Source organism: Bremerella sp. P1 (assembly GCF_028748185.1).
Classification (GTDB): Bacteria; Planctomycetota; Planctomycetia; order Pirellulales; family Pirellulaceae; genus Bremerella.
Genome location: NZ_CP118164.1, coordinates 1,555,739 through 1,786,424, shown reverse-complemented (window position 1 = coordinate 1,786,424; position 230,686 = coordinate 1,555,739). Strand labels below are relative to the sequence as shown.

The following is a 230,686-nucleotide window of genomic DNA, read 5'->3' as shown; positions in this document are numbered from 1 at the left end:
CTATCCGCATCACTTGGCTGGCCTTTTTCAGATGACGTGGGATCATCCCAACATTGAGCCCCCCAACTATCTGCGACAGCTAGACCCGGAGCTGTACGAACAGGAATGCCTCCGCGTGCAGGCACGGTTTGAAGAAGCAGTTCAGCTAGCTGAAGCCGGCTTCATGCAAGAACTCTCAGATCTAGTGGCCCATCTGTCGGAACGTCTGCGCGGTGAGTCTGATGGGCGGCCAAAAATCTTCCGTGATAGTGCGGTAACCAACCTTAACGAGTTCTTCGAGCGATTTCGGCGTCTCAATATCCAATCTAATGGAGAACTGGATGAGCTTGTGGACCGAGCCAAACAAGTCGTCCAAGGCGTTGAGCCCCAGGCGCTCCGCGATCATGCGGATGTCCGGCGTCAAATCTCAGATCAGTTGGCCGAAGTAAATTCATCGCTTGATCAGCTTCTTATCGATCGACCGCGGCGGAATATCTTGCGGCGACCAAAGTAAGGATTTCTACCATGGAATTGTTGATCGAAGTGTCGGGTGGTATCCGCTGCGTCTACGGAGAACGGATTTCGCTCGCTTCCTTAGGAGACGTCACGATTGAACGAGGTTCTCATGTAGAACCCACAACGGAGGGAAATTGGATGGCGGATCTCACGCCAGTAGACGGTCCCATTCTAGGCCCGTTTTTCGAAAGATCGCAAGCAATTGACGCGGAGGCCTGTTGGCTTAAACGGAATTGGCTGACTGCGAATCGAAGAGAATAGTCGGCTTCTACTTCGCTAGGAACGCGAGGTGATTGTGTCTAAATTCACGATCGCCTCGTAGTGGGGCGATCGATTTAACCTTGTGCTGAAAGGGCAATAATCGATGTACCCGAATGAATTTGATCAAGCTGTGGCTGAGGCAACGGGCGAAAGTCTGTCTGAGATTCGCCATCGGGGATTTACCTTGGCGGATCCTGCGGATGCTAATTTTGATCCAGAACCTGATGTCCGCGAACCACTTTTCATTGATTGGGATGAGATGGACGCAGTAGGACTGTAATAGCGGTTCTGGTTTTCCTCGAAGCCTAGCCCCACAAGGGGCTGGGCGACTTTTTCTTAGCTATCAGCCATTGGTGCGGAAGAGTACATAGAGTATTTGACATTAAGACTAGTTTTACCCGCGCATTCAGGTCATTGGTTAAGCGCGAAGTAACTGTTAGCTGTCGTATCGTGAATCAAAATGATCAACGCAATGGAACAAGTCGTAATGAGCCAAGCTCGGCTCGTTTTGTGCACCTAGCGCTGACCTGCCCCCTTCAACCGCGTCCACTCGGTAAAATAGCGATAGATGAGTGTTTACGACGGGAAGTCCCGGGCAACATCCGTATCTGGCATTCGCTCTTAGTGAGGTATGAGAGTGCATTGGGCACTTGGCGAGTCGAAGTCGAACGTGCCACCCAGCTAGTTTGGCGGCGGGTAGCAATCGTAGCACAAAAAAACGACGATACTTCCTGAAAGTGAAATATCGTCGCCCGAAGAATCATTGGCAAAGAGGCATCGCCAGATGACTCTTCTATGGTCTAAGCTATTTCGTGAATTTAACGGTCCATTTCAATTCGCTAGTTGATGGAGACGAAATTGTAACTCGAACTAGCCGATCATCCTGGGAGGCATTGACCACCGTTGCTTCACCGTTGCCTGCTTCAGCCGCGTATAGGTCGAGACCCTCAGGGCAGACAATACGTAGCTCGTACGGGTCCCCTCCCACAACAATACTCTCCCCTGTCAACTCAAAAGTGTCGGCATTCCAGGACTGCCTTTGTAGATCCATTAATCCCTGAGTAATGTGGCGAGAAGTCGAGATGACTTGCGGATATTCCTTCGACTTGCGTAACGCCAATACTTGGCAGTGAGTCGGTAGAAGTTCTGACTTAACCTTGCGTCTCACGGTTCCCAAATACTTGTTGGCCCAATAGTCGTAGACTTCGTAGTTGCCCGAAGAATCAAGGCCTATGTTCTCGAGCGTTTCCTCGAGAACGACTTTGTCTCTTTGGTTCCAATTGAAGGCTCCAACGATAGTGAGTTCATCGTTTCGGACAACCCACCAGGCAGGTGTATCGCGTTCAAGTACGTCGACCGGACGGACAAACAGCTCGTGTGAAGGGAGGGTTCGCTTTATCACGTCCAAACGCTCTGCAGGCAGTTCGGCATACTGCATGCTCGTCGTATTCATCATGCCACTTACAGCGAGAAACGATGCCATGCATTGAACGTGAGACAATGGTGCAGACTCGCGCACGTAGAATGGGTCCGGGTCATTGTACCAAACGCGACGATGAAGAAACCAATAGTTGCCAGCAAATTTGGGAGCTTTAAGAACGGAACCCCAGCTTCCGTTTGCCGCTCCGCCGTTGTCTGGGCCGACTCTCATCGCATCAAGTTTCCCAAATGCTGGAGCGAAGCACACCATGTTCTGTACGGCACAACATCCTAGCAAAAATGTATCGGGTGCCTCTTCTCTTACGATACTTAGCCCACGGCGATATGCCTCGATAAAGGTCAGTTCTGGGTTGTGCAGTTGGGCGTCTGGTACAAATGTCTCTCCTTTGAATTCGCGGGTTTGGTAAATATTGCGACTTGGTGTGCCGCTATGTAAACCATCTAGTTTAAAGTAGCGATATCCCCAGTTGTGAAGTCGGCGAAACCTTTGTCGGAGAAACTCCTCACCCGAAGGATGGGTGATGTCGATACATGAGCCCGACCACGTGTCACCGGCGATAGGCTTGCCGGTTTCCTTGCTACGGACGAAGAGTTCTTCAGTAAAGTTTGGATTTCCGTAGGTCCCGGAGAAGGGCGTAAACCAAATCCCTGGCGTAAATCCTTGTTCTGACAATTCGCTCGCAATGGCTTCCATCCCTTTTGGAAAGTGGTCAGAACGTGCCAACTTGAAGAGCTTAAATGGGCCGTGGCGAACTCCTTTGGGTGCTCCGTGTGGAATCTCAACTGAGTGATCGGTCTGCCATTGGTCATCGATCTGCATTACCCCAAGTCCGAATGGCTTAAGCTGATCTTTGGCATAACGAGCATTTTGAGCAAGCATCTCGTGTGTGGAGCTACCACTGCCATGGATGGTCTTGTGGTACCAGGTGCAATAAACATTGGGCTGCGGCGGAAGCTGAATATCATAGTTGCGTGCTATTGCCGAGGCGTAATCTTCCAAGCCTTTACGGGCGTCTTCAAAATATCCCAAGACAAGTGTGTCAGCTTTGCGAGTCTTGCCAGGGCCAACGGAGATATGCCCAAAATCCAGAGTTGCATTTAGCTCAACTCCTGTCGATACATCTTGGGCATGAAGAAGTCCTACACCGTGGTCTTGAGTAAGCCATCCAGTGATAAAGCCATTGCGACTTTCGGGTTCAACGACGGCGCAGTAGGCATAGCTGTGCGCTTCTTTAGCAGCACTTCTCAGTCCGTGTGTTCCCAGCGTATTGAGTACCTCGACATTCTCATTCAAATCAAGGTGAATTCGGAGAGTGTGTAACTGGTCAATGGTGGTGACAGTCTCGTCTGCATTGGAAATATTGGTTTCCACAAAGACGAAAGGGCACTCATCGAACAGAGTCACAACTGATAGTTGGTTTCCATGACGTATCTTCCAGTGCTTGCCGCTTCCCCAGGCCTCGTTAGTTGTAATATTGACTTCTGCGTCATGCAGGCGACCAGGTAGCTTGATAGCAGCAGAACACAAACGGTCATCGTTCTTGGGTTTGAATATGAGAGTGTCTTCGCTTCTCTTCAAGGTGGCAAACTCATTCTCAATGGTGTCTTCGGAGTAAGCAACTCGTTCAATGCCCAGCGTAAAGTATTGCACGCAGCAGATGAATATACCTAATCGTACAAGTAACAGCATCATGGAAGCCTTCAAAGAGAAATTCAAAGTAACGGCAAAGAGTTAAGTGTCACAATATGAATAGAATGATGAGAAGTCTATCAACGAGAGAGTGAACTATTGATTCCGATCAGTATGGCTAAATCCAGTGTTAGCATGTAATCAGATTAACGCTATGGGTAGTGCTTAACTCGCACAGAGCAATGAACCTGTTAGCACAATCGCACCAAAGAGTTGGTCAAGATGAAGCGGGGCGATCGTCTTCGAGGCTTTGCCGGCCGTGAAAGCCAAGTTGTAAACGTAGATTTGTTCTCAATGCCGTCCATGATGTTCACGAAATTCCGTCGGTGTCATACCAAACACTTGACGGAACTGGCGAGTGAAGTAGTTTTGGTCGTTGAACCCACAGCACAGAGCTATCTCCCCAACCGAACGAGTTCGAGAGTTCAGCATTGTACATGCATGGTGCAGGCGAAGGCGTGTCAGGAATTTGACAGGTGTTATTCGGAAGAGCAATTTGAATTCGCGGCGAAACGTCGTCAATGCCATTCCACAGCATTTGGCAAGAGAACTGACCTGAATTGGCTCTGTCTGATGCTTCTCGATATATTCAATAGCAGGCAGCAGAAGATCGAAGTCTTCTAATCTCTTATCGGCTTTGTCGAGTTTTCGACAGACACCGATGATCCCAATCACATTGCCGTTGTGATCTTTCGCCGCAATTTTGGACGTGCAAAACCAAGCAAGTACTCCAGTTTTGGTGATATTGAGCTCGACACGTTCCCAGATTGCTCTGCCTGTGTTGAGCACATCCCGATCATCTGCAGAGAATGTCGACGCGAGTGTTGGAGGAAAGAAATCATAGTTTCCTCTCCCATAAATCTCTGACGGATCACCATAGCGAAATAGTCCATGGCGATGCTCGGAATTGCAGTAAATTAGCCGACCATTTTGATCTTTAATAAAGAAGCTGACCCCAGGCAAGACATCAAATAGTTTACGAGCGTTAGCATTGAAAGAGATCATATCGAGACACTCTCGGAGACAAGAGTCAGAGATCATTTCGTTCCCGCCTTTGAAGCAAATGTGCTAACGCAGCTCGCTTTCGATGCGAGCCGTGTTACTGGAGATTAAGCTTTGTTGCAGTTTCGACAATATTTATGCTGTGTCAGAAAACGGTAATTTGACTTTCATTTCGTGAATCCCAATCGTTGAAAGGCACTTCTTCTTTTCAGCGCACGGAGGTCTCTCATGGCACTCCATCGTCTTTCCGATGATCAATGGGAATTAATTGCTGGCATCTTTCCGCCCCTGCTCGCACTGGCCGATCTCGCGAGTTAATCAACGGATGATCGTCGATGGCATTCTGTGGATCATCATGACCGTGGCTCCCTAGCGCGACTTGCCGGAGGAGTTTTGCAAGTGGGGCACGCTCTACGACTTGTTCACGGCCTGGAATCAAGACAGTACGCTCGACGAAAACCTTGATCTACTGCGGGCCGCCCACGTGGATACTGGTGCGATTGACGACCAATTGTGGTACGGCGATGGAATGAAGGTACGAGCCCCCATGTGTGCCGCCGGAGCCATGAAAGGGGGCAGATGACATGACTAGTTTTAAAGGCTTAGACCGTAGTCGTGGCGGTTTTAGCACCAAAGTACACTTGCTAGGCGACTCTCTCGGGCGTCCGCTACATGCGGTTCTTTCGCCATGCCAAGCCCGCGAGTACAGTTGCTTGCACGAGCTTCTGGAAACATACGAAGTGCGGGCGATGAATCGGATTGAATCATCAAGCCTATTTTTCTGGCTGGCGACAAAAGGTACCGAGCCGAGCGGATCGAAGAGTACCTGGTCGAGACCGGCATCTTGCCGATCATTCCGAGCAAATGAATCGAAGACGGAGACGCCCGGTTCATTGCGTTCGATGAAGAAATGTACCAACGACGCGACATGTTCGAACTCTTGATCGGCCTACTCCGACTCCAAATCAAAGTCGTACGTATTGCTACCAGGCCCGATTTGGATGGTCTCGATCTGGCGATAGTATTCGTTCGGTAGGTCTTCCAGCGGCGACTTCGGCGGTGGACCGATCGGGCGACCATTTAGGCCGAGTTTCGGCATTGGCAGATCAATCGAACTGGGGATTAGCTTGACGAGATGCTCGCCTGGCATGATTCCTTTTCGATTTGCGGTAAAGGCCGCTTCGTACTTGCCGCTGGCATCGGTCGAAGCAAACGAAGGCGATGCGCCTTCGCCAGTAGGCGAGAATTGAAGCGATACGCCTTGGGGAGCCGGCTTGCCATCGATGGTTACCGTTCCGGTTAATGTGGAAAGACCACCGTTGCTGCACCCAACGCCACTGAAAACGACGATCGCGGTTATGGTGAATCCCTCGAACAAATGGAAAAATCGTAAGATGTTCATGATGTGATATCTCTTACAATCAGAAAAGTGTGTGTGGAAATGGCAACGCTATTGCTGCCCCAGGGTTTGGCCGTCGTCACGCATGCCCAGTTTTTGATAGATACCGACGCTCGACTTGTCGAGCTGATCGTAAGACGTTCCCCAATAGGCCGCACTTCCATTCAGCTCGTAGCCTTCACGAGAATCGATTGTTTCTGGAATGAAGTGGACGCTTCCGTCGGCATACAGGAAGTTGGCACCACCAGGATGCTGACTTGCGAATGCCAAGTAATATCGCCCAGAATTAATCGGGTGATTCAACTTCAATCCGACCGTTCGGCCCACAACTTTCGGAGCTGACCAGGCTTCTTCACTATTGGTTGATCCAACACCCACCCAGTAGCCAGCTTGGTGAGGATAGTCGCGTTCGCCAACCGCAAATGTATTACTGGTACCGTCGATGATGTCGGCCATGCGAATGCCTCGCTGTGGATTTCCAAAACCATGGACATCTGGCACACTGTTTCCACCGTACCAGTTTGCGTAGTAGTACCCCATGACACTGACGTAATTGCTGATAGCTGGCTTTTTATCGTCAGGGCCGTTTGAGTGTAGGAAGTCGGCCGTAGTATTGATGACGTCGGGCGCGGGATCGCTAGGGCAAATAAAGCCTTCGATCGGAGTTCGCATTGCTGCTACCTGGTCCACTGGCCAACTGGAAGAATCTCCACCAGACATGGCTTGTTCAAACTCTCGGGTCGAGATACCCAAGGTATCGTGCAAATTCTGTTGTTCCAAGAAAGCAAGAAGCCGAGCACCCCAGCCCCACGCCTTCTTCCAGCTACCGGAGTTGGCATGATCGTTGAACCCGTAGCAAGCAGGAAACTCGCCGAAGGTGTCGTGGAAGTTATGTAATGCTAGGCCAAGCTGTTTTTCATTATTGGTGCACTGCATTCGGCGAGCCGCTTCGCGTGCTTGCTGTACGGCAGGCAGTAGCAATGCGATCAGCACACCAATGATCGCGATCACAACTAACAGTTCGACGAGGGTAAAACCTGAATCCTTCAGTCGTCTCATGGCTAACTCCAGTTTGTAAATGAGGAGAAAAATATGAACAAATTAAACTTGGATGTTCTGTGGCAGTCTATCTTCCATCTTGGAATCTAGACTGGTTCGAGCCCTTGCATGGTGCCGGTGCTTGAACCAAAAGAATCAATCTCGAGGCCCGTTCGTTGAGCAATCGACAAGAACAGATTGGCTAGCGGATAGTTGTTTTGTTTGATGTGCTGCCCGTGCTTGAAACCACCGCCGGCTAATAGTACAGGTAGGTCGCGGACGCTGTGCGACGCGGCGTTGCCGAGGTTGCTAAGTAGAAGCGTGGACGTCGAATCGAGTAAGGGACCATGACTGCCCTGCGTCTTTTTCAATGAAGATACAAACTGAGTGAAGGTACGAATAATTTCTGTTTCGATAAGAGCCAATTGCTTCAGGTTCTCTGCATTTTTTCCATGATGCGTCAAATTGTGGTACCTCTCACTTATCCCTGGGAAATCTGGGACTCCTTTTCCAAATCCAATACTCAAGACCGCAAAACGCGTTGAGTCGGTTTCTAGGGCTAGACGCATCAGGTCGCACATAGTGCGGAACTGTTCAAGTTCTCCAGGAGTTTTACTTGGTGCGGCCATGGTGACTTTGGGTTTCGATGCATCTACCCACGTTTCCATGTTATGGATACGTTTTTCCAATTCTCGGACGCTGTAGAAATAGGCTTCCAGTTGATTACGATCGCCAGCTCCTAGTTTGCGAGCCAAGGATTTGGCATCTTCAGAGACGCGATCCAGCACACTTTTCTGATGCTGGAGTTGTTGCAACTTGCGACTACGTTCGGCTGGTGTATCGTCTACGAATAGTTCGTGGAAAATCTTGGAGGCTGAGGATTCAGCAGGAACCATGGCGCCGTTTGACGTAACCGAGGAACTCTGCGTCCCATTGCATGACAAGACTAGCGATTGAAGCCTGGTCGCACTTCCAAGTTGCGACGCTAGTAGCTGGTCGATAGAAATCGTTTTGCGCGTCACACCATTGACTTGGAAAGGCGCTGCAGAAAGCAAACTGGCTTCCGAGAAATGGCCGCCGAATACGCCGGGATGATAACAGCCTGATATAACCGTGAATTCATCGCGGATTTCTCTCATCTCCTGCAGGTACCGCGAGGGGGTATAGTTGACCCCTTCGCCCTCTGGGAAAAAGTTGCCAGGGAGAAAACTATAAGGCTGAGAGAAGGCAACAAAACGCCTTGGCACATTTGTCGACTGACTTGCACCAAACGTGTTCTCCATCGCACTAAGCCACGGCAGGGCCATGGCCACTCCAGCCCCACGCAAGAGCGTGCGGCGATCGAGTTTTCGACGAAAGTTGAAGTAGACTTTGCGAGGTGGCATGGTTTCGCCTTTTTCAAATGGAGCAATGGCAGGAATAGGCAAGGGAAAGATTGGGCTATTTATGGAGAAATAGAGGGCTTGCAATGACAAGCTCGAGTATGGAATAGATTCCGTAATCGACTGATTTCGAACGCTCGACGAGGTCGTCGATCACAGGGCGATCAGCAAACTCAATCGGGTTTCCTGTTCCGTATACAAGCAGTTTTTCGATGAGATTACGTGCCAGCATTTCTGGCTCTTCTGCAAGTATCCGTTTGAAGTCGTTTATGTCCTTAAATCTCTTTCCGCCTGGGAGGTAATAAGCGGTTTGAACGAGCTGTCCTTGTTTTTTCCGAGATCCACGACCGATCTTGTAGTGGGTACGAAACCCGCCAGCCGCATCGAAGCTTTCCAATACGAATCCTGGTGGATCAATCTTACTATGACACGCCGCGCAGGCGCTGTCTGAGCGATGCTTAATTAGTTGCTCACGAATGGTTGTTGCACCACGGGTATCGGGTTCAATCGCGGGAACAGCCGCCGATGGGGGTGGTATATGAACGCCCATTAGTCGTTCAGAAATCCAGACTCCACGTATAACAGGTGAGGTTGTTTTACCGTCACTCGTTACCTTCAAGATGGCTCCCTGAGTCAATAGGCCACCTCGAGGAGAGTTAGGAGGCAGCTCTACGGGTCTAATTTCATCGCCGCTTACATTTTCGATGTTGTAGTATTTTGCCAAGCGGCTATTCACCATGGCGAATTCGGAATCTACCAAGTTCGTAACGCTCAGGTTATCGCGAAACAACTTCACAAGAAAGGATTCTGTCTCTGAGAGCAAAGACTGTTCGACAATCGGATCATAGGTAGGAAAGTCTGCGAGGTCAGGCGTGGTAAAATTGAACTGATCCAGATCAAGCCATTCGGCAGCAAAATTATTGACGAAACCGTTCAGACCGTCTTCCTCGAGAAGACGCTGGATCTGCATCCTCAGTACGTTGATATCTCGCAGTTGGCCGGATTCCGCCAAGCGAAGCAGGGTTTCGTCAGGAGTACTATTGGTCAGGAAGTAGCTTAGTCGTGTTGCTAATTCATAGTCATCGAGCTGACCGGGAGTTTCCACGAAGTACAAGAATCGTGGTGAACTCAATATGGCCAAGTAGCCGCGACGCAGTGCTGTCACTAAGTCTTCACCTTTTTCAAAGGATGCATCGACCTCAGCTACGAATGGTGCTATTTCTTCATCGGTAAGTGGCCTCCGATGAGCATGGCGGGCGAATTCTGAAATCAACCGATGCGCGTCCCTTTCGGGCGAAGTACTGATGACCCGAAAAGGTCTATCACTGCCTCTGGTAATACGAATTGGCAGATCGCCGAATAGATTCTTGCGAACTTGCTTGTCATCACGGATGTAAACTTTACGCATAGTTATCGATTCAATCGAGACACCTGCGAGGCCAAGCTTACCAACTTGATCCGGATAGATTAGCTTTTTAGCGCCAGTTATGCGCTCTTGTCGAATGCTTCGATCACATGGGCGAATTACCAGCTTGTGCCCTTCAGGGATCCAAGCTGTAAATCGGACCGTCTTGCTCTTTGGCTCGGCTTCTACAAGTGCATAATTGCGATAGGTTTGATCGATGCCTCCCGCACTACTTCGAATCGCCGTCCATACTCCACCGGACTCCGGCGGATTGATTGTTGAAACGCGTACCGTACATTCGTACCAGCCGGCGGATGAAACACGGGTCGCAGGGATCACTCCATAAAGGCGCATATTTAGCGGGGCCGACCAAGCAACGGCTTTTCCTTCCCACATGGTTGGTTCATTAAACGTTCCACCTCTAGCACCGATCTCCTCAGGCCCAAGAAGAATTCCGATCTTCTCTTCCGAGGTTAATGCCCGTCGAAAGGCTTCGTCTAAGGCAATATTCAATGTTTTCAAATGAGCACTCAAATGAAAATCTGACATCTCCTGTCCATCGACGACCGTTGAAAACCCTTTCGACTCCCCGTCCACTAGCAAGTAGGGAACTAGCGGAATATCTATGCCCAACAAGTCATGCAGGGAGCTTTCGACTTGCTTGCGGTTCAAGCGACGTCCACGAACACGCCCATATTTGTAATAAATGTTTGCTTGGAAAGAGGAGATTCCCGAATTCACCATTTCTAAGAACGACTCCCTAGCGGCGGCATTGGGTTGGTCGAAATCTCTTGGTGGCATATCACCAGACTCCACCCGGTCGTGGATCTTCGTCCATAGTTCGAACACTTCAGGACGTCCCAGATCGAGAGATAGGACTTCCAGGTCAAGGCCTCCTTCGGTAGATGAGCCGGAGTGGCAGTCGAAGCAGTTCGCTTCAAAAAACCGTTTAATAGGGGAGGTTTCGCTGTTTTGACCAAACGCAGGCGTCTGACCGTATGTCAGGAGTAAAGCCACGCATATTGCGAGCGAGGCGCCGTATGGAATCGCGTGATATTGATGTCGGTCAATCGTGTTTTCGGAAATTGCCATGTCTGAGGAATCGGAAACTGCCATGTCTGAGGAAAGAGTCATGCGGGTTAAAAAATGCCGATCAGAATGGTGAAAAAGTCATGCGCGATGATAGAGAAGAGCGGTCTTACAATTAGCCTGAACGCACTTCCTTTCGCAGGCGTACCCAAAGTAACGTCATGTGAGTCGAATCTCACCACAAGTCGTTGGAAGGCCGGGCGTGGTCCTTGCCAAAGGCCAATAAAAAACTACCTATTGAGTAATCTCCCAAACGCGAGCAGAAGTGTCGCAGTTCGATTCAATAAGTTCTAAATCGGTGAAATTGTGACACATTTCCTTCAGGTGTGGAGATTCGTTAAATGAGCTTTGCTCAACCCATGTCACTATTGATATGAACTGGCAGCTAACTCTACCACGATGATTTTTCGTAACGAGTCGTGCATATAGGACAATACATTGAAAGCCCCGCAATTCTTCAGATTCGTAGTATGGATGGCTGTGTTAGGCGCGCCTTGGCAATTCCCAATAGTCGTAAATGCGGGTGACTTGGCGAGCGATAGCGATCAATTCACACCGCTCTTCAATGGCAAGGATTTAGCTGGCTGGTCGGGCGCCGTCGACGAGTACGTAGTTCTTGATGGTACGTTGCGCTGCAAGCCAGGTAAGTCGGGAACACTTTACAGCCGTGAAGTGTTTGGGAACTTCGTCGTTCGGATGGAATTCAAGCTTCCTCCAGGCGGTAACAACGGAGTTGCAATTCGCTATCCCGGTTCGGGCCTTCCTTCGTCCGCGGGAATGTGTGAGATCCAGATTCTTGACAATCAACATCCCAAGTACGCCGAGATTGACGCACGGCAAGTTCATGGCTCGGCCTATGGCATGATCGCTGCCAAGACAGGCTTCCTACGTCCGGTGGGGCAGTGGAACTTTCAGGAAATTACTGTCACGGGATCACGCATTAAAGTAGAGCTCAACGGCACGGTGATCCTTGATGGCGATCTCTCACAGGTAAAGGAGTTTATGAACGACAAGGAGCACCCAGGTAAGGACCGCCGAGAAGGGCATTTGGGGCTTGCCGGTCATAGGGATCCTGTCGCATTCCGGAATATCGTCATCAAGCGTTTGCCATGAAAAGTGGTGGAAAGTTCAATCGAGTCACTTGAGTGGCCGTATCTATCTCGAACATCTGTAGACGATAACGGAATGCCAATCAGACCACGGCCTCTTTGTGTCCACTTATCATACGATGGTCTTTTCGTAATTGACTATGCCTCCAAGCCAGCTTGGTAGGCCAGGGACTTGGGCTCGTAGTCATGTGAAATCTACACGCTGGCTTCGATTGCTCTCTTGCAAGAACCTTCGACGAGCAGTCGTCATCACAGGCGCCCTGCACTATTCGGGTGCCATGTCAAAGTACTTATACAGCTAGACAATCGAAACCGGCTTAAACAGCCGGTTTACTTGGGTCTGTTCTCACGTCCATTGATCGTAAGGGGATCCAGTGTACTTAGAGAAGTGATCACGATTCTATGTCCCTCCTTGCGGCCTGTTCCCCTTAGTCGCACAGGACTACCGCAATAGAAGGGCATCTGTAAATTCTGCATGTTCTTAAAAGTGACTTTGATCTCTACTGATGGCTGTCCTGAGATATCGAGAAAGTAAAGGTTCGCTTCCGCAAGGTTCTCTGAAAGCCTCAATCGACCTTGTGCCTCAATTTGGTCGTTCTTAATTCTCGACCAGCTATCAAAATGAGGTTCTGAGTACGAATCAAAGGAATTTCCATCAAGGCCACGAAGGCTAGGGTCCTGAATGACAGTCGTATCGCAATCGAAAAGTTGCAAAAGTGAGCGATGCAAACTTCTAGGGTTCTGATTTCGGTCGTGACGCAGATACCGGCCGGTCTTCAGTTTCCCACCACATTGCCCGGCTAGAACGGTAGGAATGCGCTGAGCTGTGTGCGAATCGCTGTGGCCCATTCCAGAACCGAATAAGACAACCGAGTGATCCAGCAAGGTGCCGTTGTGATCAGAAAAGGACTTCATGCGAGTTAGCAGATAGTCGAACTTTTCCATGTGCCACAAGCAAACTTTATACAAGTCCTCTAGATTCTCACGGCTGAAATTTCGGTAGAAATGGGAAAGATAATGATGCTGCTTTTTGACCCCTAGGAAGTCAAACACCATTCGACTGTTTGTGTTCCCCAGCATGTAGGACACACACCGGGTAGAATCTGTCCAGAGCGATAGGACAATGAGATCTAACATTGATTCGACCTGCTCGTTGATATCAGCTGGGATGGCAGGGCGTTCGAACTTTGCGAAATCAAATCGCGGAATCGGTTCTTTCGAAAGTTTTGTGATCCGTTTTTCCGTCTCTCTCAGGACTGTTAGGTAAGCCTCAAGTGTCTGTCGATCTTCTCGACCAACACGACGTTCCAGAGAGCGTGTTTGCTCTCCCACACGATCGAGCAAACTGACCATTTGCTGACGCTTCTTGGGATTGACCAAGGGATCGCGAAATAATCGATCAAAGATTAATTGCGGATCGCTATCACGAGGCAAAGGGCTACCGGATTTGTCGTAAGAAATATAGCTACATTCGATGCGTTCATTAAAAAGGCCTTCAGTTGTCAATTCCAAAGACTTCTGGCGTGTCTGCGTACCTATTCTATCGGCTATTATTTGATCAATTGACCGATTGTCTGCCGACGTACTTCCCCCGCTGCGGTACCTCCCCGACAAGAAACGTTGAGCGGAAGCTTGATGGGATGAAAACCCGCTGTCTCCGATGCTATCAAGCAGAATTAAATCATCACGATGTTTCGAAAATGGCATCATCATAGGCGCCATCTTGAAATCAAACTCCGCTCCTCCTGCGATGTTCCAGGAAGGAGGGTGAACTCCATTGGGCTTGAATAGGGCAACAAATCGCTGAGGTGGCTTACCCTGAGGTCCCGGATCTGCCGACGCCTCCATCGCGTTGAGAAATGGAAGTGGAATAAGAGCACCGGCAGCACTCTTAAGAAATGTTCGACGCTTAATCGGAGTGAACATTGGTCGTATCTCCTGGTTCTAACGGGAAGCAAGCTTGTTTGAAAGGAAGGCTTGTGGCTACGCCGTGGATTAAATCACGCCATGTCGCGTTGGGGTCTGAGAGATTACTTGTCAGACGATCGATCGTCGGTTGATCGTGCAATTCGACTGGACGGCATAAAGCGTAGCTTGTCATTTGGCATACGATGTTTCGGACAATCCGCTCTCGGTATGACCCAGTCAAGATGTTTTTAAGTTCATCAAAACTGCGAAACTGCTCACCGGATGGTAATCGTCCCGAAGAGTCGAGTTCCTCAGGTGAGGGCAAAAGCGATGAGGCGTTTGCTGGTCTTCTTCGTCTTTGCTGTGTTTCGTAATCGTCTGCCAGAAAATAGGCACCTTCTTCGTCATATGCCTGGAGTGCGAAACCAAGAGCATCGATCCGGTTATGACACACCGCACAAGTCGAATTAGATCGATGCTCGGCAAACTTCTCGCGGAATGACCGCTTATCCCCTAGCTTCTGCTTCACCGGCTCGACATTTGGAGGCGGTTCGCCCAGGTGATCACCGACAATGCGTTCTAGCATCCATACTCCGCGCATGATTGGCCCTCGATTCATAGCGAGAACGCCTGGCATGGTCAGTAGGCCCCCACGCCCCGGCGTATTCTCGAGACGTATCTTCTGAAGGGGAAGAGTTTCTTTCTCGATACCCTCAGCTGATCGATACTTTTCCAGTTGATCCATGTCCTTGGCATAGTAATTTCGCAAATGGAAATTGACGAAAGTTGTCTCTGAATCGATCAATTCCATTAGTGGTCGATCATCTGATATGAGCGAGTTGATGAAGTCGTAAGGTTGGTCTTGCAACGCGTTAGCGATATAAGGCCGCTTGTCGGACTTATAAATTTCACCAATTTTGAGCCACTGCTTTGCGAAATCTTCAGTTAAACTCCTCGCCTTTGGGGAATCGAGCATCCGATCGATTTGTTTTTGGTATACATCTTCTTTTAAGAGTTCTTGGGAGCGAGCTACTTCAAGCAACTCCTCGTCGGGCATATCAGCCCAAAGGAAGTAGCTCAGTCGCTCGGCAAGCTCAAAAGGATCAACTGGTACGATTTTCCCAGGGACAGGTTCAACCAAGACTCCGCGATATAGAAACTGAGGCGAGTTAAGAATCGTTTGCATTTCGGTGGCAACTGCATCTATCAGGTCGTCGCCTGTCTTGCCTTGGGTAGAAGAGAGAAAGTCTGTAACGACATCTTCTGGAATATCCCTCCGCCAAGCGCGAACTAGGAACTCACGCAGTAACTGTTGGGCTTGATGGGGCGTCATTCCATCGTCACCAATTGGGCCTGTGAAAGTCTCAAGTTGTTCCCTGCGTTTGGGCGACTTTAACAGTTGGTAGACGGCGAGGTCTGCAATGTACACGTAACGATCCCAGGCAACGCTAGTCATTCTGTGCCCCCGCGTATCGTTAGTAAAACCACTGGCGCCTGGTGGGTCTGGCGGCATAAGCTTAAGAATGAGTGATTTCTCAGAGAGTGACTCATGCGTCTTAATAAATGCTTCTTCAAGTTCAAATCCGAAGAGCGAACGCATGGTATTGCGATATTCTTGCGCGGAGAGCTTTCGGATTCGGAAGTGACCTGGTCGCTCAGTTACTTGTGATAGCTGGGCCTTTAAAAGGGAGAGAAAGGTGTCCCTGTCTTTATCATTCAGTTGCGCTTCGTCTTCGGGAGGCATCCTCCTTTCTTCCACCGCCTCCATAGCTGCCTGCAATGTCTCCAGGTTATCTGTCGACGTGCTCATGAAGTGGTCTAAATTGATTTCGCCATTTGCTTCTTCGGATCCATGACATCGCACACAGTACTGATTGAAATATGGCTGCAAGTGAATTTCGTTGGCCTTGAGACGGCAAGAAAGCCCATCGATGAGAAGGTTTGCGATCAAGAACACCAAAATCCAATAGGAGGTCTCATTGGCTCGTGATATTTGTCGTTGCATCTTGTTCGCTTTCAGTCCAGTGGTTGGATTTATATGTCCGCAATCTACAAACGGACAGGTTGTTAGGCACTTCCGGGGTCAAAGTCGAATGAACACCTTTTTCTGATAGAGCGATCTTGCGAACAGTACCGGAATAGTCACCGCGACAACCGCTACGAGTAGATTTCCGATTCCTAGAAAAAACGAGTCGATCGTGTCCTTTACGTTCCTGGCATAGATCTTCAGATGACAATTGTCACTAGTCAGTGACTTGGCGATAGCGGTGCGATGCTCCTGGAGTTCCGGGTGGACCCGTCCCAGCGAGGAGTGGGGCTTAATGGGGTGGCTATCGTTCTGTGGATTCAGTGGCGGTGGATGGAATTGGTTGAAGGCTGAGTAAGTTTGCGCGTTTGCTTCCAACAGAAATATCAGTGAAGTAGACTGTGTGACCAACTGCTTGAGTGGAGTCGGTGACTGGCTGAGCGTGTTTCCAGGATGGGTGATAGATTCCGAATTTCATGTAGGGTGTATAGTCGACGCCGATCGTGCCGTAGACATTAGGCCCCGTCAGTTCCAATATTTTCAGTTCATCTTTCCATGCCTCGATTACTCCGTCCTTCTCGGGCGACCAATCAATATGGAATATCCACCGCGTCCACTTTCCTTTATTGACATCGCCAAGACATTCGGACTCGCGAGTTGGCTTTGTCTGGGGCGACCCGAAACTACGTCGGAGATACCACTGATCTCCTTTAACGCTTAACGCCACATTGGGGTAGGTGGCTTTCCAGTTTCCGGGGATTGCATGCCACTGCATTACAATGTCATCTCCGCCCCCGAGGTCTTGTTCCCAGTCTGAGGGAATAAAAATACTTGCGGCGTACCACCGCTCCTGAAACCCTTTCTCGTGAGGAAGGGACAACTCGCTACGAAACGCTCCGTTTGCAAAGGGGACCGTGAACTTGGCTGCCTTAATGTAGCGGTCTATTAAAGGGGCATCAACAATCTCCAAGCGTTCAGGCAAGGCCTCGGCGATGGAATAGTGGTCGTCTTCCGAGATGGATAGATCTTTGAAGTCTAGAGATGAGAAGTCCGTGTGAAACAGGAGCGGCGAACAGTGATCATAGACCAGATCCGCGTAGAATCGACGTACTCGGCTCTTGAGTCGCTGGAATTCGTGTTGTTCAGCTTTGGGTAAGGCTTCGACTGGAATCTCACGTTCAAGCTGTTTGATCACCTTTTCATATTTGATGTCGCCTGCCAGATTGGTTAACTCGTGGGGGTCTTTCTCCAGGTCGTACAATTCATGATGACCATCTGCATAGCGAATAAGTCGCCATCGCCTATCCCGAATCGAAATGTTTCCTAAATTGAAAGAGGTATAAGCAACTCGATCAGAGTTGCGATCGGGCCGATGCAAAAGGGGAACAAGGCTTTCACCATCGAGTTCTTGTGAGGGCTTCAAATCACACAGTTCTAACAGTGTTGGGTAGATGTCGAGCAGGCTAACTGGAACTGCACAGCGTGAACCAGGCTTGGCGAACCTCTCGGAAAGTCGTTTCGGGGGAATAATGATTAAGGGGACTCGAGTTGATCGCTCCCAGCCGGTCCACTTACCCCAGTGTTGCTTCTCGCCCAGGTGCCAGCCATGGTCGCTCCAAACGACAATCAACGTATTGTCGCCAAATTCCCCGGCATCGAGCGCATCGACAAGACGTCCGATCTGGGCATCCACAAACGTCGTGCTTGCCAGGTAGGCTTTCACCGCGGCATGCCATTGGTCGTGTTTGATTACTGTATCATGCTTGCCTGCAGTGACAGGTTCGAGTGCCCAGCGTTTCGCCGTACTACTAAGATCGTCTAAGTCATTGCGCCTGACAACTGGCAACTTGACTGGGGCATCATTAAAGCGCTCGAAGTATTTGGCCGGAGCAAAAAGTGGTATGTGTGGTCGATAGTAACCAACGCCCATGAAGAAGGGGGGACCTTGTTTCTGAACACTTGAGCTGAGTTGCTCAATAGCCCAGCTTGTTATCTGCGCATCGCCCATCGCAGAATCTGGAACGTCAAACGGACCCCAGTCAAATGATTCACCCTCGGTTGAATCAGGATTACGATCCGAGGGCATACCATTGAGTGGTAGTACAATTTGTTGTTCACCAAACTGGACAAGATGTCTTGGCTGCTTCGTTCCTTTGGACGGAAGCTCATGTTTTGTATAGCGTGCTTGCTCTCTTGTAAGCGGGCTCCAACGCTGTTCTGTGGCAAATGAGTGCTCGAATAGTCGCTTGTTGGCGGAATCTCCCGAGTGCATCAGTTTCCCAGTCCCAAAAGTCGCATAACCCGCCTCGCGAAATGAATCTGGTAGAACCGGGATGTTTTTATGTAAGTCAAATAATTTAGGACTCTTGTTCGACCATACCTGGGTTCGCCATGGCATTTGGCCTGTGAAGACAGCCGCTCGTGAGGGATTACATGCCGGCGAAACGCAGTGGGCATTTGTGAAAACGATGCCGCGAGCCGCAAGTCGGTCCATGTTCGGCGTCAGTGCCTGGGGATGTCCTCCTAGGAAGCCAACCCAATCGTTCAAGTCGTCAATTGCGATGAACAATACGTTGGGGCGCTGTTCTCCCGCGGCTGCAAGCGTGGCGGTAGTCGGCAGAAGGATTAAGTAGGCCAAAAGTATCAGGCAGGGAAACTTCATGAGTGAAATCGCGTGGTGGAAGTATCAGGGGCGAGTAAGCAAGCTTCGGCTTGAAACGATTCATGGTGGGGGAAAAATTCACGCAAGCTGGTCGACCTGTAGGTGACGCAGGTGGCGTCCTCTGTAGGGCCGCCTATTGATCGGGATTGCCTGCATTGAATGCGGATAAGATCTCTTCTGAAGTGAGCGGTCGTGAGAAGACCGCAATTTCATCGATCAGGCCGTTCAGGCTACGGATATTTAGGTCACCTGACTTGGGTGTCCTCCAATTTCCTATTTCCGCATCGCCGATCCGCAAGACTGTGGTGTCCCTTATCTGGGAAGTTCTGGTGAGCACGCCATTACGATAAAAGTCGATTACTCCTCTCTTGTGGTCATAGACCGTGGCAAGCTGTACCCAGTGACCGAGATGACTCGGTTTAACAACCACCGGGCCGTTATAATTTCCGCCTCCCTGGACGCCCAATTGAAGCTTTCCCTCGTGAGTGATCTGCCAGTGCGGTTCACCTTTGTCCCATCCGTCGGTCAGCAGGAGGGAGTTATACCAACGATCGGCTCCTTCGATACGAAGCCAGACAACCATGCTCAATGAGTCAAATTCTCCCGGAACATTGACTCGCACCCGATCACTGATTCGCTTGAATTCCAGGCCGTACTTTCCCGCAAAACGACCCTGTCTCCATTGGCATCCGATGATGGCGCCATCCTCCGACTCGGAAGCTCCATTGATAGCACTGAGTAGCCTGCGATTGTCCTGATTTGCTTGCTGGAAGTCATAATACAGGACGACATCGGGATCGTTTGCCCATTGATCTCGTTGCTTAAGCCATCGCTGAAATCGATGATCTCGTCGCTCCCTGTCTAATTCCCTGAGCTTTTCAATTCCGACGAACGAATCGCTTTCCGCTCCTCGGGTAGTCAGTACTCCGTCCGCATCATAGCTTACGGCCTCACCAACTTTCAGTTTGCGTTTCTCCTTACCATCACGCGTTCGTAGCGAAACGTCACCTTCAAGGACATGGATCTCACCATTTCCTGATTTTTCCACGCGCATTGCAAACTCGGTGCCTAGATCAACGGCATCAAGTGAGTTGTGGGCGATGGTGAAGCCGCGGGCCTGCATGGGAACATCCGCCCGTACTTTTCCGAACAGCAGTCGACATCGTAAGGCAGACTCAATGACAAACTCGGCCGGACCTTCGACAACAACGGTGGCACCACTGAAAAATTCCAACTGAATCAGGCCTTCGTTCAGTCGAATTCTCTTCGGGCGAAGGCTCGCATCAATATGCAAAGGTGACTGTCCCTCGGCCCATTGCACATCGACTGCTCGGGTAAGAGTGGCAACGGCATCAGCGTCGAGCGTTGGAAATAAAGACGCCCCATCTTCGGAATCACTGTTTTCAGCTACATCAACAGGGCTCGAGGAATTCTTGGCGCCTGTGCCGTCAAACATCTGTGGCAATGTCAAGATCAGGAGAATGCTAACTGCGATAGCCAACGAAACCACGGACCACATCGGCAGGTAGAAACGCGATCTCGTTTGCTGTGTTTCTGTGCCTTCACCAGGCAGCACCGATTGACCACGAAGGATCGACTCAGCCGCCGACTCTCGAAGATGTTCTACTAACAACGAGTCATCAATGAGACGCTTGGCAGCGTATTCTCGCAGACTCGCGTTACTTGCGAGCAGTTCATTGAAGTGATGTGTTTCTTCGGGGGTTGCAGTGCCTTCACTGACTTTTAAGAGCCAGTGATCCAGTTGTTCGATAAGTTGATGTTGTTCATTCATACCAGTACGCTCTCACGCTTCGGGCATCGCTTTGGTTTTGTTTTCAACACACTCGCTCAGCAATCTCCGAATGCGCACTAAAACGCTCTTTACTCCGTCCAGTGAACGGCCTGTTGCGGCGGAAAGCTGTTTTGTGGATTGGCTACGAACGTACTTGAGATTTAGCAGTTCACGACTTTCCATGGGTAACTGTTGTAAGCAATGGCGGAGTGCGATTTGTCGTTGTGGAATCGATTCCGCAGCCACCTCGGCGACATCAATAAGCAACTCAGCGACATCCTCACGAAAAGCAAGTCGGTCACGTTTTCGATCGCGAATGAATGTCAGCACCTCGATTCGCGCGATTCCAGAGGCCCAGGCAAGAAAGGGGCGCGTCGGGTCGAACTCGGAAGCCTTCTTCCAAATCACCAGATTCGTCGCTTGGAGAACATCTTCGCAATCTGCATGATTTCCTAGCGAAGCCATGATGATTGCCCGCAGTGAAGACTGGCTCCCGGTGAGTTGCTGGATGAATACATCAGAGGGGGGAGACGGCGTAGCTGTCATGATATTTCATCAAGATAGGGGGATTGGCCTCAATAATTCCGCTGCCTACTTAACATCTCCTCGAGAGGCTAAAAAGTGTCGCTAAATGCGACACTTTTCGATGAGTCTTGGAGAAATTCTAATAGCACCAACGCTGTCGGGACAAATAGGAGGGTATGAAACGTACTTTTCGCTGTTACTTGATGGGGGTGTTGTTTCGATGTTGGGTGCAATCCCGCCAATGGTGGTAATTGCAAAGTGCTTTTTTTGAACTATCGAGGCCCACTGAATGCCGAGAATTGCTTTTGACTTGTCCTCGCGCAAGAGATGTTTGCATTCGCAATTGACTTTGCCGGCATTGATGCTGATTGTTGTGTTTTTGTCTGGATCTCGCTCATGGGCGAAGGAACGTCCAAATATTCTTTATGTATTCACGGACGATCAGAGTACACGAACCGTCAGCTGTTACCCTGAATCTCGTCCTTGGGTACGGACACCAAACATCGACGCATTGGCCAGGGAAGGGGTGAGGTTTGAATCGGTTTACATGGCAACGTTCTGCGTGCCTTCAAGAATCAGCCAGCTAACGGGAAATCTTCCCCACTCCGCTCGGGGGAACTTTGGAGGCATCGCCCTGCAAGGAGATGATCTGAATCGAGAGATACGTCACCATCCTTTTTGGGTTCAACGTCTTCGGGAGTCCGGTTATCACACAGCGATGATCGGAAAATGGCACATCTACTCGCGTATGCCGGCCGTTGGCATTGACTGGGACTATGCGGTCTACTGGCACAAGAGAATGGTGAACGCTTACTACTACGACCAAAAGGTAAGCATCAACGGCAATGATCCGATAGAGCTGAACGGCTACAGCGTTGATCGGTATACGGATTTTGCCATCAACTATATCGAAGAGCGAGCTGAGAGCGATCAACCGTGGTACCTCTGGCTTTGCTATTCGAGTCCGCACTCGCCGCAAACACCGGCTAAGAGGCATCAGGGGTTTTTTAGCGGCGTTTCTGGTATCGAATTGCCCCGCAGCTTTGCGGTTCCGCGCGAAGGTAAGCCAAACTACGTGCGCAAGCTGCCATCACCGAAAACAAGTACGGTTCAAGAATTGATCCTGCGTTATAACGAGTGCATCTTATCTATTGATGAAAGCGTAGGGCGTCTGGAAAAGGCTCTCCAGGAAACGGGGCAGCTGGAAGACACGGTTTTCATCTTCGCATCGGATCAGGGGCTAGGCATGGGGCATCACGGTCACGTCAAGAAAAAGAACGCACCCTATGACGACACTTTAGCGTCTCCATTGATCTTTCGCTTTCCTCGTCGGTTCCCGGCCGGGGAGGTTTGTGGGATACCTGTTGGTGGAACGGATATCGTCCAGACGCTCCATGCGTTGGGTGGTATCCAAGCACTTCCAAGCATGGATGGTGAAAGTCTTTTACCAGTGTTGGAAGACCCAGATGCCGAGTTGAAACGAGACGTTCTGCTGTTAACCAACACGCGTACTCACTTCGCAGAAGATATTCCCAGGGGAGTCGTGAGAAGAAACCGTGAAGCGAGCACGAACGATCAAATGCCCATGTGGGTGATGATTCGCAGTGGCCACTATAAGTATGCAACCTACACTGGCGATGAGGCATTCGAAGAGATCTACAACCTGGCAGAAGATCCAGAGGAGTTGCGCAATTTGGCGTTGCTACCGGAGTATGAACCGTTGCTGAATGAGCTGCGGATGAAAGCGGCAAAGGAATTGAGTGGTACACAATCGGGATTTGACAATGGTCACTTCATTGACTTTCTGCCGTGTCTGAAAGACGTCAGTCGGTAATTACTGATCTTGAGGCCGAACGCATAAGGCCGCTGAAGCTTACAGCGATGTGACTGTGAAATCGTGAATCGCGGCAGAATCCGTGTGAGATGTAATCGCTTCAGCATACTTGGGAAACGATGGGCATATGGACGTATAGCGGCAGTGTGTGCTTGAGTCTGTCACGGCAAGTGTTGAGTCATTCACGAGAAACTGTTAGAGAATACCTATGTGATAATTTTTGTTTGTAATGCGTAAGTCTTCAGGTGTTTCATGCTCATCAAAGGTAACGACTTAAGCGATTGTTTAGGTTCAATTCTTTCAATGTGAGCTTTTTTCGCGCGAAAAATGCTCGAACAGCTCGTTAAGTACATGTCCATCGGTCAATTGTTGATCGACTGAAATTGATTTCTTCAAAGGAGAAGTATGATGCGAGTCTTGTTTTATTTGTCACTAGTGTTGATGTGTGCTCCGACTTGTCATGTCTGGGGCATGGATGGTACGCAAGGCGAAAAAGATAATCAAGCAACTGGTGAGGTAATTGATCAGGAACAGGCAATTTCACTTCAATTTACTGGGGGCACGCTGGCTAAATATCTTGAATACTTGCGAATTGGATTCCCAGAAAGCAAAGTCATAAATTCCATTGCGTTAACGGAAGACGCTCAATATGTCGAAATGCCTGAAATTCAGTTGAGAACAACGGATGTCGGTGCCTTCGAGCTAATCCGGCTAGTAACGCCAGTTGAGATTAAACACGGGTTAGATTCTGATGTGATCACGATTCACTCTCCATCATCGCCAGCTAAGACGGTAGAGGTCGTCAACATAAAACCAATTCTCTTGGCAGGGGAATCGGCGATGATGAGTTTATTGGAATCGATCGAAATGGGTATCCAGCTACGAGATTCCAATACTCCTCTGAATGTCAAGTTTCATGAAGGATCTGGTCTTCTCTTCTTAGAGGGGAGTGCTTCAGATATCAATCTTGCTAAGGAATGCGTTAAGCAAATGTCGGCGTCTGTTGAATCGGAGCATGTTCATCTGCTTGAACAAAGCCATTCGGAAGATTCCTAGTTCTTGAAACAGGGTGATGGACGACAGGCTAGGATTGTCCTGGAGCATCAGACTATATACGAGTGACAAGTTGGCCCGGGGAGATCTGTCGTCTTCTTGCCTAGTGGTAGAGTGAAGCATTCTTCGCAGTGTCTAAACTCGCTAGATGTAGAGAGTGCAGATGCCCTTGGTAGGTGTAGTAGCATTGACAAAATTAGCAGCTGCCACAAAAGAGAATCATAGTTGTCCTCATTCGTCTGGTTCTACGAATGAGGACAACCTGGACTGGACGCTCATCACCTCGCGACTGGCCGAAGGTGATGAGCGTTCCTTCCGTATATTTTATGATCTTGTCTTTGAACCGATGCTTCAGACAATCAAGCAGCGGTCTGGAAGGGATGATGCTACATCACTTGATATCCTGCAAACGGCCATGATCAAAGTTCTCGGTTCGATTAGGCCGCTAAATAATAGGTCGGCGGTTTTAGCCTGGTCCAGGACCGTTGCTAAAACAGTTACCTACGATTACCTGCGAAAGCAGGCTCGTAGTCGGGAGGTGTTCATGGATTTGTTGGATATTTCACGGGAAGGAGATCTTCGACAGTGCGAGGATGACTGGGAACGCCTCCAATGGATCGAAGAAGAATTGCAAGAACTCCCTGAAGAACTGCGTCAAATTGTGTCATTTCGCTATCGGATGGGTTGGTCTCTAGCACGTATTGGCGAAAGGCTTGGCTTGGCAACGGGTGCAGTGGACGGTCGCATTCGGCGAGCAATTAAACGACTTAGGATAAGAGCAAACAGAGCATTTCATGACAACTTCTAAAAGCGATGGTCCACGATTGTCCGAGGATGTAAACAGGCGGAAAGTTGAGATCGAAGCGCAGCTTTTGGATGCCATGCCCATTATCGTACAGCGAAGACGCTATAAGAGGAGGGTAAGAAACCTTGCGATCGTGATGTGTTTCATATTTGCTGGAACTGCAATGCTTCCCAACTCTTTCCGGTTTCAAAGGGAGGTGGCTAAGTTGCGTCCTTCAGAATTGACGGGTGAAACAGTAAGACGAAAGGGCAAGTCAGAGCAACAGGGGGACGCCACTGCTCATATTGTTAATTCAGAAAAAGTAATTCGCAAAACGCAGCTCATTTTCCAGCGAATAGGTGACCAGGAGTTGTTGGGTGAGCTGACCAATCTTGGCGTTCACTATTCCATAGGCCTAGTAGATCATGAGCCTGTGCTCTTCACCCAAGAGCGGAATAATCCATCCAAGGTGGCACTCATTCACCTTGATGTTTCAGCCGAGTCAACATCCTCCCAATGACTTTTCTGCTAGGGGATTGCGTTCCTTTGCGCCTGTAAGCTGCGAATGAATAGGTGTCGTTACTCTCGCCGTAGTGGGGTCTAGTGAGCAATCCGGGGGCGATACGTTCCTCTCTCGCGCGAAATCGCCATGGCCGATGCCAAGGTAATGTTCTTGTCCATAGGAAACTCCACCAATAATGGCCTTCCATCAATTGGGGTGACAAACGCTGAAGACAGATTCCATTTGAATTCAATACAAGGGCACGATGGAGCTGTGGTCGGGCCGCATATGATTTTCATCTTAACCGAGTGGACTGATAAATAGGATGGCAAGATCATCAGAAAGGAGACGATCCCTGCTCGGTAGAACGTACGATACGAGCTTACGTTTGTCGTTGACGAAGAAAGGGGCAACAAAAGTCAGCATTAGCATAGCTTCCCAGGCGAAGGGAAGACCACGACGGAAAAATCAAGTGTTTCGCACCGGATAGGTAGATCATCAGAGCGATCCTTGCCTCGTTTTGCCACTTATTGCATGTAAAGCTCGCTGGGTACCTCTTTCAGTTGCACCGGAAGCAGACACCTCTCATTGCACCGCAGCTTCTTTTCACTTCGATCCATTACATCTGTACGGTTAAGCAGGGATGGTGTTCGCGAAAAATGGTTTGCGATCCTATCTATCTCTTGCGGTTACGCGCCATCGCTTCTGTGTCGCGATGCTGTTCTTTACTAGATGCGCGTGCGCATGCAGTGCGATGGTTGGACAAATATGAAATGGAAAGCCGAGCAATACGTCACCAACTGCAATTTCTGATGACTGTGACACATCGAGCAATAGGTGTTCCTCACTTTGTGAAATCGCTTTTGCATTGGGCAATGCTGGAAAGAACACGCGACTTTCCAGTGGGCGTTCCGCGGCAACTGCCTTGTGTCCTAAATCAAGACAAAGTCTGTTGACTCCGGGCTTGCTGATCACTCGCGTGATTAAAGCCGCTGCAATCCTAAATGGCAGGTCCTCAAACGCCTGGCTATAACCGATATCCCACAACAAAGTAGTACCTGGGCTGCATTCCCAAGTCTCATGGGACGCCCAGGCCGCGAACGTAGGTGAACCGCCCCCAACGACCTTCGTATCACCGAAAGTTCTAATGTGCTGTTCGATCAAGTCGGCTATTCTCTGCCATCCTTGCTTACGCTCTGGTAGCGACGAATAACTCAGATGCCCGTCATAAACATGGAGCCCAGCGAACGTAACTCCACGAGTGCTCTCTATCGCCTCGCGTAGCAGTTGCAAGGGCGCACCAAATGGAATCCCTGTGCGGCCCATGCCACAATCGACGTCGATGTACAGAGGAAATGGCTCGGGCGCGGAACCGAGGTGGGCAGCGAGCGACTGAACTACAGCTATGTCATCAACAACAGCGGAGAATTTAGTGCTGGTATAACGTGAGCGTATGTTCGCTAATCGATCAATTTTTGGGCCGACAGGCTGATGTGCAACCAGTACATCGATAGCACCGAATTCGGCAGCCATTTCTGCCTCAGCCAGTGTTGCTGCCTTGAACTTATTTATGCCTAGTTCCACTTGTATCTTAATGACTTCGCCCATCTTGTGCGTCTTGACGTGAGGTCTAAGTCGCTCAACATGTGCCTGGCCACCGACAATTGAAATCATACGATCGATGTTTGCGCGAACGATTGTATCATCGACAAGCAGACCAGGAGACGGAATTTCTTCGAGTCCCTTAAGCGCGGTCCAGCTTGAAAACATATCAGTCATGCAAACGCTTCCTGGTGAGCTAGTTCGTGTCGATACTGCTTGGCGAAGCCTTTGTAGTGACTCGTATCGCGAAAGCAGTTCATTCAAAATCCCACTCTTGCATCAAGGCATGGTACTTTATAACATGTCTTGGTGTCTTGTGAATTGGAGAGGTGTTTTTGCCTTTGATTTTCGATGTTATTTTGTAACATAGCGGGTGTTTGGGTGGCGTTCGGTTTGCTGGCATTCCTGTCATGGTAGTTGCGAGGATAGGAGGGAGTTGTGGTTGAAAAGCCAAGACTCCGACATTTAGGACACATCGGAATCAGTGGAAACTTTTCGACTCTCTTCTACTACCTACACTTTCGGTCTTCGTGCTGAACCTCCATAGAACGGCCGCTGAAGAAAAGTTAGATATGTGACAAACGACGTAACTAGCAGCACTATTACGGGGATTAAAGACCCTGCCTTAAAGATTGTTCGTGCAGCCTCGGCAGATCTGCCGCGATGTTTCGCTGCTGTATTTTTTGAGCGATAAGAATGGGAGTGGAGTCAATCAAACGCCCACTAGATATTGTTTCTAAGATAAAGGCGGTCCAACACGAACTTAGGGATTCGGAGAGGAAGGTTGCGCACGTAATCTTGGGCGATCTCGGGTTTGCTGGAAAAGCCAGTATCAATGAGTTGGCCGCGCGTGCGGGGGTCAGTGAGGCCTCGATTTCTCGCTTTGCGAAACGGGTGGGCTGTAAGAATGTTCGCGAACTTAAGACCGCCTTGGTTAGCAGTTTTGCGATCGGCGAACGCTTTATCGAGGGGTTCAACGACTCATCCGACGATACAGCAATAGGGCAAGTTGCCCATGGAATCTTCCAGGCTGTAAAGGTTGTTAGAGATCAAACGTGTGCTGAAACCGTGAAGTCTGTAGCTCAAGCTATCGACACATGTCGGCGTTTGGTCGTGTTTGGTGGTGGCGGTGGGGGAACCGTAGCGTCTGCCGATGTGGAGTATCGGTTGTTTCGTCTCGGAATCGACGTGCGTGTTTTTCATGACACCACAATGCAGCGGATGATTGCCTCAACACTTAACGAAAACGACGTAGTCTTAATTGTTTCCACGACTGGTGAAATCCCTGAAATCAATGAAAACGCATTGGTCGCGAAGCAGTACGGCGCTACGCTGGTGAGCATCACAAGGGGCGACTCCTCACTAGCCAGAGAGAGTGACCTGCATTTGCATGTCCACATTGATGAGCCGGAGGGTATCTTCCGTCCGACTGCTTCCCGGTATGCGATTCTCGCAGTTATTGATGCGATTGCCTTGACTTTGGCAAATCTACGCACCGAAGTCAGTCGGGAACTAATTCGTCGCATCAAATACAATCTGGACGATCATCGTGGCACTGATAAGCGGTTCCCCGTAGGTGACTGACCAATGGCGAATGCTACTTTTGATCTTTTGCTAACTGGTGGGATGATTGTCGATGGTGCCAATTCACCCTCATTCGAAGGTGATGTCGGTATTCTGGGCGATCGCATAGCAGCCGTTGGTGATCTCCGAAATGCGGTAGCGAAGCTGGTGATCAATGTGGCGGGCAAAGTGGTTTGTCCAGGCTTTATCGATGTCCATACGCACGATGATATTGTCGTCCTTGTGAAGCCGGACTGCTTTCCCAAGGTGAGCCAGGGCGTTACCACCGTGATCGTGGGTAACTGTGGAATCAGCGCTGCACCTCTTCAACTCGCGAAGGATCCGCCCGAGCCCTTAAATCTGCTAGGTGAAAAAAGCGATTTCGTCTTCGAATCATTTCGACAGTATGCCGAAATGGTCGAGGCAGCGCGGCCAGCAGTCAATACTGCTGCGTTGGTTGGTCATACTTCGTTAAGAGTCAAGCATGTCGGGGAATTATCGCGCACGGCGACAACACGTGAAACGGCGTCCATGCAAAAAGAATTAGAAAAGGCAATGGCGGAGGGCTCTATTGGTTTGAGTACGGGCCTAGCTTATAAGAATGCCTTCGCTGCGACGACAGACGAAGTAAGTCAACTCGCTCGCGTTGCTGCCAAGTATGGGGGAATCTATGCGACGCATATGCGAGATGAGTTCGATGGAATTCTCGAGGCCTTAGAAGAGTCTATAACGATTGGTTCAGAAGCCAAGTTGCCGATTGTTATTTCCCACCTGAAGTGCGCAGGTCCAAAGAATTGGGGTAGAAGCGGCGAAGTTTTGGCCGCGATCGAATCGAGTCATTACCACGACCACCTCTATATGGATTGCTATCCCTACAACGCAGGATCGAGCAATCTCGATTTGAATCAGGTTGACGAGCAAGTCGATATCTTAATTACACGGTCAGATCCGCATCCGGAGCAAGTACAGAAGCTACTGGCGCAAATTGCCCAAGAATGGGGAGTATCCCAGCGGGAAGCTGCCCAGAGGCTCATGCCTGCCGGTGCCGTCTATTTCTCCATCGACGAACAAGACATGCGGGCCATTCTTGGTCACGAAAAAGTAATGATTGGATCGGATGGGTTGCCATGTGACCCTCATCCTCATCCGCGGCTCTTTGGTACGTTCCCGCGTGTACTGGGCAAATACTCGCGCGAGGAAGCTCTCTTTCCACTTCGCGGAGCGATTCACAAGATGACAGGGCTGCCTGCTTCGATATTCAACTTGCGTGACCGGGGAGAGCTTAAGTCAGGTTACTTTGCCGATATTGTCGTGTTTGATCCTATTGAGATTCGTGACGTAGCAACTTTTGAATCGCCGAATCAGAAGTCAATCGGGATTGAATATGTCCTAGTTAATGGGGTGATCACCTTTCGACATGGACACACGACGGGAGAACGTGCCGGACGCTACATTCGAAACTCTTCTTCGACCAATTGACTCTCTCTCTAGCTATGAAAGAAACAGATTATGAGCATTACTCGTTATGGCACCGAGAAGAAGATCGGTGCAGGAGGCCAAGTATTGCCCTTTGCCCGTGCCGTTGAAGCAGATGGATGGCTATTTGTTTCTGGCCAAGTCGCCATGGAAAACGGTGAGATTATCGAGGGGGGGATCATCCCTCAAACCCACAAAGCAATCGAGAATATGCTCGCGATTGTTAGCGAAGCCGGCTATGGCAAGCAAGATATTGTGCGCTGCGGTGTGTGGTTAGATGATCCCCGAGATTTCTGGTCATTCAATAAAGTCTACGCTGAGTATTTCGGAGGAACGCATGCTCCGGCTCGTGCGTGTGTTCAGGCCATGATGATGGTCGACTGCAAAATTGAAATCGACTGTATCTGTTACCGAAGGTCATCATGAGTCCGACACTATTCCTTTCTGTTTTCCTGCTCTACATCTTGGGGATGATTGGGCTGAGCGTCTGGATTTCACGCCGGCAGAATTCAGGCGAAGACTTTCTGCTGGGAAATCGTTCGATTCCCCTAATTCTTGTTTTGGGTTCGACGGTTGCGACCATGGTCGGAACAGGATCAAGCATAGGAGCAGTTGGGCAAGGATATGCCAACGGCTGGCGTGGTGCTATGTTCGGAGTTGGCGGTGGGCTGGGAATGTTATTGCTGGGAAAGTTGTTTGCTGATGTTCGCAAGTACAACTTCATGACTATGTCGGAAGAGCTCTCGTTCTATTACGGAGCGAATCGTTGGATAAAAGGGCTAGTCGCCATTTCTATGCTGCTGGCATCGATTGGTTGGCTGGGGGCTCATATCCTGGGAGGTAGTTATTATCTGGAATACGTGGGAAAAATTGACCCCGTGGTAGCCAAGGCCATTCTTGCCCTTGGGTTCGGGACCTACGTTATCATCGGGGGCTACGTGGCCGTTGTCTGGACAGACACGATTCAGGCGATCATTCTGTTCATCGGATTTATTGCCATGGTTGTGTTCGCGGTTTACCAAGTTGGTGGGCCAGCTAATGTCAGTAACTTGACCAATGGTAGCCTTGACTTCCTGCGTGGCGAACAGCTGTTGCCATCGATATCACTGGCTGTTGCAATTCTGGTTGGAATTCTGGGAACGCCTTCCTATCGACAAAGAATTTACTCGGCGGATGGCCCGGAAACGGTAAGAAAAAGCTTCTATCTGAGCGGTGTCCTGTATCTAATGTTCTGCTTTCTTCCCGCGCTGATCGGAATATGCGTCTTTCAGATAAATCCGAATCTTGAGAACAATGACCACGCGTTTTTGCACATGGCGAACGACCTTATGCCAGCCACTATCGGCATGGTAGTTCTCATTGCTGGGCTCAGCGCAACGATGTCTTCAGCTAGTTCCGATGCCATTGCAGCGGTTGCGATCCTCTTTCGTGATGTCTACGAAATGTTTACCGGAAAGAGACCCGATAGTCGTCAAATGGTTCGTAATTCTCGCTGGGGGCTATTGGGGATCATGATTGTAGCGTTCGCAGTTACTTTGCCCGCGGAAGATATCATTCGATACATCAAAGACATGATTTCATTCGTCATGAGCGGCTTGGTGGTTTGCACTTTAATGGGCAAATACTGGCCTCGAGCCACATGGCAGGGAGGAATTGCGGCAATTCTGGGAGGGGGGGGGTGCACGGTGCTGTTTAAATATAGCGATTCGCTAGGAGCGTTTTGGGGGGGCCCTATTATCCCATCGCTGATTTGCGCTACCGTCGCCGGTGTCGCGGTAAGTCTCAGCACTCCCGCTCGAACGGTTACCGATGCTGAAGCATTGGAAATCCTCGCTACGGAAAGGCGCGAGATGGAAATGCATGACGAAACATGAACACTGGAAATCTATCGTTCGAAACTCTTGTTCCACAACCTCTGATCGAAAAGATTACCTGACGCTTATCGGTGAATTGTTCTGTGGGAACAATTGCCCGAGCCAAATTGCCATCTCGAAAAAGGTACAGTCGTCGCGACTAGAGGCTGTACATGGGCGTTAGCAACGCGTGGAGGGCAACGGTGTACGGTGTTGTCTTGTACAGAATTCTCTTGGCTTGGCTATCTATGACACGTGCCTCAACAAGGAATGCCCCTGGCATCTGATTCGGCATTCTTTGACTCAAGTTGCGAGGCAGATTTACTGTCCAAGGTATCGCCCGAAGGCATGATGATCTCCGAGGGAAGTAGTGAATATCTGATAGGGCAACGGCAGCATGCCTTTGGTTGGCTAAAACTTCGGTTGTTCTTTTGGAGCAGAACATTACTAGCCAGGGCTTGCCCCAGTCGTTTCCGCCGTCCTTCTATAAACGTCAGGAGATGAACTAATTTTCTGACGCTTATTTTGTGACACTTTTTGTTCGCAGTCGGAGAATAGAACTAAAGGATGTCTTACGTGGAGCATTGCTCCAGGGTGACGCATGACTTGGATCAACTCAAAACGGGAACGTCAGTCCTGCATGTCCTCTTCTTTGTATCTCTTTCATTCAAGAGTCCCCAGCGAAAATGGACTCTTGAACCGCGTTTCTCTCATCTCTATTCTCTGATCTCTTTCTTGGAGCAAAATTCGATGTTGTATCGTGTTTTTCTGGCACTCTCATGCTTGCATTGCCTGGTTACGGCAGTGGGTGCCCAAACCGTTACCCGCAATCAGGCGGCTATTCTCTATTCCACCGGGTTTGAGAATGGCACCCTGGTCGAGCCGATCCCCAATGGGGACCTCGACTATACGTCCTTCAATCTCTATGTCGATAATCGCTCAATCGGAGACGCTGGCGCCCCAGGTAATGAAAACCTGATGACGGGTTACAAGTACCGCATTTTGGTGACCGATACGATCTCGCGATCAGGACAATACAGCGTCAGTAGTTATGTTCCCCGTCAGGGAAGTTCCTACCGAAGTGAACTGGCCGAGACGCGGGATGTGGAGGTCTTGCCAATCGACGGTTTGGAACGCTGGATCGCCTTCAGCGTATACGTGCCGGCTAACTGGCAAGCGACCACCACCGAGACCCTTGTCGCCAGTTGGTTGGGAAATGGAGATATTGATCACCAAAAGGGCCCCATGGAGCTGATAACCCAAAATGGCTCCTTTCATATCAGCCATTCCTGGGACGATACGATCCCGGCCAGCAGTGCGGAAGGTTATCAGCTTCAGGCAGAAAACCGAAGCAACGCCGAACTGGTACCGGTCATTCCTGGCCAATGGAACGACTTTGTCCTCCATGTGAAATGGAACTACAACTCCGGTGGCGACGGATTCCTGGAGATTTGGCATAACGACATCTCCGTCTACTTCTACGAAGGTCCGCTCGGTTATAACTTCAGTACAGCTCCCTGGTTCGTCTTCGGCTGCAATCGAGAGCCCTGGAGTCATCCCCAATTCGAGGATGAGGTTCAACTGTACGACCAAAACGGAGAACCCAACGGCACAGCGATCGTGGATCCGCCAATCACGGAACTAGAGTTGCTCTTCGACGACTACAGCGTGGGAGACGAGACGGCCCTGTATCAAGATGTCGTGCCAGGCACTCCACGTCTGCCGTTCACCACCGCACCAAGGCGGAACAAGGCGGCGCTTAAATTCGTTCAAGACTGGGAAGACGGCACCTTCATCAATTACCAATACCCCTATACCAATCCAACGAATCCAGCATACAACGGGGACTACACGCACTTCGTCTTGAGCGCTTGGGGGAATGATGGTTTCGGCAACAACCTCGTTGACTCTGATGATCCATCCGGTGCTTACATTTACGGCTATAACGATGGCGTCACCGACTTCATCACGGCACCCTATCGTCAAATCCGTCGTAAAGGTAACTACGCAATGCGGACATATGTACCCCGCAACGAAGCCTACCCTTCGAACTATCGCAGCGAAGTCGTTCCCAAGATTTACTATGCCCCTAAAACCCCTGAGGGGATTGAACGCTGGATGGGGATCAGCATCTACGTGCCAGAGGACTTTCCCGACCCAGCGCCACGAATCAATAGCCTGAACTTTCAATGGCACGGTGGTGGAAACGGTGGTACCAACCTGCACTCAAGTCCATCGATGTGCATTCGCACGGACAAGGGACAGTTCGCGATTCAGCACACTTGGGACGACGTGGTCCCCGAAACATTAGAAGAGGGGATCGCCACAATGCGAGCCAATCGGTCGTACGCTTCCATGGTTCCCATGAAACGTGGCCAATGGCATGACTTTGTCTTGCACTGGAAGTGGAACTACAACCAGGATGGCGATGGTTTCCTCGAAATCTGGTGCAATGACGAGTCCGTTTATCGGTACGACGGTCCGCTAGGCTACAACTGCGTTCGTGAACCGAATATGCAATTCGGCATCTACAAGCCGGAATGGAAGAGCTCTGGCTACCTGGATCTGTACGACGCCTATGACGGAAGCGGCAACTATCTCGGCCGAGAAGTCATGGATCCACAAATGTCCAAACTCGAGTTCTACTACGACGAACTTCGGTTTGGATACGGGGATGCCCGCTACCAGGACGTCGTACCCGGTACGCCGCGACTTCCTTTGGAAGAGCAAACTCCGGTGAATTAGCAGAGCGATTTATTGGTCCATTCAACTTGCCCCGGCCAGATTGAGGTCGGGGACAAGTTTCATTTGTTTGATTGGATCGGCAATTCGGTAAGGCAAGTTGGCGAGATAGGATTCTTTAGCTCTCGCTTTCGATGGCGCAGTAATTGTTTCTCGGGGCAACCTTGGAATGCCTTTGGTTGGCTACAGCTTCGGTTGTTCTTTTGGAGCAGGGCATTGCTAGCCAGGGCTTGCCCCAGTCGTTTCCGCCGTCTTTCTATACGCGTCAGCAGACGGACTAATTTTCTGACGCTTATTTCATGACACTTTTTGTTCACATCCGGAGAATAGTACTAAAGCATGTGTTGTTTGGAGCATTGTTCCAGGGTGACGCATGACTTGGATCAACTCAAAACGGGAACGTAAGTCGTGTGTGTCGTCGGTCAATGTCCTGTGAAATACACAACGACATGTTGAAGTATTGTTGGGGAATATTGAGGAACTAATAAGGAGTAGATTAATGGCCTTGTATTAGATATCAGGTTTTCGGGATTCGCGCACGTCTCTGCGTGCATTTCCTGGTGTTTGTGTCTCTTTCATTCAGGGGTCCCCAGCTAATACGAACTCTTGAACCCCGTTTCTCTAATCTCTAATCTCTCATCTCTTTCTTGGAGCAAAATTCGATGTTGTATCGTGTTTTTCTGGCACTCTCATGCTTGCATTGCCTGGTTACGGCAGTGGGGGCCCAAGGCGTTACCCGCAATCAAGCGGCTATTCTCTATTCCACCGGGTTTGAGAATGGTACCCTGCTCGAGCCGATTCCCAATGGGAACCTCGACTATTCGACCTTCTTTCTCTATGTCGATGGGGCGAACTTGGGGACTGCCGGCGCCCCTGGTAATGAAGACCTGATGGCAGGTTACAACGATGGAATTTATGACCGCCTCTTAGTAACTGATACGATTTCTCGATCAGGGCAATACAGCGTTAGCACTTATGTTCCCCGAGAGTGGCGTTCCTTCCGAAGTGAACTGGCCGAGACGCGGGAAGAGGAGGTTTTGCCAATCGATGGTTTGGAACGCTGGTTTGCCTTCAGTGTTTACGTTCCAGCCAATTGGCAAGCGACAACTAGCCAAACGAAGGTCGTGCGTTGGCTGGGTAACGGGCATAACATTCACAATGGGGGGCCCCTGAAACTGACAATCATGAATGGCTCTTTTCATATCAGCCATTCCTGGGACGATACGATCCCGGCCAGCAGTGCGGAAGGTTTTCAGATTCAGCAGGAAAACCGAAGCAACGCCGAACTGGTACCAGTCATTCCTGGCCAATGGAACGACTTTGTCTTCCATGTGAAGTGGAACTACAACTCCGGTGGCGACGGGTTCCTGGAGATCTGGCATAACGATATCTCCGTTTACTATTACGAAGGTCCGCTCGGTTACAACTACAGCACAGCTCCCTGGGTCATCTTCGGCTGCAATCGAAATGACTGGAGAAATGCAAACTTTGTTGACAAGGTTCAACTGTACGACCAAAACGGAGAACCCAACGGCACAGCGCCTGTGGATCCGCCAATCACGGAACTAGAGTTGCTCTTCGACGACTACAGCGTGGGAGACGAGACGGCCCTGTATCAAGATGTCGTGCCAGGCACTCCACGTCTGCCGTTCACCACCGCACCAAGGCGGAACAAGGCGGCGCTTAAATTCGTTCAAGACTGGGAAGACGGCACCTTCATCAATTACCAATACCCCTATACCAATCCAACGAATCCAGCATACAACGGGGACTACACGCACTTCGTCTTGAGCGCTTGGGGGAATGATGGTTTCGGCAACAACCTCGTTGACTCTGATGATCCATCCGGTGCTTACATTTACGGCTATAACGATGGCGTCACCGACTTCATCACGGCACCCTATCGTCAAATCCGTCGTAAAGGTAACTACGCAATGCGGACATATGTACCCCGCAACGAAGCCTACCCTTCGAACTATCGCAGCGAAGTCGTTCCCAAGATTTACTATGCCCCTAAAACCCCTGAGGGGATTGAACGCTGGATGGGGATCAGCATCTACGTGCCAGAGGACTTTCCCGACCCAGCGCCACGAATCAATAGCCTGAACTTTCAATGGCACGGTGGTGGAAACGGTGGTACCAACCTGCACTCAAGTCCATCGATGTGCATTCGCACGGACAAGGGACAGTTCGCGATTCAGCACACTTGGGACGACGTGGTCCCCGAAACATTAGAAGAGGGGATCGCCACAATGCGAGCCAATCGGTCGTACGCTTCCATGGTTCCCATGAAACGTGGCCAATGGCATGACTTTGTCTTGCACTGGAAGTGGAACTACAACCAGGATGGCGATGGTTTCCTCGAAATCTGGTGCAATGACGAGTCCGTTTATCGGTACGACGGTCCGCTAGGCTACAACTGCGTTCGTGAACCGAATATGCAATTCGGCATCTACAAGCCGGAATGGAAGAGCTCTGGCTACCTGGATCTGTACGACGCCTATGACGGAAGCGGCAACTATCTCGGCCGAGAAGTCATGGATCCACAAATGTCCAAACTCGAGTTCTACTACGACGAACTTCGGTTTGGGTACGGGGACGCCCGCTATCAGGACGTCGTACCTGGTACGCCGCGTCTGCCGCTAGGGGAGGAAGTTCCAGTAAACTAACCCAGCCGATCAAGCTTGATTGAAATCAAAAAAAGAGCCCGGCAACTTGCTGCCGGGCTCTTTATCAGTGACGCTTCTTGGTCACGGGAGTCTCCTTGGCCGAAATTGGCCTCTAGACTCTCCTAACACATGTACCAGTTTTTGGGGGGCATGCCAGAGACAGGATTCTAAACCTTGCTTTCGATGTGTTTGATCGAATACCTAATAGGAGCTCCTGTCAGGCACAGGCACTCCCGAGCTAGTTGCGACACGTGAGTCAACAGCGAATGCCGACTGACATGCTAATTCAGCAGCCGTCTCTTGCATCATGGGAATGGTTAACTGCGCGAGGTATTAGCCCAATGGAATAATTTCCAGGCATGTCAGAAATGATGTCGCGCAGCGAACTCTGGCAGTCTTTCGTTTACGCCCGCTTTTCTACGACACTTTCTTGAGTGTTTGGAGAATAGTAGTAGTGCATTCGTTACTCATCTTATTGCTCCAGAGTGACGATGACGCGAGGCTAGCCTCAACCCCGAAAGATGGGACAGGTCGTGCCTCAGGAATCGAATGTTTTCAGGTCGTCTTACACAGCTAGAAAGGTAAATGGTAAGTACAAGAAAATAATAGGTCGCGGGCCTTTAAGAAGGCCCGCACTCGAGGATGCAGATCCTGATAAGGAAATGCAAAAAAGGATTTGGCTACAGGAACAGAGAGAGGCATCTCTTGTAGTACTTAATTCTCTCTTATCTTTTGATCTTACGGAGTTTTGAAATGGTCTGTCATCGAGGCAGTACGCACAGGGGCTACGGCTTCACGCTCGTCGAATTACTCGTCGTGATCGCTATTATCGGAGTGCTCATTGCTTTGTTGTTGCCAGCAGTACAGCAAGCTCGCGAAGCAGCCCGACGAAATCAATGCACGAACAACCTTAAGCAGATCGGACTGGGGTTGCACAATTATCACGATACGTTTCAAAGGTTCCCACCAGGTTTCCTTTACATTACAGGAAACGGGAATCCCAAGCACCGGCTTGGCTGGGCTACACATCTATTGCCCTTTATCGAGCAATCAGCACTCTATGACAGTATCAATCCGCAAGGTCAACCGGTGCATGTCGACCAGGGAGAGAGCATTGTCGAAGCATTCAACTGCCCGTCATCGACCTTGCCTGAGCGTAGTCCCGAAGGTTTCGGCAAATCGAACTACGTCGGAAATCAAGGCTACGGGAATGGAAGCAAGGATTTCGGTGGAATTTTCAATGACAACAGTGAGATCAAATTTCGCGATATAACTGACGGTAGCAGTAACACCATTCTCGTGGGGGAAGCGGAGGGATCGATCAACGATTCTTACGATGCTTTTCCGATTTGGGCTGGACCGACGCCATATTCCAGCAATACGGGAAGATCGCGTCGCTCGATACTCCGCCGAGGAGATATACGGAGACCGATCAATAAGGATTGCACCCGCCCTAACGTAAACGACTGCCATCCGGAGATCTTTTCGAGTCGCCATCCTGGCGGAGCAGTATTTGCGTTTTGTGATGCAAGTGTTCGGTTTTTACCAGAAACAATTGCCTTAGGAAGCTCGAATGACTTGCCCGATGGAGCATTCATGATGCTGATCAACCGCGCTGATGGGGAAGTAATCGGCGGGTACTAAAGAAGACGTCTGATTTGTTCTCACGATGTTAATTCCGGGAGGAGACGCAAACCTTCTCCCGGAATTGATGTCTAGGGGCTTATACGAACAATCCACCTATTCGCGAAGACAACATCTTATCAATGGTTAGAACAGCCCAAATGAAAAGCGTTATCTGTTTCGGAATCCTATTGCTTGTCAGCTTGCAGATTGGATGTGGCGTCGATGAATTAAGACCCGTCAGTGGTATTGTCACGCTCGATGGGGAGCCACTTGGAGGAGCCGATATTATTTTTGTGCCCCAAGAAAGTGGTTACACCAATGCAAGCGCTCGGACAAATGGGAACGGTATGTACGAATTGTTTTACATCAACGGAGAAGGTACCGCGCCTGGAAGCTACAAGGTAGTTATCTCAAAGTCTAATGAGTCTCAGCGTGGAGAAATCGAAACTGTGCCAGCCAAGTATAACCGCTTCTCCGATATGGTCGTTAGGGTTGAAGCAGATGGGGAAAACAGATTTGACTTTGCCCTGGAAGGTAGTTGAGGTCATTTCTGGTCACGTCAAAACTCGTCTCCATATCGCCTGATTGTGGCACGAAAAAGATCCTGTTGGTAGACGCGGTAACGCTTAGATAGAGCTTCGTCGACCTTCGAGTAAGAGTCGCCTGCATGCCAAGCTCCGAAACGATCTCGCTTGAAAAGGTTCGGGCATAAATTGGCATCCCTTTCAATTCGTTCACAACGTTCAAATCGCCTCGATTGTCCTGACAACATGTCTGGCGATGTTAGGTCAAGACTTCATATCCTTGTCGCCTTACTCTCTTCTGGGCTCTTGATGTCGACTAGGCACTACCAGGGGGTAATGTCCGTATCGAAAGTGTTCCTTCCATGATCAATCTCACTCGACGACTTGTGTTGATGTCAGCACTTGCCGTTACCGCTGTGTTGCTGACCGGAATCCCCGCTGTTGCCGCCAAGCCTGGTCAGCCGAACATCGTGTTTCTGCTAGTGGATGATCTAGGAATCAAGGACCTGTCTTGTTACGGGAGTGAATTTCATGAGTCGCCCAATATCGACCAACTGGCATCCCAGGGCATTTGTTTTACGAATGCCTATGCATCACATCCGACATGCGGACCGTCGCGCACAGGAATTGTCACCGGCAAGTTTCCAGCGCGGATGAATCTCCTCACCAATACGGGGGCAGTGCGAAATGGTGAGATGTTATGGCCGAAGGTTCTCCAGCAGCATGGATACGCCACGTACTTTCTCGGCAAATGGCACATGGGAAATGCAAATTCCGTGTTTGACAACGGGTTCGACGTCAATATCGCCGGCTGTGGAGTAGGTCAACCATCGGACTACTACTTTCCCTACAAAAGCGATATCAAAAAGTGCGACGTTCCCGATATGGAAGATGGTAAACCAGGCGACTACCTGACGGATGCCCTGACCGATAAAGCACTCAAATTATTGGACGGCAACGGCGACAAACCGTTCTTACTTTACTTCTCGTACTTCAACGTCCACAAGCCAGCAATTTCGAATGCCCAAGGGAAAAAAGAGCATGTGGAATCGTTCAATAGAAAGCTCGAATCGATGCCTCAGGTTGACCTGACGCTGAAGGAAGTCGTCCGCGGTGGACACAAGGTCCAATCCGTCCCAGCCCAACGCAATCCTGAATTTGCTGGGCAGATCAAAGCCTTGGACGATAGTGTCGGTCGGATCATGCAAAAGCTGGATGAGTTGGGGATTGCGGACAATACGATCGTTGTTCTGACCTCCGACCAAGGCAGCATGTGCACCTCCAGAAAGGGCGTCAGTACGGCCGCCCCATATCGATTCGGAAAGGGTTTCCTATTCGAAGGAGGCATCCGCGTTCCTTTAATCGTTAAGTGGCCTGGCCATATGACGCCTGGAACCACCAACCCCACGGTGACGATCAATACCGATATCTACCCCACGATGATGGATATCCTAGGCCTGCCTAAACGCAACCAGCAGCACATGGATGGGATTAGTATTGTCGAGACGTTTGAGGGAACTACCATGCGTTTTAATCGGACTTTCTACTGGGCTTTTCCTCAGAATCATGCGTTGGGGCACCGCCCCTCGTTGGCCATCCGTCGCGGGCCATACAAGCTCATCTATTGGCCAGAAAACGGAGTTACCGAACTGTACGATGTCGAAAGCGATATCTCGGAGTCCGTAGATCTGAGTAGACAGAAATCGGAACTAGCAGCCGAGTTATTGAAAGGCTTGAAAGCATGGAAACCTGCCAGCACGGTACTGGCAAAGTTTGAGTGAGAGATCTGGGGATTCCGTTGCAGCGTTCTAGTCAAAGTGCAGCAAACGCTGGTATCGATTTCTCACGGCACAAAGATGAACTGATACCTTGAAGACGGTTGCCCTTGGAAGAACAAGTTGACTGCTCATAGCGTCGTTGACGGCAACGTGTGAGACTCCTGGTCGCTTGGTTGATTCAGTGAATAGTCCCTAAAAATGGATGTCGTCCCAGTAAGTTTTCATGTCGTTATCCCTGAAAAAATGAGTCTGAATGTATTTCTGTTTTTTTAACTGTGATTGGGGCACCACAAACTTTCGCCTTCGTTTGGTTGAAGTTGAAACTCGAACGATTATCGCTGAGCGGTCCAGTAACGAAGGTGTCGCCGAATTGGCAGGCGTCTCGGGGCCCCACGATCGCTGTCGCCTTTTTCAGAGCACCCTAAGGCGACATGTTTTGGATCTTACGCAAACTGTGCCGTTTGATGTTGACCATGTACCCGTGGTCATTTCCGGTATGGCGAGTTCTTCGATTGGCTGGCGAGAGCTTCCTTATGCTCGTACGCCATTCGAAATGGATGGGCGCGGGCTGGTTGTTTGCCGATTGGACGACGTCGAGCAGTTGACCCAGCCGGTTTACCTCGTATCAGGGCTACAAGCGAAGAATGACGTTCTCCGGGGCGAGGAAACCGAGTTGGTTGGACTGGGTTCGCTTTATGGCGAGTTGATCTCTAGTTTCCTTACTGCTTGGGTTGTTTTGCCAGGTACTCATTCCAAGCACGTTCTGGTCAAGGATGGAAACGTGGTGGATTTTCGTACTTACATGACGGGCGAATTGTTTCAATTGTTGAGAAAGCATAGTTCGTTGAAACGTGCCGAGGCGACCGGCAATGAGGAATTGAATTGGACCAGTCCAGAAAAGATCGACGCATTTTGCGAGGGTGTCAGGCTTGCCAGAGATGCAAGCCTGACAAATTCTCTTTTTCAGGTGCGCGTCAAGCAACTGACAGCCAGTCAAAGGCCTTCTGTCAGTGAAGCTTTTCTGAGCGGGCAATTGATCGGTAGTGAGATATGGTCGCTGAAGTCTAAGGTTGCGAGCGAGTCACAAATCATCCTGGGGGCAGGTAAAAAGCTGAATCCTATTTACCAATTGGCACTGGAGATTGCAGGCCTAGCGGATCGGACTACCGAAATCGTGATCGACGATGTTGAACGACTATCAGCGGTCGGGCAATGGTACGCAATTCAATCGCACAATAAGCTTCTTTTCAAGCAAGGTTGAAGAAAGCTCGCCCCCCCTCAACATCCGACCTTGATGCCCACGTTGAAAACAAACTTGATTTAAAACTACGAGACGCTGCTATGAGTACATCGTTTAATTGGCAACTATTTGAGAACCGACCACTTGTAGGCATCTTACGTGGATTTGAATGGGCGCAAACACAAGTTGCGGTCGAATCTGTCGCCACCGAAGGCATTACAACAGTCGAGGTCACAATGAATTCCCCTGACGCATTGAGTCAGATCAGGGCATTGAGTTCCGATTTTTCAATGCAAATCAACGTCGGAGCGGGAACGGTTTGCAAGGCAGCCCAGGCAGAAGCCGCGATCGAAAGCGGGGCATCCTTCTTGGTAACGCCTACAGTCACCCGGGAGGTAATTCAAGTTGCATTGCAGGCCGATGTCCCCATATTTGTTGGAGCGATTACTCCAACCGAGATCTTAAGAGCGTTGGACTTCGGGGCAACTTTCATCAAAATATTCCCTGCAAATGCTTTGGGGCCAGACTATCTTAAGAGCGTTCTTGGTCCCTTCTCTAAGATCCGTCTAATGCCGACAGGAGGTATTACCACAGTCAATTTGCCAAACTACTTGAGCGCTGGAGCAACGGCGTTCGGGATAGGTGGCCCTCTTTTCGACAAGAAGCAAATTGCTGACGAGAATTGGCAGTGGCTAAGGAATCAGGCCCGGCTTTTCGTGGCATCCTACGATGAAGCCAGAGCAGCGGCGATTCAACAGGTCTAAAGCTGGGTTACGCTGAGGCAGGCATAGAAGTGCGTTGTTTTATCCTAGGAACTCGCAACGAGTTGCGAGGACGCGTTTTCTTTACGCTATCGTCTCTGTTTTGTAGAGACATAACCCGGCCGATCTTGCCTTAGGCTCGCAAACGCTCAAATTGGCGTTTGTATCACCGATTTAGCAGAGACATTACCGCTGGGTTAATAGGGTATTAGGCTCGGAAGGGTGATGCAGTCGCGAACTTAGGACGCACTAGACCTGATCACTCCCTGTTTTCAGTACCACCTGCTCAGCTACGACGGTTCGGCTACCCTTCGCCCCCAGTTGCCATGGCGATTCATCCTTCAGGCACGGCCAATCCGCGCAAAGGTGTGGTCTGTTTAATACAAACGGGATTTTGCCAATAAGCACAGGAGGGCGTGTCCTGAGCGTTTTTCTCAAAAGCCCACCGAACGAAGGTTCCCAGTAGCCTACTGGTACAACTTGCTGCGATTTGACTGCGAAAGTCTCTTGGGAGAGAATCCGATGAGCCTAGATCGAAAATCACAACTCTTTATGGGAAAACGATTTGAGGAAGAATAATACCATCAAGGTATGCTTGAGGTTCTCTTCCGAGGATTTGGCAAAAACCTTGATGGTGTTGTCTGCTTTAAGGATCGGATGAGTCTTGAACGTTGTCGAATGGAGGGTTGGGCTATTGGACTTTTCCACCAAATCCTCCACGGTCAGCTACCTCTCCATTTTGATCCATTGGCATCAGGCGATATTCAAATCCTTCGTCTAACAAAACGTCTCGTAGAACATTGAATTGACGATAGCTATCTGGACGCACAATCACGGCAATAACGTTTGACCTGGGGGAGAATTGGCTAAGCCGTTCACGCAACCTTCCCCGAGATAAATCGTCGTCCCGAAGGGGGATGCCGGCAGTTGGGATGGGCTGAGTAATCACTGAGGTACCCTGTGATCCAACAACAACGAATTCATCTGTGTTTAAGCCAAGTCGTGAACCCCCTCGACCATATCGATGCCAAACGTACATTCGACCGTACCGCAAGATCACGCCGACTTCACTCTTAAACCCTGATGAACGTACTACGGGAGATCGCATCTCCTGGACACGTGACTTTCTCTCTTCCACTATCTTCCGCTGGAGATCTTCAAACTCGTCCTGGGCCTGTTGCAGGTCCTTGTCCGTTTGAAGATTTTCGGACCTTGTTTTTTCGATCTCGTGACTTTGACTCGAATTTCTTGCAAGTTGTTGATTGTATTCTCGCTCAAGTTCAGCAAACTCTTCTTGGAGTGTATTTCGCGTGATGATCTGATCACGCACCTCTTGTTCGGCGAACTTTTCTGCCAGACGTTGTTGGCTGGTTCGATTTTCTCGTAGAAGGCTCAGTTCTCGGGTTACGGACGTCAAGCGATTCTGTAACTCCTGAAAATGCTCAGGTGCGACGGACTCAATAGGCTTTTCTTCGTTGCTCTCACCGGTCATTCGGAGCAGGATGACAACCAGAATTGCGATGAACAGTACCCCACCGAAAGTGTTGCAGATAGTGTCCAGCAACAGTTCCAAGCTATCGGCTGAGTTTGAGCGGCGTCGACGTCGCATTTATGGGGCAGCTCCTCGCTCAGGGTGAAGCACCGATTGATTTTCGCCAATCAAATCAAAACCGAACTGGATACCCGAAAGGCTCAGTCGCGATTCAAGTTGATCGAATGCGGATGCGCCACTCGGGCGTACCAACACGAGAAAATAGGACGATGAAGCATTCCTGTCCCTTGCCCATTCCATGAACTGATTGACGGCAGTGTCGGTGCCGAGGAATCCGGATGAACTTGATGTAAATCTGATCGGTCGGCTTTCCCTGCCAATTGGGGCAGTGTCGATCCTGCCAGAATCAACCACAACAAGCCATCCAGACTTCTTGGATCCTTTCGGCAGCGTAAACACGAGCCGATCCTCATCTCTTTCCTGTTCGAGTTGCGTTTGAAGGTCCGCTAGTTCTCGGGTCACCTTATCTAGTTCTTCACGTTCGTCTTTTCGATCGAATTGTTGTACCAGAACGTCTTTCTTTTCCTCTTTCAATTGCTCTTCTTGAGCATGTAATTGTTTCAGGCCTTGTTCCTTTTCATCGATCCTTCGACGCAAGGAATCAATTTCATTCTGCAATTCAGAGGGAGAAGTCTCGGCAATATTACTGATAAGCGTATTCAGCTCCTGAACGGAACCTTGCAGTGTCTCTAATTCCGCTTCCGCTTCGGTTATCGCCGACTCAACATCCGTAGCTACGGACGAAGTAATCCTCTGGGAATCCTGCTCAGGACGTTCCACGAGTTCCAGACTAAGGAGCAGTACCATCACGATAATGATGCCACTCACTGAAGTAATGATGTCCTGGAACGCAAAGAGGGAGATAGTCGGTCCCGATCGGTTTCTACGTGAAGTCACGACTCTTCTCGCGATTCGTAGGGCATCAAACGCAATCTGCTCACGACATTGCGCACACAGTATTCACTGCATGAATCTAGAAACTCTTCCTCTGACTTTTTGATTGCTGTCAACAGAAGTTGAACGATCAATGCCGCAACCAGGCCCTGCATTGTGGTCTCGAATGCGACAGACAGACCGCCTGTGACATCCTTTAGCGCATCCTTGACCTGGTTAAGTTCTTCAGTGGTGGCAAGCACACTCCCAAATCCACCAATGGCAGCCGACAAGCCCTGGACAGTACCAATGAATCCCAGAACAGGTATCGCCCAGACAAAACCTTGGAGTAGCGAGTAACTCGTCTCCATCACCGATTCATCGCTACCAGCCTGGGTCTCCAGGATCTCATCGACGTCTGTTACACGACCCAGATTCCGAAGATTGGCCAAGGCTACATAAATACGATTAAGTAGAGTGAAGTGCTTGGGGTCATCGACGACTTGATACATTCGACCGATCACGTCGTCGACCGTTAACGGTGATAATACAAACTCGGGATTCTCAGGAACGACGACCATTTGCAACGCGCGTCGCTGAAGTCGCAACTTGAAAAACTTCAAGATTAGAATTGCAACCGACCAAAAGAAGAAAAACGCGATGCAATACGGAATCGGACCGCGTTGCGTAAACGTAACCGCTAAATACGAATTGTGCATTAGGTATAGCGCTGTGTAGAAGCAAGTTGAGAAGATGACTCCCAACAACAACGCACACCAGGTATTGACTCGCGTAAAACGTCCGCCGCGGAACGCCAGACGCTGTTCGGGATCTGACCGTACCCAAGAAATGGGAGAAAGCTCTGAAGTTGAATTGGTGAAGCTATCTGTATTCACCGGGCGAGTATCACTGGCCATGCTTGATTTCAGTCTAGATACGGACGCGGGTAATATCGATAAAGTAGAACAACCAGATTGCCCAACCAATGGTTCCCAAGATTCCAGTGGTCAAGCCTGCGTTTGCAAGGCCCTTGCCGGTGAGGCTTCCGCGTGATTGGCTGATATCCTTCAGCGCTACGGCGCTGAAGATGATCGAGAAAATGCTTAAGAAGCCGAATGCCAGTGCTAATCCAACCAGGAGTAAAACCGCGACGGAACTTAACAAGAGCGCCACCCCGCTGAGGACGCTGAATGATAGCCCTAGTACCCCAAGAGAGATCCCGGTAATTGCCAAACCACTTGTTCGCGGGTGGGGCATGTGCTGAGCCGAAGATTGGCTTACCGAAACACCTGGTGACGTTTGCATCATTGGCTGTGATGAACCAGTGATAGCTTGCGCACCGGCAGTAAGGTGTTTGAGCTCCGGCACTTCTGATATCGGGAGCCAATCTGCGAAACCTTCTTTCCATACCAGTTCGTCGGCGGTCAGTTGATGACTGCTTACGAGCGATCTGAGGTCCATGATACTGATGGGGCCATTCATCTCACCAGCGACATGGTAGTACCAGGCTGCCTTATTGCCAGATGGATCGGGCGGCCTGGAATCACTTGAAGATTGAGGTGCGTTCTCCTGCAACTCCAGTTCATGATTATTCGAAGCGTTATTGTCTGCCGGCGCTATTGCGGAAGACATAAAATTGGCGGCAGTCTGCCAGTTCTGTTTGTCGATAGACACCTCATGGATTCGGCTCAACTGGCCGCGGCTTCGCATCGTCTGGAGGCGTTCCAGGCTGAACGGTCCCATGACCTTGCCGCGTGCGCGAACAAAGTATTGCGTTGGTTCCGCAGTTCCATTCTCGTGACTCATTTCATCGCCTTCTTGTGTTTACCTGTTCGCGAATGCCAAGTCGGCAGCGGCTTTGGGAATGGCGAAGATCAATTGACCTTCGATAGCGTGAGCCCCGGAAAGTTGGCCATTCAAGGTGATCGAATTTCCTCGGGCTGATCCAATAGAAGCCCAAGTATGTGATGTGCCACTTGGTACAACCACTTGCAACTGGTAGTCTCCCTTGGGCTCCCAGCTAGTGAGACACTTCCAACTACCCTTCTTGTCCTTTTCGAGGTGGCCAACGACTGAAATGGGGCATTGGACTCGTTTGGTCAGCTGTTCGGTCTGCTTCTTGGACTCATCCCAAGCGGACTCAAAGTCCTGAATATTGACTCTTTTCAGTGCATCTGCTGCCAACTCACGGGCCGTTTGAGCGGCTTCGTTCTCCGGGTCCATCCAATTAACCGCCAGGTCAATTTCGTCATCCTGGAATTTCCGAATGACCGACGCCATAGTTTCTTTCAGGTGTGCGTTGCCTTCACCCGCTAATTCGGCCGTGCGAAGTAATAAGAAGTATTTCAAAAAGTCGTCAATCTCAGGGTCGCTCAGGATTCTCTTACATAGTCCCAGGCAGTAGGTATCCCATTCGTTCAGCGAACAATTGTCAATGGTCTCTTTGACACGTGAGCCGATAACTGCATGGGGAGCTAGGCTCGTTGTTAAGGTCTTTATTTCACCAACCTGCTTAATCTTGCCGGTTCCCTTCGATTCGTTGCCACCTAATGCGCTGTAATAGTCAGTGATGGGATGAAAGTTAACAACTTCGGTACTAGCTGCGTTCGTCAGCTTCTTCTTCAGAGGAGCGAGCAAATAGTATTTTTTTCCATCCTTGAGTTCGAGGAGATAGACCTTGCTGAGCAGTGCGTTTTCGAACAACGCCGCCATTTGAGATTTTGCGCCGTCAGATCGATCCCCGTCAGAAGACTCTTCACGCATTCGGATTGATTTCAAGTAGGTCAGGTAGGACTTCGCTACCGATGCTGAAGGCGCTTCGGGAAAATCGTCGAGAAATTTTTCACATTCGGCAATCTGAGCAACAACGTCTTGTAGGTCTCTGGGCGGGATCACCGACCAACTATGCCACAACTGTTGCCATTTCATCGCACCGCTCCAAGTCTTGGCGTGGGTTGCGACCTTTTTGAAGTCGCTAGAGCGGGGATCATTAGGAAATGAGGTGACATAGTTTTTCAACGCTTCGTCGTAACCGCTTAATGCTTGTTCGAAGTTTGCCGCTTCGGAACTGATCGCTGCTTGCCGAGTCATTTCATCGAATAGACTCGATTGCTGCTCAAGCTTTTTATGAGCGTCTTTCAACGCTGTCGCCCGGGTTTCCAGGAGCTTTACTTGAGAACTTGAAGTAGAGCGAACCATTCCCTTGGCACTGTTTAGTTGTTGAAGGTCCTGATCCGTTTCCTTCAATAACTGATCAAGTTGCTGCAGGTCCTTGTTCGTATCCTGGTTGGTTGGATCGACCATTGCCAATAGACTGTCCGACTGCTCTAGCTTATTGGTAGCCTTGTCAACAAGTTGGCGAAATGCTTCTTCGCGTGCGGCAACTTCGTTCTGGCGATGTTCTTCCCACTCCATTTCCAGCCGGCCAATCGCCAACTTCTCTTCCGAAGTGTGAGCAATTTCGCGAGCCTGCTCCAGGTATTTCACGGCCTGGTTATGGGAAGTCGTCGATTCTGCCGAGGCAATCAGGCCTTGGACTTGGCTCAGACGATCTTGTTCGGTCTTCTCAGCGTCCCCAAGCTTCTTCTGTGCGGCAAGCCACGACTCGTGAATCGGAAAGTCCGAATGCTTGTCGACCATCGCCCGAGCGTCCGCAAGTTGACCGTTATCGATCATTTGTTCGACCGTAGAGGCAACGGCGATGATTTCGGACGATCGCAATTGACGTTGAATCAAAAAGCCAATCGAGCCGATCACCAGAATGATCCCGAGAGCAACGCCAGCGATAATTAGGTTTCGTCGTCGCGTATCGGCAAACTGTAAGCTCGCAATGCGATTTCGATACCGAGTCGCCAGGGGCTCAGGCAACCCCTTATTGAATTTGTTGACCTCGTGGCCAAGTCGTTCGAGATCAGGAAGATCGATTCGGTCTTTTTCAAGGGCCAGTTCTAGATAGCCAACGGCATCCTCATAGGCCTGCTGCTTGGCCAGTTGTTCTTCTTCGTCACGAATCCAGTCGAGGATGGGGCCACTGTTTTCCCAAATGGGATCGTCCGGAGCCAGTTCGGCCTGAGGGGCCAGCATATCCCATTGATCTCGAAGCTGCTGCGCGCGGGGCAGGTCTAACGCTCCGAACGCATCATTCAACTCAGCCTCAAGTTGCTCGAGCTCTTTTCGTGCCCAGTTCTCATTAGCAGCCCCCGCCATCTCGGAAATGCTTTTGACGTAGCTGGGAGGCGGTGCGTTTCTCCACTGCGAATCCTGGACTTCCACCAGAAGATCCTTCAACCGACTATGGTCTCCTTTGGATTTAGCAGCATTTGCTTCCACTTTAATTTCATGTAGACGAGCCTTCTCCATTTCCCGAACGTCGTCATCCCAGAACGATGCCTGAAGATCGAGATCGGCCAACTTCCGGACGACATCGAGACGTTGCTTTAGCGGTGACTTGGCCAGTGCCATCAGGCGATGCGTGGTGAGAAGCTTTGTCAACGGTTCCTGGTCCGCATAGGCCTCATTCAGCATTTCCGCCATGTCGAGTAGAAGCGGCTCCATGCGGGGAAGCTGATACATCGTGACCAGTTCTTCCCATGCTTCTCGCTCAGGAAAGTCGAGCCGGGTGACTAGCTCCAAAAGATTCGGCTCTGCTTCGGCAAACTGAATTGCTTCCGACCGGAGCCCCAACCGCAAGAACTCACCACAGCGACGAAGACGCTGATTCACACTGCGACAGGCCGCACTGTAAGACGAGGCCAACTGACGCAACTCGTCGGTCAGTTCGCAATCGCTCGACTGCAACTGAAAACGAATTTCGTCAATAACGCGTTGATATTCGGCCACGAGGTACCGCTCCCCAAAATAGCGAATGGATTACTTGCCACTGCGTTTATAGCGGATGACATCAATTGGAATTGTTTCACCGTCTTCGATGCTAAGTTTGTAAAACACCTCGGCCTGCAAAACGTCAAAGCTACGTGAGTTTAGATATACGATTTTCCATGGCTCAACTTTCTCTTCGAGCCTATTCAATTCGTTGGAGCGAGGTCCAAGTTCCGCTTTATGTTTCTCGAAATAGGAACGAACCGCGTTGACTTTTTCGCGAACTTCCTTTGGCCACCTTGCTCCGAAAAGTAAGTCGCATGCGGCGACTAATTTTTCATAATACGGCAAAACTTGTTCCTGGAATTTCTGGTCTATTCGGTCGACTTTGGTGACCGGAGTCTTGTTGACGATACCAATAAGATCTTTCTGAAACTCTACTTGCATTTCTTCAAGTGCTGTTTCATCCACGGAGACTTTTGCTATGCCGGGACGACTCCCAGCTTGCAGGATATTGCGAGGTACTCCATCGGAACTAAACCACGATAAGGCAGGCTTCGATTCAGTTGTTTGAATCTCTTTAGCCGATGGAAGAAATGCAAATTCTTTTTCACCGAAGCCTACCGTCAAGCTTCTAACATAGAGTTCAGGGAAAATGTTTGGCCGAGAAAACCCTATCGTAAACTCACCGCCTTTCGGGGAAGAGTTGCTAGGGATCCGAAGTGAAAATAGGCGGCGTCTCTGCGGCGACTTGACGTCAAGAATGCAGAAAGGCAGTAGATCTTTACCTAATTCCTTATCTGCAATCCAGGAAACCAGAAGTTCATCACCTTGGATCAAAAACTTGGCAATTGGCTGGGATTTATTCCTGTCGATTTTCAATACTTCCCCAACGGTGAGTGCACCGGGAGAAGTGCTCGTGGTTATGTCATTGCGAAACTCAGATGCTGGAAAGTGAAGAGCGATTTTAATCTGGTCAGGAGAATGCTTCTTCCACTCGGCTACTTTGCTTAAAGTCCGCGACTTAGAGGTATCTATTGGAAGTATCGACACATACGAGACTTCAATCTGCGGAGATACTTCTTGCTGTTTTTCGTTTGGCAATTTAGAAGCAGCAACCTGAGTGGGTTCAGGTGTCGGTTCAGGTGTCGGTTCAGGTGTCGGTTCAGGTGTCGGTTCAGGTGTCGGTTCAGGTGTCGGTTCAGGTGTCGGTTCAGGTGTCGGTTCAGGTGTCGGTTCAGGTGTCGGTTCAGGTGTGGCAGCGTCTGTTAAATCTAAGCGAACGATTTCGGATTGAGGTTCTTGAGAATTATCTTGGTCCGCGATTGAACTACCAAACCAATTAGGAACTAACGTTGCAAGCAAGCCAGCCGCGACCATAAACAAGAGTGCCCCGACGATAACGGGCCACATACGTCGTCGATCGGTATTGGCGTCCTGGCTTCGCTGTCTGGAACTACCAGGTGGCAATGGCGGTCCTTTACGCGATCGCCCTGGATCTGGCGGGAGTGTTTTGAACTCATCTTCCGTTTCCATCTGAGGTAGATCCGGGATTTCCCGGGTCACGCGTGAACGATTGCTGGGAGCCGGAGAGGAAACGATGTTCTCCGGTTCTTGAAATTCCGGTGCGAAAGTTAGTGGTGCTGATGAGACGGGCCGTGACGGTGATTTCCCTGTTCGGGCTAATTCGACCAGATCGCTTCCTTCGGCCTTGCCGGCCGGCTGGGTCAGATCGATTCGAAGCGCTCGGACGAAGCGTCGCGATTGATTCGCTTCGGACGAACCGGCTAGCACGCAGCGCCAGTTACAGTTCACCCCAGGAGGTAAACTCGTGAAGTAGGTGCTAAAGCTGGCCTCCCAACGACGTTCATGCGGAAGTAGGGCAATGGCCTCGGACATCAGGGCCAGTACAGCCATGCCCGGTTGAAAGATCAGGTAGGCCTGTCGTTCAGAATCGGCGATCAGTGACTCGGCGAGAACGCCTGCCCACCCGGCATCCCCGGTAAGTTTCTGCCAGGTGTGACAAATACCTGGAGGTTGATCATGGCTAGGAATGCTTCGGCCGCCGGGCAAGATACGAGGTTTGCCATCCCAGGAAGTCTCCATGAAACCGCTCTGCCCAAGTAGCGTGGCGGGGCCACCAGATGCCAGTTCCTGAGGTTCTAGGACGACATGATGGGCGATCTTGTTGGCACGTTGAGAGTAATCAAGTCCGTAGTCTGCAATCCGCGAGAGAACTTGGTAACGCTTGCCTGCGGCACTCATGTTCAGGTGGGAATAAACGACCGGATTCTTATCTGAATTGGGATCCCCAGGAGGAAAAACAGGACGATAGCCACTGATCGATTCCAACGCGGATGCCAGCGGAGACGGCATGCCTTGTGTACTGACGACCGTACAGAATCCACGGCTACCAGGCTTCAAGCCTTGGGGGGCAGAGGTGTAAAGGAGTTCCTGACTCAACTGCGTCTCCCTGAGAAGTTAGCTCTTGCGTGACAAGGAAGGGACAAGGCCGGAAGTTGTTCGACAAAGCGCGTAGAGATAAGGGACGGTTACCCAGTAGGGTTTTGTTTCCCCAGGGCGAATCGAAAGGAGACCACTCGCCTGATCCACTTCGGCCCGACTACCTACCGCACTGGCCGGAACATAGATGACTTCTTCCGCAAATCCCTCGGCTGCCGTGACAATTTCTGGGCATACCTTTAGCATCAGGCTTCGGGCTGCCTGCGAGCGACGTTCGATGAGATTTGTGTCCAAGGCATGAAAAGTTGATTGCGAACGATCATTCTTCGCATTTCCGGTTTTGACTTCGCGCCATGGTTCCGGTGGATCGTCCTCCTCCAGTAGATGAGACCAGGCATCGGACTTCGTCAAAACGACAATCAGCGGTCGGTTGTGCTTCTCGGTTTGACGCAAACCGCTGTAGCGGCGGATACGAGTTGCGGCCTCTTGCAAGATCGGCTCTTGCCGCGCCACGAATGGTGCAGATGCCGAGCCTTTATCTTCAGTGCAGAGCTTTCGGAAGCGGCTGTCTTGTGTGGGGTCAAACACGAACATCAGTGCGCGTGAGTGGGCCATGTGACGCGTTACGGGCGCGGATGTCGTATCTTGTCCCGGAAGGAAGGCCTCGCCTGCATTGTCAAATAAGCAGACGATCCGGCTAAGCTTGTCGGCCTTATCGTAGTTGGGATGTCCCGACTGCGGTTGCATGCTGAAGAGAAACGGAAGAGCGTAAGTGACCGTCTGCGTACCGAATTGAACGCTCTGGTAGAGGTTTTTGGAGATCCCTTCTTTCCAGTCTGTCTTATCGATCAATTCTCTGAGTGGAGTGAGCGTATCAGGATGCGCGTTCACGAAGAGATGCTCTTCATAGTTCGTCAGGCGGGCGTTGAGCGTTGGATCGGCATCAGAAAAGGAGATGGCAAAACTAGTGCCTAAAACTTTTCGAAGTTCCCATGTCATGGACGCGAGGAAATAGGACTTCCCACTTCCGGGTGCGCCGAAGATCGACAAGAAATGAGGCTTCATTTCTAGTAGGGATCGGGGCACAACCAGGTGGCAGTTGGGACACGCCAACTGATGACATGGAAATCCCTTGGCGTCCAAGGCTTCGCCATTGACCGTGAAACGCGTTGGTAGAAAACGCTGTTGAAAGTCTTGTCCCAACCTTAGATCATCAAGCAACTCGTTGTGCTCAGACACCCAGAGCACGTTCTCTGGTGCGAAATGATTCCAGCAATACGGGCAAGTTATTTTTGCTCGAAGGCCTGACTTAATTTCTTCGCCGATGTTCTTCATAAGTTTGTCATTTCACGTCGAACTGCTATTTTTCGATGAGCACTGGATCCCCGGAGAGCTCGGTGTGGTACTTCTGATTAGCCTTGGTCGCCATCGCACCAAGAGACTTAGATATCTCGGCTGCCATGGCTTGGCACTCCGCATGGTCCGGATGTTGATTCAACAATTCCCAGGCCTTGGAAGCGTTTTGAAATGCTTCTCCAGGACCCTGATCGCCCGATCTTGCCGACGTGTATAATTCTTCAGCTTGGGCAAGCGCCTGGCTGGCGCTCATCGCCGCGGCAGATGTAGGGGGACTAGGGGTGTTGTTCTCGGACTCGCTGCGAGCAGTCTGCATTTCACCAACTTTTTGAGATGCGTTGGGCGATGTTTCTGCATTCATCTCTGACTCATTAATTGTCGGTTTAGTTTCCTCGGTTTCACTGGGTGTCTCCGAGTCCTCTACGGACGCTTGGGTAGACTCCTCCGCTGAATTCGAGGTTTCCGAAGAGTCTTTTGCTGCGTCCTCAGTCGATGTGGACTCAACTGTAGTTTGCTGCTGACAGCCGGAGCATCCCGCAACGCTCGTCAGTAGAATCAAACCAAGAACAAAGTAGGTCGAACTTTTAAGAGTTGTGGTTAACATCAGATGCTCAGTAATGATGGTGGGCAGGCGGGCGAGATGTAACGTGCAAACAATCAATAAGCAGGCGGGCGTAAAATGAGGCTAAAAATATTCTTCGTGAAATTTTCTAGTGTTTATTTCAAGGAGCATCGATTTGCCGGAATAGACCAATCCCGTCGTCACTCCGCATCTCAACGCCATCCTTCAGGTCATAAACGACGCTTCTTCCTTGCGCCTCTAAAGTGATTTGACTTTCGTTTTGGGTCCAACGACCACTAGCCGTTACCTTGTTGGAAATAAAATCACGGACTTGAAATGAGCCTCCCGAGAGAAACTCGTAGCGCATAGGCGGCTTTGAGAATAGAATCCAGTCGCCAATCGGGCTCGAGAAGCGATTGGGAATTTGGAAGCCTCCAGTCGAAGAAGTTGAGGGAGGAGTGGAGTCTGCCACGATTAAGTCAACTTCGCCTGTACTTCCAACGGCAAACACCCGATACCGCAACTGAGCGTTGTTGTTAAGCGATTGGCCCATGGCCGCAACACGGTAGAGCAAAGCCAACGCGGCATAGGAAGCAGGGACTTGATTACTTCGGCGCTTGACCTTGCTTACGTGCGATTTGTGCTCAGACTTAGCCTGACCGAGTGCCCGCGAAATGGCTCCTGCTTCCTGGACATTTGCTGGCCGACGATTGCTCAGCGAAGCGATTTGCCTTTCCAGTGCGCTAATTGCTTGCAAGCTCTCTTGTGCTTCTCGTTTTCCATCGCTGATAGCGCGCTGCAGTCGATTAATCGTATTCGTGACATTCTCGTCCGTGAACTCATTCCATCGGTCATTGCTGAAATAACGCGGTACGATCGTAATAGTCAGGTCATTTCTGTCCTCGACTTTAAGTGCCACGCGAAATTGTGCCTTGACGGTATCTTCCGGAGCGCCAAGTGTAACGGTCGCTGGCTCATTGGGATTAATGCGTCTTGAATCGGGTTCAATTTCAACGGGCAATGCAATGTTGTCTGTCTGAGTCAGCTGGAGAAAGATATTTTCCGGCGCCGGCAATGCCGGTAGATGAATCTGGTATTCGTCCACCGTGTCTTCCAGGGCAATCACGTGCCCTTCACGGCGAACTGCTTTTCTCAGGGCAACGATATGAGTCTTCGTAGCGGCCGAAATCAGTAGCCTCGCATTTCGGAGCTGCTCGACCGCTGGATACTTCACAGACGGGTTCCATTCAAACTTGATACTTCCATCAGACTCGACGAAGAATCTCGCTACAGGCTCTTCCAGTGGACGGTAATTGCTTGGAACACCGAGGGCTTTCGAGGAAGAATCATCAACGGCAACGATGACATGCCAAGAGGGTGATTCTGATGTCGAGACTGGTATGAGCTCGAAACGATAGAGACGTTCTAAGTCGCAAGCTCCACTATCGAGCCGCATGGATAACTCTTTTTGAGCAGATTCATTCACCTTGCCGATTTCCACGGGCTCAGGCTTGGGCACTTCCGCGCTAGGCAACTGTGGCAAGTTGATTTCTGCTAAGAATTCGGCTTCAGGGAAGTCCATCGAAGTCTTTGGAGGTGTTGGTGACTCCATGGGAGAAACTTGGCCGTCTGTACTTTCTTCGGGGGCAGTCGATGGAATTCCCATTTCCGGCGGTTCGGATTCCGAAGGAGATGAGGTTTCATACGCTACCTCGGAAGACTCCGAAGGGGAGGCATTCTCCGTGAAGGTTTCGGTCGATTCTGCGGATTCAGCATAGGGTGGAGAAGCCGCTTCCGATGGTACAGAGGATCCATCGGGCTTGCCCACATCCGTCGAAGCACTTCCGACGTCTTGGGAGGCGTCTGAAGCAACCTCTTCTGAGGCTTTGTCTGAGGATAAGAGAAAGGGAACTACTAATACGCTAACAAGAAGGATCAGCACACAAGCGATACCGATCCAGCGAATTTGGTCTTGGCTTAATTGACTGCTTGGCTTATTGGGAGCCGGTGGCGGAACCGAAGAAACTGTCTGAGGGAGGGGAGGTAATGAACCTGCGAGCTTGGGGGTTTCAAGGAACGCTGGTTCGCTTTCCTCCTGCGGTTTCAGTTCCAGAGCGATTGTGCTGTCGTAATCCGCCTTGCGTTTGGAATTCAGTAAAATCTCTGCTGCTTGTTTCAGCTTGTGGCGTTCCGCTTGTTCCGATGGGCCATTTGAATGAAGAGCGGCGAGTTGCGCCTGCTTCTGGCGAAGGGCCTGCCTGATTTGTTTAAGGTCATCCTCGCAAGTGGCTAGATCGAGCCACGAGTAATAATTCGTCGAAGTAGCACCTTCAAGCGGTGATAAATAATCGTTTTCCACGCGATCCTTGCCCCCTTAGAATCGTCTTTCACACGCTGTACGGTTGCTTTTCAAGCGTACAGTCAGCTTGAAACCATCAATGGCCGTCGATATTGTACGCTGCCAGTATACTTGCATTGGGTGGCATGGTCTACCTTTCAAGGATTAAGTTCAGATGGGGATACTGCAAATGATCTTAAGGGGGGCAGGTCAATTGCGTAATGAGTGGAGACTCATCGGTGCCAAACACATGGGTAAGTATCTCCGGCACGACATCCCTTGTGATTGCCTTAATTCTGGGTCCCATCTTTAGCGAAGCTTCTGGCAGTCGATTTTAGCCATGCACTCTAAGTTTTTTGCACATCATGACGGCCGTAGTCAGAGCCATTTTCGATCTCGCTCAAGAGGGTGGAACGGCTTGGCTGTAAGCTGTGACAGTTGTACGTGAGCCCAATTTCACATCGCTCAAGGAGCAAGGTGAGTGAGGCAGGTTAAGGCATCCTGTCTCGGGTGGATTGGGATGCTAAATTCCGGGCCGAAATGCGGCATAATAAGAAAAATAAGGGAGGAGAAGAGTCGGCGAAGCGGGCGGTTAGCTATTGGAACGCTGTGAGCTAAATTCGAGGCGTTTCTGCGTCATAATACTTGATGGGATTGGTTAGCAATTGGTGGGGTAACTTCGAGAGAATCCGGGATTTCACGAAACCTGCTGGGACGGCTTGCACCTAAATTTTGGAGCATTTTGCGTCATAAATACTTGATGGACTGGGTTAACTATCCTGTCTCCGCCAGAAACGAATCGATTGAAGTAGGGAGAGTGTCAAAGTGGCAAATGGACCTAACGACTTTGAAGAGTACCCCTATTTCTTTTTGCCGCGTCCCAAGGGCCAGATCCAATCGCTGCCCGTCGAGTTCCGCTGGGAGGTGACACGGCGGCATCCCGCCTACGTAAGCTTTTGGGAGCCAGCTGGCGAATTCTTTGCAGCGGTGCTGAACGCGACGGCTCAAGAAGAGGTGGTTCGCCCGATTGCGGCTGTAATTGTCAACGCTGTTGGCGTTTCGGGAGCAGCGCCTGACCCAAGTCTTGAGTTCGATGAGTTGGGTGACCAAGGGAGTAGCAATAGCTGGCGAAGTGGGGCGATTTCACCGTTGACAATCCGTGGAATGATTTCTCGTCTGCTGGTGGTTCTAAAGCCGGAAGAGTTCCGGCAAATTATGCAGAGCATGCTCGATGCAATGGAAAGCAAAGACGATGAAGTCGAACAACGAATGGAGGCACTACTAAGTCTTCAAAGAATTGGTGAACCCCTGGACAATGCGTTCCCGGAACCGCTCGTAACGATCAATCCGCGAATGGCCAATGGAATCGTCAAACGTGATGTGGATTTGTTGCTGAGCGAATGGCGGGATCGTCTAGCCATTAATATGGGGCGTGATCGTTCCGATAAATACGTCGAATATTTGCAGGTCTGGGATGCCCGTGAAGGCTGGGAGAAGGGGACATATTTCGCTGACCGAGAGCAAACGCTTCGAGAAGTCGCAGAAACCCTGGGCATAGACGATGCGAATGCCAATAGTCGTTACCGCCGAGCCTTTGAGCTAATTACGGGTTACCAGTACTCGCCTGCAATGTGGGTTCGTTTCATGGGGATCGTGAAATTGTCGCAGAGTAGCGTTGAGGCCTTGGGCCGTATCGCGAGAAGGCGACCTTTGCGAAACCGAGCGTCTCGTGAGGTACCCGAATCCGTCTTATCGCCATCGGAAGGCACACAGGGAATTATCAGTGGGCTGAGCTTGGAAGTCGGTAGGGCGAACGAGGAACTTCTGGACTTGATGATCGATATAAGCCAACGGATGGACTCTGGAGCATCCAACGAAGAGATTCAGGAGAGCTTGGGAATCGCCGGTGAACTAAACGAGGTATTAGATCTTCTCAGAAGCCAGTTCGGCTGAACGCTTGTCCCAAAAAATAAGGTGCTCGTTATTTTGCAACCGGAAGAGGATAGGAAGTTAATCCCATAATCCTCGCGATTGCACCTAATGTTCCCTGTAGAACTTGCTCGCCGTAAGTCCATGTAAGTTCTGTGGATAGGGTTGGCTGAGCTCGAGCTCACCGTCAGCTGGCAGCTTTGCTATCGCGGCACCTTTTACAAGGACGTGTTTCCTTAAACACGCAACTTGAAATGTTGGACGCGATTCACGGTAACGGTGGTTCCATTTCGGTTCCATCCGAAGTGGCTTATGCCACATGCCAATTGGCTGAGGAGGCTGCCCAGAGAACGGTTGCAATTCTGCGTAGCGGAGTTATCCCGTCCAGTGGTCAGGCTACTTTGCCAGCCGCTCTGCTTCTGGAAATCGCAGCATTGAGTACGCTAATTGCCTGGGAGGAACGAGGGGATTTTGAGCACCTAGGAGAAGCAGCACCTGACATTGACATTCTCAAGCAGGATTTCCTGAACCGTTGTCGCGAAGGGGGCAAGGGCTTCGATGATGCGGAGCATGCGCCGATTTCCAGTTTGATGATGAACTTGTTTACCGAGAATTTCGCGATGGAGGCTCCGGCAAGACTCAACGCGAAATTGGTGATGACCCAGTTGGATGAGGAGAACTTCATCGAGGAACTGGCGGAATTTCTGTGGGCCAATCGCCATTCATTGGCGAACAATGAACGGGGAGCAAGCACACATGGTAAGGAAAAATAAGATCAGAAGGGCAGTATTCTACTCTCGGGATTCAGGCGGCCGTTCCGAAATGACACCGGCTAAGTACGTTGAATTCGCACAAGAGAAGGCGAAGGAATTTGACGTTTCTTTCGATGGTGACGTACGAACAATCGAACGCATGATGAAGGATGGGATTCCGAACGTCGGCGACATCTATCTCGACTACGGAGTTCAAGGCCACAAGAAGTCTCGTCCTGCACTGGATCAACTTCGGACGCGAATTGAGACTGACAATTCGATTGACGTTCTGGTCATTCCCCGGCGAGACCGATTGTTCCGGCCAAACGATCCTGTAGATGGGCTTCTGCTAGAGGCGGAATTCAGCAAGGCTGGCATTACGATCGTTTACCAAGATAAGGTAGTGCCGCCGACTAAGAAGGGGGCAAGGCATGATTTGGCCCAACTGCTGACGGGGCTGATCGACTTTGACCGAGCCGGGGCGGACCGTCGCGATCTGGCGCGAAAGATCATCCTGGCCCAAATTCGTTTGGCTGAACGAGGATACTCGACCGGAGGTCGGCCATCATTTGGCTTTCGCCGTTCCCTCGTGACTGAACAAGGCGAACTCGTACGTCATTTGCAGGATGGAGAACGAGTACGGATGCGAGGGTGCCATGTGGTTTGGCAGCCAGATGAAAACAAGATTGATCTGGTGCGGCGCATCCTGGGGCTGCTAAAGAACCATCCGGCTAATCGCGTGGCCAGGATGTTGAACGACGAAGGGCTTCCTTCGCCTGATGCGGGCCGGTTTCGAACTGACAATGGTGTGCGGCATTTGGTATCGGGAAATTGGAATGGCACCACGATAACCAACATTGCCCGCAATCCTCTCCTTGTGGCGATCAACGCATATGGTCGCCGCTCGATGGGAGATCAACTGCGGCTGTCATCGGATGGCGTGCGCGAACTGGAAGAAACAGACTTCCGAGAGGATGAGCAGCCGAAAGTAATTCGCAACCCCAGCGACTTGCATGTCACAGGGCAGGGGAGCTTTGATCCCATTGTCGATCCAAAGGAGCGCGAGGAGCTAATCCAAGAATTGGATCGGCGGGGAGCAACTCAGAGGGCTATTCCTCGATCACGAAACCCCAAAATGAATCCCCTGGGCGGTCGCGTGTACGATATGGACTGTGGCTGGCTCATGTATCGGGCGCCGTACACCGGTTCCTTTCGGTACAAGTGTGGTTTGTACGACTTGAGCCACGGTCAGCAGTGTCGACACAACACTATCAAGGGGCCAGAAGCGACCGCGTTCTTGCTCAGTTGCATTCGGCAGCGGCTGCTGGCACGAGGTCTATGGCAGAAGCTTCGTGAGCGGCTTAAGCAGATCGCCGATCGCGAGGCCAGTACAGGTCAAGATGACTCGCGAATCGCTATGATTCAAAAGAAGCAGCTTGAAGTTCAGGAGGAATTGAAGGCTGTTACGAAGTCCTTGGCACGCGCTGGTGACCGGCCGGACCTGTTCGAAGCAATGACCTCCGAATTTGACAAGCTGAAGACTCAGGAGAAGAATCTCGCGAGTCAGATGAATGAGCTGAAAGCGAAAGCGTCCGTCGCCTCCGAGGATGTTGCGGAAGTCGAAAAAGCGTTGGAGCTGGCCATGAATCTGACTGAGCTCGCAGACTCGAAGATGGACGACTTTGAACTACCTCGGCAGTTGTTCAACCTAACAAATGTTCGGCTGTTTGTCCGCTTCCAGGAAGTCCAGCAGGGCAAGCGAACCGTCAATCAGCTTGCAGGCGGCGTTGTGACGTTCGGCGCCGCGGAACCCCCCATTGAAATCTATTCGGGGCCTACGAATCGAAAGTACGTGAAGGGCCGACGAAAGAATCATCGGAACGGGAATCCCCAGGGGAAACCCGAGTTAGAAATTACTTACCCTACTGGAGAGAGTAAGTCGTTAGGAAATCGAAGTCGAGGTTTCAGAAATCAGTTAGAACTTTTCGTCCAGGGAATCGAGGGGATGGACCCAGCGACTCGCCACTTGGTTCTAGCTGCTTGAAAGCCCGACCGGCGAGAATCGAGTATGCCGACAACCAGGGAGAAATTCAACTGAATCCAGCGTTGCAACGGTGGAGGCAACCTGATCGTCACCGTTTTCTCGTCGGCGACTCGCCCAACCTCGCCAACAACGGGCAGAGCATGAGCAGCGTTTCCCGGTCGGCTCCGCTGATCAACTGATCGGCAAGTTTTTTTGCTTCTTCTCTGAGAACCGCCTCGGTATCTGGTGACGCATCCGCTGGCAACAGATCGTGGATCGAATTACCGAGGGCTTCGGCGAGTCGGCCAACGAGATCGATGCCTGGAGCCGCTCCACCGCTTTCCATTCGGCCGACGTAGCTGGCGGTGATACGTGAGTGCCTTGCGAGTTCGGCCTGAGTCATGCTACGGGAATGGCGCAATTCTCTCAATCGAGCGCCGAATTGCCCGACGATCTCGGCGTGTCGAATTTGAGTTTTTTTCTTAGCCATGCGCACCTCCTATGGTCATTCGTCCAAATGCGGAGGTGCAAAGCACGTCTAAAATATTTGCTGACACGCACTTTAGTGTGTATCCTAGGGTGCATTTCGCCTTAGCCTCCCGTTGCCGGTGAAACCGGCCTCCGTTTGTATTCGAGAAAGAAACAGCGATGAATCGAGTTTGCCTGCTGCTACTCACTGCTTCCCTCCTCGGCTGCGGAGCCAGGGCCGAGGTCGCCAAAGAAAAACTGCTGTCCAAGATCGATTCCATCCTTGGTGAGATGGACGTCAAGCGAAAGCAGATCGAGAATTCCGTGGACGCTTTCAAAAAGGGCATCGATGGTCTTCGCAAGGCAAAGATCAAGGCCCAGGTCAAGCAGGACCAGATCGTTCGCCAAGCTGCCCCGCTCGAACAGAAGCTCAAGGAAATTGACACGTCCCTTCGCACCTTGCGGGATCACCTGGCTTCTGGCGAAGCCGCTGAGATCGGCGGAAAGACCTACTCGCCCGGCGAACTGAAGGCGATGGGAGACAAGCTCCTGGCGGCTCGCAAGGAACTGGTGAACCAGATCGGAGGATATGAGAGATCAAAGGAAAGCCTCCAAAAGGTCGTCGATTCTCTGGAGCGAAAGCTGACTGAGTACCAGCAGCGACTTTCCAAGCTCGAAAGCCAGATCGCTGAGATCGACTCCAAGACCGTGGCCCTCAAAGCGATGAAGGACGCTTCGGCGGCGATGGGCGAGAGTGAAAAGTCGATGGCGGAAAACGTTGATGACCTCGAAGCGAAGGTCAACGATCTCTACGCCGATGTCGAAGTCGAACTCCTCACTGAAGATCAGAAGTGGAATGCTGACGAGACGACGGCGGAAATCGACGCCGTGGATGCCTTCATCGCTGCCACGCAAGACCCGACCGACACCCTGACTGAGATCGACAAGATCCTACAAGCGATGGAGTGAGCATGGTGCATGTTGCTTGGCCGACCACTCTCTTCGCTGGACTCGTACTCTTTGCAGTTGCTGGCTGTGATAAGGCACCCGATGCCGCACCTCAGCCGGAAGCGGCCATCTCTTCTCGCACTGGTCCCGAAGAACGCCCCATCTCCTATCGAGAGCGACTGGGACGATTGAAATACGAGCGGGACCAACTGGTCCGCTCTGTCAATCGATTGGGACGAGACCGAGAGCAGGCAATCAAGCGTTTGCATTCGTTGGGCATCTCCTCGTCAACTGACCTCAACAGCCATCCCGATGCGAAATATGACGCTCAAGAACTGACTCAAATCGTTGGTCAAATACAGCAATTGAAGGGCGTTATCTCTGACTACGACTCGGCTATCCACAGAGTAGAAGCTGTCGTTCGACGGCAAGAACGAAAGGCTCGGTGGGAAATGTCCGCTCCGTCCGAATCGGAACTCGATCAACTTTCGGCAGCTTTTCGTGAGGCGGAAGAGGAATTGCGTCCTCAAAGAGAATTCTCGTTGGTCGAAGACCTGAGAATGGAACAGGTACTTGATTCTGAACTCGCTCACGACCAAGAGTCGGATAGCAATTCGGAGAAATGATCATGACTAAAGAGTCGCCTAGCGGGCCACCCCCAATGCCCAATCAACCGACTCCCCCGCATATGCCGAGCGATAAATCATCGGCGTCAGTAGGCGACATCTCGATCGAAACCGAGCACGATCCACTCGATGAAGTGATCGCCGGTGTTCCCAGAGTGGCTGGCATCCTTCTGGCTGCGGAAGTCGTCATGCTTCTTTCTGGGCTTTTCGTGCCAACTTCGTTTCTCCTGACCGTCCCCTTACTGACCATGTTGGGATTCTGGATGGTCGTTATTGGGGCTCGCATTGCGGGGAAACTGAACTTTGTCCAAAGGCTGGCATCTCGGATGGGGCAATTTAGCATCATGCTGCAAGCTCTGGGCCTGAGTCCGCTTTTGTTCGGTGGTTTTGGAATCCTGGTCCTGTCGAATGCAGATGGATATACGGGCAACATTGCTCGATTTCTCGTCGTGATCTATACGGTTTTCTTTATCCCTGCCGTTCTCTTCGTGCGTGCAAAGGCCCACAGACATCTTGGGAAGAGTCCTTTAGAGATTTCCAAGAGCGAACTGATCCGTTTGGGAGCCAGCGTTGGAGTCGCCGTCGTGCTGGTTTCGGGGCTCTTCAATTTCTTGACTCCGAGGGAGCCTGAGCTACCTGTACTCGGCTACGAAAACGCTGAAGATTTCATGGCTGCTGCCAAGGCCGAGCGTGCGGCTCAAATGTCGCAGATCGAGGATGCCCACGCTCTCTGGGAGTCTGATGATCGGTTCGAAGCCGTCCGCAAGTACAAGTCGCTTCTGCGATCGAGCAATGTGAGTTCGACCGATGAAGCGGCCATCTACCGCCGAGTCATCGAGCATGAAGCCGAGTACGGTGACGCTGGTTCCGCCCGTGACTGGGCTTTGCGGGCCTACGAAGAAGGACGATGGAACGCTGCACTGCGAAAGCTGACTTTTTCGTCCGAGGCCGCAACGACGATTTGGGAAGACGTTGTCCGTGCCAGCCAGAACGAAGAATGATCAATCAGTGCCCTTTACCTTGTGACGGTGTGATCAATCAGGAAAACGAGATTGTCGCCGAAAGCAATCCTTTCAGGATCAATCGATGGCAGATCAGTGGTATTACGGTCGAGATGGTCAACACGCTGGACCGGTGACATCTCAGCAGTTGAAAGGGCTTGTCGATAACGGTGATCTTCAGCCGACCGACTTGGTCTGGAAAGAAGGGCTTTCCGAGTGGATTCCGGCGAAGAAGGTCAAAGGGCTTTTCTCGAATGCGGAACGCCTCGACACAAAGACGGGTTTACTGCCTTCCAACTCAACCAAAAACACTGTCGCCGTTTCCTGCGGAAATTGCGGCGCACGCTACAAAGTTGACGAAGCGGCCGTCGTGGGTGGACGAGTCAAATGTCGGGCGTGCGCCAATCGCATTCTGGTCGGGGCGGAACTAGAAGAGTCGTTTGGGTTTCCCGTCCCCGATCAAGTCGTTGCTTCCCGTGAATTGACTGAGGAGGAAACTCAAATCGCTCGACGTCGGCTATCGGCATTTGCTCAGAGCATTCCTCATCACGCCATAGACGAATTCGGGACGGCTATCAATATTTCAGAAACCAAACTCGTTCCATGTTATCAAATCGATCTTCAGACGCTGTACGAGCAGCGAGTGGTGGAACAACGAGAAGCCCCCTACGAAGGAGAACAACTTCCAACCCTCGAAGTGGATCGACAGAATATCGCTCCTTGGGAATACGATTTCGTCAATAGGACTGAATTCAAAGAGTTTCAAGACGAACTTCGAGTAGACAAATCGCAGTCCCTTCATGACTGCGGTGATTGTGGGAGGACGGGTGCAGTGCCCTGCCCAGATTGTGAGGGGCATGGGCAAGTCTGTTGCCCCGGCTGCGCCGGATCGGCGGCCGTCGCTTGTCCCCAGTGCCGAGGGCGTGGTGTGGTGAGGCAGGAGCGAAGCATTCCAGTCGAAAAAGCCTGCTGGGTTTGCAATGGCACTGGTCGTCCAAGCGAGCATATTCAGGACGTCTTTGGTTCGAGTTCACGTTGTGGCCAATGCCGAGGACTGGGAAAGTACACCGATTTCGTCTCGGAGTATTACGAAACGCCCTGTGGCTATTGCGGGACAACAGGACAAGTCCAATGCGGAGTGTGTGGTGCGACTGGAGCCGTGACATGCGAAACCTGCAATGGCAAGACACGCATCACCTGCGGACGATGCGATGGACGTACCCAGCTTGTCTCCTTCCTGACGATTGTCCGAACTCTATCTCCATCCTCATCCTCGAAGTTAGCGATCGACGGCGAAATAGAAGATCCGATACACTCGCTTTTGAGGTCGCAGATCGACGGCGAGTCAGGCATGCTGATTGTCGGGACCGCTGCTGCGGTGGGGGGTTCAAGCGGTTTAGAAGAATTGACCGAAGCAGTTGGCGTCCCGATTTTGGCGGAGACGATCCGTCAATTGACTAACAACGCTTTGGCAAACTTGAGTGAGCAAAACCGAGTCGCTTACCAATCTCTGACAATTCGACAGACCGTAGCAGCCAAGATTCATTACTCGTTCAAAGTTTGTGAGTACGACGCTTGCCTGCTGGGGGAAGATGCGAGTCCTTTACCTTTGCGAAATCCCTTTACCGATCTCGCCGAATCGTCACTCAAAGAGGCCATCAGCTATTGGCAACAGGGCGAAAAGCAAAAGGCCATCGAGAATCTCAACCTCAGCCGTGCAATTGCCACCAAGGACGAAATGTCGAAAACGATCCTGGAGGAGTACCAGGAACAGACTCCTGTCGGACTGCGAACCGCAGCGGCAGCGACATCCATGATGGTATCGGCCCGAGCCGCAATGCTCCGTGGAGCTACCGCAGTGTCAGAAACAATCGATGCGGTGAAAAACTCCAAGTTGGGACGGTGGCTGGGGAAGCTCAAAGAGAACGGTGACGTGCAGGAATAACGTCCCGTGCTGATGGAATCACGCAAGTCGGCCCAGAGCCACTGGTCACGTTTCCTCTTGCAGTGAGTTCACTCGTATACGACGAAACATCTGACGGCCATTGGCCGCCAGATGTTTTGGTAAATTGGGGACATTCCCTGACGGGCGTTCAAGAATCCCAATCAACTACGCCAATTGCCATATAACGATGTGTTGGCGAATCGCTACTTGGTTCTAGCTGCTTGAGAGCCCGACCGGCGAAAATCAAGCACGCCGACAACTGGGTAGAAATTCAACTGAATCTCCCATGCAAGTTTCTCGCCCCGGTCTAACCAGTGGCTCTGTACCTTGTTGGGGCGAATCGGTCATTGGAACTTCGATGCGTTTCCGACCCGAGGAGATCGACAAAAATCTATCCGTTGGTCTGACGATCCGATCCACAGCTTGCCCACATTGGTTTGAAATGAAATCGTCTACGAGAACATCCAGCAGAGTTTGAAAGGTAATGGTCGTTTCTGATCCAACGTCTGAATCGGTACGATTCAGTTTCTTCTGCGATTGACCGGACAACTACGGTCATTTTCACCACACGGAAGCTCCTATGGCCGATGCCCCAACAACTTTCGATCACGCTCGCCAGATGATGCAAGTCGGTGAATATGAAAAGGCAGTCATTGCTTGTAGCCATCTTTTGCAGTTGTCGCCGCACGGAGAGTTTTACTGCCTTCGAGCGGAAGCCTACGTTGAAATCGGCCAATTGTCCCTTGCTATGGCCGACGTAGATGCGGCACTCGCCATTGATCCGTATAACGCTTTAGCTCATTGCCGAAAAGGAGAAATCTTCTGGGCAAACGGAAACATCGAAAGGGCTCTCAGCGAATTGCAGATTGCGATCAGCCAACACGATGGCTGCTACGAAGCCCACAACAACCTCGGGGCTGTCCATTATGAAGCGGGAGATTTTCACTCGGCAGTGGAGCGATTTTCCCGAGCACTAGCCTTGTCGCCGGAATACGGCGCAGCCTACGCCAACCGTGGCCGTGCCTACGCCGCATTGGACAATGTCATGAAAGCCGAGGCCGATCTCGTTCGAGCCATCGAAATCATTAGAGCGCCCCGCCATCTTTCGTCCGCCTACTGTTCATTGGGACTTGTCGAATTTCGGATGGAAAAGTTCATCGAGGCGGCTGATGCCTTCGATTGCGCTAAGAGAGCAACTGGCGACATTGAGGCGACATACCTCGTATTCGGTGCTTACGCCAAATTTCAATTGGCGGAATCAGCGGGCGACTTTCGTGAACAGAAGAAGTGGTTGGAATCGGCAATGGAAGATGCAGAAATTGCAAATCGCAGAGGATGCGAGGGAGCCGCCCTTATCCTTGAGCGAATTCGCAATGCTCTAAACCACGTCAATCAACCTCGCATTCATCACCAGGAAGAACCGATGGGCTTTGGGGAGATTAGGTTGATCAGACGAGGCCCGAGGCGGGTATCGCAACCTTACTATGGGAACATCCAGTGCGGGGGGTGTGGCCTGCTCTACTGGTATACTCAACCGTGCTGCCATCGCTGTGGATGCCCAAATCCACATTGCCCCTACTAAGCCTAGTTTGGAGATGTAGCCGCATGCAATTTCCTCGACTGATCCTGCCTGACGAATTCTTCAGTCAGTTGGACAGTGCGCCTGACATCACCACCTACGTCCACCAGCGAATCACGGTTGCTTTGCAACGCAGCCGCATTCCTTGGCAGGTGCCGGTGTCCCACGATCCAAACTGTGGGCTTCCGACCAATGTCCGCACTGGTGGCCGCTACCGTGGCGTCAACACGCTGCTGTTGTGCGACACCTACGAGACCAAGGGATATCGTAGCAAGTGGTGGGGAACATACGAGGATTGGGCTGCTGCCGGTGCGACCGTCAAGGGCGGACAGGAGCCGACCGTTATCGTCCGATACTGTGGCGGTGACCAGGTCGAGTCCGACCTGGCATTCAATGCGGTTCAAGTCCAAGGTGCTGATAGCCTACTAGCGATTCTGACTGAGTTGAAGACCATCGTCCCCAACGATGAAGCCGACTTCGGCCTCATGGGAAGGCTGATCGAGCACCACAGTCCCGACATCCGATTCGATGTTGGGGACGATCGATTCGGTCCTGAATGGAACGGATACATCACACCCGAGCCCTTTCATGATTATCCGAATCACAAGTCTGGTGATTACATCCTGATGCAATCCGAGGGCCACTTCATGAGTCGTGCAGACCACTTCTCGGTGATGCTGCATGAACTGATGCATTGGGCTGAGGTTCGCACCGGCTGGATGCACTGCATGCCTCTTCGAGAGCTAGTGGCTGAGATGGGAATGCACGTCCTCGGACTGGAGCTAGGCGTCCCGCATTGCTTCGACGAATACAATCACCGCAAGTGGCTCAAGGAATGGAATCTCATCTTCCCTCAGGATCATCGACTGTTCTTCTGGATCACGGCTCAGATGGATCGTGTGTGCGACTACTTACTTGGACCGATCTTGCATCGGAAGCACAGTGACTATCACGACCAGTACAGAATCATACCCGAAGTGAACCACATCACCGGTCCTGAGTTCATGGACTTCAGGCCCAAATGGTAAGAGAAGACTTCATGAGCTACGAACCCCGACCGCTTCCTGAAGAAGTCCAGCGTCTTTGCACCAAGCTAGATGCACCACCTCGGCTGGTTGCCCACCTGATTCTCGTCCATGATGTGTCCGTTGATCTCGTCGAAGGATTACGCCAGAGGTTTCCTGACCTGGATTTCGATCAGGAGGCCGTTTGTTTTGGGGCAGGAAGCCATGATCTTGGCAAGGCGTTGGAGCGAAACCGAAATGAGTTGACTGGCCCAGGCAGCAAACATGAAGAAGATGGCCCGGCGCTGCTGGAGGAGCATGGAGTTGAACCAAGGCTGGCCCGCTTCGCTGGAACGCACGGTGCCTGGTCAAGACAAGAGTTGCCAATCGAAGATCTTCTTGTCGCCCTTTGCGACTGCATCTGGAAAGGGCAGAGGCTTGAAGAACTGGAGAAGCAGGTGATCAACAAGATCACCGAGCAAACCGGCATCGAACAGTGGGAAGTCTTCAGCGAAATCGATGCACTTCTCGAAGAGATTGGCAGTCAGGGAGACGAAAGACTGGCTTTTCAGAGACGAGGTGAGTGAACCAAAGGAGTCCCATGAAAGCCTGAATGCATATCACTCCAGAAGGGGCGACTGGAGCCACAATTCTCAGCGATCATGTTGATAATTGTTTGATAAAGCACTTTGTGACAGGCTTTTGGATTCCACCATCAAGGTACAAAGTCACTGTCCCCACCCGCCCACTTCCGCCTGTCGGCGAAAGTGGGTCTGCCGAATCCGATCAATACTCAGACGGAAGCAGAATGCACGTCGAACTCCTGTCGGCCTCCGTGATGATCCAGAGTTTCGTGTCGTCCGTCAGCCGATACGCCGACAGCAACCTGGCTCCGCTCTGAAGAGCATCGTCATTCGCTTGCTGGTCTTCCTGATCAAGTTCACCCCAGTCTCCTGCTACATGGCGAGTGAGGAACTCGGTCGGATTTTGCCCAGCGCTTTCCAAGGCTTCAAGTGCGCCAGGCGTGGCAACGATTTGTCCAAGATCGAACTTTGGTGATGGCATGTGTGGTCTCCTTGGTGAGTACGCTGACTGTTTGCCAAGCAAGGTACGGGGCGACTGCCAAGTCAGCCGGATTGATCGCCGCTCACAAAGGGATCACTTCCGATTCAACATCTTCTCCTTCCGCCAAGTGATCGATCGCTTCCAATGCCGCCATCTCTCGATCCGTTGTGAGCCGGGTGAGGCTATTGAGTTTGCTCACGTACGCCAGCACGATTTGGTGGTTGTTGATCGCATCACCATTGAGATTCTGCGACTGCCGCATAGCATCGATGTCCCGCAGCATCTGCGCAACAATGGCTCGGAGGTTGACGCCGTTCTGAATGAGTTGAGCGTACTTGGCAGCTTGCCTGGTTGCGTCGTCAGGATGAATGATTTGTTTAGGCATGACGATCTCCTTGATGAGAAGCAGGGTCTGCATTGCAAGGTACAGAGCCACTGGCTTTGCAGAGCAAGCCCCGCCGACCTCCGTGTCGGCGGGGCAATCGGGAGACGTCAGGACGCCGTTGCCATCTCATAAGCGAGATCGAAGGCTCGCCGCTTGAGGTCGCTCCCCGGCCCCATCAGCACCGAGGACATGCGGCTTTCGGCCTTGTTGCCCTTGTACGTGTAGAACCGGCCGTGATCGACGGCTTCGCTCACCGAGTTGAAAAGACTCCAGAATGATCCACGGATGGAAGCAAGCTGATTCCGTTCGCTGCGAAACGCCGTGCGGATCGCTTCGACTTTGCGGTCGTGGATGGTCGCCGATCGGCCTTCGTTTTCAGGCTGAGGAACAAGCGTCGAGACGTACTCATTGGCTTGTTCTCGGCTATACCGACTCTTGGCCAGTACCTGCGCCTTGCTGCTGAAGTCCGTGAACTGTTCATCGGCTTTCGACAACAGCTTGTGGGCCTGCTTCAGCTTGGCGTCCATGTCGCCGATGTGACGGATTCCCCGCTGACCACGGATCGCCAATGCGGCCGTGTTCGAGCAGACCACCCTCACGCTGGTTGGGATGGCGAACAAGGCCCCTGTTGCGTCGTGGCTGTTGAGCCACAGGATATACCGCTGGAGTTCATCGCCTTCGGCGACCGTGTCCACACTCGGCATCCTAGCGAGCACCCACACCGTGCGACCGCCACGAAGAGCACCGGCACTTTCGTACTTCATGATGCCGTCCTTGAGCAGGTTGTCCAGGAAGCGAAAGGCATCCCTGTTCTGCACAACCCGATAGCTGTCGCTCATCACGCCAAGATGCAACCCGGTGTCACTTCGGATCGTCGTGGAGTGGCCAGGGATATGCCGACCGTCGTGATCGTAGATGGGCTGAAGCTCGACGTCCCAGTCGAGGTGCGCCGCTTGGATCATCTCCTCGCTATTGGGGACGTGGTCCAGGACGTAGTCCCCGGCGACATCCCACCAGCAGGACTTGAGTGCGAATGCCGCTTCGGCTTTGCCATCGATGAAACTGATTTCGGCTGACATTGTGTGTCTCTCCCGACAAGAGTTGCGAATGACCTGCCGACGGTCGGCGGCCTTCGCTCTTGCAAGGTACGGTGCGACTGGAGAGGAGATGGGAGTCGGGCCTGCGTTGGTTGATACGGCCAGTGGCGGTGTACGTTGGGGGGCTGGCGTTCGGGAGTTCATGGATTCGTGCTCAGCGAATCGTTGCTCGGAGTTTTGCACAGCAAGTTGCTAGAATATGTAGAGTCGTAAGGAACTTGAACATATCGAGGAGAGTTAGGATGCTCAGGGCCAACATTTCACATGAAGAAGCAAAGCAATTGCTCGGCCAACCGGATAAAGATTCGATTACTGGAGCATTTATCGGAGAAGTGAATGGGCAACGTGCTTTGATTACCGTTGGCGTATGGGAGCCAACTACATTTGATACCGAGGTGCCTGAAGGCAGTCACTTTGTTCGGGCCGAAGTCCTTCATCACAATCAGCAATCGGCGGCTGGACTACCTGAAGCCGGTGCAAGACAGGCGATACTCGATCCGTTGGACTGGGAAGTAGTTGATAGCTAATCTCTCGCTGGCGTCGTTTGCAGCACCCGAATCACCGTCTTCCTCGACAGCCCAACCATCCTTGCGATCGCCGACTTGGACACGCCTTCTCCGAAAAGCTGCTGAATCAGCTTCTCCTTTTCTTTGGTCAGGCGGATGCGAGTGCCAGGCTTTCGACCTCCCCACTGCTTCCCCTCTTCCTTTGCACGGGCAATTCCCGCCAGTTGCCGCTCTTTGCGAACCTCGGTCTCGTAGGCCGCCACGCTGGCAAGCACGCCCGCCATCAGCCGACCGGCAGGCGTGCCGAGGTCGAATCCTTCTCGAAGGGATACAAAGCCAATGCCCAATTGCTGGAACTCATCAAGCAAAGTAAGCAGGCCCTTGGCGGTTCGTCCCAACCGATCAAGTCGCCAGACGACAACCTTGGTAACTTTACCTTGACGAGCATCGGCAAGGAGCTTCTCCAACCCAGGCCGGTCCATCGTGGTTCCTGTGAATTTGTCACGATACCACTTCACTTCACAGCCCTGGGCTTTCACCCACGTCCGTAGATCGGGCTCTTGGCTCTTGGTGTCCTGGCCGGTGCTGGAGACCCGAAGATAGATTCCGATCGTCATGGGCGCTTACCTAGAAGTACACACGTAAAGGGACAAGGAAATCGGCTCGTTTTCGTGACGTAAATCGTTGTTTTTCGTCGATTCCAGCCGAGGACATCAAAGTACACAGTTGGCACGGCTACTCCCGCTGCTTGATCGCAAGGAAGACTCGCCGGATAACTTCACCGGGAGCGATGCCATCGACGCCATCGGGAAAGAGTTCTTCGACTACCGTGGTCGTTTGGCTCTCGGTAACGCCGGTTAGTCCGAGCGACTTGAGGCCAGCAACGAGATCGGCGTGACTACTGGCCTTGGTGGTCGGTTGCTTGGCTGTCGGCTTCATTCGCCCCGTCCGCTTGGCATTGAAGGTGACGAGACTGCCGTCGAGACTGACGCCGGTACAGCGAATCTCAAGACATTTCCTGATCAGTTTCTGGTCATAAATTGGACGATTGTTGACACCGTTCGGGACCGGTGGTGGGAAAACTCCCTTGCCGATCAGGCTATAGAACCGGGATCGGGACAGCCCGCACATCTCGGCCATCTTGGTGGCCGTCACAGCCGAGGGTATCGATGATTGGTATTCGTTCATGGTTGCAACGTGGAAAAGAACAGGACAGAAACAACGCAACGGCTAGACAACAGTTAGACCGTGTCTTTACGGCTTGCGAGGACATGATCACGCCCTTTCGGCATCAACTCTCGCATGCCGTTTTTGTCCTTGCCGATCAATTCGGCTCGGATCAAGAAGGACTCAGTCACCTCGCTTACTGTCCTGGTTGGCAGTCCAAGCCGTGAGGCGATCACATTCAGTCGAGTCGGTCCTTCAGACAAGATTTCCAAGTACCTTTGCTCGGCAGCGTCCAGGCCAAGCTCGTCAATTCCATCTAACTCGCAGGCTGCTGCAAGATGCCGTGAGTCGATTGTCTTGAAACCTTTGGCAACTGCTACTCGCCTGCAAGACTGAAGCAATCGCAAGGCGAGTCTCGGCGTGCCCTTAGATCGTTGAGCAATCAGCGGAAGAGCGGCTTCATGCACATCCCACCCCAAAGCCTTGCTACGCTGGAAGATAACTTGGCAAAGCTCGTCGTTCCCCAAATGCTCGAATCGAAGAGCGAGCCGCATCCTGTCTCGTAGCGGCTGCAAAATCTTGAATTCGTCGGTTGTTGAGATCAGCAAGGTGAAGTCGGCGATTGGAATCGCCTGCGGGGCACGGCCGTTCCCGCCCACGTACACCGTTTTCTTATCCAGAGCGAGGTACAAGGTGGTCTGGAGATGAGGGCTGAGTTCGTGGACTTCGTCAATGTGGACGACCGACTTATCCTTCGCCGCCAGCAGTAAGGCGTTGACGTCTGCTGTGTTGGTGACGGTTTGCCCCAATACTTCCTGAAATTTGGATACCGCCATCTCGCTTTGGATTACATGGGCTGTTGCGGATTTTCCGGTGCCCGGTGGGCCGAGAAGCATAGCAGACGGAAAAGCTACGCCTTCGTTGAAGGCGTAGTCCAATGCAACCTCGACCGATCGGACAACATTGCGCTGACCGATGATGTGCTTCAGCGAACTTGGTGATACGTCGTTTACGTCTTTCATGAATTGGCTCCCTTCACCCCAGAAGGTACAGAGCCACTGGTGCTGTAACCGGCATGCTGACGAGAAGAGCAGCGTGGTCAGAGGAAACGTGGAGATTCCACCTTTGAGTCAGGCGTTCAAAACTTTCGGCCAGGATGAAGTGACTTTGGGCAAGCGGCGGGTGAGCAATGAAGATCACTTGGCATTTTGAGCCCGCCGATATCGAAAAGGTCCAGTCATTCTTCGAGAAGCACCGAGATAACCCTTTTGTTCAGCAACGGGAAGCGGTCAACCTTGCCGACAATAAGCCACCGGTCACAAAGGAAGATTTCTGGGAAAGGATGGTGGCGTGTCTGCTGACTACTCAGCAGCGATCTGGTCCCGATAGCCCAATCTCTCGATTTATGACTCGTCCATTTCCACTACGGTGGGAGATCTGTGTGGAGGAGGAGTCTCTTGCTGACTTCGCCCGTGGCGTGATGGCGGACTTTGGTGGAATCCGTCGCTCTACGATCATCGGCAAGGAGATGGCAAAGAACATGGTGAAGATTCAAAGCCACACTTGGGAAAGCACTCTTGAGAAGCTCGATGCGCTTCGAATTGGAGTTGAAGCAGCAGTCGAGAGGCAGACCGCAGATTTCATCGACGACGTCTATCATGGGTTTGGACCAAAGCAGTCAAGAAACCTCCTTCAGATGTTGGGCTTATCTCGCTACGAAATTCCCATCGACAGCCGAATCACGAAGTGGCTGAACGAACAAGGCTTCCCGGTAAAGCTGACAGCGGGGCCATTGCAGGACCAGCACTATTACGCTTTCGTCTCAGATGGATTTCAGCAGCTTGCGTCGGCGTGTGGCATCTTTCCGTGCTTGCTTGACGCCGCAATCTTTTCGAGCTTCGATGGCGACGGCTGGACCGAAGACAATGTTGTCTGGTGATGCGGAACTCGTCAACACAGCCCCGGCTGCCCGCCGACCCATTACCCCCTCAAACCGAATCGGCCCCAACGTAGCCGTCACCAGGTCCAAATCTCGCCTAAAGGCGTCCTCGGGTGATTGCTGAGGGATGACAGCGTCTTCTTCAACTCAAGATTATGGCTTGAACCTGGAAGTGACTTTGTCATCTCGGAGCGTGGGAAGGGTGCGGCCAACAATCAGCGGCAAGGCCGCCAGAGATGTAGCGACCAGCGCCACAGTATCTGGGACCACATTCAAGTTGACCGTTGGTGATGAGGTAGGGGTGAAGCGGTTATTGTTTGTTCATGCATGCAATAGCCGCCGCCCCTTCGGGCGGCGGCTTCGCCTGTGAAGATTGACCGGAATGGCAGAGGGTTATTAGCCGAGCCGATAATCACTCTTTCATGGTTAGCAACAAGTACCGGTGGCGTCATTCTCAGCCATCAGCCGAGCCAGTCTTCGTCTGCATGCGTCTCCGTGCTCGAATTGAGCGAACTTCTGGCGGGACTTGTCGAAGAAGAGCCAGGGTTCCATGCAGTCTGGATCAACTCGTTTTTCGACAATCCCGGTCCCATCTTCATTGGAGCCGAACCACACGTCATTTCCGGCGAGGTAGTATGCCTGCTTGATACTTTTTGCAGCGACATGCAAAACTTTGGCATCGTGTTTGTAATTCGTTTGCCCAGACTGGATTTGACCGAACCAGTCATAGAGTTCATAGATTTTGATCGATTTCAATTGTTCCTTTCTGACGTCAGATTTGATCCCTTCTCGACGTCCGAATTCTGAATGGTTTTGTTTTCGGGTCTCCTCGTTTTTTTCACACCCCCAACCCTAAAGGGTTGGGGGGTAGTGACAAAAAGGTCGGAATTGACCTCATACCCTTGAAAACAAGGGGTTTAGAGTTTTCGTCACACGGTGGCGGAAACTCTTGCTTGGTGGAAAGTCACACCGCAAGCATGGGCTCTCGAAAGTAGACTTTCGGAGGACGACCGGTCGTGGACTCCAATTGTTTGATACTCACTCGACGGCCAGATTCTGGGTCTACCTCAAGCAGTCGGTTCAAATGACGTCGAATGGAGGAGTCGGGCTTTCCGCTCAACTCGGCCAATTGCTTGACGGTCATTCCGTTTTCGATTGTTACCTCGCTTCGTTTTACAACTGGAAGTAGTCCGAGAATCGAATCGTCGCCGACTGCCTTTCGTACCTCATCCTCTTCAGCAGCTAGGTCCGATGCTGATCCGGCAAATTCGATCCGATCCCCCGTCTTCTTGATAACTTGCGTTGCGGGGACCACCTTTAGGCGACCCCTCATCTTGAGCTTGCGTCCTTCTTTGGATCTTTCAAGTCGCCAAATGTAGTCTGGGACTGCTTCCCAATCTGACGACCCCGAGAATCCGCCGCTCTTATTGTCATGGTGAATAACAACAACTGCCCAACCGGTCTCCCGAGCGAACTTCTGGAGCGGCTCCAGAGCCGAGCGAACTGGCCCTTGCGAGTTCTCCCAGTTAGGGACATCCGAAAACAGCCCATTGAATGCGGCCCGGCCTGAATCGACAATCAGAAGTCCCGTTTGTTCTGCGAGCCGGTACTTTTCGGTGATCTTCTTCAGCCATTCTGAAGTTAGGGCTGATGGCATCGACTTGGGAGCTTTGAAGAGATGCCCGATTTCCTCCAGTCGATTGGCTGGGAGATATTCGACCAGGTTCTCCCAGACGTAATCCGCTGGGTTCTCGAAATCGAGGTAGAGCACTGGCGACTGCGTGACCTCGAACTTGTCCAGCCAGTGATCTCCCCCCAGCAGTGCGCCAACGAGAGCAAACATGAGTGTCGATTTCCCAAGTTTTTGCTGTCCAGCAAACACCGTAAGACTGCCTGCTAACAACCATTCATCGACCAAATATGCTCGCTTGATCGATTCAGCGAAGTCACGATACTCGACCAGATCAAAGCATTCTGTGTCCGTGGCCGAACCCAACTGTTGTACTGACTCCAACTTCTTGATCGTGTCGGCGAACGCAAACTTGCCCTCTTTCATTGCAGTAAGATGAGTCGAGAAAGCCGCCTTGGTGGCCTGGACCTTCGCAAAATCAATCAGCTTCGCCAAGATGGCTGCTCTGCTTTCCACGCCTGGCTTGTAATAGTGATGGACCGCATTGAACTCAACATGGAAATGGTTCCGCAGTTTTTCAGTCTTGCTGCTGGTCTGCTCTTCGATCTCCTGAGCGATCCACCATTTGTCGGCGAGCGACTCGTACTTGGTCCAATACTCAGCGGCGATGCTATAGACGAGTTGGTGAACTTCATTCGTAAAGTATCCGCTCTTCACGACAGTGGCTGCTTGGTCCATAACGACTTCGTCGTGAAGCATGGAAGAAAGAACATGTCTTTGAAACTCTTCGCCCCAATGGAACTCCGTGTTCCATTCGCTATCTGGGTTTTGCAATCCGTCGAGGACTCTAATCTCTTCCGGTGTGAGTTCGGGAATCCTGATTGAATCATTTGGCGTTTGAGTCGATGTTCCGTTTAGCGAGGAAGAGTCGCATTGCTCCAACCTGTTGTCTTCTCGCTTTTTTCCGTTCAAAATCTCCATTACTTACTTACCTATGAATAGTGGCACGGCCCCATTGCCAATGCCCAGTTACCGCTTCAAGCGGCCTTGATGTGTTGTTCGCATTTCTAGGCAGAATCAGGAACAACATCGGACAATATGAGCCCGCCCGACGAGGGCGGGCTCATGACGTGCCGGATCACTCGTTATCCAATTCGATCACGTTCGTGGACTCCTTATCCTTGATATCCGTGATTTCCCAGTACATCGTGAACTTCTCACATCGAAGTTCTTCGTTCTCGTCCCAGTAAGCGTTCTGGTCGCAATCGTCTTCCCACGTAGTGGGCGACCATTCATACGCCATATTCTTGGCATTCTCTGCCGATGTAGCTTCAATATCCACTTCCATTTCAAGTGTGACATATTGTGTCACTCGGTACGTCTTCTTCGCTGTCTGCGGTAATTCAGTCACGTTCGTTTTCATTCTCTGTCCATTTCCCAGCCGTGGTCGGCTGTTGCTCGTTCTTGTGCAGCCCGGCGAAGTATTTCGCCAGCGACAGTACATCGTCGGTGGTGTAATACCTGCGGGGCAGTTCGTTGATTTGCACGGTCGGTGCTACGCACCGATCGTGTTTGACGTGATAGTCGATGACTTCTCGATTCACGCCAAGCTTGCGGGCTACTTCCACGACCGTGAACAGCCCACTTTCGTGTCGAAGTTCTTTTGGTGTTTTTACCGTGATGTGCATGTTGTTCTCCGTGGTCACTTCACTAGGTAAGTGCGCTCGATTTCAATTCCCTCACCCTTTTTCAGAATTTCTGAAAAAAATTAGACCAAGCGGAAAACGCAGTACGCATAGAACGCCACGCTTCGTGTTGGCGTTCTATGCGGGAGCCTCGACAGAAAAGTCGGTTGAAACACCTTCACTTTCCGTCACTACTCGGTGCCTAGCGATCTTCACCATGTCGGCATCAACATCGCAACCGATGAACCGTCGCTCCTCACCAACGAGTGCTGCGGCTACGAGTTGAATCTTCATAGAACGCCAAACACACTGTTTGGCGCTCTATGTGTCGCTCGCCTCTGGCCCTTCTTGATCAAACTGCCACACACAGTGGCTGCCAGGCCCCCAGCCGTTGCGGGAAGATCTGACGCCAAGGAACTCTTTGGCTCGCTCGACTGTCCTCCAAGCCAATCCAGATTCCGATGCAAGTGACTTGATCTTTTGCTGCTCGACCGGCCCTTCGGCTAAGACTTCGAGCAAGTATTCCTTGGCTTCTTCGAGTCTATTGTTGCCGTTCTTCGTTGACTTCAGAACATCTTCGGCGGTGTAATCCGAGAGTCCTCGCCATTCGACCCGAACCGAGCCGTTGTCGGCGGGAATCGGCTCGAAGAGGAGGCTGGGCGCAAGCGGTCCCAGGTTGCTCTTCGTGTGGCACATCACCCTCATGTCAGGATCGTCTGGTGCGTGCCCTACAAGGAAGCCTGAACGAGTTGCGGCGATCAATCCGATGCTGCCTACGCCCCGGTATAACGATTGTTTGCCGCCGCCCTTGTTCAAGTGCCTGACCATGATGATGGCGACGTTCGATCGCTCGGCGAATTCCTTCAGTTCCGTCATGGCTTGGCGGATGGGCTGCTCCCGGTTGGCGTTGCTGGTGAGAAATGCCATCACCGGATCGATGATGACGAGCCTCGCTCCTATTTCGTGGGCAGCGTCCTGTAAAAGACTGATGGCATCAGGAAGCGAAAGGCTAGGCCGCATCACGGCAGTCCTTTTCAGGTCCGCCCCTGCGGCTTCGAGCCGCAGGGGCACGGTCTTACGGATGCTCTCCTCAGCCAAAAGCAGTAGCACCCCGCCATCGATGCCGGGAGTTCCATCAGGCATCTCTTGACCGTTGGAGACTCTTGCCGCCAGATCGATCAGCATGCTGCTCTTGTTGGTGGCGGGATCACCATCGACCATCGTCAATTCGCCAAGTGGAATCCGGTGGTGCCACAGCCATTCAACCGGGCGAACGTCGATGTCAGAGGCAAGAATGTAAGACTCTTTGCGTAGCGTGGTGGATGGTGGCGGTTGATAGATGATCTCGACATCAACTTCTTCGTCGTATTCAGAGAAAGGAGTCTGACGCAGGTGCAGGTCGCTGGGCCACTCGTTCCATTCGCCTCCGTGGGAATCTTTCAATTTGAGCGGAGTTCCTTCCTCGACGGGGCTCGCACCAAGTTGCTTGAGAAAGAACGGAACACCAGCCGTCGCACACTCGTCACGTAGCCGTCTGGCCCAATCGCATTGAAAGGATTTCGGATCACATCCCTGCTCTGATTCGCCGCCGACGATGACCCAAGCGATCATGTCGAGTTGCTCGGCAAGGCTGACTTCCTCCCAAAGCGGCTCGACACTCAAGAACCGTGTGGTTTCTTCGTGCCCCACTTCGACAAGATCCGCTACCCGGCTCAACGTGGCTTTGGAGGTCACCGAAGTGCCGATCCAGATGTTCTCAGGAAGTTGAAGATCGTGTTCTTCCTGAAGCCAGTTGGAGAACGACGCAAGTCGATTCGGCCGTTTCGTAAGCCACAACCATCTATGCCGCTGACCCTTATCGGATAACGCAGCGTCTACTATCTCCGACTTCAGAAATTCGAATGGGACTTCGCCGCCAGGAAGCGGCTCATTCTGTTCATTGATCGCACCGGTCTCGCTAAGTGCATCTCCCATGTCGGACACAAAGATGAGTCGAGGAAGGCCATTGAGCCAAGGTTTCGTCGCACGCTCTCTACCAGTTAGGTCACTCCAGGCAGCGGCTTTCTTCAACCGGCCAGGGAAAAGCTTTGGCCTCAAGAATTCTGGTGAGAAGCCAGGATTCTTGCTGAGCCGCTTGTGCAGTGCCCCGGCGTAACAGGTCTTTCGGCTTTTTGTCCAGAGTTCGCAACCAGCGCAACCCATGACAGGATTCACCGTGCTATCGCACCACTGGATTGCCGTGGACTGAGCCATTTTTCCTAAACCCTCTTCTATGGATGAAAACAGGGGCAAAAGCAGATTCTGCCCCGACTTCTCAGCACATAATTGCGGCAGTTGTCAAATTTGTCAACCATTATCATTGACAAAAGTGGCTTTTGCCCATATTGTGACCGCAGTTATTGAGTGATCCATGTAAGGGCGGAAAGGACAGTCAAATGAGCCAGATGACAAGCGAGCCTGACAGTCGGCGTCAGACCTTCATGCAGAACCTGAATCAGTTGCTCGAAGTTGCACGGATGAACAGAAAAGAGTCCGCCGAGACGATCGGGGTGCCTTACAAGTGGCTACGTCGCATGGTGTCTACAGGGCTGGTTCGGAGTGACGAACGCAACCTGGCGGACCTCCAAAAGGTGACAACTTTCTTCGCCGTTCCCGAACTGGACGATCTCTGGCGTCCACATCTGGTCTGCTGGCTGGTCGAATCGGATTCTGGAGAAGCGTTCTGGGACAAATTCGAAAAGAACTTGTTCTCAATTTGGTCAGAACTCGAACAAGCTCTGCGTGCGATCGACCAGCAACTTCTGCGAACGCTTCGTTGGCATTGCCGGGAGCGAAGCGTGTCCGATGACGCTATTGCTTTTCATCCCTCATCCGATGTCGTGAGCGATGAAGAGAAGGTGCAACAGATTTTGGCATCCGACAAGGCGGATCACTTCAAGGACTTCATCAATGTCTACTACGAGGCGATAACGTCATCGATCGAACAATCGAAAACGGCATAGTTGGCGATTCGTCCGCAAAGGGTGATTACGAAAGGATGGAAGATGAAAAGACGAAAAAGGGAGATCTCTCGTCGAACTAAACCGGTGGGGGCGGAATTATTTGACGCCTCGGAAGAGATGCAGATGCACTTCTCACGGTGCTTCCGATTCTCGACGGTTGATTTGGACGCAAAACAGAACCAAGCGACCGTCCTGGATCAGGTTTCGATACCGCCAGGAACATCGGATTGGATCACAGACGAACTTATCCGAAACACGATCGAAACGTGGCAGCCGTATTCGGAGCAGGAAGTTGATTCCGAAACTGCCGCCGCAATTCTAATCAACGTGGGTGAACTGCTTGACTTACCGATGGAGCAGGCACTCAACAACAACTCAAGGCAAGGCAAGGAGATTTATCATGAAGCGGTATTTAGCGCTGGCACGGGTCAGCAGTCGAGAGCAAGAGCGTGAAGGATTCTCGCTCGACATCCAGATCGATGGATTGCAGCGATATGCAGAACAAAACAACGGTGAAATTATCCGCATGTTTCGCATCGCAGAAACTGCTACGAAGAGCGATGAACGTAAAGTATTCGGGGAATTGCTTGCTTACGCCAAGAAGCATGCCGATCTGATCGACGCTGTCCTTTTCTACAAAGTGGACCGAGCGGCCAGAAACCTCAAAGACTTCATTGCGTTGGAGGAACTCGAAAGCGATTACGACATTTCATTCATCTCGGTGACCCAAGCTACGGACAACACTCCTTCTGGGCGGATGATGCGACGTACTTTAGCCAACATGGCGGCCTTTTACACCGAACAGCAGTCGCTTGATGTTCGTGAGGGTTTGGCACGTCGTGTCGAGAGCGGATTGTTCGTGAGCAGAGCGCCCTTCGGCTATCGTAATGTGCGAGAACAGGGCCGTGGCCTGATCGAAACCGACTGGGAGAATGCTGCGAAAGTCCAACGCATCTTTGAATTGTATGCGTTCGATTACGTGTCTGGCGAAGACATTCCAGAGCGACTTGAAGATGAGGGAGTCGTCTGGATTACATCCAAGCCGAAGTTCAGCGTTTCCAAGGTGTACTCGATTCTCGCCGATCGCTCCTACATTGGTGAGGTGAAATTCCGAGGGAAGTGGCACCCAGGCACGCATGAGTCACTTGTGGATTGCGAAACTTGGGCAAGAGCACAAGTCTTGCTCGGCCGGAAGAGCTATCGCTCGCATTCCATGACCTACGCCGGGAATCTCATCAAGTGCGGCTATTGTGATCGTCCCATCAGCGGTGAAATCAAAACGAAGCAGACTCGATCCGGCGAGGCTCGTTACGCCTATTATCGCTGCGCTCGCTACACACGACCGGGACACCCAAGGGTTCGTGTTCGGGAAGAGCAGCTTGACTTCCAGGTAGGGCTGATACTCGCACGCCTGCATTCATGGTTTGAAATTGCTGTCCCCCAATGGGTGCGTAAAATCGCCGAGGCAAAAGCGGAGGTCGAGACGACGGAGGTCAATGCTCGGATGAAGGAACTGAAACGCCAGATGTCACTGGCTGGCACTCAACAGGAACAGTTACTGAACCTTCGCATTGAGGGAGAGATCTCTAAAGATGACTTCGTGGCGAAGAAGTCGGAGATTGAAAAACGAGTGAAGTTACTTCGAGAGGCGATCAGCGAGTTTGAAGCTCAACAACGTGAGCCCTTGGAACAGAGCCTGCGTGCTCATCGAGTCTTCGGGAAGCTGGGACAACTCTGGAACGACAGTGACTTCACCTTCAAGCGGCGAGTCCTCGAACTCCTTTTTGACGGCTTCGTTCTTCACGGAACACGGCTGGTGCCAAGGTACAGGACACCGTTAGAACTATTTCTCACGGAATAGTGCTTTGTCGTTGCAGATAACCATTCCAGAGAGAAAATGGACTTCGTCGATTGGCGAAGTCTTTTTTCGTTAGGGATGGCTTGAAGATGGATTCAAAGAAGCGATATGTGGCGCTGGCTCGGGTTAGCAGCAGAGAACAAGAGCGTGAGGGGTTCTCGCTTGATGTCCAGGTCGATGCCTTGCTTCAGTACGCCGATCGAAACAACGGCGAGATCATCCGGCTCTTCCGAATCGCTGAGACGGCCTCCAAGTTCGATGAACGCACCGCATTCAAGGAACTGATGGCGTTCGCCAAAAAGAACGCTCAGAGACTCGATGGGCTGTTGTTCTACAAAGTGGACCGTGCCGCTCGAAATCTCTTTGACTACGTCGAACTGGAGCGACTGGAGTCAGAGTTTGGCGTACGATTCATCTCGGTAGCTCAGCCGACAGAGAACACGCCAGCAGGCCGAATGCAGCGTCGGATGTTGGCGAGTATGGCGAGTTTCTACACGGAGCAGCAATCTCTTGATGTGAAGGAAGGGCTCGAACGTCGGGTTGCCAGTGGCCTCTTTCCAACGAGACCGCCGTACGGTTATCGCAACGTGCGTATCGATGGCCGCAGCATCGTCGAACTTCACCCAGAGAACGCCGTCAAGATTCGGCGCATCTTTGAATTGTACGGTTACCACAACCACACGCTGGACATGTTGGTCGAAACGCTTCGGAATGAAGGCATCGAGTGGCTCCCATCCGTGCCCCGATTTGGACGGAGCAAGCTCTACACGATTCTGAACGACCGATCCTACATCGGTGACATCAAGTTCCGAGGCCGATGGTATCCCGGCACCCATACGCCGATCATAGAGAGGCGGCTCTGGAATCGTGTGCAGGCACTCCTGGGCCACAAGGTTTACAAGCAGCACCAGATGACCTACGCCAGCGACCTGATCAAGTGTGGGCACTGTGGTTCGCCGATCACGGGTGAGCGGAAGACAAAGATGACCAAGAGCGGGGAGCGAGAGTACATGTACTATCGCTGCTCCCAGTATCACAAGGGCGACCACCCTCGCATCCGACTTACCGAGAAGGAACTCGATGCGCAGATGCTTGTGATCTTCGATTCGCTTCGAGTTGAAGATGACGACTTCCGTGAACTCATTCGTGAAGAACTTCGGCAGGCCACGAACTGGGACGAGCGAGCTTCAGCAAGAAAGGCCAAGCAACTTCAAGAGGATCTGGTGCAGGTACGGGATCAGCAGAACCGTCTGCTGAACCTGCGGATGCTTGAAGAGATCGATGCGGATACCTTCGCTTCGAAGAGCCAAGAACTGCGGGACCGTGAAGAAGAGTTGAAACTCGAAATCGACGTTGCCGATCGAGGACGGCACGAAATCATCGATATTGCGGTCAAAGCGTTTGAACTTTCACAAAGCCTGAGAGAGAAGTGGCTTACGGCAGATTACGATGCCAAACGTCGTCTGCTCGAAATCATCTGTTTGAACTGGACGCTCGATGACGTAAGTCTCGTCCCCACAATGAGAAAGCCCTTCGACCTGTTGGTCAAAGGGCTTGTTTCGAAAGATAGTCGGGGTGACACGATTTGAACGTGCGACCTCTGCGTAGCGAATGATTTCGAGGCTGGGTATGGGGGATTTGTGGTGATATAAGTTGTAATTTGGAAATGACTTAGGTGTTGAATTTGGAGATGCCTTTTCGAAGCTAATAAGAGACTTTCGGAGATACACCCGGGGACAAATCTGGGGCGAAAGTTTTCTAAAACCTAAGTGGCTCAACATGTCATTTGATGGCTCGAGTTTACGCAATATCTACCAGAGCCAATGTGGTGAATTTGTTTCACCGGGAACACCCAGCACACCCTTTTTTTGGCATGGACACCAACTGCTCTTAGAGCTGAAAGATGTCTCGAAACCAATCGGGGCGTTCCGCCTGATATCATCTGCCGGAGAAACTACCAGTCCACTTTGTCTTGCGGAGAACAATCATCATCTCGGGTGAATACTTTCAACTTTCCCATCTTCTACTGCACAACCCGTTGCTGGCCTGTTCAGGCTTTTTCTCGTAGGATTGCGGGCATGCACATGGCCGTTAAGGGGGAAATCCGTAACAATAGCCAGAGATTTGGCCTGACTTGCAATAAATAGGAGTGGAAACTACTATTTCCTAAGTGTTTCGGGTCGATTCGACGATTCAAATACAGCTCTTTGCTACATCAGCGAGTCTTTCGTGATTGGTTTTGGTTCACAGATTGGAACACCTCGAAAGTCGGCAATATCCGATTTGTGGGGTTCTGTGTCCATTGCGAAAACCTCTGAAAGTCACGCAACTGGACAGTGCTCTTTATGGCGAGTCTGGCTGGTTGTTCTTTACGCGGTGTTGATGATTGGTGGCCTTTCTCAGGTCCATCATTTTCCCAATGGCAAGCCTAGCCACCCGCACTCGACCGATTCGGAATGTGCCGAGTTGTCAGAATGCGAGAGTGAAGTCATGGCAGAAATCGCCTTTCTGGCGACGACTCCGGATCTGTTGATGCCTTACATCGAGGTTCCAGCCGCTCCGCTCGACATTCAACCCTCCCCATCTTTTACGAATCGTCCTGCAGCAAGATTTCTCCTTCGAGGGCCCCCTGTCGCCTAGTGCGTCAGTGATTTAATTCGGTCTCCCTTACTGCTAAAGACCAGCAGTCTGACGAGGCCAACGCTTTCTCAAGCCCCCTCATTGCCCCCCCAGTCCCAGTAGCTTCGCGACGATTGTGCTGCTAGTGCTCTGATGTCATGTCATCTGCGCGCAGCACATGCGTGGCCCCGCCATAGGACTGCTTGGGAAAGACTGAGAATCCCCCAGCGACCATTCGCCCCCCCCACATCCGGCCAACAGGGTCCCGATCATTCTCTCAATTTCGAGGTATCAGATAGTTCTATGAAATCTACAACAACCGCGGCCCTATTGCTGATGTTGTTTTCGCTCGTGATCACTGGTTGCGAATCGATGGCAGAATCGCACGAAGAGCATCACGAAACGGCACACTCCGAGCCACATGAAGACTCACACGGCGATGCTCATGGTGACTCTCACGAAGGTGGGCACCACGCTGTGCATAAGATTGTGGTCACCACTCCTGTCAGGAAGGATGTGATCAGCACACAGAGATACGTCAGCCAGATCCATTCCTGCAAACATATTGAAGTTCGCGCACTTGAAGGTGGTTACCTGGAAGAAGTTCGGATCAATGAAGGCGAGATGGTCAAGAAAGGGGACCTGATGTTTAAGATCGTCCCGACGCTTTACCAGGCCCGTTTGGATTCGGAAATCGCCGAGGCAAACCGAATGGAAATTGAGCTGAAAAACGCTCAAAACCTGTTGGACAAAAACATCATCTCGCAGCCGGAATTGGCCATCAAACAGGCAGAACTTGCCAAGGTGAAAGCCAAGGTGGCGCTCGCTGAAGCCGAGTTGAATTTCACCAACGTTAAGGCTCCTTTTGATGGCATCGTGGACCGACAGTTGGTTCAGCTAGGAAGCCTGGTCGAAGAAGGTGAGGTCCTGACGACGTTTTCCGATAACGGCGTGATGTGGGTGTACTTCAATGTGCCGGAAGCTCGCTACCTGGAATACAAACGACAACTTGACCTGGATAAGGCGGCCGGCAACGGCGAAGTGCACCTGCAAGTCGAGTTGAAACTCGCCAACGGAGAGATCTTCGATCAGCCTGGCAAGATTGGTGCGATCGAAGCGGACTTCGACAACACGACCGGCAACATTGCTTTCCGAGCTGACTTCCCAAATCCGACCGGTCTGCTTCGTAACGGCCAGACCGGTACCGTGCTTATCCATCGCACGCTGAAGGACGTGGTTGTTATTCCGCAGCGGGCAACGTACGAGATCTTGGCCAAACGCTACGCCTACGTGGTCGACCAAGACAATATCGTTCGTCAACGGGATATCGAAATTCAAAGTGAACAAGACGATATCTTCGTCATTAAAGAGGGACTCAAAGAAGGAGATAAGATCATTCTCGAGGGCATCCGACAGGTGCGTGACGGTGACCACATCGAGTACGAATTCCGGTCACCGGAAGAAGTGCTTGGCAACTTGAAATACCACGCCGAATAAGGAGACCCTCATAATGTTTACTAAGTTCTTACATCGGCCAGCATTGGCCATCGTGATCTCACTGCTCATCTTGTTTATGGGCGGTTTGGCGATCTTCTCACTTCCAATTTCACAGTTTCCGTCGGTGGCTCCGCCGAGTGTGCGAGTGTCGGTCTCCTACCCGGGGGCAAGCGCCAAGATCTTGATCGATTCGACGATGGTGATTTTGGAACAATCCATCAACGGCGTGCCCAACATGCGCTACATGATGGGCGACGCTACCAGTGCCGGTGAAGGGACGATCCAGATTGTCTTCGAGCCGGGAACCGATCCCAACGTCGCGGTGATGAACGTGAACAATCGCGTCAACATGGTGATGAACCAGCTTCCGCCAATTGTTCAACGTGAAGGCGTTATCGTCATGCAAAACATGCCGAGCATGTTGATGTACGTGAACGTCTACAGTAACGACCCCAATCTCGACCAAAACTTCCTCTACAACTATGCCACGGTCAACGTGCTTAACGAGATCAAGCGTATTCCCGGTGTGGGGCAGGCCTCCATTCTTGGTAACCGATCCTACGCGATGCGTATCGAATTGGATCTCGACCGAATGCGGGCTTACAACGTCGATGCCGAAGACGTCATGAAAGCTCTGGACGAGCAATCGATGATTGGTTCACCGGGGCGTCTGGGGCAGGCAACAGGGCAGACCTCGCAAACGCTCGAGTATGTTCTGACTTGGGTGGGACGTTACAAAACGGAGGAAGAGTATGAAAAGATTATCCTTCGTTCGACCGAGGAGGGGGAAATCCTTCGCCTGGGTGACGTTGCTCATGTGTGGCTGGGCTCCTCGTTCTACGATCTTTACTCCGATATCGATGGTTTACCGTCGGCGGCTATCGTGCTCAAACAAACGCCTGGCTCGAACGCCGCGGATGTGATTGAACAAGTGAAGGACAAGATCGAAGAGATCAAAAAGGAGTCGTTTCCCCCAGGGATGGACTATGCAGTGACCTACGACGTGTCGCACTTTCTCGACGCATCGATTGAAAAGGTTCTGCATACCCTGTTTGAAGCATTCATCCTTGTGTCGTTGGTCGTGTTCCTCTTCCTAGGAGACTTCCGCAGCACGCTGATTCCTACCTTGGCAGTCCCGGTTTCGCTGATCGGAACGTTCTTCTTCATGATGATGTTCGGCATGTCGATCAACCTGATCACACTGTTCGCCTTGGTGCTTGCCATTGGTGTTGTGGTGGACGATGCGATCGTGGTGGTGGAAGCGGTGCATGAGAAAATGCACGCTAAACACCTGGGGCCCTACCAGGCGACCATGGAGGTCGTGCATGAAATCAGCGGGGCGATCATCGCGATTACGCTGGTCATGACCGCCGTGTTCATTCCCGTTACGTTCATGACGGGTCCGGTAGGTGTCTTCTATCGCCAGTTTGCCCTGACGATGGCCATGTCCATCATTCTGTCAGGTGTGGTGGCTCTGACGTTGACGCCTGTGCTGTGTGCGATGATCCTGAAACCGATTCATCGTAAAGGTCGCCAACGTGGCCTGGCTGGCATGACCAACCGTGTACTCAAGACGATTGCGGGACGCTATGCATTTGTCCTGCGAGCATTGTTAGCGATTGTTCTAGGGCTTGCCACCGGCTACGGAATCTACGAGCTCTTGCACATCGAGATTGTGCATGAGGTGATCTCGGAGCAGTTAGAACTAACACCAACCCGAATGGTCGTCATCGGCTGCGTCATGGCCGTACTCGCGATGTTCTCGTTTCGTGCTGCTCTCTCTGGTAGCGAACCCGATGAGCAAAAGAAGCGAGGGCCCATTGGTATCTTCGTTCACATATTCGACCGAGCCGTCGAACAAGTGACCAAAGTCTACGTTGGTATCGTCGGCCTAATCGTTACACGTCGTATTCTTACGATGCTGATCATCGGTGTCTTTAGCTATGGTATTCTCGTAGTGAACGATGTCTTGCCGACCGGATTTATTCCATTGGAAGACCAGGGGATGATTTACGGTATTGTCCAGACGCCACCTGGTTCGACACTGGAGTACACCAACAAGAAGTGCCACGAGCTGCAGGCCATCTGCAAGGAAATGGACGAGATCGTCTCGGTTTCGTCCATTGCCGGATACGAAGTGCTTACAGAGGGTCGTGGATCCAATGCCGGTACCTGTATCATCAACTTGAAGCCTTGGGCGGATCGCGAGCTCACCTCGAAGCAGATCATCGAGGAACTTGAAAAGCGAGGCACCGATATCGCCAACGTCAAACTGGAGTTCTTCGAGCCGCCAGCCGTTCCCGGATTCGGTGCCGCAGGCGGGTTCTCGGTGAACCTGTTAGACAAGACGAACAGCGGAGACTACCAGGCTCTTGGCGAAGAGACAGACAAGTTCATGGCGGCGCTGGAGCAACGCAAGGAACTGAAAGGGCTCTTCACCTTCTTCGCTGCCAACTATCCGCAGTATGAGATCGTGATCGACAATGATGTGGCCATGCAGAAGGGCGTTTCTATCCGCGACGCCTTAGACAATCTCTCGATTGTCGTGGGTAGCACCTGGGAACAAGGTTTTGTTCGCTTTGGTCAGTTCTACAAGGTCTATGTCCAAGCCGCCCCCGAGTTCCGACGGTATCCGGAAGACTTGGACAATATGTACGTCAAGAACGAAGAAGGCGAAATGGTCCCATATTCTGCGTTCATGCGGATCGAGAAGAAGCAGGGCCTTAACGAAATCAGCCGCTATAACTTGTATCCGACTGCCCCAATTCAGGGTGCCCCGGCTGCAGGCTACAGTAGTGGTGAAGCAATCGCGGCGATTAAGGAAGTCGCTGCGGAAACCCTACCTCATGGTTTCGGCATCGACTGGCGCGGCCTCGCCTACGACGAAGCGAACTCAGGCAACACGGCAGTTTATATCTTCCTGATCGTCGTGGTGTTCGTTTACATGGTGCTGGTTGGGCAATACGAGAGTTTCCTCCTGCCGCTGGCGGTAATTGTCTCGTTGCCGATCGGGATCTTTGGCTCGTTCCTCTTCCTCAAATCAATGGGATTGGCCAACGATGTGTACGCTCAGATTGGCTTGGTGATGCTGGTCGGCCTGTTGGGCAAGAACGCGATTCTGATTATCGAGTTCGCCGTACAGCGTCGCCATGAAGGACTAAGCATCAAAGATGCGGCCATCGAAGGAAGCAAGTTGCGTTTCCGCCCGATTATGATGACGTCGTTCGCGTTTATCGCGGGTCTGATTCCCTTGGTACGTGCGACGGGGCCGGGTGCGATTGGAAATCGAACCATCGGTACAACGGCCGTGGGTGGGATGCTCTTAGGGACCTTAATCGGTGTTTTCGTGATCCCCGGTCTATATTACCTATTCGCTAAGATTTCGGACGGTAAGAAGCTCATCCGCGATGAGCATGACGACCCGCTCAGCGAGATCTTCGAGCGGACCGACAACACCGAGCACCACGGCTTCTGATCGCCTGTAACGGAGATCCCGAAATAGCTCGCTTTAGACTTGCCTCGCTGCCGAGATTCTCTCGCCAGCGAGGCTTTTTTGTGCACAAATTCAAGCGTTTGTCACCAATTTGCGAATCAGCGATGATCTGTTCTGCCTACGTGAATCACATCGCTGGTGAAAAGCTGGGTAACTTGGCAGTGATTAGGTGCAGAGGAAGTTGAATATCTGGTTTGTGTTAGATATACCGCCGATACGAACTGTGTTGGTTGTATCTATGCACGACTCATGTCGATTCCTTGAGGATCCACACTCGGTACAGCGGGCCTGCGATTGCTCGTACTGCGGCTAAGATCAATTGACACGAACCCCACACTTTCCTATTTGAGAATGCGAATTGGCATGATGCCACAAAGGCTCACTGATGAGACCGTACTCCGCTTACGCGCATGGGGCACAACTCGGGTTTAACCGTTTGAGTGTTGCAGCGCTACTTGCTTGTTTTGCACTGCTGCCGGTCGCAGGATGTGGGATCCCTGAATATTGCTGCGTTGATCCCAATCCTTACGTGCCTGGGGATTTTGGCGTCGAGTCGAACTCGGTGAATGTCGCCCAGGTCGGCGTGTACGACTTCTTCAATGATCCAGACTTGGCGCAGTTGATCGCCGAGGGCTTGGCTTCCAACCAGGAGCTGAAGATTCGGAACCAAGAGGTGCAACTTGCACTGAATGAGATCACGGCTCGTCGCGGTGCCTATCTCCCCTTTGTCAGTGTCAGTGCTGACGGTGGATTTGAACGAACCAGTAAGTGGACGCCGCTTGGTGCCGCCGAGGATCAACTCTTCACTCCCACAGGTGGCGAGTTCTCCGATCCCTTGCCCAATGTGCGTCTATCCGCGAATCTGTTCTGGCGAGTCGACATCTGGCGAGAACTTCGCAATGCCCGAGATGCTGCCGCACAGCGTTACGCCGAAGCAGTCGAGGTCCGAGACTACTACGTGACTCGCTTGGTTGCCGAGATAGCAGAAAACTACTACGAGTTGGCCGCGTACGACCAACGGCTTGTCTATCTCAATCAGACGATCGAAATTCAGAAACAGAGTATCGAAGTTGCCAAAGCACAGAAGGAGGCGGCTCGAGGTACCGAGTTGGCGGTCCAGCGTTTCGTGGCGGAAGTTCGCAAGAACGAAAGCCAACGCTTGATCGTGCAGCAGGACATCATCGAAGCCGAGAACAAAATCAACTTTCTCTTGGGCCGCTATCCCCAACCGGTGCAGCGTGGCGCATGGGAATTCATCCAACTCGACTCTCGAATGCTCGGCGTAGGAATCCCGGCTGAATTGCTGCAAAACCGACGCGACATCCGCGCTGCGGAACGCGAATTGGCCGCTTCTGGTCTTGATGTCCTCGTGGCAAGAGCTCAGTTCTTCCCAAGCTTCGATATCCGGGCCAACATTGGTTACGAAGCTTTCAACCCGCGTTACCTGTTTGATCCAGGAGCACTCATTGCCAGCACGGCCGGCGAGCTTGTTGCTCCTCTGATCAACAAGAAAGCCATTCAAGCAGAGTACCGCAGTGCCAACGCAAGACAGATCCAAGCGGTATACGACTACCAACGCACTGTCTTAATCGCCTACACAGAAGTCGTGAATCAGGTCAGCAAGGCAAACAACTATGGCAAGAGTGTTGAACTCAAGAAGAGCCAGGTTGCGGCCTTGGAGGAGTCGGTTGACGTCGCGACGAACTTGTTTCAAAACGCACGTTCCGAGTACGTCGATGTGTTGTTCTCGCAGCGTGATCTGCTCGAAGCACGAGTCGATATGATCGAAACCAAGCAGCAGCAACTCTCCGCAATCGTCAAAGCCTACCAGGCACTCGGCGGTGGCTACCTGTTAACGAGCTCAGGGCTGACCTATAAAGACATCCGCTGCCTCGAAACGCCTTACCTGCCAGGCGAAGTCATTGACGTTCCAGTCATGGACACAAGAGAAGACAACAACGGAGCCCAAGAAGAAAACCTTCCTCCACTCCCAAGCGAGGCGAGTTTGTCACCAACCTCACTCGACTCAATTGAACGCTAGACCGATGACCGTCCGTGACTTGACGTTCGTCTAGGGGCACACGAACTTGGTCGCGCTTTTTGAAAAGTGGTCTTGCCAATCGAGCCGGCGCTTGCCAGAAATGGCCAAAAGTAAAGCCTCGCAAGTCGTTGATTTGCAAGGCTTTACAAGTCGGGGTGACACGATTTGAACGTGCGACCTCTGCGTCCCGAACGCAGCGCTCTACCAGGCTGAGCCACACCCCGATGGTGGATGGGACTTCTATGTCGATGTCATGAAGGCCCGTTGAAGATTAGGATTTTAAACACCGGCTGAAGGTTCGGTCAACCTGACTGATTCACCGGGATTTTCGACTCGGTCGGCTTCCAGGCAACCAGTTGCAGCTCCACGTTACTACGGCCGCGGAAGGTGTTAATGACCGGGTGATAGGCGATATCGAGAGGCCCTTCGGTGGCTTCCAACTCGTCGGCCCATTCGCCTCGGCCGAAGGCGACGCCTCGGATTTTGACGCCGTGATGTTCGAGCTGAATAGCCAAGTGGCGTTCGCCGCCGCCGATCTTTCTCGGTGGGGCTGCCAGCTTGGCTCCGGTGGCACACATCAAGGGACGCGGGTTGCTCTGACCGAACGGGCCAAGCTGGTCGATCTGCTCGACGATCTGTCGGGTCAGCTGCGTGAAGGGGGCCTCGGCGTCGATGACCAGTTCGGCGACGCGGTCTTCGTCGGTGACGTTCGCGGCGGCGTACTCGCAGAACTCGTGGCGGAAGTTCTCGATCTGAGCTTCATCGATTTGCAGGCCAGCTGCCGCGGCGTGGCCACCGTGTCCCAGGAGTAAGTGGTCGCAGGCCTGGAGGGCCTCGTGAAGATTCAAGCCGTTCGCCGAACGGCAGGAACCGACGCCTGGTTTGACGCCAGCTTCGTCTAGCGCGATCATCACTACCGGGCGGTTGTACTTGTCGGAAAGTCGACCGGCGACGATGCCGATGATGCCTGGGTGCCAGCCGTGACCGGCGAGAACCAGCGCCGGATCGTTCTCCGGATCGAACTCGTCTTTGATTTGCTTCGAGGCGGCCAGCTGAACACTTCGCTCCAGGCTCGAGCGACTGTCGTTAAGCTGATGCAGATAGTCGGCCAGTGCGGCCGCGCGTTCGTTGGAATCGGTCGTCAGTAGTTCGATCGCAAGCTGAGCTTGGCCGAGACGTCCGGCGGCGTTCAGGCGTGGGGCCAGCGTGAAACCAATGTCGTCGCTAGCCAGGCTCGGCTTATCGCTCAGTCCGGTAATCTTCGCCAGGGCGCTAACGCCAGGCACGGGGAATTCGCGCAGGCAGTTCAGGCCATGACGAACCAACAGCCGGTTTTCGTCGGTCAGGGGAACGACGTCGGCGACGGTTCCGATCGAGGCCAGTCCCACGGCGGACAGTAAGTAGTTCTTGTAGCGATCGGTCACTCGCTTGGAATCGCATTCCAGTTGGCACAGTGCCCAGGCAAGCTTCAACGCGACGCCGGCTCCGCACAGGCCACCAAAGGGATAGTTCGTTCCAGGCAGGCGGGGGTGAACCAGGACCGACGCATCGGGTAGTTCGTCGCCCATCTCGTGGTGGTCGGTGACGATCAGCTCCAGACCCAAGTGCTTGGCATGCTTGGCTTCGGCCACGCTGGCGATGCCGCAGTCAACCGTGATAACCAGGTCGGTCTCGCGCTCGGCCAGCTTGTCTAAGGCTTCGTTGTTCAGGCCGTACCCTTCGTCGATGCGATGAGGGACGTAGTATGAAACGGAAGCTCCCATCAGCTTCAAGCAGCGGTACAGAATCGCGGTCGAGGTGATCCCGTCAGCGTCGTAGTCGCCATAGATGGTGATCTTCTTGTCGGCGTGGGCCGCGGCATGAATTGCCGCCGCGGCTTCTTTGACGCCCGGCAAGAGTTCCGGATCTCGCAGGCCCGAGAGCTTGGCGTCGAGGAACTCGCGGGCCGCATCCACATCGCGAATACCGCGGCAAACCAATAGCTGGGCAACTACCGGGGGAATGCTAGCGGCTCGTTCTAGGTTACGAACGATGGCCATGTCGTGCGGAAGAATTCGCCAGGTCGCATCCATGAATCGGGGATCGCTCCATCGGTCGAGAAAAGAGTTGGGTCAAAGCCCAAATTATCGAGAGTAAGCCAGCAATTTCCAGCCCCAAGTCCAAGGTTTAGGCGGTTGCGGTGGCTGGGTGAGGTCCGCGCATGCAATAAGCCGGACCCCTTGGAGTCCGGCTTGCTGGGTAGAAATAGCTTTCAAGCAGGCCAGTGGCCAGCGAGCTTATTTCTTCTTTTCGTTGTGCATCGTGTGCTTACGCAGACGAGGGCAGTACTTCTTCAGGCGAAGCTTTTCGCCACCAGGCTTGCGGCGGAGCGAGTAGTTGTAGTCGCCCGTTTCTTCGCAAACGAGAAATACAGTTTCAGCTTTCTTATTCTTCTTGGCCATGGCTTGGACCAATTACCTGTTTACGGTCACCAGATTGATTTGTCGAAACCTTAGTTTTTAGCAAACGACCTCGATCCTGGGAAGGGCTCAGCAGCGACTGGCAGGGAAGTTCGTGCCAGTTTCCGGCCCCCTACGGAAAAAGTCGTGAAATCATGACATCCAAGAGTACATATTGAGGTCAAATTCGTTCCTTTCCGTGTATCGATCCGCAATAATCGGCTGTTATCGATGCGAATAACACAGAGAACGAGTAAACTCATCCATGCAACATTGCTGACAAGGTAGTCACTGCCCTTGTTGGGGGGTGTTACGGGAGTTCCTTCACCGTAGAATGCTCTTAGTGAAGAATCTCTTCCATTTTGCCGCCCCATCGGTGAACTGGGTTCGGCCCCAATCAAGGCCCTTTTCTTTCCTTGATGGCCGGGATCCATGTGTCGCGTAAAGCGTGACCATGTAATGAGTTGTTGGTCTCCGCTTCTAGCGTGAAGCGATGAATTCCACGGAGAATTGAAATGGCTCAAGTTGACGCTGATCAAGAATCGCACGAAGAAGAACACGAAGAACAGAAGCCAAAGTTCGCCTCGCGCTTCATGTTGTTTACGGCGGTTCCCTCGTGGCTGATCAGTTTGGTTGTCCATCTGGTCTTCTTCCTTATTTTGCTGACGATCTTTATGCCGCCAGTGAAGAAGGATAAGCGCACTCTGACCATCAACGATTCCGCCGACGCGGAAGAGATTGAAGAACTGGTCATGGAAGAGTTCGAGCCGATCGACGAACAGACGCTCGAATTCGATGATCCACCAGAGCAGCCGGAAGAAGCCATCTTGAGCGACGAGATCGTCGTCTCGGAATTTCAGGAAGAGATGGCCGCCACGCAGATGGTCGAGCTGAGTGACTTCGCCGAAGAGACGATGCCATTCTCGGACATCATGAGCGAAGTGGCAGGCGTCGATGGCAATGCGACTTCCGGTCGCGGTCAGGCCACGCGTACTCAGATGCTGCGTGAAAATGGTGGTACTGGGGCCAGCGAACAGGCCGTGGTTTGGGGTATCCAGTGGATTGCCGAGCATCAATTGCAAGACGGTACCTGGAGCTTCGATCATCGCCGCGGTGCCAAGAAGCCTGGCAGTAAGGACTGGGGATCGTTCGGCGATTCGCCTCGTGCTGCGACCGCCATGGCCTTGTTGCCGTTCCTTGGTTCCGGCATCACGCATAAAGAAGGTAAGTACAAGAAGCAGGTCGAAGCGGGCCTTGGTTCTTTGATCAAGCTGATGGAAGTTCGTGGCGACACAGGCAGCTTCCGCGAGCAAGAAGGCAACATGTATTCGCACGGCCTGGCGACCATCGCTGTCTGCGAAGCGTACGCCATGACGCAGGATAAGAATCTGCTGGGTCCTGCTCAGTACTCCATCAATTACATTCAGGCCGCCCAAGACCCGGTTGGTGGTGGTTGGCGATACCAGCCACGACAGCCAGGGGATACTTCGGTTGTGGGTTGGCAGTTGATGGGCCTCAAGAGTGGTCACATGGGCTACCTGAGCGTTCGTAAGAACACCATCGCTGGGGCGATCAAGTTCCTCGATTCGGTCCAGACCAAGAATGGTGCCGCTTACGGTTATGCCGATGCCGGCAGCAAGCCTTCGATGAATGCGGTGGGGCTGCTGTGCCGCATGTACACCGGCTGGAAGAAAGAGAACCCAGCCCTGCAGCAAGGCGTGGCCGATTTGGGTAAACGTGGTCCAAGTCTGGGTGGCAACTCCGACATGTACTACAACTACTACGCGACGCAGGTCATGCGTCAGTATGGAGGTTCTGACTGGGAAACCTGGAATGAGAAGATGCGAGAATTTCTCATCAAGCAGCAGGTTCCTCAAGGTCAGCCTGAAGCCGGTAGCTGGCACTTCAATGGACCGCACACCGAACGGGGTGGTCGTTTGTACAACACCTCGCTGTCGCTGCTGACTCTGGAGGTTTACTACCGCCACTTGCCGATCTACAAAGCGAACGCCTCGGAAGAAGACTTCCCGCTGTAATCGCTACGATCGATTCAATCCAACTCTTAAAACCTCGCGGCGGACATGCGATTCCCCGCGAGGTTTTTTGTTGCGCAATCGGGAAGGGTTTCTGACCTATAGTTTTCCGTTTCTCCGGATCACCTTCCAGGTTAGCCAAGTCGCTTGCAAGCCAATACTTCCAGCGCGAATCATGACATCGCGTCCCATCAGGGGGCGGCGGCTCCCGATACGCGCGTGCGGTTTCGCTTTCGTAAGTTGGTCTTGCTTTCGATGGATCGCGTCAAAGGAGGCATCAGCTTCTTTGCCAGTGCGGCGGTTCATTTCATTCTGCTGATCATCCTGGCGTTGTGGGTCGCTCCGACGGGGCCAGGTGGTAACTCCGGCGAGATCACCTTGTTGCCGTACGAGCAGCTGCCTGAGGATCTATCGATCATCCAGACGGTGACACCAATCGAAATCAGCCAGGCTCAAGACACCATGCAGCAAGAGCTGCAAACCGACTCGGCCGCAGCCGGTGAGCTAACGAAGCTGACCGAGCCGCTTCCCAGTCAGTTCGCCGACAACAGTCAGGCCGCAACCTTGGAGACGACCAATGCCTTGCAGAAGAACCTGCCTTGGCAGATGGCAGTCCCCTCGAAGAACGGAGGCGGCTTTCAAGGGCGAAATGGTGAGCTCCAGAAAGAGTTGCTTTCCGCACGGGGCGGATCACCGGCAACGGAAGACGCCGTCGAGCGTGCGCTGCGCTGGATCGCCGCCCATCAGTTGCCGGATGGCTCGTGGAGCTTCAACCATCACGAGGTCGAGGTCGGCAAGTTAAGCCCTAACCCAGGCGAACCGCTCACACGAACCGGCGCGACCGGGCTGGCCCTGCTGCCGTTTCTGGGCAAGGGCTATACGCACATGAACGAAAACCCCTATCGAGATCAGATCGAGCAGGGGCTCTACTTTCTGCGGGCCAATATGGTCATTGGTCCTAACGGTGGTGACCTGCAAGATGGATCGATATACGGTCACGGGCTGGCCACGCTGGCGCTGTGCGAAGCGTACGCAATGACTGGTGACCCGGCTCTGCGGACTGAAGCCACCGAGGCGGTTCGCTTCATCGAATATGCCCAGCACGATCAAGGTGGCTGGCGTTACCAACCCAAGCAGCCAGGCGACATCAGTGTGTTCGGCTGGCAGCTGATGGCGCTCAAGAGCGCGCTGCTGGGCGATATCAAGGTCGACAGTTCGACGATCGGGATGGCCGAGTTCTGGTTGGATCGCGTGCAGCAGGCCGATGGTGCCTACTATGGTTATCAACATCCGGGGAAGATGCTTTCGCCCACGTCGATCGGGCTGCTGAGCCGCATGTATCTGGGTTGGCCGCGGGAAGATCCACGGATGCATAAGGGGGTTGACTTTCTATCGGACGAAGGACCCTCGAAGACGGATATGTACTACAACTACTACGCCACCAACGTGCTGTGTCACTATGGTGGTCCTCAGTGGGAAGGCTGGAACGACGAGCTCAAGGCCTACCTGATCAAGACGCAGTCGCGCAAAGGCTACACGACTGGCAGCTGGTACTTCGACGACAAGCATGCACGGGTAGGGGGGCGATTGTACGTAACGTGTCTCTCGGCGATGATCTTGGAAGTCTATTATCGCCACATGCCTTTGTACTCGGAGAAGTCGCTTGACTTCACATTCTGATCGACCTGCCTGGTATGACGCCATTCTGCCGGTGATTGACCTGCGGTTTGGTCAGGTCGTGCGTGGCATTGCCGGGCGTCGTGATGAATATCAGCCGGTCGAATCCCGTTACACCGACGATTCGCGGCCTGGCAGTATTGCTCATGTCTATGTCTCGATGTTCGGATTTCAGGACTGTTATGTTGCCGATCTGAACGCGATCGTTGAAGGGCAAATGGATGTCGCCGCGCTGGAAGCGATCGCCGTACAGGGGCTGAAGGTCTGGCTTGATGCCGGCATTGGCAGTGTGCGGCAGTGGGAAGCATGCCAGGAAGCCCTTCGCGATTGGCGTCCCTATCGCTGGATTGTGGGACTGGAGTCGCTGGAAAGTTGGGGTGCGCTCGAGGAGTTACTCACACAGATCTCGCCTGAGCGACTCGTCTTTAGCCTGGACATGAAAGCGGGAGAGCTGCTGTCCGCTGGCGAAGACTTCGCAGCGATGAGCCCAGAGCAAGTTGCACGACGAGCGGCTGAGATGGGTGTGAAGTCGATGATCCTGCTCGATCTGGCGGCGGTCGGTGAAGGGAAGGGGAGTCAGACGAAATCGCTCATGCAGGCGCTCAAGAAGGAGCTGCCAGAGGTCGAACTGCTGGGTGGGGGCGGAATGAGCTGGCCTGAGGATGTCGAGACGCTTTCCCAGTGCGGGGCCTCGCGGGTCTTGGTGGCATCAGCACTACACGATGGGCGAATCGCGCCGCATCTTGGTTAGCCGTCCGATTATTTTTTTGGGGCTGGATCGATTTTTTTTCTGCCGCCCTCTGGGGGAAAGCTGGGCAAAATCAATTGAGTTGGAGGCTCAGTTGGGTCGCGATTGGTTGCACGCTGTCTGGGGTCTGGCAGTTGGTAGCCGGACCGATTCCCTTAGGGCTTTCCAATGGAAGTCAGTTTTCCACAAGTCAGTTCGTGCGGTTGAAACATCCAGTGAGCTGGTTCGGCTTGAGAATGCGGAGTTCCCGCAGGTCATTTTAAGTGGTCGAATCTCCCCTTGCTGCGCGAACTCAAGGCATTATCATTTCTGTTGTCGAGCTGGTTACCCCACCATGCACTGATTGTTCTGGAAAGATTACCCGGGCAGGCAACGCCGCATCGACGCAGGCATGCTTACCTCTTGGTTGCGACCATCTTTCACTCGGACACTAACGCAGAGCACGCACCCAGTCACTCCGAGATTTTTTCCCACAATAACGTCACGCGGGGGACATTCGACACTGACATTGTGATAGTTTTCACAAAGCCCTCCTGGCAAGTGTGTTGAACCATAGCCTCCCAAGCGGGAGTGAGGCCCAAGATGCCACAGCGGATCACGATTAGCAAAGGCTTGAATCTGCCCATCGCAGGCAAGCCGAAACAGTCGGTAGAAGAAATCGCAGACGTCCGTAAAGTTGCGTTGATCGGTCGCGATTACATCGGCATGAAGCCGACGATGTTGGTTGCCGAAGGGGATACCGTCCAACTCGGACAGCCCCTGTTTGAAGACAAAAAGACGCCTGGGGTGCTCTACACCTCACCGGCGGCTGGCAAAGTGGTTGAAGTTAACCGCGGTGCCAAGCGTAAGTTTCTGTCGGTCGTGATCGAAGTCGAAGGGGACGATAAAGTCGCCTTTGAATCGTTCAGCGAAGGCAACCTGGTCGGTCTCGATCGCGAAAAGGTCGAAGCCAACCTGGTGAAGTCCGGCTTATGGACCGCCTTCCGCACGCGACCTTTCGGCAAGGTTCCTGCCTTGGGGACTTCCCCACGGTCGATCTTTGTCACGGCGATTGATACCAGCCCCTTGGCTGCTGATCCGGCCCCGATCATCAAGGGCAGTGAGATCGAATTCATCGCCGGTCTGGAAGCGATCAGCAACTTGACCGAAGGTAAGGTCCACGTCTGCCAGGCTCCGGGAGCCGCACTCCCAGGCAGCGACCTGCAATTTGTCAACGCGGTCGAATTCGACGGCAAGCATCCTGCTGGTTTGGCGGGAACGCACATTCACTTCCTCGATCCGGTCGGTCCTGGCCGCGTCGTGTGGTACCTCGGTTACCAAGACGTGATCGCCATCGGTAATTTGTTCCGTACCGGCGAACTCGATACCCGTCGCGTGATCTCGCTGGCTGGTCCCGGCGTCAAAGAGCCGCGTCTGATCAAGGCTCCCATGGGTTCGAGCATCGAAGACCTGACCAAAGATCAGCTCAACGAAGGCACGATGCGAAAGATTTCGGGCTCCGTGCTTTGCGGTTACGAGTCCGCAGGCGTCGAAGCTTACCTCGGCCGCTACCACACCCAGGTATCGGTCCTGGCAGAAGGGCTCGAACGCGAGATGTTCGGTTGGCTCGCACCGGGCTTCAAGAAGTTCTCGGTGAAGTCGGTGTTTGCTTCGTTCCTCTCGCCTGGCGAGCTGAACATGACGACCACGGCCAACGGTAGCCACCGTGCGATCGTGCCGATCGAAGCTTACGAGACGGTCATGCCGCTGGACATCGAACCAACGGCGCTGCTCAAGTCACTTATTGTCGAAGACACCGATTCCGCTCAGGCGTTGGGCTGCTTGGAATTGGAAGAAGAAGATATCGCCCTGTGTACGTTTGTGGACACCGGGAAACACGATTTCGGTACCATTCTGCGGAAGAACCTGACCCGCATTGAAGCCGAAGGATAGCCATGAAATTTATACGCGGAATGCTCGATAAGGTCGAACCAATGTTCCTCGAAGGAGGAAAGTTGGAACGACTCTATCCGCTGTACGAAGCGGCGGATACGTTTTTGTACACGCCACCAGATCGTGCCAAGGGTTTGACCCATGTGCGCGACGGGTTGGACCTGAAGCGAACGATGATCTTCGTCGTTCTCTCCCTGCTCCCATGTATCTACATGGCATTGTGGAACACGGGGTACCAGGCCAACTTCCAGATCGCCAATGGTGCTTCGCCAACGGCTGACTGGCACGAGTCGATCTTTCAGATGACCGGGCTCAGTCACGATCCGTCTAGCTGGATCGCGAACATGGTGCTGGGGGCGATCTTCTTCCTGCCGGTGTACATCGTCACGATGACCGTCGGTGGTACGATCGAATTGATCTTCAGCATCGTGCGGAAGCACGAGATCAACGAAGGCTTCCTGGTCACCGGGATGCTCTTTCCGCTGATTCTGCCTCCGACCATTCCACTGTGGCAGGTTGCCGCAGGTATTGGTTTCGGCGTGCTGGTTGGTAAAGAAGTCTTCGGTGGTACCGGTAAGAACTTCCTGAACCCGGCTCTGACCGCTCGTGCGTTCCTGTACTTCTCGTACGCGACTGACCTGACCGGTGATAAAATCTGGTCGGCTGTTTCGCCGGACGGTTTCAGTGGAGCCACGACGCTGGGTATTGTTGCTTCGGCTGCCGATGGCACGACGATGGAGCAGGCCATGCAGCAAGTCGACGGCCACGGGGTTACCTGGAATCAGGCCTTCTTGGGTGTGATGCAGGGTTCGATGGGCGAAACTTCGGTGCTCGCTTGTTTGCTCGGTGCGGCCTTCCTGATTTGCACGGGCATTGGTTCGTGGCGAATCATGCTTGGCTGCTTGATCGGTGCGATGGGCCTCTCAGGCGTCTTCTACCTGGTCAGCGATGACGTCCTGTACGGCATGGCTCCTTGGTGGCACCTGGTCGTGGGTGGCTTTGCCTTCGGTACGGTCTTCATGGCGACCGACCCTGTCTCCGCAGCAATGACCCGCACCGGCAAATGGGTTTACGGCATCCTGATTGGTGTTGTCACCATTCTGATTCGTGGTGTCAGCCCGGCCTTCCCGGAAGGGATCATGTTGGCGATCTTGTTCGGCAACGTCATGGCGCCGCTGATCGACTACTTTGTTCTGCAAGCTAACATCAAACGGAGAAAGGCCCGCTATGCGACGTGATAGTGTTGCCGGAACCATTTTGGTTGCCGCAGTTTTATGCGTGGTCTGCTCCGTCATCGTGAGTGGAACAGCCGTTGGCCTGAAGAGCATTCAACAGGCCAATGCGGAACTCGATAAACAACGAAATGTGCTCGCTGCCGCCGGACTCCTCGAGAAAGGTGATAGCACCGAGCAGATTACGGCCAAGTTCGAGAAGATCGAGAAGCAGATCATCAACCTGGAAACAGGCGAAGTCGCTTCCGACGAAGAACTGAAAGAAGCTGGCGTGTCCGATCCTGCCACCTACAATCCTGCTGAAGCTCGGGACAACCCCAAGCTGAACCGCGAGGTTGATGGTCTGACAGGCATTCCCCGAACCGAAAAGTTCGCCGATGTCTACCTGGTGAAGTCAGAAGATGGTGCCCTAACGGGCGTCGTGCTTCCGATCTACGGCAAGGGACTGTGGTCGACGATGTACGGCTTTTTGGCCCTCGAGTCCGACCTGGACACTGCCAAGGGAATCACCTTCTACCAGCATGGCGAAACGCCAGGCTTGGGTGGTGAAGTCGATAACCAGGTCTGGAAAGACAAGTGGCCTGGCAAAGAAGTCCGCAACGACGAAGGCAAGGTCCTGATCGAAGTCGTCAAAGGTATCGGCATGGGTGAATCGCAAGTCGACGGTCTTTCTGGCGCGACGATCACCACCAAGGGTGTGAACAACTTTGTCCGCTTCTGGCTAGGCGAGCAAGGCTTCGGACCGTATCTCGAAAGTCTGAAAACGAAGGAGAAGTCCAATGGCTGATTCGCAGTCTCCTAAGGACGTTTTGCTCGACCCCGTCGTGCATAACAATCCGATCGCTTTGCAGGTCCTGGGGATCTGTTCCGCGTTGGCCGTGACTTCCAAGCTGGAAACATCGTTCGTGATGTGTATCGCCGTCATCGCGGTGACCGCTTGCTCGAACTTGGGTGTGAGCCTGATTCGTAAGTTCATCCCCAGTAGCATTCGTATTATCGTCCAGATGACGATCATTGCGTCGCTGGTGATCGTGGTCGATCAGTTGCTCAAAGCGTTCGCCTATGACATCAGTAAGCAGATGTCGGTGTTCGTCGGCCTGATCATCACCAACTGTATCGTGATGGGGCGTGCCGAAGCATTTGCCATGAAGCACAAGCCGGGGATCAGTTTCCTCGACGGTATTGGTAATGGTTTGGGTTACTCGATGATCCTGCTGATCGTCGGTTTTTTCCGCGAACTGTTTGGTAGTGGCAAGCTGTTTGGTATCGAAGTCATGCCGGACGCCTATGTCGGCAACGGCTTGATGCTGCTGCCACCCAGTGCGTTCTTCCTGATCGGCTTCATCATTTGGGTCGTTCGGACGTTTAATCCAGATCAAGTCGAGTCGGAGGGTTAAAACATGGAAAGCTATTTGACCATTGCCCTCAAGGCAATCTTCAGCGAAAACCTAGCCCTCTCGTTCTTCCTGGGAATGTGTACGTTCCTGGCTGTTTCTAAGAACGTGAAGACGGCCCTTGGTTTGGGGTTGGCCGTGATTGCGGTCATGGGAATCACCATTCCTGCCAACCAGTTGCTGTACTCCTTCTTCCTCAAGAAGGGTGCGATGGCTTGGATCAGTCCTAGCCTGGGCGATATGGACCTGAGCTTTCTTGGTCTGATCAGCTACATCGGCGTGATCGCGGCGATCGTGCAGATCCTGGAAATGACGCTCGATCGTTACGTGCCTGCCCTGTACGCGGCCCTGGGTATCTTCCTGCCGCTGATTACCGTGAACTGTGCCATCCTCGGTGGTTCGCTGTTCATGGTCGAACGTAATTACAACTTCGGTCAAAGCGTGGTTTATGGTTTGTCGGCCGGTTTCGGTTGGGCATTGGCCATCGCCGCTTTGGCTGGTATTCGTGAAAAGCTGAAATACAGCGACGTGCCAGATGGCCTGAAAGGCCTGGGGATCACGTTCATCACCGCCGGTCTGATGGCAATGGCCTTCATGTCGTTCGGCGGTATGATTCAGTAAGAGCTGCCCGGTAACTGTCGCATCGAATTTACTTAGCAAAATCCTGGTATCAGGAAGAAGTTAGTCATGGCAATTGTTCTCGGCGTGAGCATGTTCACAGGGGTGGTTTTGCTCCTGGTGGTCATCATTCTCTTGGCCAAGAAGGCTTTGGTGCCGTCCGGCGATGTTCAGATCGACATCAACGAACACACCAAGGACATCTGTGTCCCGGCTGGCGGCAAACTGCTTAACGCACTTGCCGACCAGGGCGTGTTCGTCTCCTCGGCCTGCGGTGGCGGTGGTACGTGTGCCCAATGTATTGTCCGCGTGAAGAGCGGTGGCGGCGACATTCTGCCAACCGAGCGATCGCACATCAACAAGCGTCAGGCACGCGAAGGCTATCGTCTTTCCTGCCAGGTGGCTGTGAAGCAGGACATGGAAATCGAAGTCCCGCACGAAGCCCTGGAAACCAAGAAGTGGGAATGCGAAGTCATCTCGAATCGCAACGTCGCCACGTTCATTAAAGAATTCAAGCTGAAGATTCCTGAAGGCGAATCCGTTCCCTTCAAGGCCGGTGGTTATATCCAGATCGAAGTTCCTCCGCACGAACTGAATTACAAAGACTTCGACATTGAAGAGGAATACCACGAAGACTGGGACAAGTTCAACCTCTGGCGTTACACCAGCAAGGTCGACGAGCCGGTCATCCGTGCTTACTCGATGGCCAACTACCCGGGCGAAAAGGGCATCATCATGCTCAACGTCCGTGTTGCTTCGCCTCCGCCGCGTGCTCCTGAAGGCACGCCTCCGGGTAAGGTTTCCAGTTACATCTTTAACTGCAAGCCTGGCGACAAGGTGACCATCAGCGGTCCTTACGGTGAGTTCTTCATCAACGATAGCGACGCCGAAATGGTCTACATCGGTGGTGGTGCCGGTATGGCTCCGCTGCGTAGCCATATCTTCGAGCTGTTCAAGAACATCAAGACCGGCCGCAAGGTGACCTACTGGTACGGTGGTCGTAGTCTTCGCGAATTGTTCTACGTGGAAGAGTTCCGCGAGATCGAAGAGCAGTTCCCCAACTTCAAGTTCAACATCGCGTTGTCCGATCCGCTGCCGGAAGACAACTGGACCGGGTACCAGGGATTCATTCACCAGGTGCTGTTGGAAAACTACCTGAAGGATCACCCGGCTCCCGAAGACATCGAATACTACATGTGTGGTCCGCCAATGATGAACCAGGCCGTCTTTAAGATGCTGGACGATCTGGGCGTCGAACCAGAAAACATCCGCTTCGACGACTTCGGCGGCTAAGCCCAAAGCGGCGAGTCGATCCGGCTCGCGAAGATCATGCAAAGCTACAGTACGGCCAGCCTCTTATGGCTGGCCGTTTTCCTTGGATGCCAACAAGCTGCCCCGCCAGACCCGGTCGCGACCATTGAAGGTCAGACGATGGGGACCACGTATCACATTCGCGTGGTCACCTTACCTGAAGGTCCCCAGCGGTTGCTCAAGCTCCAGGAAAAGGTCGACGAGCTTTTGGCTGAGGTCAATCGTCAGATGTCGACCTACGATCCCGATTCAGAACTCTCTCGATTCAACAAGTCCCCGGCCGGTGAGTGGTTCCCCGTTTCGAGCCAACTGATCGAAGTCGTTCTGGCAGCTCAGCAGATCAGTCACGCCACCGACGGAGCGTTCGACGTGACTGTTGGGCCGGCCGTGAACCTATGGCGGTTTGGTCCCGATAAGAAGCGAAAAGAGTTTCCGACTGACGACGAGATCGATCAGGCCAGCAAGCTAGTCGGTTACCAGCAGGTAGAGGTCCAGGTCGATCCGCCAGCACTTCGCAAAGCCCAAGACAACGTCTACGTCGACTTGTCCGCGATCGCGAAAGGGTATGGCGTTGACGTTGTCTTCGAGTTGATCCAGCGGGAAGGCTTCACCGATTTCATGGTCGAGATCGGTGGCGAAGTCCGCGCGACCGGCCTGAAGCCTACTGGCGAGCCATGGCTGATTGGAATCGAAACGCCAGCGGACGATGTCCGGAAGTATGATCTGATTGTCGGCCTGCGAGACAAGGCGCTCGCGACCTCAGGCGACTACCGCAATTTCTTCAAGCACGAAGGCCAGCGTTACTCGCATACGATCAATCCCAAGACCGGCAGACCGGTCGAGCACGACCTGGCATCGGTCAGTGTCCTGTTTGAAAACTGCATGCTGGCCGACGGCTATGCGACCGCTTTTTTGGTCTTGGGGCCGGTCGAAGGATATAATTTCGCACAAGAGCACGAAATGGCCGTTTTCTTCCAGATGCGGAAAGAGGATGGCACCGTCGAGACAAAAGCTACCACTGCCTGGCAGCAGTACCAATTGAATTAGAGGACATTCGCCATGCTTTACATGTTGCTCATTACCATCGGCGTGTTCGCCATTGTGTTGACCGGGATGGCGATCGGTGTGATCCTCAGCAATCGCGAAATCAAGGGAAGCTGCGGCGGGCTGAACAAGTTCAAAGACTCGGTCGGCAATCCGATCTGCGACGCGTGCAGCAATCCATCGCCATCATGCAGCCGCATTCCCGAAGAGGAACGCTGCCAGGAACCGGCCGATTGCAGCGACCACGATGTCCAAGATGAAGTGACCAACCAAGTTCACTAGTCTTAAGGGCCGGAGGCCCGGCCGAATGTAGCCAGGGGCGTGAGCCCTTGGTTGTGGAATAAACAGTTCGAGTCTATAGCCCTGGAAGGGCGGCCGAAAAGCATGATAGGAAGCTTCGGTCGCCCTTCCAGGGCTTTCTTTATTGCAGCCAACTGATTCCAGGGGCTCACGCCCCTGGCTACATTCGATCGGCCTTCCAGGCCTGGGAAGATGATATTTGCGTACTGTGTGCCCACTGTCCATTGTTGGGTCGGTCTGTACTAAGATAAGTCTTGTGTGGCTCGCTAGATGGATAGATGCCAATCGCCTTCTGAGACTAATTTCCACCCAATTGCGAAACTTTACGTTGCCTCTGGGGGTTTAACGGATGAACCTTTCCTTTTCGCAACTTGGCATGATCTTCAGAGGGTCTGGCTATGAAATGCTCAGCGCGGTTACTTTCTGTTCTTGGTTGTCTCTTTCTCGTCGGGCCGATCTTCGCCCAGGCACCATCCTTCGATCGGCTCGATCGCAACAGCGATGGCAAGATTGAAAAGGACGAATTGCCTGAGCGTGCTCAGCAGCTGTTCGGCCGACTCGATAGTGATTCGGACGGGAGCGTTACCAAGGAAGAATTCGAGACCTTTGAAAAGCGACGGGCTCAAATGCAACGACAGCGTCAAGGTCAGCGACCGCAGCTAGGCAACAACGTAGAAGGCATCGAGATCACGCGTGACATTCCTTACGGCGACGAGAAGATCAATCGGCAGAAGCTGGACATCGCCGTGCCGGAGAAGCGTTCGACCGACAAGCCACTGCCGGTGATCGTGTTGATTCACGGGGGCGGCTGGCAAGGCGGAACCCATGGGCCATACCTGAGTCGTGCCATTCCCCTGGTGCGTAGCGGCGACTATGCCGCGGTCTCGATCGGATATCGCTTGACCGACGTGGCCAGCTGGCCGACGCAGATTCACGATTGCCAGGCCGGTCTCCGCTGGGTCAAAGCCAATGCCGAAAAGTACAACTGGGACCCCGATAAGATCGTCGTCTGGGGAAGTTCCGCAGGCGGTCATCTCGTGGCGATGCTCGGTGTCTCGGCCGACGTACCTGAGCTGGACGGCAAGCTGGGACCCCACGCCGATCAATCGCTGAAGGTCGCTGGCGTGATCGATTTCTTCGGCCCGGCCAACATGCTGACGATGGGCGATGGTCCTGGGTTTGAACGCCACAACAGCCCCGACTCGCCGGAGAGCAAGCTGCTGGGTGGCACGGCGAAAGAGAACGTCGACGTCGCCAAGTCGGCTTCTCCTCAGTTCCATGTTTCGGAAGGGGACGCTCCGATCTTGATCCTGCATGGGACGAAAGATGGCACCGTGCCGTTTCAGCAGTCGGTCGACTTCCACGAGACGCTGACCAAGGCAGGCGTCGACTCGACCTTCGTGCCGGTAGAAGGGGCTGGTCATGGCTTCGCTGGTCAGGAAGTCAACGAGCGCGTCGAGGCGTTTTTGCAGAAGATTCTGCAAGGTAAGGACATCGAAGTAAGCGATAAGCCGATCAAGAGCTCGCAGCCTCAACAGCGACGTCGGCAACAAGGTCCTCGCGGCGAATAACGCGACCTTGCGTGCAATCGTACGCCTGATCAACTATACTGGGCCGACGTAGTCAGACATGACTTGTCGGCCCTTTTCGTTGAGATTGCCATGCTTCGCCCCACGCTTATCGCCTTGCTGTTTTCCTTCGCGGTCCTTTCCCAGGCGTTTGCGGACGACCGTCCCAACTTCGTGCTGATCTACGCCGATGACATGGGCTGGAAGGACGTTGGCTACCAGGGAAGCGACTTCTACGAAACGCCTGTCATCGATGCGTTGGCGAAGCAGGGCATGGCGTTCTCGGCTGGCTATGCCTGTGCTGGCAACTGCGCACCGAGCCGGGCCTGTATGCTTTCGGGGCAGTACACCCCGCGGCATCATCTGTACGCCGTCTATAGCACCAACCGCGGTCCTAAAAATGAGATGCGGCTGAATCCCATTCCCAACCGCGATGGTCTCAACCCCGAGAACTACACACTGGCCGAAGCCCTGAAAGATGCTGGCTATGCGACGGGGCACTTCGGCAAGTGGCACCTGTCTGGCAAGGATGGAGCCAACCCGAGCAAGCAAGGCTTCGACGAAACGTACGATTCGTTCGGCGATGGCGAGCTAAAGGAAGGAACCGAAACCAATAAAAAAGGACCACCCAGCGACCCCAAAGGCGTCTTCACCCTGACCGACAAAGCATGTGCGTTCATCGAGAAGAATCGCGATCGTCCTTTCTTCTGTTACCTGCCGCATCATGCGATCCATGGGCCACTGCAAGGACAACCGAAAACGGTCGGCCACTTCGAAGCCAAGCCCAAAGGCGAAAACCACAAGTCGGTCATGTACGCGGCCTGTACGTACGACCTGGATGAAAGCGTTGGACGTTTGCTGAAGAAGCTCGACGAGTTGAAGCTGGCCGACAAAACGATGGTCATCTTCACCAGCGACAACGGCGCGACGCCGCAGTCGCTTCAGGAACCGCTGCGAGGCAACAAAGGAGGCTACTACGAAGGAGGCATTCGCGAGCCGTTCATCATTCGTTGGCCGGGCAAGATCAAGCCGGGCAGGACGTGTGATGTGCCGGTCATTCAGGTCGATCTCTATCCGACCATTCTCGACGCCGCTGGCATCTCGGTCCCCAAGGACAAAGTCCTCGACGGCGAAAGCCTGATGCCGCTGCTGACTGGCAAAGGACAGCTCGAGCGTTCGGCGATCTTCTGGCATTTCCCAGGCTATCTGAACACGGCCGTCACGCGGGGACGTCCGCTCGATGTTCGCACCGGCTTTCGCTCGCGACCGGTGACCGTCATCAACAAAGATCATTGGAAGCTGCATCTCTATCACGAAGAGTGGGTGCTTGATGGTGGCTCCGAGAAGCTGCCTGAAAACGGTGCCGTCGAACTCTACGATCTGCGGAAGGACATTGGCGAACGCCATGACCTGGCCGCTTCGAACCCCGAGAAGCGGGACGAACTGCTGGCCGACGTGCTCCGCTGGCATGAAAGTGTCGGGGCGTTGATCCCCACCGAGCCGAATCCGAAATACGCACCAGGCCCCGCGAAAAAGGGGAAGGGTAAGAAGAAAAAGTAGGTCGATCGGCTTTCAGGCCTCTCAGGCCGCATGATATCCAGCGAAACCTGCACCTTGCCACCCGGCAGGGGAGCTAGGTATTGGCCGCAAGTTATGGCTATCAAAGGGTTTTCCTATTGGACTTGCCTCGCTACTCTCGTGTAAAATAAAACGACCTGAAAGTTTTCAGGAAAACCCTTTGGCATATCGCGACGATGTAACAACATAGTCGACCTGCCGAAGGTGACATCCCGCCTCCCGTTCCTCCCCCACCTGCTAGCTATTGTAGAACAACGACGTTTGGTTCCCTCAAGGAACGTCGGACGGGTAATCCCTACAAGTCTGCAAAGCACGCTCCACGAGCCTATGACCTTCCATCCTCAGTTCGTTCGTACCACCCTGCCGCTTGCGCTGTTGGCACTTGTTGGTTTCGCCCAAACGTCTTGGGCCGACGAGGAAGCTGTGCGCGAAAAGGGGCGGAAGATCTACAGTTCGATGTGCGCCGATTGCCACGGCGAAAAAGGGGAAGGCGTCGACGGTGCCTACGAAGCGGCATTGGTTGGCGATGCCAGCCTCGGCGAGCTGACGCACCAGATCACTAAGACCATGCCCGAAGGGGACGCCGAAGCATGTGTCGGTCCCGATGCCGAAGCGGTCGCTGCATTCATGCACTATGCGTTCTATAGCGAAGCGGCCCGCATCCGAAATCGTCCTCCGCAAATCACGCTGGCGCGTCTCACCGGCAATCAACTCCGTCAGAGCCTGGCCGATCTTTACAGTCACTTTCATGGCGCTCCTGGCTACACTGAAGAACGTGGTGTGAAAGGGATCTACTTTGCTGGCTCGCGTTGGAAGAACGAGAACAAAAAGATCGAACGCGTCGATCCGATGATCGACTTTGACTTCGGTCGCGAAAGCCCCGGCGAAGGCATCAAGAAGGAAGACTTCTACATCCATTGGAACGGCAGTATCCTCGCCGAGGAAACGGGCGACTATGAAATCGTCGTCCGCAGTACCGTTTCGTTCACCATGGACTTCGGTAAGCTCGGTCGTACTCTGATCGACAACCACGTGCAGTCCGGTGACAAAACCGAATTCCGCGAGATCGTTCGACTGACGGCAGGTCGTGCTTATCCCTTTAAGATCGATTACATCCAGCGAAAGCGAAAGACCGAGCAGCCGCCGGCCAGCATCTCGCTCTCGTGGGTTCCACCGCACGGCGTCGAGCAGCTCATACCGCAGCGGAACATCATTCCGTTTACCGTCGAGCCAACGTACTCGCTGCAAACGAAGCTTCCGCCAGACGATCGCAGCTACGGCTTCGAGCGTGGGATCGCTGTCGATCGACAATGGGACGACTCGACCACTGCGGCTGCCATCGAGTTTGGTATTGTCGCCGCTGACGAGCTGTGGCCTCATTACGATCGACGCAACAAGAAGATTCCCGAAGAGAATCGTGCTCGCCTGAAGGCGTTCCTCACCGAGTTCGTCGAGACCGCTTTTCGTACGAAGCTTTCCGACGAAACGAAGCAGCTTTACATCGATCAACAGGTGGCCCAGTGCCCTGACGACAACGAAGCCATTCGTCGTGTCGTGCTGATGACGCTCAAGTCGCCACGGTTCTTGTATCCACAAACCGATGCGACCGATTCGCTCTCGCAGAAGGTGGCCAACCGCCTGGCGTTGACCTTCTACGATTCGATTCCGTCCGACCGGTGGTTGCTGGACAAGATCGAACGCGATCAGCTGCAAAACGAACAGCAAATCCGCGAAGCTGCCTGGCGGATGGTCAACGATTACCGTACCCGCGGCAAGACGCGTGAGATGCTGCACGAATGGCTCAACATCGGTCACTTCGGCGAGATCACCAAGGACGAAGCCCGCTTCCCTGGCTTTAAGCCGGAACTGATCGCCGACATGCGGACCTCGCTCGACTACTTCCTCGACGACATCGTCTGGAGCGAGAAGAGCGACTACCGCGAACTGTTCACCACCGACTGGGCTTACACCACCGATCGCATGGCCCAGTTCTACGGCGACCAGTGGAAGCCTGCCGAGGCCACCAATCCCGAGGCCGACAAACTGCCGCGCGGCCCTGGTCCGGCCGAAATGCGAAAGACAGCCGGCGGTGGCGAGCACCGACTTGGTCTGCTGACGCATCCTTACCTGATGAGTGGCCTGGCTTACACCGATACTACTTCGCCCATTCATCGTGGCGTGTTCCTCATTCGCTACATGCTTGGTCGTACGCTGCGTCCGCCGAATGCCGCGTTTACGCCGCTCAGCCCGGACTTGCATCCCGACCTAACCACGCGTGAACGTGTCTCGCTGCAGACCAGCCCTGAAAGCTGCCAGGTTTGCCACTCGCGAATCAATGGCCTGGGGTTCACGATGGAACGATTCGACGCGGTCGGTCGTTTCCGCGAGACCGAGCGAGAACGCCAGGTGAACGCCCAGGGGACCTACACCACGCGTGACGGACGCGAAGTGACCTTCCAAAACGAACAAGAGCTGGCCAAGTTTCTGGCCGAAAGTGACGACGCCCATCGGGCCTTCGTCAGCCGAGCTTTTCAGCATTTCGTCAAACAGCCAGTAGCTGCCTATGGGCCAGAAAAGCTGGACGAATTGACTGAGAAGTTCAAAAATAGTGGATATAACATCCGCGCCCTGTTGGTCGAGATCGCAGTGATCGCGGCCATGGAACCCCACAACACCAAGATCGCAGGATGAACTAATGGTGCATCAACTTTCACGACGTGACTTTCTGCAGAAGACCGGCATCAGCTTCGCCGCCGCTAATCTGCTGGCCGGGCTGCCAAGCCTGGGCTGGGCGTCTCAAGCTGCGCCGAAGAAACGTGTGGTGTTCATCTTCAGCCCCAACGGTGTGATCCCCGATCACTTCTGGCCCAAGACGCTGGGTTCCGATTACGACATGAAGCGGATCCTCAAGCCGCTCGAGCCGTTCAAGCAGCAGACGATGACCATCAAGGGCATCGGCAACTTGATCAAGGGTGACGGCGACGGTCACATGCGTGGCATGGGCTGCCTGCTGACCGGGATCGAACTGTTCCCTGGCGACGTCCAAGGCGGCTCCGATACGCCAGCCGGTTGGGCCATGGGGATCTCGGTCGATCAATACTTGAAGAATCAACTGCAAGCCAACGCCGACACGCAAACGCGTTTCGGTTCGTTGGAATTCGGCGTGATGGTTCCCGATCGGGCCGATACCTGGACGCGTTGGTCGTACGCCGGGCCAAACCAGCCGGTCGCTCCGATCGACGATCCGTACCAGATGTTCGACAAGATGTACGGCCAGGCCAAGAACCGAGCCATGCTGGCCAGCGTGCTCGATGACCTGACCGACGACTTCAAAAAGGTCGAAAAGCTGATCAGCGTCGAAGACCGCCAACTGCTTGATACGCATATGCAAATGGTGCGTAAGGTCGAGCTCGAACTGCAGGCCGAAATCGCGCAGCAGCAAAAGCAAGACGCTGAGCAAGCAGGCGACGAGCGAGCCGAACTCGATCACGCCATTCCTGAACTGCCTCCGAATGTTCGCGAAGACAACGACAACATTCCGCAGATCACCAAGATGCAGATCGAGCTGATGGTCAACGGTTTCGTCCACGACATGAACCGGATTGCCTCGCTGCAGATTACCAATAGCGTCGGCCAGCCGAAGATGAAGTGGTTGGGTATCGAGGAAGGGCACCACGGCCTGTCGCACGAACCGGACAGCAACGAGGACGCCTACGAAAAGCTGATCAAGATCAACACATGGTACTGCGAGCAGGTCGCTCACCTGGCCAAACGGCTTTCGGAAACTCCGGAACCAGGCGGCAACGGAAGCATGCTCGACAACACCACGATCATCTGGACGAACGAACTGGGTAAGGGGAACTCCCATACCCACAACGACATCCCATTCGTCCTGGTCGGTGGCGGCCTCGGCTTCAAGATGGGTCAGGCACTCGACGTGAAGAAGGTTCCTCACAACCGCCTTCTCTTGAACATCTGCGAAGCGATGGGCTACCCCCAAAAGACCTTCGGCAACCCAGACTACTGCGGCGACGGTCCTTTGACCGGGCTGACCTAATCGGTCGCTCAGCGCATGCATCGAACGCACGCCCAAACAAACTTGGGCGTGGACTCGGAGCCGTAACTACGCAGCACTCACATATGCCCTCTCCCGGCAAGGGAGAGGGCATATCGCGTTTATGGTGGCCCGCGTTCTTTCTCGGTATCCCAAACGGGTGCCACGCCCAAGTCCGCTTGGGCGTGTTCTTGTGTTGCCCCAGGGATCAGATCACATGCTTCCTCAACGATGATCTCTTTTACGGGCGCCGGAGGACGCGGGCATGATGTCCGACCCGATGAACGCTGCTTGAGCAGCTTCTGCAGCCGCTTGATCTCGCTTCCTTGCCGGTCGAGCATCTTCAGGTGAAACGAGCCCCACGCCAGCGCACGATCCAACTCTTGGGAAGCAGGCACACGTAGTCCGTCGATGGTCTCGCCAACGAAAGACGTCCGCTTCGGTTGCTGCGGGCGTTTGGGCCGAGGGTTCTGCTCTGCAGATCGCGGCGAGGTTACGACCGCAACGTCTTGGTTTCGCTCGGTATGAAGCGTAGGCGACGGCTGGGGAGACTCGGCCGGGTTTGAAGCTTCTCGGGTAGCAGGCTCATCTTGCGGCGGGTGGGATGTTGCGAGCACTAATTGCCCGACGACATCGGCCGGGATTTCCACCATCGTTCCACAGGCCGAGCACACGAAGGTCTTGCCAGCGCGCACGATCACCTGCGGAGCGTTCTCTTGCGAGAACGATCTGCTTGGATCGGGTCGCGCGTTGGCTGATGACATGGAAATACTCGAGGCAAAAGGTGTTCGTGGTTCTTTCGTGTGCCACTGGCCTCTGGCCAGTGAGTTTTGTAGGGCCCGCGTGTAGCGGGTCGCGAAGCGGGTACCAAGTATCCGACCCGCGACACGCGGGCCCTACGGGACGGAGATAAATGATGGTTTGGGGAAGAGTCCCCGTGCGATTTATAGGTATACCAGCCTGAGTGGAGCGGAAGATAGTGCGCGCGCGATTTTCTCGATTATCGCAGCGCATGAAAAACGAGGCCGCAACATTCGCTGCGGCCTCGTTCTTGATGATTGAGTTTCGACTTCGCTTAGACTCGACGAGCTACTTGGCAGCCGGGCGAGGCATGTCGGTCCGCATCTCGGGGCCGACGACATCGTGCATGAATTTCTTCCACGCACGTTCCGATTTCACCAGTTTCTCGTCATGCTGTCGAAGTCGTTCTAAGGTGACGCCATCGTACTTTTCACTGGACGGCATGGCCTTCCACTGTTCGACTGTCAAGACCGATGTTTCCGATGACACAACAGGCGTTTGGTCTGTTTGTTTGCTACAGGCCAAAACACCAATCAGCACCATGCACGTCAGCCAATAACCGAATGCACGCATGGGGAGGGAACTCCAAATAGATCGTCAAAGTAGCGTATGGAATGGGCGACTTGCCTGGCGGGAGCTAGGGAAGTTGAGCGACTTCACCGCCTGCTCGGGTGCCGATTGCGTTGTAGACGTCGGTATCGATCGTTTCGGCCACAAAGCGAACCGATCCATCGGCCAGGCTGAACATCGCGCCGCCTGGGTGTTGGCTGCGGAAGCCACCGTAAGCGGTCGAGGTGTGGTCGTGCTTATTCAGCGGATGATAGGTCGATCCCCAGCCGTACAGATAGCCATAGGCCCAGACTGCGCCGTAGCTGGTCGACGGTACGCCTTCAGGCATGAAGTCGGTTTCACCTACGAGAAACGTGTTCGAGGTGCCGTCGACGATATCACGGAAAGAGGTCGGATCGCGATGGTTCGGCCCAGGCGTGCCGCTGGTTTTGATAGGAATGATCGCTCCATCGTAGCCAGGTTCGTCCAGTCCGTAGTACACGGCGTAATGAATCAGTGAGATGTCCACGCTGCCTGAGCAGAACTGGTAGCTGCTGGGGGCCCGGTTCTCGGCCAGGTCGCCATTGGGCATGACCATGCTGGGGCACAGGTACGAGGGGATGATTTCTTGCTGCAGGGTCGCGTTCGTCCAGCCATCGCCATCGGTGTCGGTGGTGCTGTTACGAGGTTCTTCCGGATCCCAGCGACGTGCGACGGCGTCTTGTTCCAAAAACGGCAGGATCTGAATCCAGCCGGTCGCGTATGTGTTGCCGTCATCGCCCGGCAGCCGATCGCGGCTGGCGTAGGGGAATTCGCCGTACGTATCGTGGAAATTGTGGGTCGCGAGCCCAATCTGTTTCACTTGATTCGAGCAGCTCATGCGGCGAGCGGCTTCGCGGGCCTGTTGAACCGCGGGAAGCAAAAGAGCGATCAGAATGCCGATGATAGCAATCACTACCAACAGCTCGACCAGGGTAAATGCAGTGCGAGACGACTTTGTCGACATCGTAGAATACCTTTGTAAATACCAACCAGGGAAGTACTTAGGGCGTATTGGGTAGCCCTAACGCTTGGGAGTGGCTGGCATCGCAAAGGCGATCGCTGGCTGCGAAAGACGTCAGTTCGCTAGTTATCTAAATGAAACTGAGTCTCAATTGCATTCCGTTTTAAGGGAGCAGAGACCGATCGTCAAGAGTCGGGATCGAAGTTTTCGAAAACGATTAGCGGCTTGCTCGGCGACGGGCTGCGGGACTGTCGAAATGACAATTCTTGCCATTTTGGCAGTTGCCTGAAGAACGTCGGGAAAGCCTCCCGGCTAATTCGCACTTTCATAACTCCTTAAGAAATAGCGATTTGCGAAATCTGGAAAAACGGATCGTGGCATTTGGCACACTCCTTGCATTTCTATCCATTGCCTCGCCGAGTGTGAGGCACTCATAACCCACAAAAAAACGAGTTTGCAAACCCAAAGAATTTGGTGAGGTTTTGTTTCAACTTCTGTAGGAACTCTTTATGGAAAGGTTGATCAAAATGGTACGCCCACAATCGCAATCCGAATCGAAGTCGCATCCTCTGGCCAATTGGTCCAGCGAGATGGACAACCTGTTTGAATCGTTCTTCCGTCCGGTACGACAGAGTGCCTCCGGTGCATGGCTACCGGCCATGAATATTTCGGAAACGGAACTTGGTTATCAGATTGATCTGGAACTGCCAGGTTTGAATGCCGAAGACGTCAACGTCGAACTGCATGATGGTAAGCTGACCATCTCTGGCGAACGCAAGGCCGAAGAGCAGTCCGAAGACCGACGTTACCATCGTGTCGAACATGTGTACGGCAAATTCCAGCGTGAGCTGAAGCTCGGTACCCCGGTCGACGAAGATAACGTTTCGGCCAGCTTCAAGAACGGTGTGCTTTCGGTCGTGATCCCCAAGTCGGAACACGCCAAGCCCCGCAAGATTGAAGTGACCAACAGTTAACCTCGCACATCCCCATCGTGCATTTTCCTTGGATGAGAAAAACGTCGGTTCGCAAACCTCTAAGCGGCCGGCGTTTTTTGTTTTCTTGCTTCGCATTTGCCAAGCTTGAGCTTTGCTGTCAGGCCCGCCATACTACTTGGTTGCATCCTTCCTCATTTATGCCAACCAAGAGTACTGCTTCTCATGGACCGACCACTCAACTGGAATAGCCGCAATCTGACCCAAGGCTGGCAGCGCGGAGTGACCGCGTTTTACTACGGGCTGAACTTCAAGGAAGAAGATTTCCACAAGCCTCAAGTCGGCATCGGAGTGCCGCTGTTGGAAGGCAACCTCTGCAATGTGCATGCGTATCGCCTGGCGACGCTCATCAAACAGGGGTGCGAAAAGGAAGGGCTGATCGGTTTTCCGTTTGGCACGCCGGCCGTTAGCGATAACATTACCCAGGGTCACGAAGGGGGTAACGCGAGTCTGCCGTCGCGCAACATGATTGCCAACGCCGCCGAGTGCGTGACTAGTTCGCATGGTTACGACTTTCTGATCGGGATGCACAATTGCGACAAGAATGGTCCCGGCTTTGCCATGGCCTTGGCTCGGCTGAATTATCCGGGCCTGATCATCAACGGCGGAAGCATCAAGCCCGGCTGTCATCGCGGGCACGATACGTCCATTCTGGATGTCTACGATTCGCAGGCCGCGGCGAGTGTCGGTGCGATGACCCACGACGAGGCGGACGAGATCCTTCGCACCGCTTGTCCCGGCCCTGGCGGATGTGGCATTGCGGCGTCATTCAACACCTGGGGCATTGCCCTGGAAGCGATGGGGCTGTCGGCTCCTTACTCCAGCAGCAACCCGGCCGACGATCCTTCCAAGATTGCCGAGTGCGAAGGGATCGGCACGCTGGTGAAGCGACTGTTGGCGGAAGACATCCGTCCGCGCGATATTGTCACCAGGGCATCGATGATCAATGCCACGCGAGCCGTTGCCGCGATGGGCGGTTCGACCAACGGCGTGCTGCATCTGTTGGCGCTGGCGCGCGAAGCCCATGTCGATTTCCATTTGGAGGATATCCAGCAAATCTGCCGCGAGACGCCAGTGCTGTGTAGCTTCGCCCCGCGTGGTAAGCGAACGATGTACGACTTGTTCAAGCTCGGCGGCACGCCCATGTTCCTCAAGTATCTGCTTCAGCAGGGGATGCTTGAGGGAGACTGCATCACGGTAACCGGCAAGACGATGGCCGCGAACCTGGCCGATGCGCCCGACATGGACTGGGATCAGGATTTGATCGTCCCGGTCGACAAGCCGTTCAAGCCGTATGCTGACATGCAGATCTGTTTCGGCAACCTGGCCCCCGGCGGGATTGTGTTCAAAGTCAGCAGCATGAAAGAGCCGACCTTTCGCGGTAAGGCTATCTGTTTTGATGATGCCCGTAAGATTGTCGAAGCGGTCGAACGCGACGAGATCCAGCCAGGCAGCGTGATCGTGCTGCGTTACCTGGGACCGGTTGCCTCAGGCATGCCGGAAGTGTTGGTGGCGACCGCCGCCTTGGCGACGCCGAAGCTCGATGGCAAAGTCGCGTTTCTTTCCGATACCCGCGTCTCCGGCGTTTCGCACGGAGCGATCGGTGTGCACTGTGCTCCGGAAGCTGCCGTGGGTGGGCCGATCGCCTTGGTGGAAGACGGAGACGAAATCTCGTTCGATCTCACAGCCGGCGATCTGACGCTGCACGTCGACGATGCCGTGCTGGCCGAGCGTCGCCAGGCGTGGACGGCTCCCGAGATTCCCCGCACCCGCGGCTACCTGGCGGACTTTGCCGCGACCGTTTCTCAGGCACACCATGGCTGCGTCAGCAAGGCATTTCTGCCGGACACCGATTAAGCCGTGCGGACGCGCCCTGGGCATTGAAAAGCCGATTGCCGGGGGATGGGCAGAAAAATTTTTATGGCCCATTTCAAACATCCTCCTTTATGGGATGCCTAAGGCGGGCTCGTCTTCCATTCGAAATCCCATGCGAGTGGTGACCCGTGACCACCGGAAAATAGTTGGTTAGGATCAGGCCAGTCAGCAACTACAAGCGAGCCTTATCCACTTGGTGTGACGCATGGACTTACGAGAATCTCTTGGCATCCGCAAACCTGGTGAAGTCTTTGATCCGAAGTCGGATCGGCAAGAGTTGATTCGCTACATCAACTTGCAATTGATTGCCAACGAACTGCCGCCGGCACTGGATGCAAGCGATGTAGAATTCGCAGGCCTGGCGAAGGGACTGCTTGCCAACTACCACGAAAAAACGCGGATGCTGTACGATCGTCCGGCTCCGATCGATCAGCGTATCGAAGCGTTCCTCCAGCGTTACTTCAGCGATCTGAAGCCAAGCGAACCACTGAAGTTGCCTCGTAAGACGTTCACCCTTGAGCGTCACGGTGTTGCCCGCGAGCTTTCGATTCCCGTGAACCGTTCTTCCTTCAAGAGCGAACTGGTCGAATCGTATCGCATTGCCAACGGTGCGCTGCATAATCCGCGGCACGATCGCCGTACTACCAAGGGAACCTTCCACGTCACCGAAGGGGGCTTGCCTATCGCCGGCGATAAGCGCGCCGTGCCGCGGGAAGTCTTCATGAAGATGTTCCAGATCGCGGTCAATCCGCCTGAGTCGGATACGCTTCTGCCGTTCACCGCCGATCAAGAGAACGCGGCCCACAGTATTGTCTCGCTTCTACTGCGACCAATTGTCTGTCCGGAAGTTCCCGGCGTGACGCCTGAGAAGACGATGGAAGTCCGCTTCTTCGTGCCGGGCCAGCTGGTCAGTAACTTGGACTTTGTCGAATCGATTTTCGGCAACGCCGGCGACCCTTACATCTCGAAGAATAACTCGGCCTTGGATGTCGAGCACTGGACGGGCCACACCGGCTGCGTGATCCTGGCTCCGCACTTGGGCACCTGTACTAAGAAGGAACTGGGCCTTCCGCACTGGGACGACGCGACCGAGCGTCAACGCAACGACTCGATGTGCTGGAAGGACGATTCCGAACTGTACAACGACGGCATGGCCTTCAAGCTGACGTGCCGCGATGCCAGTGGCGTGGTGGTCACGTTGATCGCCGACAACTACTACGGCTACTGCAAGAAGGAAGTCAAAACGCAGATCAGCTACGCCGCCAACCTGTACGGCGATACCGAAGAAGAGCACGCCGGCGGCTGCATCGCCTATACCAGTTGGAATCTGGGTGACGAGTTTGTCGTCAACAGCCAGAAGTACAACGGCCGTACGATCGACGACGTCATGCGTGACTATGGCGACTTGATCGACTTCCAGCCGGAAGGTTACGGGATCGATAAGAAGCATCCTGAAGTGTTCTACATTCCGGAAGATGCCCGGGCGACCATGCTCGATCAGTGCATCACGTGGACACGCAACGGCGAAGAGCATAGCCTGCCGCTGCTGCCCAACCGGTACTACATCGCACCTTCGGGCTACAAAATCCGGATGGAGAAACACCCGGCCGCTCCGAGCTGGCGTTTGGTGGGTTCGACCGCGGAAGGTATTTTCTGTCACAAACCGTGTACCGTCAGCGGTGGCGGCAAAAGCGAAATCAGTAAGTCGCTGACCGACTACACGCTGTACGGTCCGATCTTTGTTTCCGATATCGAGAAGGACCTGGACCACGTCGAAGAGATCTTCCAGAAGGACTATTCCAATCGCTGGAAGGCCGATTCGACCAAGCGTCCGGATTATTCGACTAAGCCATCGCGGGCTGTTCTGTCGGCCGATCGAACGCTCGGTAGTGTGATCAAGCTGCTGACGCCGTCGATTGAGTACACCGACGAATACAACGAGTGGCTCCGAGCGATTCCGCATCATATCACGTCGATCGTCTTTATTATCAAGCGATTAATGTTGCCGGAATGGGGCGAGAACTGGCGCGATTACTTTGGTGTCGATATCGTCAACGGCGTGCCGGGGCACGAGTTGAAAGTGCTCGATCGTCACCTGGTTGGTACCTATCTGCGTGTCGGCTTCAACAAAGATAATCGCTGGCGAACCTACAAGTTGCGTCAGGACTTCATGCCGTCGGATAAGGTGCAAACCGAAGACGACATCAGTGCATCGGTCATCGTGCCTAATGCACTGCTGGAAAACTTCGAACCGCAGTCAGGCGGCATCTCGTCGAAGTTCACGATCAACTGCGAGAACCGCTTGTTCCAGCGGCCTGACGACGCCATTCATCGCGGCTTCGATAAGAAGACCGAAATCGACCTGGCCAAGCCGAATAACTTTATCTCGAACTTCGAGCCGCTGACCAAAGAATATGTCGATCAGATGGCGACCCACGCCGTCGACTTCGATGCGTTCACACCACCGATGAAGAAGTTTTTGAACGACTTCCTCGATTCCGATTTCGAGTATGTCGTCAGCTCGGCGGACCCTCGCATCGTCAACGGTGCCCCCACCAAGAACCCACGGTACTTGCAGACGCGGCCTGATCTCGAGAACCCGCTGCCCAAGTATGTGGGCGAGATGGGCGTTCGGCTGTACCGCAAGTTGAAGCCGAATGAGGCACTTCATCAGCCGGTGGGTGCCGTCCTTTGTGGACGTCGCAACAATCCGCCAGATAAGGAAGCCGGCATCCGCGGTCTGGCCGTTTACGGTCCGATCCACTACCAGGAACTGCCTGAGTTGTTCATGGACTTCATCGCGTCGCTGACCGGTAAGAGTCCTTCGACCACTGGTGCCGGTAGTGAAGGGGCCCTGACCAAGGGACCGTTCAACTGCTTGCGTCCGACGGCCGACTTGAACCAGGCGTTGGTGGGCTACATCCTCACCGGGCTGGGCGGCTTCTCGACGGCGGCGGGTCACATTGGTCCGAACGTCCGAGTCGATCACGACGTGAGCTTGCTCATTCCGGAAGTCTGGTGTCGACTGACGCCGGAAGAACGCGATCCTGAGTTCCTCATTCGTCGTCGCAAGCTCGAGAAGATTGAAGACTTCGAGTACGAAGGCGAGGTCATCCCGGCAAGCCGCCTGGGGTATCGCATCACACGTAACTTCGTGCGGATGTTCTTCGGTCGCGTGTTCGACTATCCACTGTCGGTGTTCGACGAGTCGATCTTGAAGCCGGAAACGCAAGACATGGAAGCGTACGTCGATGGCATCAAGCACATCGCCGAAGTGCAACAGCGTGTCGCCAAGCGTTACTTCGACGATGGCTCGATCGAAGATGCCTGTCCACCATTGAAGGCCCTGCTGGCGATCATGGCCGAAGGCAGCTACGAAGGAATGACGGTTCACGATCCTGAGTTCCGAGCGATGTTCACACGCGAATCGCTGCTGGAAAGCGAGTGGTACAAGGAACGTCTGACCACCAAGCAGCAGCGAGACATCGAGCTGTGGCAGGGGCACATGAAGTCGCTGGAAGATTTCCTGGCCAACTCGGTGTTTCTGGAAGACGGCATGGGCGAAGAGATCGCGCGGCGTAAGCAATACGTCGAGCAGCAACTGGCCAAATTGCAGTCGCCTGAGTACCTGCAAAGCCAGATTGGGGCAATCGGCGTCCAGCCGATGTAACCTCATGTCCCCTCTCCACCGTTTGCGGGGGAGAGGGTTAGGGGCCGTTGCAATGTCTGGTGGTACCGAATCCTGAGGCCTGGAAGGCCGGCCGAGTGTAGCCAGGGGCGTGAGCCCCTGGTATTGAAGACAAAATAAGTGCGTAAGCCCTGGAAGGGCGTCCGAAGCTCTGCACATGCTTTTTCGGTCGCCCTTTCAGGGCTCTTTTTATTCTTGAACCTACACCAGGGGCTCACGCCCCTGGCTACACTCGGCCGGGCCTCCGGCCCTTAAGGTTACAACTGCTTGGTCATGGTATACGGAATTCTAAGACGTTGGTTTGGCGGTGGCTTTTTCGTTGGCAGCTCCTCATGTCAACTTTTTTTAGTTGACGCGACTACCTAGTCTCGCATAATACTAGAAGTGAAGACTACCTAGCGAGGCGAAATAGATGAGCGATTCGACAATCCAAGGCGACCGGCTCCGTGGGCATCTGGAGGCGATGATCCTGGCGATCCTCGACCGAGAGCCAGCCCATGGGTTCGATATCGTGAAGAAGCTGGAAGCCCGCGGCGAAGGGGCGTTGCAGATGCGAGAAGGAACGATCTATCCCGTTCTGTATCGCATGGAATCTTCCGGTCTGATCAAAGCGCAGTGGGATGAATCGGAAGACCGGCGCAAAGGCCCACGGCGGAAGGTCTATACGCTGACTCGCAAGGGACAGCGGCAACTGGCCAAAGGACGCGAAGAGTGGCAGCACTTCGTACAGGTCGTCGGTGGCATCATCGGAGGGACGGCATGAACACCCAGCTGATGCAAGTCGTCGAGCAAGTCGTTCGCCCGCTTCCGTCGATCAAAGCGAACAAGCTGCGGATGCGTCTCGAACTCTACACGCTTCTCGAGCAGATCTACCAGGAAGAACTCTCGGCCGACGACACAAGCGAAGTCACCGCGCTAGAGCGGGCAAAACAGCGATTCGGCGATCCAGAGCTGCTGCGGGAGGAACTTCTCCAGACGATCCCGCTCAGCGAACGAGCTTGGGCCGCGGCCGATCGTCTGCTCGTGCGTCGCCGTGAAGGGGAGGGGCTGGTTCAGTTTTCCCTCCGGATTGGCCTGCACGCAGGAATCGGGATGGTGCTGTTGGGTGTGGTCCTTTATTTCGTTGCTACCTACCTGAAGAACGATCCGCCGGAATTGCAATTCTGGGAATGGTGGACGCTGGCGATCATGACCGTTGGTGTGAATGGCTTTTGTTTGACGCTGTTGGGGAACGCGGCGCTGGCCGGGTTTCAGCTGAATGACGATCGCCCCCAGCTCGTTGGGCGATTGCAATTCATCCTATGCACGCTGGCCGCAGGCGTTTTGATTGCGGCTTCGCAGGTGCTGAACATGTACTATCTCGTCGGTCCGTACTGGAAGCACGGCTATGTCGAGCCATTTGTGTATATCGGGATGATCACGGGAACCATGTTCGCGGTCATTGTCTGGCTGCGAGCACGCGAGGATGTCCATTTTCTGCCCTGGAACCAGTTGCCTCTTTCACCCAAACAAACGGCTAAGCGGGGTGAGGCATGAATGAAGACTTAATGAAAGTGGTCGAACGGATCGTGCGTCCGCTTCCGTGCGATAAGACCACCAAGAACGGCATGCGAGCCGATTTGTACAGTCAGCTGGAACGTATCTTTGCCGAAGAGCTGGTCAAGGATGGCGACACGGTCGAGGCACTTTCGCGGGCCCAAGAGCGTTTTGGTGAGACGGACCAGTTGCAGAAAGAACTCTTGGGAACCATCTCTCCATTGCACCGTTGGCAAACGGCGATCGATCATTGGATTACCGGTCATCGCGAAGGCCGATCGACGCTGCGATTTGCTACCGAGTTTGGCTTGCGAGCGGCACTGACGCTGACGCTATTCTTCGCGTCCATGGTCGGCTGGGGTACATGGGTGTGGCACGACCCCATCGTGCTCAGGGTGTGGCCTCTGTTTCTCGCGATCGCGATGCTCTTTGGGGCCAACTGTTTTACGCACGTCATCCTGGGAGAGTTGGCGCTGGCGGCATTTCGCGTCGACTCATTACGGATGCGACTTGAGAAGCCAGTCCTGCTGATCGCGTCAGCCATGGGAGCAGGTCTTTCCCTGGACCTCTCGATGTTCGTGTTGCTTGAGGTGGCTTCGCCGGGGATGTATTGGGAGAATGTGCCAGGCGTGTTTCTCTGGCCGATGGGGGCGACGATCGTTTTGTTCTTGATTGTCGTCGGGCTGTTGGCGAAGGTCGAACTGGAAGATCGTCGGTGGTCGCAGCTTCGCTTGGACTAGTCCCAGTCTTTACGGATCTTCAAGAACCGGCGGAAGGTCTTCGCAATGATTCCCCTGCGCTCGGCCGCATCCTCGGGCGTTGAATAGAACTATTCTTTCTCGGCGTCGAAGATTTCGAGGCAGGCATCTTTCAAGGCGATGAGTTCGTCTTCCTCAGGCGGCCGGGCATTGCAGTGCTCGACCAGGACGGAGAGCATCTCGACCTGGGCCATCAGCATCAGCAGGACTTCGATTTCCGTGGGGTGAACCAACTGCGAGCGTAGCTCGTCGGCAATCCCTTCCACGTAGTCGAGTGCCGCATCGTTTTGGAAATTGCCGAAGCCCCAGGTGCCCATGGCCAGATCCTCTATTTCTTCTGAGGACGAAATGCCTCGATGCGATCGGGGTTGGTTTCCAGGTACGGCCCTTCGACCAAGTCGATGCAATACGGAATCGCCGGGAAGACGGCGTCCAGGCATTCGGCAATCGCCTTGGGCTGACCGGGCAGATTGATGATCAGCGAGTTGCCACGCATGCCAGCGGTCTGCCGAGAAAGAATCGCGGTGGGAACTTTCTCGAGGCTCACTTTGCGCATTAGTTCGCCGAAGCCTGGTAGTTCTTTGTCGCAGACCTGAACGGTGACGTCAGGCGTCAGGTCGCGTTTGGCGGGGCCGGTGCCGCCGGTGGTGATGATCAGGCAGCAGCCGACGTCGTCGGAAAGGCCAATCAAGGTTTGGGCGATGGTGTCACGATCGTCGGGAATCACTTTGGCGACCGCTTCCCAGGGCGAGGCCATCACTTCTTGCAAGTACTCGCGAATAGCCGGACCGCCCCGGTCTTCATAGTCGCCGCGCGAGGCGCGGTCCGAAACGGTCACAATTCCAATCTTCGCAGGTGTGTTTGGCATGAGTGAGTCCTTTGACGCATTCAATAGTAGCCCAGCCGATAAATCAGGAAGGTGAGTCCAAGAAACGTCACCATGCCTGTGATAAACAGCACGCCCATCGCGTGCCCCTCGAGCATCCCCAATAGGTTGATGCAGACGCTTGCCACAATAGCAGAAAAGATGCCGGAGAATAGTACCGACAGTGCCATCAGCAGGGGGACGCGAAGCATTTTGTGCCGCCTAGGATACCATCGGTTCCGATAGTTCGGCGATCGACTGAAGGTTGCCCGCGGAATCAAGACTCGCTTCAGCGAAGCTGTCTTCAGTTTCCCAGATGGCTACCTTGCGACAGGTAACCCCGGTTCCCTTGAGCAACTTGGGGCAGACCTTTTCCAGCAGATAGGTCGCCATGCTTTCGGCGGTTGGGTTGGTGGGCAAGATGTACATCTTGCACGGTACGACCTGCTTGAGGGCGCTGATTCCGTTTTCGTCGTCTTCGTTCAGGATGAACGCGTGATCCCAGTGTTCATCGATCCATCCTTTGAACAGGCGTTTCAATTCGGCAAAATCGATCACGCGGCCGACATCGTCGACTTCGTCTCCACTGACGTGAAAGTCCGCAACGTAATTATGGCCGTGGAAGAATTCACACTTCCCGCCGTGCTTGTAAAGTCGGTGTCCGGCGCAAAATTTGATGCGCCGCATAATACTTAGGCTCATATCATTCTCCCTGGATGAAACTTCCAGGATGGGGCGGCCCAGGGATGGGGCCAATTGCTTCTTCTACTGCCTATTCTCGGGAATTGTGCCGGCTGAGGCAAGGACTTGCAGTTCGGGCGAATCTGTACCCCCGGAATCGGCCGGACGCTGAAACCGCCGCAAATCGAGCGTCGGGCGCCACGTAAGTTTCCGCAGAAGTAGGCCAAGTACCACCGCTGCGGCTGCAAACACGGCGGCCTTAGGCAAATCGGTCAAGCCGTACGGTTGATCCCAGAACTTCCAAAACAGCACGAAAACAAAACTGCTGAGCAAGATCGACAGTTCGACGCCGCCAGCGAAGTCGTTTCGTCCCAGACGTTTCAGGACGGGCCAGATGATGATGGACGACAGCAGGCTGAGTGCCGCGATGACGAAGGTTGCCTGCCAGCCAAAGTACATCCCCGCGGCAACCATCATGATCGGGATTCCCAGGCGATGCGAGTGATCGTCCTTCAGCGGCTTGGAAACGAAGGCCCGCACCAGCATTCCCCACGCGGCGCCAGCCAGGGTACCGCAGAGAACCGTGAGAAAGACCTCCAACCGCGGGGCATCGACGACGCTGCCCAGGTCGACTTCACCGAATCGAACCGGGTAGAGGTTGGGCCAGATCATCGGTCCTAAAAAGCCGACGCCGTAGGCCAGCACGCAAAGCGTCAGGGGCATGCGGCAGCGGTCCCAGGCAATCATCGCCCAGCAAACCATCAGGCTGAACAAGTAACAGTGGAAGACATAGATCGAAAGGAGCGGGAACTGAAGTTCCAGCATCGCCCTGGCATGGCTGAGCCGGACGGCTTCGACGCCGGGCAGATTGCCGCCGCCGCTGAGGACCTCGAACTGCAACAGCAGCAGAAAGATCAGACCGACGACCGTTTCAATCACAGGGTAACGCGGTGAGATCGGCAGTCGACACGTTCGGCAGCGACCTCCCAGCATGATCCAGCCCAGCACCGGGACATTATCGTTCCACTTGAGCTGAGTACTGCAGAAGGGACAACGCGATGGACGGGAAACGACCGTTTCACCCCGGGGCATCCGCCAGATCACGACGTTCAGAAAGCTTCCGACGGTGGCACCGAAAAAGAAGAACCACGTGTAGAGGAAGCCTGCGATCAGGATTGTTTGAATCCACTGCACCTGGTCCAACCGGTTCTGGCGGCTGACGAAGTCCTCGTCGGTGCCGGCCAGCCAAAGCATCTCGAACGCAGGCCACGCCAAAAGCGCCCCAATACCCAGGCACACCACGATCGCAATCGTGTAGCGAAGCCAGGTGAGTCGAGACTGTGAGCGGGGCATGATGCTTTCTGCCGGGGTACAGGATCCATCGGGAAGGGGCCATTTTAGAACGACTTAGGGAAAAAACCCAGGGTATAGGCGGCGGGGCAAGGCGGTACTGGTTTGTCCCGGTCATTAAGGCTTTTTCTGGGGGGAGGTTATTGTGACATAATCAAGGCGGAGGATTTCACGCTATGCCCCACAATTCCCCGGAACTTGTTGCGGCCAGCCTGGCTGGTGATTTAGCGACCGTGCAGAAGCTGGTCGAGGCCGGAGCCGATGTGAACAGCCGGGACCAGCATGGGATTGGTCCCTTGTTGTCGTTCACGCCGGAGGTGACGGCGTACCTTCTATCCCAGGGAGCCGATCCCAACCGGCAAACCAATGAAGGGGACGCCCGCGTGCTGGCCGGGGTTGCTTAAATGGAAGCCGCCGAGTGTGTCCGGTTGCTGTTGGAAGCAGGTGCCGACCCGAACCATGCCTCGGATGCCACCGCCGAAACGGCACTGCATGCCAACCTGTCGAAACCGCAAAACGCTCCGCACGAGTCGACGCGGTACCTGATCGAGCATGGAGCCGACCCGAACGCGAGAACGATCCCCGGGCAGCGGACCTACGCGTTCTGGCGAGACACACGTACGCGTGGCGAGACGCCTTTGCATCGCGCGGCGGCGTTCGCTTCGCAGGAGATTGTCCAGTTGCTACTCGATGCCGGGGCCGACAAGACGATTCGTGACGTCAATGGCGACTCGCCCCAAAGCTGGGCCAGCTGGCATTGGCGCGACAAGGCCCTGATCGACTTGCTCGATCCGACGCATCCATGATTGCCGCGGCAACGGCTATCCGCAAACCGCAAATTTCGGCGAACGGATCTTGCTCAATGGTGCCGACCGTTCCTACAATTCTGCGATGTAGTGCCCGAGGCATGCCAGACCTGAACTAATTACCCCAAGGTCTGCCCCGGTGCAGCTCGCTTAAGTGCTGTCCTGGGATGGCCAATCCGTTCGACTTTGAGATCCTGCCGCAGCCGGATGATACGACCTGTGGGCCGACCAGCCTGCATGCCGTCTACCAGTACTTTGGGCTGAACTTAGATCTTCATCAGCTCATCTCCGAAGTCCCCAGCTTAGAGCAGGGTGGGACCCTGGGCGTAATGCTGGGGATCGATGCCCTGCGGCGCGGCTTCGATGCGACGATCTTCACATACAACCTCGAGGTGTTCGACCCGATCTGGTTCACGCGAAGCTACGATCTCACCGAGCGGCTCGAGGCTCAACTGGCCGTCAAGTCCGAGCCCAAGCTCCACCTGGCCAGTAAGGCCTACATCGAGTACCTGGCGCTGGGCGGAAAGATCAAGATGCGGGATCTCAGCGCGATGCTGATCAGCCGCTACTTGCATCAGTCGGTGCCCATCCTGACCGGACTCAGTTCGACCTACTTATATAGTGGTCCTCGAGAGCATGGACTGAAGAACACGCCTGATGACATACGCGGGCTACCTCAAGGGCACTTTGTCGTTTTGTACGGCATGAACGAAAACCAGGATCGCGTTTATGTTGCCGATCCTTATCTGCCCAACCCACTGGGCGAGATGCATCACTATCCGGTCAGTTTCGATCGTCTGGTGTGTTCGATTTTGTTGGGCATCCTGACGTATGACTCGAACCTGCTGGTGATCGAGCCCAAGAAAGAGGGCTCGACCGCCAAAGCCAAGACCGGCTCGTGATGGCTTAACCCTTGCTTGCTCACGGCTACCTCCCGCAGCCGATGAGCTGTTCGCCCCATTCGATCTGACGCATAGAAACTTCCCTATGGCAATTCTGATTGTGACCGACCAAACCGACCGCTGGCCGAGCGACGGCCCCAGTGTCGAGGTGGTCGATCCCAAGGCCTACATTACCCAACCGCAGTACAGCGAAATGCGCGGCGCGAAGGTCTTCAACCTTTGTCAAACGTATCGCTACCAAAGCGTTGGGTACTATGTCTCGCTGTTGGCCGAGGCCCGCGGTCATCGTCCGGTTCCTGGTGTGGCGGCCATGCAGGACTGGAAGACCCGTAGCATCATTCGTCTGGTCAGCGAAGACCTCGACGACCTGATTCAGAAGTCGCTGGCACCTATCAAGTCGAACCGGTTTACGCTGAGCGTCTACTTCGGTAAGAACATGGCCAAACGGTACGATACGCTGGCCTGGCGTCTGTTCAACTTATTTCAGGCTCCGCTTCTGCGGGCCAAGTTCCTTCAGGAAAAGGACCGCTGGCAGTTGACCAGTGTCGGTGGTATCTCGGCGGCGGATGTGCCGGAGGCCCACTGGCCGTTCATTGTAGAAACGGCCCTCGATCACTTCTCGAAACGTCGCAGCGTGGCGAAGGTCAAGAAGACTCGCTTCGATATGGCCATTCTGCGAAACACCGAAGACCGCGAGCCCCCTTCGGACGAAGTAGCCCTGCAGAAGTTTGCCAAGGCCGCGGCCCAGCAAGGAGTGTCGACCGAATACATCTCACGGGACGATTATGGCCGGTTGGCCGAGTTCGATGCGTTGTTCATTCGCGATACAACCGCAGTCAATCATTACACCTATCGCTTCGCCCGCCGCGCCCATGCCGAGGGGTTGGTCGTGATCGACGACCCGACTTCCATTTTGTTGTGCACCAACAAGGTGTACCTCGCTGAGCTGCTCACGCGGCACAAGATACCGGTCCCCAAGACCGTGGTCGTTCATCGCGACAACGCCGACACGCTGGCCACCGAGTTGGGGTTTCCGTGCGTGCTCAAGCGTCCTGACAGTGCGTTTTCGCTGGGGGTGGTGAAGGTGAAAACGCCCGATGAATTGCAGCAGAAGCTGAAAGAATTCTTTGCCGATTCCGAGCTGATCATCGCGCAAGAGTTCCTGCCGACCGACTTCGACTGGCGGATCGGCATCTTTGATCGTCAGCCGCTGTATGCCTGTAAGTACTATATGGCCCGAGGGCACTGGCAGATCATCAAGCACGAAAACGCCAACCGCGGACGCTACGGCAAGCTGGAAACGCTTCCCGTTGAACTGGCTCCGCGTAAGGCTGTTCAGGTTGCCCTCAAAGCTGCCAACTTGATTGGGGATGGCCTCTATGGGGTCGACGTCAAAGAGTCTGGCGGCAAGTTTTCGGTCATTGAAGTCAACGACAACCCCAACATTAATGCCGGCTGCGAAGATGCCGTCCTGAAAGAAGAACTGTATCGACGCATGGTGTCGATCTTCGTGCGGCGAATCGAACAGCAAAAAGCAGGCGTCGCGTAAGTCGCGCCGAGCATTCCCGAACCTTTAAAAACCAATCCATCACTTTCAATCTTGCGTAAGGCAAACCAACGTATGTTGGCCGAACCATCCCGGTCTGCGAAAGACTCGATCCCGCTGTTTCAAGCCTTTGGGGTCGAAGTCGAGTACATGATCGTGCACGAAAACTCACTCGACGTCGCTCCAATTGCCGATCACGTGCTGCGTGACGAAGAAGGTAATCCGAGCGAAGAGATCGAAATGGGAGACATTGCCTGGTCGAATGAACTGGCCCTGCACGTGGTCGAGTTGAAGACCAACGGTCCGGTCGCGTCCTTTGCTGGCCTGGCATCGCGGTTTCAGGCACACGCCAACGATGTCAATCATCGCCTGGGCAGCATCGGAGCACGTTTGATGCCCAGTGCGATGCATCCCTGGATGCGTCCCGATGTCGAAATGAAACTCTGGCCGCATGGCTACAATGAAGTTTACGAAGCATTCAACGTGATCTTCAATTGCAGCGGTCATGGCTGGGCGAATCTGCAGAGTTGCCATCTCAATCTACCGTTTGATGGAGATGAAGAGTTTGGCCGGCTGCACGCCGCGATTCGTTTGCTGCTGCCGATCCTGCCGGCGCTCACCGCGAGTAGCCCGGTCTGCGAGCGTCAGTTGATGCCCCACCTTGATCACCGGCTCGAGACGTATCGGCATAATGCCGACCGGATTCCGCAAGTGGCCGGGGTAGTGATTCCAGAAGGTTTTTATACCGAGCAGGACTACTGTCAGTTTATTCTCGACCCGATCTATCAAACGATGGCGCCGTTGGATCTGGCCGGCGTTCTGCGGCACGAGTGGGTCAACAGTCGAGGCGCAATCGCCCGCTTCATGCGCAACACGATCGAGATCCGCGTGATGGACGTTCAAGAGCATCCAGCGGCGGATGTGGCCATTTGCCAGTTAGTTGCCAATGTCGCCAAGGCACTGACCGAAGAAATGTGGACTTCGCTCGTCGATCAGCAGAAAGCGGAAACCTTGCGGCTGCGCGATATCTTCCTCAACGTTGTCGACAACGCCGAGGAAACGATGATCATCGACCCAGACTATCTGCGATTCTTTGGCTGGAACCAGGGGATCTGCACGGCAGGCGAACTGTGGAGCTGGTTGGCGGAACGTTTCCCTGTGGAAGAGAAGCCGCTGGCCGATGCATTGGATACGATCTTAAGTGAGGGGCCACTTGCCCGGCGCATTGTGACGGCCCTGCAAGATAAGCTGCCAGAGAAGTTGCCGATCGTCTATCGCGAACTATGCGATTGCCTCCAAGAGGGTCGTTCGTTTCGACCTGGGGAAATACGCGTGTGATGAAGTCGATCTCCGGTCCTATCGTTCTCTTCACATGCGAGCATGGCGGCAATCGGATTCCCAAGCAGCACGCCGCGCGTTTTGTCGCTCACCAGGAGCTTCTTCAGACGCATCGGGGGTGGGACCCTGGAACGTTGCAGACCGCCAACTACTTTCATCGGCAGATTCCTTCCCAGTTGTTTGCTAGCCAAACATCGCGGCTGCTGGTCGACCTGAATCGATCGGAAACCAACCCAGCCCTCTTTTCCAAGCTGGTTCCCCCACCCAGTAAGTCGCAGCGGAGAGAACTGCTCGAAACGTACTATCGGCCCTGGCGGCAGGACGTGGTCGATTGGATTTCGAGCCAGACTGAGCGGCGGCAACGGGTTCGACACCTATCGTTCCACAGCTTCACGCCGGAGCTTCATGGAGAAATACGTACCGCTGAGATTGGCCTTTTGTACGATCCTGGACGAGCCCGAGAGCGAGAATTCTGCGATATCTGGCGGAAGGCGATCCGTGAGACGTTCCCCGAATTCCGCGTGCGGATGAACTACCCATACCGTGGGATTTCCGACGGGCACACGACGGCTTTAAGGAAGCAGTTTACGCCTGAGCAATATGCGGGGATCGAATTGGAAGTGAATCAGCAGCTCTTTCAGCGGCCAAGCCGACTAGTAAAGCAGTTGATCGCCGGGCTTTATCAAAGCTGGGATCAGGCCATGCAGCACGCCGCTAGCAATTTGGAGTGACCGCTTGGGTTATTCGCTTGAGATTTGGCTGATCGGCATGGTTTACCAGGTTCAACCATTCCCCCTGGTGTGGACGTAACCAGTTGCGTACTTGCTACTTGAGATTCCTCTCCGGAATGTTATTCTAAGGCTTGGCAAACAGGGAGAGGCTCCTGGATAAGCTGCCAATGCGCGCGGCGGTTTATCGGTCTCTCAACAATCACCTTCTGTTCAAGTTCGGGGGAACGTCGAACACTTGGGATCTAAGCTCGGGGAAATTCAGACGCATCGATGCTTGTCTTTGTGATCTGAACGCGTGCGTGGCGACACGCCGATTCTCTTCAGTTGGATTTCAGGTTCGCCGCTTCTCGCTATCGCAACCTGACTCGCTAGTGGAATAGGAATTTTGCATGAAGAACCCACCCATCCATTGGTCGGAAGGGATGTTTCTTCGCCCCCATCATTTTCAAGCGCAGGACCGGCATTGGTTCGAGTTCCTTGAAAACTCGATCCGTGATCTCCTTCCCTACGCTTACGGCATTCGGTACATCGAAATCAGCGAGCAGGCCATCGCCAACTTCCAGATCGAGGTTTCGCAGTGCGAGGCCCGGATGCGCGATGGGTCGATCATTTCGATCGGCGGGAACGATCAAATGGACCGGATTGATCTCCGCCAGGGGATCAAGGGCCTGCAAGACCTGAAAGAGGTCTTCCTCGAGAATGAGACCATTCGCGTTTACCTGGCCATCCCGCGTGTAAAATTGGGGCACGAGAATACGGCCCGCGATGCCCACACGCCCAACACGCGGTACTACGAGTTTTCCCGCGAGGATGAAGAAGAGAACCGCGGCGGCAATCCTCAAGAGGTTTCGTTCCGCGAACTGAACATTCGGATCCTGCTGTCGACCGACGATCTGTCCGGTTTCGAGTTGCTGCCGATCTGCCAGATTGTGCGAAACGAATCGGACGGCACTCCGCGAATCGATCCGAATTATCATCCGCCCTGTTTGGCCGTTGATGCCTGGACACCCCTGGGTACCGGGATCGTACGGCGGGTCTTCGATCTGATCGGCGAACGCATCGAACGATTCCGCAACGACATTTTGAACCAGAACATTACCTGGGACCCGCGCGAAATCGGGGACCTGGAAAAGATGATGCGGCTACGGACCCTGAACGAAGCCTACGGAGAACTCCGCATCCTGGCGTTCAGCGATGGGATTCATCCCCTGAAGGTCTATACCGCTCTGTGCCGCATCATCGGTCAGCTGGCGATCTTCGACGACAAAGAACGCCGCATCGATAATATTCCAAAGTACGACCACGAGAACCTGGCCGAGATTTTCCAGTGGGCCTACAAAGAGATTCGTCGGCTTAGCGAAGGCCGAATCGATGCGACCTACGAGCATCGCTTCTTCCTGGGCAGTGGGCAGTCGATGCACGTCCAGTTGGATCCGAAATGGTTCGATCCGAGCTGGGAGTGGTACATTGGATTTGAAGGGGTCAGCGTCTCCAAGGAAGACACCTATCAATTGGTCACCCAAGGCTTTCACTGGGTGTTTGGTAGTGGCGAACAGGTCGAGACGTTGTTTCGCAACAACATGCCTGGCGTGCGGCTGCGACCAGTTGCACAGCCGCCACGCGTGCTGCCGCAGGGTGGTAACTGGGTTTACTTTCAGGTCCAACGCCAAGGCCCGCCCTGGGATGATGTCCAGCGAACCCAAACTATGGGCTGGCGATTCCAGGAAGAATACATTCACGATGTTAAAGAACTGCAAGGCAAAAAACGCCTTGTGTTGAACATCCGAAACCAGCTGATTGCCTTGCATGTCGCGGTGTTCGCACTTCGACATGGTGAGCAGAAGAGAGTGTGAGTGAGTTTTCAGTTTTCAGTGTTCCGCGAGAAGGAAGAGTCCTTGCTGTTGAACACGGTGAACTGAAGACCACCCAGGTTCGCCTTGCGAGCTGCCGTTTTCTCTCCTTAAGGGAGAGAAACAACAAGAGAGGAATACGTTCACTGGGCATGACGTCGTTCTTCTCTGGCTGAAAACTGAAAACCGAAAACTGAACGCTGAAATTCAATGACTCCAAAGTTTGCCAAAGCGGTTGATCCCATTTTCCTGTGCATGCTTGATCTGTTGGATCGCATCGAACGGGATGGGAATTCGTTGGATCCAAGCCAGGAGCGGATTCGTGTGAAGAAGCGAATCGATACGGCGGAGAACCTGCTGGGCCAGACGGCTGAATGGGAACTTGCCAAGTACGCCTTGGTGGGCTGGATCGATCAGATGCTGATCACCGCTCCGTGGAACGGGGCCAACTGGTGGCAGAATAACGACCTCGAGTTTGAATGCTTCCACAGTGGTAAAGCGTTCGAGCACTTCTTTGTGGCGGCCAAAGAAGCTCAGAGCTTACCCAACAAGGACGCGTTGGAAGTTTATTACGTGTGCGTGGTGCTCGGTTTCCGAGGCCTGTATGGACACCCGCACTCGCTGCAGTACACGCAGCACTATGGCTTGCCGGCCGACCTGGATACCTGGGCGAAGCAAACGGCTTCGGCCCTGCAATTGGCGATCGGTCGTAGCCCCATCATGGACCGCCCGGAACCTGGCGAAGGGGCGCCTCCACTGACCGGCTACAACAAGCTGATCAACATGTCGCTGTTCGCGGTCATTATGGTCGCGATTTGCGTCGGATACTTTTTGATGTTCGGAATGAAGTAAGAACTTAGATTTCAGTGTTCAGTTTTCAGGGTTCAGCGATCAGAGATGTTTCTTGTCTCGTGCTGAAAACGGAACACTGAAGACTTCGCACTGAAGATTCGAGAACCAAGGGTTCGACCTATGATGGCATTCGTTTACCAACTGATTTACTACATTACGTTGCCGTTCACCGCGTTTAATACGCTGGCATCGAACATCCCCGGCATACGTAGTCTTGGGAGGATTACGCTTCCCACGCGAATCGCCCTGTTGGTGTTCGTCTTCCTTTTCTTCGTGTTGGTATCGTTCTGCATTACCTTCCAATTCTCGGACACCTCGGCCCAGTGGACCGACTACCTACTGGACTGGAAGACAGGGCTCACCGTTTTCGGGCTGATGATCGTCATTCCGATTGTCTCGTACTACGTCGTAAAGATCTGGCTGGAAGAAGATTCGTCGGAATTTCCCGATATCGATAAGGCCTGGAAGCAAGGTCTGACGGAACTCGAAAAGCATGGGATTCCTTTGGGCAGCACGCCTTTGTTCCTGGTGCTGGGAAATCCGGACGACCGCCGGGCCAGCAACCTGATGCGGGCCTCGGGCTTCGGCTTCAATGTTTCCGACCCAGCCCAAGGCCCTGCGGCTTTGCACTGGTATGCGAATCCCGACGCGATCTTCATCTTTCTGACAGGAACGTCCTGTCTATCGACACTGACGGACGGCTATAAGAATAGCGCCAGCAAGCATTCTCAGTTGTCTTCGCCATCGCCGCAGCAGATCCCCGGGGGCCAAACGATTGTCGCCGGTGCGGGTCAGCAAAGCTTGATTGCCGAACAACTGGATCACACCTTAGGGGCCGATGAGGACGAAGACGAACAGCGCTTCATGGAAGCACCACCCAGCATGCAGGCAGGCGTCGGGGCGACTATGGACTTCGGCCAAGGCATGGCCGGCGGACAAACGATGAATTTCGGGGCGGATGACGCGGCCAAGGCGGTCTCGATGTCGAAGGCCGGCATGCGGCAGTCGAAGTCGGACTTGACCGACCAGATGGAACGCCTGAAGTACGTCTGCAAGCTCATTAACAAGGCCCGTCGTCCGGTCTGTCCGATCAATGGATTGCTCGTCACGATCCCGTTCGACATGATCGAAGACTCCAGCGAGCCGATTCAATTGGCCGTTCAAAGCGACCTGGACGTGATCCGTTCGACGACTCGCCTGCGTTGCGCCGTGACGGCACTGATCACGGAAATGGAAAGCGCCCAAGGCTTTTTGGAACTCATCAAACGCGTGGGCGAGAAGCGTGCCAAGGAGCAGCGTTTCGGTAAAGGCTTTAACGTCTGGAACCCGCCCATCGCCGAACAGCTTGAAGCGGTCTCGCAGCATGCCACCGGTGCGTTCGAGGACTGGACCTATCTTCTGTTCCGCGAAAAGGATGGTCTCCGTCGCCCTGGTAATCCGAAGCTGTTTGAGCTGCTTTGCAAGATTCGTGGCAAGTTCAGCGAGTGCATGACGAACATTATCGCCAACTCGTTTGGCTTCGAGCCCGATAAGAATCCTCGTGCGGCAGGCAACTCGCTGCTGTTTGCCGGGTGCTATTTCGCGGCCACCGGCGACACCGGCGATCGTCAGGCATTTGTCCGCAGTGTGCTGTACAAGGTGATGGAGCAAGATGCCGAACTCGACTGGAACCAGGAAGCCCTGGAAGAGAACACCGGCGCCGAATTCGCGGCCAACATCGCCGCATTGATCGGCGGTGTGTGCCTGTTGATTCTGGTTGGCTTCGCGCTGAACTCTGCCTTTGGCGAGTACATGCCGTGGCATCAGGACCAATAGGCGTCACGGTGCGTTTTCTGATTTAATTGCGATCTTGGCTGGGGTAAGATGGAATCGCTCATAAGTGCGATATCCCATCCTCTCCTCCAAGGGTCTCAGGCCATGCATGCCGCTGCCAAGCTTCTTTCATTTTGTTTGCTTTCCGTAGGGCTACTCGTTGCCACGCAGTCTGGCTGTGGTGCTCCGGCCGACGAACCGCTGGGGCCCGAGCAGATTCGCCTGAAGGTTACCGGGGCCGATTCTAAAGAAGCCCGGGACGCGATCCAGGCCGAACTTGAAACAATCTCGGACCTGCCAGGCAACCATAACACGTCGATGCGCTGGTCCACGGGGCAGCCGCTGACGATCAAGTTCGGGCCAGTCGCTGATCCACAGAAGTTTGCCGAGCGGGTAAAGTTCGGCAAGGTCGACAAGATCGAAGACCGAACCGTATTCATTACTTATACAAACTAGTTTTAGCGAGCCCTGGCTCGCTTTGTTGGTTCTTAACCGTCAGGAGAACGCCATGCCACGTGAACGCTTTGCACTGCTTGTCGGCCTGCTCGTCTTGCCATTTCTCACTTCCCTGGGTTGCTCCACCGAGAACATGGTCACGCTGAAGATCTCAGGGACGAGCACAAGCGAAGAACGCGAGAAGATCTCGGAGAAGGCCAAGTCCCTGACCGACGGAAGTAGCAACTACATCAGTAGCTACCACATGAACGATACCTACACGGTAAACGTTGGGCCGGTGATGGATGTGAAAGCCTTCGTTGAACAAATCGACTTCGGCAAGGTCACCAAGGTGGAAGAACGAACCATCTACGTCGACCTGAATCCCGCGCCAGAAGCCGAAGAGCCACCCGCCGCCGACCCAGCGACTACGGACCCGGCTCCGATGGAGACCGAGCCGATGGAGGAGGCGCCTAAGGGAGAAGCTCCGATGGAGGCGTCGAGCGAGGAGTAAGGGAATCAAGCTGATTCGAAAAAGCAAGAGCCGCACCCAGGGCAGCAGGTTACGGCTCTTGCATAACTAAGCGAGAGGGGTTTGGGGAACTCTCGCTTAGAATTCGCTTACGACTTCCCCTCCGGCACGCGTTGCCAGGCTACGCCAGGTGGTCAGGTCAATTGTTTCGCTAATCGAGCGACTGCTGCCGTCGAACATTACCACATCGACGACGCCAGGGTGCCAACTGCGACTGGTGACGATGGCATAGGTCGGACTACCGCTGCTGCCATTTTTTCCTTCCTGCCACGAGTTGAAGTCGCACTCTTCGTAGGCCGTACCGCCAATGGTGCAGCCGGTTTTGGTGTTGGGCGTCATGGTGGCGGTAAAGCCGGTGTGGTGCACGCGACCATCAGGCCATTCGGTATGGCCTGTGCTTTTCTCGTCCGAGCCGGAAGCGATCTCGGTTTCCGCGTCGGAAATCGTATTAGGAATGCTGGTCGAGTTCGGTCCGGCATTGCGGCGGTAAGGGGTCCAGGCCTTCACCTCGGCCGCAAGCAAGGTGTTCGATGAGCCATCGGTTGCGTCGCGAAATGAAAGCGTGGAGTTGGGGTAGAAGAGCCCGTCACCACCTTTGCGTGTGGCAGGATTGAAGACGAACCAGGTTCCGTAGTTAAAACCGTACGACGTCGGCCACAGCTTGACTTTGCCACTGCCAGGGTCACGTTCGCGGCCGGCGCCTGGGTCGCTGGGGCAACTGTATCCAGGGATCTTTAATCCGTCGATCGGGGTCTGGTAATCCCACGCGGTCGTGATATCGACCTGGTCGTACAGATTGCCTTGTTCCAGGAAATTGAGGATGCGGCCATGCACGCCCCAGGAACCATTGTTGCCGGTCGAGGAAACGGACAGGTCAACCGTGCAGCCCATCGGCAACTTACGGTAGGTGTCTACATAGTTGTGTAGAGCCAGGCCCATTTGCTTCAGGTTGTTCTTGCACTGCATCCGCCGCGCCGCCTCGCGGGCCTGTTGAACGGCAGGCAAGAGCAGGGCGATCAAAACTCCGATGATGGCAATCACGACCAAAAGTTCTACTAATGTGAAACCAGTGCGTGGCGATTTCCGTGGGGTGGAAAATGTCGTCATGCGTCTTCTAATGTCCTCTCTGCTGTGGCATCTGTCTTCGGAAATGGGCGTTTGGGGAGGAAGAATTCATGGGGTAATGAATCTTTCCCGCGCAAGCTGTGCATGAAGAGCAACACCTATGCCTAACCATGGATGCGTAGGCACCTGAGAATGGTTAGTATGCAAACTACCATCGTGGCACTCGGAAATAGCTGATTTCCTATCGGGAAAAATGGGCCAAGAAATATTGGAAGCAAAATGAGTTCAATATGAGGACGCGAAGCTCGTGTTACTTGAACCGACAGCTGCGTCGCCTAAAGTGACATGCTTGAGTTGGCGTGGTGACGCCACGAATGCTGGATAGAGGCTTATCGGAGAATGGCCGATGGAAGCGATGATCGACTTATTCCTGGGGCTCGAGCGGATGTCGCCTGGCAGTCAGGAAACGACGGCTCAGGCATTTCAAATTGCTGCGCAAGATCACGACATTCGGACGATCGTTGAGTTTGGATGCGGAAGCGGAGTCTCCACGATCGCACTTGCCCAGTTGAGTGGTGCCGTGGTCATCGCAATCGATAACTGCGATCCCTTTCTTTCGCAGCTGAAGCAAAAGGCCCATCAGGCCGGGGTCGGCCAGCAAGTCGAAGTTCGAGAGCAAAGCATGGACGCCGCTTGGCCTGCGGGTACACAGTTCGATTTGATTTGGTGCGAAGGATCTGTCTACTGCATTGGGGTCGAGAACGCATTGACACTGTGGCGTGATCTACTGCCCCCAGGAGGGCGAATTGCTCTGAGCGACTTGGTGTGGATCGATCCTAATCCGGACGCGGAAGTTCAAGAATACTGGAGCAATCAAGGCGTTACGCTTTGTTACCCTGACGACATTCGCAAATTATTCTTGTCGCAAGGATACCAGATCGTCGGCGATTTTATCTTTCCGGATCGCGACTGGCAGAACTACTACCGACCGCTGAGAGAACGCTTGCCGAAATGGAAATCTGAGCATTCTGACCCGGAAAATGCCGGAATAATCGATCACATGCTACAAGAAGAGATGAGGATGTACGACCAGTTCGGATCGCAATACGGCTACGCGTTTTTCATCGTCGAGCGAGTCGGATGAGTTCGAGATTGCCCCGGCGTCGTGCTATGATGAAATGACCTCGATTCTTACCCCCCGGAGATAAAGTCATGCTGCGCGGTCTGTTGAGCGTACTTTTCATGCTGCTGTTTGGAGGTTCTCTGTTTGCTGCCGAGAAGCCCAACTTTTTGTGGATCATGTCTGAGGACAACTCGAGCCACTTCCTCAAGATGTTCGATCCCACCGGTGCTCCTGCACCCAATATCGAAGCACTCGCCGAACAAGGTCTCGTGTACGAGCATGCCTTCTCGAATGCTCCGGTATGTAGCGTGGCCCGGACGACGTTGATAACTTCCTGCTATGCCCCACGTATCGGGACGTTCCATCATCGTAAAAGCTTCATGGTGCCGATGCCTGAGGGTCTGAAGATGTTTCCGGCCTATCTGCAGGAAGTAGGCTACTACACGACCAACAACAGCAAGGAAGACTACAACGCGAAGAAGTCTGCCGACGTGTGGAATGATTCGTCGCGCAAGGCGACCTGGAGAAATCGCAAACCGGGCCAACCGTTCTTTCATGTGCAGACGTTTACGACCACGCACGAAAGTTCGCTTCACTTTCCAGCGAAGGATATTGAAGACAAGCCAACCAACACCGATCCGGAAACCGTCTTTATTCCCCCGCATCATCCTAAGACCAAGACATTCAAGTATACCTATGCCCGTTACCACGATCGTATTCAGGACGTTGATAAACAGATCGGTCAACTTGTCGATCAGCTGAAGCAAGATGGCCTGCTTGAGAGCACTTTCATCTTTTACTTCGGCGACCATGGTGGCGTGCTTCCCCGCGGCAAAGGCTATGCCTACGAGACCGGGCTGCATATCCCGCTGGTCGTCCGTGTGCCGGAAAAGTTTCGCGATCAAGTGCCGGAGAAGATCGGAAGCCGTATTCAATCGTTTGTCAGCTTCGTGGACTTTGGACCCACCGTGCTGAATCTTGCGGGAGCCAAGATTCCGGACGGGATTGATGGTCATGCCTTCCTGGCACTTGGTGACCAGCAGCTGATGGAAACGGATGAGTCGTTCGGGTACGCCGACCGCTTTGACGAAAAGTACGATGTTGTTCGGACGATTCGCAAAGGAAAGTACCGCTACGTCCGCAATTTTCAGCCCTTTAATTTCGATGGGCTGATGAATAACTATCGGTACAAGATGGTAGCCTACCGCGAGTGGCGCGAGCTTTACGATGCGGGCAAGTTGAACGAGGTTCAGGCCCAGTTCTTCGAGACACGTCCGGCCGAGATGCTTTTCGACGTCGAGGCCGATCCCTACGAAACGAAGAACCTGGCCGATGACCCACAGCATGCCAAGGCCTTGGCTGAATTGCGAGGTCGTTTGAATACCATTCTGAGTGGCATGCCTGATCTCGGCTTCTATCCAGAAAGCTACCTGGCAGCCAATGCAGCGGATAATCCCGTGGCGTTTGGTCAGCAGCACAAAGGCGAGATTGCCAAATTGCTTGAGGTTGCCAACCTCGAGGTTCTCTCGTTTGACGAAGCTCGTCCGCAGTTGGAAGAAGCTCTGGGATCGTCCGATCCATGGCAGCGTTACTGGGGCGTGATTGCCTGCACGTCGCACGGCAAGTCGGCATTGGCCCTTAGCAAGCAGTTGGAAGCGATCGCGACGAACGACTCGGAGAACCTGGTTCGTGTCCGTGCTGCGGAGTTTCTCGCATTGCATTCCGGGGTGAACCCGGTCGCTGTGCTGAAGAAGTCCATCGCAGACGCTGAGACGGCAACCGAAGCGAACCTGATTTTGAACACGGTCGTTCTTCTGCAGGATGGCCAGCCCGGCTACGAATTCAACTTCAAACGATCCGACTTCAAACACTTGCAGGGGAATCGCGGCGAATTGGATCGCCGATTGGAATACCTGATCGGGAAGTAAGGCGAGGTCTTGATCGGTGCGTTTCGCGCTATCTCACCGCGCATAAAAAAGCCCGAGTCACTTTCGCAGTGACTCGGGCTTCTAAATAGATCACCGACTCGATGTCGAGGTTTAGTGCAGCCAGATGGCTTCTCGTGGGGTTTCACCCCCGAAGGAGAAGTTCTCGGTGGACTTGGCTTCGGCGGCTCGGATGATCGGTGCTGGGGTAGCACGTTCAACCGGAGCGGCCGAGTGACCGGCTGGTTTAATCAGTCCGCCGGTGTTGGTCGAAGCCGATCGTAGCGGGTTGGTCAGTACCGGCAAGGAACTGGTCCGTGCTGTAGGGGCTACGTCCACTTCGGCAGGCGTTGGCACGTCGATCTTCTCGACCGATGGAGCCACTTCGCCATCGACTGGCTTAGCGACCAGCGTGTTGCCCGATTGCTTCGGCTGACCAATCACGGCTTCGTTGACCACGTAGTTGTGGTGAGCGGCACGCTTGTTGAGGTCACGCATCAGAGCGTCGTTGTATGCCTTTTGTGGCCATGGGCCTTCAGCCAGCGAGATCTGATAGAACTCGAGCAGCGAGCCCTTCTCGAAGTGCATGTTCTTGACGGCCAGGGCGTAGTCGATACGGGCCTGGTTGAACAAGGCACTCGAGTCGATCACACGACGTTGGGCTTCCAAGAGCAGGTCGATCGGAGCCTTGCCGGCTTCGTAGCTTGCTCGGACGGTTGCCTCTTGAGCGTTGGCAGCTTCGCGACGATTGAACAACAGTTCCATGATCTCGTAGGCACGCTGAATTTCCGCGTAGGTATTCGAGAGGCCGTACATGATCTGCTTTTCTTGTTCTTCCTTGATCGCCCGAGCTCGTGCCAAAGCCAGTTCGCTGCTGCGAACCGCCGAGTGAGCACGGCGGAAGCCGATTGGCATCTCGAATTCGACACCGAGTTGGTATTCAGCAAAGTCGCCACTGGTCAGGCTTTGCAGGGCACCCTGTTCGCCGGGAATGTTGCTTTCGTCCGAAAGCGAAGGCCCGAAGCCACGTTGACGGTAGCGAGCAATCAGGTCCAGGTTAGGCATCAGGAAGTTGCGGTTGGCCAGCAGTTCGAGTTCACGCTGCTTGATAACCCACTTCTGACGACGCAGTTCGGGGCGGCGAGCAAGTGCTTCCATGGCTACGGCATTCCAGTCGAAGTTAACCTTGGCGACTGGGGCTTCGGTAACCGGACGGATCAGGCGGCCGTTGGTCTGGGTGAGACCCATCATGAATCGCAAGCGGCGTTCACAGACGCGGACACCACCTGGGTTGTTGAACGTACCGCCGAGCGAACCGTTGTTGTCACGGGTACGTTCGACCAGACGACCATTCAAAGCGTTGACCACTTCGACTTCAAAGCGGAAGTACTGTTCGCGAGCTTGGGCTTCCGTGTCGGCCGACTTCTTGTCAGCTTCGACGTTGGCGTAGGCCTTCTTCCAAACTTCCAACACGTTGTTACGTGCGTTGATTTTGACGTCCAGGTCGCGGTAAGCGAAGAACAAGTCCCAGTAGGCGTTTTCGACATCGCTGACCAGGTTGCGGACGGCGATCTCGAAATCAGCCAGGCTGATGTCGGTACGGGTGCGTGCGATCAAGACACCGTTGGCAAAGCCAGGCTCGCCGTTGGGGCCTGCGATGCGGTTGAACATGACGCCGGCACCTTGCAGTAATGGCTGACGCATTTCGGCATCGATGTAGGTGTCCCACCCGGCACTGAAGACCTTTTGTGGGTTGTTGTTATAGTCGTACTGAGTGATCCCACGCAACGACACCAAACCACCGGTCGCGTTACGCTTGCTCAGGTTAACTTCGTAGTTGTGCAGATCTTGTTGGAAGAAACCATCGTCACCCACCGTGAAGTTATTCACGCGGCGATCGTTGGCTTCAAAGTAAGCACTGGCACCAAATGTGGCGTCGAAAGCACTCAGAGCGGCTTCTTCACCGAAGCGGCCGTCGGTGTACACAATAGCCGGATCGTACATCGAGACGAGGGCTTCGGGGCTACGCAGGACGCCTCCGAGATCTTTCATGACTTGCGAGTTCTGCAAAGCCAGACGGACGGCTTCTTCCAGGGAGAGATCCCAGTAGCCTGCCTCGAGATCGATATTGTCCGGATTGATCGCATCGGGCGAATCTGGAATCTCAAGCCAGTCTTCGTCCTCGCAGACGCTCGGGACAGGGTCTTCGATCTTCAGACCGCGTTCAGCATATTCTGAGATGAGGCATTCATCGTATGCAGGCGGATCTGGGCAGTCGTAGTTATTCCAGCATGGGTGCAAACAGCCGCTGAGACCAGTCGTCATGCAGGTGCTAAGAACTACTATCCAATGCGTATAGCGACGTAGCATCGCTAGTTCCCTCCTGGGTCGATCGTGCGGGCAAACAGGCCGTCGTAAAACGAGTACGGTCGTTTTCGCGAGGACTCGCTGGTGCTATCTCCGGCTCTGGGTAAAGCCGGCTGGGTCAATAGCACCACGCTTATGGGTTGAATCCTCCTGGTTCATTTTCGGCTGTGGCAATTTGTAAACTCAATAAAACCCGTACTTTCTGAGGATCTGTTAGAAACGCTATCATGCAATCAACGGCTAGCATCCACTTTTTTCGGCGTATCACTTTCGTAACCGTCAAACTCAGCCGATGACGATAGCAATTAAGCTGATTGCAACGTGAACCGATTGGAATGATTTTGCTGGCTGGTATACTCACAGAAGGTGGAGTGTTCAGGCGATGGGGGTTGCCTGAGCAAATTATCTCCGCACACGGCCGCACCGAAATCGAGCGGTCTGACTAAATACATGGGGGAAGTATGAGTTCCAACGGGTGGAATTCCGAATCGTCTAGTGACGACCAATCTCGGAAAGAGAATGCCGAGAACCCTTGGTCGATGGATGACGTTCTGCGTCGGACGGCTGATTCTGGACAGGCCGATGACGTTCTCGAGACGATCAAGTATCTGCAAAGCAATAACCCCCAAGCCAAGCCGAGTGAGATCGATATGATCACTCGTTTTGTCTTAGCTCTGCTCAAGCGTCGCTACCCAGATCTTCCGCTGAAGAGTGATAAGGTCCTCACGATGGCCTCGACCATCGCCCAGTCACTGGTCGAGGATCCGGTGGCAAGTGAACGTATGCGACTCCTATGGTCCCAGTTGAGTTAAGCCATGACCGCTGAAGCGACCCAACTCGAGCAACGCATTCAAGACAACCAGGGACTTGTTATCTCTCTGGCGAAGTCAATCCACCGGAAGCTGCCGCCGCAGATTGGAATGGACGATCTGATTGCCTATGGGCAGCTTGGCCTGGCCGAGGCCGCCCAGTCCTTCGAGGATGATAAAGGCGCCAGCTTCTCGACCTTCGCGTACTATCGTATCCGCGGTGCCATTTACGACGGCATCTCGAAGATGAGTTGGAATTCCCACGCTGCCCGGATGCAGAACAAGTATCAGCAAATGGCCGCTGATACGCTGCAAGCCGATGCGGCAGCTGGCAGTTCGCCGACTGCGTCTGCCCAGGAAAACGCGAAATGGCTGGGCAATTTGACCGAAAAGCTCGCCATTGTCTATCTGGCCAGTCATGGTGAAGAAACGCAGCACGCGTTTCAGGCCGTTGCCGATGCGAAAACGCAGCAGCCGGCCGATCAGTTGGAAAACCAAGAGATTCAAGCCCTGCTGCAGAAACTGCTCAAAACGTTGGCTCCGCACGAGCAGGAACTGATTCGGATGACCTACTACGAGGGCTGTAGCCTCAAGGAAGCCGCCGACCGGCTGGGAAAAAGCAAGTCGTGGGCTAGCCGGTTGCATCAAGCCATTTTGGAGCGACTGGCCCGGGCTCTGCGTCAGACGACGTAGACAGATAGATAAGAGACGTTAAAGCGTAGCGATTAAATCGATCGGAATGATTCGCACCAGTGAGGATTGCCGAGAAAGAGGGTAAGGAGACTTCTGACGACGATTCGGCCGAACCCATTCCGCCGGAATAAATTAGTTGAAGTTCCTAGATTGACACTTATACTTTCGCGGCGAATTTGTTCCCCAATCCGTTCGAGATGAACCGCCATGGCATTTCCACAAGTACTCGATATTGAAGCGCTGTCCAGTCCGATCTCGGAGGAAAGCCCGAGCGGCGTGGAGCTTCGTGGCTCTGAGCATGCCAACGAGTTTTTCGATCTGCGCGAGGTCTTTAATCAGTCGAACAAGGCCGAGCGCGATATCGAAACCGCCATGGCATTTCCGGACGAGGAGTTCCCGGACCTGAAAGATCCCGAATGGGAAGAAGTCCGTGATCGTTCGATTCACATTCTGTCCAGCTATTCCAAGGACGTTTCGGTCGCTTCCTGGTTGATTGAAGCCGTCATGCGAATTGACGGTATCCCGGGACTGCGGGATGGCTTCAAGCTGATGCTGGAGATTTGTCGTCGCTACTGGGACAACATTCACCCAGAACCAGACGAAGATGAAGGCTATGCCGAAACGGTCTCGCAGTTGACCGGTTTAATGAGCGATCGCTCGTACGGCGTGCTTGATAATCTTCCGCTGACAAACGGTGGAGGGGGGACCTACTCCCTCTTTGATTTCAATGAAGCCAACCGCATCGATGGTATGGATGCGGATGACAAGCAACGACGAATCGCGGATGGCGCGGTTGAACGTCACACCTTCGACGACTCATTTCGCGCGACATCTCGCGATCACTGGAACAACGTGATCGAAGATCTCGATACGCTGATCGATACGATCCGCGAACTGGGCACCTACCTGGACGAGCGATGTTTACGGAACTCGTACGGGGAAGACACCGCTCCCTCGATGACTTCGTTTCGCCAACGGTTGGAATCGATTCGCTCGACGGTTCAGCAGTTAATGTCCGAGTTGCTATTGGATGAAGTGGGCGAAACGACCGAGGAAGGGGGCGAAGAATCGGAAGAAGGAGGCACGATCGTTCAGCAGAAAGGACCTGCTGGTGCGATTCAAAGTCGCGCCGATGCGATCAAGCTGATCCGCAAAGCGGCCGAGTATTTTCGGAAGACAGAACCCCAATCGTTTATCTATTTCAAGTTAGAACAGGCAGCGCGTTGGGCTGAAATGCCCTTTCCTGAACTGCTCAAAGAGTTGCTACGAGACGAGACCGCGATGGGCGAATTGCATCGTCGAACGGGGATTCCAATTCCCGAGGACGAAAGTGGATATTAATGAAAATCCTTTAATATCTTGCATTGATTGATTGAAATCTGTCCGCATATTTCCGAAATTGAGGGCAGGTTTAAGTTTGGGCAAACTTGGCCAGTGACGATGCGTGCTGTCCATTGGGGCTGCGAACTGCTTTTCACTGACGCATCTAATAGAATTGACATTGAGGGGAAACGATGGCTGAAAGTTATCAAAAGAGGCTCAACCGCGTTCGCAAACCTCGCGTCCACATCACTTACGACGTGGAAACGGGCGACGCGATGGAAAAGAAAGAGCTTCCGTTCGTCGTGGGTGTCATGGGGGACTTCTCGGGCAACCCGTCTGAAAAAATGGAACCGCTCAAAGAACGTAAGTTCGTCCAGATCGATCGCGATAACATCGACGATGTGATGAAGCGTTTTCGTCCTGAACTGAACATGCGAGTCGACAACACGCTGGCCGACGATGGCTCGCAAATGGCTGTTAACTTGAAGTTCGAATCGATGGACGATTTCAGTCCAGCCAATGTTGCCAAGCAAGTCGAACCGCTTAAGAAACTGCTCGCCACTCGCGATAATCTTCGCGACCTGTTGACCAAGATCGATCGTAGCGACGATCTGGAAACATTGCTGGAGCAGGTCATGAACGATGCAGACCAGCTGAAGAAGTTGGCCGGCGAACTGGGCGTTAGTGAAACGGGTGATGCCGACAAGGGGGATAGCTAATTATGAGTGCAGGCGAACAACAATCCGCCCAATCGGCGGCACAAAACGAAGAGGCTACCAGTTTGCTGGATGCCGCGATCACCGCGACTAAGCAGACCGAACAGCCGCGAGCCAAGGAGTTGATTGAAACCCTGGTCCAAGAGGCCATGAAGGGGACCGTCACCTTCGATAAGGACATCATTCGCACGATCAACCAAGGGATCGCAGCAATTGATGACGCCGTCTCGAAACAACTCGCAGCCGTGATGCATCATTCTGAGTTCCAAAAGCTGGAAGGCAGTTGGCGCGGCTTGCATTACCTAGTCAGCAACAGCGAAACGGGCGAAATGCTTAAGCTGCGTGTGCTGAACGCTTCCAAGAAGGATATCTCGAAGGACCTGGAACGTGCGGTCGAATTCGATCAGAGCACGCTCTTCAAGAAGGTTTACGAGAGCGAATTCGGCTTGGCTGGTGGTACGCCTTACGGTGCGCTGATCGGGAACTACGAATGGGACAACACTCCGGACGATATTGCCGCTCTGGAAAAGATGTCCGGTGTGGCCGCTTCGGCGTTTGCTCCGTTCTTAACGGCCCCAAGTGCCGAGTTCTTCGGTTTCGACGACTGGGAAGAACTTTCCAAGCCGCGTGACCTGGCGAAGATCTTCGATTCGCAAGAGTACATCAAGTGGAACTCGTTCCGTCAGTCGGAAGATTCCCGCTTCGTGACGATGTGCATGCCGCGGACCTTGGCTCGTTTGCCTTACGGTGCCGCGACCAAGCCAATCGAAGAGTTCAATTACGAAGAAGTCGAAACGGGGCCTGGTGGTCAGCCGATCGAAGTCGATCACGAAGAGTATTGCTGGATGAACACGGCATTCGTGATGGGTGCCAAGTTGACCGACGCATTCGCCAAGACCGGTTGGTGCACCGCGATCCGTGGTGTCGAAAACGGCGGTAAGGTCGAAGGCCTGCCGGTTCACGTTTTCAAGAGCAGCGACGGCGACTCAGGCGTCAAGTGTCCGACCGAAGTGGCGATCACCGATCGTCGCGAAGCGGAATTGAGCAAGCTTGGTTTCCTCTCGCTTTGTCACTTTAAGGATACCGACTACTCGGTCTTCTTCGGTGGTCAAACAACGCAGAAGCCAAAACAGTACCACGATCCCGATGCGACGGCCAATTCCGAGATCTCGGCTCGCTTGCCGTACATCATGGCATCGTCCCGCTTCGCGCATTACCTGAAGGTGATCGCTCGCGACAAGATCGGTTCGTTCATGGAACGCGACGATTGTGAGCGTTGGCTGAACGACTGGATTCACAACTACGTTTGTGCCGACGAACACCCCAGTGCCGAAGTCAAAGCGCGTTTGCCATTGGCCGAAGCACGTGTGGAAGTCACCGAAACGCCCGGCAAGCCCGGTGCATACAACGCGGTGGCCTACCTGCGTCCTTGGCTGCAAATGGAAGAATTGACCGCCTCGCTTCGCATGGTGGCGTCGATTCCGCAGAAAGCAGGTTAGTCTGCTTCGATAGGTAAGCAATCCCAGAGGCACATTGGGGAACCGCTCCTCTGTGCCTCTTTTTTTACCCTCTTCTCTGCGCGATGTTGCAATGAGTGCCGAGTTTCAGTCGCAACCCGAAGAGTACGCCGAGGCGGCTGCCCAGGAGGCGTCGCCGGTTGAAGAAACGAGCGCGCCAAGCGAAGACGCTTATTCTGGTTCGATCTTAGACTGGATTGTTTCTAACGATAACGTCCAGCAGTCGAATAAGGCCGCCCATCGCTGGGACGAGTTCATGAACGCCGAGACCGTTCGTGAAAAGCTCGTCGCCTGGTTGGGTAAGATCGATGGTCTCTCGAAAAAGTCGCTCGTGCTTCGTCTGAATGCTGACGTCGCTCAGATCGATCAATGGCTCACCGATCAGCTCAACGCTGTTCTGCATCATCCTAAGTTTCAAAAGCTGGAAGCTTCGTGGCGCGGACTGGAATACTTGACCAATATGGTCGATGACGAGGCTGATCGTGAACGCGTCATCATTCGAGTGCTCAATGCGAGTTGGAAGGATGTCGAACGCGACATTGAACGTGCCGTCGAGTTTGATTCCAGCGAACTGTTCAAGAAAATCTACGAGGAAGAGTTTGGTACCGCTGGCGGTAAGCCGTTTGGCGTCATGATTGGGGACTACGAGATTCATCCCAATCCCACCAAGAACCATCCTCACCGTGATCTGGATACGCTGCAAGGATTGGCCGGTATTGCCGCCGCGGCGTTTTGCCCCTTCATTGCTGGGGCCAGCCCCACGATGTTCGGCCTCGATGAGTTTACCGGGCTCGAGCACGTCGAGAACCTGCGTTCAGGATTCGAACAAGCCGAGTTCACGCAGTGGCATGCGTTTCGTAAAACGGAAGATTCTCGATTCGTCGGTCTCGTTCTGCCACGCGTGTTGATGCGTTTGCCCTACGAAACGTTCGATGCCCGAGCAGACGGGTTTAGTTTCCGCGAAGAAGTCGGCGGCCGTGATCGTCGCAATTACCTGTGGGGAAATGCCTCGTATGCATTCGCCGAAGTATTGATTCGTGCCTTTTCGGAATGCGGCTGGCTGGCTCAGATCCGTGGTGTGCAACGTAATGTCATCGGTGGCGGTCTGGTAAGTCGTCTGCCGGTTGACCACTTCGGTACCGATCGACATGGGGTCGCTCCCAAGTCGTCTACCGACTGCATTATCTCGGACCGGCAAGAAGCGGAACTGGCCCACCTGGGGTTCATTCCACTCACACGGTGTCATGATACCGAGTACAGTGCGTTTTACTCGAATCAGACGGTGCAAAAGCCCAAGGTTTACGAAGACGAGGCCGCCTCGCAGAATGCGAAGATTTCGGCCATGCTGCAGTACATCTTGTGCACTTCGCAGTTTGCCCATGCACTGAAGGTGATTGCTCGTGACAAGGTCGGTACGTTCGAGGATCGCACTGCGGTCGAGCGATTCTTAAACGACTGGATTCACGAATACGTCACGCCAGATGAAAAGGCCAAGCCGACAACTAAGGCCGCGCGGCCCCTTCGTCAGGCCGAGATCCGACTACGCGACGATCCTGGGAAGCCAGGTTCGTATCGCTGTACCTTTAAACTTTGGCCGCATTATCAACTCGATGACCTGGTCGCTTCGATTCGCATGAAGACGAATATCGAAGGTCGCCGACAATAAGCTTACAATCCAATATTGGCTGAGATTCTACTTCGGGGGAAGCACATGAGCATCGGCGAACAACTTAAGGCGGGGCAACTGAATGAAGCCATCGAGGCAGCCATTCAGGATGTCAAGAAGAAGCCCATGCAGTGGGACTTACGAATCGCATTGGCCCAACTGCTTTGCTTGCAGGGCGATATCGAGCGAGCCGACAAACACTTGGAAACGGCCCAGATTCAGACACCGGATGCGATCTTGCGTATCTCGATGTATCGCCAGATGATCCGGGGCGAGATGACCCGCAACGAGTGCTGGCAGGATGGACGCACGCCGGACCTGATGCAGAATCAAGAACCGACCCCTCTGATCGAGAAGAATCTTCGCCTGATTCTCGCCCTGCGTGAAAGCAACATGGAAGAAGCTTCACAGTTGGTCAACGAAATCGAAGAGGAACGGCCCATCGTGAAGGGCAAATGCGACGGCGTTGAATTTGAAGACATTCGGGACCAGGATGACCGAACGGCGTTTTTCCTAGAAACCATCACCAGCAACGGCAAGTATTTCTGGATTCCTTTCGATCAGATTGACTCAGTCGAATTTCACGCTCCGGAGCAGCCTTGCGACTTGATCTGGCGGCGAGCCACGATGAATGCCTACGGTCAGGAAGGGGACGTCTTCATCAACGCTCTCTACCCAGGCAGTTCCCAAAGTGAAGACATGACTCAGAAACTGGGGCAAAGCACCGCGTGGCTGGGCGAAGAAGGGGAGCCGGGACGCGGCCTCGGGCAGCGAATGCTCTGGCTTGGGGAAGATGAGAAGTCGATCATGGAAATTGGCACCTTGGAATTCACTCAGTAAGTTCTTCATTGACGGGAAGCAGCGATGTCCAAAGGGAATCCGGATGAAGAACCTCTCATGCCGTCGGTCTTTGATCGACTGATTGATAACGAGCCGTTCAACTCGCGCGAGACACCCCATTCGCAAACGCAAACCATGCGGGAAATCCGCGAGTCGGTAATGCGCGATCTGGAAAACCTGTTGAACACCCGCTGGCGCTGCCAGTCATGGCCGCCACAGTTGAACGAGTTGAACGATTCGTTGATCAACTACGGCATTCCCGATTTCTCGTCCATCGACCTCAGTTCAGACATGGACCGCGATTCGCTTCGTGAGGCAATCGAATTCGCGATCCGCACGTTCGAGACACGCTTTGTTTCGGTTCACGTCGAGATTCCCGAGAAGAACAAATCGGAAGACCGAACTCTACACTTTATTATCCGGGCCGAACTGCATGCGACGCCGGCACCGGAACCGATTGTATTTGATTCGAAGCTGGAACCGTCGGATCATCAATTTCATGTCAGACGGAAGGATCGATGAGCGACGAACTGCTCGAGTTTTACCGCCGCGAACGTGCTTACCTGTTGGATCAGGGCAAAGCCTTTGCTCGTGCGAACCCCAAGATTGCCAGTCGTCTGGGCTTGGGGGGAGACGACTTTAAAGATCCACACGTTGGCCGCCTGGTCGAATCGTTTGCCTATCTGAACGCTCGGACGCGTCTCAAGCTGGAAGACGACTTTCCCGAGATCGCCGCCTCGATGCTGGAAGTGCTCTTTCCGCATTTGCTGAGGCCGATACCCTCGATGTCGGTTGTCCAGTTTGGACTCGATCGGGCTCAGGTCGAAGCGGTCAATGGTTTTCAGGTCGCCCAAGGGACCAGTCTCGAGACGGAGCAGATTGACGGCGATCCTTGCCGCTTTCGGACCTGCTATCCGGTAACGTGTTGGCCGATCGAAGTCAGTGAAGTCAGCATGATGAGTCATCCGTTCGAGGCTCCCCAGACGCCTTACAATGCGGACGCTTCCGCAATGATCCGTATCGGTTTGAAGAGCTTTTCTTCGACGATCGATATGAGTCAATTGAAGATGAAGACGCTTCGGTTCTTTATCAAAGAGCAGGCCCCCTACAAGTTTGATTTGTACGAACTGTTGATGACATCGGTCGTTGGTGTCGCCGTCGCCCAGAATCACAAATCGGCCGAATTTCAAATGTTGGGCCGCGATTGCATCCAGCCCGTCGGATTCCATCGCGACGAAGGGATGTTCGATTACCCGGCCCGATCGTTCCTCGGTTATCGCTTGTTGACCGAGTTCTTTACCTTTGCGGACAAGTTTTTGTTCTTCGATCTGAACCTTGACTCGGTCTTGAAGAAGATTCCCGGTGGCCAGGCCGAGATCTACATCTTCTTAAAGCGGGGGAACTCGGATCTGGAGCGGCGCCTGCATGCCGATAATTTGCGGATCGGTTGTACGCCGATTACGAATCTCTATCGCCAAGAGGCCGAACCGATTCGGTTGACGCATGAGAAGACAGAGTATCACGTGATCCCGGACTCTCGGCGGCCGTTCGCGAACGAAATCTATTCGATCGACGAGGTCACCGCCGTATCACAAGATCATCGCGAAGTCAGCTACCATCCTTTCTACTCGTTCAAGCATTCTTCCGAATCGAACGATGCCGAAACATACTGGCATGCCGTCCGCCGGCCGAATCCTGGCGGTGAAGAAACAGGCGACGAAGGAACCGAGTTGTTCCTTTCTGTCGTCGATCTGAATTTCATCCCCAGTGCCGAACAGCAGTGGAGCTTGCATGCGGACTTGACCTGCTTCAATCGGGACCTGCCTGAGAGGCTTCCCTTTGGCGGCGATCAGCCCAAGCTGAGCATGTCCGGCTTGGCACCCATTACCAAGATCAAGTGCCTGCAGCCTCCGACACCGACCCGACGCCCTGATGTCGAGCAGGGGATTCGTTGGCGTTTGATTTCCCACTTGTCGCTCAACCACCTTTCGTTGAGTGACGATGCGGAAGGCTCGCACGCGCTGCGCGAGATCCTCGGCTTGTACGATTACGTCGATTCCGGCGTGAGTCGGGCATTCATTGAAGGAATCCAGTCGCTACGCAGTGAGCCATGCACGGCACGCGTGAAGACACCCAATGGAACCGTGTTCTGTCGGGGTACTCGCCTACACGTCACGTTTGACTCGAGTAGTTACACCGGTGGCGGTATGTTTTTGATGGCGAGCGTGCTGGAGCGATTCTTCGCCCTGTATTGCACAATCAATTCATTCACCCAGACGGTCATGCATGAGGAGACCGGAGAGGAGATTTATCGTTGGGCACCGAGGGCCGGCGAAAACGTGCTACTGTAGCCAGTCGCTTAATCGAACAGCCGTACCAGTTCGACTTTTTCCAGGCAATGCGGCTGTTGGAAAAGATGGCTCAGGAAGATCCTGAAGCGTTTCCGAATTGGAAATCAATTGGGCGGGACGGACCACCGAATCGCGAGCTGGTCCAGTTGAAAGTTCTGTGCGCGCGAACCTTTCCACCCAGTGAAGTCGCTTCGATCGTTCGTCGTCGTCCCGATGCCGAAGATGCACCGCCGGAAGGGGAGCCACCCTTCACGATGACCACGACCTTCATGGGCATTTTCGGTGCCCAGGGTGTGATGCCGCTGCATTACACGCAAACCATTCTCGATCGCGTGCGCCGCAAAGATTACGCGCTGCGTGACTTTCTCGATCTCTTTCACCATCGGATTCTGTCGTTCTTCTACCGAGCCTGGGAAAAGTATCGTTTTCCTATCGCTTTTGAAAGAGCTCGACGGCATACGCCGAAGCCGAAGGATCTCGACCTATTCACCGAGACGCTGTATTCGTTGGTCGGAATGGGAACGGATGGGATCCGAGATCGCCTTTTGATCGACGATGAAACGTTTCTGTACTACGCGGGGCACTTCGCTCATCGCCCTCGATCGGCCTTGGGTCTTCAGCAGATCACCGAAGATTACTTCTCCTTCGATGTCGTTGTGCAGCAATACACAGGGCACTGGTTGTATATCGATCCAGCGGACCAATCGCGATTGCCAGATGCGGCGGGGCTGCTCGGTGGCAACAATCGGCTCGGCGAAGAGACCGTGATTGGGCATCGCATGTGGAACTGCGAAACACGGTTCCGATTGCGGATTGGTCCCGTAGACTATCGGCAGTACCAGCGACTGATGCCCAGTGGCGATCAGCTCGGCGAGGTTGCTCAGTTGACGCGAACCTACGTGGGGAATTCATTGGATTTTGATATCCAACTGGTGTTAAAAAATTCAGAGGTTCCCCAATGCATTTTGGGGAGCGAGGAAGACCCATGTTTTTTGGGGTATAACATGTGGTTGAGAGTTGGCGAGTTCGTCAACGATGTGGAAGATGCCGTATTCCAGGACTCGGGGTATCCGCTGGGATCTGAAGATGCTGTGATCCAGCACTCGGGGTATCCGCTGGGATCTTCAGAGGCATCGGTAAAGTAGAGAATCAATTCGAGAACGAATTGGGGCATGTCGGATCAACTTGGGAAACACTCAGAGATTGAATTGAAAAGGATCGACCTACCATGACAGCCGTGAATTTGAAATCGTTGGTGGGGAAGCTGAACGGTACGTGCCGGCGCACCTTGGAAGCCGCTGCCGGCTTGTGCCTTTCGCGAACGAATTACAACGTAGAGATCGAGCACTGGTTGACCAAGATTTTGGAAACCCCCAACACCGATCTCGACGCGATCATGCGACACTACGAGATTGATCCCAGCAAGCTGGTCACCGAACTGACCCGGGCAATGGACAAGCTGAAGACCGGCAATGCCCGACCGCCAGCATTGAGCCAAACCGTCGTCGACCTGGCACGCGATGCATGGCTGTTGGCCTCGGTCGACTACTTAGAGCCGACCGTTCGTAGCGGGCACCTGATCATTGCCATGCTTTCTGATCGAATCACGGCCCAGGCAATCCTTTCCAGCTGTCCTGAATTCGAGAATATCAGCCTGGAAGATTTGAAGACCCATCTCGGCAAGATCACGGCGGAAACCTCCGAAGAGGAAGAATCGCAGGCCTCGCTGGCGACTGCGCCGGCTACCGGAGGGCCCGGCGGTGGACCAGTCCGACCGACCAAGACGCCAGGCCTCGATCAGTTTACGATCGACCTGACCGAGAGAGCCAAGAAGGGGGAGATCGATCCGGTCCGGGGGCGTGATGACGAAATCCGCCAGATCGTCGACATCCTCTGCCGTCGCCGACAAAACAACCCCATCCTGACCGGTGAGGCAGGCGTCGGTAAAACGGCCGTCGTCGAAGGTTTCGCCCTGCGAGTCGCCGCCGGCGATGTGCCAGACGCATTGAAAACTGTTTCGATTCGCTCGCTGGATCTTGCCTTGCTGCAGGCCGGTGCTGGCGTGAAAGGGGAGTTCGAGAACCGCCTCAAGTCGGTCATCGAAGAAGTGAAATCTTCGCCCAAGCCGATCATCCTGTTTATTGACGAAGCCCACACGATGATTGGTGCAGGCGGCCAGGCCGGTCAAGGGGACGCGGCGAACCTGTTGAAGCCAGCTTTGGCTCGTGGTGAACTGCGGACGATCGCTGCTACCACCTGGGCAGAGTACAAGAAGTACTTTGAACGCGATGCCGCGCTGGCTCGTCGTTTTCAGGTGGTCAAAGTCGAAGAGCCAAGCGAAGAAAAGTGCATCGGCATGATGCGAGGGCTCGTATCGACGCTCGAACATCACCACAATGTTCGCATTTTGAACGAGGCCGTCGAATCGGCTGTCAAGCTTTCGCACCGATATATCTCGGGGCGTCAGCTTCCAGACAAGGCGGTCAGTTTGCTCGATACGGCTTGTGCTCGGATCGGCCTGAGTCAAAACTCGACGCCACCGCAGGTCGAGCATCTCATTCGGATGATCGATCGGATTGAAACGGAAGTCGAGATCCTGAATCGTGAAATGGCATCCGGAGCCGAAGGACACGAGGAAACAATTGCCGAGCTTGAAGCGCAAAAGAAGACTTCCGAGGAAGACCTGGAAGCACTCAACAAACGCTGGGAGCAGGAAAAGGAACTCGTCAATCAAATCCGCGAACTTCAAGATGAATTGGCCGAAGACGACGTCAAACGTCGAACGCCAGTTGCCGAAGGGGAACCGCAGCCGGAACTACTGGCCGATGCCAAGCGTGCCGAGATCAAACAGCAGGTCAAGAAAGAGCAGGCCCAGCTGCTAGAGATCCAAGGGGAAGCGCCGCTGGTTCATATCTGCTGCGATACAAATGCTGTCGCAGAAACGGTCGGAGCCTGGACGGGTATTCCTGTCGGCAAGATGGTTGCTAATGAAATTGCGACGGTCCTAAAGTTGCAGGACATGATGGAAGAGAGTGTGGTCGGCCAAACGCACGCGATGGTGCAAATTGCTGAGAGCATCAAGACGTCGCGCGCCAATCTTGAAGATCCCAACCGACCGATCGGTATCTTCCTATTGGCAGGTACCAGTGGTGTCGGTAAGACGGAAACCGCACTCACGCTGGCCAACCTGCTTTACGGTGGCGAGCAGAACATGACGACCATCAACATGTCAGAGTTCAAGGAAGAGCACAAAGTGTCGTTGCTGATGGGCTCGCCTCCTGGGTATGTGGGCTACGGCGAAGGTGGCGTGCTGACCGAAGCGGTCCGCCGCAAGCCGTACAGCGTGATCTTGCTGGACGAAATGGAGAAGGCACACCCCGGCGTGCAAGACATCTTCTACCAGGTGTTCGACAAGGGACATATGAAAGATGGTGAAGGTCGCGACATCGACTTCAAGAACACCGTTATCATCATGACCTCGAATGCCGGTACGGACTTGATCATGAGTCTTTGCCAAGATCCTGAAACACGCCCTGATCCGCAGGGACTTCACGATGCACTGCACGACGAGTTGCTGAAGACCTTCAAGCCGGCATTCCTGGGACGCATTTCGGTCATTCCTTACTTCCCGCTGGATGACGAAGTCATGAAGAAGATCATCCATCTGAAGTTGAAGAAGGTCGGACGTCGCGTGCACGATCACTATCGAGCAACGTTCAACTATACCGACGCGCTGGTCAACGCCATCGCTGCTCGCTGTACGGAAGTTGATACGGGTGCTCGTAACGTCGACAAGATTCTGACGCGTACGTTATTGCCAGAGATGTCGGGCGAGTTCCTATCGCGGATGGCCGAGGGGAACGAAATCAAGTCGGTGGAAGTCGACGTCGACAAAGAGGGGAACTTTGCCTATTCAATTGGATAGGGTTATCTTGCTGATTGAATCAGTTAGCAAATCTCTAACGATTGTTCCAACGGCAGCGACTAGCTGCCGTTTTTTTATGGACCTTTTGATCGGTTTCACTCGTCAAATCGGGGGAGTTGCGGGCTTTGCGTTTATAGTGAAACCTCGTTTGCCCCCGACAGAGGTCATGTCTGCGCTGAAAAGCATTTGCCGCGATTGGTCGATTCTCTGATAATTCAGGTTTGATCCTTTCTCGGAAAGAGCGGCTAAAAGTAAAAGCGTTCTTCGCGAATCATGGAATCATCGTTGCATCATCAAGACGCACCGCGAACTGCGGACGAGGCACGGCGTAGAATCGAGTCGCTGCTCGACGAGGTCGCCGATCTGTCTGACTTGACGATTGCGCCTGATGTCTTTTACGGCCAGGTTCTTGATCGACTTACCTTTGCTACTTCGGCATTTGGGGCAGCTGTTTGGACCAAGAGTCCCAGCGGTCACTTGCTATTGGCTCACCAGACGGACCTGCTGCCGTGTTACCCTACGGGACAAGCAGCCAAGGCTCTGAGTGACGACGAAGCACACCTCTTTCAAATCTTTAACCGAGCCGAAGCCGACGTCGTACCGGGAAGCCAGACGGTTCAGCCGAGATACGATATCTTCGCCGTCCCGCTTCAAGTAGCTGGCGAAGCCTGGGGGGTGATGGCCCTTTATCAGCCTGCCAACCTGGCCAAGTCGGTACGCCAAACCTACCTACGCATCACGCATGCATTTGCCGAGGTGGCGCAGCACTATCAACAGCAAACACTGCTACGCGATTTCCAACAGCATCAATACGATTGGAAGCGGCAGCTCGACTTCGCCGGTCTTGTTCATACTGATCTTTCCTACGAGAAAACCGCCTACCGGATTGCCAACGAGGCTCGCAATTGCCTGGAAGCCGATCGTGTGGCCGTGCTTTCTGCCCGTGGGGCCAAGTGTCGGATCGAAGCGATCTCAGGCGTCGACAAACCGCATCGCCGATCGAACACGGTCCAAAAGCTAGAACACTTGGCATCGGTCGTTGTCGGCTCGAAGCAAACGTTGCTCTATACCGGCGAAACAGAGAACCTTCCTCCGCAGGTCGAAGAGGCTCTGCTGGAGTATCTGGAAGAAACGCCCTCGAAAGTCCTGGCGATTGTTCCTCTGCAAAATGAGCAGCCCACGGACGACGACGATGATGAAAAGAAACAACGTCGATCTAGTGAACCGGTCGGTGCGATCGCGATCGAGAGCATCGAACAGCTCAACGGGCATGAACTGCTGCATCGGGCCGAACCGATCATCCAGCATGCCGCGACAGCACTCGGCAATGCCCAGGCCTATCGCCAGATGCCGTTGGCATCCGTGTTAATACCTTTGGGTAATCTGCTGGCAACGATCGGTTGGTATCGTTTGCCAACGACTCTCAAGATCGCCATTCCGTTGTTGGTGACGATCGTCGCTCTCTTTTTCATTCCAATGGACTTCTCGATCGAAGTTCACGGGCAACTGGTGCCTGAGGTGCAGCGAAATGTGTTTGCTCCTTCGGATGGCTATGTCGAACAGATTTTCGTCAAGCATGGGCAACACGTTGAGAAAGACACGCTGCTGATTCAGTTGCGATCGAATGAATTCAACCTTGCGCGTACCGAGATCGTCGGACAACTGCAAACGGCTCAGGCAGAACTCGATGCCATCCTGGTCAAACGGTCCCAAGGAATGCGGCGTGATCCACGCTCCGAGAATCGCTCGCCGGAATCGCTGGAGAACCTATCTGCTGATCAGTTGAAGTTGACTAAGCAAATCGAAAACCTAATCGAGCGTCGCGACTTGTTACAGCGACGTGAGGATGAATTGAAACTGCTCAGCCCGATCGATGGTCAGATCCTCGACTGGGAAGTGGAACAGGTCCTGGCGGCGCGGCCTGTTAGCCGTGGGGAACTCTTGATGAAAGTTGCCGACGTCGATGGCCCCTGGGTTCTGGATTTGGAGCTGCCCGACAAGCGGACCTATCACGTGGTCAATGCTCAAAAACAGTCGAGCGAACCACTCGCCGTGCGATTTCAACTGGTGAACGAGCCTGGCAAGACTTACCGCGGGCAACTGAAGTCGGCTGCTTCGATTGTCGACTTGGATGAAAACTCCGAGGAACCCTTTGTGCCGCTGGAAGCGGAGATTGATAAGTCTGAGATCCCGCATCTGCGTCACGGGTTAAGTGTTGTTGGCCGCGTCGAGTGTGGTCAACGATCGGTTGCCTACGTCTGGACGTATCAGCTGGTGGAAACCGTTCGCCGCTACTTTTTCTGGTAATGTTGCTTTAGTTCCGCAATTTCATATACGAGATTGATTCATGTCAGGGAAACGAAAAATCAGTTATGCAGTGTTGGGTTCGCTCGTTATGCTGCTCAGCTCATTTCCCGTAGTCGCCCAGGATATTGAGGTCTCGGCGACGCTGCTGAAGATCATTGAATCGGTCGAGATTCCTGCCCAGCAGTCAGGCGTATTGAAGATGGTGAAAGCCCAGGAAGGGACCATCGTCGATCGCGGGGAAGTGATCGCAAAGATTGACGACGAAGAAAAGATTCTGGAGGTCGAGAAGGCCAAGGTCGACTTCGATATCGCCGCCCGAGAAGCGAAGAACGATGTGAATATTCGTTTCGCCAAGAAGAGCTTGGAAGTCGCGGCGGCTGAGCTCATGCGTTCCGAAGAAGCCCTGTCGATCGCCGAGAAGAGCGTTTCGCAGACCGAAATGGATCGTCTTCGTCTGTTGGTGGAAAAGAGCCGATTAGAGATCGAGCAATCGGAAGAGAAGACCGCGATTGCCAAGCTGACTGCCCAACTGCGAGACGCCGAACTGCAGATCGTCAAAACGCAGCTGAAGAAGCATCAAATCGAATCGCCTATTCAGGGAATGGTCGTCGCCGTCTTTCGTCGCACCGGCGAATGGGTCGAAACGAGCGATTCCGTTGTGAAGGTCGTTCGTATTGATCGCCTTCGTGCCGAAGGTTTCATTCGTAACGAAGAAGCGATGATCGAACTGATCGGATCCAAGGCAACCGTCACTGTCGATATTCCCAATCGGGAACCAATTCAGGTGGAAGGAGAAGTCACGTTCGTCGATCCGGAAGTCGATCCGGTCAACGGCCAGGTACGGGTTTGGGTCGATCTGGAAAACGAAGACCTCAAGCTGCGGCCGGGTCTTCGCGCTTCGATGACAATCCAGCCGAAGCAGTAAGGGCACTTCCCTGTGGCGACGGCGACACTTCAGTCCGAACCAAATCTGCGCAGCGAAGTCCGTGTTCGCCCAGACCTCATCTATGCCCGCCGTGCCGAAGATGGCGAGGAAACCTGGGTCGTGAAAGACCCGGTCACACTGCGTTACTTTTACTTCGGGCCGTCGGAAGTCTACATCATGCGGCGGATCGATGGCCATAGTTCATTGGCATCGATCAAAGAGCAATACGACGAAGACTTTGCTCCTCATCGCATTTCTCAGCAGGAAATTCTCGGCTTTTGCCACAGTCTTTACCAACGAGGGCTATTGGTAGCCCCGGCTGAAAACCAGGCCGAAGGATTGCTCGAGCGGAGGCAAAAGCATACCTGGATGCAGCGAGCCAGCCTGCCATTGCAGATCTTGGCGATTCGCCTGCCAGGCGTCGACCCAGAGCGGTTCCTGGCCGCAACCCATGGCGCCGTCGATTGGCTATTTCAGCGCGCCACGGTCATTATCGTCTTGTTCTGTGCAGCGATGGCGCTGCTGTTGGGGTTGATCAATATCGAGTCGATCACGGCCCGCTTACCGCAGGAGTCGCAATTCTTTCGCGGCGAGAACCTCGTCGTGTTGTTGGTCACGTTTGCCCTCGTCAAAGTGCTGCACGAGTTGGGACATGCCTATTGCTGCAAGGCGATGGGAGGGGAGTGCCATCAGATTGGTGTGTTGCTGATGGTGTTTACTCCGGCGATGTACTGCGATGTCTCCGATGCGTGGCTCTTTCCGAAGCGGTGGCAGCGTGTGTTTGTCTCGGCCGCCGGGATGTACGTCGAAGTCATATTGGCCACGACCGCATTCGTGCTTTGGTTTTTCTCTGAGCCGGGTGCCGTTAGCGATTGGCTACTGAATGTCGTGTTCGTTTGCGGGGTGAGTACCATTGTGGTGAATGCCAATCCGCTTCTGCGTTACGACGGCTATTACATCTTGTCAGATATGCTGCATCTGCCGAACTTGAGTTCCCGTGCCAGCGATGCGCTTTGGACGCCGATCAAGAACTGGTTCTATCGATATCCACAACAAGTCATGCCTGAACCGCGTGCGGCAACGCTCCGCACCTATGCGGTGTTGGCCATCATCTACCGCACGATGGTCTTTGGGTTCATTTTTTGGTTTCTCTACAAGGCATGCCGGCAGAACGATATTCTTCCGCTGTGGCATATGGTCGCGGCGATGTTTGTGGCCGGCCTGTTGTTGAAGCCGGCCATCGGTTTGGTGCATTGGTTAAGGAGACCAAAGGGAAGGGGAGATGCCATGGTGAAAAGCCGCGTCGCAATCGCTGTTGGGGTTATCGTGCTGGTTGGCTGCGGACTTGCCATGATCCCGGTTCCGTCCCGGATTCACGTGCCGGTCATCTCGGAAATCGATTCCGATCACCGCGTGTACGTACAAGTCGACGGACGCGTAATCCAGACAGCTGATGCCGAACAAAAGGTCGCCGAGGGGGATGTATTGGCCGTTTTGAAGAACGAGGACCTGGAAGCAGACCTCCTCAAAACGGATGGCGAGATCGCGATTCAGCGTCAGCATTTAGAAAGCTTGGAACTACGATCCAACAACAACCCCGAGGCCGCCGCACAGATACCGACGGCTGAGTCCGCCCTGGAAGATCTCCAGCAGCAGCGGCAAGTGCTGCAGCGGCAGTTAGACCAGTTAACCATCCGTGCCCCAGCCGATGGAGTCGTGATTCCGGCGCCCCACAAGGTCGACCAAGGGGACTCCGATCGATTTCTCGTGCAGTGGTCTGGCAGTCCACTGGATGAGAAGAACCGCGGTTGTCTCTTGAGGCGAGGCGAACTGCTGTGCTTGATCGGAGATGCCCACGCGTTGCAAGCTCGCCTGTTCGTCGATCAGGATCAGATCGAATTGATCCGAGTCGGCGATCCGGTGTCGATCTTATTCGACGGCAATTCGATCCACAGTATTCAGGGGACGGTCAACGAGATCTCGACCGATCAGTCCGTTCAAATCCCCCGCAATTTGTCGGCGAATCCGGCACTTGGCCTCGAACGGAAAGAGGACGGCACGGTGGCTCTGATTGACGGAGCGTATTCGGTTACCGTCGTGCTTGATGAGACTTCGCCGCAGGAGATTCTGCCTGGCACATGTGGCCGAGCGGTGGTTGTCGGGCGAACGCAAACGCTCTGGCAAATCGTATCGCGATTCATCCAATTGAACTTCCGCTTCTTTGCTTAACAGAAGAAGCGGAAGCATGCGACTCGATTAAGGGAAGGCTGCACCGATACCGGAGTAAACAACCCCGGTGTAGACAACCCCTTTCCACGTGAATGGCGTGGTGTGGATGTCGTGCGGGTTGCAGTCGCCAGGTCGGTAGTGACCCAGCGTGTAGATTCGTTCACACGGATGGTAAGCACCCATCTTGTATGGCAAGGCCAACGTATTGGCAAAGAAGTGAGCGGCCGAGTAAGCTGGCTGCAAATGCTTGTGTGTGTGGCCGTATCGCTCCAGGTTGACTTCTTCAAAGTAGAGCGGACGGTGGTAGAAAGCAGGTGCTTCCCACATCGCGACCATCGGGTACCAGTCGCGGTGATAACCGTTGGGGAAGTTTTCTTCCGGTTCTTGCGAGAAGACCTTCGCCGCGATGTTGGTTGGCGGTGCGACTTCCTTGCCGTCGACTTGGTAGTCGAACGTACGACCGATGCCGAACTGGTTAGCCAGTTTGCCATCGTACAGGATCTCGCGATCTTCCGGCGTCAGGCTCTCGAAGAAGCTATCCGGCTTGCCGGACAGGCGACCACGATCGTTAGCGATCGATGGAAGCGGTTGTGGCTGCGCTGGAGTCGCATCCGAAGGGCTGATTGGTTCTTCGGTCATCGGCTCAGGCATGGGAGGAACCATGGGCTCGGTCATTGGCTGGGCCATCGGAGCAGCAGGTGGCTCGGCCATCGGAGGAGTCATTGGCTCTTCCATTGGGGTCACCATTGGCTCCGGCATTGGCTCTGCCATAGGAGTAACCGGTGGCTCAGCCATGGGCTCGGCAGCCTCTACGACAGGAGCCGGTGCGGGTGCCGCAGGCGGTTCTACTGCCGGCATTGGTTCTGGTATCGGTGGTTCGGCATCTTGGAAAAGTGTCAGGGCGGCTGCTCGTACCACTGGCTTAAGAGCGGCCGGCGCCGTCGCGCCTGCCACTTGAACTTCAGGGGTAGCGACAACGGAAGCGGGCTGGGCCTTCTTGACCACAGGCTGAATACGCAAGCGTGGCTTTGCGGTCGGTTCCGCTGCCGAAAGGGTGCTCACCAGGCAAACGGTGAGAATCAGCAGCATGGAGGCGCGACCCAAGTGATGAAAACAAAGCTTTTGAATCTGCAAGACGCTGGGCATTGCGAGGCTTCCTCTACCAGACGTGGCACTCGATTGGCACACTGAACGATCCGCTCCGTTGGGGGAACGGTTCAGAACTTGTTTCGACCAGCTAATATCCTCCCCCACACAATTATGGGGAGAAAAGAAAAGAATTGCCTATCCTTCCCAGTTTGTCGCCAAAGGGCAACGTCAAAGGCCCGTCTGGGAAGGGGTGTTTTAAGGGAATTAGAGTGCCCGCAAATGCAGTTTTTGCCTGAATTACGGGGTCTTCTGTAATTTCCCGGGAACTTCATTGACATGTCCTAGAGGCGTGATTTGAATGAACTTCTATCTGAGAATTCGTTAGTTTGGGGGATTTGGCGCAAAATGGGCAATTTGCGGCGTGTCATGCGCTCGCAGCCTCCTCATCCGTTTTTGGCTAACGAAGACCCCCTCTCTCCATATCAAACGCTGAGCAGCGAACCATGAACAAGCCGACCCTCTGGAAGCGCATCTTTGGCCAGAAACCCACTAAAAAGGTCAAAGCTCAACAAGCATTCCAGGAACAGTTCGATACCAAGCTGCGTTTTCGCGAGTTGGAACCCCGCGTCGTGCTCGCGGCGGACGCTACCTACGACGATATGGCGAACACGTTAAATATCGTCATGAACGATGGAGATACGGTCGAAATCGGACGCGATGTCGATGGTTATCTTGTGATCTCCGGAATTGATGATCCGGATAAAACAGACATGAATTGGGTAAGTTCCGGTGTCGATACTTATACGTTTACCGGTAAGTCTCTAACAGCATTGACCATAATCGATAAAGGTAATGCTGATTCTGCTGATCTCTCTAAGCTTAATTTCCTTGATACGCTGGGCACCTTTGGTGTGGGCGTAAATCTGACGACGGGTTTACTGGACATTACGGATGTCGACGCAGTCAGCTTCAAATCAGGTTCCGAGACGAACATCGGTTCGTTGGAAATCATCAGCGCAAATAATAATGCAGATGACATGGATGTTGATATCGCTGGCAAGTTGATTGTCGGCGGAAACGTCACGATCGAGTCGAACAATGATGATGGCAAGGGCATTGACATCGACAGTACCGGATCGGCCGACATTCAGATGGCCGTGTTAACTGCCTATGAAAAATCCGGCTCCGGGCAAGTTGACATCAATTTGTTAATGGGAACCGTCGACTTAGACAAGCTGCAAACCGCCAACAACAGCGAGGAAATTGATGCCTATATCTCGGATACCGATGGAGTCCAACTCGGCGAGATCGTGGCGACGAACCTGACGATCAATGCTGGAGGCGCGATTACCGATGACGCATCCTCGGCGATTGAGGTTTCCAATGTTGCTGAATTCAGCGGGACGGATATTAATCTCGACAACACCAGCAAGGTGCATGATTTCAACCAGTTGACCCTTAATGCAACTGGGTTTGCCACCGTTAATGAGACGGGTGGTTTCGACTTCGTCGGGAGTTCCTTCGTTGATGGTAAATTGACGATAAACACCACAGGAGCCATCGGGCAGATAGCCGCAAGTTCCCTGGTGGCCGATAGCTTTGCCGACTTCACGGTTGGAAATTCCAAGGACATCACGCTTGACCTGACGGACAACGAGTTTAATGGCCGCGTTTTGATCACCGGTCAATCGGGTCGAGCCGGGGCGGTAACGCTTTACGACAGTGCGGGGTTCTTCGAGTTTGGGAACACGACTGTTGAGTCGCTCGACGTGACAACCGTCGGGAACATTGATCAATTTGTGAGCATAATCGACGTTTCTGGTACCACCACATTAGGCGCCGTCGGATCTATCAACCTGAGCACCGCGCTTGGTAATAACTTCGCAGGTGTGTTCGATATCACCACGGCGACCAAAAGCACGTTAACCAGCTTCGCTCTGCAGAACATAAATACAACGCCTCAGTTGGGAAGCAATCTGGAGGCTGCCTTCGCGGATGCCAGTAGCACGCTTCAATATTTATTTTTGAATTTTTCCAACGCCACTGCTTGGGACCTGACCGAGACCAATATCGATGGAAATATGTACGTCCGGGCCGGCGGGCCGATCACGCAGTCGGGCAAGCTAGTGGTCAGCGGTTTTGGCTGGTTCGATAGCAGCAATGGCGACGCCATCACGCTCGACGACACGATGAACGACTTCATGGGGTCCGTCAAAGCTACTGGTGGGGCCGTGGAAATCGTTGACGCCAACTCCATTGAATTATGGGACATTACGGCCGATTCGCTGATCGTAACGGCCGGGACTTCCGTCGGACATAACATCACCCAGCGAGTCGACGGCACGATCACGGTGGATGACGCGGGCAGCACCGACCCGACCGTTGAGACGGCCACGTTCTCCGCCGGCGGGAACATTACCCTCGATAGGGCGAATAATTTTAAAGGGAACGTCAACGCAAGTTCCACGGATGCTGCCAATGGTGCCGTCGTGATCAACGACACCAACGCCCTAATTTTGGGAAAAATCTCCGCCAAATCGCTGGAAGTGACCGCTGGAAGCATCTCGCAAAGCGGTGACGAGATTAAGGTAACCGGTACCAGTGATTTCACGGCTGCCATCGGTGGCGACATTGATCTCAGCGCGGGCTTTGCTAGCAATGTCTTCGGCGGTACCGTCTCAGCAACGGGAGATGGAGGTGCTGCGGGTACGGTCAAGATTTGGCAACATGGCGATATCGAACTGGGAGCCATCAATGCGAATAAGCTAGACGTGTTGTCCGGTTACGGGAAAATTTCGCAAACCGTCGATGGCGTTCAGGTTGCGAGCATTGCTGAATTTCGTGCCGCCGACGGTGAAGATATTTTGCTCAACGGCAGTTCGATGAACGACTTTGGCGGGGAAGTGGGACTCTATGGTGGAGGTGGGGGGACCGTTGCCAACATTGCGTTGAATAACTCTGGCAGCGGCCTTCTCTTGGGGAAGGTCATTGCGTCAGGCAATCTGACCATCGAGACCGACGGAAGCATCACACAAACTGCGGACGGCGTTCAGGTTGGCGGGCTGAGTAAGTTCGTTATCGGTAGCGGTGGTAGCGTTACGCTGGACGACGATGACAACGAATTCAACCAGGTAACAGCGAAAGCTTCCAGTGGAACGGCCGCTGGCGTGACGATCAACGACAAGGACACTGCGGCGAACGGGATCACTTTGGGGCCGATCAGTACCTTGTTGTTGGATATTACGAGCGCAGGTGCCATTGTCGATACCGACAACTTGATTTCCTCTACCGATGCACGATTTGACGGTGCAAGTCTAGACTTGACCAATTACACCGGGACAGGCCACGCATTCGGTAAAGTCAATTTGCAGATTGATGGCAATGCGGAGTTCAAAGAACTTGACGGTTTCAGCTTCGATGGAACCAACACTGTCGGTGGGTTTTTGGATGTTACCACAGGCGCAGCTGTGGGACAGTCTTCTGGATCGCTAACGGTGACCGGAACCACCAATATTTCGGCAGGTTTTAGCATCTCCCTGACGAAAGCCACGAACGATTTCCAGGATACCCTTTCCCTTTCGGGCTCGATGGTATCGATTGTCGATGCGAATGAGATCAAGCTAGGCAACGTGACTGCCACGAAGTTTGACGTGCAGGCATTGATGGGCAAGATCTATCAGGAAGGAGGAACGGCCCTGGACATTTCGGGGACGACGCTCGCCAAAGCGACCGACACCTACGACGTCCTCTTCGACCAGGCTGGTAACGACTTCACGGGTGCCGTTTCGGTGCTCGGATTCAGCATGCCATCCAAGGTGGTCCTAAATGACGCGAACGACCTGATTATTGGGGATATCGATTCCAAAACGCTGACCGCGACCGCCGGCAAGAGCATTACGCAGCTTGCGGGCACTTCGATCATGGCCGATACCTCGGCGAGCCTGGACGCTGGCACAACGATTACGACGCGCGACATTACGACCCCCATGTTGGATCTGACTGCCGGCGGCAAGATCTCGCAGGAATCCGGAACATCCCTCATCGTCAGCGGTATGACGACCGTCGAAGTCCCAGTGGGATTTGACGTCGATTTGTCCAATACGACGAACGAGTTTGGTTCCATTTCTGTTAACAAGACCCTGGGCGACTACGCCGGCACGGTCACCATCTACGACAGTACCGGCAAACTGGAACTAAAGGATATCTGGGCCAATGTTCTCGATGTAACTGTTGAGAATGGCGATATCTCACAGGCGACCGGTACTTCGCTGCACGCGAAGGCTTCAATCGCCTTGGACGTTGGCGGTGCGATGGTGCTCAGGGACATCACGGCCCCCATGTTAGATCTGACTACCGGCGGCGCGATCTCTCAAGAATCGGGTACTTCGCTGCTGATCAGTGGAATGACAACGATCGAAGTAGCAGCCGCTAAAGATGTCGATCTGTCGGAAACGGGCAACGAGTTCGGATCGATCTCGGTGAATGCCACGTCGATGGACTACGCCGGCACGGTCACCATCTACGACAGCGGGAACGACAATGCCGATGCGATGCCAAACACGGCGGACGATGGCATCCTGCTGAAGGATATTTACGCCGACATGCTGACCGTGACGGCGGTCGGTACGGCTGGAGCAATCGTGCAGGACACAGGCACGGCGATCCATGCGGATATGGATGGTGGTAGCTCGGCGAGCCTGAAGGCCGATACGACGATCATGTTGCGAGACGTCACGACGCCGATGCTTTCGCTCACCGCTGGCGACAAGATCAGTCAGCTCTCCGGTGCACTCCTGGTGAGTGGAATGACCACGGTGGAGATTGCGGCCGGAAAAGACGTCGACTTGTCGAGCACGACGAACGAGTTGGGTTCGATCTCGGTCAATGCAACGTCAATGCTGGAAGCCGGCGTCGTAACGATCGTCGATAGTGGGAACGACGACGCGGACACGACTGCCAACACGGCCGACGACGGGCTGACGCTCAAAGATATCTACGCGGCGACGCTGAATGTGACGACGACTGGGGATAAAGGCCATATCGATCAAGCGGGTGGCACGGCGCTCTATGTTTCGGGCATGACGATGGTGGAAGTCGACAAGGGAGTCGACGTCGATCTGTCGAGCACGACGAACGAGTTGGGTTCGATCTCGGTGAACGCAACGTCGATGTCGGAAGCTGGCGTGGTAACAATCGTCGACAGTGGGAATGATGACGCGGACGCGGCGGCTGACACAGCCGACGATGGTCTGACGCTGAAAGACATTTATGCGGCGACGCTGAACGTGACGACGATCGGGGATAAGGGGGATATCGACCAGGCTGGTGGTACGGCCCTGTATGTCTCGGGCATGACGATGGTGGAAGTCGACAAGGGAGTGAATGTCGATCTGTCGAGCATGACCAACGAACTGGCCTCGATCTCGGTCAATGCGACGCTGGCAGATTACGCCGGAACAGTTTCGATTTACGATAACGACGCCGATCTGATCTTGAAGGATATCTGGGCGACCGACTTGGATGTCACGGCCGTTGGCAAGTTGAGCGACAATAGTGATGCGTCGCTCGTTCGCGTAACGGGCCTCGCTGATTTCAGTGGTGCCTCGATTGCCTTGGATACGACGACCGATGCGGATGGTCATCAGTTGTCAAATGTCCGCCTGGTAACGACGGTTGGTAATGCGAAATTGAAGGAAGCGAGCGGCTTCACCTTCGACGGCGTGAATAGCATCTCAGGGGACTTGGTCGTCACTTCGACGGGGGCGATCCTGGACCAGACCGATACGGAACTGGCGGTTAACAATCTGACCGATCTTACCGGTACTGAGATTGACCTGTCGAATACAACGGCGGTACTCGGACACCAGACCAAGCTGCTAACTCTTGTCACGACCGGCACCGATCCGAATAACGACGCGAAGTTGTTGGAATTGGATGGATTCACGTTCGCCGGGAAGAGCAATGTTCTCGGTGACATGCTTATCGCTTCTGGAGGCGTGATCGCCGACCAAGCCGATACCGATCTGACGGTCGCAGGTCTAACTTATTTGGCAGCATTTGCAATCGATCTGGACAATACGGCGGCGGTGACGGGGCACGCCTTGAATGAAGTGACGTTCGCCACGACTGGCGGCGATGCGGACCTGAAGGAACTGGACGGATTCACATTCGCCGGCGTGAACAAGATTCTGGGCGATCTCAACGCAACGTCTGGGGGTGTAATCTCAGACCAGACCGATACCGAATTGACCGTCGACGGCCTGACCAACTTAAAGGCCACGTCGATCGACCTGGACAATACGACGGCGGTGACGGGGCACGCCTTGAATAAGGTGACGTTTGTCACGACTGGCGGCGATGCGGATCTGAAGGAACTCGACGGATTCACGTTCGAGGGAACCAACAACATTCAGGGTAACTTGAATGTGACTACCGGGGGTGGCATCACACAACCAAGTGGCACACTCACGGTGACCAAGTCGACAAACCTGATCGTCGGTGAAGGTACGCCGGTAACGCTTGACAAATCAAACGACTTCCAAGGTACGGTTAACATCGAAGGCGAAACCCTGCGTGCGGGTGACGTGACACTTTTCGATGTGAATTCGATTACTTTGGGAGATATTGTCGCCAAGAATCTGAACGTGACGGCGACGGATGCGATCAACGATGCGGCTGACGCGACGATCCTGGACGTGACAGGCCTGACGTACCTGAGTGGTGCCTCGATTGCCTTGGACACGACGACCGATGCGGATGGTCATCAGTTGTCAAATGTCCGCCTGGTAACGACGGTTGGTAATGCGAAATTGAAGGAAGCGAGCGGCTTCACCTTCGACGGCGTGAATAGCATCTCAGGGGACTTGGTCGTCACTTCGACGGGGGCGATCCTGGACCAGACCGATACGGAACTGGCGGTTAACAATCTGACCGATCTTACCGGTACTGAGATTGACCTGTCGAATACAACGGCGGTACTCGGACACCAGACCAAGCTGCTAACTCTTGTCACGACCGGCACCGATCCGAATAACGACGCGAAGTTGTTGGAATTGGATGGATTCACGTTCGCCGGGAAGAGCAATGTTCTCGGTGACATGCTTATCGCTTCTGGAGGCGTGATCGCCGACCAAGCCGATACCGATCTGACGGTCGCAGGTCTAACTTATCTGGCAGCATTTGCAATCGATCTGGACAATACGGCGGCGGTGACGGGGCACGCCTTGAATGAAGTGACGTTCGCCACGACTGGCGGCGATGCGGACCTGAAGGAACTGGACGGATTCACATTCGAGGGAACCAATGACATTCTGGGTAACTTGAATGTGACCACCGGGGGCGGCATTACGCAACCGACGGGTACACTCACAGTGACCAAGACCACGAACCTGATCGTTGGCGAAGGTGATGTCGTCACGCTTGATCAGGCGAATGACTTCCAAGGCTCGGTCAGCATCGTAGGCGAAACTCTGCGCGCTGGCGATGTGACACTCGTCGACATCAATGCCATTGATTTTGCGGATGTCGTAAGTGAGAAGCTAAGGGTTACCGCTGGTGGCAACATCACGCAACTCGATGATAAAACCCATCTGGATATTAGCACCCAGGCCATTCTTGGTTTGTCGAGCAAGGCGACCATCGAACTGCTGAATGTTGGCAACGATCTCTCGACCGATGTTCAGTTGGATACGGACGGCAATATCGATCGGATCTGGGACTTTGAGATTCGCAACGAGAACAAGTACACCGGAATTGCCGCGGCAGATGTGGTCCCCGGTGGTGATTTTAAAGATGTCGTCAAGGGCGGTCTAGTTGACGACTTAACGCTAGAGTTCGTCAATGCAGATAAGTTGGAATTGCCGGAAATTGATATCACCGATGACTTGCGAATTATTATCGCGGGTGATCTAACTCAAGCTGGTGATATCAATGTCGATGACACCGCTCAATTCGTTGGCGGTACGATTACGCTGGCTAATGTGAATAACTTGTTTGTGAGCGGCAAAGCCAGTTTCACGGTCGACAAGGGCGACCTCGAAGTTGGTGTCGTGAGTAAGCCGATCGATAGTACGGATCGTGGAAAGGATGCCGGAACGGATGTCGAATTTGGTTCGTTGACGTTTACAGCAGATGGTCAACACGTGACTATCTCGGAAGACGATGAAATGAACCTAGTGGGAACCAGCGTCGCCCAAACCTTGTTCCTGGGGTCCGTTGAGCGCAGCATCGAAACCAATGCCGGGGCAAAGCTTACCGTCTCTGATCTAGCTATCTTCGATGCCAAGACCGACATCGATCTTGGTAATGCCGCGAGCTCTAGTGTCGACCTGCGAATTCTCTTGGCGAAAGCAGGTGGGGATGTCTCGATCGTTGAGACGTCCAACTTCACTAGCAAGTTTGATACTGAGACGGCTCTTGCTGTGATGGATGGTACCGATGTCACCGGAACATTGGCCATTCAAACAGGTGGACACCTGATCCAAGTTAACGATATTCGCTCTGACGGGACTGGAGAGTTTATCACCGCCGGTGAGGCTCTGTTCGTGGCGGATGGAAGCATCTTGTTAACGAATTTAGACGTGGACGTTCTAGCTGCAAGTGCTGGGAATACCGGAGCCGTCGGTGCAAAATCAACGCTGAATATTACGCCTGGATTCGAATTGAACTTTGCCGATGCAGGCGCCAAAGGAATTAGCGATTCGAGCGGCTTCACGACAAAAAGCACGCTCACGACGGATGTCATTGACGGAGATCTCCCTGACGAGAATACCGATAAGTATGCCGTCGGAGGGATGGCTTCCGGATTTGATGATGGCGCCGGCGAGGAATACTCCTTGGTGCTGATCAATACGGGAGATCTCGTGATCGACGAGGTTGCCGATCCTAATGCCCCGATGATACCAGTGCCCACGGTTGAGGGATTGCGAACCTACGGAAGTGATGCTGGGGAAGTATTCCTGCGAACAACGGATACCGGCAAGTTGACACTCGGCGCCACGCAGGCAGAGTCGACCATCGTTGGGCTCGCCAATTCCGGCGTTATCACTGCCATTGCTGGAGGTGTGTTAACCATCACGCCTGGCTACGATCTCAACGTAAGCGCAGGGCAAGATCCCGATTCTTCTCCGTTTGCCTTGGTATCCAAGATTGATCAGTTCACGGAAGTCATCCTGGCAGCACCCGACGATCAGTTTGAGGTCGATGACAATGGGGCAATGGACCTGGGTCCCGAATATGCACGTGAGCCAGGGGTCGTTGCCACGTATTTCTTACTTCCTAGTGTTACGTTTAGTCCCACGGCCAATGTAGTCATTCAGGAACTGGGAGTCACCGGAGAAAAGGACTTCCGGATTGTCGTTGATTGGGCTGACGATTCTGCTCCGAATCCAGAGCTGTTTACATTTACCGATAGCTTCGGCCCTGATGTGACGCTCTCGCACACTTATAGTTCGGCATTTCTGTTCCTGAACAGTGTGGTGTCGCTCGAGGTTACTGCGATGGCTTACAACAGTCCGCAGATCAATCTCTACCAAAATGTGGATACGCCCGCACCTGAGAATCTGAATGTCATAACCGATCGGTTTAACTTCTTCTTTGGCCAGATTGATCCACCTCTGCCTTACGTACCCGAAGTCGTTCGCTCAGTTGTTCCTATCATTCCGCAGATTATTACGATCGAGGCCAATCCGGCACCGTATCCGACGTTGGTGGAGTTTGCCGACGATACGCGTGTGGCGACTCAGATCGATGGCGTGACCGTCGTCGAAGTCGATCCAAGCGACTTCATGGAGATCGGTGAAGAAATCGAACTGGACGATGACTTCATGACCCTGGACGCGGTCAAGGAATTCATCCAGAACGGCGATCAATTCCCGCCAGGGCTCTACAAGATCGAAATCCTCTACCCAGGCGCCGAAGTGCCGGAAGAGCATTTCTACTGGAAGCAGGATCGTCCAGATCCGTTCGACTTGTTCAGCCACAGCACCAAGCCGATTGCCCCTCAGGCAGCCGAGCTTGCCGCGGCTGACCAGGCTAATGCTCAGCTTTCGGCCGAAGAAGTTTGGGCTCGTGAATACGACAAGTGGTTCCCAGGCGTAAACGATCTGCAACCAGCGGACGACCTTTCGGCACCTGCTGCCGAGGGTGAAGCTGGCGATATGATCCCGAGTGAGGACGATATTCTCCTTGAGCGTGTCACAACGGTGAGTTTGCAGGAAATCGATCGTATGACCGATCGGTTGCGAGCCAAGCGTTCTGTCGTTCGCGACAGCTTGAATGGGGCGATGATTGGTGGAGCAGCTCTCATGGCCGCTGTCGCTGCCCAGGGACGTCGCGATGATGAGGCACCTAATCATCATGCAGACGAGCAAGGGGATCAGCCTGAAGAATCCGTGGACGAAACTTCTCTCGGTCGTCTACGACGAAAAGTTCGTCATTGGCTATGATAAAGCTCTGAAATTCAGACGATCTGGCGAGTCCATTTCCTTGGGAATGGACTCGCGGCGCGTTATCATCAAACTTTCTTTGAGATCCTTAATTCACCCGAACTAGAATTGAGTTAGGATCGAGAAAAGGCGTCGCCATCCAGCCGTAGTGCCTGGGTTCGAGTGTAGGTGCGCGCAACGAATTGGGGGATATAGCTTCATGTCGACATTCAAGTGCCCAAGTTGTCAGGCCGAACTACCAGATTTTCAGCAATCGGCGGGCTTCTGTCCGTACTGCGATGCGAAATGGGGAGACGCGTCGGCAGAGGATAATCCGCAGGAGAACTCGGCCACGCTCAATATCGATAGCGAAGGCTTAGACGATCATTCTGACGATACAGAATCTGCTCCCGAACCGTCTGGTGGGCAAACCATTCAACTGGAGCGTGAGGAAGGCCAGCCAGAGACGGATATCAACCAAACGATCGACTTGCCTGACGGCGCCGACGTTGGTCAAGAGTTCATGGGCGCCGATGAGGAAGACGCTGGTCAAACGATTCAACTAGGTGGCGAAGATACCAATGCCACGATCGTGCCTGAAAAGGTAACCGGCGGGGAAGATCCCAATCAGACAATCAACCTCGATGAAAATGAGTCTGGCGATGTCCACGTTCAGCAAACGATCGATCTTCCTCCTGGTGGAAGTGTCGATTCGATGCAGACGCTCGATCTCGATTCGTCCAAGGACGACGTCAATCGAACCGCGCAGACGATGGCGTTTCAGTTAACTGACGACAATCAGCAGACCATTGACATTGGCGATAGCCCTGGCGGCGGGGAAGACTTGCACGTCACGTTTGGCTCGAAGCCCCTTTCCCCGAGCGACGTCAAACGCTTTTGGGGTACCGGTGAAGGCTCGCCCATGCAGACGATGCGCACGGCGACCGTCAGCAAGGCGAAGGAGTTGGGCGTCGACTTGCGTCGTCGTGTTCTTTCTGATCAGGAAGAAGGGTCCGACTACGCGATTATCAATCAGATCGGCAAAGGGGGGATGGGGGTCGTCTATGCGGCCAAGCAAAAGTCCCTGAGGCGCCGTGTTGCCGTCAAAACTTTGAAACGGGATATCGGGCAGCGCGATGACGATCGCGCGAAGTTTTTGAGTGAAGCCGTTATTACCGGTGTGCTCGACCATCCGAATATCGTTCCGATTCATGAACTCGGCCAAACGGAAGATGGCACGCTTTTCTACTCCATGAAATGTGTGACCGGTACCGAATGGCACAAGGTGGTTCGCAACAAGACGGAAGCGGAGAATCTTGAAATCTTCTTGAAGGTGGCCGATGCGGTCGCGTTTGCCCATTCCAAAAACGTTATCCATCGTGACTTGAAGCCTGAGAACGTCATGCTCGGCGAGTACGGTGAAGTGCTCGTCATGGACTGGGGTTTGGCCGTCGATTTAAATCGCAAAGAAGAGTTTACGATGGGGGGCACGCCGGCATACATGTCGCCGGAAATGGCCAAGGGCCCCTTGGACCGCATTGGCAAGTGCAGCGATGTTTATCTGCTCGGGGCGATGCTCTATGAAATCGTCACCGGCTTTCCGCCGCACGCCGCATCGACGATTACCGAATGCCTGGTCGCTGCCGCTCAGAATGTCATTGTTCGTTCGGACTCGACCAGTCGGCTGAAGAATATCGCTTTGAAGGCCATGGCCACCTCGCCTAAGCTGCGATTCAATTCGGTGGCGCTGCTGCAGGAAGAAGTTCGCAAGTACCAGGCAACGGCCCAGAGTATCGAGCTTACCAATACAGCCCAACAGGAACTTGAAACCGCGAAAGAGACCGAGAATTACGAGCTCTTCTCGCGCGCGATGTTTGGGTTCGAGGATGCCCTCAAGCTGTGGGGCGAGAACGACGCTGCCGATCGTGGTATTCATGAAGCCCGGCAGGAATATGCCAAGTGTGCCCTGAAGAAGGCCGACTACGACCTTGGGCTGCAACTGGTCAATCCGACCGATCCCGACGAAGCCCCCATCTACCAAGACCTGGTTGCGGCCAAAGCGGACGCGGAACGGACGGCTCGGAATGCGAAGTTTGCCCGCTATGTGGCCGTCGGCTCGCTGCTTTTTGCCTTGATTGGTGCTGGAGCCGGTCTGGTCATCATCAACGGCCTGTATCAAAAGGCCATCACTGCAGAACTAGAAGCCACCAAGCAGCGCGATGTCGCACAGAAAGCACGCACAAAAGCCGAGGGTTTGGCAAAGGACTTGGCAAGCGAAAGAGACACGCTCAAAGCAACCAATGAAAAATTGGACGTTGCTGTGGCCAATATTACCAAAGCCAACGAAGAGATTACCAAGGCCAACGACGAGTTGGCAATGAACGCCAAAACGATCGAGGGACAGAATGCTCAGCTGCAGAAACAGACGAAAGATCTGCAAACGGCCTTGGTCACGGTGGAGCAGGAACGTAACCGTGCCACGTTCGCTGGTATGTTTGCTTCCGTTGGGCTCGCCCAGTCCAAGGTCGAGTCCAACGACATCTCGTCGGCTCTGAGTCTTTTGGACCAAGTTCCGGCAGCATACCGCGGCTGGGAATGGAAACACCTCGCCTACCTTTGCCATCCGGACGTTCCACACATCGCGTTCAAAGAGGCGGCCACATCGGTCGTCATTTCCCCTGACGGCCAGTGGACAGCCATCGGCACCAATGGAGAAGGCGTCTACGTCTATCCCACGCAAGATGCCGTGGCACCAGGCGTCATGCCTAAACACGTGGATTTGCCCGAGTGCCGCATCACGGCGCTTCAGTTCTCAAACGATGGAAAGCAACTGTGGATTGGTACCGATCATTCACAAAAGTACCTGCAGGTCTGGGATCTTCAAGGTGCTCCTAAGGTGGTGCCATTGAAAGACCTCAATCCATATTCGACCTATCCGGCGGTCAGCGCTATTGAGTTTGTGCCGGATAATAGCGGATCGGTATTTGTTGCCGTTAGTGGACGCTGTTTCAAGCTCAATGCGAAGCAAGCAAATGGTGCCCGTGCGCTAATCAATGTTGGCAGCGTGTTCGATTTAGCCATTTCGCCTGATGGAAAAGAGTACCTTCACACCCAGGAATCGCAGGGTGAATACCGCGTCAAGCGGTTGCCGACCGACGGGTCATATAAGGAAATTGGGGTCCTGCAACTCGACGATCGTGCCACTCACTGTGTCTATCTGACCAACGACCTGACCGTGATTGCCATGGCCGACGGTAGCCTCAGACTGTGGGGAGGCCCCAGCAAGCTGGACGAGATCGTCTACACGCTTCCTTCCCAAGTCAATCAGCTGCACTTCGACCGACGCAAGAACCTGATGTTGGTTGCGTTGTCGGATGGTTCGGTCAAGCTGTTGCGATTCGATCCCTCCTCAAATGCGTTGTCAGACTACAAAACATTGCGAGGCCATCAGGGAGCCGTTCTCGATTGTGCTGTGCATCTCAATCAACCGACTCTTGTTTCTGTTTCTGAAGACAAGACTTCTCGATTCTGGAACTACGAAACTTACCAAGACCAATTGGAGTTGGATCTCGACGAGAGTGTCCTCTGGGCGAGCTTCTCGGGAAGTGGGAACGAGTTTGTCACCGGTGACCGAGGAGGACGTGCTTGGATCTGGAACAGTAACACGAACAGCGAAAAGCCGCTCCAAGAACTGGTTGTCGGAGATTGGACTCGGCAGAACGTTGCCCAGAAGTCGGCCATGCTGCCGCTAGGAGACGGCAAGCATCTTGTGACGGCCGATGCCGATGTCGGGGTTGCCGTTTGGGATATTGCATCCAAGCAAATCCTCTGGAAACGACAGACGCTGGCGAACTCGTACCAGGTTGCCGTCGTTCCCAAGACCGATCGGTTTCTCTTTGTCGACATGGTCAAGGATGGACAAGGGGCAGAGAAGACTATGATCCGTGCCGCCAATGCCAAGGGCGAATCGGTCTTTAATGTCCAAAGCCAAGTGGAAGCCAAGCAGATTCTCGACTTGGTGGTTGCTCCGAGCGGAAACTACTTCGCAATGCGAAGCCCCAATGGTATCCGCGTATTTCCGATGCCAGCTGCCACTGATACCAAGTTGGCCGCTGAGATCTGGAATTCCGATTCCGATCCGGTACTACAAATGGAGTTTCGATCGGACGATGTCATTTTGCTGGGGTACCATCCGGGACAAGGGACGGGTCGCGTTTCGGTGGTCGATTTCAAGAATCGCAAGGTGATTCATGAATTCCCGACTTCGGAAAGCAACCTGCGGTACTTGCATTTCGACTTGTCGCCTGACCTATCCCATGTAGCAATCGCCTATACGAATTACACCGGTTCCCAATCAGGCGATCCTAGGAATACGAAGTCTCAAGTCAGCTTGTATGCGTTGGACAGTCCACAGCAACCAATCGGTTCGGTTCAGTGCGATGGCGTTGCTGCCTATCCATCGGTTTCTAACGACAACAAGGTCGTATACTTCGTCCAGCAGCACAAACCAGGCGACCGTGATATCGCACGCTGGGAAATTGCCAAGCCGGAGAGCGAGATTCTGGCATACTCGCGTGAGGGAACCGATGCGAGCAGCACGGCTTCGCGGGAAGTTGGTCAGGTCGAAGTGATGCCAGGATCTCCAGACGAGATTCTGGTTGGGTTTAGCAATCGTGATATCGAAGTGTGGAATACTTCCACGGCGAAAAGTCTTGCTCGATTGGCACCTTCACGGGCGGTGATCTTCTGCGATTTCTACAACAAAGACCAGCAGGTCTTAACGGTTCATATCGACGGACTTGTCCGTGTTTGGGATGCCAAGTCGGGGAAAGTCATCGATCAATATGACGCTGAGTATCAAACGATTCAGGCTGCAGCACTAACGGGCGATCTGTTGGCGGTAGGCGGAACCGCAGGCGAGGTTACCGTCTTCGATTTGGCCAAGAAGAGTACCGTGCAAACGTTGCCATACCAAGGCGCATCGATCGATGCTTTGGCATGGGCACCCTCGCAGCCGAAGCCGGCGTTGATGGTTGCCACCAGCCAAATGAAACCCGACGCCGATGTTGGAGAGAAACTGGTCGGTTCGTTGAACCTGGTCGAGACAGAAACTTGGAAGCCAATCGGCGAAGCTTTTGCCAGCCATGCGGGACATTATCGATGTCTCACGGCATCCAAGAGCGGTACCCGTTTCGCTGCGACTAGTAGCGATACGGGCGTTCGATTGTGGGCCGACATTCCGCTAGCAGAATTGGCAACGACGGAGCCGCGTATGCTCGAAGGGCATTCGACCGATGTCACCGGCGCCGCGTTCTCTGCTAATGGTGATCGATTGGTTACGGGAAGCTTCGACGGATCGTTGACCGTTTGGTTTGTCGATCGACCGAAGGCTGATGCTGGCATGGGCGGCCAAGAAGGACCAACCGGCGAGTTGCACGTTCAACAATTTGTGCCATTGAAGGGACATCGAAAAGAAATTTCGTCGATTGTCTTTTCACCTAACAGTGAACTGCTGTTGACGTCATCGTTGGATCGAAGTGCCATTCTCTGGTTTACGACCAATCTGCCGGACAATCTGGCAGAAGGTCTGGTACCCGAGAAGGACACGGTTGCCTCCGCAGAGGTGCCAGCCACGCAGCGATAGCAACTATGCATCGACGTGATGCGATGTGTAAGGAAGAATCCTTGCCAATTTCATGCAATTTTCCCAAAACAGGCCGGAAAAGTGGGAAAATTCTGGTATGAGAAATCTCTCTTGTTGGATAATTAAAATAGCGATAAACGAGAATATGCGGGCAAGCGTTCTCAGTCGCTCATGGAGAGTTTTCCCTTGCGTTTCGCGCTTCAAATCTACTCAATGAATTCTGGCAGCCGTCGTGTATGGCTTGATCCGGGTCAGACGATCCGTATCGGTCGCACTACGCGCTCTGACCTGACGGTCCCGGATGATCCACATCTATCAGGCCTTCACTTCTCGATCGCTCGCGAGTCGGATGGGCTGGTTCTGAAAGACCTTCAGAGTCGCAATGGGACTTTTGTGAACGGGGCCAAGGTCGGATCTGCTTTGGAGCTGCACGATGGTGATGTCATCGTTGCTGGCAAGACTCAGTTCCAAGTCGTCGCTGTGAATGATTTGCCCGGTTCCAGTGTCGGCGGCATTCCTCCGGTAGCACCAGGCACGTCCCGCACAGGCACGAATGCCCCTCAGTTCGATTACGAGAATACCGAATCGATCGCGCCGGAGAACAATCCGTTCTTCCAGGCTGCTAGCACGCACGATTCGAAGACCGTGAAAAACTATCCACGACTAAGCAGTCACTCCTTCAAGGACGTTCGTCGAAACGCTGGCTTGGGAAGTGATTACCCTGGTCGTCGTTCTGTACAGATCCCCGGTGCCGCAGGGGCCAACGAGCAGGCGAAGCCTGCGATGCCTCCTCAGCCCACTGGAAGTGTCTCTGGTGGCCCAGCATTGCCTCAACGATCGTTGTCGGCGGCAGAGTTGTCCAGGGGCCTGCAGATGCGTTACGAAACGCGGATGGCACCGTCGGGCATGACTTACTTCTGCCCGCGTAACGAAGTAAAACCACCGACGGACGTCGCGGACTTTATTGGTCAAAACCGATTCCTCTACGCGATTGTCAATTTCGGTCGCTTGCAGACACAGCAACAGCCGAGTTTCTACAACGAAGCCATCTCGGCTGGGGCCGTACAGATTTCGAGTACCCAGCTTTTGATTCCCAAGCGAGACGCCGTTGCGTTCCATGGGATCTTGCGTCATACGTGGGGCCAAGATGCCCTGATCTGTATGGCAAGTCGCTTGAACAAGTTGGAGTTCATGAGTCTGGCGTATCGCTTGACCAATGAATTGTCGAGCCCGGCTCAGCTGTTGAACCATCTCTATTCGGATGGTCAATACACCAACTATGGTTTCCTGGAAGGTATCTCGGCCGTGTTGCTAGAGATCGAACGTGGAGCCCGATGGGTCATCTTTAAGAACGATTCCGAGATCCGTACCTGGCGAACGCTTGGCTTGCCTTGCCCACCAGAACTGGTTGGTTAATTCCCGTTTGGGTTTGACCCACAGAAGGAAGCATCTGGGCAGAGATCGTATTCTCGAGAAGATCTCTGCTATCCGCCGATCATCACTTGCGGAAAACCTACGGTAATGACGCCGCCGTGAGCGGTACTGTCGCCAAGTCGTGCCGCTGGCATGCAGCCAATCATGACCGTCATCGAACCTTTGGCGATGACGTCTGGCGGACCAACACAGACAGCCATGTCGCCAACGCGAGCCGCCGGCATGAAACCAATAATCACGTTGGGCGATCCCATGCACACCGGCCCGCCAACATGTGGGACAGGGCCTGGGTTGACCATCGGACAAGTGTGCATGTCGCTAATTCGAGCTGCTGGCGGCATGAGTTACCTCTTCTGCAAAGACCATTAATCAGGTGCGGACTTGAAGCCGGTTTCTTCATTGTGAGCCATGTCTGGTTCAGTCGGAGCGGCTTCTTCAACGTTCTGTTCTGGTTTGACCGGTGAATCAGGCGAAGCGGGACTGGCGTCGGCCGCGGACGTTGCCGAGCCACCGCTGTTGATATTCACCAACGTTCCCTGAATGAAGACGCCGCCTGGGTTGATGTTGATGAAGTTACCACCAACCTTCAGCGAAAGGCTCAGACCAGCTTCGATGTTGACGTTCATGCCGCCCTTCAGATTCAGGTCCATACCAGCACCGTAGTTCATGTTCATGCCGGCCTTGGATTGGAGATCCATCTGGGCTTCGGTGCTGATGTCGGTGGCCTTCGAGTTGTAGGCGTTGTCGACGCTGATATGAAGCGACTTGGAGCTTTGCCGCCAGTCCTTATCGACCGATATATCCTGCGAGCCTTTGATCCAGGTCTTGGAGTCCCCTTCGTTGGTCAGGCCTGAACCCTCTTGCCCGATCAGGATTCCCACATTCTTTTCGATAACGATTGCCAGGTTGCCACCCGAAGGCTCTTCGCCATTACCAATCATCATTTGATGATTGCCTTCGATGTGCTCGATCTGATGACGTTTGACGTTGATCTCTTTGTCTTGGTAAATCATTTCCCGCTGGGAACCGCCTTTGTCTCCGTCTTTTTCCCAACCAATGATCTGCGAACGATTGCCGTAGGTGCGGTTACGCGAGTCATTACGCACGCGGACATCCAAGTCCTTCTGGGCGTGTAGAAAAATCCGCTCTTTCTCCGCTTTGTCGTCGAAGAAGAGTTCGTTGAATCCATCACCACCAGGCGTACTGTTGGTCTTGAAATACGTCTTGGCTTTGTCGTCCGGAAGGTTGTATGCCGTCTTCTGGATCTCGTTGTAAACCGACCCGACAACGAGCGGTCGATCGGGATTGCCGTCTAAAAAGTCGACAACAACCTCTTGGCCAATACGCGGTATCGAGAGGAAGCCCCACTTTTTTCCGGCAGACGCCTGAGCAACACGTACCCAGCACGAGATTTCAGTGTCAGGCTTCTTGCGATTCTTGTTCTTAGGCCGAGCCCAATGGAACAGGCACTTAATTCGCGCGTATTCATCGGTATGAATTTCTTCACCGTCCGGACCCACGACAGTTGCCGTTTGGATACCGGCCACCATCGGCTTTGGCGTGGTACGGGGCGGATTGTAGATCGCGTCTTCCGGGATACACGTGAAGGTATTGCTGTATTCCGTTCCCGACTCAGAACCGGTGGTATAGCTCGCGTTCGATCCGGTGTGTTGAATCGAAATGATCGCGAACGTCTTGCCGTCGTCTGCTGGAACGCGTTTGGAGTTGAGCGTGAATTTCCCGCCGGGAGCGAAGGTAGTACAGTCGCTCGTAGCTACGACACGATCAAACACAACCTCCTCTTCGCCCATGCGAACCTTCGAGAGTTCGGTCGACTGCGAACTGGCATTGCCCGAAGACTTCGAGTCGACGAAGTCGCCTGGGTGATCATACAGTTCGTACTTCTTGAAGTCCGAGCTAAGCTGGTTGCTGATCTTCGTCTCCGAGTTCTTCTCGAAGTTCTCGTAGGGTTCTTTAAAGGTGTGATCGGAATGGGTCCACTTGCCCGAGACGAATTCGTAGCGATGTTCCCAATCGAGAATCTCGGACTCGTATCCGTGCGTTCCGGCCGACGATGTACGTTGGATGGCGTCTTTCTCGGCCGTATCGAAATACGCCTGGGCGTTATCGGCGAGAATCAACTTATCGCTGTTCGAACCATCTCCTGAGTTGTCGAAGAAGTAGAAAATACCTGCTTCTTCCATCAGGCGGCTGACGAAGTTGAAGTCGGTCTCGCGGTATTGCACGCAGTACTCGAGCTTCGGATAGTTCTTCTGCAGATTGGTGCTGAATTTTGCAATGCTACTGATCGGTTCGCTGTTAAAGACGTCTTCGATGATTTCCGGAATGGTTTTATCTTCGAAGATTCGGCAGTCGGACGTTTGCGTCAGAAACCAGAGCCACGGAACCATTTCGGCGTTGAACTGCGCCATGGTGCCAGGCTGATAATCGGACGAGAAACGATTGATGTAACCTTTGATGTAGCGTTTTTCGTTGTCGCCGTAAGAGAAGCGGATCTTGGCTTCCTTGTTGATGATTTCTTCTGGCTTGTGCTCCAGATTCTCTCGGCGAGATACCAACGAAAGCTGATAGTTAAACAGTCTCGAGATCCCCTCGTTCCCCGTGTACGACAAGAGAAAGAAATCCTCCCCCAAGCTGTCTTCGAGGGCAAATGCGCGGTGCTCTTGTGCTTGATTCATGGTCGGTGGAACGCCCGAGGTGGTTTAGCTGTAAGAAAACCAACGATCTGGATAAGGTGCGTTGGCTTGACGTTCGTGCCCAGTGCGAATGCAAAAACGCAGGGGAGCGCGAATTGCGATTCCCCTGCGTCGCTGATCCGCGATCGGACTAGGTAGTGCCTTCTTCCACCTTCCAGGTGGCTTCGACTTTACCTTGGTTCGATCCGTCCTTACCGTACTGATTGTAGGTCCACTTGCCTTCTTCAAAGTTCAGGCCGAACGATTCTGTTGGCACGGTACCATCGTCGTCAACCGCAGCACTGAAGCTGTAGCTGGTGACGATCACGTTCTTCAACTCGAACTGGAAGTAAGGCAGACGCTTGCCCTTGTCACCCAGCGATTGGCACAGGTCGAGCTTGACGACCGGGTGAACCTTACCGGAAGCGACCGACTCGATGATCTTTGGAGTCGACTTGTCCAGTTCTTTGACACAGACCAGGTCGTCGAAGACGGCACTTTGCACGTTACGCGACGAACCCGACTTACCACGCTGCACCATGCGAGAAATAGCCTCGCTCACCGACAACAGGTTGATCCAGTTCTTGTGTTCCGAATCGGTGCTTTCCCCAGGAATGGCGTCGAAAAAGATGTAACCAGCCATTACTTAACTCTCCCTCAAAATCGTGAAAATGTGTTAGATGGAACGATGGAATCGGCTTTGGCTCTTCTGTCCAATGCGAAACCCCTGTGTTTTGAACTCAGGTTGGCCTCGCTTCCCCTGAATGTACCTAGGTTTACGGCGCATCCCGGAAATCGTTGCGTGGTTTTCAGAAAGAATCTGGGAAAACATTTTCCGCTGGGTAAGAGAATCCAGCGGGCGTCCTTAAAGCGTTGTCATTTAATAGCTTGTGGCAAGCATCGAACGCCCGGTTTATGCCGGGATCTGGGCGCACTGGCGGCTAAAGACCGGTGTTCCGATCGCAGTCGGAACGCAACTGACAGAACGGCCGAACTCAAGTGTCGCAATAGCATTAACTCAACTCATGATGCCGAGCGAGACTATCACCATTTAGGGATTTGCACGTCGACCGAGAAGGACGGAGCCCCTGTGGTCAATTGTTCCCGCGTCCAGATATCGATTCTCGGATCGGCCGCCGCTTCGACGTCGGTCTTGCTTTCGTACATGAATCGATGGGTGATATTCAGGATCTCTTTGCTACCATCCCCTGCGAGGGTGTACGTTCGCTGAATTCGCGGCGGAGATGGCGTGATGCCGACATGATGAGGCTGAATTCCCTGCGTTCCTGGATCAACCCGCACCACAATGTGGTACTTGTATTGATCCAGGCTCGTCGAGGACTCGACCTTGAAATTGCCTGACTCGAAGTCGGCGCCACTGTTGGTGACATTGTTGACCAGCAGATCCCTCAGCGAGATGGTCTTCTTCGGCTTGATCGGCTTCTCGAGCTGGGTGTAAATCTTTACACGCGCCCACTTGGCCGCCGGCTGCCACTGATTCAAGCGAATCAAGAATTCCGGAAACTGCGTTTCATTTCGTAGCAGTACATCACTGAAGTACCGCGTCTCGAAAACTTCGTTGGGACTGAACGCGTTGGTCACGCTCGGTACGATCTCGGCCCAGATATGGAAGGGACGGACCGTGAAGTGTGTGTTGTTGGTGTTCTCGAGACGGGTCGGAATTTCCAGCGTGCCAGTATCAGGGTCCGGCGCTTGGAAATTGAGGATCCGAGCCACGTACTCGCCGTCGTATTTCAGAGCATCATTGACCGAAATATTGGCCTGGGCGGCTTCCTCAGCTGGGTCATCGATGAACACTAGTTGCTTGAGCTTCCCGTCGTATGCCAGGCGGACCTTTTCGCCACCACGCAGCTGGATTTTTGCTGTATCGTCCGTGTGGAGTTCGCGCACGGTATAGTCATGCCGGCGATCATCGAAGCGATCCTTGGCGTACCAGATGGCCCCGAAATCGTAGGGGACAGGCTCTTTGGGATCGTCGGTTCGCTGAACCGAGAAGTAAATCTTGGTCTTAATCAACTCCTCGATGCGCCGCTTTAGCTCAATCTGTTGGTCGGCAGGCAGGAAGCCACCCCGTCCGCGGTTCTTCGCTAGCCAGGCAATCTCAGTCAGCGTATTCGCAGGCGGTTTGGAATTAGGATCGGTCTCCAGGTTGCGTGCCTGTTGTCCCAAGGCGAATCCTACGACTTGCAGCTGGGTGTTGCGATACTTGGGCTTTTCTAGTTCATCGATCAGATTGATCGCACTGGTGCGGAATGGCCGGCCTGCGGGATCATCGGCCTGGTCGTTCGCACCATCGGTGATGACGATGATCTGGGTTGGCTTGCTGGGGTCGACCTTTTGCAGGGCTTGATAGATCGAATAGTAGAGGGGAGTTTCGCCGAACGCTTCCAGGCCTTCAATTTCGTCCTGAATGCGGGCGACATCCACGCCGGGTTCATTTCGTTGCGGAGCACGATTGAGCAGCGGCGTCAGATTCTGATTCACCAATGCCATGACGTCATTTGCCGGCACGATTCCCGCAGGCACATCAACACCAGGTCGCTGGATTGCCTTGTTGTTGGCATCCCAGCCAACTCGGCTGCCAAACGCATAGGTGAGGACACGGAACTGCCCCTTGGGACTCGCCATCGTTCCCAGGATATCTTTGAGCACACCCTTGGCAACGCTCATGCGTGAAGCTGGTGGATTGCCGGGAACCGTTTTCGCCATGGTCGCCGAGCAATCCAGGATGAAGATCACGTCCGCAGTACCAGACAGCTCGCCTGTCACCGAGACGGTAGGCTGACGAAATGGGAAGGGATTGATGTCAACAACCTGGGTAATGCTATCTGGTCGTTGCGTACCTGAGATCTGAAGTGGGAAACGCCGGGCATTGCCACGAAAACGAATCCGCTCGGTACGGGCCGTGGTCTGCAAGACCTGCTTAGTTTTGATGATCTGCTCGAAGGGACGCTGTGCCTGGTAGAGACCCACCGGCTGCGTGTCAAACGGATGACTCGGCTCGACCTGACCGCTGGAGTCTGCGACGGCGATTGCTTTCCCTTCGTCGACCAGCAAGTCGATCGCGGAGATGCCGGCGGGGATCGACTGCGGATAATGAATGGTCATCTTATGTTTGATATCGTCGGAAGAGTCGTTGATCGACTCGGGCGGGTTACCGACTTCGACCCAACGGCTATAGTCTTTTCGTAGCGTACTGAGCCGATTGATGACCTTGCCAGACAGTTCACTAGGAGCATTCGCCGACTCAAGGCTGAAGGGTTCGAGAAAGCTTTGCGAGAGCCGGTCGAAGTAAGGATTGAGGGAGTTATTGCCCCAGAAATCTTCCATCGCCCGATTGGCCGACCAGGCCAGGTGTTCCTTCCGCTGAATACGGAATTCGATCTGGGAAGGCGTCTTCACATTGCCATCCACGCGAGAACGGTTGCGGACAACCAAACCGGTAAATGCGGTTGCCTCGGCAGCATTCGGAGCACTCGGAAACGATTCAATCTCGCGCGTCGGAGCCAGCGAGCTTTCCAGTGCCTGCTCGACCACCTTTTCAGCAAACAGAACTACTGCGCCAGTGTCTTTCAAAAGCAACTGGGCATTCGCCTCACGATCCGGGCTGAGCGGGGCGATGCGGTAATCAGAAGGACCGCCGGCTTGGTTCATGGCCAATTGCCATGGGCCTTTCTCGTACGAGGACAGCCCCAGAATCAACGGGCTCATCGAGTCCGGCTTGACGTTGACGTTGCCTAACGACTGCCCCAGGATCGACTGCTTCTTAGCCCGCAGTGAATTTCGATCGTAGGTCGTCATCGAAGGAGTCAGCTTCGCGACGAAGCGAACTCGCAACAGGTTGTAGATTTCCAGTAGCGTTTCCGAATCGGAACGATCCTTGCCACCTTGGGCATCGATGATGTCTTGCGACTCACGATTCAGGAAACGAACCACATCGCTGTAGTTTTGGGTGATCTCATCGATTAATGCCTGCTCGGGAACGGGCACCTTGGTATAGTCAGGACGACTCTCGCCTTCCAGCTTTCGTGGTGTGAGGGCATCTGCCAGTTCGTGGGTTTTCTCGATGGCAGCGGTTACCTGTCCCATACGCAGCTGACGATCGGCATTGGGGTAGGGATGATGGGTCAGCCACGAAAGCAAGAACGGAGCAGATGCCCTGACGCTGTCGACCACTACATAGGCTTCGATCAGGCGGGCCTTTTTCTTTTCTAGAGCTTCTAGCCCCTTCGACCCGTCGGCCAACGGTTGAATCAGTTCGATGGTCTTCTTGGGCTGTAGAGCGAACAAGCGGTCTTCGGCTTCGCGACGTGTTTCGTCGGCGTTGTCGAGCCCTTGCTCGAGCCAGGGGAAAACGCGTTGGTCTTCGACGAAGGCGATCTTTTCCATGCGACGACGACAGGCCAGAGCGTCGACCATGGCATTGCGATAGTCCGTCGCATCATAGGACGTCGCTTCGATGCCAAAGTTCGTCTCCAGCGTTTGGAAGAAGTCACGCAGCATCGCGAGAAACTCGATCTCGATGACATGCATGCCTTCGTTTTCACCTTTAACCGGCGAGTTCGGAGCTGAACGCAAGTATTCCAAGATCAAATTGATATTCGCGGGGGTCATGTCCCGCTGGTTTTCGGTCGTGTAATGATCCAGCAGGAACTCTGCTGCGGCGTAGTAGTCTTCGCAAACCAGCGGCTTCGTTCTTTTGTCGGTGGGAATCTCTTTGTCTTTGGATTCTTCCTCGATCTTGTCTGCGTTGGCTTTCAATTCTGCGAGCGTAGGGATCTTGGTAAGCGGGCCTGGGTTCGTCGACCGCCAGCAGGCCAGGCTGCTGACCGGGAAAGGCTCGGCTTCGGCCAGATCGCGCTGTAAGCTGCTTCCCTGATAATACGGCAGCTGCGAGTTCATGATGGCGCTTTTCGCCCCGGTATCGTACTGGGCGAGCGTCATGGCCAAGTTGTCGATCGACTTGTTCAAGGCCTTCAGGCTTTGCGTCAGTTCTGATTGATAGGCGACACCAGACTCCGCAAGACTTTCGGCTCGGATCAGGTCGTATTGAATCAAGCTGAATCGATAAGGTGCCAACCTCAGAGCACCATGATCTCCGAGAAGTTGCAACGCATCCCAGAGCTGCGCCAGGCGCTCCTGGTCGGAAGTGGTCGAACCGGCGGCACTGTTGGGACTAATCTGGAATTTGGCATCGCCGACTCGGCTTAGCAGCACATTGGCAGCGCCAGGAGATTGCCCAATCGGAATCAAGACAGGAACCTGGCGGGAGTTGCGATGCTGGACAGCCCAGTCGTCGACATTCTTGGTCAGGTACGCTTCCATCTCTGCGAGGGAAACGCTGTCGTCGTCTACCGACGAGGCCATCTCGTTGGCCGCACCCATCAATCCGCGACCGAAGAAGAGGCCGAAATTGGAGCCTCCTTCGTACGGATTGGCCCACGACTTTTGTCCATCGCTATTGGACAGCAGAAGATAAGTGTTCGAGAGTTGAATGTCTTGCGGCAGCGTTTTGGCCAACAACTGTGCGGAAGAGGGAAAGTCATTAAAGAGACGGTTGGCCGACCATTGAGACTCCATACGTCCGATGTCGAAGACCAAAAGCTTATAGGACTTCGGGTGCTTCTTCACCTTCGGGTGATCGGCGATCGCGCGGAGGACTGATTCCAGGGGAACTAGTTTGGCGTTGGCTTCCGGCTTCTCGGGAGAAAGGGCCTGGCTGTTCTTTGCCACCAGGTAGGGAACGCCATCGAAGTTGGTCACGCCATGGCAACTTAAATAGAAGATCCAGCCACCGGGCCGAGGTCCTCCTGGGCCATTGGCGATATCCAGGTATTTCGTCACGGCAGACGTGAATTCGGAGTCGTTCAGATTGGTCCAAGGCTTCTTCTGTTCGGCGCCGGCAGCCATTCCTTGTCCAGCGACCAGTTCGATGTTGCTCGCCGAGTCTTCCATCGAGAGCGTGAAGTTGCTGCGATCCTCTTGGGCAAACGCATTGGGGCCCCACAACGAGTCATCATGCTCGAACGTGGCCAGGTGCATCATCGGGGTCTTGGTCGGTTGGCAGCCAATAATGGCGATGAACGAGCCAACCAGTAGTACCAAGGCAAACAGCAGAAGGTTGAGAATGCCGATATGCTTCGGCCCCTTCGGCTTGTTCTCTTGGAGATACGTCTTATCGGAACGATGACCTCCTGCTGCTTGTTCGTGCTTTTTGCGACCACGCCAATCAGAAGGATCTTTGGGAGCCTTGGAAGCAGGCGGAGGAGAACTGGCCGGTTTGCTTTTGGACTTCGGTTTACTCTTACCTTCACGCCAATCGGCCATGATACTCGCCTAGCTCCTATCTATTGCATATGGGAGTCATCGATTCTCGGTCGCACTCGTTCTCTGGCGGTGATTGTAAAACAATCCCAATGCCTTTCCATCGAGGTTACCAGATAAACAGTACCCAGGAGAGCGAGATTCTCTAAAAACATAGACCCAGAACACTGACCTGGGGCGACAAGAAAGCAAAACGCCACGTCTTGGATAGCCAATGACGTGGCGTTTGATGGCATTCTTACTTGCGGAAGCAGATCGTCTAGCGAGCGATCGAGATCGTGCTACCTGGTCGCAGAACTCGCAGAGCCAATCCATCAACTGGGCTGACATGCACGAGGCTCCCGTCGATCTTCATCACCTTCACCTTGCCGTCGATCGTGTGATCACCGCGGCGGCTGTGAATTTGAATGGCCAACACTTCGCCGGCGGCGACTTTGGCTGTCTTAGGCATGTGCATGACGGCCATCTTGGAATGATCCAGGACGAATTCGACCTTCGTGCTCACGACGACAGGTTCTTTCGCGGCTGGCACTTCAGGAACGATGAAGGAGCTTTCTGGCTGATCGTGGACCACCAGTGGAGTCTTCGTCGAAACTTCTTGAGCCGAGACAGTCTTCACTTCCGACTTCTTGACGACCTGGGCAGGAAATTCGCCAGCGAATCCTACGTTGATCGGGGCATAGAAGTTGGTTTCCGGAGCCTTGACCATAGCGGCAGGCAGCGAAACGAACTCTGCGTTTTGCAGCTTCGAGTTCGAGGCTTCCATTGGCGTCGGTGGTGGGATCGGTGGCAGTGGTTCGCCTGCACCTGGAGCCGTTTCGCGACCAGGAACCGGCGGAGTCGGAACCGTCTCACGATTTTCGTCTTCGGTAGGTACCACGCTGATGGGTGGACATGCCGACAGGGCTTGCATAGCGATCGCTCGGACTTCAGCCGAAGGTTCGTGCCAACATCCGTCGGTCTCGCCGTAGGCCATGTCCTGCAGCTTCTCTTGAATCTTTTCGGTGCAGCAGTTATTGCCACATCCGTCGTGGCAGCAGCATTTGCCCACCAATTCCAGAACAGTCTCGGCAGCCGTCTTACGCACTTCTTCGGTGCAGTCGTTCAGGCCAGCCAGCAGAGCGGCTTCCACCTTGCCTTCTTTGTCGTAACAACCGCAACCGATGGTCGCGAGATACTTCAAAGCCTTGATTTTCTGTGGTGCGAGATCTTCTTCGGCCTTGATTTCGGCGGCAGCCTTGATCGCCGGATTAGGCGATTCCAGGTTAGCCGGATCCGCAATACGCTTCAGCGGAGGAGTGCGTTCCCGCTGCGGGTTGTTACCACGACGGTTAACCCAGTTAGCGTTCGCGGCATCAAATGCCTGTGGGATGCCAAGCTTGTTCCAAACCGTGACAGTTGGAGGAGCCGAGTGGATTGCACATCCATTGGCGAACATGGCTACGCACACGAGTAAGGCGTACGGCAGGGATGGCCTGACCATGGTTAACTTCCTGTTGTTTATGACGCAAGTTCAGGGAATGCCTTTGGGAGTGATGAGTTCAAATGCACGGGATCAACGGGCATTAAAATTCCCCCCACATGCACTACCATCGGAGTCCATGTCCCATAAAAACAGTATTCAAGATGCTTGCGCAATGATCTTCCCAGGCTGCGAACTCAACTGAATCCGCAAGGTTTGCCAGGATTGCCGGCTTGATATCCGGAATTGGAGAGGTGAAGAGGCTGGGAAGACTTTCAGGCCTAAGTGAACGCTAGCGATGCGATCATCAAAAACTGATGAAAATCGCTAGTCAAACTTCAGTTTATAAACTGGGGCACGGTCTTTGGCCGGGGTGGCCTGGGCGACCGTCTCCGTCGACTTGATTCCGCCAGAGGATTGCCGACCACTCGATTGAAGCGTGTAGTTTGTGCCTGGCTTAAGCATGTCGCTTTCAAAGACCCACGTCACGCCATCTGGATCGAGTCGCGGTTGAAGGGGCAGTTCCTTAATGCTCGGCTTGTATTTCGGGTCGGTGGCGGCGCGTCCGTTCACGAAGACCACCTGGGCCTTGATGACCATGAGCTGCATCATCCCGTCGTCCATTGGCTCGTCACTCTTGGGGCCTACTCGCACGATCAGGTCGAGTGGAGCGGACTTTAAGTCGGCGCGATTCACCGCGCGAACGCGTAGCTTATGGGTGGTGCCAACATCCCACTTCAACTCGGCCGGGCGAATGTTCAGAACAAACTGGGGATTTCGCAGGAAGGTATCGTTGGGATTCGGCAAGATGTTGCCGACGAGTGGTTCCAGTCTCAATGGCTTGTCGGCAATCGTATCGCCAGGCCCTGGCGATCCGTACTCGAGATACTTAATGCCAGAGTCATTATCTTGCGTAGGGATGGTTACCTTGAGTCCTTCGTTGACGGGAATGGTCAGCGGCGACGGTTGGATATTGATCGTCGGTGGATCTTTGTCGATCACGACCGGGATCCGCAAATCGTTTACTTGTTTGGGACCATTGAAGATCTCGACAACGAAATCGCCGACAAACGTTTCGTACGTCTTGGCACTCAGCCCGGAAGCGACCACATCTTGAAGCGTTGCCGTAATCACCAGCGGGCCTTCTGCCTGGGCGGCGGTCAATTGAGCTGAGAACGAACGGTTCGAGTAAATCGTCTCGGTGAAGTTCAACCGAGCCGATTCAAAACCATTGCCGGATTCAAGCAGCCCCAATTGAATTTTATCGGGATTGATCTCACTAGCGCCGTTGAAGCTATTGGTATCAGTTGAAATCGCCATCATCCAGTCGATGGTTTCGATGTTGGATGGCAGGATGATCGGCAGCCGACTCGAAGGCCATGACGTGGCCATGACATCGACCGTGGGTAGCGGTTTTTCTTCGTCTTCGACATGCGGCAGGTACGAGTCGAGACGCAGGGCTTCAAAACCGGCCGAGGCATCGGCGTCGAGTTTACCGGTATCCAAATTCATGACCGTGCGAAACGCTCGCCGCAATGTCGGCAGCTTCTCTCCGCAAGCCACGTCCACCAGGATCGGACGTTTGACAGGCTTGGTGCCGTCGAGATTAAGAATCGCACCGAGTGTTGCGGTGGCTTCCGGCGAAGCGATCGTACCGAATGCCTGACGCTTGATGAGTTCGGAATCGTCGAAAGTGTCTTCCCACTTCCAATCCCATTCCAAACGAATTGGTACCTTGGCCAGATTATGAGGAAGGCTGGGAAAGCCGAACAGTCGCTGTGCGTCCCAAGTGGCGGTCGGAAGTGAACGGGAACCAGTGATCGGTTGAACGATCATCTCCAAGCGAGAAAGCTTGTCCGCCGGCAAGACCGAAGTCTGGACATCTAAGTAAGACTGCGGCTTGCGAGGGACCCATTCAATCCAGCGCATCCAGCGAACCGGGTTGTTGTTGGCGTCCTTGTTGACCTGGTCGGTGATGACCACCAGCAGTCCATTCGAGATATCGGTCTGTGCAACCTTGCCTGCTTCGCCTGGCTTTCCGTCCGGTCCCGGCGGCCCAGGCGGACCGGTAAATCGTAGCCACTCGCAGCGTTCCGGTTGCACGGCTTCATTCACGATGCGGCCGCGTGCCCTCGTTGCTGGCGGCGGAATCTGATCGTAGGACGTCAGGGTAAGACCACTGGCGACGCCTGTGGGCAGAAAGTCAGTGCCCAAGTTAACCAAGGGACGCTCGTAGGTCGCCACACGCCACGGAGCAATTTCCGCTTCTTGGCTATCGGCCCCGCCAGCGATTGGTTTGCGATGATACTGATCCGAGAAGATACGCCCGGTAGGCATCAAGCTGGTCTCAGGTCGAACGACAGGGTAGATGGCGACATCGACCTTTCGCTCGATCCGCGAACGATTGATAACACCCAAGCGAAATTCCGACTCGCGGTTATCGAACAGGGGGACTTGTACGCGTTGGCCATAGTAGATCCCAGGCCCCGATGCTCCGGTTTGTTGAATAACCAGGTCGATCTGCTCGGCCCAGGGGAGGGATACGTTCAGCGTGCCTGATCGGCTTGACTCGGCTCCTGGAGGAATGAACTTGGCCGGAATCGTAAAGACAATTGGTTCGGTTTGGGCGGCACGGATGTCAGTCATCTTTCGCCGCAATGCGTTCGCTTCGCGGTCAAGCTTGGCCGAGACACTTCCTTGGATTGTGATTGGACCGCTGGCATCAATCGTGTAGTTCAGCGTACCGTTCGCCACATCAAAGCTGCCGTTCTTAAACGAAACGTCTAACGCATTGCGATCATATTCGACGGTGAACACGACTTGCCCAGGCGGGAAGTTCGCTGCTGTCAATTCAAACTCAAAATCGACTTGTTCATCGACTCGATCGAGTTGAAGCGATTGCGTCTCTTTGCCGGGACGGATCGTCAGACGCGGGATCTTTTCCTTCACGGGAAAGCGGAAGGGAAGGGGAGCGACTCTCCCCACAATTTGATTGGTGTCACGCCAATCGAGCGTACGTACGCGAACCTGGTAGCAAACCTGGCTACGATAGTCGGCATCGGATGGCATGTTGGCCTGAATCGTCTCACCGATCGCCACAAATGGAGTTGCCGGGTTTCCAGCCGGCGGGCTGCCTGCCTCGGCGATCTCGAGATACAGACTTCTTAGCTTCTTCATGCTTGCTTCCGAGGCCCGCGGTAGCGCGGCCGTGGACAAGCGTGCCAAGAAGGGCACTGAGTTATCAATATACGTGTAGTCAGGGACCGGTTGCTGCGAGAATTCGCGTAGCGAGTCGGCCATCTTCTTGCGATCGGCCGCCGTGGGCATAGCCGTTCGCAGGTAGCCGAGAAGCCGCAACGCGTCCGCCATCTGCGCATTCAGGTTCGACGACTCTTTATCTCGCGGCACGATCGTCATGTCGGCGTTGGCAAATCGTCGCATTCCCTCGATCTCGCCCACCGAACGGTTAATGACGCTTTCCAGCGTCAGATGTGTTAGTTCAGGCCCGCCGGAGCCGCTGGGAGGAACTTCGAGCATCCCAATCGTGACGTCGCGGATATCTTTCAAAAGCGATTCATAGCCGGCCAAGGTCGAGTCGCTGCCGGTATGCTCGAACATCTGGGTTAGTTCGGGCACGTGATAAACACAGTAGTTCCAACTAAGAACCGCATTGCGGGCCTTGATGCCGTCGTCGGTCAAATCGGCACTGCCGGCGAGTTGATACGGCGTATTGACGAACTTATTCCAGGCTTCAATCAAGTTGTCGGCCGGCGTATCGCTGATGGGCGGAATCGCTTGGACCGCTCGCTGCTCTTGAAGATGCGCCTGAAGAACTTCCAGCGAATTCTTCATCATCGTCAATTTTTCTTCAGGAACGCTACCGGTATCAAACAACAGGCGAAACTGGTAGCCGATCAAGTAACTGTCGAGACGGCGGAAGTATTGTGGAGCGAAGTCGATCGGACTCCAGATCATGTCTCCGCGGCGAGCAGGAGGCTGAGCCAGCTGTTCGCGTAGTTGCCACACTTCATCTAGGGTTGCCCAGCGGGGATCCTTTTCTTCCGCCGACTCGCCATCCTTCTTGTCGCCGTCTTTCTCGGCATCCGGTTTCGGTTCTGGTGGTGGAGTCGGTTCCTTTTCCTTGGTCTCGTCTGACGATTCTTCCTCGTCTCCTTCTTTCTTCTTTTCCTCGAAGTAGCGGCAAACGAACTTGGCAGGGAAGTCCTCTTTGAGAATTCCCTGTCCCCCTTGAAATAGACGCGGTGTCTGGGCGATGACGCCTTCGCCGAGGTGATTCTGAACCCGCACGCAGATGTGATGATACAGCTCATTGAGGTCCAGCGAGTTGTCGCCTGACATATCACTGATACCTTTGCCGGTCAGTGCTTCCTGGACGGCCTGCGAGAAGATCGAGTTTCTTTGGAGCGACAACGAAAGCGACTTCTGGCCATTCTCGTGCGAGGTAATCAGAAACAGATTTGAGTCTTTCCGGCTTCGCATCTCGGTTTCCAAGGCCGAGGTGAAGTTGTTCTCGTACAGATCAATCCGACCGTCGGTCACGATCGTACCGGCATCGAGCAATACCAACTTCAGCGGACAATTGGCCGTTTGGATCCAGTCCAGCACGACATTCAAATCAAGGACGCCGCTGTTTTCCCAATTCGCCAGCGAGTTGCGCAGGAAAGTCGGAGTCGCGACCACCACGTGGGGTGTGCCTTCCACGTCGTACCGCAAAGTATGCGCCTGGATATAGAGGACGCAGGCATCGTTTTGACCGGGGATGTTGCCATTGGCTGCTTGAGCGGCCAACTGATCGATCGGCGGAAATGTTTCTTCCAGGGCGATGCTGCCCATGTGAAACGACCTCGGATCGTGATTTCCCTCTTTGGCAAGTTCTTCCGCGACCGAGCTATGAACCAGCGGTACCGTCGCCCAGAGATCATATTCGATCGGGTTGGCAGCAAAGAAATAGGTCCTTTGCTGGGCAGGGGGAAGCAAAAACCAAATGAGGACGCCAACCAGCATGAGAAACAGCGTCGCCACGAAGAACAGGCGAACCATCCTGTTCATCGGCTTATTGCCTTTGGACGGGCGGTGCTTCCAATCCTGCTTCATGCCGGGAGTCAGCTTGGCCATGATGATTCTCGTGCTACGGCGTTGTTGTCTGATGGCGGTTGATGCGGACCGGTTCTCCTCCAAAAGAAACGATGCCGCAAATAACACTTCCGGTCATTAAATCAAACCCACATAGGGTTGCAAGTCAGCGAATTGCTGCCGGTGGATCGGAAGTGTCGATTTCTCAGCGAAATCGTGATCATCGCAAGAACAAAAAAAGCGGACCACTTTGCAGCGGTCCGCTTCTTGTTTTGGGCAGCTAGGGATGGTTACTGACGAACCAGCAGGGCCGCGCTCGCGATGCGTTTGAGCACTTCGTCGACCGCTTTCCCCATAACGGCATCCATGGAAATGCCTTCTGGCTTTTCACCCTTCTGCTGGATGACCAGTTTCCCTTCGTCGACCAGTCGCTTCAGCTCTTCGACGAGTTGATCTCGCGTCCGCGTGCCGTCCATAAGCGGCACCAAATGCCTAGAAAGGTCGTCGACATTTACCGTCTCGTGTCGGCAGTTGGTCAGGCGATTCGTACTTTCGGCCTGCATTCGCGCGACAGCGGAGGTCTTGGGGAACTCCGGCATGTCGGCGGTATACACCGAAGGATTGTATTGCAGTTCGACAATCCCACTGACGGTCATATGGATCAGATTGGTGGCCAGCGATCGCTTGAGGGCCTCAATCTTGGTGGCATCGGCGATGACGCCATCGACCATCTTGTCCATCGCATTCTGGAATAGATCCTCGAAGGAGACGGCACATGGGAAGGCATCTTTCAGCCTCAATACCGTTTCAATCACCAGCGGGTCTTGCGTGGTCATCGTCTGGCGAGTCACTGGATTGATAAACGTCCGTGGTTCGGCTGGTTGCGGCTCCTTGTCCTTTTCGACCTTTTCTTCCATATTGCCGCTGACATACGCTCCGTCCAGTGATTCGAGCTTGAGTGCTCGCGAGACCGGGGCGTCCTTATGACACAGCAGCGTTTGGCGGAAGGTGCGATTGCGGACAAAGTCGGCATATTGCTCGCGTTGAACAATATCGGGGGCGATTCGCTCGAGGGTTTGAGCAATCTCTTTCGGGAAATTACCGATCCACATCGTCGCGATTTGTGCCTCCCCCAGGTATTGCAAATCGTGATTCTTGGCCCGCTCGATGAACTCGTGGAAGTAAAGCGGCGTGTTGTCTTTCTCGAGATGTTCGTGGAACAAGTAGTTGTCCGACTGGCGACGCAGCAGTTGCAGTTCGCTGTTGAGCAGCATTCCATAGGCACCCTTGTCGGCGGAAACGCTCTTCGCGAGGAACTCCAGCAGGGCTCGCGACTGCTGAATACGTTTCGGGGCATCTTTAAGATTCCGCACATGAAAGTTCATCATGTCGCGGATCATGCCCCGCAGGTGCCAACCGGGATACGTGTTGTAGCTGATGTAGGCGATGCCGTTCTCGTTCAGGTTTTTCTGGCAGATCTCGAAGATCCGTTCCTGGACATCCTCTGGGATCCACGAAAAGACACCGTGGACAATGATATAGTCGAACTTGCCCATCGAGTCATCGATGTCGGTGCAGTCCATGTGCTTGAGTTCGATATTGGTCAGCCCCAGTGCATCGATGTTGAGCTGGCCGCGTTCGATTTGCTTCTTGGAAAGATCAACGCCAACAAATTGGCTTTCTGGCAAAGATTCTGCCATGGGGATGATATTCCCGCCGGCGGCACAGCCGATCTCTAGTACCCGGCAGTTATCGACCGCGGCAGGCTTGATCCCAAAAAGATTACCGACACTTGCCAATCGTTCTGGGTGAGATTGACGAAAGGGGTGGCTGGGGTACGGGACAACGTCGTAGCTGTACTCTTCTTCGGCCAGCGATTGCTGTTGCAGATTATCGGCAGTGCTCATGAGCTCTTTCACGAAGGGGTCAGAAGAATGGGACGAGGTAACAGGGCCCGATTGCCCTTGTTGGGTTAAGATTTCATTCTTCCCTCAAACGCGAAAAGTGTCGTGGGCAAAGTCGCAAAACTCCCCGAATTATTCCGGTTTTCCGGGGTATTCTTGGCGATTGCAGTCATCGGGACAGTTGGGGTAAACCACGGGGTATGCGCGATGTTGTCGAACGAATCGATTGTGACGGCATTGGCCGGTCTTACTTGCACCCTTCTTAGGATGCACTCGCTTTAAGCTTCATTGCATGAAAGCCTTAGGACGTAATTGTTTGACGAGGCACTTAGATACTGATCTAATCGATTGTTGGACTCGTTCCCTCTAAGTTAGGCGCAAGATTTAACATCATGTTGGTTGTCCTTGAGGTGGTTGTCGGCTCGGAGGTCGGACGCCAAATCAAAATTCCGCAAGATCGAACGTGCAAAGTTGGACGCACAAACTACTCGGATGAGGCCTTCACCGACGACGTAATGATGTCGGGACAGCACTTCGAGATTCGGAACGACGGAAAGTATTGCTGGTTACGCGATCTGGATAGTCGTAACGGGACCCGTGTTGATGATGACTTCGTCAAAGAGAGTCTTGTGATCCGTGACGGCCAAAAGGTCTTCGCCGGACGGACCGAGTTCATGGTCAAGATTGAAGGGGGAGCCAAGAGCCCGTACGAGTCGACCAGTATCGGAATGCCTGAACCGGTCCGAAATCGCTCGCTCATGTCGACGACATTCGGCAGTCAGGTTTATCCCGAGGATGATCCTCAGTTCCCAAAGTCGGAGTCCCACGGTCAGCCACAACCACCCGGAGCACCATCGGGACCGCCATTGCCGCCGGGAGCTCCCGGGGCACCTCCCGCAGGCATGCCTCATCAGCCGCCAAGCGGCAACATGGATTTTCCACCGCCTGAGAATTTCCCTCCGCCCGAATTCGCGAAGCCTGATACCGGTACTAATCCGGGGCATCCTCCTGGTTTTCCTCCGGCAGACAGTCCTCCACCGCCAGGACCCTCTTCGCATGGACCTTCGAAGAGTCCGCCGTGGGCACAGCCATCTTCCACGCCGACCACGCCTGGTCAGCCCACTCCAGGGCAAGTAATCCCTGGCCAATTACCTCCCGGCACACCGACGCCCGACCATCCCGATTTCGTTCCGCCTCATAAGCGAGGTGGAGACGAAGGCCCGGTCTTCAAGTTTGCCAAGGGAGGAAGTGGGGCCGCTCCAGCAGGGCCGCCACCAGGAATGCCGCCTGGTTTTCGTCATTCCCCTGGCACTCCTCCGGGAAGTCCACCCGGCAGTCCACCACCAATCGACCCGCGATTCCCTCATGCGGAACCACCTGCCGGCGCGGGGGCACCGCCAAATTTTGAGGCGCCCGAGCAGCCACCGCGGGAAACTCCTCCGAGTTTTACGCCGCCATCGCCAGGTCCCGTGCCGCCAGGGACGCCCCATCTTCCCCCTGGTGCACCGCAAGGTGGCTTTCCCAACTTCGATGAACCATCGGATGCTCCGCAGTTTTCGAGTTTTACTTCGCCTCCCGCTCCCCAAGATGCTGGGCCACCTGAAAACAAGTTTGAGCCTCCCGGCAGTCAGAATGCGCCGCCTTGGCAAGCCCCAGGCGGATTTGGTGAGGGCAAGAATCCCAACCTCGATTTTGGATCGGATGATTTCGGTCCCAATGTTGGTCCCTCGCTTGAATTTGGGGACGAAGGGGATGACGAAGACGAACCGTTGTTTGGACCTCCTTCGTTCGCCGGAGGAAGCGGACCGTCGTTTACCAATCAAATGGGACCCGACGGTGGGAATCCCAACCTGGTAGGGTTCTCTCCCGACGAACCACCGACCAACAAGTTCACTGGTCCTCCGGCCGAGGACTTTCCGAACGTATCCTCGCCGGGGCCAGGCAACCCAGAAAACATCATCGAGCCTCCCGAACCGGGGCCTTCGTCGAATTGGCGGAATCCTGATTACGTTTCCGCGGCTCCGCCACCATCGAAGGAGGGCGAGGGAGATAAAGAGTCGGTTCCCACTTCGCCAGAGTCGGTGCGCGGACTGTGCTTCAAAGAAGAGACGGCCGACTCTGGGTACCCTGTTTATCACAGTATCATCGAAGGTGTGCCCAAGGTTTCGTTTTCTCCGTTCGCACTGATCAGCAGTTTGTCGAAGATCGCCAAGCCCGTCCTTTCGATTCACTTCATGCGAGCCGAAATGCAAATCCCAGAGGAGTTGGAAGGAACACCTCTGCGCGGCGACCTGGATGCCAAGTTCGCAGCGCTCGGTGGTCCCATGCTGTACTGCCCTGAAGACCTCGAACCGTTTCGCGAGATCATCGACGAGCTATGGGGCCTGGATGCGATTAGTTGCATGTTCACCAAGGGAGATCCCCAGGAAGTCGTCCATCATTTCCGGGACGGGCTGTTTGCTCCCAAGCGGGGTGATCTGCCAACCCCGGGACCAGGCCCGCAATTCTTTGCCGTCTTCTCACCGAATCTGTTGACCACCTTTTTGTCGCAGCGTGATCAAGAGACGGTAGACGAACTGCTGGGTAAAGATGTCGTCGGCGTGTTGGCCGAAGTGGCGGACATGCCCGATAGCTGGCAATTATTCACCAAGAAATCGTGGGCCGAGTCACTCAAGAAACTGGGCATGAATCGCGTAGTCGAGCAGCCTCAATAGTTCGGCACCATGTTACAACCTGAAGCAAGGCAATGTCGGGGGAGACAACATGGCGGAAATTCAAGTTGGTGGTTCGCGTTCTCATGCTCCTGAAGTCAACGAGAAAACCCCGTTGCACTTACTGCTAATTGGCAATTTCCGTGGCACCGGCCACGAGGACGATCGGAAGAGCCCCAAGCCGGTCTTTGTCGATCGCGACAATCTGTACGAGTTGCCGGAGAAACTGGGTGTGCGTCTCGACGGCATCCTCGCATCGGCCGATGGCCAAACCGAAGATATCGAGTTCCAAGAGTTCGAGGACTTCGAGCCGGATGAACTGTTCGAGAAGCTGACCCTGTTTGAGAATCTCCGTACGCTTCGCCGTCGCCTGAAAAACCCCAAGCACTTTGAGGCCGCTGCGGCCGAAGTGATGGCATGGGCTCCGAAGCAGGAAGAAGCGGCCCCGGCTACGCCTGAACCAACGCAGGGCGTTTCAGCCGCGGCACCAGGCTCGGAAGATCTCTTCGCGGACGTCCTCTCACAATCGACGGACACCAGCGGTTCGCCTTTGGAAACAGGCAACTGGGGTGCGTTCATCGAAGAGGTTCTTGCCGGCAGCAATATCCAAAAGGTCGATCCGCGGCAGGACGAACTCGTTGCCGTCGTCGATGAGGCGATCCAGGAGACCATGCGTCGTGTGCTGCAAGGGCCGAAGTTTCATGCGTTGGAAATGAACTGGCGAGGGCTGCGGATGATGACCTTCCAGGTCGAAACGCACGCCAAGCTGAAGATCTACATTCTCGACACCACGGCCCAGGCCTTTCGCGAAGCACTGCAGGACGAAAACTGGCAAACCGGCTGGCTGGCCGAATTGATGACGACCCCTTCCAAGACACCCGGGGCCACGCCGTGGGGTGTGGTCGGCTGCCTGTTTCCCTTCGCAGTGAACCAGGACGACTTAATTCTCGCGGCGAAGCTGGGGGACCTTTGCCAGTCGGCCGGAGCTTCCGCAGCAATTGAGCTGCGAGCAACTAAAGAGCAGTGGCTCGACCCTGAGTCCCCCATCCACGAAGCGTGGAACGCCAACCGCATCACGCGGCCCATGTTGAACGTGGCCGGCCTTTGGCCCAGGGTGCAATTGCGGCTACCGTACGGCAAGAAGTATAAGTCGACCGACAGCTTCGACTTCGAAGAGATCTCGAAGCCCGGTGGAAGCCAACTGGCCTGGGGCAGCCCCGTATGGCTGGCATGTACGGCCCTTGCCAACGGCTATAACGAAGCCGGCTGGAGCCAGGACACTTCCGCCGTGTCCCAGTTCAGCGACCTGCCGGTCTACTACGACCCGGCCGAAGACGGCGATGCCCATCCTTGCGGAGAGTGCCTGCTGACTGATGATGAATTGGCCAAACTGATGGAGATCGGCCTGAGCCCGGTGATCTCGTTCAAAAACCAAGACCGCGTCCAGATTCGCGGCCTCCAATCGCTACGCGGTGGCAAGCTACAAGGACCGTGGAAGTAACCGCACGCGGAAGAAGAAGAGACAAACCACGGATTACGCAGATAGTCACGGATAAAAAAAGAGTCGTCAAAGACGACTCTAAAACATCTGTGCTTATCCGTGTAATCCGTGGTTAAAACTCTTTCCGTCTGTTTCTCTCAGACGCTTCGAGTTCTACTGCCCCAGGATGTAGGCGAACATCAACGGAGCCACGATCGAGGCGTCCGAGTTGATCATGAACTTGGGGCTTTCCTTGCTCAGCTTGTACCACGTGATCTTTTCGTTGGGGACCGCACCGCTGTACGAGCCGAACGACGTGGTTGAATCCGAGATCTGGCAGAAGTAGCTCCACAGATTCGCATCCCGCATTTCCAGGTCTTGCAGTACCAGTGGAACGGCACAGATCGCGAAGTCGCCTGCGATACCGCCGCCGATCTGGTAGAACCCGATGCCGTTCTTTTCGTGTTCCAGGTACCACTTCACCAGCTCTTGCATCATGGCGGTACCGGGGTGAATCACGTTGTGCGAGGAAAGGGTCCCGTCGTAAACGCGAGCCGCGAAGATGTTCCCCAGCGTCGAGTCTTCCCAGCCTGGGGTGAAGACAGGGATTCCCTTTTCGTAAGCAGCCAGCACCCAGCTGTTTTCTGGCGGGATCTGGTAGTGCTCTTGCAGCTTGCCATCCTTCAGCAGGCGGAAGAAATAATCGACCGGGAAGTGTTGCTCCCCCTTTTCGTCGGCTTCCTTCCAGTACTCGAGCAAATTGTGCTCGAAGTGGCGAATGACCGTTTCCGGGATACAAGTGTCCGTCACGCGGTTGAAACCACCTTCGCGAAGCTGAAATTCATCTTCCGGGGAAAGGTCGCGGTAGTTCGGGCACAGTTCGTATTCGTCGTGAGCCACCAGGTTGAAGAAGTCTTCCTCGAAGTTGGCCGCGGTGCAGCTGATCGCGTGCACTTTATCCTGACGGATCATTTCGGCCAGCGAAATGCCCAGCTCGGCCGTGCTCATCGCCCCGGCGATGGACATAAACATCTTGCCGCCCCCTTCGACCATCGACTTATACGTCTTGGCCGCTTCCACCATCTCGCGAGCGTTAAAGTGGCGGTAATGCTTTTCCATAAACGCACTGATGCTCATCAACAATCTCCTGACGAAAGACGGGGAAACCCCAGGGCAAACATGGTGGATGTAAGGCGCGAAATTATAACAGGGGGGCAAGCTGTATGTAATTGGGGCTCCTTGCCGGATTGGCAACCTAAAGCACAAATCTCAACGCCGCTGGACGCCCCAGGGATATGATGGGGATAGACAGCTTCTGTTGTCCCAGTCGCGGGGCACTTTTTTTTCCATTTGCCAAATGCAGTTCGATGGGCGACGAACGAATTGGTCTCACCGTGATCATGGTGCTGGGGTACTCGGCTATGGTGCTGATGGCGCCTGTCCGATTGGGACTGCATTCTATTGGCATAGAATCCGACTGGATCAATGTGTTCGTTCTGATCCCACTCACGTTGCTATTCAGTCTGATGCAGACGATCTCAGGTGTCCTGTTCATCGCCAGGGCCTATCGGTTGGAGGGAGACGTGAGTTGGGAGCGACGTTTAGATCACGTACTCAATCATGACTACGGAATTCTCCTGGCCGGCCTGTGGCTGATGGGGCCAAATACACTGCTGATATTCGGATCACTCTGGGGACTTGGCTACGTTTCCAATATGGATGTGTATTTGTTGGGCTTGGTCAGCCTTTTTGTTGTTTACTCGCCTATCAACGTAACTCTGGCCATCACCACCTATGAGTTGATGGCTCGGATTGCGCGATTTTTAAGTCGAGAGAGTTCCTAGCAACTCGCCTTGGCCTGCGGATGACCGATAGCAGCTACGTCTAGAACTTGGCCGATTCTTCGAGATAATACCTCAGACTGAGTTCGCCGCATCGAATAACCAATTCCATGCGTATCTTGGCTTACTCCAGGAATATCCCCTCATGGTTTATGTCGCCGCTGTTTTGTTATTGATGGTCAATGCGTTTGCCTGGCTGACGACTTTCATTACGCTGCCGGGCAACTGGATCTTGCTGCTGTGCACGGTCCTGTATGCCTATTTTCTGCCGGCCGGGTATTTCCCACGCGTCAGCTGGACCGTGGTGATCGTGATTGCCGTGCTGGCCGTGATCGGAGAAATCGTCGAGTTCCTCGCCGGGGCCGCCGGGGCTGCCAAGCAGGGAGGAAGTCGCTGGGGCGTGTTCTTATCGCTGGTCGGGGCGTTTATCGGGAGCCTGGCCGGCGCTATTCTGCTGAGCTTTATTCCCATTCTGGGAACGATGATCGGCGCGCTGTTAGGTGGTGCACTCGGAGCGTTCGGTGGTGCCTGGTTAGGCGAGCATAACACCGAGAAGTCGCATGAAGAGCGAATGGCGATCGGTCAAGGAGCGTTCATCGGACGCATCCTGGGGACGGTTGGCAAATTGATCGTCGGCGTGATCATGCTGGTGTTGGTCACGCTCGATTCGTTTTTTGATCTCAAGACAGAGCCGATTCCCGAGCAGGTTTCGACGGAGGCCGAGGTTAGCTACTTGGTCAACGTAAAGTCGAACGTTGTCGAATCGTCTCCGACATCCGCCGATAGCTCGGTCGAATCGATCGACATGTAGCGCTCCGGTACGTTCTGGACATACCTCATTTCCGGCGGCGACATACCGTCTTTCGACTTCACTTCGATTTCCGTCGGTTCGATCATCACTTGGTAGCTGCCTTGGGGCAACTCGACCGAGTAGCTACCGTCTTCCTCGATGGCTCCCTGGGCGGCTTCTCCTGTTTCGGGGTCCTCGAAGGAAACATACCCGCCATTCATTGGCTTCTTACCAATCGTCACCGTTCCACCAACCGAATACGTCTTGGGTCCAGACTCGCTACAGCCAATAAGAAGGCCGATTGCGAGCAGACATAGGCCATACCTAGCCATATCGCACACTCCGATAAAGTGCCTACAAGATTAAGAAGAGAAACAATAAGAGCGAGAAGTGACGCGCTGCCTCGCGTCACTTCTCAGAGACAAAGCGGCCGAGTTACGGGAACTGAACCGGATTGCCATCGTCTCGATTGGCTAGGTTTTTCACCACCGAAAGTGCTGCGGTTTCAGGAATGAAACGCACGGAAGCATCACTGACGATCACAAGCGCGCCGCCTGGATGGGCCGACTGAACCGGCGTATTACAACGAGGAGCTTTGGCCCAGTTTCCGCCGATTTTTTTCGTATTAATCCCTTGGCGGATGGTGGTCACGTTGTAGCAGCGATCGTCCTCGCCGCCTGATCCCCAAGAGTTGTCGGCACCGGTTGGGCGGGTGTAGTTTTTCGAGCCCATGTACCAACCACTGTTTGGATGAGCGCGGGCATCGAATCGGTTGTTCGTACCGCTTCGGGTGAAACCGGACTGCTCGCCAATGCAGAACGTGTTCGACGTTCCGTCGGTGATATCACGGAACGAAACGCCTAACTGCTGGCGGAAGACGCCGCCGTCGGAAAAGTGGCTGTTGCTCTCGGCCTTACGATCCCGTCGGGAGTGATTATTCGCCCCAGCGACAAACACGTAGTCGATCTGTTGAATCTGGCGGCTGTTCTGGGTTTTGAAGCGAGCCAGAGGACTGGAGGGGCACCAGTACGATTCGACCGACAAACCATTGACTGCGTTACGAATGGGCGCGGCGTTTCCAGAGCCGAGCCAGAAGTTGCGATTGAAGTTATTCGATTTCTGGCTGATCAGATCGTGCAGCGAAGTCTGCTCGATGAATGGCAGCAGAAAGACCCAGCCCGTCGGCCCATGGGCTCCACCTGCCGGATCGCCATCTTCAGGAGCGACCGAGCAAGGAGGCATCTCTCCGAAGGTGTCATGGTAATTATGGAGGCCCAATCCGAGCTGCTTCAGGTTGTTGCTGCAGCTCATTCGCCGGGCTGCTTCTCGGGCTTGCTGTACCGCTGGAAGTAAAAGGGCAATCAGGACGCCAATAATGGCGATCACTACCAACAACTCCACAAGTGTGAATCCGCGCGTTCTCACAACGAAATCTCCCAGATATAGAGAAAAGAAAAGAAAAATCTGGATGGAAAAGACTAGACGAGTGATCTTACGGGATATCAACTTGCATTTTCAACGCGAATTTGCACATTCTGCCGCGGAAGTGCGGGATTCCGCACCGCTAAGTGGCTTCCTATGCCTCGTATTGGCTGATTAAGGGAAAATAGCCGGACTTAGTTTGCTAGATATTTGGTAGTTAGCTTACGAATTGTGTTTATGGTGCGCATAGTGTGCGTCGGCAGCTTGATCGCCTTGATGGCCGGCAGGTCCCAGACATGAGAGTCCGACATGCGGCCTTTCCGAAGCCAATACAGCTCGCGATCGATCACCCGGAAGGCGTCTTCATCAGTGCGGACCGCTTCCAGGTTGGCGGCCATTTTGGGCGGCACTTTCTTCGAGAAGAACGAGACGTGGACGTTCCAGTCTGGCTCGTCTTGCAGGGGGAAGACTTCCCGCTGAGCAATCAATTGAACCTCCGCAGCTGAGCGAATGAACGTATCGACCGGGTAGCCGAGGGAAGACTCAAGGTGCTGGGAGATACGCTCAGCAAGTTTTGTGTCCGCAGTCTTGGGCACGCAGAAGATGACATTGCCGCTGGCGATATACGTTTCGACCTGCTGATAGTCGAGTTCCAGCAGAAGCTCGCGCAACCGGTCCATGCTTAACCGGCGCTTGCCCAAGTTCATGCCACGCAAGAACGCAACGTACTGATGAAGTCTCGCCATGGCTCAAGTCTATCAGGCAGCGACGAATTGGTCTTGGTTACGGACTCTTCGCTTGAGACTTAGTCGGAAAGTGACTGGCCCAGGATAGGAACACTCGAATTCGGCGGATGCAGCCACGCGGCGAAGACTTTGCTCAGGATCGGCATGACTAGCCAGGCCAAGGTCACCGTGACGAAGATTGTCGTTATGGCCGTCGCCACAAGACTATGCAGGCTGCTCAAGGCGGGAGGTAGCACATTGCCCCAGAATAGAACGGAAGGATAAACACCCAGCCAAGTGACGACTGCCATTTTCCAACGCGGAGGGCTCAGCTTGGGATCACGGAAGAAGGCCTCCAGGCCGTGTAATTTGCGACGCGTGGCTTCTTCGACAACCAACGGCTTGGTTAATTCGTGGAAGTCGCGGAATCGTGCCGACTGATAAAACGCGTCACACGATGCTTGGTTTTCAAACGACCTCAAGATGCCGTAGGTGCAACCATGGGTGCCAGGCACTGGGGCAAGCAGCAGCACGCCGGCCGTCCCAGGTTCGTGCAACGATTCCCGCGCAAAGTCCCGCAGCGCGGCCTCGTACTCTACCTCTTTACCAGGTCTGGCTTGGTGCGTAATCGCGACATGAACGTTGCTCATGTGGACCTCGTTTGAACTTCAGATTCGATTTGCGACAACCGGCGGAGATGTCTGCGATGCAAACGCATTGCACTGGGACACAGTACGCCGGGATTTGTTCGCAATCAAGCGAAGATCAAACGCGTTCCAACTCGAACCGCTCTAAGAACTCTTCGTGCTCTTCCCGGACTTGCTCAGGCTGCTCGGTGGCAAAGTCGGGGATCGTGGGCTGCTCTTGGCGAGGAGACAACCACGGGCGGAAAAGTTTCGTCAAGAATGGCATGATGATCCAAGCCAACGAGGCAACAACAAAGACGTTGACGATGGCTCGAATCAGGAGATCATGCATGAAGCCAATCAGCGGAGGAATGGTCAACGAGAAGAGCAGGGCGCTTGGGAACACGCCCAGCCAGGTCACGATGAACATCTTCCACTTCGGAGGGCTCGTTCTCGGATCGTGAAAGAAGACTTCCAGGCCATTGAGCGGGCGGCGTTTGGCCTCGTCCGCTACCAGCGGACGCGTCCGCCGATGGAACTCACGATAGCTCTCGGAATGATAGAACGCTTCACACGATGCACGATCTTCAAAGGTACGCAGGATCCCGTATTCTTTGCCCAGTGTTCCAGGTGCCGGAGCGAGTAGCAGAACGCCAGAGGCGCCCGGTTCGTCGAGCGACTGTTTGGCAAACTCGCGTAAGGCGGCCTCGTATTCTTCCTCCTTACCCGGTTTCGCCTGATGCGTAATGGCAATGTGAAACTGACCCATCGTCAAATCCTTGGACTGGTCACAACATGACCTCTCGTCTTTGAAGAACACTACCGAGCGATTCAAGGCTGCAAACTCCACACCAAAGTCCGGCTCGGAGGTGGTCTTTTAATGACCAACGAACCGAAAGGCCCAGACATCCCCTCAAGGACTCGTTTTTTGCACAGAATCAAGCACTTAGAAGCCTAGAAGGGGGCGGCTCAGATTTGAAAAAACATAGATAAAGACGTTGTAAAATTTACGCATTGACGAGCTTCATATAACGATGTTGTTTTCTTATGCAACTTGGTTCGCAGGTGCCTAACCGATTATCAACGCTTCAGGCAAGCCAGTCGGTTCACAACATTCTTGAGGGGGAGAGCTGGTAAATCATTGTCCAGGTGACATGGGATGGGATATCTTGAGGCGTGCCTGACTTACAGAGAAGAAGGCTTGTTCGCGCGAATGCGTTTCTAGACATGCGTACTCGTAGGAGAAGCCCATGGAAGAATTGGTTGAGGCAGACCCCGTCTCTTATCGGGAAGAGTTCTATCCTAACGGCCTTCGTAAGGGGCTTGTTTTAATGGCGATTACCTTCATTCTCGTCTTGCCAGAGGTTTTTGCCTGGGGATCAGGTTCAACGCCTGTCGAATCGCCCCGCTCGTTTCCGTCAGGAGCTTATCGACCCAGAGGCGGGTTCATCCGAGAACCGTCCGAAAGCACGGCATCGAAGATCTTCAACACGATTGGCTCGATTGTGAAGCGAATCTTCATCATCGGATCCGTGACCATTGCCTTGATGGTTTACTACCCCCGTGCTGGCTTCAAACGTTTCGCTCTGCTGGCAGGGCCCATCATTGCGATTCTGGTTCCTTTGGCGATTGCCACCTATCTGCAAGGGCGCGAAGAAGTCTATCGCGTGGAACTCGTCTTCGTAACGATGCTTGCGGCCTTACCGGGGGCCGCTTTATACGTTGGCCTTACCTGGATGAAGGCCAAGCGGTTGGGCTGGCAGTGGTAAGTGATGAAACGGTTTCCCGTCTTATCGAAAGAAATCGGATTTTGCACGCAACCCATTGGAATTCCCGGCGATAACGCCCTTACAGGCGGAGCATCTCTTATCGCGAAGGAGTCAGGCTATGTGGAAAATCAGCGCGTCGGTGGGTAGTTACGAAAGTGGTGCGACAAACCACTCAGCAGATATAACGACCGTTCAGAAGATGCTGACGCAGATTTCTAAGAAGACGGCCAATCCAAGCTTCGATCCCAAGGGGATCGACGGAAAAATTTCCCGGGTGGGTGCGACGTCCAACACGGTCAAAGCCATCATCAGCTTCCAGGCAAAACGTGTTGGCCTGGCCAGACCCGATGCGCGGATCGACGTGGGCGGCAAGACCTGGAAGACAATGACATCATTGATTGGTGCCGTGGCACCACCAACGGCCAAGCCGGTCCCGGTCGGTGGGCTGATCACGCTGACTGTCCAGCACGGTGGTAAGATGCCCACGAAGACCAAACGCAAGCGAGGCGAGTCGGCGACCTTCAACGGTATGTATGAGTCGTCCTTTATGCTGACTGGTGGTGGGGTAAACGGAACCTTCAAGGGATCGATCTGGCCTGATGACATGACCGTCAAGGGACGCGTCATCGATGGTACCTATCCGCTGCATATCGGTTTTCACAAGGGGGGAACCGCTGCCAAGCAAGGAGCCGATAAGCTGGTCATGAAACGCGAAGGCATTCGTCCTGGCCTGCTGGTCAACATGCGAAAACCGGTCAGCGTTCAAAGCGATAACCCTGGCAAGACAACGTCGGTCGGCATCAACGTCCATAACGGGTTCAACAGTGGTCGGGGGTCGGATGGTTGTTTGACGTTACAGCCCAGCGATTGGCCGCGATTCATTCAGATCTTTCTGGATGGGTTTCCAGACATCAATGACTGGCACGCTATGTACAACAACACCGGCAAGAAGATCGGCCAGTTGGTGATCAAGCCGTAGCGTGCCTGTTCAAGCAAGAAAGAACAATGGCCAGTCGATGGGTTTTCGACTGGCCATTTTTTTGCACAGGGGTATCACCGCCACCAAGGGTCAGTTGTTCAAGAATACCGGCCGGCCGTTGGCGTAGATCATGTTTCGCATGCTAGTGGGTTCGAGGCCCTTGGTTGAAACTTTGGTCGAACCAAAACCACGTCCGTACTTGGGATCCAGGATCATTGCCGGAATTCGGCTGCGGGTGAAGAAGTTGACGTCTTCCTTCTGACGATCGACTTGCTGTTGAATCGTTTCGTCTGCGTTCACGAAAAACCCTGGTCCAGTGGAAGTTCGGTTAACCCAGATCGTTGTGTCTCCGACCATGATATCGAGCTTGGAGATGATTGGCGTATACGTGACCGTCTCGGGTGCCCGATAGAAACCAAAGAAGCGATAGGTGCGGGTGACGGTTTCGCCGAGCGTAATATCCGCGTGCATCACCGCATCGTAATCTTCTTGGTTGAGTTCCCAGCCATTCTCTTGGATCTTGGCGAGCAAGGCACTGTAGACCGTTGGGTTGTGGGTATTGCCGCAGCGGACTTCCAGACGAATCTTGCTGCCGGGCTTCAAGACAACCAGATCGTCGCGTTTGACGCCTTCGGTTTTTTCTCGCACTTCCGGGCCAGGCAACTTCACATTACCCACGGCCAGACCGGCCCGTTTTCCATTGGCACGAAGTTCGGCGCCGTACACCAAGTGACCGTTGAGCACGCCCATCGTCTGGCGACCTTCCGATTCTTTCACGGCGGTGACCGTACCGTACTCCAGGCTGTAATTCCAAATAGCGATGCCTTCGTTCAGATCGTATAGAATCATTTCCATGATGTTCTTGATCATCAGCATATCGCCGTCGACCCAATACATTTCTTTCGCCAGCGAACCACCGATCGACTCGGCCGGATGTGCGACCGGTTCGGCGATGGGGTCGGTCAAATTCCAAATCGTCAGCGTGTTCTCTTCCAGCGTGGCCAACTTGGAACCGTCTTCGCTGGGGGCCGCCAGCTTGATGCGGTTCTCGGTGATCAGCTTGGTGATCGTTGTCCCTGTTACCGCGTCGAAGATTCGGACGCTCTCGTTTTCGACCAGGAAGCCATACTTCGCCGTTCCGCTGAGTGTCGGTGGAGTCGACCACGTGTGGTCCTGGAACAGGCGGTAAGCAACCGACCGGTTCGCGACATCCCAGCCGACGTACTGCTTGTCGGCAAATCGATGGAGGACAAGGTTTCCGTTGATCAAGCGCGCCCAAGGTTCTTTGTCGTAGCCGTCATCGGGGTACGCTTCCCAGCTCACAACAGGCTCTACCGATTCGTCGGTTGGTAAGACTTCCCACACCGAGAGGACCGTCTTGCGACGACCAAAGCGGCCTCCCTCGAGTTCGTAGCGATACGTCAACAGACGATGCGAAGCCGGATGATAGTCCAGGACCATCTCGCCATCGGGCAGCGACTGCTCTTTGGTGATCTTCTTTTGCTTCAGCGAGATCCAAGCGATACGCGTGCGATCGAACTTGTCTGCCTTACGCGGATCGACCGGATACTCGGCCGAGACCAGCACCAGCCCATCGGGCCCGCCGATCGGTTGAATCAGACCGAATTGTTCTTCTTCGTAGTACTTGCCGAAGCCAACACCACCTTGCGGAATGACCATATAGGGCGGAATGGGATCGGCGAGAATGGCAATGCGTTCTTCCGCGTAGCCGACGCTACCGAACGCGTTGAGGTTTTCGTTATCGGTTCCGGCAAAACGGATCGGGGTAATCGGCTTAGGAGGCGGCACGGCCCGGATGCCCATCTCGGCTTTGATCCGTTCGATGAGACGCTGGTCGGCGTCCCCGAGTTTGGCGATCGGAACTTCGATCTCAGACATGTCTTCACGACGCAGGCGAATCTTGTCATTCACGATCCCTAGCGGTGCCGCCATGATCTTGAAGGTGCCGCTGGAATCGGTCCACGTTCGGGCCGGTCCGATCGCGCCATCTTCGTAGGCGAAACGAACGACCTTTGGTTGATAAACTTCGCGCTTAAGGCTGCTGTAGCTCGCGGTTTCAATCAGAAGTTCACCGCGGCGATTGATGTCGACGACGGTGCCGTTCTTCCATTCATCTTTCCAATCGTCCCATACCTGGACCACGTCGCCGACTTTGAACTTGCCGGCTTCCGCGACCAACGGAATCAAGAAGAGCAGAAGAGGAGCAAAGAGCCATGCCCGGAATTTACTTTTGTGATTCATCAGATTCATCATGCCCAAGGCGATAAGGACGTAAAATAAGGGATGCCATGAGGATGTGGTTGGAGGAGGGTCGGCGCGCGGGTCGCCGAGGGAATGGTCCAACCGATTGCCACTTCTCTGTTCATCAGGCTATCGGGGGGGTAGATGCCCATCCCGGTCTTTTTATTATGTCAACGTTGATGCCTCGTGTCAGCCGGAATCTTGCTGATTTGGCCAAACTCAAACAAAACCATCTTTGATTGCTATGATTTTGACGAGACACCACGAAAAAAGGATCCGGCCGAACCGGATCCTTTTCAATGATTTTGAGAATCTGCGTGGTGCTTAACCAGGCATTTGGCTGCTTAAGCCACCAGCGGCTGGCACGTAGCACAGCTTGGTGTAGTCGGCCACCATACGGTGGGCACTGAATCGCCAGGCCGAAGTGCTGATGCTGTACATCATGCGTTTGATCCAGCCTTGTGGCAGACCGTCGACATCGCGGTCGTAGTACAGCGGGATCACTTCGTTTTCGAGCACCTTGTACAGGTCTTCCGCATCGCGGGCATCCTGCTTGGCCACATCGGTGTGCGTACGACCGGTGCCGATAGCAAAGCCGTTGCGGCCGTCGTAGGCTTCTGCCCACCAACCGTCGAGGATCGAGCAGTTCAAGCCGCCGTTGAGAACGACCTTCTGGCCCGAGGTGCCGGAGGCTTCCAGTGGCTGGCGAGGGTTGTTCAACCAAACGTCCACACCCTGGATCAAGTGACGGCCGACGTTGATGTCGTAATCTTCGATGAACACAATCTTGTCACGGAACTGTGGATCGTGACGCAGGTTGTGAATCTTCTTGATCTTGGCCTTACCTGGTTCATCTTTCGGGTGAGCTTTACCACTGAAGATAAACTGCACCGGACGCTTCGGATCGCTCATCATTTCGATCAGGCGATCGACGTCGGTCATAAACAGGTCGGCTCGTTTGTAGGTAGCGAAACGACGTGCGAACCCGATCGTCAAGACGTTCGGATCCAGCACGGTTCGTGCGCGTTCCACTGCATCATCGCTTTCACCTCGGCGACGACATTGACGCGAGATGCGACGACGGACGAACTGCAGCAGCAAGTTCTTTAGCGTGGCGTGCGTTTCCCAAAGTTCACCTGGGTCGACGTCGTGGATGAATTGCCATACGTCCGACTCGCCCATGCGTTGATACCAACCGCTGGGGAAGTGGCGATCGTAAAGCTGCATCATCTGCCAGGCGATCCACGATGGAATATGCACACCGTTGGTGATGTGCCCGATCGGAATCTCTTCTTCAACACGCCATGGCCACAGGTGGGCCCACATGCTTCGCGAAACGTGCCCGTGAAGTTGGCTCACGGCGTTGGCACGGCGGGAAGCCTTCAGCCCCAACACCGTCATGCAGAACGTTTCGTGCTGATTGTTCGTATCGACCCGACCCATGCCCATCAGCTGCTCGTGCGAGATATCGATCGATTCTCGCAAGACGCCCAGATGTTCTTCGATCAGACCGGCATCAAAGCGGTCGTGACCAGCAGGCACAGGAGTGTGCGTGGTGAAGACGGTTCGCTTAGCAACTTCGCGAAGGGCGTCGTCGAAGCTCATGCCGTCTTCGTGCATGTGATCGCGAACGGCTTCGAGCGTGGCGAACGCGCTGTGACCTTCGTTCAGGTGATACACGCCAGGGGTGATGCCCAAAGCCTTGAGGGCCTTGATACCACCAACGCCGAGCACCATTTCCTGGCGGATACGTGTGCGTTCGTCACCACCGTACAGACGGCTAGTCAATTCGCGGTCTTCGGGGCTGTTGCCTTCGACGTCGCAGTCCAACAGGAACAGCGGCACGCGACCGACGTTCATCTGCCAGACTTTCGCCAAAAGGTTGCCATCCTTCATCTGGATGGTCACCGTGATCGGCTTGCCATCCGGGTCGGTGGCAGGCTTCATCGGAAGGTTCTCGACTTTGGTGTCGAGATATTCTTCCACTTGGTAACCTTCGTCGTTGAGGTGCTGCTTGAAGTAACCCTGATCGTAGAACAGACCAATGGCAACAAGCGGCACGCCCAGACCACTGGCACTCTTGATATGGTCACCGGACAAAACGCCGAGACCGCCAGAATAGATCTGAATCGATTCGTGAATACCGAATTCGGCCGAGAAGTAGGCCACCGGCTTACCACCGAGAACGCCCGCATGGGTATCGGCCCATGGGGTGCTGCTGGCCATGTATTCTTTCAGCCGGCGGTAAGCGTGATTGATACGGCTATAAAGCACCATCTCCGCGACCCGCGTCTCGAGACGCTCGGGGGTAAATTCGCGGAGCAAGGCGATTGGATTATGGTCTAACTGTCGCCAACGGATGGGGTCGAGATCGCGGAACAGATTGAATACGTCCGGTTGCCAAGTCCACCAAAGATTATTGGCCAGCGACATGCACTTTTCGTACAACTTTTCGGCCGAGAGTTCGACGGGTGCTGTCACGTTGTCGTCCTCGGTTCTGGTCATTTCAGCCTGGCTCATCGCAGTTACCTAACTGGTTGAAGATACAAGGGCTTCTGAATCCATGCACACTGGCAATGTAGCGAGTTGACTTCCGACACGCGACCCCTGCAAGCAAATGCAGGGGGGGTAATATGCCAGGAAATTCCTACAAGCGTCTGATCTATCTCGATTCACTTCCCGTAATTCTTTCGTAGCTTGCCAGCTTGTCGTAGCTTACGGATGAACCGTCAATTCAGGGAGGCCAATTATTGAGGGCGAGTTGAGGTGAGACTGTCAGGTCGACCTTTCTCTGGCCGCTTGCCACCATCGCACACTCTGGGAATGATGGTTTCAATGAGATAGAACAGCTTGCAGTAGAAGCAAACCGAATGCCAACATTGCCAGCGACGCTGGCGCCTTGACCCTCTGATGGGGATAACGATGGCCGATAAAGAAATCATCACACCCGATTCAAGCAACCTTGCGGTACTATGTGCGCAGCTAAGCGAAAACGCGAATTCTCTGCAGACCGCGCAGGACTGGCCTGCTCAACAGCTACTTAATTGTGCAGAGCATGGGGTCTTTCGCTGGTTTATCGCCCAAGAGCAGGGCGGGCTCGGTTGGTCAGGCGATGATGTCGTGCGAGGTTATCTCGAACTTTCTGCCGCTTGTTTGACCACAACGTTCGTAATTACCCAGCGCACAGGGGCATGTCGACGGATTGCCTCGAGCGAGAACGAGGCCCTGAAACGATCGTTGCTGCCTGATTTGCTCTCAGGCCGAACGTTCGCCACGGTCGGCATCTCGCATCTAACGACCAGTCGTCAGCACCTGAAGAAGCCAGCGCTGTTAGCAACCGAAGTCGACGGCGGCTACAAGCTCGATGGTTACAGCCCTTGGGTCACGGGGGCCAAAGCGGCCGATACGCTGGTGATTGGTGCCAGTCTGGAAGACGGTCGGCAGCTGCTGATGGCGGTGCCTGCCAAGGGGATTGGAATCGAAGTAGGTGAGCCGGCAGAACTAGTCGGCTTGTCGGCCAGTCAAACCGGCCCGGTCAATTTCAAAGAGGCATTCTGTCCGCACGAGTGGATCCTGGATGGTCCTCGCGAAGATGTGATGAAGAAGGGGAAAGGGGCCAACACCGGTGGTCTGGAAACTTCGACTTTGGCCGTCGGTCTTTCCACGGCTGCGTATCGTTTCCTGGTAGCTCAGCGTGAAAAACGAACCGAGTTCGCCCAACCAACCGAACACTTCGAGGCGGAGCTCGAGGCCCTGAAGAACGATCTTCTAGCGGCCGCTGCGGGAGAGCCTCAGTGCGATCCGCTGCAGATCCGCTCGCGTGCCAACAGCCTCGTGCTGCGGATCACCCAGGCGGCCCTCAGTTCAGCCAAGGGGGCCGGCTATCTGCAAAGCCACGATGTAGGACGCTGGTGCCGCGAGGCGCTGTTCTTCCTGGTGTGGAGCTGCCCGAGCAACGTCCTGTCCGCGAACCTCTGCGAACTTGCTAGAATCGAGGGCTAACTATTAGCCTCACTGCAACTGTGTAAGAACTCACCATGTCTGAAAACGTTGAAATCACCTGGCACGACCACCATGTTTCCCGCACCGATCGGGAGAAACTCAATGGACATGGAGGGGGTGTGGTTTGGTTCACCGGGCTCAGCGGCAGTGGTAAAAGCACGGTCGCCAACGCGGTCGATGGAAAGCTCCATCAGATGGGCATCCACACCTTTTTGCTCGATGGCGACAACGTTCGTCATGGCCTGAATGCCAGCGGGAAGATTCTCGAAGAAAGCTACTCACCGGAGTTCGCCAAGCGATTTGGGCTTGGGTTCGGTGCCGAAGATCGGGCAGAAAACATCCGCCGGATCGGAGCCGTCGCGGACCTCTTCTGCCAAGCTGGCGTCTTGGTGCTGACTGCTTTCGTGAGTCCTTACCAGGCCGATCGCGATGCGGTCCGACGCATTGTCGAGTCGAGCGGAAGTGCAGGCGACTTCATCGAGGTGTTCGTCGATACACCGCTAGCAGTCTGCGAACAGCGTGATCCGAAAGGGCTATACAAGAAAGCTCGGGCAGGCGAGATCAAAGGCTTCACCGGCATCGACGATCCGTATGAAGCTCCAGCCAAACCGGAAGTTCATCTGGCTGGTGGAGATTACACGCCGGGTCAACTTGCCGATCAAGTGATCGAGCAACTGCGAAAGCTGGGCAAGCTTCCTCAGGTTTAGCTTGACCACTTCTTGATCACGTTCTACAACTAATGGGGTGCATCGCTACTCTGATGAACACACCACGCGACGGATTTGCCGTGGCGGTGCCTACCACTACCTTCTCTCGCACACCTGTCTTGGCCTAACGCGAAAGTGCTGTTTTTTCGCGGGGAAGGCCACTCCAGAGGATTTACGGATGATTAGTTCCTCGATGAAAGATGTCCGCTCGCGCGTTGTCACAGCGCTCGCAGCCAGCAGCAATCCCCGCCTACGATTCATTCAGGTCGAACTTGACGAAGAGCACGAAAACACGGTCTGTCTTAGTGGCCGCGTCACCTCGTTCTATCAGAAGCAACTTGCTCAGGAACTGGTTCGTTCGATCGACAGCGATGTCGAAGTCCGCAATGATCTGCGCGTGGATGATTCTGCCTAAGAGCAATCGGAAGCGCGGCGGAACATTTTCCCCAGCGGAAGCTTAAGCCGCTCGGGATTGATCTGCTTGCCAGTCGAGTTGTCGCTGAGCCGCGATCAGCACGTCGTTCACGGCCAGGTCGCGCATGCAGCGATGATGCTTCAGGGGGCACTCGCGCTCGGCACACGGGGCACAGTCGGTGTCGGCCGAGAGGATCAGTTCGTAAGGATTGTAGTTCTCGGCCCAGCGTGGATCGGTCGGACCAAAAATAGCAACCGCTGGTACGTTGAACGCGGCGGCGAAATGCCGCGGTCCAGAGTCGGTCGTGATCATCAACGAAGCCATGTTAATCACGGCTTTGCTCAGACCAATGCTCGGGTCTTCTTCGGCCAGGCTACGGACGAATGGGTGATTTACTTCACGCTCGATCTGAGCGACCGTCTCGCGTTCGCTGGGGCCACAAATCAAAAGCACCGCATTGCGAGGGTCTTCGACCAAGCGACGAGCGAGCACGGCGTAGTAATCTGCCGGCCAGTGCTTCGCTCCGCCGTACGCTCCCCCGGTGTTGAACACGATCACACGTCGCTCGAAGAAGCGATATTGCCGCCAGAGGACCTGGGCACGCAGATCGTCGAGGTCGGTGAAGCCGAGTTCGCAGTGACGCGAACGAACTTCGTATCCGGCTAGTTCGGCCAGCGAAAGATAGTAGTCGACGGCCGAAACCGGCGTGCGTTCGCCGTTCTCAGTCGGTGGATCTAGCGAATGTGTCAGCAGAGGACCACGGCCATAGCGACGGTAACCGATGCGCTCTTTGACGCCGCCCAGGTAGGCGAGCCCTGCCGAACTGATCGAGTTGGGAAGCAGAATGGCTTGATCGAACCGTTGCCGACGAAGCTGCGAGGCGACATTCAAGAACCGCTGACTCGGCTCTTTCGCTTTCTTGCTCCACAGGATGGCTTCGTCCAGGAAGCTGGTACCGGCCAACACATCTTGCACATAAGGCCGCATCACGCCGACCAGGCGGTCGCCGGGCTTCAGCCCTTCGCGAATTGCCCGTAGGGTTGGCGTGGCCATGACCACGTCGCCGATCCAATTCGGTAAAACGACCGCAATGTTTCGTGTGCCAGCCATGGCCCCACTCCTTGGAAACAGACTAGGCAGCCGTGCGGCGAATGGTTTCGTTAGCCGCAACCTTCTGAATGATGTCGGTCGTCGAAAAACCACCGACGATGTCGACCAGGCGAATCTCTCCGCCATATTCCTGCAGAATGTCGTACCCGGGGATTTCTTCCGGTACGTAGTGCCCACCCTTGACCAAAATGTCGGGGCGAACCGCTTTGATCAGGTCATACGGCGTGTCTTCGCCGAAGACCACCACGTAGTCGACGCACGAGAGCGCGGCCAGCATGGCCGAGCGTTCCGTCTCGCTGATGACCGGGCGCGTTGGGCCTTTGAGCTTCGAGACGCTCTCGTCGCTGTTGAGTCCTACGACCAGGATCTCGCCCATCTTCGAGGCTTCGGTCAGGTTGGTCACGTGTCCGAAGTGCAGCAGATCGAAACAACCGTTGGTGAAGACGATCTTCTCGCCGCGGCGACGATGCTCTTCGGCAATCGAGGCAATCTGCTGATGGGTGACAATCTTCTTCTGACCCGGCAGCAGGTCGGTGCGAAGTTCGGCTTCGATCTCGGCCAGGGGAATTACGGCCACGCCAGACTTTTCGACTTCCAGTCCTGCGGCCACGTTCGCCAGGCGAACCGAGTTTTCTTTATCCAAGCCGCTACCCAGACAAGCACCCAGCATGGCCAGAACCATATCGCCGGCGCCGGTGATGTCGTACACGCTACGGGCCTGGGTGGGGAAGTGGCACGACGCGCCATCTCGGCTGACCAAGGCCATGCCGTCTCGGTCGAGCGTGACGATCACATCCTGCAGGTCCAACTGTTGGCACAATTGGCTGCCCGCAGAGGACGCATCGGAAACGGTCTTCAGCGAAACACCGCTGGCCAGTTCGGTTTCGATTCGGTTGGCCTTCAGCAGGGTAGCGCCGCGGTAACGCTCGTAGTCGTGCCCTCGCATCGGGTCGACCAGCGTCGGAATATCATGCTCGTTGGCCAACTGGATGACCATTTGCAGCAGCTTCGGCGTGCAGACCCCTTTGTTGTAGTCGGAGATCAGAATGACGTCGAAGTCTTCAATTTGGTTTTCAATCCCCGAGTAGATCTTCTCGACGAGCCAATCGGCGATGGGTTCGGTCTTTTCGTGATCGACGCGAAGGATTTGGCTTGGATGACGTGAACCGGCTCGACCGACGAAGCGTTCTTTCAGCGTGGTCGGACGCGACGCATCGCACGCAATCAGTCGTGTGTCGATGCCTGATTGCTGAGCGAGTTCCACCATCTGCGAGCCTGACTCGTCGCGGCCGTGTACGCCAGCGGCCACCACGTGACAATCGAGGCCACGCAGCATGTTACAGACGTTAGCGGCTCCGCCCAGACGCAGTTCCTGGTCGTCGGCGTGCAGCACAATAACGGGAGATTCCTGACTGATTCGCTGAGCGTCGCCGTAGGTGTAACGGTCGAGGATCATGTCCCCCAAGACCAGAACCTTGGCGGGATGCATCGATTTGAACGCTTGCAAGAGCGGGGGGAGGCTCACGGCTCGTCTTCCTTGACGTGGCTTTTATCGGAAAACCCAGGCCAACTCCGATCCGTGGACAGCCCAGGCAAGGTTTCTCGGGCCTTGGTTATACCCAGAATGGAGAGCTGGGCAAATAGAGAACCTGACAGCAGTCGAAGGCCCCCGTTTAGGAGCCGCTGCTAGCACCGAGAATGGCTTCGACCTGATTCACCACCAGGCGACAACTGACCGCGGCCATTTTGAAGTTGGTGTGGTCCGAGATCTCAGGCTGGATCTCTTCGAACAGCTCACACGCTTTGCGAAGCTTGCTGAATTTCTTCTTGGCTTGCTTCAAGTAGGTACCGGGGTCGTTGGCTTGAACGGCCGGCCCCAGGGCCAGCATGTAGTCATACAGCGTTCGAGCGACTTGCTGCAGCTCTTCGTCTTCTTCCGTTTCCTCGGCGTGCTTGAGGAACGTACGCACCATCCACAGATGGGCCATCTGCGAGTCGATGGCCTCCATCTGGGACTGCGGCGTTAGCGACGTGTCACTCATCAATGCAAGCAGGCCTTCCGCGTTACTCGGCATCGCCGGTCAGCTTTTCGACGGCGCTGGGCTGCTTGGTCGGTTCTGCCTTGCTGACCTCTTCGGTCTTTTCTGGTGCGTGAGCCGACTTCTGCGGTGGGGCACCCTTCGGAGCAAACAGCAGCACGGTCACGGCACCGGCAATGGTCATGATGATCCCGGCATAGAAGATCGGACCTGCCTGGCTCCACAGGTTCTTCGTGAACAGCGAGATGATGGTCGTCACGATCGGGGCGAAACCGAACACCAGCGGCATCACCACCCATGGCTTGCCTCCGTTGGTGAGCGCGAGAATCAAACCGAACGCACCAAACGTTCCGCACGTCCCGGCGATGAAGCTCCACGAGAACCCGCTGAAAGTCCATTCGGTGGTGAACTTGCCTTGGGCGATCAGAATGGCCGAAGGAATGATCACCGCCACCACCAGGTAAGCCAAGCCAACGCAGATCAGCGGCTTGATGCGGTCGTTGCCCAGGTGATGCTGGCCTTCGTGAAGGACCGGACCGTAACTTCCCCAAGAGAGTGCGGTTAGCGCGATTCCACAGATGATGAAAATGAAATGCATGGAAGAACTACTCCAGGTTGGGTCAGGGGGAGGCGAAATAGTTGTTAGAACGACTTTTGCCCATTCTAACGAGCGAACTGGTCGTTGACGAGGTCCAGCTACCAGAAGCCGACGATTAAGTTGCCGCGGCAATCGGGGCAGGGGACCGGGAAGCGGAATGCCTGCTCAGTTCCCACGCAGGGCCGGGACGATGTTCCCTTTCAGGGCCGAACGTACGGCAAGGCTACTGCTGATGATACCGACAACCAGGATCACACCTAACATCACGCCCAGCGAAACGAACGGGATCGACGCGTTGCCGAACACCATGTGCGGCACGACCGTGATCAACGCCGAAATAATACCGGTTGCCAGTCCGCCCAGCAGCAAGACCATCGTTTCACGCATGACCAGCGAGTACAGCCGACTGTCGGCAAAGCCGGCCGCTCGGAGTAAGGCCAGCTCGGACCGCCGCTCAAGAATGGTTCGCAGCTGAACGGCTGCCAGGCCAAACGTACCCAGCAAGAGCCCCAATGCCCCTAGGCTTTGGAAGGTCGACAAGTAAGTGTTTTGCACTGCCAACAGGCCGGTCAATATCTTCTCGGCCGACGTGATGTCGAAGCCTTGGTCGGAAAGTCGATTCTCTAAGATGTCGCGGATGGCTTGTTCTTTCCCTTCCGGTGTGCGAATGAGAAACATCTCGTAGCCGCTCACGTCGGGATAACGCTCGACGAAGTTCACTTCGCCGATCAACAGGTTCCCTTGAAAGACACTGTTGGAAAGCAAGCCAGCGACGACGTACTTCGTCTCGCGGCCGTCATCGTCGGTGGTGGTGAACTCTTCGCCGATGCCGCCATACAAATGCAGGGCATACATGGCCGTATTCTTATCGAGTGCCACCGGGATCGGCTGATCGATGCCATCCGCTTTCACTTCCAAGGCTTCCCACGGTGTAGCATCCTCAGGCTTGCGACCGCTTGCTGCCCACTCGAAGTGGGTGACATCGGACTGGGCGTAATACTTCATCATGCTCGGCGTTACACCCAGCACGCGAGGACTGCTCGATTGATAGAGATTCAAACAGCTGGCATCGTCGCCAGGTTGAACCCGCAACGAGAGGATCGTGGTCGACTTGAGTTGTTGGTCTTCTTCGTCAGTGAAGCCTGTTTCCAGGCGGCCTTCTTCGGTATTGAGATCGCGATAGAGAGGCTGCGAACTCTCGGCAATCAGGTTCATCCCGCCAGAGCCGGTATCGGTGGGCGAAAGCCGGAACGCCCCGATCGCCACAATCAGGAACGCGGCCGACGCAATCAAACCGATCGTGAGCGTGCTACGTCCCGGGTTCCGGGCCGCATTGCTGATGGCCAACTGTCCGAGCGTGAAGGAACCTTCGCCGCCAGAACCAGCGCCACTACGCAGCATGTGCCACAGCAGGAGCAGGCATGCCGTGAGGACCAACGCACCGGAACCGAAGAACGCCCCGGCCTGGGCTTCTCCTCCAAGGCCAGCGGCTAAGAACGACAGGCCGACGGCGCCCAAAGCACACGCTATCCCTGTGTACATCGCCCAGAGGCTACGCTTGCCGAAGGTGGTTTGGGTGTCGGTGGTGCTGCCTTGCAGCAGACCCCGCACCGAGAGTTTCTTCAGCCCTCGCATGCCGAAGTAAATCGTCAGCAGACAAACGAGCGAACCACTGATCAGCCCGATTACCAGGCTGCTGGGGTTATCCAAATGCAGCGTCAGAAACGGCGTGACGACTGCCCCCAGCCACCACGTTCTGAGACCGACGAGCATCAGCCAAGCGTAGCCAATCCCAATGATCACGCCGGCGATGCTTCCGACCAACGCAACCAGTCCGGCCTCGCGCATCAACAGGCCCTGGGTGACCTTTCGGTTGAGCCCCACTGCCTGCAAGAGGCCAATCTGCTGGCTCCGCTGCTCGAGGCCCAGGCGGAACAGCAGCGACACCAGCATGAGCGCCGAGCCGATGATGAACATCGAGAAGCCCATGAACAGCACGTTGAATGGGGTCGTGCCAGCGGCCGCACGCAACGCATCCTGGCGAACGGTCAACAAGCGAAAACCAAGCTCCATGCGATGCGGCGTCAGCGCGTCTTCAATCTTGGTTTGCAGTTCGTGCTCGTCGGTGACCTTCTTTCCCGAGAAGCGGAAGGAAGTCACCTCGCCGAAGCGGCTTCCCCACAGCTCTTGCCCTGTCTCGATCGCGACAAATGCTTTGGGGGTGGTGCGATAATAGTCCCAATATTCTTCATCTTCTCCATCGACGCGGGAGTTGTCGTAAGGGAACGGCGGGTCCCAGGTATTGATTGAGTCCTGATCGGTGATGCCTTTCACGACCGGCGTGTAGTCCGGATCATTAGCTGTTGTAGGACGCTTGTCGAACACAGGTGGAATTGTGCGACGAAATGGATCCAACGGCTCGGTGAGCGGCGTGATGGCCACCAGGCGAAAGGTCCGGCCTGTCTCTTTGGCCACGCCGTGTGAACTTTCCGGTTCGAAGTACTTCAGGTAGATCGTATCGCCGACGTTTACTTGTGATTGCTCTTCGGCGTCTTCTTTGCTCAGTTCTGGGTTGTCTTTCCTGAGCTTCGCGGCGCGCGCTTCGACCAGGTGCTGGACGGTCCACGAGTTGAGGACGATCTCGTCCTCGCCAATCTTCTCGATTGGCTTGCCATCAAGATCGACCAGTGGGTAATCGAGTCCGCTAAACTGAATCGCCGTGACGGTCGAGTAGGGGATCGAGGTCTTATCTTCCCCTTCCGGCACTTCCCCGACACCAATCGACGTGGCCAGGTAGGTGAACGTCGGATGGGCATCCCCTTCGAAGGCCTTCTCGACGGCGTCGGACGCAGCGTCGCCAAAGAGCATCCGGCTGCTGGTCAGTTGCCAATAGTCGTAGATCGTTTCCTCTTCGAAGGTTTGCTTGACCTGGGTCAGTTCGAAGTTGTAGTCGGCCAGCGTGAGAAACAGCTTGCTGAGATCGAGCGTCTGGCCGTCGGGATGGCTGACCAGAACCGCGTTGACGCGGTCATCTTGTTCCAAAGCGTCTTGCAGGGCGGATCGCGACGCGTACGCATTGAGCGGCAGCTGCTGCGTGGGGTGCATGCCGAAACGACCGAGACCTTCCGCCGGGATCACTGCTTTCACCGTAAGCCGTGGCAGGCTTTGCGTTTCGGCCGTCTTGCGTCCCAAAGGGCTGTCGGCCGGCACATCGTTGCCGCCTGGTAGACGCAGCGTGACGAGGTCTCCTTGCTTCACGCCTAGCTCTTCGGCGAGTGGCTGATTGAGGATGATCTCTTCGTCGGTGATATCGGTCGGTGTCCAGCCTGACACGTCTCCTAACTTCCAGAAGGCCTCATCAATCCCCAGCACTGCCAGGTTGCCGGCGACCTTGGTCGGATCGTCGGGCTTTTTGGGGACCGTTTGCAGGGTTCCCTGCATGAGGACGATCGGCACGGTCGTGGTGTTTTCGTTCTGCTGAGAAATCTGCCTGGCGACGTTTGGCCGGAAGAAACGATCGGCCAGCAAGATCTCTTGGATGGAACCCAGACGCGACAGGGCCAGATCGCGGAGGCTACCGCGAACCGAATCACCAATGATGAGTGCCCCGGTGAGCACGGCCGTTGCCGCAGCGACACCCAGCAACACGGCCAAGTTGGTTTGCCAGAACTGCTGAGCACTTCGCAGAACCAAACGCCAACGATTCATGATGGAAGTCCTTCCCGGCGTTACGAGTGGGTGATCGGCTGCTGACCTTGCAGCTTGCCGTCGTCCAGTTGGTACTGCTGCTGGAAGATGGTGGCCAGTTCCTGGCTGTGCGTCACCACGATCAGGATCGACTGCTCTTCCTTCTGTAGCTCTAACAGCAAGTTGCCGATCGACTCGGCGTTCGTCTTGTCAAGGTTGCCGGTCGGCTCGTCGGCCAGCAGAAGCTTGGGCTGATGGATCAAGCTGCGGGCAACGGCGACCCGTTGTCGTTCGCCCCCGGAAAGCTCGGCCGAGCGATGTTCGATCCGCTGCGAAAGACCGACTCGCTCGATGAGCATCTTGGCTCGCTCGATCTGCTGTGGAGTTGACTTGCCGTCGGCCAACGTGGGCACCAGCACGTTTTCCAGCACGGTCAATTGCGGCAGCAGGTGATGGTCCTGGAAGATGAAGCCGATGTTCTCGCTGCGAAACTTGGCCAGCTGCACGTCGCTCAAGGCAAACGGATCTTGGCCATCGAGCGTGATAGTGCCGGAGGTGGGCGCTTCCAGCGTGCCGATGCAGTAGAGCAGGGTGCTCTTGCCGCAGCCGCTGGGGCCGAGGATCGCGGCGCTTTCACCCTGGGAAAGAGACAGTGAAACGTCTGTGAGTACTTTCAGGGACTCAGCCCGTGTGGGATACTCTTTGGCCAACTGCTTGATTTCCAGGTCTGCCATGATGGTTCATTCCAGGGTGAAGTCGTTGGGTACATGTAACAGGGCCAGGCTGCCCAGACCGTAGAAGGTGTATTCTACGTCGGCCACTTCGTCCCAGGCCGCCCCGAAGAAGCCGCCGCTGTCTTGCTCCAGACCACGCACGTATTTCAGGGCATCGTCGGTTTCAATCTCGTGCAGCGCGTCCAGATCGGTCAGAGTTAACATACCGGTGAACGTGCTCAGCACATCGGCGATCGGGATCCGCGTGTTCGCGCGTAGCCCACCTTCATCGTTTTGCATCTCGACCAGGAAGTCGAGCGTTCCATCGATAATCTCTTCGGTCAGGCTGTCGAGGATTCGCAGCGCCCCGATGGCCGCGGCCGTGGGGTTGGTCCCGGCGCGCTTGCTGGCACGGATTTCCCGAAAGCCGCCTTCTTCCGACTCTTGCGAAAGCAGGAACGTGACCATCGCTTCCGGCTGCGGAATCGGTTGTTCGATCAGTTGCAGGCACAGCAGTACCAGAAACGTGTGATACGTACTGCTGGCCATTCCTTCAGGGCCTTTGGCGTAGCCGCCATCTTTTCGCCGCAGCGAGTTGAGCGTGTCCGCGACACTTCGCCGCCAGTTCGAGGAAGCCCCTGCGAAGATATCGATGCC

Annotated in this window: 166 protein-coding genes and 1 tRNA gene (2 of these 167 cut by a window edge); 98 read left to right on the top strand and 69 right to left on the bottom strand. The window is 54.0% G+C overall.

Annotated elements, in window-relative coordinates; genetic code table 11:
• On the top strand, positions 1-493 hold the 3' portion of the coding sequence (locus tag PSR63_RS07390) for a hypothetical protein (protein WP_274332046.1). It extends 458 nt beyond the left edge of the window; the window shows 493 of its 951 coding nt (coding positions 459-951); the start codon falls outside the window, past its left edge; the stop codon is at positions 491-493.
• Between the two features lie 366 nt (positions 494-859).
• On the top strand, positions 860-1,036 hold the full coding sequence (locus PSR63_RS07380) for a hypothetical protein (RefSeq protein ID WP_274332044.1): 177 nt from the start codon (positions 860-862) through the stop codon (positions 1,034-1,036).
• A gap of 525 nt (positions 1,037-1,561) precedes the next feature.
• Here the strand turns inward: PSR63_RS07380 and PSR63_RS07375 are convergent.
• Together PSR63_RS07375 and PSR63_RS07370 are read right to left on the bottom strand one after the other, a co-directional pair.
• Positions 1,562-3,889, bottom strand: a complete 2,328-nt coding sequence (locus tag PSR63_RS07375; protein ID WP_274332043.1) for an alpha-galactosidase — start codon at positions 3,887-3,889, stop codon at positions 1,562-1,564.
• Between the two features lie 288 nt (positions 3,890-4,177).
• Positions 4,178-4,891 carry an AraC family transcriptional regulator gene (locus PSR63_RS07370; RefSeq protein ID WP_274332041.1) on the bottom strand — a complete coding sequence of 238 codons (714 nt, stop codon included), beginning with the start codon at positions 4,889-4,891 and terminating at the stop codon, positions 4,178-4,180.
• Between the two features lie 376 nt (positions 4,892-5,267).
• Between PSR63_RS07370 and PSR63_RS07365 the strand changes: the two genes are divergently transcribed.
• Positions 5,268-5,471 (top strand): hypothetical protein, encoded by a 204-nt coding sequence (locus PSR63_RS07365; RefSeq protein WP_274332039.1) that lies wholly within the window; start codon positions 5,268-5,270, stop codon positions 5,469-5,471.
• 366 nt (positions 5,472-5,837) lie between these two features.
• On the opposite strand, the gene PSR63_RS07360 is transcribed toward PSR63_RS07365, so the two are convergent.
• The 4 genes from PSR63_RS07360 to PSR63_RS07345 form a co-directional block, all read right to left on the bottom strand.
• Positions 5,838-6,290, bottom strand: coding sequence for a hypothetical protein (locus PSR63_RS07360; protein ID WP_274332037.1), 453 nt, complete (start codon positions 6,288-6,290; stop codon positions 5,838-5,840).
• A gap of 48 nt (positions 6,291-6,338) precedes the next feature.
• Positions 6,339-7,346 (bottom strand): DUF1559 domain-containing protein, encoded by a 1,008-nt coding sequence (locus PSR63_RS07355; RefSeq protein WP_274332035.1) that lies wholly within the window; start codon positions 7,344-7,346, stop codon positions 6,339-6,341.
• Positions 7,347-7,432: 86 nt separating this feature from the next.
• Positions 7,433-8,794: a DUF1552 domain-containing protein gene (locus tag PSR63_RS07350; protein ID WP_274332033.1), complete on the bottom strand. Its 1,362-nt coding sequence runs from the start codon at positions 8,792-8,794 to the stop codon at positions 7,433-7,435.
• Positions 8,766-11,204 (bottom strand): DUF1592 domain-containing protein, encoded by a 2,439-nt coding sequence (locus PSR63_RS07345; protein WP_274332031.1) that lies wholly within the window; start codon positions 11,202-11,204, stop codon positions 8,766-8,768. Before PSR63_RS07345 ends, PSR63_RS07350 begins: the two co-directional genes overlap by 29 nt.
• Positions 11,205-11,729: 525 nt before the next feature.
• Here PSR63_RS07345 and PSR63_RS07340 point away from each other — a divergent pair.
• Positions 11,730-12,314: a 3-keto-disaccharide hydrolase gene (locus PSR63_RS07340; protein ID WP_274332030.1), complete on the top strand. Its 585-nt coding sequence runs from the start codon at positions 11,730-11,732 to the stop codon at positions 12,312-12,314.
• Positions 12,315-12,640: 326 nt separating this feature from the next.
• Here PSR63_RS07340 and PSR63_RS07335 read toward each other — a convergent pair whose 3' ends face one another.
• The 5 genes from PSR63_RS07335 to PSR63_RS07315 form a co-directional block, all read right to left on the bottom strand.
• Positions 12,641-14,236 (bottom strand): DUF1552 domain-containing protein, encoded by a 1,596-nt coding sequence (locus tag PSR63_RS07335; protein WP_274332029.1) that lies wholly within the window; start codon positions 14,234-14,236, stop codon positions 12,641-12,643.
• Entirely contained in the window at positions 14,220-16,223 is a 2,004-nt protein-coding gene (locus tag PSR63_RS07330) for a DUF1592 domain-containing protein (protein WP_274332028.1), read from the bottom strand. Before PSR63_RS07330 ends, PSR63_RS07335 begins: the two co-directional genes overlap by 17 nt.
• 325 nt (positions 16,224-16,548) lie before the next feature.
• Positions 16,549-18,906, bottom strand: coding sequence for a sulfatase-like hydrolase/transferase (locus PSR63_RS07325; RefSeq protein WP_274332026.1), 2,358 nt, complete (start codon positions 18,904-18,906; stop codon positions 16,549-16,551).
• A 133-nt stretch (positions 18,907-19,039) separates the two neighbouring features.
• Positions 19,040-20,698 carry a LamG domain-containing protein gene (locus PSR63_RS07320; protein WP_274332024.1) on the bottom strand — a complete coding sequence of 553 codons (1,659 nt, stop codon included), beginning with the start codon at positions 20,696-20,698 and terminating at the stop codon, positions 19,040-19,042.
• A gap of 12 nt (positions 20,699-20,710) precedes the next feature.
• On the bottom strand, positions 20,711-21,244 hold the full coding sequence (locus PSR63_RS07315; protein WP_274332023.1) for a sigma-70 family RNA polymerase sigma factor: 534 nt from the start codon (positions 21,242-21,244) through the stop codon (positions 20,711-20,713).
• A 268-nt stretch (positions 21,245-21,512) separates the two neighbouring features.
• Between PSR63_RS07315 and PSR63_RS07310 the strand changes: the two genes are divergently transcribed.
• The 4 genes from PSR63_RS07310 (at position 21,513) to PSR63_RS07295 (ending at position 25,414) form a co-directional block, all read left to right on the top strand.
• Positions 21,513-23,057, top strand: coding sequence for a sulfatase-like hydrolase/transferase (locus PSR63_RS07310; protein WP_338000666.1), 1,545 nt, complete (start codon positions 21,513-21,515; stop codon positions 23,055-23,057).
• A gap of 405 nt (positions 23,058-23,462) precedes the next feature.
• Positions 23,463-24,113 (top strand): hypothetical protein, encoded by a 651-nt coding sequence (locus tag PSR63_RS07305; protein WP_274332022.1) that lies wholly within the window; start codon positions 23,463-23,465, stop codon positions 24,111-24,113.
• Between the two features lie 160 nt (positions 24,114-24,273).
• Complete coding sequence (locus tag PSR63_RS07300; protein WP_274332021.1) at positions 24,274-24,918, top strand: RNA polymerase sigma factor; 645 nt, start codon at positions 24,274-24,276, stop codon at positions 24,916-24,918.
• Positions 24,905-25,414: a hypothetical protein gene (locus tag PSR63_RS07295; protein WP_274332019.1), complete on the top strand. Its 510-nt coding sequence runs from the start codon at positions 24,905-24,907 to the stop codon at positions 25,412-25,414. The genes PSR63_RS07300 and PSR63_RS07295 overlap by 14 nt, the downstream gene beginning before the upstream one ends.
• A 654-nt stretch (positions 25,415-26,068) precedes the next feature.
• Here the strand turns inward: PSR63_RS07295 and PSR63_RS07290 are convergent.
• Positions 26,069-27,175 (bottom strand): D-TA family PLP-dependent enzyme, encoded by a 1,107-nt coding sequence (locus PSR63_RS07290; protein WP_274332018.1) that lies wholly within the window; start codon positions 27,173-27,175, stop codon positions 26,069-26,071.
• A gap of 525 nt (positions 27,176-27,700) precedes the next feature.
• Here PSR63_RS07290 and PSR63_RS07285 point away from each other — a divergent pair.
• From PSR63_RS07285 to PSR63_RS07235, 11 genes are all read left to right on the top strand, one after another.
• Positions 27,701-28,582: a MurR/RpiR family transcriptional regulator gene (locus PSR63_RS07285; RefSeq protein WP_274332017.1), complete on the top strand. Its 882-nt coding sequence runs from the start codon at positions 27,701-27,703 to the stop codon at positions 28,580-28,582.
• A gap of 3 nt (positions 28,583-28,585) precedes the next feature.
• On the top strand, positions 28,586-30,040 hold the full coding sequence (locus tag PSR63_RS07280) for an N-acyl-D-amino-acid deacylase family protein (RefSeq protein ID WP_274332015.1): 1,455 nt from the start codon (positions 28,586-28,588) through the stop codon (positions 30,038-30,040).
• A 30-nt stretch (positions 30,041-30,070) separates the two neighbouring features.
• Positions 30,071-30,463 carry a RidA family protein gene (locus PSR63_RS07275; RefSeq protein WP_274332013.1) on the top strand — a complete coding sequence of 131 codons (393 nt, stop codon included), beginning with the start codon at positions 30,071-30,073 and terminating at the stop codon, positions 30,461-30,463.
• Positions 30,460-31,911: a sodium:solute symporter family protein gene (locus tag PSR63_RS07270; RefSeq protein WP_274332011.1), complete on the top strand. Its 1,452-nt coding sequence runs from the start codon at positions 30,460-30,462 to the stop codon at positions 31,909-31,911. The genes PSR63_RS07275 and PSR63_RS07270 overlap by 4 nt, the downstream gene beginning before the upstream one ends.
• Positions 31,912-32,640: 729 nt before the next feature.
• Positions 32,641-34,635, top strand: a complete 1,995-nt coding sequence (locus PSR63_RS07265) for a heparin lyase I family protein (RefSeq protein WP_274332009.1) — start codon at positions 32,641-32,643, stop codon at positions 34,633-34,635.
• Between the two features lie 659 nt (positions 34,636-35,294).
• Positions 35,295-37,301 carry a heparin lyase I family protein gene (locus PSR63_RS07260; RefSeq protein WP_274332007.1) on the top strand — a complete coding sequence of 669 codons (2,007 nt, stop codon included), beginning with the start codon at positions 35,295-35,297 and terminating at the stop codon, positions 37,299-37,301.
• Positions 37,302-38,117: 816 nt separating this feature from the next.
• Positions 38,118-38,945, top strand: coding sequence for a DUF1559 domain-containing protein (locus PSR63_RS07255; RefSeq protein WP_443111084.1), 828 nt, complete (start codon positions 38,118-38,120; stop codon positions 38,943-38,945).
• A gap of 140 nt (positions 38,946-39,085) precedes the next feature.
• Positions 39,086-39,469 carry a carboxypeptidase-like regulatory domain-containing protein gene (locus tag PSR63_RS07250; protein WP_274332003.1) on the top strand — a complete coding sequence of 128 codons (384 nt, stop codon included), beginning with the start codon at positions 39,086-39,088 and terminating at the stop codon, positions 39,467-39,469.
• Between the two features lie 344 nt (positions 39,470-39,813).
• Positions 39,814-41,232: a sulfatase gene (locus PSR63_RS07245; protein WP_274332001.1), complete on the top strand. Its 1,419-nt coding sequence runs from the start codon at positions 39,814-39,816 to the stop codon at positions 41,230-41,232.
• A 250-nt stretch (positions 41,233-41,482) separates the two neighbouring features.
• Entirely contained in the window at positions 41,483-42,490 is a 1,008-nt protein-coding gene (locus PSR63_RS07240; protein ID WP_274331999.1) for a 2-dehydro-3-deoxygalactonokinase, read from the top strand.
• A gap of 80 nt (positions 42,491-42,570) precedes the next feature.
• Positions 42,571-43,233 (top strand): bifunctional 4-hydroxy-2-oxoglutarate aldolase/2-dehydro-3-deoxy-phosphogluconate aldolase, encoded by a 663-nt coding sequence (locus PSR63_RS07235; RefSeq protein ID WP_274331997.1) that lies wholly within the window; start codon positions 42,571-42,573, stop codon positions 43,231-43,233.
• Positions 43,234-43,921: 688 nt separating this feature from the next.
• Here PSR63_RS07235 and PSR63_RS07230 read toward each other — a convergent pair.
• The 9 genes from PSR63_RS07230 to PSR63_RS07190 all read right to left on the bottom strand — a co-directional run bounded on the left by PSR63_RS07230 (position 43,922) and on the right by PSR63_RS07190 (position 57,213).
• Positions 43,922-44,839, bottom strand: coding sequence for a hypothetical protein (locus PSR63_RS07230; RefSeq protein ID WP_274331996.1), 918 nt, complete (start codon positions 44,837-44,839; stop codon positions 43,922-43,924).
• On the bottom strand, positions 44,840-45,610 hold the full coding sequence (locus tag PSR63_RS07225) for a hypothetical protein (RefSeq protein WP_274331995.1): 771 nt from the start codon (positions 45,608-45,610) through the stop codon (positions 44,840-44,842).
• Between the two features lie 65 nt (positions 45,611-45,675).
• On the bottom strand, positions 45,676-46,572 hold the full coding sequence (locus tag PSR63_RS07220; RefSeq protein ID WP_274331993.1) for a MotA/TolQ/ExbB proton channel family protein: 897 nt from the start codon (positions 46,570-46,572) through the stop codon (positions 45,676-45,678).
• A gap of 13 nt (positions 46,573-46,585) precedes the next feature.
• Positions 46,586-47,461: a GYF domain-containing protein gene (locus tag PSR63_RS07215; RefSeq protein ID WP_274331991.1), complete on the bottom strand. Its 876-nt coding sequence runs from the start codon at positions 47,459-47,461 to the stop codon at positions 46,586-46,588.
• Positions 47,462-47,479: 18 nt separating this feature from the next.
• Complete coding sequence (locus tag PSR63_RS07210) at positions 47,480-50,494, bottom strand: hypothetical protein (protein WP_274331989.1); 3,015 nt, start codon at positions 50,492-50,494, stop codon at positions 47,480-47,482.
• 30 nt (positions 50,495-50,524) lie between these two features.
• Positions 50,525-52,936, bottom strand: a complete 2,412-nt coding sequence (locus PSR63_RS07205; RefSeq protein ID WP_274331987.1) for a GAP1-N2 domain-containing protein — start codon at positions 52,934-52,936, stop codon at positions 50,525-50,527.
• Between the two features lie 18 nt (positions 52,937-52,954).
• Positions 52,955-53,827: a hypothetical protein gene (locus PSR63_RS07200; RefSeq protein ID WP_274331985.1), complete on the bottom strand. Its 873-nt coding sequence runs from the start codon at positions 53,825-53,827 to the stop codon at positions 52,955-52,957.
• Positions 53,828-54,296: 469 nt separating this feature from the next.
• Positions 54,297-54,653, bottom strand: a complete 357-nt coding sequence (locus tag PSR63_RS07195; RefSeq protein WP_274331984.1) for a hypothetical protein — start codon at positions 54,651-54,653, stop codon at positions 54,297-54,299.
• 361 nt (positions 54,654-55,014) lie between these two features.
• Complete coding sequence (locus PSR63_RS07190; RefSeq protein ID WP_274331983.1) at positions 55,015-57,213, bottom strand: hypothetical protein; 2,199 nt, start codon at positions 57,211-57,213, stop codon at positions 55,015-55,017.
• 804 nt (positions 57,214-58,017) lie between these two features.
• Between PSR63_RS07190 and PSR63_RS07185 the strand changes: the two genes are divergently transcribed.
• The 3 genes from PSR63_RS07185 to PSR63_RS07175 all read left to right on the top strand — a co-directional run bounded on the left by PSR63_RS07185 (position 58,018) and on the right by PSR63_RS07175 (position 61,917).
• On the top strand, positions 58,018-59,145 hold the full coding sequence (locus PSR63_RS07185) for a hypothetical protein (RefSeq protein WP_274331982.1): 1,128 nt from the start codon (positions 58,018-58,020) through the stop codon (positions 59,143-59,145).
• Between the two features lie 230 nt (positions 59,146-59,375).
• Positions 59,376-59,894, top strand: a complete 519-nt coding sequence (locus tag PSR63_RS07180; protein ID WP_274331981.1) for a hypothetical protein — start codon at positions 59,376-59,378, stop codon at positions 59,892-59,894.
• Positions 59,895-59,943: 49 nt separating this feature from the next.
• Complete coding sequence (locus PSR63_RS07175) at positions 59,944-61,917, top strand: recombinase family protein (RefSeq protein ID WP_274331980.1); 1,974 nt, start codon at positions 59,944-59,946, stop codon at positions 61,915-61,917.
• A gap of 88 nt (positions 61,918-62,005) precedes the next feature.
• Here PSR63_RS07175 and PSR63_RS07170 read toward each other — a convergent pair whose 3' ends face one another.
• Positions 62,006-62,386 carry a helix-turn-helix domain-containing protein gene (locus PSR63_RS07170; protein ID WP_274331978.1) on the bottom strand — a complete coding sequence of 127 codons (381 nt, stop codon included), beginning with the start codon at positions 62,384-62,386 and terminating at the stop codon, positions 62,006-62,008.
• Positions 62,387-62,544: 158 nt separating this feature from the next.
• Here PSR63_RS07170 and PSR63_RS07165 point away from each other — a divergent pair, with 158 nt between their 5' ends.
• The 7 genes from PSR63_RS07165 (at position 62,545) to PSR63_RS07135 (ending at position 70,054) form a co-directional block, all read left to right on the top strand.
• Positions 62,545-63,333, top strand: coding sequence for a hypothetical protein (locus PSR63_RS07165; protein WP_274331976.1), 789 nt, complete (start codon positions 62,545-62,547; stop codon positions 63,331-63,333).
• A gap of 2 nt (positions 63,334-63,335) precedes the next feature.
• Positions 63,336-63,938 (top strand): hypothetical protein, encoded by a 603-nt coding sequence (locus PSR63_RS07160; RefSeq protein ID WP_274331975.1) that lies wholly within the window; start codon positions 63,336-63,338, stop codon positions 63,936-63,938.
• 2 nt (positions 63,939-63,940) lie between these two features.
• Positions 63,941-64,939 (top strand): hypothetical protein, encoded by a 999-nt coding sequence (locus tag PSR63_RS07155; RefSeq protein ID WP_274331974.1) that lies wholly within the window; start codon positions 63,941-63,943, stop codon positions 64,937-64,939.
• Positions 64,940-65,024: 85 nt separating this feature from the next.
• Positions 65,025-66,884 (top strand): GYF domain-containing protein, encoded by a 1,860-nt coding sequence (locus tag PSR63_RS07150; RefSeq protein WP_274331973.1) that lies wholly within the window; start codon positions 65,025-65,027, stop codon positions 66,882-66,884.
• Positions 66,885-67,464: 580 nt separating this feature from the next.
• Positions 67,465-68,466 carry a tetratricopeptide repeat protein gene (locus tag PSR63_RS07145; RefSeq protein WP_274331972.1) on the top strand — a complete coding sequence of 334 codons (1,002 nt, stop codon included), beginning with the start codon at positions 67,465-67,467 and terminating at the stop codon, positions 68,464-68,466.
• 23 nt (positions 68,467-68,489) lie between these two features.
• Positions 68,490-69,491, top strand: a complete 1,002-nt coding sequence (locus PSR63_RS07140; protein ID WP_274331970.1) for an ArdC-like ssDNA-binding domain-containing protein — start codon at positions 68,490-68,492, stop codon at positions 69,489-69,491.
• Positions 69,492-69,502: 11 nt separating this feature from the next.
• Positions 69,503-70,054, top strand: a complete 552-nt coding sequence (locus PSR63_RS07135) for a hypothetical protein (protein WP_274331968.1) — start codon at positions 69,503-69,505, stop codon at positions 70,052-70,054.
• Positions 70,055-70,253: 199 nt separating this feature from the next.
• Here the strand turns inward: PSR63_RS07135 and PSR63_RS07130 are convergent, their stop codons facing one another.
• The 3 genes from PSR63_RS07130 to PSR63_RS07120 form a co-directional block, all read right to left on the bottom strand.
• Complete coding sequence (locus PSR63_RS07130) at positions 70,254-70,532, bottom strand: hypothetical protein (RefSeq protein ID WP_274331967.1); 279 nt, start codon at positions 70,530-70,532, stop codon at positions 70,254-70,256.
• 82 nt (positions 70,533-70,614) lie between these two features.
• Positions 70,615-70,917 carry a hypothetical protein gene (locus tag PSR63_RS07125; RefSeq protein WP_274331965.1) on the bottom strand — a complete coding sequence of 101 codons (303 nt, stop codon included), beginning with the start codon at positions 70,915-70,917 and terminating at the stop codon, positions 70,615-70,617.
• 107 nt (positions 70,918-71,024) lie between these two features.
• Positions 71,025-71,996, bottom strand: coding sequence for a DUF932 domain-containing protein (locus PSR63_RS07120; protein ID WP_274331963.1), 972 nt, complete (start codon positions 71,994-71,996; stop codon positions 71,025-71,027).
• A gap of 260 nt (positions 71,997-72,256) precedes the next feature.
• On the opposite strand from PSR63_RS07120, the gene PSR63_RS07115 reads away from it, so the two are divergent.
• Complete coding sequence (locus tag PSR63_RS07115; RefSeq protein ID WP_274331961.1) at positions 72,257-72,541, top strand: hypothetical protein; 285 nt, start codon at positions 72,257-72,259, stop codon at positions 72,539-72,541.
• Here the strand turns inward: PSR63_RS07115 and PSR63_RS07110 are convergent.
• The 3 genes from PSR63_RS07110 to PSR63_RS07100 all read right to left on the bottom strand — a co-directional run bounded on the left by PSR63_RS07110 (position 72,538) and on the right by PSR63_RS07100 (position 74,709).
• Complete coding sequence (locus PSR63_RS07110; protein WP_274331959.1) at positions 72,538-73,137, bottom strand: recombinase family protein; 600 nt, start codon at positions 73,135-73,137, stop codon at positions 72,538-72,540. The two genes, PSR63_RS07115 and PSR63_RS07110, sit on opposite strands and share 4 nt — an antisense overlap.
• A 118-nt stretch (positions 73,138-73,255) precedes the next feature.
• The gene (locus PSR63_RS07105) at positions 73,256-73,708 is read right to left on the bottom strand and encodes a helix-turn-helix transcriptional regulator (RefSeq protein ID WP_274331957.1); all 453 of its coding nucleotides are present in this window, start codon (positions 73,706-73,708) and stop codon (positions 73,256-73,258) included.
• 53 nt (positions 73,709-73,761) lie between these two features.
• A complete protein-coding gene (locus PSR63_RS07100) occupies positions 73,762-74,709 on the bottom strand; it encodes a Holliday junction DNA helicase RuvB C-terminal domain-containing protein (protein WP_274331955.1) in 948 nt (315 codons plus the stop codon).
• 167 nt (positions 74,710-74,876) lie between these two features.
• Between PSR63_RS07100 and PSR63_RS07095 the strand changes: the two genes are divergently transcribed.
• Positions 74,877-75,626 carry a hypothetical protein gene (locus PSR63_RS07095; protein WP_274331954.1) on the top strand — a complete coding sequence of 250 codons (750 nt, stop codon included), beginning with the start codon at positions 74,877-74,879 and terminating at the stop codon, positions 75,624-75,626.
• Between the two features lie 426 nt (positions 75,627-76,052).
• On the opposite strand, the gene PSR63_RS07090 is transcribed toward PSR63_RS07095, so the two are convergent.
• The 5 genes from PSR63_RS07090 to PSR63_RS07070 all read right to left on the bottom strand — a co-directional run bounded on the left by PSR63_RS07090 (position 76,053) and on the right by PSR63_RS07070 (position 81,194).
• Complete coding sequence (locus tag PSR63_RS07090; RefSeq protein WP_274331952.1) at positions 76,053-76,382, bottom strand: hypothetical protein; 330 nt, start codon at positions 76,380-76,382, stop codon at positions 76,053-76,055.
• A gap of 208 nt (positions 76,383-76,590) precedes the next feature.
• On the bottom strand, positions 76,591-78,237 hold the full coding sequence (locus tag PSR63_RS07085) for an AAA family ATPase (protein ID WP_274331950.1): 1,647 nt from the start codon (positions 78,235-78,237) through the stop codon (positions 76,591-76,593).
• Between the two features lie 157 nt (positions 78,238-78,394).
• Positions 78,395-78,667 carry a hypothetical protein gene (locus PSR63_RS07080; RefSeq protein WP_274331948.1) on the bottom strand — a complete coding sequence of 91 codons (273 nt, stop codon included), beginning with the start codon at positions 78,665-78,667 and terminating at the stop codon, positions 78,395-78,397.
• Entirely contained in the window at positions 78,660-78,944 is a 285-nt protein-coding gene (locus PSR63_RS07075; protein ID WP_274331947.1) for a MerR family transcriptional regulator, read from the bottom strand. Before PSR63_RS07075 ends, PSR63_RS07080 begins: the two co-directional genes overlap by 8 nt.
• A 318-nt stretch (positions 78,945-79,262) precedes the next feature.
• Positions 79,263-81,194 carry a DUF5131 family protein gene (locus tag PSR63_RS07070; RefSeq protein WP_274331946.1) on the bottom strand — a complete coding sequence of 644 codons (1,932 nt, stop codon included), beginning with the start codon at positions 81,192-81,194 and terminating at the stop codon, positions 79,263-79,265.
• A 182-nt stretch (positions 81,195-81,376) separates the two neighbouring features.
• On the opposite strand from PSR63_RS07070, the gene PSR63_RS07065 reads away from it, so the two are divergent.
• The 7 genes from PSR63_RS07065 (at position 81,377) to PSR63_RS07035 (ending at position 93,451) form a co-directional block, all read left to right on the top strand.
• Positions 81,377-81,943 carry a hypothetical protein gene (locus PSR63_RS07065; protein ID WP_274331945.1) on the top strand — a complete coding sequence of 189 codons (567 nt, stop codon included), beginning with the start codon at positions 81,377-81,379 and terminating at the stop codon, positions 81,941-81,943.
• Positions 81,944-82,396: a hypothetical protein gene (locus PSR63_RS07060; RefSeq protein ID WP_274331943.1), complete on the top strand. Its 453-nt coding sequence runs from the start codon at positions 81,944-81,946 to the stop codon at positions 82,394-82,396. It abuts the gene before it with no gap.
• Positions 82,344-83,804 (top strand): recombinase family protein, encoded by a 1,461-nt coding sequence (locus tag PSR63_RS07055; RefSeq protein WP_274331941.1) that lies wholly within the window; start codon positions 82,344-82,346, stop codon positions 83,802-83,804. The genes PSR63_RS07060 and PSR63_RS07055 overlap by 53 nt, the downstream gene beginning before the upstream one ends.
• A gap of 86 nt (positions 83,805-83,890) precedes the next feature.
• The gene (locus PSR63_RS07050) at positions 83,891-85,390 is read left to right on the top strand and encodes a recombinase family protein (RefSeq protein WP_274331939.1); all 1,500 of its coding nucleotides are present in this window, start codon (positions 83,891-83,893) and stop codon (positions 85,388-85,390) included.
• A gap of 1,333 nt (positions 85,391-86,723) precedes the next feature.
• Entirely contained in the window at positions 86,724-87,917 is a 1,194-nt protein-coding gene (locus PSR63_RS07045; protein WP_274331937.1) for an efflux RND transporter periplasmic adaptor subunit, read from the top strand.
• Positions 87,918-87,930: 13 nt separating this feature from the next.
• Positions 87,931-91,392: an efflux RND transporter permease subunit gene (locus PSR63_RS07040; RefSeq protein WP_274331935.1), complete on the top strand. Its 3,462-nt coding sequence runs from the start codon at positions 87,931-87,933 to the stop codon at positions 91,390-91,392.
• A 403-nt stretch (positions 91,393-91,795) separates the two neighbouring features.
• The gene (locus PSR63_RS07035; RefSeq protein ID WP_274331933.1) at positions 91,796-93,451 is read left to right on the top strand and encodes an efflux transporter outer membrane subunit; all 1,656 of its coding nucleotides are present in this window, start codon (positions 91,796-91,798) and stop codon (positions 93,449-93,451) included.
• Between the two features lie 150 nt (positions 93,452-93,601).
• Here the strand turns inward: PSR63_RS07035 and PSR63_RS07030 are convergent.
• The 3 genes from PSR63_RS07030 to rpmG form a co-directional block, all read right to left on the bottom strand.
• Positions 93,602-93,675: transfer RNA gene (locus PSR63_RS07030), tRNA-Pro, on the bottom strand.
• Positions 93,676-93,753: 78 nt separating this feature from the next.
• Positions 93,754-95,523, bottom strand: coding sequence for a single-stranded-DNA-specific exonuclease RecJ (gene recJ, locus PSR63_RS07025; protein WP_274331931.1), 1,770 nt, complete (start codon positions 95,521-95,523; stop codon positions 93,754-93,756).
• Positions 95,524-95,727: 204 nt separating this feature from the next.
• Complete coding sequence (gene rpmG / locus PSR63_RS07020) at positions 95,728-95,892, bottom strand: 50S ribosomal protein L33 (RefSeq protein WP_274331929.1); 165 nt, start codon at positions 95,890-95,892, stop codon at positions 95,728-95,730.
• Between the two features lie 512 nt (positions 95,893-96,404).
• Here rpmG and PSR63_RS07015 point away from each other — a divergent pair.
• The 15 genes from PSR63_RS07015 to PSR63_RS06945 all read left to right on the top strand — a co-directional run bounded on the left by PSR63_RS07015 (position 96,405) and on the right by PSR63_RS06945 (position 115,381).
• Complete coding sequence (locus tag PSR63_RS07015) at positions 96,405-97,925, top strand: prenyltransferase/squalene oxidase repeat-containing protein (protein WP_274331927.1); 1,521 nt, start codon at positions 96,405-96,407, stop codon at positions 97,923-97,925.
• A gap of 144 nt (positions 97,926-98,069) precedes the next feature.
• A complete protein-coding gene (locus PSR63_RS07010; protein ID WP_274331925.1) occupies positions 98,070-99,602 on the top strand; it encodes a prenyltransferase/squalene oxidase repeat-containing protein in 1,533 nt (510 codons plus the stop codon).
• Positions 99,586-100,350 (top strand): HisA/HisF-related TIM barrel protein, encoded by a 765-nt coding sequence (locus PSR63_RS07005; protein ID WP_274331924.1) that lies wholly within the window; start codon positions 99,586-99,588, stop codon positions 100,348-100,350. The genes PSR63_RS07010 and PSR63_RS07005 overlap by 17 nt, the downstream gene beginning before the upstream one ends.
• Before the next feature lie 579 nt (positions 100,351-100,929).
• The gene (locus PSR63_RS07000) at positions 100,930-102,279 is read left to right on the top strand and encodes a Na(+)-translocating NADH-quinone reductase subunit A (RefSeq protein ID WP_274331922.1); all 1,350 of its coding nucleotides are present in this window, start codon (positions 100,930-100,932) and stop codon (positions 102,277-102,279) included.
• A gap of 2 nt (positions 102,280-102,281) precedes the next feature.
• Positions 102,282-103,517, top strand: a complete 1,236-nt coding sequence (locus tag PSR63_RS06995) for an NADH:ubiquinone reductase (Na(+)-transporting) subunit B (protein ID WP_274331920.1) — start codon at positions 102,282-102,284, stop codon at positions 103,515-103,517.
• Complete coding sequence (locus tag PSR63_RS06990; protein ID WP_274331918.1) at positions 103,507-104,298, top strand: Na(+)-translocating NADH-quinone reductase subunit C; 792 nt, start codon at positions 103,507-103,509, stop codon at positions 104,296-104,298. Before PSR63_RS06995 ends, PSR63_RS06990 begins: the two co-directional genes overlap by 11 nt.
• Positions 104,291-104,908, top strand: a complete 618-nt coding sequence (locus PSR63_RS06985; RefSeq protein WP_274331917.1) for an NADH:ubiquinone reductase (Na(+)-transporting) subunit D — start codon at positions 104,291-104,293, stop codon at positions 104,906-104,908. The genes PSR63_RS06990 and PSR63_RS06985 overlap by 8 nt, the downstream gene beginning before the upstream one ends.
• A gap of 3 nt (positions 104,909-104,911) precedes the next feature.
• On the top strand, positions 104,912-105,526 hold the full coding sequence (gene nqrE / locus PSR63_RS06980; protein ID WP_274331916.1) for an NADH:ubiquinone reductase (Na(+)-transporting) subunit E: 615 nt from the start codon (positions 104,912-104,914) through the stop codon (positions 105,524-105,526).
• Between the two features lie 66 nt (positions 105,527-105,592).
• The gene (nqrF, locus tag PSR63_RS06975) at positions 105,593-106,816 is read left to right on the top strand and encodes an NADH:ubiquinone reductase (Na(+)-transporting) subunit F (RefSeq protein ID WP_274331915.1); all 1,224 of its coding nucleotides are present in this window, start codon (positions 105,593-105,595) and stop codon (positions 106,814-106,816) included.
• Between the two features lie 36 nt (positions 106,817-106,852).
• Positions 106,853-107,881, top strand: coding sequence for an FAD:protein FMN transferase (locus tag PSR63_RS06970; protein ID WP_274331913.1), 1,029 nt, complete (start codon positions 106,853-106,855; stop codon positions 107,879-107,881).
• A gap of 12 nt (positions 107,882-107,893) precedes the next feature.
• Entirely contained in the window at positions 107,894-108,160 is a 267-nt protein-coding gene (locus PSR63_RS06965) for a hypothetical protein (protein ID WP_274331912.1), read from the top strand.
• A 416-nt stretch (positions 108,161-108,576) separates the two neighbouring features.
• Complete coding sequence (locus PSR63_RS06960; RefSeq protein WP_274331910.1) at positions 108,577-109,749, top strand: alpha/beta fold hydrolase; 1,173 nt, start codon at positions 108,577-108,579, stop codon at positions 109,747-109,749.
• A gap of 90 nt (positions 109,750-109,839) precedes the next feature.
• Positions 109,840-111,306 carry a sulfatase gene (locus PSR63_RS06955; protein ID WP_274331908.1) on the top strand — a complete coding sequence of 489 codons (1,467 nt, stop codon included), beginning with the start codon at positions 109,840-109,842 and terminating at the stop codon, positions 111,304-111,306.
• 345 nt (positions 111,307-111,651) lie between these two features.
• Entirely contained in the window at positions 111,652-114,015 is a 2,364-nt protein-coding gene (locus tag PSR63_RS06950; protein ID WP_274331907.1) for a DUF1592 domain-containing protein, read from the top strand.
• Positions 114,016-114,019: 4 nt separating this feature from the next.
• On the top strand, positions 114,020-115,381 hold the full coding sequence (locus PSR63_RS06945; RefSeq protein WP_274331906.1) for a DUF1552 domain-containing protein: 1,362 nt from the start codon (positions 114,020-114,022) through the stop codon (positions 115,379-115,381).
• A gap of 119 nt (positions 115,382-115,500) precedes the next feature.
• On the opposite strand, the gene PSR63_RS06940 is transcribed toward PSR63_RS06945, so the two are convergent.
• The 3 genes from PSR63_RS06940 to PSR63_RS06930 form a co-directional block, all read right to left on the bottom strand.
• On the bottom strand, positions 115,501-116,142 hold the full coding sequence (locus tag PSR63_RS06940; protein WP_274331904.1) for a hypothetical protein: 642 nt from the start codon (positions 116,140-116,142) through the stop codon (positions 115,501-115,503).
• A 325-nt stretch (positions 116,143-116,467) separates the two neighbouring features.
• A complete protein-coding gene (locus tag PSR63_RS06935; RefSeq protein ID WP_274331903.1) occupies positions 116,468-116,752 on the bottom strand; it encodes a hypothetical protein in 285 nt (94 codons plus the stop codon).
• Positions 116,753-116,816: 64 nt separating this feature from the next.
• Positions 116,817-117,734 carry a DUF1559 domain-containing protein gene (locus PSR63_RS06930; RefSeq protein ID WP_274331902.1) on the bottom strand — a complete coding sequence of 306 codons (918 nt, stop codon included), beginning with the start codon at positions 117,732-117,734 and terminating at the stop codon, positions 116,817-116,819.
• Positions 117,735-118,258: 524 nt separating this feature from the next.
• On the opposite strand from PSR63_RS06930, the gene PSR63_RS06925 reads away from it, so the two are divergent.
• The 6 genes from PSR63_RS06925 (at position 118,259) to PSR63_RS06900 (ending at position 126,562) form a co-directional block, all read left to right on the top strand.
• A complete protein-coding gene (locus PSR63_RS06925) occupies positions 118,259-118,705 on the top strand; it encodes an Hsp20/alpha crystallin family protein (protein WP_274331901.1) in 447 nt (148 codons plus the stop codon).
• Between the two features lie 183 nt (positions 118,706-118,888).
• A complete protein-coding gene (ilvD, locus tag PSR63_RS06920) occupies positions 118,889-120,580 on the top strand; it encodes a dihydroxy-acid dehydratase (protein WP_274331899.1) in 1,692 nt (563 codons plus the stop codon).
• Between the two features lie 223 nt (positions 120,581-120,803).
• The gene (locus PSR63_RS06915) at positions 120,804-124,268 is read left to right on the top strand and encodes a hypothetical protein (RefSeq protein WP_274331897.1); all 3,465 of its coding nucleotides are present in this window, start codon (positions 120,804-120,806) and stop codon (positions 124,266-124,268) included.
• A gap of 430 nt (positions 124,269-124,698) precedes the next feature.
• Positions 124,699-125,049 carry a PadR family transcriptional regulator gene (locus tag PSR63_RS06910; RefSeq protein ID WP_274331896.1) on the top strand — a complete coding sequence of 117 codons (351 nt, stop codon included), beginning with the start codon at positions 124,699-124,701 and terminating at the stop codon, positions 125,047-125,049.
• Complete coding sequence (locus tag PSR63_RS06905) at positions 125,046-125,822, top strand: hypothetical protein (protein ID WP_274331895.1); 777 nt, start codon at positions 125,046-125,048, stop codon at positions 125,820-125,822. Before PSR63_RS06910 ends, PSR63_RS06905 begins: the two co-directional genes overlap by 4 nt.
• A complete protein-coding gene (locus PSR63_RS06900) occupies positions 125,819-126,562 on the top strand; it encodes a hypothetical protein (RefSeq protein ID WP_274331893.1) in 744 nt (247 codons plus the stop codon). The genes PSR63_RS06905 and PSR63_RS06900 overlap by 4 nt, the downstream gene beginning before the upstream one ends.
• Positions 126,563-126,651: 89 nt before the next feature.
• Here PSR63_RS06900 and PSR63_RS06895 read toward each other — a convergent pair whose 3' ends face one another.
• The 5 genes from PSR63_RS06895 to PSR63_RS06875 all read right to left on the bottom strand — a co-directional run bounded on the left by PSR63_RS06895 (position 126,652) and on the right by PSR63_RS06875 (position 129,479).
• Positions 126,652-126,897 carry a DUF4259 domain-containing protein gene (locus tag PSR63_RS06895; protein ID WP_274331891.1) on the bottom strand — a complete coding sequence of 82 codons (246 nt, stop codon included), beginning with the start codon at positions 126,895-126,897 and terminating at the stop codon, positions 126,652-126,654.
• Between the two features lie 11 nt (positions 126,898-126,908).
• Positions 126,909-127,448 (bottom strand): molybdopterin adenylyltransferase, encoded by a 540-nt coding sequence (gene mog, locus PSR63_RS06890; protein ID WP_274331889.1) that lies wholly within the window; start codon positions 127,446-127,448, stop codon positions 126,909-126,911.
• A 20-nt stretch (positions 127,449-127,468) separates the two neighbouring features.
• The gene (locus tag PSR63_RS06885; RefSeq protein WP_274331887.1) at positions 127,469-127,657 is read right to left on the bottom strand and encodes a hypothetical protein; all 189 of its coding nucleotides are present in this window, start codon (positions 127,655-127,657) and stop codon (positions 127,469-127,471) included.
• A 10-nt stretch (positions 127,658-127,667) separates the two neighbouring features.
• Entirely contained in the window at positions 127,668-128,147 is a 480-nt protein-coding gene (locus tag PSR63_RS06880) for a 6-pyruvoyl trahydropterin synthase family protein (protein WP_274331886.1), read from the bottom strand.
• A gap of 63 nt (positions 128,148-128,210) precedes the next feature.
• On the bottom strand, positions 128,211-129,479 hold the full coding sequence (locus PSR63_RS06875; RefSeq protein ID WP_274331885.1) for an A24 family peptidase: 1,269 nt from the start codon (positions 129,477-129,479) through the stop codon (positions 128,211-128,213).
• Between the two features lie 173 nt (positions 129,480-129,652).
• Here PSR63_RS06875 and PSR63_RS06870 point away from each other — a divergent pair, with 173 nt between their 5' ends.
• The 11 genes from PSR63_RS06870 to PSR63_RS06820 all read left to right on the top strand — a co-directional run bounded on the left by PSR63_RS06870 (position 129,653) and on the right by PSR63_RS06820 (position 140,262).
• Positions 129,653-129,880, top strand: a complete 228-nt coding sequence (locus PSR63_RS06870; protein ID WP_274331883.1) for a hypothetical protein — start codon at positions 129,653-129,655, stop codon at positions 129,878-129,880.
• Positions 129,881-130,282, top strand: a complete 402-nt coding sequence (locus PSR63_RS06865; RefSeq protein WP_274331881.1) for an ankyrin repeat domain-containing protein — start codon at positions 129,881-129,883, stop codon at positions 130,280-130,282.
• 167 nt (positions 130,283-130,449) lie between these two features.
• Positions 130,450-131,184 (top strand): C39 family peptidase, encoded by a 735-nt coding sequence (locus PSR63_RS06860; protein ID WP_274331879.1) that lies wholly within the window; start codon positions 130,450-130,452, stop codon positions 131,182-131,184.
• An 85-nt stretch (positions 131,185-131,269) separates the two neighbouring features.
• Entirely contained in the window at positions 131,270-132,733 is a 1,464-nt protein-coding gene (locus PSR63_RS06855) for a RimK family protein (RefSeq protein WP_274331877.1), read from the top strand.
• Between the two features lie 72 nt (positions 132,734-132,805).
• Positions 132,806-134,068, top strand: a complete 1,263-nt coding sequence (locus PSR63_RS06850; protein ID WP_274331875.1) for a carboxylate-amine ligase — start codon at positions 132,806-132,808, stop codon at positions 134,066-134,068.
• Positions 134,068-134,799, top strand: a complete 732-nt coding sequence (locus PSR63_RS06845; RefSeq protein ID WP_274331873.1) for an N-formylglutamate amidohydrolase — start codon at positions 134,068-134,070, stop codon at positions 134,797-134,799. The genes PSR63_RS06850 and PSR63_RS06845 overlap by 1 nt, the downstream gene beginning before the upstream one ends.
• Positions 134,800-135,188: 389 nt before the next feature.
• A complete protein-coding gene (tssK, locus tag PSR63_RS06840; RefSeq protein ID WP_274331871.1) occupies positions 135,189-136,652 on the top strand; it encodes a type VI secretion system baseplate subunit TssK in 1,464 nt (487 codons plus the stop codon).
• Between the two features lie 207 nt (positions 136,653-136,859).
• A complete protein-coding gene (locus tag PSR63_RS06835; RefSeq protein WP_274331869.1) occupies positions 136,860-137,501 on the top strand; it encodes a DotU family type IV/VI secretion system protein in 642 nt (213 codons plus the stop codon).
• A 120-nt stretch (positions 137,502-137,621) separates the two neighbouring features.
• Positions 137,622-139,316 carry a type VI secretion protein IcmF/TssM N-terminal domain-containing protein gene (locus PSR63_RS06830; RefSeq protein WP_274331867.1) on the top strand — a complete coding sequence of 565 codons (1,695 nt, stop codon included), beginning with the start codon at positions 137,622-137,624 and terminating at the stop codon, positions 139,314-139,316.
• A gap of 102 nt (positions 139,317-139,418) precedes the next feature.
• Positions 139,419-139,769, top strand: a complete 351-nt coding sequence (locus PSR63_RS06825; protein ID WP_274331865.1) for a hypothetical protein — start codon at positions 139,419-139,421, stop codon at positions 139,767-139,769.
• A 52-nt stretch (positions 139,770-139,821) separates the two neighbouring features.
• Positions 139,822-140,262 carry a hypothetical protein gene (locus PSR63_RS06820; protein ID WP_274331863.1) on the top strand — a complete coding sequence of 147 codons (441 nt, stop codon included), beginning with the start codon at positions 139,822-139,824 and terminating at the stop codon, positions 140,260-140,262.
• A gap of 96 nt (positions 140,263-140,358) precedes the next feature.
• Here the strand turns inward: PSR63_RS06820 and PSR63_RS06815 are convergent, their stop codons facing one another.
• Entirely contained in the window at positions 140,359-141,387 is a 1,029-nt protein-coding gene (locus PSR63_RS06815; RefSeq protein WP_274331861.1) for a DUF1559 domain-containing protein, read from the bottom strand.
• Positions 141,388-141,751: 364 nt separating this feature from the next.
• Between PSR63_RS06815 and PSR63_RS06810 the strand changes: the two genes are divergently transcribed.
• Positions 141,752-142,489, top strand: a complete 738-nt coding sequence (locus PSR63_RS06810) for an SAM-dependent methyltransferase (protein WP_274331859.1) — start codon at positions 141,752-141,754, stop codon at positions 142,487-142,489.
• Between the two features lie 68 nt (positions 142,490-142,557).
• Complete coding sequence (locus tag PSR63_RS06805) at positions 142,558-144,396, top strand: sulfatase family protein (protein ID WP_274331857.1); 1,839 nt, start codon at positions 142,558-142,560, stop codon at positions 144,394-144,396.
• A 111-nt stretch (positions 144,397-144,507) separates the two neighbouring features.
• On the opposite strand, the gene PSR63_RS06800 is transcribed toward PSR63_RS06805, so the two are convergent.
• Complete coding sequence (locus PSR63_RS06800) at positions 144,508-146,763, bottom strand: TolC family protein (RefSeq protein WP_274331855.1); 2,256 nt, start codon at positions 146,761-146,763, stop codon at positions 144,508-144,510.
• A 458-nt stretch (positions 146,764-147,221) separates the two neighbouring features.
• Between PSR63_RS06800 and PSR63_RS06795 the strand changes: the two genes are divergently transcribed.
• From PSR63_RS06795 to PSR63_RS06730, 14 genes are all read left to right on the top strand, one after another.
• Positions 147,222-147,572, top strand: a complete 351-nt coding sequence (locus PSR63_RS06795) for a hypothetical protein (RefSeq protein WP_274331854.1) — start codon at positions 147,222-147,224, stop codon at positions 147,570-147,572.
• 3 nt (positions 147,573-147,575) lie between these two features.
• Positions 147,576-148,262 (top strand): sigma-70 family RNA polymerase sigma factor, encoded by a 687-nt coding sequence (locus PSR63_RS06790; protein ID WP_274331852.1) that lies wholly within the window; start codon positions 147,576-147,578, stop codon positions 148,260-148,262.
• A gap of 207 nt (positions 148,263-148,469) precedes the next feature.
• The gene (gene tssA / locus PSR63_RS06785) at positions 148,470-149,603 is read left to right on the top strand and encodes a type VI secretion system protein TssA (protein ID WP_274331851.1); all 1,134 of its coding nucleotides are present in this window, start codon (positions 148,470-148,472) and stop codon (positions 149,601-149,603) included.
• A gap of 173 nt (positions 149,604-149,776) precedes the next feature.
• Positions 149,777-150,304 carry a type VI secretion system contractile sheath small subunit gene (tssB, locus tag PSR63_RS06780; protein WP_274331849.1) on the top strand — a complete coding sequence of 176 codons (528 nt, stop codon included), beginning with the start codon at positions 149,777-149,779 and terminating at the stop codon, positions 150,302-150,304.
• A gap of 2 nt (positions 150,305-150,306) precedes the next feature.
• On the top strand, positions 150,307-151,800 hold the full coding sequence (gene tssC, locus PSR63_RS06775) for a type VI secretion system contractile sheath large subunit (protein WP_274331847.1): 1,494 nt from the start codon (positions 150,307-150,309) through the stop codon (positions 151,798-151,800).
• Positions 151,801-151,891: 91 nt separating this feature from the next.
• Positions 151,892-153,484, top strand: a complete 1,593-nt coding sequence (gene tssC, locus PSR63_RS06770) for a type VI secretion system contractile sheath large subunit (RefSeq protein ID WP_274331845.1) — start codon at positions 151,892-151,894, stop codon at positions 153,482-153,484.
• A 45-nt stretch (positions 153,485-153,529) separates the two neighbouring features.
• The gene (locus PSR63_RS06765) at positions 153,530-154,324 is read left to right on the top strand and encodes a type VI secretion system accessory protein TagJ (protein WP_274331844.1); all 795 of its coding nucleotides are present in this window, start codon (positions 153,530-153,532) and stop codon (positions 154,322-154,324) included.
• A gap of 24 nt (positions 154,325-154,348) precedes the next feature.
• The gene (gene tssE, locus PSR63_RS06760) at positions 154,349-154,846 is read left to right on the top strand and encodes a type VI secretion system baseplate subunit TssE (RefSeq protein ID WP_274331843.1); all 498 of its coding nucleotides are present in this window, start codon (positions 154,349-154,351) and stop codon (positions 154,844-154,846) included.
• Positions 154,843-156,675 (top strand): type VI secretion system baseplate subunit TssF, encoded by a 1,833-nt coding sequence (gene tssF, locus PSR63_RS06755; RefSeq protein WP_274331841.1) that lies wholly within the window; start codon positions 154,843-154,845, stop codon positions 156,673-156,675. The genes tssE and tssF overlap by 4 nt, the downstream gene beginning before the upstream one ends.
• Positions 156,639-157,820: a type VI secretion system baseplate subunit TssG gene (tssG, locus tag PSR63_RS06750; protein ID WP_274331839.1), complete on the top strand. Its 1,182-nt coding sequence runs from the start codon at positions 156,639-156,641 to the stop codon at positions 157,818-157,820. The genes tssF and tssG overlap by 37 nt, the downstream gene beginning before the upstream one ends.
• A gap of 83 nt (positions 157,821-157,903) precedes the next feature.
• Positions 157,904-160,600 carry a type VI secretion system ATPase TssH gene (gene tssH / locus PSR63_RS06745; RefSeq protein WP_274331837.1) on the top strand — a complete coding sequence of 899 codons (2,697 nt, stop codon included), beginning with the start codon at positions 157,904-157,906 and terminating at the stop codon, positions 160,598-160,600.
• A gap of 285 nt (positions 160,601-160,885) precedes the next feature.
• Entirely contained in the window at positions 160,886-162,907 is a 2,022-nt protein-coding gene (locus tag PSR63_RS06740) for an efflux RND transporter periplasmic adaptor subunit (RefSeq protein ID WP_274331835.1), read from the top strand.
• Positions 162,908-162,995: 88 nt separating this feature from the next.
• Complete coding sequence (locus tag PSR63_RS06735) at positions 162,996-163,832, top strand: efflux RND transporter periplasmic adaptor subunit (RefSeq protein ID WP_274331833.1); 837 nt, start codon at positions 162,996-162,998, stop codon at positions 163,830-163,832.
• Between the two features lie 12 nt (positions 163,833-163,844).
• Complete coding sequence (locus PSR63_RS06730) at positions 163,845-166,061, top strand: site-2 protease family protein (protein ID WP_274331831.1); 2,217 nt, start codon at positions 163,845-163,847, stop codon at positions 166,059-166,061.
• A 27-nt stretch (positions 166,062-166,088) separates the two neighbouring features.
• Here the strand turns inward: PSR63_RS06730 and PSR63_RS06725 are convergent, their stop codons facing one another.
• Positions 166,089-167,207: a hypothetical protein gene (locus PSR63_RS06725; protein ID WP_274331829.1), complete on the bottom strand. Its 1,119-nt coding sequence runs from the start codon at positions 167,205-167,207 to the stop codon at positions 166,089-166,091.
• A gap of 446 nt (positions 167,208-167,653) precedes the next feature.
• On the opposite strand from PSR63_RS06725, the gene PSR63_RS06720 reads away from it, so the two are divergent.
• From PSR63_RS06720 to PSR63_RS06710, 3 genes are all read left to right on the top strand, one after another.
• Positions 167,654-177,595: a hypothetical protein gene (locus tag PSR63_RS06720; RefSeq protein WP_274331827.1), complete on the top strand. Its 9,942-nt coding sequence runs from the start codon at positions 167,654-167,656 to the stop codon at positions 177,593-177,595.
• Between the two features lie 199 nt (positions 177,596-177,794).
• Positions 177,795-183,218 (top strand): WD40 repeat domain-containing serine/threonine-protein kinase, encoded by a 5,424-nt coding sequence (locus PSR63_RS06715; RefSeq protein ID WP_274331825.1) that lies wholly within the window; start codon positions 177,795-177,797, stop codon positions 183,216-183,218.
• 186 nt (positions 183,219-183,404) lie between these two features.
• The gene (locus tag PSR63_RS06710; RefSeq protein ID WP_274331823.1) at positions 183,405-184,634 is read left to right on the top strand and encodes an FHA domain-containing protein; all 1,230 of its coding nucleotides are present in this window, start codon (positions 183,405-183,407) and stop codon (positions 184,632-184,634) included.
• Between the two features lie 68 nt (positions 184,635-184,702).
• On the opposite strand, the gene PSR63_RS06705 is transcribed toward PSR63_RS06710, so the two are convergent.
• From PSR63_RS06705 to PSR63_RS06675, 7 genes are all read right to left on the bottom strand, one after another.
• Entirely contained in the window at positions 184,703-184,993 is a 291-nt protein-coding gene (locus PSR63_RS06705) for a PAAR domain-containing protein (RefSeq protein WP_274331822.1), read from the bottom strand.
• A gap of 24 nt (positions 184,994-185,017) precedes the next feature.
• Positions 185,018-187,351, bottom strand: a complete 2,334-nt coding sequence (locus PSR63_RS06700) for a type VI secretion system Vgr family protein (RefSeq protein WP_274331820.1) — start codon at positions 187,349-187,351, stop codon at positions 185,018-185,020.
• 148 nt (positions 187,352-187,499) lie between these two features.
• The gene (locus PSR63_RS06695) at positions 187,500-187,991 is read right to left on the bottom strand and encodes an Hcp family type VI secretion system effector (protein WP_274331819.1); all 492 of its coding nucleotides are present in this window, start codon (positions 187,989-187,991) and stop codon (positions 187,500-187,502) included.
• A 401-nt stretch (positions 187,992-188,392) separates the two neighbouring features.
• Positions 188,393-193,696, bottom strand: a complete 5,304-nt coding sequence (locus PSR63_RS06690) for a hypothetical protein (RefSeq protein WP_274331817.1) — start codon at positions 193,694-193,696, stop codon at positions 188,393-188,395.
• A 256-nt stretch (positions 193,697-193,952) separates the two neighbouring features.
• Complete coding sequence (locus tag PSR63_RS06685) at positions 193,953-195,176, bottom strand: hypothetical protein (protein ID WP_274331815.1); 1,224 nt, start codon at positions 195,174-195,176, stop codon at positions 193,953-193,955.
• A gap of 306 nt (positions 195,177-195,482) precedes the next feature.
• Entirely contained in the window at positions 195,483-200,291 is a 4,809-nt protein-coding gene (locus PSR63_RS06680; protein ID WP_274331814.1) for a hypothetical protein, read from the bottom strand.
• 248 nt (positions 200,292-200,539) lie between these two features.
• Positions 200,540-202,156 (bottom strand): methyltransferase regulatory domain-containing protein, encoded by a 1,617-nt coding sequence (locus PSR63_RS06675; RefSeq protein WP_274331813.1) that lies wholly within the window; start codon positions 202,154-202,156, stop codon positions 200,540-200,542.
• A gap of 389 nt (positions 202,157-202,545) precedes the next feature.
• On the opposite strand from PSR63_RS06675, the gene PSR63_RS06670 reads away from it, so the two are divergent.
• Positions 202,546-204,867 carry an FHA domain-containing protein gene (locus PSR63_RS06670; RefSeq protein ID WP_274331812.1) on the top strand — a complete coding sequence of 774 codons (2,322 nt, stop codon included), beginning with the start codon at positions 202,546-202,548 and terminating at the stop codon, positions 204,865-204,867.
• A gap of 49 nt (positions 204,868-204,916) precedes the next feature.
• Positions 204,917-206,365, top strand: coding sequence for a type VI secretion system contractile sheath domain-containing protein (locus tag PSR63_RS06665; RefSeq protein ID WP_274331810.1), 1,449 nt, complete (start codon positions 204,917-204,919; stop codon positions 206,363-206,365).
• 153 nt (positions 206,366-206,518) lie between these two features.
• Here the strand turns inward: PSR63_RS06665 and PSR63_RS06660 are convergent, their stop codons facing one another.
• Entirely contained in the window at positions 206,519-207,481 is a 963-nt protein-coding gene (locus PSR63_RS06660) for a deoxyhypusine synthase family protein (RefSeq protein WP_274331809.1), read from the bottom strand.
• 230 nt (positions 207,482-207,711) lie between these two features.
• Here PSR63_RS06660 and PSR63_RS06655 point away from each other — a divergent pair, with 230 nt between their 5' ends.
• Together PSR63_RS06655 and PSR63_RS06650 are read left to right on the top strand one after the other, a co-directional pair.
• Positions 207,712-208,188: a hypothetical protein gene (locus PSR63_RS06655; protein WP_274331808.1), complete on the top strand. Its 477-nt coding sequence runs from the start codon at positions 207,712-207,714 to the stop codon at positions 208,186-208,188.
• A gap of 142 nt (positions 208,189-208,330) precedes the next feature.
• Positions 208,331-208,996: a DUF456 domain-containing protein gene (locus PSR63_RS06650; protein WP_274331806.1), complete on the top strand. Its 666-nt coding sequence runs from the start codon at positions 208,331-208,333 to the stop codon at positions 208,994-208,996.
• On the opposite strand, the gene PSR63_RS06645 is transcribed toward PSR63_RS06650, so the two are convergent.
• From PSR63_RS06645 to PSR63_RS06625, 5 genes are all read right to left on the bottom strand, one after another.
• Positions 208,915-209,307, bottom strand: a complete 393-nt coding sequence (locus PSR63_RS06645) for a hypothetical protein (protein ID WP_274331805.1) — start codon at positions 209,305-209,307, stop codon at positions 208,915-208,917. The genes PSR63_RS06650 and PSR63_RS06645 overlap by 82 nt on opposite strands.
• 103 nt (positions 209,308-209,410) lie before the next feature.
• The gene (locus tag PSR63_RS06640; protein ID WP_274331803.1) at positions 209,411-210,400 is read right to left on the bottom strand and encodes a DUF1559 domain-containing protein; all 990 of its coding nucleotides are present in this window, start codon (positions 210,398-210,400) and stop codon (positions 209,411-209,413) included.
• 191 nt (positions 210,401-210,591) lie between these two features.
• Positions 210,592-211,143: a DUF1697 domain-containing protein gene (locus PSR63_RS06635; RefSeq protein WP_274331801.1), complete on the bottom strand. Its 552-nt coding sequence runs from the start codon at positions 211,141-211,143 to the stop codon at positions 210,592-210,594.
• Positions 211,144-211,202: 59 nt separating this feature from the next.
• Positions 211,203-211,772, bottom strand: coding sequence for an antibiotic biosynthesis monooxygenase (locus PSR63_RS06630; RefSeq protein WP_274331800.1), 570 nt, complete (start codon positions 211,770-211,772; stop codon positions 211,203-211,205).
• A gap of 115 nt (positions 211,773-211,887) precedes the next feature.
• Positions 211,888-212,517: an antibiotic biosynthesis monooxygenase gene (locus PSR63_RS06625; protein WP_274331798.1), complete on the bottom strand. Its 630-nt coding sequence runs from the start codon at positions 212,515-212,517 to the stop codon at positions 211,888-211,890.
• Between the two features lie 481 nt (positions 212,518-212,998).
• Between PSR63_RS06625 and PSR63_RS06620 the strand changes: the two genes are divergently transcribed.
• Complete coding sequence (locus PSR63_RS06620; RefSeq protein ID WP_274331797.1) at positions 212,999-213,517, top strand: hypothetical protein; 519 nt, start codon at positions 212,999-213,001, stop codon at positions 213,515-213,517.
• 118 nt (positions 213,518-213,635) lie between these two features.
• Positions 213,636-214,496, top strand: a complete 861-nt coding sequence (locus tag PSR63_RS06615) for a hypothetical protein (protein WP_274331796.1) — start codon at positions 213,636-213,638, stop codon at positions 214,494-214,496.
• Between the two features lie 90 nt (positions 214,497-214,586).
• Here PSR63_RS06615 and PSR63_RS06610 read toward each other — a convergent pair whose 3' ends face one another.
• The gene (locus PSR63_RS06610) at positions 214,587-216,758 is read right to left on the bottom strand and encodes an SHD1 domain-containing protein (protein WP_274331794.1); all 2,172 of its coding nucleotides are present in this window, start codon (positions 216,756-216,758) and stop codon (positions 214,587-214,589) included.
• A 324-nt stretch (positions 216,759-217,082) separates the two neighbouring features.
• Positions 217,083-219,278, bottom strand: a complete 2,196-nt coding sequence (glgP, locus tag PSR63_RS06605; RefSeq protein ID WP_274331792.1) for an alpha-glucan family phosphorylase — start codon at positions 219,276-219,278, stop codon at positions 217,083-217,085.
• A gap of 402 nt (positions 219,279-219,680) precedes the next feature.
• Here glgP and PSR63_RS06600 point away from each other — a divergent pair, with 402 nt between their 5' ends.
• From PSR63_RS06600 to PSR63_RS06590, 3 genes are all read left to right on the top strand, one after another.
• Positions 219,681-220,760, top strand: coding sequence for an acyl-CoA dehydrogenase family protein (locus PSR63_RS06600; protein WP_274331791.1), 1,080 nt, complete (start codon positions 219,681-219,683; stop codon positions 220,758-220,760).
• A gap of 35 nt (positions 220,761-220,795) precedes the next feature.
• Positions 220,796-221,467, top strand: a complete 672-nt coding sequence (cysC, locus tag PSR63_RS06595; RefSeq protein WP_274331789.1) for an adenylyl-sulfate kinase — start codon at positions 220,796-220,798, stop codon at positions 221,465-221,467.
• A gap of 178 nt (positions 221,468-221,645) precedes the next feature.
• Positions 221,646-221,882 carry a BON domain-containing protein gene (locus PSR63_RS06590; RefSeq protein ID WP_274331788.1) on the top strand — a complete coding sequence of 79 codons (237 nt, stop codon included), beginning with the start codon at positions 221,646-221,648 and terminating at the stop codon, positions 221,880-221,882.
• A gap of 42 nt (positions 221,883-221,924) precedes the next feature.
• On the opposite strand, the gene waaF is transcribed toward PSR63_RS06590, so the two are convergent.
• From waaF to PSR63_RS06555, 7 genes are all read right to left on the bottom strand, one after another.
• A complete protein-coding gene (waaF, locus tag PSR63_RS06585) occupies positions 221,925-222,992 on the bottom strand; it encodes a lipopolysaccharide heptosyltransferase II (RefSeq protein WP_274331786.1) in 1,068 nt (355 codons plus the stop codon).
• Between the two features lie 22 nt (positions 222,993-223,014).
• Positions 223,015-224,517 (bottom strand): D-glycero-beta-D-manno-heptose 1-phosphate adenylyltransferase, encoded by a 1,503-nt coding sequence (rfaE2, locus tag PSR63_RS06580; protein WP_274331784.1) that lies wholly within the window; start codon positions 224,515-224,517, stop codon positions 223,015-223,017.
• A 148-nt stretch (positions 224,518-224,665) separates the two neighbouring features.
• Positions 224,666-225,067, bottom strand: coding sequence for an amidohydrolase (locus tag PSR63_RS06575; protein ID WP_274331782.1), 402 nt, complete (start codon positions 225,065-225,067; stop codon positions 224,666-224,668).
• Positions 225,057-225,629, bottom strand: coding sequence for a hypothetical protein (locus PSR63_RS06570; protein WP_274331780.1), 573 nt, complete (start codon positions 225,627-225,629; stop codon positions 225,057-225,059). The genes PSR63_RS06575 and PSR63_RS06570 overlap by 11 nt, the downstream gene beginning before the upstream one ends.
• Before the next feature lie 165 nt (positions 225,630-225,794).
• Positions 225,795-229,337 (bottom strand): FtsX-like permease family protein, encoded by a 3,543-nt coding sequence (locus PSR63_RS06565; protein ID WP_274331778.1) that lies wholly within the window; start codon positions 229,335-229,337, stop codon positions 225,795-225,797.
• A gap of 20 nt (positions 229,338-229,357) precedes the next feature.
• Entirely contained in the window at positions 229,358-230,050 is a 693-nt protein-coding gene (locus PSR63_RS06560; protein ID WP_274331776.1) for an ABC transporter ATP-binding protein, read from the bottom strand.
• A 6-nt stretch (positions 230,051-230,056) separates the two neighbouring features.
• A protein-coding gene (locus tag PSR63_RS06555) for a prenyltransferase/squalene oxidase repeat-containing protein (protein WP_274331774.1) crosses the window boundary here: on the bottom strand, positions 230,057-230,686 show its 3' portion. Its footprint extends 315 nt past the window's final position; only the last 630 of its 945 coding nucleotides appear in the window; the start codon falls outside the window, past its right edge; it ends in the stop codon at positions 230,057-230,059.

Excerpts from the sequence above, each read along its gene's own strand:
- PSR63_RS07380 (WP_274332044.1), top strand. The coding sequence starts at position 860 with ATGTACCCGAATGAATTTGATCAAGCTGTGGCTGAGGCAACGGGCGAA.
- PSR63_RS07375 (WP_274332043.1), bottom strand. The coding sequence starts at position 3,889 with ATGATGCTGTTACTTGTACGATTAGGTATATTCATCTGCTGCGTGCAA.
- PSR63_RS07370 (WP_274332041.1), bottom strand. The coding sequence starts at position 4,891 with ATGATCTCTTTCAATGCTAACGCTCGTAAACTATTTGATGTCTTGCCT.
- PSR63_RS07360 (WP_274332037.1), bottom strand. The coding sequence starts at position 6,290 with ATGAACATCTTACGATTTTTCCATTTGTTCGAGGGATTCACCATAACC.
- PSR63_RS07355 (WP_274332035.1), bottom strand. The coding sequence starts at position 7,346 with ATGAGACGACTGAAGGATTCAGGTTTTACCCTCGTCGAACTGTTAGTT.
- PSR63_RS07345 (WP_274332031.1), bottom strand. The coding sequence starts at position 11,204 with ATGGCAATTTCCGAAAACACGATTGACCGACATCAATATCACGCGATT.
- PSR63_RS07335 (WP_274332029.1), bottom strand. The coding sequence starts at position 14,236 with ATGTTCACTCCGATTAAGCGTCGAACATTTCTTAAGAGTGCTGCCGGT.
- PSR63_RS07330 (WP_274332028.1), bottom strand. The coding sequence starts at position 16,223 with ATGCAACGACAAATATCACGAGCCAATGAGACCTCCTATTGGATTTTG.
- PSR63_RS07325 (WP_274332026.1), bottom strand. The coding sequence starts at position 18,906 with ATGAAGTTTCCCTGCCTGATACTTTTGGCCTACTTAATCCTTCTGCCG.
- PSR63_RS07320 (WP_274332024.1), bottom strand. The coding sequence starts at position 20,698 with ATGAATGAACAACATCAACTTATCGAACAACTGGATCACTGGCTCTTA.
- PSR63_RS07315 (WP_274332023.1), bottom strand. The coding sequence starts at position 21,244 with ATGACAGCTACGCCGTCTCCCCCCTCTGATGTATTCATCCAGCAACTC.
- PSR63_RS07310 (WP_338000666.1), top strand. The coding sequence starts at position 21,513 with ATGCCGAGAATTGCTTTTGACTTGTCCTCGCGCAAGAGATGTTTGCAT.
- PSR63_RS07305 (WP_274332022.1), top strand. The coding sequence starts at position 23,463 with ATGATGCGAGTCTTGTTTTATTTGTCACTAGTGTTGATGTGTGCTCCG.
- PSR63_RS07300 (WP_274332021.1), top strand. The coding sequence starts at position 24,274 with ATGCCCTTGGTAGGTGTAGTAGCATTGACAAAATTAGCAGCTGCCACA.
- PSR63_RS07295 (WP_274332019.1), top strand. The coding sequence starts at position 24,905 with ATGACAACTTCTAAAAGCGATGGTCCACGATTGTCCGAGGATGTAAAC.
- PSR63_RS07290 (WP_274332018.1), bottom strand. The coding sequence starts at position 27,175 with ATGACTGATATGTTTTCAAGCTGGACCGCGCTTAAGGGACTCGAAGAA.
- PSR63_RS07280 (WP_274332015.1), top strand. The coding sequence starts at position 28,586 with ATGGCGAATGCTACTTTTGATCTTTTGCTAACTGGTGGGATGATTGTC.
- PSR63_RS07275 (WP_274332013.1), top strand. The coding sequence starts at position 30,071 with ATGAGCATTACTCGTTATGGCACCGAGAAGAAGATCGGTGCAGGAGGC.
- PSR63_RS07270 (WP_274332011.1), top strand. The coding sequence starts at position 30,460 with ATGAGTCCGACACTATTCCTTTCTGTTTTCCTGCTCTACATCTTGGGG.
- PSR63_RS07265 (WP_274332009.1), top strand. The coding sequence starts at position 32,641 with ATGTTGTATCGTGTTTTTCTGGCACTCTCATGCTTGCATTGCCTGGTT.
- PSR63_RS07260 (WP_274332007.1), top strand. The coding sequence starts at position 35,295 with ATGTTGTATCGTGTTTTTCTGGCACTCTCATGCTTGCATTGCCTGGTT.
- PSR63_RS07250 (WP_274332003.1), top strand. The coding sequence starts at position 39,086 with ATGAAAAGCGTTATCTGTTTCGGAATCCTATTGCTTGTCAGCTTGCAG.
- PSR63_RS07245 (WP_274332001.1), top strand. The coding sequence starts at position 39,814 with ATGATCAATCTCACTCGACGACTTGTGTTGATGTCAGCACTTGCCGTT.
- PSR63_RS07240 (WP_274331999.1), top strand. The coding sequence starts at position 41,483 with ATGTATTTCTGTTTTTTTAACTGTGATTGGGGCACCACAAACTTTCGC.
- PSR63_RS07235 (WP_274331997.1), top strand. The coding sequence starts at position 42,571 with ATGAGTACATCGTTTAATTGGCAACTATTTGAGAACCGACCACTTGTA.
- PSR63_RS07230 (WP_274331996.1), bottom strand. The coding sequence starts at position 44,839 with ATGCGACGTCGACGCCGCTCAAACTCAGCCGATAGCTTGGAACTGTTG.
- PSR63_RS07220 (WP_274331993.1), bottom strand. The coding sequence starts at position 46,572 with ATGGCCAGTGATACTCGCCCGGTGAATACAGATAGCTTCACCAATTCA.
- PSR63_RS07215 (WP_274331991.1), bottom strand. The coding sequence starts at position 47,461 with ATGAGTCACGAGAATGGAACTGCGGAACCAACGCAATACTTTGTTCGC.
- PSR63_RS07195 (WP_274331984.1), bottom strand. The coding sequence starts at position 54,653 with ATGAATGCAGAAACATCGCCCAACGCATCTCAAAAAGTTGGTGAAATG.
- PSR63_RS07180 (WP_274331981.1), top strand. The coding sequence starts at position 59,376 with ATGTTGGACGCGATTCACGGTAACGGTGGTTCCATTTCGGTTCCATCC.
- PSR63_RS07175 (WP_274331980.1), top strand. The coding sequence starts at position 59,944 with ATGACACCGGCTAAGTACGTTGAATTCGCACAAGAGAAGGCGAAGGAA.
- PSR63_RS07170 (WP_274331978.1), bottom strand. The coding sequence starts at position 62,386 with ATGGCTAAGAAAAAAACTCAAATTCGACACGCCGAGATCGTCGGGCAA.
- PSR63_RS07165 (WP_274331976.1), top strand. The coding sequence starts at position 62,545 with ATGAATCGAGTTTGCCTGCTGCTACTCACTGCTTCCCTCCTCGGCTGC.
- PSR63_RS07160 (WP_274331975.1), top strand. The coding sequence starts at position 63,336 with ATGGTGCATGTTGCTTGGCCGACCACTCTCTTCGCTGGACTCGTACTC.
- PSR63_RS07155 (WP_274331974.1), top strand. The coding sequence starts at position 63,941 with ATGACTAAAGAGTCGCCTAGCGGGCCACCCCCAATGCCCAATCAACCG.
- PSR63_RS07150 (WP_274331973.1), top strand. The coding sequence starts at position 65,025 with ATGGCAGATCAGTGGTATTACGGTCGAGATGGTCAACACGCTGGACCG.
- PSR63_RS07145 (WP_274331972.1), top strand. The coding sequence starts at position 67,465 with ATGGCCGATGCCCCAACAACTTTCGATCACGCTCGCCAGATGATGCAA.
- PSR63_RS07140 (WP_274331970.1), top strand. The coding sequence starts at position 68,490 with ATGCAATTTCCTCGACTGATCCTGCCTGACGAATTCTTCAGTCAGTTG.
- PSR63_RS07135 (WP_274331968.1), top strand. The coding sequence starts at position 69,503 with ATGAGCTACGAACCCCGACCGCTTCCTGAAGAAGTCCAGCGTCTTTGC.
- PSR63_RS07130 (WP_274331967.1), bottom strand. The coding sequence starts at position 70,532 with ATGCCATCACCAAAGTTCGATCTTGGACAAATCGTTGCCACGCCTGGC.
- PSR63_RS07125 (WP_274331965.1), bottom strand. The coding sequence starts at position 70,917 with ATGCCTAAACAAATCATTCATCCTGACGACGCAACCAGGCAAGCTGCC.
- PSR63_RS07120 (WP_274331963.1), bottom strand. The coding sequence starts at position 71,996 with ATGTCAGCCGAAATCAGTTTCATCGATGGCAAAGCCGAAGCGGCATTC.
- PSR63_RS07115 (WP_274331961.1), top strand. The coding sequence starts at position 72,257 with ATGCTCAGGGCCAACATTTCACATGAAGAAGCAAAGCAATTGCTCGGC.
- PSR63_RS07110 (WP_274331959.1), bottom strand. The coding sequence starts at position 73,137 with ATGACGATCGGAATCTATCTTCGGGTCTCCAGCACCGGCCAGGACACC.
- PSR63_RS07105 (WP_274331957.1), bottom strand. The coding sequence starts at position 73,708 with ATGAACGAATACCAATCATCGATACCCTCGGCTGTGACGGCCACCAAG.
- PSR63_RS07100 (WP_274331955.1), bottom strand. The coding sequence starts at position 74,709 with ATGAAAGACGTAAACGACGTATCACCAAGTTCGCTGAAGCACATCATC.
- PSR63_RS07095 (WP_274331954.1), top strand. The coding sequence starts at position 74,877 with ATGAAGATCACTTGGCATTTTGAGCCCGCCGATATCGAAAAGGTCCAG.
- PSR63_RS07085 (WP_274331950.1), bottom strand. The coding sequence starts at position 78,237 with ATGGAGATTTTGAACGGAAAAAAGCGAGAAGACAACAGGTTGGAGCAA.
- PSR63_RS07075 (WP_274331947.1), bottom strand. The coding sequence starts at position 78,944 with ATGCACATCACGGTAAAAACACCAAAAGAACTTCGACACGAAAGTGGG.
- PSR63_RS07070 (WP_274331946.1), bottom strand. The coding sequence starts at position 81,194 with ATGGCTCAGTCCACGGCAATCCAGTGGTGCGATAGCACGGTGAATCCT.
- PSR63_RS07065 (WP_274331945.1), top strand. The coding sequence starts at position 81,377 with ATGAGCCAGATGACAAGCGAGCCTGACAGTCGGCGTCAGACCTTCATG.
- PSR63_RS07055 (WP_274331941.1), top strand. The coding sequence starts at position 82,344 with ATGAAGCGGTATTTAGCGCTGGCACGGGTCAGCAGTCGAGAGCAAGAG.
- PSR63_RS07050 (WP_274331939.1), top strand. The coding sequence starts at position 83,891 with ATGGATTCAAAGAAGCGATATGTGGCGCTGGCTCGGGTTAGCAGCAGA.
- PSR63_RS07045 (WP_274331937.1), top strand. The coding sequence starts at position 86,724 with ATGAAATCTACAACAACCGCGGCCCTATTGCTGATGTTGTTTTCGCTC.
- PSR63_RS07040 (WP_274331935.1), top strand. The coding sequence starts at position 87,931 with ATGTTTACTAAGTTCTTACATCGGCCAGCATTGGCCATCGTGATCTCA.
- PSR63_RS07035 (WP_274331933.1), top strand. The coding sequence starts at position 91,796 with ATGAGACCGTACTCCGCTTACGCGCATGGGGCACAACTCGGGTTTAAC.
- recJ (WP_274331931.1), bottom strand. The coding sequence starts at position 95,523 with ATGGATGCGACCTGGCGAATTCTTCCGCACGACATGGCCATCGTTCGT.
- rpmG (WP_274331929.1), bottom strand. The coding sequence starts at position 95,892 with ATGGCCAAGAAGAATAAGAAAGCTGAAACTGTATTTCTCGTTTGCGAA.
- PSR63_RS07015 (WP_274331927.1), top strand. The coding sequence starts at position 96,405 with ATGGCTCAAGTTGACGCTGATCAAGAATCGCACGAAGAAGAACACGAA.
- PSR63_RS07000 (WP_274331922.1), top strand. The coding sequence starts at position 100,930 with ATGCCACAGCGGATCACGATTAGCAAAGGCTTGAATCTGCCCATCGCA.
- PSR63_RS06995 (WP_274331920.1), top strand. The coding sequence starts at position 102,282 with ATGAAATTTATACGCGGAATGCTCGATAAGGTCGAACCAATGTTCCTC.
- PSR63_RS06990 (WP_274331918.1), top strand. The coding sequence starts at position 103,507 with ATGCGACGTGATAGTGTTGCCGGAACCATTTTGGTTGCCGCAGTTTTA.
- PSR63_RS06985 (WP_274331917.1), top strand. The coding sequence starts at position 104,291 with ATGGCTGATTCGCAGTCTCCTAAGGACGTTTTGCTCGACCCCGTCGTG.
- nqrE (WP_274331916.1), top strand. The coding sequence starts at position 104,912 with ATGGAAAGCTATTTGACCATTGCCCTCAAGGCAATCTTCAGCGAAAAC.
- nqrF (WP_274331915.1), top strand. The coding sequence starts at position 105,593 with ATGGCAATTGTTCTCGGCGTGAGCATGTTCACAGGGGTGGTTTTGCTC.
- PSR63_RS06970 (WP_274331913.1), top strand. The coding sequence starts at position 106,853 with ATGCAAAGCTACAGTACGGCCAGCCTCTTATGGCTGGCCGTTTTCCTT.
- PSR63_RS06965 (WP_274331912.1), top strand. The coding sequence starts at position 107,894 with ATGCTTTACATGTTGCTCATTACCATCGGCGTGTTCGCCATTGTGTTG.
- PSR63_RS06960 (WP_274331910.1), top strand. The coding sequence starts at position 108,577 with ATGAAATGCTCAGCGCGGTTACTTTCTGTTCTTGGTTGTCTCTTTCTC.
- PSR63_RS06955 (WP_274331908.1), top strand. The coding sequence starts at position 109,840 with ATGCTTCGCCCCACGCTTATCGCCTTGCTGTTTTCCTTCGCGGTCCTT.
- PSR63_RS06950 (WP_274331907.1), top strand. The coding sequence starts at position 111,652 with ATGACCTTCCATCCTCAGTTCGTTCGTACCACCCTGCCGCTTGCGCTG.
- PSR63_RS06945 (WP_274331906.1), top strand. The coding sequence starts at position 114,020 with ATGGTGCATCAACTTTCACGACGTGACTTTCTGCAGAAGACCGGCATC.
- PSR63_RS06940 (WP_274331904.1), bottom strand. The coding sequence starts at position 116,142 with ATGTCATCAGCCAACGCGCGACCCGATCCAAGCAGATCGTTCTCGCAA.
- PSR63_RS06935 (WP_274331903.1), bottom strand. The coding sequence starts at position 116,752 with ATGCGTGCATTCGGTTATTGGCTGACGTGCATGGTGCTGATTGGTGTT.
- PSR63_RS06930 (WP_274331902.1), bottom strand. The coding sequence starts at position 117,734 with ATGTCGACAAAGTCGTCTCGCACTGCATTTACCCTGGTCGAGCTGTTG.
- PSR63_RS06925 (WP_274331901.1), top strand. The coding sequence starts at position 118,259 with ATGGTACGCCCACAATCGCAATCCGAATCGAAGTCGCATCCTCTGGCC.
- ilvD (WP_274331899.1), top strand. The coding sequence starts at position 118,889 with ATGGACCGACCACTCAACTGGAATAGCCGCAATCTGACCCAAGGCTGG.
- PSR63_RS06915 (WP_274331897.1), top strand. The coding sequence starts at position 120,804 with ATGGACTTACGAGAATCTCTTGGCATCCGCAAACCTGGTGAAGTCTTT.
- PSR63_RS06910 (WP_274331896.1), top strand. The coding sequence starts at position 124,699 with ATGAGCGATTCGACAATCCAAGGCGACCGGCTCCGTGGGCATCTGGAG.
- PSR63_RS06905 (WP_274331895.1), top strand. The coding sequence starts at position 125,046 with ATGAACACCCAGCTGATGCAAGTCGTCGAGCAAGTCGTTCGCCCGCTT.
- PSR63_RS06900 (WP_274331893.1), top strand. The coding sequence starts at position 125,819 with ATGAATGAAGACTTAATGAAAGTGGTCGAACGGATCGTGCGTCCGCTT.
- PSR63_RS06895 (WP_274331891.1), bottom strand. The coding sequence starts at position 126,897 with ATGGGCACCTGGGGCTTCGGCAATTTCCAAAACGATGCGGCACTCGAC.
- mog (WP_274331889.1), bottom strand. The coding sequence starts at position 127,448 with ATGCCAAACACACCTGCGAAGATTGGAATTGTGACCGTTTCGGACCGC.
- PSR63_RS06885 (WP_274331887.1), bottom strand. The coding sequence starts at position 127,657 with ATGCTTCGCGTCCCCCTGCTGATGGCACTGTCGGTACTATTCTCCGGC.
- PSR63_RS06880 (WP_274331886.1), bottom strand. The coding sequence starts at position 128,147 with ATGAGCCTAAGTATTATGCGGCGCATCAAATTTTGCGCCGGACACCGA.
- PSR63_RS06875 (WP_274331885.1), bottom strand. The coding sequence starts at position 129,479 with ATGCCCCGCTCACAGTCTCGACTCACCTGGCTTCGCTACACGATTGCG.
- PSR63_RS06870 (WP_274331883.1), top strand. The coding sequence starts at position 129,653 with ATGCCCCACAATTCCCCGGAACTTGTTGCGGCCAGCCTGGCTGGTGAT.
- PSR63_RS06865 (WP_274331881.1), top strand. The coding sequence starts at position 129,881 with ATGGAAGCCGCCGAGTGTGTCCGGTTGCTGTTGGAAGCAGGTGCCGAC.
- PSR63_RS06860 (WP_274331879.1), top strand. The coding sequence starts at position 130,450 with ATGGCCAATCCGTTCGACTTTGAGATCCTGCCGCAGCCGGATGATACG.
- PSR63_RS06855 (WP_274331877.1), top strand. The coding sequence starts at position 131,270 with ATGGCAATTCTGATTGTGACCGACCAAACCGACCGCTGGCCGAGCGAC.
- PSR63_RS06850 (WP_274331875.1), top strand. The coding sequence starts at position 132,806 with ATGTTGGCCGAACCATCCCGGTCTGCGAAAGACTCGATCCCGCTGTTT.
- PSR63_RS06845 (WP_274331873.1), top strand. The coding sequence starts at position 134,068 with ATGAAGTCGATCTCCGGTCCTATCGTTCTCTTCACATGCGAGCATGGC.
- tssK (WP_274331871.1), top strand. The coding sequence starts at position 135,189 with ATGAAGAACCCACCCATCCATTGGTCGGAAGGGATGTTTCTTCGCCCC.
- PSR63_RS06835 (WP_274331869.1), top strand. The coding sequence starts at position 136,860 with ATGACTCCAAAGTTTGCCAAAGCGGTTGATCCCATTTTCCTGTGCATG.
- PSR63_RS06830 (WP_274331867.1), top strand. The coding sequence starts at position 137,622 with ATGATGGCATTCGTTTACCAACTGATTTACTACATTACGTTGCCGTTC.
- PSR63_RS06825 (WP_274331865.1), top strand. The coding sequence starts at position 139,419 with ATGCATGCCGCTGCCAAGCTTCTTTCATTTTGTTTGCTTTCCGTAGGG.
- PSR63_RS06820 (WP_274331863.1), top strand. The coding sequence starts at position 139,822 with ATGCCACGTGAACGCTTTGCACTGCTTGTCGGCCTGCTCGTCTTGCCA.
- PSR63_RS06815 (WP_274331861.1), bottom strand. The coding sequence starts at position 141,387 with ATGACGACATTTTCCACCCCACGGAAATCGCCACGCACTGGTTTCACA.
- PSR63_RS06810 (WP_274331859.1), top strand. The coding sequence starts at position 141,752 with ATGGAAGCGATGATCGACTTATTCCTGGGGCTCGAGCGGATGTCGCCT.
- PSR63_RS06805 (WP_274331857.1), top strand. The coding sequence starts at position 142,558 with ATGCTGCGCGGTCTGTTGAGCGTACTTTTCATGCTGCTGTTTGGAGGT.
- PSR63_RS06800 (WP_274331855.1), bottom strand. The coding sequence starts at position 146,763 with ATGCTACGTCGCTATACGCATTGGATAGTAGTTCTTAGCACCTGCATG.
- PSR63_RS06795 (WP_274331854.1), top strand. The coding sequence starts at position 147,222 with ATGAGTTCCAACGGGTGGAATTCCGAATCGTCTAGTGACGACCAATCT.
- PSR63_RS06790 (WP_274331852.1), top strand. The coding sequence starts at position 147,576 with ATGACCGCTGAAGCGACCCAACTCGAGCAACGCATTCAAGACAACCAG.
- tssA (WP_274331851.1), top strand. The coding sequence starts at position 148,470 with ATGGCATTTCCACAAGTACTCGATATTGAAGCGCTGTCCAGTCCGATC.
- tssB (WP_274331849.1), top strand. The coding sequence starts at position 149,777 with ATGGCTGAAAGTTATCAAAAGAGGCTCAACCGCGTTCGCAAACCTCGC.
- tssC (WP_274331847.1), top strand. The coding sequence starts at position 150,307 with ATGAGTGCAGGCGAACAACAATCCGCCCAATCGGCGGCACAAAACGAA.
- tssC (WP_274331845.1), top strand. The coding sequence starts at position 151,892 with ATGAGTGCCGAGTTTCAGTCGCAACCCGAAGAGTACGCCGAGGCGGCT.
- PSR63_RS06765 (WP_274331844.1), top strand. The coding sequence starts at position 153,530 with ATGAGCATCGGCGAACAACTTAAGGCGGGGCAACTGAATGAAGCCATC.
- tssE (WP_274331843.1), top strand. The coding sequence starts at position 154,349 with ATGTCCAAAGGGAATCCGGATGAAGAACCTCTCATGCCGTCGGTCTTT.
- tssF (WP_274331841.1), top strand. The coding sequence starts at position 154,843 with ATGAGCGACGAACTGCTCGAGTTTTACCGCCGCGAACGTGCTTACCTG.
- tssH (WP_274331837.1), top strand. The coding sequence starts at position 157,904 with ATGACAGCCGTGAATTTGAAATCGTTGGTGGGGAAGCTGAACGGTACG.
- PSR63_RS06735 (WP_274331833.1), top strand. The coding sequence starts at position 162,996 with ATGCTGCTCAGCTCATTTCCCGTAGTCGCCCAGGATATTGAGGTCTCG.
- PSR63_RS06725 (WP_274331829.1), bottom strand. The coding sequence starts at position 167,207 with ATGCCCAGCGTCTTGCAGATTCAAAAGCTTTGTTTTCATCACTTGGGT.
- PSR63_RS06720 (WP_274331827.1), top strand. The coding sequence starts at position 167,654 with ATGAACAAGCCGACCCTCTGGAAGCGCATCTTTGGCCAGAAACCCACT.
- PSR63_RS06715 (WP_274331825.1), top strand. The coding sequence starts at position 177,795 with ATGTCGACATTCAAGTGCCCAAGTTGTCAGGCCGAACTACCAGATTTT.
- PSR63_RS06705 (WP_274331822.1), bottom strand. The coding sequence starts at position 184,993 with ATGCCGCCAGCAGCTCGAATTAGCGACATGCACACTTGTCCGATGGTC.
- PSR63_RS06700 (WP_274331820.1), bottom strand. The coding sequence starts at position 187,351 with ATGAATCAAGCACAAGAGCACCGCGCATTTGCCCTCGAAGACAGCTTG.
- PSR63_RS06695 (WP_274331819.1), bottom strand. The coding sequence starts at position 187,991 with ATGGCTGGTTACATCTTTTTCGACGCCATTCCTGGGGAAAGCACCGAT.
- PSR63_RS06690 (WP_274331817.1), bottom strand. The coding sequence starts at position 193,696 with ATGGCCGATTGGCGTGAAGGTAAGAGTAAACCGAAGTCCAAAAGCAAA.
- PSR63_RS06685 (WP_274331815.1), bottom strand. The coding sequence starts at position 195,176 with ATGGTCAGGCCATCCCTGCCGTACGCCTTACTCGTGTGCGTAGCCATG.
- PSR63_RS06680 (WP_274331814.1), bottom strand. The coding sequence starts at position 200,291 with ATGGCCAAGCTGACTCCCGGCATGAAGCAGGATTGGAAGCACCGCCCG.
- PSR63_RS06675 (WP_274331813.1), bottom strand. The coding sequence starts at position 202,156 with ATGAGCACTGCCGATAATCTGCAACAGCAATCGCTGGCCGAAGAAGAG.
- PSR63_RS06670 (WP_274331812.1), top strand. The coding sequence starts at position 202,546 with ATGTTGGTTGTCCTTGAGGTGGTTGTCGGCTCGGAGGTCGGACGCCAA.
- PSR63_RS06665 (WP_274331810.1), top strand. The coding sequence starts at position 204,917 with ATGGCGGAAATTCAAGTTGGTGGTTCGCGTTCTCATGCTCCTGAAGTC.
- PSR63_RS06660 (WP_274331809.1), bottom strand. The coding sequence starts at position 207,481 with ATGAGCATCAGTGCGTTTATGGAAAAGCATTACCGCCACTTTAACGCT.
- PSR63_RS06655 (WP_274331808.1), top strand. The coding sequence starts at position 207,712 with ATGGGCGACGAACGAATTGGTCTCACCGTGATCATGGTGCTGGGGTAC.
- PSR63_RS06650 (WP_274331806.1), top strand. The coding sequence starts at position 208,331 with ATGGTTTATGTCGCCGCTGTTTTGTTATTGATGGTCAATGCGTTTGCC.
- PSR63_RS06645 (WP_274331805.1), bottom strand. The coding sequence starts at position 209,307 with ATGGCTAGGTATGGCCTATGTCTGCTCGCAATCGGCCTTCTTATTGGC.
- PSR63_RS06635 (WP_274331801.1), bottom strand. The coding sequence starts at position 211,143 with ATGGCGAGACTTCATCAGTACGTTGCGTTCTTGCGTGGCATGAACTTG.
- PSR63_RS06630 (WP_274331800.1), bottom strand. The coding sequence starts at position 211,772 with ATGAGCAACGTTCATGTCGCGATTACGCACCAAGCCAGACCTGGTAAA.
- PSR63_RS06625 (WP_274331798.1), bottom strand. The coding sequence starts at position 212,517 with ATGGGTCAGTTTCACATTGCCATTACGCATCAGGCGAAACCGGGTAAG.
- PSR63_RS06620 (WP_274331797.1), top strand. The coding sequence starts at position 212,999 with ATGGAAGAATTGGTTGAGGCAGACCCCGTCTCTTATCGGGAAGAGTTC.
- PSR63_RS06615 (WP_274331796.1), top strand. The coding sequence starts at position 213,636 with ATGTGGAAAATCAGCGCGTCGGTGGGTAGTTACGAAAGTGGTGCGACA.
- PSR63_RS06610 (WP_274331794.1), bottom strand. The coding sequence starts at position 216,758 with ATGAATCACAAAAGTAAATTCCGGGCATGGCTCTTTGCTCCTCTTCTG.
- glgP (WP_274331792.1), bottom strand. The coding sequence starts at position 219,278 with ATGAGCCAGGCTGAAATGACCAGAACCGAGGACGACAACGTGACAGCA.
- PSR63_RS06600 (WP_274331791.1), top strand. The coding sequence starts at position 219,681 with ATGGCCGATAAAGAAATCATCACACCCGATTCAAGCAACCTTGCGGTA.
- cysC (WP_274331789.1), top strand. The coding sequence starts at position 220,796 with ATGTCTGAAAACGTTGAAATCACCTGGCACGACCACCATGTTTCCCGC.
- PSR63_RS06590 (WP_274331788.1), top strand. The coding sequence starts at position 221,646 with ATGATTAGTTCCTCGATGAAAGATGTCCGCTCGCGCGTTGTCACAGCG.
- waaF (WP_274331786.1), bottom strand. The coding sequence starts at position 222,992 with ATGGCTGGCACACGAAACATTGCGGTCGTTTTACCGAATTGGATCGGC.
- PSR63_RS06575 (WP_274331782.1), bottom strand. The coding sequence starts at position 225,067 with ATGCCGAGTAACGCGGAAGGCCTGCTTGCATTGATGAGTGACACGTCG.
- PSR63_RS06570 (WP_274331780.1), bottom strand. The coding sequence starts at position 225,629 with ATGCATTTCATTTTCATCATCTGTGGAATCGCGCTAACCGCACTCTCT.
- PSR63_RS06565 (WP_274331778.1), bottom strand. The coding sequence starts at position 229,337 with ATGAATCGTTGGCGTTTGGTTCTGCGAAGTGCTCAGCAGTTCTGGCAA.
- PSR63_RS06560 (WP_274331776.1), bottom strand. The coding sequence starts at position 230,050 with ATGGCAGACCTGGAAATCAAGCAGTTGGCCAAAGAGTATCCCACACGG.